Raw genomic sequence first — 228,359 nt, forward strand, 5'->3', positions numbered from 1 at the left:
CCAGCCCGAGCGTGTGCGAGCACTGCGCCTCGGGCTGCGCGCAGCGCACCGACCACCGGCGCGGCAAGGTGCTGCGCCGCCTGGCCGGGGACGACCCGCAGGTCAACGAGGAGTGGAACTGCGACAAGGGCCGCTGGGCCTTCGCCTACGCCACCGAGCGCGACCGGATCACCACCCCGCTGGTGCGCGGCGCCGACGGCGACCTGGCCCCCGCCTCCTGGTCGGAGGCGCTGGCCATCGCCGCGACCGGGCTGAGCGAGGCGCGCGGCGCGGCCGGGGTGCTGGTCGGCGGCAGGGCCACCGAGGAGGACGCCTACGCCTACGCCAAGTTCGCGCGGGTCGCGCTCGGCTGCAACGACATCGACTTCCGGGCCAGGCCGCACTCCGCGGAGGAGGCGGAGTTCCTGGCGGCGCTGGTAGCCGGGCGCGGGGCCGGGGTCGACTACGCGGGCCTGGAGCGGGCGCCGATCGTGCTGCTCGCCGGGTTCGAGCCGGAGGAGGAGTCGCCCATCGTCTACCTGCGGCTGCGCAAGGCCGCGCGCACCGGGAGGCTGCCGGTGTACGCGATCGCGCCGTTCACCTCGCGCGGGCTGACCCGGATGTCGGGCACGCTGCTGCGCGCCGAGCCGGGCGGCGAGCCCGCGCTGCTGGACGCGCTGCGCACCGACACCGGCGCCGCGGCGCGGCTGCTGCGCGAGCCGGGCGCGGTGATCCTGGCCGGTGAGCGGCTGGCCGCGATCCCGGGAGCGCTCTCCGCGGTGGCGCGGCTGGCGGCGGAGTCGGGGGCCGGGCTGGCGTGGGTGCCGCGGCGGGCCGGGGAGCGCGGCGCGGTCGAGGCCGGGGCGCTGCCCGGGCTGCTGCCCGGCGGGCGCCCGGTGGCGGACCCCGCGGCGCGCGGCCAGGTCGCGGCGGCGTGGGGCGGGGCCGAGCTGCCGGTCTCGGCGGGCCGGGACACCGCCGGAATCCTGGACGCCGCGGGCGAGTTGCGCGCGCTGCTGCTCGGCGGCGTCGACCTCGACGACCTCCCCGACCCCGGCGCGGCCCGCGCGGCGCTGGCGGCGGCGCCGTTCGTGGTGAGCCTGGAGCAGCGGCACAGCGCGGTCACCGAGTACGCGGACGTGGTGTTCCCGGTGGCGGCGGTGGCGGAGAAGGCGGGAACCTTCCGGAACTGGGAGGGCAGGGCGCGGCCGTTCGAGGCGGCGCTCGGCGAGTCGACGGTGCGCCGCACCGCGGCCCCGCTGCCGGACCTGCGGGTGCTGCACGCGCTGGCCGAGGAGATGCGCACCCCGATCGGGCTGCGCGATGCCGCCGCGGCGCGCGCGGAGCTGGCCGGGCTCGGCCGCTGGACCGGCGCCCCGGTCCCGCCGCCGGAGCACGACCACCCCGAGCTGCCGCACCCGGAGCCCGGGTCGGCGATCCTCACCGGCTGGCGGATGCTGCTCGACCGCGGCCGGCTGCAGGACGGGGAGGACGCGCTCGCCGGCTCGGCGCGGGCCGCGGTGGTGCGGCTCTCCGCCGACACCGCCGCCGAGATCGGCGCCGCGCCGGGCGAACCGGTCACCGTGCGCACCGCCCACGGCGCGATCACGCTCCCGCTCGTGGTCGCCGACCTGCCGGATCGCGTGGTGTGGCTGCCCTGGAACTCGCCGGGCAGCACCGTGGGCGCGACGCTCCGTGCTCGCCAGGGCGACGTGGTCGCGATCGCCGCGGCCGACGGGAGCCGTGATGAGTGAGGCGCGCGCGACGGGGACCGGCGCGATCGGCTCGCAGCACCCGGCTCCCGCGACGCGGGCCGGTACCGGTGGCGCGGAGCCGGTGGACTCGACGCCGCCGGCCGCGCCCCGGCCCGCCCCGGCGGGGGCACCCCGCCCGACCCGAGGAGTCCTGCGATGAACGGCGTGTTCGGCACCGACCCGATGTGGCTGGTGCTGCTGAAAGCGGTGGGCGTCTTCGTCTTCGCCATCCTGATCCCGCTCATCGCGGTGCTGGCCGAGCGCAAGGTCGTGGCCCGCATGCAGATGCGGATCGGCCCGAACCGCACCGGCCCGTTCGGCATCCTGCAGAGCATCGCCGACGGCGCCAAGATGGCGCTCAAAGAGGACATCATCCCGGCGGTGGTGGACAAGCCGATCTACATCATGGCCCCGATCATCTCGGTGATCCCCGCGTTCATGGCCTTCGCGGTGATCCCCTTCGGCCCCGAGGTCTCCATCTTCGGCCACACCACCGCGCTGCAGCTCACCGATATGCCGGTGGCGGTGCTCTACATCCTGGCTGTCACCTCGATCGGGGTGTACGGGATCGTGCTCGCGGGCTGGTCGTCGGGGTCGACGTACCCGCTGCTCGGCGGGTTGCGCTCGACCGCGCAGGTGATCTCCTACGAGATCGCCATGGCGCTCTGCTTCGCCACGGTGTTCCTGCTCTCCGGCACCATGGCGACCTCGGGGATCGTGGCCGCGCAGACCGGTACCTGGTACGTGTTCCTGCTGCTGCCCTCGTTCCTGATCTACTGCGTGGCCATGGTCGGCGAGACCAACCGGGCCCCGTTCGACCTGCCGGAGGCCGAGGGCGAGCTGGTCGGCGGCTTCCACACCGAGTACTCCTCGCTCAAGTTCGCCATGTTCATGCTGGCCGAGTACGTGAACATGGGCACCGTCTCGGCGCTGGCGACCACGCTGTTCCTCGGCGGCTGGCGGGCGCCGTGGCCGCTGAACATGTGGGCGGGCGCGAACTCCGGGTGGTGGCCGCTGCTCTGGTTCACGCTCAAGGTGTGGACGTTCCTGTTCGTCTTCGTCTGGCTGCGCGGCACGCTGCCCCGGCTGCGCTACGACCAGTTCATGAACCTGGGCTGGAAGCTGCTCATCCCCACCGCGCTGCTCTGGGTCATGGTGGTGGCCACGGCCCTGGTACTCGGCAACGAGGGCTACCCGGTGCAGACGCCGATCCTGGTGCTGGTGGGGCTGGCGATAACCGCGGGCATGATCGCGCTGTTCCTGCGCGCTGGCCGGGCGCCGACGATCCAGCAGGAACCGGCCGAGACCGGGCCGCCGCCCGCGGAATCCGGCGGCAGGCACGGCGCGGTGTACCTGGGGTTCCCGACCCCGCCGGTGCCCGCCGGGCTGACCCACACCGACGCCGCCACCGGCGGGCTGCTGGAGCCGCTGGCCGGGTTCGCGGTGACCGCGGCGACCATGTTCAAGAAACCGATCACCGAGTTCTATCCGGAGCAGAAGGTGCCGACGGCGCCGCGCTACCACGGGCGGCACCAGCTGAACCGGCACCCGGACGGGCTGGAGAAGTGCGTGGGCTGCGAGCTCTGCGCGTGGGCCTGCCCGGCGGACGCGATCTTCGTCGAGGGCGCCGACAATACCGAGGGCGGGCGGTTCTCCCCCGGTGAGCGGTACGGGCGGGTGTACCAGATCAACTACCTGCGCTGCATCGGCTGCGGGCTGTGTGTGGAGGCCTGCCCGACCCGGGCGCTGACCATGATCAACGACTACGAGCTGACCGACGACAACCGGGCCGCGCTCATCTACGAGAAGGACGCGCTGCTCGCCCCGCTCGAGCCGGGCATGGAGGCGCCGCCGCACGCCATGGTGCCCGGCACCGACGAGGGCGATTACTACCGCGCCGGCGTCACCGGCGACCTGCCCGACCCCGGCCCCGCCGCGCGGGCGGCGGCGATCACCGCCCCAGAGCCGGTCACCGACCAAGCGCCGGTCGTTGCCACGAGCGCCGGAGGTGCCCGATGAGAACCGATTTCGAGCCCGTCACGGCCCTGGGCCGGCCCGCGCGCGGCCTGCACGGCGGCCGTGCCACCGCCTGTCCCGGAGGTGCCCGATGAGCGCGCTGTCGACCCTGGCAGCCGACCTCCCGTCCACCGGAACCGGTGAGGCCGTGCAGTTCTGGATCCTGGCCCCGGTCGCGATCCTGGGCGCACTCGGCATGGTCTTCGCCCGTAAGGCGGTGCACTCGGCGCTCTGCCTGGCGGCGACCATGGTCACCCTGGCCATCTTCTACATCGCCCAGGACGCGCTGTTCCTCGGCGTGGTGCAGATCGTGGTCTACACCGGCGCGGTGATGATGCTGTTCCTGTTCGTGCTCATGCTGGTCGGCGTGGACTCGGCGGAGTCGCTCACCGAGACGCTGCGCGGCCAGCGGGTGGCGGCGACGCTGGTCGGGCTCGGCTTCGGCGCGCTGTTCGTGGCGGGGCTCTCCCGCGGCGTCCGCGCGACCGAGATCACCTTCCCGGCCACCGGTTTCCCGGGCCGGGACGTGATCGCGGAGCTGGCCGAGCTGATCTTCCTGCGCTACGTGTGGGCCTTCGAGCTGACCGGCGCGCTGCTCATCACCGCCACCATCGGCGCCATGGTGCTGGCGCACCGCGAGCAGTTCGGCCCCCGGCTGAACCAGCGCGAGCTGGCCAGGCGCCGCTTCCACGGCGGCGGCGCCCGGCCGACCCCGCAGCCCACCCCCGGCGTGTACGCCAGGCACAACGCCGTCGACGTCCCGGCCCGGCTGCCGGACGGCTCGTTCGCCGAGCAGTCGGTGAGCACGATCCTGCGGCAGCGCAAGGACAAGGCGCTCACCGACCCGACGGTGCTCGACGAGGAGGAAACCCGGTGAATCCCGCGAACTACCTGTTCCTGTCGGCCCTGCTCTTCACCATCGGCGCCGCCGGAGTACTGCTGCGGCGCAACGCCATCGTGGTCTTCATGTGCGTGGAGCTCATGCTGAACGCGGTGAACCTGGCGTTCGTGACCTTCGCCCGGCTGCACGCGAACCTGGAGGGCCAGGTCTTCGCCTTCTTCACCATGGTGGTGGCCGCGGCCGAGGTCGTGGTGGGGCTGGCGATCATCATGACCATCTTCCGCACCCGCCGCTCGACCTCGGTCGACGACGCCAGCCTGCTGCGGTTCTGACATGGATACCGTGACGCTCTGGCTGCTGCCCGCGCTGCCGCTGGCAGGCGCGGCCGTCCTGCTGCTGCTCGGCCGCCGCGCCGACCGCTGGGGGCACTGGCTCGGCTGCGCGACCGCGCTCGCCTCCTTCGCGCTGGCCGCGGTGGCGTTCTTCGCCATGCTCGGGCGAACCACCGCCGACCGCGCGATCGGCGCCGACCTGTACTCCTGGGTTCCGGTGGACGGGCTGCAGGTGGACCTGGCGCTGCGCCTCGACCAGCTCTCGATGTGCTTCGTGCTGCTGATCACCGGCGTCGGGTCGCTGATCCACGTCTACTCGACCGGCTACATGCAGGACGACCCCGGCCGCCGCCGCTTCTTCGGCTTCCTGAACCTGTTCCTCGGCGCCATGCTGCTGCTCGTGCTCGCGGACAACTTCCTGGTGCTCTACCTGGGCTGGGAGGGCGTCGGGCTGGCCTCGTACCTGCTGATCGGCTTCTGGTTCCACAAGCCGTCGGCGGCGACCGCGGCCAAGAAGGCATTCGTGGTGAACCGGGTCGGCGACACCGGCCTGGCCATCGCCATGATGATCATGTTCGCCACCTTCGGCTCGGTCGACTTCGGCACCGTCTTCGCCGGGGTGCCCGGCGCGAGCGAGGGCACGGTGCTGGCGCTGGGGCTGCTGCTCCTGCTGGCCGCCTGCGGCAAGTCGGCGCAGGTGCCGCTGCAGGCCTGGCTCGGCGACGCCATGGAGGGCCCGACCCCGGTCTCGGCACTCATCCACGCCGCCACCATGGTCACCGCGGGCGTCTACCTGATCGCCCGCTGCCACGCCATCTACGACCTCTCGGCGGGCGCGCGCCTGGCGGTGGTGCTGGTCGGTGCGGTGACGCTGCTGTTCGGCGCGATCATCGGCTGCGCCAAGGACGACATCAAGAAGGCGCTCGCCGCCTCCACCATGAGCCAGATCGGCTACATGGTGCTGGCCGCCGGGCTCGGCCCGGCCGGCTACGCCTTCGCCATCCTGCACCTGCTCACGCACGGCTTCTTCAAGGCCGGGCTGTTCCTCGGCGCCGGCTCGGTCATGCACGCCATGGACGACGAGACCGACATGCGCCGCTACGGCGCGCTGCGGGCGGCGCTGCCGATCACCTTCGCCACCTTCGGGCTCGGGTACCTGGCGATCATCGGGGTGCCGCCGTTCGCCGGGTTCTTCTCCAAGGACAAGATCATCGAAGCGGCCTTCGCGGAGCCGGGCGCCGCCGGGATCGCGCTCGGCGCGGTCACGTTGCTCGGCGCCGGGCTGACCGCGTTCTACATGACCAGGGTCATGCTGCTCACCTTCTTCGGCGAGCGGCGCTGGGCGCAGGACGCGCACCCGCACGAGGCCCCCGCCTCGATGACCGGCCCGATGATCGTGCTGGCGTTCGGCTCGGTCGGCGCGGGCGGGCTGCTGGTGCTCGGCTCCGGGTTGCAGACCTGGCTGGCCCCGGTGGTCGGCGAGGCGCACGGCGAGCACACGATCCCGGCCTGGGTGGTCACGGTGCTGGCGCTGGCCACGGTCGCGGTCGGCGTCGCGGTGGCGGTCCGGCTCTACGGGCGCCGCCCGGTGCCGCGCACCGCGCCCGAGCCCGCGTCGGCACTGACCACCGCCGCGCGCCGGGATCTCTACGGCGACGCGGTGAACGAGGCGGCCTTCATGCGGCCGGGGCAGCACCTGACCCGCTCGCTGGTCTTCGTCGACGCCCGCGGGATCGACGGCCTGGTGAACAGCACCGCGGCCGCGATCGGCGGGCTCTCGGCGCGGCTGCGGCGCGCGCAGACCGGTTTCGTGCGCTCCTACGCCCTTTCCATGTTCACCGGCGCGGCCTTGGTGGCCGCAGCCCTGCTGGCGGTGAGGATCTGGTGAGCGATTTCCCCTGGTTGACGATGCTGTGGCTGGTCCCGGCGGCGGGCGCGCTGCTGGCCGCGGTGGTGCCGGCCGCGCGCCCGGCCGCCGCGCGCTACGTCGCGCTCGGCGCGGCGCTGGTGACGCTGGCGGTGGCGATCGTGGTGGCGATCGGCTTCGAGCCGGGCGCTGACCGGTACCAGTTCGTCGAGGCGCACCAGTGGATCCCGGCCTTCGGCGCGGGCTACACCCTCGGCGTCGACGGCATCGCGCTGGTGCTGGTGCTGCTCACCGCCGCGCTCATGCCGCTGCTGCTGCTGGCGGGCTGGCACGACGACCGCACCGCCGGGGCCGGGCCGCGCGCCGCGCACACCTACGTGGCGCTCATGCTGGTGGTCGAGGCGATGGTGCTGCTCTCCTTCACCTCGCTGGACATCCTGCTGTTCTACGTGTTCTTCGAGGCCATGCTGATCCCGATGTACTTCCTCATCGGCGGTTTCGGCCCGCGCACCGGGGACGAGCAGGCCAGGCAGCAGCGCTCCCGGGCGGCGGTGAAGTTCCTGCTGTACAACCTGTTCGGCGGGCTGGTCATGCTGGCGGCGGTGATCGGGCTCTACGTGCTCACCGCGCGCGAGGGGCTCGGCCCGGACGGCGGCGGCACCTTCGACATGCGGATCGTGGCGGAGGCGGCGGCGAACGGGCAGCTCGGCGCGGCGGCGCCGGTCCTGGACGCGCTGTTCCTCGGCTTCCTCTTCGCCTTCGCGGTGAAGGCGCCGCTGTGGCCGCTGCACACCTGGCTGCCCGGGGCGGCGGTGGCCGCGACCCCGGCGGGCGCGGTGCTCATGATGGCGGTGGTGGACAAGGTCGGCACCTTCGGCATGCTGCGCTACAGCCTGCCGCTCTTCCCGGACTCCGCCCGCTCCTACGCCCCGGTGATCGTCACCCTCGCGGTGATCGGCATCCTCTACGGCGCGCTGCTCGCGATCGGCCAGACCGACGTCATGCGGCTCATCGCCTACACCTCGATCTCGCACTTCGGCTTCATCATCCTCGGCATCTTCGCCATGACCGGGCAGGGCCAGACCGGCGCCACGCTCTACATGGTGAACCACGGGATCTCCACCGCCGCGCTGTTCCTGGTGGCCGGGTTCCTGGTGTCGCGGCGCGGCAGCACGCTGATCGCCGACTACGGCGGGGTGCAGAAGGTGGCGCCGGTGCTGGCGGGCAGCTTCTTCGTGGCCGGGCTGGCCACGCTGTCGCTGCCGGGGCTGGCGCCGTTCGTGAGCGAGTTCCTGGTGCTGGTCGGCACCTTCACCCGCTACCAGGTGGCGGCGGTGGCGGCGGCGGGCGCGCTGGTGCTGGCCGCGATCTACATCCTGTGGCTCTACCAGCGGCTCATGACCGGTCCGGTGCGCGAGGAGAACGCGAAGCTCCCCGATCTGGTGCCGCGCGAGCTGCTGGTGGTGGCGCCGCTGCTGGCCGCGCTGCTGTTCCTCGGCGTCTATCCGAAACCGGTGCTGGAGGTGGTGGATCCCGCGGTCCGCCAGACGCTGACCTCGGTCGGCGTGCAGGACCCGGCGCCTGCCGTTCCGTCCGCGAATGCCGGGAAGGAACCGAAATGAGTTCTCCGACAGTTCTCCTCGCCGCCGCGCTGCCCGCGCCGAGTATCGAGTACGGGCTGCTCTCGCCCATGCTGCTGGTCTTCGCCGCCGGGGTGCTCGGGGTGCTGGTCGAGGCGTTCGCGCCGCGCCGCCTGCGCTACCCCCTGCACCTCGTGCTGGCGCTGCCCGCCCTCGTCGCGGCGTTCGTGGCGGTGCTGCTGCTGGCGGGCACCGAGGCGACGGCGGTCGCGGGCGCGGTCGCGGTGGACGGGGTGACGCTGTTCCTGCAGGGCGCCATCCTGGTGGTCGCGGTGCTCGGGGTGGTCTTCGCCGCCGAGCGCGGCTTCCCCGCCCCCGGCCGCGCCCGCTCCGGCCCGGGCACCTGGACCGCGGCCGCCGCCCAGCACGCCGCGCGCCGGGTGGACGCCTTCACCCCGCAGGCCGCCGCGGTGCCGGGCGGCGCCGACGAGGACGCGGCCGCGCGCGCCGGGATCGCCACCACCGAGGTGTTCCCGCTGCTGTTGCTCGCGGTGGGCGGGCTGCTGCTCTTCCCGGCCTCGAACGACCTGCTGACCATGTTCGTCGCGCTCGAGGTGCTCTCGCTGCCGCTGTACCTGCTGTGCGGGCTGGCCAGGTACCGGCGGCTGCTCTCGCAGGAGGCGGCGCTGAAATATTTCCTGCTGGGCGCCTTCTCGTCGGCGTTCTTCCTGTACGGGGTGGCGCTGCTCTACGGTGCGGCGGGCACGGTGCGGCTGAGCGGGATCGGGGACGCGCTGGCCGGGCAGTCCGGGGACGCGCTGCTGGCGCTGCTCGGGGTCGGCATGCTGGCGGTGGGGTTGCTGTTCAAGGTGGGCGCGGTGCCGTTCCAGGCGTGGGTGCCCGACGTGTACCAGGGCGCGCCGACGCCGGTGACGGCGTTCATGGCGGCGGCGACCAAGATCGCGGCGATCGGCGCGCTGGTGCGGGTGCTCGCGGTGGCGGTGCCCTCGCTGCGCGACGACTGGCGTCCGGTGCTGGCGGCGATCTGCATCGCGACCATGGTGCTCGGCGCGGTCATGGCGGTCACCCAGACCGACGTGAAGCGGATGCTGGCGTATTCGTCGGTGGCGCATGCCGGTTTCCTGCTCACCGGCGTGGTCGCGGCCGACGACGCGGGCACCGCGGCGCTGCTGTTCTATCTGGCCGTCTACGGGCTCGGCACGCTCGCGGCCTTCGCCGCGGTGGCGCTGGTACGCGCTCCCGACGGCTCGGAGGCGACCGCGCTGGCCGACTGGGCCGGGCTCGGGCGGCGCAGCCCCTGGCTGGCCGGCGCCTTCGCGCTGCTCCTCCTCTCCTTCGCCGGGATCCCGCTGACCAGTGGTTTCGTCGCGAAGTTCGCGGTGTTCGGGGCGGCGGCCGGTGCGGATGCGGCGGTGCTGGTGATCATGGGCGTGCTGTGCAGCGCGGTGGCGGCGTTCTTCTACGTGCGGGTGATCGTCATGATGTTCTTCACCGATCCGCCCGCGGCCGGGCCGAGCGTCATCGCCCCCGCGCCGACCACCGCCGTGGTGGCGGTCGGCTCGGCCGCCACGCTGCTGCTCGGAGTCTTCCCGCAGCCGCTGCTCGATCTCGCCGAGCGGGCGGCGGTCTTCGTGCGCTGAGGAGCCGGCACGGCATCGGCGCCGACAGCAGATGCCGAAGTGCGCGAACCCCCCAACGGGCATCGAGCACTCCCTCGTGCCGATCCGCAGTGCCCGCCCCGGTGTGCCCCGGGGCGGGCCGATCCTCATCGGTAGGAGGCGGCGACCCCGTCGATCATGCGCTCCAGCGTCTCCGAGGTCGGGGTGTCGATGACGTCGATCAGATCGGTGGCCACCGGCACCCGGTGCTGATTCGCGACCGCCGCGAATCCGCCGGTGCGGAAGCCGTGCTCGGCGGCGAGCCGCTGCAGGTCGGGGTCGGTGCTGAGCAGCTTGCCCACCTGGTCGCCCGCGCTGCCCAGCGGGATCACGGTGTGCTGGGAGAGCACGGTCGGCGAGGGGTAGGCCAGCACCATGCCGGGCTCGGTCTGCCCCGCCACCGCGGCCTCCACGAACTGCGATTCGTAGATCCACACCATCGGCGCGGGACCCATACCGCCGGAGAGGTATTCACGGAACGGCCCCTCGCTGGTGCCCTCGGTGCGGCCCTGGCCGGCGAAGAGCCGGCCGAGCAGCGGCAGCACCCGGCGCTCGGCGTCCGCGCCGGAGACGACGGCGTTGTCGTTGGCGACGAAACCGGCGACGGCCAGGTACATGGCTGCCGAGTTCGAGGTGCGCGGGTCGGTGGTGGAGACGAGCACGTTCTTGCGCACCGGGTACGTGGTGTTGCCGGGGATGCGCTCCCATTCGACATTGTCGCGCACGAGTTGCAGGTAGCGGGCGATTTCGAGGGTCGGCACCGGGCCGGGGCGGATCACCCCGGCCGCGGTGAGCGCCTCCACGATGGGGCCGAAGGTGGCGATGGCCATGGGTGAGGAGAACGGGGTGTACTTGGTGCCGACGTTGCGCTCGCGCTGGATCCGGTCGGCGGCGGTCGCGCTGGAGGGGAAGACGAATTCGTAGCCGTCCAGGTCGAGGGTGGCGATCTGGCGCGAACCGGCGGGCTCGACCTGCACGGTCAAGTTGTGGCGGGCGAAGACCTCGGCGACGCGGGGGTCGGCGAAGAAGTCCGCCTTCTCCGAGCCGACGAGGCCGCGGACGGTGACCGGGGCGGCGGCGGCGACCGGGGCCGGTTCGTCGCCGCCGCCGGTGACGGTGACGCCGAGGACCGCGGTGAGGACCAGGACCAGCCCCACGACCAGGGGGACCACCGGGCGTTCGATGACCCACTTGCGGGCGACGCCGAAGAAGCTGACGTGGTCGTCGGCGTGGTCGGCCGGGGGGATGGTGATGTAGGGAATGTCGGGGGCGGCGTGGCGCGGGCCGGTGCGGGGCCGGGTGTTGCCGTTCGCCGGGGTGGTGGTGATTTCTTCGGTCGGCTCCTGAGCGTCGGAGTCCGGGGTTGCCGGTGCGACGGTCGCCGGCGATTCGGAATCCGCGGGAGCCGACCCCGTGGCGCCCGGCTGGGGCACGTCGGCTTCCCGATCTCCCGGCCCCTCCTCCTTCCGGACCGACACCGGCTCGGCATCCGCACTCACCCGCTCGGCCGGAACCGCACCGAGCTCACGCCGCGCGACGCGCTCCACGAGAATCGGGACGAACTCGCGCACGGGGTGCCCGGCGAATCGTTCGCGCACCGAGCGCACGGTCCGATCGATCCGATCGGCGGGGTGCGTTTCCGCGAAGTTCTCCACCAGCGTGTCCCGCACCCGTTGGATGGCCTGTTCCTCGCGGTTTCTGCCGTCCGCCTCGTCACCCACCACAGTCTCCTCACCTCGCCCGAATTCGCCCGCGCGAGGCCGCCCCCGCCGCCGCGCCGCGGGAACCCTACTACCGGCAGGTGTCCGCGGCATGCGTGGTCCGGTGGTCGAACATGTTGCGGGCAAGCCTGTTTCACAGCGCCCGCCACTGCGGAAAGCGCTGGTCCGCACCGGAACCCGGGCGGGGGCGACCGCGCGGCGAACGAGCCGCGCGCACCGAAGATTTCACCTGCCCTCCGCCCGGCCGACGGACGGCGTTCGAGCCGCGTTACCCGCTCAGCGCGGCTGCGCGAGCACCGCGTCGAGCTGCTGCTCGGCCCGCTCGGCCCGGGCCAGGGTCTGCGCACGCGCCTCGTCCAGCGCCTGCGCCCGGCGGGCCGCCTCGGCCTCGGCCTTGGCGAGCGCGGCCGCCGCTTCCCGGCGCAGCTCCGCCGCCCGCTCCGCCGCCGCGCGCTGCACCGCGGCGAGTTCGGCTCGCACGGAGCCGGTCTCGGCGCGCGCGGTATCGAGTTCCGCCCGGACGGCCGTGGTCTCGGCCCGCGCGGCTTCCAGCTCGGCGCGCAGCGCGCCGGTGTCGGCCCGCGCGGCATCGAGTTCGGCCCGCAACCGCTCGACATCCCCCCGGGCCGCGGCGAGCGCTTCGCCCCGCTCGGCGGCGATCTCCTCGGCCCGCTGCGCGACACGTTCCGCGTCGGCGGCGCGCTGAGCGGCCCGCGCGGCATCGGCATCGGCCGCACCGATCCGATCGACCGCCTCGGTGCGAATCCGCTGAACCTCGGCCTCCGCTCGTTCCTCCGCCGCCGAGATCCGCTCCCGCGCCGCACTGTCGAGGCGCTCGCGCACACCGTCGAGCTCCGCGCGCGCGGCCGCGATCCGCTCGTCGGCCTCCCGGCGCGCGGCGAAGACGTCATCGGCGGCCACGGCGGTGATCCGCCCGACCTCGGCGAGCGCCTCGTCCCGCGCCGCCTCGGCCCGCTCGGCCGCCCCCGCGGCATCGTCGGCGGCCGCCTCGGCGGCGCCCCGCGCCTCCTCGGCGGCCCGCCGCCGCTGCTGCGCCTCGGCGGCCCCCACCTCCGCCTCGGCGATCCGCCGCGCCGCCTCCGCCTGCGCCGCCTGAACCTGAGCCTCGGCGACCGAGGGATCGGCCAGCGTGCCCAGCTCGACGACGGCGGCGTTCATCGTGGTGCCCAGCTGCTCGGCGAGTATCCGGAACCGGTCGAGCAATTCGTCGGCGCGCAACCGGGCGGCCGTCACCGGCGCACCATCCGTCACAGTGACAGCGGGCGTGCTCTCCGCGCTCTCGTGCACCCGCTGCCGCTCCCGCCATGCCCGCCAGCGGGTGTGGTCGGGATGATCGCAGTACTCCGACGGCCTGCCCGGACCGCCGCTGCGGGTGACGGGCCGGTGGCAGCCCGGATAGTTGCACATGCTCGATGCCACACGGCGCATCGTAGCCAGGCGGGCGCCGCCGGGTGGACAGCGCGGATGGCGGCCTCGCGCGCGTCGGCGATACGGCCGACGGCGAGCGCCGCCGAGCAACGCGGCCGAGCGGTCAGCGCAGGGCGCGCAGGTAGCGATACCGGAAGCCGTACTGGGCGAGCAGCAGCAGCGGGAACAGCCCGCGCCACGGGCCGTGCGAGGCGGGTGCGGTGAGCGAGCGCAGCGTCAGGTACACGGTGCCGGCCCGGTCGCGGTGCGCGATGAAGGCCTCCTCGCCGGAGACCGGGTGGCCGGAGCGGGTGCCGTAGGCGAAGCCGTGGCGGTCGGGTTCGTCGACCACCGCGACCACCCGGACCGGTTCCCGGATGGGCCCGAACCGCACCTCGTAGTCCGCGCCCGCGCTCACCCTTTCGTCGGGCGCGACGCGAAATCCACTGCGCCGCTTCACTCCCCAGGCTAACACGGCCGCGCCCGCGCGCTCCCAGAGCTCGGCGCCCGCGCCGATCGCGACGGTCCGCTCGTAGCGCCGGTGGCCGGGAAGTCCGCCGTGCCACTGCGGGTCGGCGGGGCGGGTGGCGCCGGGCGGGCCGTAGGTGAGGTCGGTCATCCCCGCAGCCTACGGTCGAGGTCGCGCAGCAGCTCGCCCGCGCGGCCGCGCCCGGCCGGGGCGGGCGGGTAGCGCTTCAGCACCGCGATGACCGTCGGGCTCGGCGCGGGGGCGGGCGGGGCGGGGGCCCCGTCGAGTTCGGCGGCGTGCGCGGCGTAGGCGGCGGCGCCGAGGATGTGCCAGACCTGCGTGGCCCGTGCGATCGGGTGCAGGTAGGCGGCGCTCGCCGCCGCGGCCGCGGCTCTGGCCGCTTCGCTCGCGGCGTGCTGTCCGGCGTCGCGGGCTTCGCGGTACGCGCGCTGGGCGGCCCATGCCCCGTCCCGGATCGCCTTGGTGCGCGGGCCGCCTGCGGCGAAGGCGCGGGCCGCCGCGATGGCCTGCCGGGGGCGGGGGTCGGCGGGGCGGTGCTGTTCGAAGCGGGTGCGGGCGGGTTCGGCGCAGGTGATGGCGTAGGCGGTGACGGCGCGCAGTTCGTCGAGGTGCATGGAGTTCGACCGTATCGTTGAACGGCCGGTTGGCAGTTCGGCGCGCTGCGCGCGGGTGACGGGCTGCCGAGTCTCAACGCCGCAGCGGAGGACATCGTCGTGTCCGCGTACTCCGGGCGGGGCGGCTGACTACCATCGCAGTCCACCGACGAAAGGGGACGCGCGCGTGGGAGCCGGTCTGCGGATCGCTGTGGTCATGTACGGGAGTCGCGGCGATATCCAGCCCGGCGTCTGCCTGGCGCTGGAGCTGCGGCGGCGCGGGCACTCGGTGGCGATGCTGGTACCGCCGAACCTGGTCGAGTTCGCGCGCCGAGCCGGGGTCGCCGAGGTGCGCGAGCTGGGGGCCGAGACCGAGCAGGCGTGGTCGTCGGCGGAGGCGACGGCGTCGATGAAGGCGCGGAATCCGGTGACGCGGGTGCGGTTCGCGCTGTCGAACGTGCGGCGCGGTTTCGCGGCCTTCGACGCCGACCTGCGGCGGCTGTTCCTGGCTGGGGACGCGCCGTGCGGTGACGTGGATGTGCTGGTGGCGGGGCCGCTGTGCCAGGACCGCGGGGTCGCGGTGGCCGAGGCGCTCGGGGTGCCGATCGTGGTGCTGCGTTTCGCGCCGCTGTCGGAGAACGGGGTGCTCGGGGCGATTCCGGGGGCGAGCGACGGCTGGTCGCCGGAGTGGAAGCGCCGGTCGTGGCGGTTCGCCGACCGGGTGACGTGGTGGGCGACCGGCTGGAACGAGCAGTCCTTCCGCACCCGGATCGGGCTGCCGAAGGCAGCGGGCCCGCTGCCGCTCCGGCTGCGCGCGGCCGGGATTCCGCAGGTCCAGGCGTACGACGAGGCGCTGATCCCGGGGCTCGCGGCGGACTGGGGCGAGCACAAGCCGATCGTCGGCTTCCTCGACCTGCCGCCGGATTCACGCGCCCGGCTGCCCGAGACCACGCCCGCCGACGCCGAGCTCGCCGACTGGCTGGCCGATGGCGAGCCGCCGGTCTTCGTCTCCTTCGGCAGCATGCCGCTCACCGACCCGGACGCGGTGATCGGCACCTTCCGCACCGCGTGCCGCCGGGCGGGCCACCGCGTCCTCTTCGCGGTCGGCGAGCGCCGCGGCCCCGACCCGGCCGACGCAGGCGTCTACTTCGTCGGCCCGACCGACCACTCCGCGCTGCTCCCCCGCTGCGCGGCCGCCATCCACCACGGCGGGGCAGGCACCACCGCCGCCACGCTGCGCGCCGGGCTGCCCACGCTGATCTGTTCGATCACCGCCGACCAGCCGTTCTGGGGGCAGCGGGTGCGCGCGGTCGGGGCCGGGGGCACGCGACGCCTGCGCACGGTCACCGCCGACGAGGTGCGGGCCGAGCTGCGCACCCTGTTCGATCCCGCCACCCGGGCCGCGGCCGCGGCGCTCGCGGGCACGCTCGTCCCGGCGGAGAAGGCGGTGGCGCGGGCCGCGGAGCTGGTGGAGGAGCAGGTCCGCTAGCCCGGGACAGCTGCTCACCGCCGACGGCTGTGCCGAGCCGGACGACCGGCGAGCCGCCGCGGAGCTCGACGATCCCTCGCCCGGCGAGCACCGGCGGCAGGTGACCCGATGAGTTCCGCGCCGCGACCCCGTCTGCACCGGCGAACCCGACCACACCGGAACCGAGGAGCGCGCCATGACCGCCACCTACACCTTCGACGTCTACTCCACCCTGGACGGCTTCGCCTCCTACGACGAGCACGGCGACTGGGGCGGCTACTGGAGCAAGGAGGGCCCGGAGTTCCTGGCCCACCGCGAAGCCGTACTCGGCGCCGACCAGCGCATGGTGCTCGGCGCGAACACCTTCCGGCAGTTCGTGCAGCTGCTCGGCCCGATCGACCCGGCCGAGCTGGACCCGGTGAACGCCCGCATGCGCAGCATGCCGACCACGGTGGTGTCGACGACGCTGCCCGGCATCGGCGACTGGCCGGACGCCACCCTGGCCGACGGCGACGCCGTGGCCGTGGTGGCCGCGCTGAAAGCGGCGTCGCCGGTGCCGCTGCGCTCGCACGGCAGCCTGTCGCTGAACCGGTCACTGCTGGCCGCGGGGCTGGTCGACCGGGTCCAGGTGACGATCTTCCCGGTCCTCTCCGGGCGGACCGGGGCCGAGCGCATCTTCGACGGCGTCGCCGACTTCGACCTCGAGCTACTGGCGAGCCGCACCTTCGACGGCCGCATCCAGGAGCTCACCTACCACCCCACCCCCCACGGCTGACCCCGGCCGTGTGCGATCCGGATCACCCGGTCGCGCCTAGACTGCTGCGCACGGGCTGAGGGGAGGACGCCCGCACGAGAACGGTGGACGGCGCGGTCTGACCGAGGGTGACTGGATGAACGACGGCAAGACGCTGCTGGCCTGGTGGAACGATCCGGTCGACTACCCGTGGCTGGTGGGCACCCTGGCGGCGCGCTCGGCGCTGGGGCCGCTGCGGCTGCTGATCGGGCTGGCCGGGGCATCGATCGCGGTGCTGGGGGCGGTGATCGCGGGGACGCCGATCGGGCCGACGAATCCGGCGGTGACCTCGACCATCGGGGTGGCGGCCGGGATCATGTGGGCGCTGCGCTGGTGGCTGCTGCCGTGGCCGGGCCGGATCGAGTCGCTGCTGCTGATCGCCGCCGCCGACGTGCTGTTCACGGTGGAGTTCCTGCAGGTGCCGGATCGGCTCTTCGGCGCGATGGGCGCGCTGCTGCTCGTGGTGACCGGCAGCTACCTCGGGTTCTTCCACAGCGCCCGGGCGCTGGCGGTGCACACGGCGTGGTCGCTGCTGTCGGTGATCGTGTTCTCGGTGCGGATCGCCACCGGCGGGCAGGATGTGCGCCTGGCGCTGGCCGTCGGGCTGCTGCTGCTCGCGGCGGTGGTGAGCGTGCTGCCCGCGCTGCAGATCCTGTACTGGCTGCTGCGCACCGAGTCGCTGTCGGATCCGCTCACCGCGCTGCTGAACCGGCGCGGGCTGGAGATCCGGCTGCCCCGGCTGGTGCAGCGCCACCCCGCGGTCTGCGTGATCGCCTTCGATATCGACCGGTTCAAGGAGGTCAACGACACGTGGGGGCACCGGGTCGGTGACACGGTGCTGAGCGGCACTGCCCGGCGCCTCGCCGACGCGGCGGGCAGGTCGGCCGTGGTGGCGCGGACCGGTGGTGAGGAGTTCGTGGTGGCCGCCCCGCTCGGCGCGGCCGCGGCGCGCGCGGAGGCCGAGCGGTTGTGCCGCGCGGTGGCCGAGCCGCGCTCGGACGGGGTGGAGGTGACCGCCAGCGTCGGGGTGGCGGTCTTCGACGGCGCTGCCTGCCCGGAGTGTCCGCGTCCGACTCCCGAGCGGCTGCTGCACGCCGCCGATTCCGCCATGTACCGGGCCAAGGAGGCGGGCGGGAATCTCGTCGTCGTCGACGAGCTCACGCTGCCCCCCGGGCACCGGCACTGAGCGTTCAGCACCGATCTCCTCGGGAGTACGGGCCGCAGTACCCCATCGAAGAAGACACCCCTGTGACGCTCCGGCTCACGACACCGGGCCCGTTCCGCAGCGGTCGCGTTCGAAGGCAGCGGTGGTGCACTGCACCGACTCGGGGTAGTACTCCCCCATGCTCGCCCGCGGGTCGCCGTTCTCGGGCACGCGCTGGATCGCCTCGGCGAAATCGGAGGCGGCGAGCATGTGCCGGTACAGCACCGCGAAATCCGGGAAGGGCCCGGCGGCCAGCCAGTTGTCGGTCGGTGCGAGCCCGGCCGGGCGATGCGCGGCATCGGAGACGACGACGGTCACCATGCCGTCGGCGCCGGTGACCGCGTCCCGGTCCGGCAGGCAGGCGACGTACCGGGTGGTGATCGAGTCATTGGCGCAGATCGACCAGTAGCGCACCTGGCCGGGAACCGGCCTGCCCGCGGCGTCCGGCACGGTGTGGGTGGGCGGGCGGAAGCGCAGCACGAGGACATCGCCCGCGCCGCGCGGACGGGTCAGCGCGAGGTAGCTGGTGTGCAGGTTGGGGAAGAGCCGGGTACTACCGGGGTGCGCGACCCGCCAGCGCGGCGTCGAGGTGGCGGTGTCGGCGTCGAACGGCCAGGAGATCGGGGCCAGCACATCGTCGCCGGTGCCGCCCGCGTCGGCGCCGCCGCACTGCGGGAGCGCGGGGCCGGCGCCGATCCGCAGAGCGGGCAGCGGGACGCCGCCGAATCCGTCACCCTCGGGCAGGTAGAGCCGGTGCAGAAGGGTGGTGCGGCCGTCGGGGGTGCCGGTGTAGATGGTGCCGGGCACGGCATCGGCCGGCCGCGGGCCGGGCAGCACGGTCAGCTGGAACTCGCCGCGCTCGGCCGGGTCGGCGCCTGCGCGGTACGGGTTGCCGCCCACCGCGGGCAGGTCCGCGTCCGTGACGACGTCGACCGGCGCGCCCCCGGAGTAGGTCTGCACCGAGAAGTAGCGGGCGTGCGGGAACCGGCCGGTCACGGTGACCGGATCGCGCACCGTGAGCGGGGTGACCCAGTAGCGGGCGGCGGAGTCCGGGTAGGCGATGTTCAGCCGGTCCGGCGCGACGGTCAGCGGCCAGGCGCACGGCGCGGTCGGCTGGGCCCGGACCGGGGCGGCCAGCAGGAGCGTGCTCGCCAGGGCCGCCGCGAGCACCGCCGGCCATCGTCTCATCGGATGCTCCGCACGACTTGTCACCGGAGAACAGATACCACAGGTGTTCGATGCGACCGCGGGTATCGCGATTTGATCTGACCCCCGATAAGTGAACATTATCGGCGGCCAGGGACACCTCTTTCTCGGTCGATCCCGTGAATACGTTTCGTTTCGTTGGCGCTACCAAACGTAACGAAATCACGCTACGGAAGGAGGCCCCGCGCAGCGGCTATCCTCGACCCGTGCCCGACCACCCCGTCGCCGTCCCCGACCCGGTCCAGGCACGACTGCGCGCGGGCGTCGGCACCGTCCTCATCGACACCGCCGCCCTGCGCCGAGTCCGCGAACGATTCGACGACACCCAGGCGGGCGCGCTGAGCCGCTACCTCCAGGCCGCGCAATCGGAGAACACCGTGCGCGCCTACCGCGCAGACTGGATCGCCTGGGCCGCCTGGTGCGCCGGCGAGAACCGCCAGGCACTCCCCGCCGACCCGCTCGATCTCGCCGTATACCTCGCCGCCGCCGCGGACGCGCGAAAACAGGACGGGAGCTGGGCATTCGGCGCGGCCACCCTGGAGCGCCGATCGTCGGCGGTGGCGGCGGTGCACGCCGCGAACGGCCTCCCCTCCCCCACCCGCTCGGACGTCGTCCGCATGACCCTGCGCGGCATCCGCCGGGCCCGCCGCAGCGCCCCCCTGCGCAAACGCCCGGTCCTGCTGCACACCCTCGAACAACTCCTCAGCTGCCTCCCCCCGCCAAGCCCGCCGACCGAATCTGCCCGCCGCCGCGACACCCTCCTGCTGCTCACCGGTTTCGCCGGCGCCCTGCGCCGCAGCGAACTCGCGGCGCTGCGCATCGGCGACGTCACCGTGCACACCGACCACCGCACCGGCGAACCCGTCCTCGTGCTGCGCCTGCCCGCCACCAAGACCGACCCCACCGGCACCGCCGAACACCGCGTCGCCCTCCCGCGCGGCAACCGCCCGCACACCTGCCCGGTCTGCGCCTACGCCGACTGGCTCGAACTGCGCGCGAAACACGAACTCCACCAGCGGAATCCCGCCCTGCACCGCTGCCACGGCTTCACCGGCACCGACCTCCCCGGCGACCTCCCCCTCTTCCCTGCGATCAACCGGCACGGCCGCATCGGCGACCGCGCCATCTCCGGCCGCGCCGTCGCCGAGCTGATAAAGCGGTACGCCGCGAAAGCGGGCCTCGACCCGGCACTGTTCTCCGGCCACTCCCTGCGCGCCGGCTTCGCCACCCAGGCCGCGCTCGGCGGCGCCGCCGACCGCGAGATCATGCGCCAGGGCCGCTGGTCCAACCCGCGCACGGTGCACGGCTATATCCGCACCGCCGACCCGCTCGACGACAACGCCGTCACCAAACTCGGCCTCTGACGGGCCGGAACCGTCGCGCCTGCACCCAGTTGGTCGTGGCCTCCTGCACGTCCTTGCTGGTTTTTGTGTGTTTCCCGGATGGGTATTTATAGTTAGATGCGCATATCTAAGTACCGACATTTAGCTAATACCCGGACAGATGACCAGTTACGCTGTTCCGCGATGCGTATCGTGGCCGTCCTCATCGCCCTGCTCCTGTTCGCTCCCCCGCAGGCCGGAGCCGAACCGGGAGCCCCCGCTCCCCTGCCCCGCGACTTCCTCTGGGGCGTCGCCTCCTCCGGCTTCCAATCCGAAGGCCATGCCCCGGACAGCAACTGGGCGCGCTACGCGGCCAGGCAGCACGAGCCGTACGGCGATTCGATCGACTTCCACGGCCGCTTCCGCGAGGACATCGCGCTGGCCGCGAACCTGGGGGTGCGGGTGTATCGGATCGGGGTCGAGTGGGCCAGGGTGCAGCCACAGCCGGGGGTGTGGGACGAGGCGGGGCTTCGCTTCTACGACGAGGTGGTGGCGGCGATCCGCGCGGCGGGCATGCGGCCCATGATCACCCTCGACCACTGGGTGTACCCCGGCTGGCAGGCCGATCGCGGCGGCTGGGCCGATCCGGAGATGGTGCCGAACTGGCTGGCCAACGCGCGTATCGTGGTCGACCGCTATGCCGCCGCCGACCCGCTCTGGGTGACCTTCAACGAGCCCGCCGTCTACCTGCTGCGCGAGGTGCAGTACGGCACGCTCGCCGCCACCGACGTCCCGCTCATGCACGAGAAGATCGCGCAGGCGCACCTGGCGATCTACGACCACATCCACCGGGTACAGCCGGGCGCCATGGTCACCAGCAATGTGCCCTACATCCCGGCCGCCGACGCCGCGATCAACGGCGGCCTGCTGGCGAAGATGGCGCCCGCGCTCGACTACATCGGCATCGACTACTACTACGGCCTCTCCCCCGCCGCGCTGCGCACCCCGTACGACTTCGAGAAGCTCTGGCAGAACCCGCTCGAGCCCGAAGGCATCTACTACGCGCTGCGGCACTACGCCAGGCAGTTCCCCGGCAAACCGCTCTACATCGTGGAGAACGGCCTGCCGACCGACAACGGCACGCCGCGCGCCGACGGCTACACCCGCGCCGACAACCTGCGCGACACCGTCTACTGGCTGCAGCGCGCGGTCGCCGACGGCATGAACCTCATCGGCTACAACTACTGGACGCTCACCGACAACTACGAATGGGGCAGCTACGCACCCCGTTTCGGGCTCTACACGGTGGACGTCCTGACCGACCCCACGCTGACCAGGCGCCCCACCGATGCCGTCCCCGCCTACACCGAGCTGATCCGCGCGAACGGCACCGCGCCCGGCTACCTGCCCACCCGCGACCCGGCGGCGTGCTCGCTGGTCGACGGCGGGGCCAGCTGCGCCGAGCCGGTCACCGTCCCGCGCTGAGGCGGTCGGCCCCGCACCGCTCGGCTAGGCTGGCCCTTTCCGGGTGGTTGGAAAGGATCGCGGGGATGACCGAGGAGCGCGTGCCGCAGGGAAGCGAGCGCGAGCTGTTGGAGTCCGAGATCTCCGCCGATCTGCGGGCGCTCACCGCGGTCTCGGAGCAGCTCGGGCATGTCTTCGCCCGCGCCAACGAGCTGCGGCCGACCGATTTCCGCGCGCTCATGCACATCGCGACCGCCGATATCGAGGGCAATCCGGTCACCGCGGGGCGGCTGGCCACACTGCTCGGCATCTCCACGGCCGCGGTCACCTACCTGGTGGAGCGGATGATCGAGTCCGGGCACATCCGCCGCGACACCGACGCCGCCGACCGGCGCAAGGTGCTGCTGCGCTACGCCGACCACGGCATGGACGTCGCGCGCGGCTTCTTCACCCCGCTCGGCACCAGGACACGCGCGGCCATGGCCGCGCTGCCGGACGAGGACCTGGCCGCCGCGCACCGGGTGTTCAGCACCCTGATCGATTCCATGCGGACGCACTTCGACGAGCTCACCCGGCGCTGATTCACGCCGTCGGCCGCGCCGGGGGCCGAAACCCATCCGCCGCCCCCAGCCTGTCGAATTCCTTCGTTTTCCCTGGTGGCCGCCCCGCACCGGGCGAAAATCGGGTCGTTTGACGCGTCGATTTCGCGTCATTACTGAGTCACCTGTTCCGAACGACCCAGGAGGAACGATCATGACCACCACTGCCATGCGCCGCACCGCGGCCGTGCTCGCCGGCGCCGGCGCGGCTGCCGCCTGCGCCCTGCTCGCGGCGCCCGCGGCGAATGCCGACACGGCGACCTGCCCGGCGACCGGCGGCCAGGTCGCCGCCGTCACCGTCGGCGACGCCTCGTGCGCCTCGGAGAGTGTCGGCGGCTCGGCGGCGCTCGCCATCGGCACCGACGGCACGGCGGACGCCGATGCCAACGCGGCCGGGCTCTCGCTGGCCATCGCGCAGAACGGCGGCGCCGCCACGTCGGAGTCGGGCTACCTGTCGGCCCCGGCGGCCGTCGCGGTCGGCCCCGGCGCGAGCGTCATCACCCTCGGCGTGCGGCCGGGGCTCTCGATCGGGATCGCCGGGCCCGGCGCCACCGTCGTGGTGGACGGGGTGAATCGGCCGACCTGCTCCGGCGGACTCGCCTTCGCCGGCGATTTCCAGACCTTCCAGGGTTGTCTCTCCACGCAGTAGCGCGCGGACGGCGGAAGGCGGGTGCCCACGTGGGCACCCGCCTTCGCTCGTCAGGGGGCGGTGGCCTCGGCGGCGCCGGTGATATTGCGGGCCATGCCGCCGAAGATCACCGCATGGAAGGGCGCGATGGCCTTCCAGTACAGGTGCCCGGCCAGGCCGCGCGGCTCGAAGAGCGCGCGCTGGTGGTAGACCGCGCCGCTGCCGTCCGGCTCCACCCGCAGCTCCAGCCAGGCCCGGCCCGGCACCCGCATCTCGGCGCGCAGCCGGAGCAGGTGCGGGCGCTCCAGGTACTCGACCCGCCACCAGTCCAGCGCCTCGCCCTCGCGCAGCCGGTGCGGATCGCGGCGGCCGCGGCGCAACCCGACGCCGCCGACCACCCGGTCCATCCAGCCGCGCACCGACCAGGCCAGCGGGAACGAGTACCAGCCGTTCTCCCCGCCGATCGCCTCCACCACCGCCCAGACGGTCTGCGGGTCGGCCGCGGTGGCCAGCGAGCGCTCGTCGCGGTAGAGCGAGCCGCCGGACCACTCCGGGTCGGTGGGCAGCGGGTCCGACGGGGCGGCGCCCGCGTCGGCGTCCGACCAGCGGGTGGGGACGTCGAGGTCGCGGATCTTGGCGAGCGCGAGCTCGACCGCGCGGTCGTAGCCGATGAGCCCCTCGGCGGGGTCGGGGATGTGCTCGGCGATGGCGTGGTCGCGGCAGACCACGTCGTTGATCAGCGACTCCATCAGCGGCACCGCGATGGCGCGCGGGACCGGGGTCACCAGGTTCACCCACTGCGCGGAGAGCCACGGGGTGAGGACCGGAACAGGGACGATCACCCGGCGCGGTAGCTCGGCCACCCGGGCGTAGCGGCGCATCATCTCCAGGTAGCTGAGCACGTCCGGGCCGCCGATGTCGAAGGCGCCGCGCACCTCGGGCGCCACCTCCGCGCCGCTGGTCAGGTAGTAGAGCACGTCGCGGACCGCGATCGGCTGAATGCGGTTGCGCACCCAGCGCGGAGTCACCATGGCGGGCAGCCGCTCGGTGAGGTAGCGCAGCATCTCGAAGCTGGCCGAGCCGGAGCCGAGGATCACCGCCGCCTGCAGCACCAGGGCGGGCACCGGGCCGTCCAGCAGGATCCGGCCGACCTCGGCGCGCGAGGCCAGGTGCCGGGAGAGATCCTGCCCGGCCGGGGTGATGCCGCCCAGGTAGACGATGCGGGACAGCCCCTGCTCGTCGGCGGCGCGGACCACGAGCTCGGCGGCCTTGCGGTCGACGGTGTCGAAATCGGCGCGGGTCAGCGAGTGGATCAGGTAGTAGAGCACCTCCTGGCCGTCGAGCGCCCGCGCGACGTCGTCAGCGCTGGTGACATCGCCCTGCACCACTTCGACCTGGTCGTGCCAGGGCGCGTCGGCCAGCTTGCCGGGGGTGCGGGCCAGCACCCGGACCGTGTGCCCCGCCTTCAGCAATTCCGGCACCAGCCTGCCGCCGATGTACCCGGTCGCTCCGAACACCACACACCGCACGCGCGTTCACCTTCCGCTCGAGGGTCCGGTTGCGCAGTCGCCGCGGACCGGGGCACCGCGCCCCTGCTGCCTTGGCTACCCGCCGCACCTGCGGTTACGCCCCCGCCGCGCTGTGATCCCGGCCCTGGTCAGGGCGCGGGAGCGGGCCGTCGGGGTCGAGCTCGATGCCGAGCGCGCGGAGCCGGCGATCGAGCAGCAGCCAGGACTCCGCGGTGAGCAGCTCGACCAGATCGGCCTCGGTGGTGCCGCCGTGCGCGAGCCACCAGCGCACCGAGGCGTCGATCAGCCCGAGCAGCGCGACCACCAGCCGGTCGGCGGCGGCGTGGTCGGCGTTGAAGCGCGGGATGTAGCGCCCCGCCGCCTCGGAGATCTCCGAGGCGAAGGCGCTGCCGCCGATCCTGGACTCCTCCTCGGCGCCGCGGGAGTAGTTGCGGCGCAGCAGGAATCGGTACAGGTTCGGGTGCTCGCCCGCCCAGGCGACGTGCTCGGCGATCGGCGCGCGGATGACGTCGAGCGGGGTGCCGTCGATGGCGAGCGCGGAGCGGATGCGCTCGGTGAGCTCCTCGTGCGCGCGCCGCGCGACGGCGAGGTCGAGCTCCTCCTTGCTGGCGAAGTGCCGGTAGAAGTGCGTCCTGGCCAGCCCGGCGCGGTCGGCGATCTGGCCGGTCAGCGCATCGGGGCCGTGCTCGCTGATGGCGGCGATGGCGGCGTCGACGAGCGCGCGGCGGCGTTCGGCGCGCACCGGGGAGGGCGCTGCGGCCCGGCGGGTGCCGGTGGTGTCGGCGCGTCCTCTGGTCATGCCGGGAAAGGCTAGCGCACTCGACGGCATGCAGTGACGGGCATTACAGTGATGCTGGGACACACTGTACCCGTTATTCACAGTTACAGAAGAACGAAAGGAACCCGATGGCCGCCTACCGGTCCGTGTGGATGGACGACGACCTGGACGCGCTGCGCTCGCTGGCGCGCGCGTTCTACGACAGGGAGGTCGCGCCGAACATCGACAAGTACCTCGCGCAGCACCACGTCGACCGCGAGCTCTGGAACAAGGCCGGTGAGCTGGGGCTGCTGTGCCTCTCCATCCCGGAGGAGTACGGCGGCGGGGGCGGCACCTTCGCGCACGAGGCCGTGATGATCGAGGAGCAGGCCCGGGTCGTCGACACCGCGTGGGGCGCCAGCCTGCACAACGGCATCGTGGCGCACTACCTGCTGCACTACGGCACCGAGGAGCAGAAGAAGCACTGGCTGCCCCGGATGGCCAGCGGCGAGGTGGTCGGCGCCATCGCCATGACCGAGCCGGGCACCGGCTCGGACCTGCAGAACGTCAAGACCAAGGCGCTGCGCGACGGCGACGACTACGTCATCAACGGCTCCAAGACCTTCATCACCAACGGCTCGCAGGCCGACCTGATCATCGTGGTCGCCAAGACCGACGTCAGCCAGGGCGCGGCAGGCATCAGCCTGGTGCTGGTGGAGGCGGACCGGGCCGGGTTCCGGCGCGGGCGGGTGCTGGACAAGATCGGGCAGAAGGGCCAGGACACCTCGGAGCTGTTCTTCGACGACGTCCGGGTGCCGGTCGCGAACCTGCTCGGCGCGGCCGAGGGCCAGGGCTTCGTGCAGCTCATGCAGCAGCTGCCGCAGGAGCGGCTGATCATCGCGGTCGGCGCGGTGGCGGGCATGGAGACGGCGCTGGAGCACACGCTGCGCTACGTCAAGGAGCGCGAGGCGTTCGGGCGGCCGGTCTTCGGCTTCCAGAACACCAAGTTCAAGCTGGCCGAGGTGGCGACCGAGGCGCGGGTGGCCCGGGTCTTCACCGACGACTGTGTGGCCAGGCACATCGCGGGCGAGCTGGACATCCCGACCGTGGCCATGGCCAAATGGTGGACCACCGAGCGCGCGCTCGCGGTGGCCAGTGAGTGCCTGCAGCTCTTCGGCGGCTACGGCTACATGACCGAGTACCCGATCTCCCGCATGTGGGCCGACAGCCGGGTGCAGATGATCTACGCGGGCACCAACGAGATCATGAAGGAGATCATCGCGCGATCGCTCTGACATCGCAGTTCAGGAGCGGGCGGTCCGGCGCGAAGATCGCCCGGTTCGGTATCCCCGCCCGCGGCGGGCGAGTACATTTCAGGCCGCAACCCATCCGAGCACCGAGGCATGTCGAACGCCAGTCATGCGGACAGGGACACGACCATGACCAATGAACCGGCGTTCGCGCCGATTCGGCTGCACAGCGCCGCCACCGGGGACCAGGATCCGGCGTGCCCCGCCGACCAGGAGGGCCGCGCGGCGACCGTCGCGCAGAACCGGCAGCTCATCGCCCTGCTCGCCGCCGTCGCGGCCGGTGACCGGGATGCCTTCACCGACTTCTACCGGCACACCAGCCACCGGGTGTTCGGGCTCGCCGTGCGGGTGCTGCGCAGCCACGCCGCCGCCGAAGAGGTCACCCAGGAGGTTTACCTGCAGGCCTGGTCGATGGCGGCGCGCTACGACGAGAGCAAGGCGAGCCCGATCGGCTGGCTCATGATGCTCACCCACCGCCGGGCGGTGGACCGGGTGCGCACCGAGCAGAACGCCGCCAGCCGGGACTCGGTCTACGGCCACGCCCACCTGGGCCGCGCGCACGACACCGTGGCCGAGGAGGTCGGGCAGAAGCTCGACGAGCAGGCGGTGCTGCGCTGCCTGGGGACGCTCACCGCCACCCAGCGCGAGGCGGTCGGGCTGGCGTACTACACCGGCCGCACCTACCGCGAGGTCGCCGACCACCTCGCGGTCCCGCTGCCCACGCTCAAGAGCCGGATCCGGGACGGGTTGAAACGGCTGGAGAACTGCTTGACCGGAAAGACCAGCGATGCCTGACACCGACCACGACGAGGCCGACCTGCTCGACCTCGCCCCCCTCTACGCCATCGACGCCGTCGACGCGCGCGAGCGCACCGCGATCGAGGAGCGGGTCGCCCGCGCCGACGCGGCGCTCGCCGCCGAGTTCACCGACGCGGTCGGCCGCACCCACGACGTGCTCGCCGAGCTCTCCGCGGTCGACGCCGTCGCGCCGCCGCCGGAGCTGGAGGGGCGGCTGCTGGCCGCGCTCGACCGGCTGCAGGCCGACGGTGTGCGCGAACTCCGCAGCGCGCGGCGGTTCTCCGGGAAGCAGCTGGGGTGGCTGGCCACGGCGGCCGCGGTGCTGGTGGCCGCGGTGGTCGGCGGCGCGGTGCTGGCGGGCCGGGATTCCGGGGCGCCGGACACCGGGATCACCGCGGCCGCGGTGCTGGAGCAGCCGGACGCGCGCGCCGCCACGGTGGCGGTGCCGAGCGGTGGCTCCCTCACGGTCAACTCGTCCAGCTCGCTCGGGGCGGCGGCGATCTCCTTCGCCGCCATGCCCGAGCTGCCCGCCGACCGCGACTACCAGCTCTGGATCATCCACCCCGGCGGCGAGCCGCTGCCGGACGCGGTGGTGCCGGGCTCCGGCGAGGTCATCGCCCGGTACTCGGCCGCGGACACCATCGCCGTCACGGTGGAGCCCGCGGGTGGCTCGCAGGCGCCGAGCGGGAGCCCGATCGCGGCCATGGTCATGGACTGACCCGTCCGCGCACGGCGCGGGAACGAACTCCTCCGGCATTCGAGACGATCTGGAGGGCGCGATGACCGCGACCGAGCAGCACACCCCAGGCCGGGCCGCGGCCGCGCTCTCCGGAGTGCTCGCCGCGGCATCGGTGCTCGGGGTCGGGCACCTGGTGGCGGCGGTGGTCGAGCCGGCGGCCTCGCCGTTCCTCGCCACCGGGGCCGCGATGGTGGATCGGACGCCGCGGGCGTTGAAGGATTTCGCGATCCGCGAGTTCGGGAGCAGTGACAAGCTGGTGCTCTTCGCGAGCATGGCGGTGGTTATGGTCGTGCTCGCCACCGTGGCCGGGCTCCTGGAGCGGAGGTTCCGGTACGCGGGGTGCGGGCTGCTCGTTGCGCTCGGGCTGGTCGTGGTCGGGGCCGCCCTGCAAAGGCCCGGCGCGACAGCGCTTTTCGCGCTGCCCGCGGTACTCGGGGTGCTGGCGGGAGTGCTCGCCCTTCGCCTTCTGCTGCGCGCGGCGGGCGGTGGGAGCGCGCACAGTGCGGCGTCGGCGGGCGGCAGTGGCGCTACCGCGAGGGGCAACGCCACCCGGACCCGGGCGGACGGCACGGACGCCGCCACGGAGGCGGGCGGCGAAACCGACGCCACGCAGCCGGTACCGATCGGCTCCGGGCGGGCGCCGGGCGATCCCGCACCCGCCGGGAAGCATTCGCGGCGCGGGTTTCTGGGGATCGCCGCGGGGGTCGGAGCCCTGGCCGTCGCGACCTATGCCGCCGGGCAGTACATCGGGCGCGCACTGCGCGATGTGGCCGCGGACCGGGCGGGGTTCGTCCTCCCCCGGCCCGCCCGCCCGGCACCGCCGATCGCGCCCGACGTCACCCTCCCGGTCCCGGGCATCTCCCCGTTCACCACGTCGAACGGCGACTTCTACCGCGTGGACACCGCGCTGCAACTCCCGGCGCTCACCTCGGCGGACTGGCGGCTGCGCATCCACGGCATGGTCGACCGCGAGGTCGAGTACACCATCGACGACCTGCGCGAGCGCGCCGCCGCCGAATCCACCTTCACCCTCACCTGCGTCTCCAATGAGGTCGGCGGCGACCTGCTCGGCACCGCGACCTGGACCGGCTACCGCCTCGCCGACCTGCTCGCCGAGGCGGGCCCGCGCGGTGAGGCCGACATGGTGCTCTCCACCAGCGTCGACGGCTTCACCGCCAGTACCCCGCTGGCCGCGCTCACCGACGGCCGCGACGCCCTGCTCGCCGTCGGCATGAACGGCGAGCCGCTGCCGGTGGCGCACGGCTACCCCGCGCGCATGGTGGTGCCGGGGCTGTACGGCTACGTCTCCGCCACCAAGTGGGTGGTCGACCTGGAGCTCACCCGCTTCGACCGCGCCACGGCCTACTGGACCGACCGCGGCTGGGCCGCCGAGGCCCCGATCAAGACCTCGTCCCGGATCGATGTCCCGGCCTCCTTCGCCACCGTCGACGCGGGGCGGGTGACGGTCGGCGGCGTCGCCTGGGCGCAGCAGCACGGCATCGACCGGGTCGAGGTGCAGGTGGACAGCGGGCCGTGGCAGCGGGCCGAGCTGGCGGCCGAGTACTCCGTCGACACCTGGCGGCAGTGGCGCTGGGAGTGGGACGCCGCGCCCGGCGCGCACACCCTGCGGGTGCGCGCCACCGACCGCACCGGCGCCACCCAGACCGACGCCCGCGCCCGCCCCTTCCCGGACGGCTCCACCGGCTGGCACAGCCGGGTGGTCACGGTGCGGTGAGCGCGCCCCCGAGCGGCCGGGTGGCGGTGGCGGCGAGCTCCTCGTGCTCGTCGTTGATCAGGTGGTAGGCGGAGGCGAGGTCGTCCAGCGCGGCGCGCCAGAGCATCTCGGTCGCGGCGCCGAGCGGGTGCCTGCTCAGCTGCACCAGCACGGACGCGGCGTCGGCGGCCCGCGCGGCGGCGTCGAGCAGGACCGGGACGGGCTCGGCGGCGGGGTGGGCGGCGAGCACCTCGATGCGGTTGCTGAGCTGACGCGCGTCGAACCGGGCGCGCTCAACGGTCACCTCGGCGGCGGGCGGGAGCTCGGCCGCGGCGGCGCTCCAGCGGCGTTCCCGCTGCTCGGGGTCGGCGGCGGTGCCGATCACCCGGCGCACCTCGTCGCCGAGTACCCGGTGTACCAGACCGGCCAGTTTCGCCTGCTCCACACCGTGATCCGGATCCACCGGGCGCAGCACCCCCGGCTCGTCGGGCTGCACGTTCAGGACGGCGAGCACCGCCCGCAACTGAGCCATCGTGACCATGAATCCCGCCTTTCCCGGCACACCCGCTCGATAGCGGAATAGTAGCTATTCTGCGGACGGCGCGGGGGCGGCGCGGCGAACCGGGTGCGCGCCGACCATCCCGAGCAGACCATCCAACTGGAATTCGAAGAGCTCCGCGCGGTCGGCGAAGGTCTGCGCCCCGTACATGTCGAAGACGTCGGCGCTCACCGCGCCGATCAGCCCGGCGTACAGCGCGGTGCCGCGGGCGACGAGCCAGTCCGGCAGCGGCAGCCCGAACTCGGCGCGGATGGCCGCGAAGTCGGCGTGCAGCGCGGGCGAGGCGGCGGGCACCCCGGCGGGTTCGGTGAGCGCGCCCGCCGCGTGCGCCGCGGCGAGCAGCCGCATCATGGCGACGATGAGCCGGGTGCCGGACTGCACGGTCTGCTCGGCGGGCGCGTGGTAGCCGGGCACCGGGGTGCCGAAGAGCAGGCCGTAGCGCGCGGGTTCGGCGAGCGCCCAGCCGCGCAGGGTGCGGCCGAGCACGCGCAGCGCGGGCACCGGGCCGCCGGGCTCGGCGGCGAGCGCGGCGTCGACGGCGTCGCCGAGCGCGGTGTAGCCGTCGACGAGCAGCATGGTGAGCAGCTCGTCGCGGCTGCGCACGTACCGGTAGACGGCGGAGGAGACCACGCCGAGGTCGCGGGCTACGGCGCGCAGCGAGAGCGCGGCGGCGCCCTCCGCGGCCAGGTGCCTGCGCGAGATCTCCAGGATGTCGGTCATGGTCTGCGCCCTGGCGCGGTCGCGGGGTGTGGCCATCATGCCAGCTTGGCCGCGGGGAGAGAGCAGTGTCAACTCCGGTGAGCACCGCACTCGGATCCCCGTGCCCTCCGTCCGATGCCGCACCGAGACCGTCGACCGGGAGGCATCGCGCGCTCGACCCCCGAGCCGCCGCCGGTGGCCCGGTGACGCGCGGTTCCGGGCGGAAGGTGTAACCGAGAGTTTCGCGTAGAAGCTACCGGAGAGTAGTGTTGCCCCCGTCACTACTCGCCCGGATCGAGGAGCAGCTCATGGACCAGCGGACGACCGACTACGACGTGCTCATCGTCGGTTCGGGGTTCGGCGGCAGCGTGACCGCGCTCCGGCTGGTCGAGAAGGGGTACAAGGTCGCGGTGCTGGAGGCGGGCAGGCGCTTCGAGGACGACGAGCTGCCGAAGACCAGCTGGGACCTGCGCAAATTCCTGTGGGCGCCGAAGCTGGGCTGCTACGGCATCCAGCGCATCCACCCGCTGCGCAATGTGCTCATCCTCGGCGGCGCGGGCGTCGGCGGCGGCTCGCTCAACTACGCCAATACCCTCTACGTGCCGCCGGAGCCGTTCTTCCAGGACCCGCAGTGGCGCGAGATCACCGACTGGCGCGACGAACTGACCCCGTACTACGAGCGGGCCAAGCGGATGCTGGGCGTGGTGCAGAACCCGCACATGACCCCGGCGGACGAGATCTTCAAGCAGGTCGCCGATGACATGGGCGTCGGCGACACCTTCGTGCAGACCCCCGTCGGCGTGTTCTTCGGCGAACCCGGCGCGACGGTGCCCGACCCGTACTTCGGCGGCGCGGGCCCGGCGCGCACCGGCTGCCTGGAGTGCGGCGACTGCATGGTGGGCTGCAAGCACGGCGCGAAGAACACCCTCGTCAAGAACTATCTGTACCTCGCGGAAAAGGCCGGGGCCGAGGTGATCCCGCTGACCACGGTGACCGGGCTGCGCCCGCACACCGACGGCACCTGGGACGTCACCACCGAGCGCACCGGCGCCTGGCTGCGCAAGCGGCCGCACACCTACTCCGCCAAGCAGGTGGTGCTGGCCGCGGGCACGCTCGGCACCCAGCGGCTGCTGCACGCCATGCGCGACACCGGCGCGCTGCCCGAGCTCTCCCCGCGCGTCGGCGAGCTGACCCGCACCAACTCCGAGTCCATCGTCGGGGCGGCCACCCGCAAGGTGGACCCGAACCTGGACCTCACCCGCGGCGTCGCCATCACCTCCTCCATCCACCCGACCCCGGACACGCACATCGAGCCGGTGCGCTACGGCCGCGGCTCGAACTCCATGGGGCTGCTGCAGACGCTCATGGTGGACGGCGGCGGCCGGGTGCCGCGCTGGCTGCGCTTCCTCGGCGTCGCGCTGCTGCACCCGCTCACCCTGCTCGGCTTCCTGAGCGTGCGGAACTGGAGCGAGCGCACCATCATCTCGCTGGTCATGCAGCACCTGGACAACTCCATCACCACCTACACCACGCGCGGGCTCTTCGGCCGCAAGCTCACCAGCAGGCAGGGGCACGGCGAGCCGAACCCGACCTGGATTCCGGCGGGCAACGACGTCACCCGGCGGGTCGCGGAGAAGATCGGCGGTGTGGCGGGCGGCACCTGGGGCGAGGTCTTCAATATCCCGCTCACCGCGCACTTCCTCGGCGGCGCGCCGATCGGCGCGGACCGCGAGCACGGGGTGATCGACGCCTACCACCGGGTCTTCGGCTACCCCACGCTGAGCGTGGTCGACGGCGCCGCCGTCTCCGCCAACCTCGGCGTGAACCCCTCGCTCACCATCACCGCGCAGGCCGAGCGGGCCGCCGCCTACTGGCCGAACAACGGCGAGGCGGACCCGCGGCCGCCGCAGAGCGAGAAGTACCGCCAGGTCGCGCCGGTCGCGCCGGAGCACCCCGTTGTCCCCGCGCACTCCCCCGCCGCACTGGTGCTGCCCATCGTGCGCATCACCGCCGGGCAGCCGAGCACGCCCGCGGTGAGCTGACCGCACGCCGCACCCTGATCGGCTCCCGGACAGCTCGGTTCGCCTCGAACGCGCGTTTCGCGGGTCCGGCCCGCGGATTCCTCGTAGATTGACGGATATCCCCACACCGGCGCCGATCGGAGCTGCAACTGTGTCAACGGATGAAATCGACGCCGACTACGTGATCGTCGGGGCGGGCTCGGCGGGGGCGGTGCTGGCGAATCGGCTCAGCGCAGACGCGAGCACCCAGGTGGTGCTGCTGGAGGCCGGGCCCGCGGACAAGAACCGGTTCGCGCACATCCCGGCCGCGTTCGCCAAGCTCTTCCGCAGCGAGGTGGACTGGGACTACCTGACCGAGCCGCAGCCGCAGCTCGGCGATCGGCAGATCTACTGGCCGCGCGGCAAGATGCTGGGCGGCTCCTCGTCCATGAACGCCATGATGTGGGTGCGCGGGTTCCGCGCCGACTACGACGAGTGGGCGCTGCTCGCGGGCAGTGAGTGGGGGTTCCAGGCCGCGGTCGAGCAGTTCCGCCGGATCGAGACCGTCGAGGGCGCCGAGTTCCCGGACGAGGGCACCACCGGCCCGCTGCACATCCAGCGCCAGCGCAGCCCGCGCGGGCTCACCGCCGCGTACCTGGCCGGGGTGCGGGAGGCCGGGTACCCGGTAGAGCCGGCGAACCGGCCGGAGCCGGAGGGCTTCTCGCAGACCATGGTGACCCAGCGCGCCGGCCGCCGCTGGAGCACCGCCGACGGGTACCTGCGCCCGGCGCTGCGCCGACCCAACCTGCGGGTGCGCACCGAGGCACAGGCCACGCGGGTGCTCTTCGACGGCACCCGCGCGGTCGGCGTCGAGTACCGGCAGAAGGGCGCGACGAAGGTGGTGCGGGCGCGGCGCGAGGTGGTGCTCAGCGGCGGCGCGATCAACAGCCCGCAGTTGCTCCTGCTCTCCGGGATCGGCGACGCCGATCAGCTCGCGGCGCACGGCATTCCGGTGGTCCGGCACGCGCCGGAGGTCGGCGCGGGGCTGCAGGACCATCTGGTGGCCGCGCTCGGCTACGGGGTGCGCGGGGATTCGCTCTTCGCCGCCGAGAAGCCGCGTGAGCTGCTCGCCTACCTGCTGCGGCACCGTGGCATGCTCACCTCCAACGTCGGCGAGGCGTACGGCTTCGTGCGCAGCCGCGGCGATCTGGAGCAGCCGGATCTGGAGCTGATCTTCGCCCCCGCGCCCTTCTTCCACGAAGGGCTGCGCGAACCCGAGGAGCACGGCGTGGTGCTGGCGACGGTGCTGCTGCGCCCGTTCAGCCGCGGCGCCGTCACCCTGGCCTCCGCCGACCCGCTGGCCAAGCCGCTCATCGACCCCCGCTACCTGACCGACAGCGACGGCGCCGACCGCGCCGCCGTGCTGGCCGGGCTGCGCGCCTGCGCCGAGATCGCGCAGACCCCGGCCATGAAGGCGGTGCTCGGCGACCTCATCTACCCGCCCGAGGCGCCCGAGGACCTGGCGGCAGCGATGGAGCTGACCCTCGAGCAGTACTCGCACACGCTCTACCACCCGGTCGGCACCTGCCGGATGGGCACCGACGCGGCCAGCGTCGTCACCCCGCGGCTGGAGGTGCGCGGGGTGCAGGGGCTGCGGGTGGCCGACGCCTCGGTGATGCCGCTGCTGGTGCGCGGGCACACGCACGCACCCGCCGTGTTCATCGGCGAGCAGGCGGCGACCTTCCTGCAGAGCGCCTGAACCGCGATGCCGGGCAGGCCGTGGATCGGCGGTTCCTTGCTCCGACCGGTGGATTCCGCTCTTCCTGGTGGCGCGGCGCGGGCGGTGTGGGACTGGGTGGGTGCGCTCACGGCACCGCGGTGACCAGGGCGGCGACCGCCGCCGCGAGGTAGGGCAGCGGGTAGCCGATATCGCGGTAGGCGCGGGCCAGGAGCACGGTGGCAGTGGCGCCGAGGAAGTAGAGGACCAGGCCGAGCGCGGCGGCGGCGCCGACGGCGGGGATCGCGAACCCCGCGAGCAGCCCGGCGGCGCCGAGCGCCTTCACCCCGCCGAGCCAGGGCAGGGCCCGATCCGGGACGCCGTAGCGGCGCATGTTCCCGCGCACCCAGTCGGCGCGGACGACATCGATGAGGGCGGCGAGCGCGGCGAGGGCGGCGGCGAGCAGGGTGGTGACGATACGGGCGGTGGACACGGGTCTCCTTCGGGGCATCGGCGGCGTCGTATTCGTGACGCCCGACCGCGACGAAAGGTGACCGGTGCACACTGCGGAGGCTCTCTTCCTGGCCGAACGGCCCCGGCTGCTGGCGCTCGGCTTCCGGATGCTCGGCTCCGCGGCCGATGCCGAGGACGTCGTGCAGGAGGCGTGGCTACGGCTGCGCGGTGCCGCCGCGCCGGACAATCCGGCGGCCTGGCTCACCACCGTCACCACCCGCCTCTGCCTGGACCAGCTGCGGGCCAGGGCGCGGCGGCCGGAGCAGCTCGGCACGTTCACCCCCGAGGTGGCGGGCGGGGTGGATCCGGTGGCGGAGACGGTGCTGGTCGAGGAGGTGGGGCGGGCACTGCTGGTGCTGCTGGACCGGCTGGGGCCGGAGGAGCGGGTGGCCTTCGTACTGCACGACCTGTTCGCGGTGCCGTTCGCCGAGATCGCGCCCATGGTGCGGCGGACGCCTGCCACCGCCAAGAAGCTGGCGAGCCGGGCCAGGGGGAAGGTGCGCGGGGCGGGGGCGCCCGATGGCGGGGATCGGGCGGTGGCGGAGCGGTTCCTGGCGGCGGCGCGGAGCGGGGACATCGGGGGCCTGCTCGCCGTCCTCGCGCCCGACGTGGTGCGCACCGCCGACCCGGCGGCGCTGCCCGCGGGCGCGGCGCCGGTGCTGCGCGGCGCGAGCGCGGTCGTCCGGGAGACCGTGCTGCTGCGCGCCCGCGCCCGCTACGCTGCGGTGCTCCTGATCGACGGCGCCGCGGGTCTCGTCGTGGCACCCGGCGGGGTGGCGCGCGCGGCGCTGAGGCTCCGCGTGCGCGACGACCGGATCGCGGCGTACGAGGTGATCGCCGACCCGCGGCGCCTGGCGCGTCTCCCGCTCGCACTGCCCGGCTCGCCGGAGCGGCCGAGCGCGGAACCGAACTCGGCCGACCGGTCGCCGGGGCGAGCGGAACCGGCGGAAGGACCGTGCGAGCACCGCGCGACGACAGCCAGGCAATTCGGGTGCTGAGTGCCGCGGCGCGCGCTCAGCGCGCCGGGACGCGGGCGAAGCCGAGCGGCGGGGTGGGGTACGGATTGCTCCGCAGCACGGGCCGGAAATCGGCGAGTGCGGGCAATACGTCGGTGTTACGCGCGGCGTAGCAACGAACCAGCGGCAGCCGCCCCGCCACCTCGGCGCGCTCCACCGGCTCGGGGTCGACGAAGCCGATCACGTCCAGCCCGACGCCGAGTGTGCGGGCGATCCGCAGCACCGCACCCGACTTGCGCCCCCACCCCACCTCCACGGCGGAGAAGTACTCGAGCACGCCGTGCCCGGCGAGCGCCGCCACGGTGCGTTCGCGGTGGCCGCGACCCGCGACGGCGTGCAGCACACCGCGGTCGTGGAGCAGCCGCAGGGTGCGCAGCGCGGCGGGGCGCAGGGCGCCGCCGGAGCCATCGCTGACGGCGCCGTTCCACAGCGTGTGGTCCGGTTCCCACACCAGGCAGTGCAGAGCCGGTCTCATCCGCCCGCTCCCATCGCTCGTCGCCGCGCGGATCACGCGATCGCGCCCTCACCTTCCTCGTCGCGACTCGAACCGGGCAAGCCCCCGGTTTCCGGTGCTGACGAGCCGGGACGAACTCTACAATCCGCGATCACGGCGTTCGGTCGTTCGGTGCCGACCGAACCGGACGTGATACGACCCACACCCTGTTTCGGCTACTCTTTGCGGACCCGCTGTGATCGGTCACAGCGATATTTCAAGCGATGACGCTGGGATTCACAGAAGCACGGGATTCGTTCCCCGGACAGCGTGCTCCGATTACTGTGATCAACCTGCACAGCTAGTAAAACCGGGGGCAGAAGGAGTCGCCTATGTCCGTCGACAGTTCGACCCGAGCGGGGCTGACCCTGTCGGGCAAGCCGATGTCGTCGTCCCTGCAGGATGTACGGTCGCTGTCCCGTCAGATGGTGGGGCACTTCGTCGCGAACGTGGTGCCCTGCGGAACCCTACCCGGCGACGCCATCTCCGGCGATGTCACCACGATCACCCGAGTCTGCCTCGAGTTCGCGGTGAGCATGCTCGACGGCAAGGACATTCCGGAGAAGCTGCAGCGGCTGCAGGACGCGGCCGCGGGGTGGGCGCGCGAGGGCGTGCCCATCGACACCATCCACCACTCCATCCACGAGGGCTTCAAGATGGGGCTGGACCTGGTGGTCTCGCAGGCCAGCACCAAGGATTACGACAACCTGGTCGACGGCGCCAAGACCGTGGTCGAGATGCTCGACATGATCACCACCACCATTTCCATGGCCTACGTGCGCGAGCTGCGCTCGGTGGTGAGCGAGCACCACACCGCGGTGCACACGCTCACCTCCGCGCTGCTCGGCGGGCACAGCACCTCCACCATGGCCCGCGAGTGCGGCATCGCCATCGCGACCTCCTACGCGGTGCTCGCGGTCGCCATCCCGCCGCACCGGGACGAGGCCAACCCGACCCTGGACGGCCTGGTGGTGGCGCGGCGCAAGCTGCGCCGGGTGCAGGCCGAGCTGGCCACCCGCTGCGGGGAGACGGCGCTCTCGCTGCTCAGCGTGGACGGCGGCACCGTGCTCATCCCGGCCGACCGCTTCGACCGCGACGGCTTCGACGCCCTGGTGGAGCAGCTGTCGCGGGCGGCGCAGGTCGGCATCACCGCGACCGTGGTCGAGGCGACCCCGGAGCAGATCCCGGACGCCGCCGACCAGTCGCACGAACTGCTCGACATGGTGCAGCGGCTGCAGGCCGTGGCCGGGCTCTACCGCTTCGACGAGCTGGCGCTGGAGTACCAGCTCACCCGCCCCGGCCCGGGCCGGGAGTACCTCGGCTCGCTGCTCGACCCGCTGGACGAGCACCCGGAGCTGCTGGAGACGCTGCAGCGGCACATCGCCAACAACCTGAACCGGCAGCGCACCGCACGCGTCCTGCACGTGCACACCAATACGGTGGACTACCGGCTCAAGCGGATCGGCCAGCTCACCGGCTTCGACCCGTCGCAGCCGTCCGGGCTGTGGTACCTGCGCTCGGCCCTGGTCGCGCGGACCTACCGCGCCTCCTGACCCACTCCCGGCGACGGCCCCCGGCAGCCCGCCGGGGGCCGTCGCCGTTCACGGCCTGCGGATCATGGTCCAGAAGCGCGGCATCCCGTCGGGCTGGTGGGTGCCGGCGACGTCGAAGCCGTGCCGCTCGTAGAACGGCACGTTCGCCTCGTTCACCGTCTCCAGGTAGACGGGGTGGGCCGACTCGGCGAGCACCGGGTCGATGAGCGCGCTCGCGTGCCCCCTGCCCTGCTCGTCCGGGTCGACGCCGAGGATGAACAGGTGCAGGAAGGGCTGCTCGAGCACCGCGCGCTGGGCCCGCTCCAGCTCGGCGGTGAAGGCGCCGAAGCGGCGGAAGGCGCCGAGCCCGAGCCGCACCGGGGCGGCCAGGAATCCGGCGCCCGCCAGCTCGCGCAGGCCGAGCTCGCGCCCGGGCAGCAGCCAGATGGCCGCGCCCGCGCCCGGTCACTCGTCGAGCCTGCCGTACTTGGCGCCGAGCCGGGCGGCGGCGCCGAAGAACCACGGCAGCACCGCGGCCCGGCGGGCCGGGTCGGGCTGGATGTAGGTGAACATGGGGTCGTCGTGGAAGGCGCGGGCCAAGATCCTGCCGGGTCCGGTCATGCCGGGATCGTAGAGCGCCGCGCCGCTCCCGGCAGCCGATTTCCGGCCGGGTCCAGCGCTGCGCGCCGAGCCCGTCAGCCGCTGCCGCGGGTTGACCGCGCGCTGACGCTACGACCCGGGACGCCCGGTTCCACTCCGTTCCCGGAAGTTCGTGGACGAGCGACGAATAACGGTTCAGCGCTCCGGTGACGAACCACGGAATGGCCGCCGACGAGGTCACGTGGTGTCGCCCCAAACGGCGAGGCACGTTTCGGTGACATCTCCAGACAATGCCCGGCGACGGCCGCCACCCGGACCCGTGGATTGATCATGTGGGAATCGGTCCACGAATTCGGGGAACGGCGACAGGAGTTCGAATGCGCAGCACCGCAACCAGGGAGATCCCCGTGCCGGTGCACCGGGTCGACGGGCACCGGTATCGGGCGACGGCGCAGGTCGAGGTGACCGCGGCGGCCGTCCGGGAATTCGCCCGCGCGGTCCGCGACGTCCATCCGGCGCACTCCAGCGCGGCCGCGGCCGCCGAACTCGGGTACCCGGCGCTCATCGCCCCGCCCACCTGGAGTTCGATCGTGCTCGGGCGGGTGCAGCGGGAAATCCTGGATATCGTCGGCTCCGGTTCGGGGCGCGCCCGCATTCTGCACGCCGACCAGGTGATCGATATCGGGCGGCCGCTCTTCGCCGGCGACCTGCTCGGCTGCGATATCTACTTCGAATCGTTCCGGCAGTTCGCCGACTACGACGTCATGGCGATTCGCAGCGCGCTCATCGCCGCCGACGGCACCGTGGTGCAGACCGGCTCCGCCGCCCTGCTCGCCCGCACCGGGGAACGGGAGTCGGTGCTCGGCGAGGTCGCGCGCCGCATCACCGAGCGCGGCTACGCCCGCGTCGACGGGCCCGCCCGTGAGGCCCCGCTCCCCGCGCGCACCGATCGCGCCCCGCGCCCGGCCGTGCGCTTCGACGAACTGGCGCCCGGTGCCGAACTCCCGCCCGGCTCACTGCTGCTCGCCCACGAGGACCTGGCCCGCTTCGCCGCCGCCACCGGCGAACCGGCCCGCCCCGACGCGGGCGGCACCGCCCCCGGCATGCTGCAGCTCGGGCTCGCCTCCGGCTACGTCAGCAACTGGCTCGGCGACCCCGGCGCCGTCACCCGGATCCGCGCCCAATTCGGCAGTTTCACCCACTACCTCCGCATCCCCGCCGCCGGCGCGGTCGCGGTCACGCTGCGCGGCCGGGTCGACCAGCTCGACCCGCGCACCCGCCGCGCCACCCTCGCCCTCGACCTCCGCTCCGGCGGGCGCCCGCTCTTCGGCTACGCCGCTGCCGAGATCCGCTTCCCCTGACCCCGCTCGGCGGCGATCCGACGCACCGGTCGCGGCGCCGAGATCAGGAGGGCCCGGTCAGCTCGAGCGCGGGCGCCAGCGCGGCCCACGTGCGGGGCAGCTGCGCGGCGAAATCGGGCCAGGTGTGCATGCCGTCCGCCGCGTACTCCACCGTGGCGGGGATCCCGAGTTGCGCCAACCGCGCGGCGAAAAGCTCGGTGCAGGCGCGGGATCCGGCCTCCAGAGCCGCCCCGCCCCCGGCCTCGGCCAGCGCCTCCGGCACCGAAGGCGACTGCGCGATGGCGACGAGATCGGCGGGGGTCGGCAGCCCCGGCGACGCCGAGAGATACACAACGGTGCCGCGCAACGCCTCCGCGCCGAGCACGCTGTCGTGCGCGGTCCACTCCGGCGAGCCGGGCGGCCCCCACAGGTTCTGCACGTCGCCCCCGCGCGAGGCGACGGTGATCGTCGTGACCGCGCGGCCGAGCGGGTCGGCGGTCGAATAGCACCCGCTCATCCCGGCCACCGCCTGATACATCCCCGGATGCCGCTGCGCCAGCATGATCGCCGCCTGCGCCCCCATGGAGACCCCGGCGACCGCCCGCCGCCCGTCGGAGCGCAGCAGTGACTCCACGATCGGCGGCAACTCCTCGGTCAGGAAGGTCTCCCAGCGGTTCAATCCGAGCGCGGCATCGGTGCGCTCCCAGTCGCTGTACATGCTCCCGGTCCCACCGCCGGGCACGACCACGTCGACCGGCTTGTCCGCGAAGAACTCGGCGGCGCGCCCCTTGGTGAGCCACGCCGAGGTCGCGTCCCCGTCCACCCCGTCGAGCAGGTAGAGCACCGGCCGCGGCCCCGCCCCCGACCCGCGCAGCACATCCACCGAGATGATCCGTCGCATCCCCGCCGAGGCGATCCGCAGCGTCTCCCGCCCATCGCTCCGGAGGATCCGCTCGACCAACCCGGACCTGGTCATGGCGGGATCGATCGGCGGCGGCGTCGCCGGCGTGCCGGCGGGATCGGCCGGACCGAGCATCGGCGGCGCGGGCGGGGGCGGCGGCAGCGGATCCCCCGACGGCGCCGCCACCACCCCGGTCCCGGAGGCGATGGCGAGTGCGAGCGCCGCCGCGGCGGCGATGCCGAGCGGAATACGGCGGCGGGTGGCGCGGCTCATCGGGCCACCGCCGGCGGCAGCGCGGCGCGGGTGCGGCACAGGGCCTCCTGGTCATCGAGGTACGCACCGAGCCCGACCCGGGCCCGCTCCCCCGCCGGACCGAGTTCCCGGTCCTGAAAACGCCACCTGCGCAGCGTCGGAAGCACGCCGAAGGCGGTGCGGCGCAGATGATCCCGCAGCGCGCGCCCGGCCACCGGTTCGAGATCACGCGCGACGGCGAGGTCGGTCGGCATTACAGAAGCTCCTCACCGGCCCGGAAACGCCGGACCCAGCTGCCACGATAGGCAATGACGCTCAGGCCGAGCGACCGATCCGCGCGGCTTTGGACGAGGTGACGACTCCCCTGCGAGCCTGCTGGGGCCCGTCACAAGCCCTGCCGTCGGCGATATCCGGAATGGAATACAGCCCGGGCCCGCGGCCCGCTTCCCGGATGTCGTCGAGCATGTCGTGCGCCCGCGCCGCCAATTCCGGGATGCGCCCGGTGGCGCCCGCGGTGACGGCGGCGGTGAGCGGCACCTCGGCTGCCTCGCTGAGCACCGCGAGCGTCTCGGCGCGCATGGTCGCCGCGGTCATCGCGGCATCCGCGTCCAGCGGGACGAGGACGGTGCCGCCGTCGGCGCCGAGCAGCGCGAGCGCCCGCGAGCCGAAGGGGATGGCGAGCGCCGCCTGCACCCGGCGCAGCTTGCGTCTGGCCACCGAGGCGGCGCCGAAGCCGCGCTCCTCGTCCGGGTGCGGGGGGATGGCCAGCGCGATCACCTGATACGACTCGGCCACCCGGATCCCGCTCTGCCGCGCCATCCGGTGCACCCCGTGCCCGCCGAGCAGCGCGGCCACCAGGGTCTGCGCGGCGGTCTGGTGCTCGCGGGCCACCGCGCGGTGCTCGTCGGCGTAGGCCGCCGACGCCAGCACCGTCACCCGCTCCAGCGCGCGCAGCAGCAGCTCGGCGCCCTCGACCACCGGCAGCGCCTCCGGCCCCGACTCCGCGGCCAGCAGCTCCAGCCCGGCCCGCACGCCGTCGTGGCAGGCCTCGAGCACCGCCTCCAGCGCGACGCCCTCGCGCGCCCAGCGGGCCGCCGCCCCGCCCGGGTCGGTCGCGGCCACGGCCGCGGTGCTGCGCGGCCGCAGCGAACCGGCCGCCTCGGCGATCAGGGTGCGGGCGGCGTCGGCGACGTCACCGCCGGGCAGCCCCTGCCCGCGGGTGAGATGTTCGACGAGTTTCGATTCCAGGCTCGCCGCGCTGGTTCCGTGTGTGCCCACCATGACTACCGAAGGCTAGCGATCCGGAGCCGGAATGCACCCGCTCCGAACCGGTCTTGCGGGAAAATCATCAGCTCACCCCCCAGCGCTTGGGGGGAATCACAAGAAGATCACGGCGGCTCCGGGAAACATGGCCGAGGATACCCGCGGGAGCCCCTGGAATCCAACCGGTACCAGCGGTCCAGCGGGGTGACGACAATTCCGGAATGGCCTTACCGGGAATTGGATCCGGCCGGTCGGCATTCGCCGCATTGTTGCGGGAGCGCGGGGGAGACGCAGCGCCGGCCGCGCATTCCCGGCGCTGCGCCGCGCCAACGATAAACCCGCCGAACACCGGCCCCCGGTTTCGCCCGGCAATTCTGGAGACCGTCATGACGCGGCGCCGTCCACCACAGGGACCGTGCACAATGCGCGGCACCGGCCGGGCTGTGAAGTGTCAAGGAATCACCCCGGCCCCCGCATTGCGGGGTGCGCACCGATAGCATCGGGCCTTCGCCCGCCGACGGGCAGGGGCGACGCCGAGAGTTCGAAGAAGGTAGACGAGTAGACGATGAGCGGTACCCGAGAGAAGCTGGAACAGCTGCAGGCCGTCCTGGAGCTGGCCGAGGAACCGGCAGGCGAGGCCGGGATCGCCAAACGCAAGGACAAGGAGATCCCGAGCGCCCGCGAGCGGGTCCGGATGCTGCTCGACCCGGGCACCTTCGTCGAGATCGGCGCGCTCGCCCGTCAGCCCTACACCCCCGACGCCATGTACGGCGACGGCGTGGTCACCGGCCGCGGCTACATCGACGGCCGCCCGGTCGTGGTGGTGGCGCACGACCAGACCGTCTTCGGCGGCTCGGTCGGCGAGATGTTCGGCCGCAAGGTCGCCGCCGCACTCGACTTCGCGCTGCAGAACGGCTGCCCGGTGGTGGCGATCAACGACTCCGGCGGCGCCCGCATCCAGGACGCCGTCACCTCGCTGGCCTGGTACGCCAAGATGAGCAGGCGTCAGGAGCAACTCTCCGGCTTCGTGCCGCAGGTCTCGATCATGCTCGGCAAGTGCGCGGCGGGCTCGGTGTACGGCCCGGTGAACACCGACATCCTGGTGGCCACCGAGAAGTCGTACATGTTCGTCACCGGCCCCGAGGTGATCAAGGCGGTCACCGGCGAGGAGGTGACCATGGAGGAGCTCGGCGGCGCCCGCGTGCAGGCCGACAACGGCACCATCCACCACGTCGCCACCACCGAGCGCGCGGCCTTCGACTGGGCGCGCAAGTACCTCGGCTACATGCCGACCAACTGCCTGGAGACCCCGCCGCTGGTCAACCCGGGGCTGGAGCCGGAGCTCACGGACTCCGACCGCGAGCTGGATTCGATCATCCCGGACTCGGATCGCGCCGGCTACGACATGCACGACGTCATCCTGCGCTGCTTCGACGACGGCGACTTCCACGAGATCGCCGAGGACAGCGCGCGCAACCTGATCGTCGGCTTCGCCCGGGTGGACGGCCGCGCCATCGGCGTGGTCGCGAACCAGCCGATGGTGCTCGGCGGCGCCATCGACGCCGCTGCCTCGGACAAGGCCACGCACTTCATCCGGCTCTGCGACGCCTTCAGCCTGCCGCTGGTCTTCCTGGTCGACAACCCGGGCGTGCTGCCCGGCGTCGAGGAGGAGCGCAACGGGGTCATCAAGCGCGGCGGCCGGTTCTTCCGCGCCGTGATCGAGGCGACGGTGCCGATCATCACGGTGGTGACCCGCAAGGCGTACGGCGGCGGCTATGCGGTGATGGCGTGCAAGCAGCTCGGCGCCGACATCAGCCTGGCCTGGCCGACCGCGCGGATCGCGGTCATGGGCGCGGAGAGCGCGGTCGGGATCGTGGGCAAGAAGCAGCTCATGAAGGTGCCGGAGGAGCAGCGGGCCGCGGTGCGCGAGTACATGATCAACCAGTACAACGCCACCACCGCGACCCCGTGGATCGCCGCCGAGCGCGGGTACATCGACGCGGTGATCGAGCCGTCGTCCACCCGGCTGGAGATCCGGCGCGCGCTGCGGTTGCTGCGCGAGAAGGAGCTCACGGTGCGGCACAACCCGCGCAAGCACTCGCTCTTCCCGGTCTGACCGGTCGGCGGCAGCGGTCAGGCGCCCGCCCAGGGCGCACCGGCCCACTCCCGATCCCAGGCGCGTGATCGCCTGCGGTCGAGGGCGATCCGCCCGGCGAGGTAACCGCCACCGCACAGGATCAGCGCGCCGAGCAGCACACCGGCGGTGAGGAGAACCGCGCGCCCGAGCGGCGCGGCCGGAGGCGGCGGCTCCACCGGCTCACCGGCGGCGTTCAGCCAGACGGTCACCGCGGCGCCGGGCGTCAGCGGCCCGGTGGCGCGGTGCACCGAGGTGCGCTCGGCGCCGTCCGGCCCGGTGAACCGCACGGTCGCGCCGGCGACCGGGGCGTACAGCGGCGCGGGCTCGGCGGTGAGCACCGTCGCCGTCACCGGCCGCAACCTCGCCTGCTCGGCCGCGACCGCCGCCACCTCCGCCCGGTACACCGGCACCGCCACCAGCAGCGCGGCCAGCGGCAGCGAGGCGAGGAAGGCCAGTAGCAGCAGCGCCGCCAGCGCCGTCTGCATGCGGTCCTCGGGGCGGCGCAGGGGGTTGCGGTCCAGCCCCGCGCGCCTGCAGGTGCGGCGCAGCGGACCCGGCTGCCCGAGGCTCATGTCAGGGACTCCGCGGGAACGACGCTCGCGGCACCGGCCACGAGCAGCAGGTGCGCGTCGAAGTACTCACCGACCAGCCGGGGCAGCGCGTCCGGGTCGTCACCGCTCGCCCAGGTCTGCAGGGCGGCGAGCAGCAGTCCCGACCCCGCCGCCACGGCCGCGGCCGGGCGCCGGTCCACCGCCGGGTCGACGCCGAGCCGCTCGGCCAGGATGCCGACCGCCGCGCGCTGCCCGCTCAGCCGGATGCGCTGATAGCCGGTGAAGAGCCGGGGCTCGCTGTCGAAGCGGCGGAAGACCACCCAGCGCCGGGTCCAGAGCGGGACGTCGCCGCCGTCGGCCTGCGCGGCGGCGGCCAGCCAGGCCTCCACCGCGTTGCGGTAGGCGACCAGCGGGGGTTCGGGGAGCGGGCGGTCGCGCAGCGCGGCGTTGAATACGTCGACGTCGCGGTCGATATCGCCGAGCACCGCGTCCTCGATCGAGGCGAAGTGCCTGCTGAAGGTGCGGCGGGTGACCCCGGCCCTGCCCGCGATGTCCTCCACCGCCACCCCGGCCAGCCCACGCTCGACCAGCAGGTCGAAGGCGGCCCGCGAGAGCGCGATCCGGCTGCGCCTGGTGCGCTGCCTGCGGCCGTCGCGGTCGACATCGCCGTCGCCACTCATGCCGACGAGTGTAGCGCGCTATTGTCCCACGGAGACATAACTTCACCGAACCTGCCCGGCAGTGCGGTTTCACAACGAAACACCGGCCGCTGCGGTATATTTCACGAATTTTGCGAAATGCCCCCGATGTCGCCGCAGGCAAATTATGCGCCGCTTTCTGCGTCCGAGACGGCGAAACGCCGTTCCTGCCTCGGAATTTCACTCTCTCCGCCAGCCTGACCAGGTACGACGGGACGGCACTTGACCAAGTGTGTGTCCACGGTTACAAATAAAATTCCCGCCGACCCGAGCTGTTCGAACCGGCCGACGAGAAGTGCAAGCGCTTGGTTACCGACGTTATCGACGTGGTCGCGGAGTTCCCGATCGACCGCAAGGCTGTATCGGATCTGCTGCAGATCCCGGACACCTACCCGCGACTGTTCCCCGGCATCGGCGCGTGCGATCCGCTGGAGTCGGTCGGGGGCGATCCGGTGATCCGCTTCCGGGTCGGCACGCCGGCCACCGAGATCCGCACCCACGTGGTGCGGATGACCACCGCGCACGACGGCGACAGCATCGAGCTGCACTGCCCCGCGCAGGGCAGCTTCACCTCCATCCGGCTGCAGGGCGACCAGCGCAGGACCCGGGTGACGGTCACCTTCTTCGCGCCCGCGCGCATGCACCCCGGCCTGGCCGAGCTGCCCAATTCGACGGTGGTGGACTGGGCCGTGCGCGGCCTGAAGCGCCTGGCCGACCTGGCACTCGGCACCCCGACCTCGGTGGTGGTGAACGGCGAGGACGCCCCGCTGCGCCGCCGCGCCGACATCGCCAAGCAGGTGGTGGCGGGCGGCGTGCTGCGCACCTACCGCCCCGACTCCGCGGTGCGGCAGCTGCGCAGGCTCGCCGAGTACGGCTTCAACCTGGCGGGCGGCTACGCCTCCGGCGCGATCCGGGTGCCGAACCGCCCCGCCGTCATCGATGCCTGGGGCTCGCGCAGCTTCGCCGAGATGCACGAGCGCACCGAGCTGCTCGCCGCCGCCATGGCCGAGGCCGGGCTCGGCGCCGGTGACGCCGTCGGCATCCTGGCCCGCAACCACGGCGCCATGGTGGAGACCATGGTGGCCGCGGGCAAGCTCGGGGTGGACGCGGTGCTGCTGAACACCGGGCTGCCCGCGCGGCGCATCGAGGAGATCGTGCAACGCGACCGGCTGGAGGCGCTTTTCGTCGACGCCGAGTACGACCACCTGGTGCAGTACCTGCACACCGACGTGCCGCGGTTCCGCACCGCGAACGTACCGGGCGACGGTTGGAACGTCACCACCGAAGACCTCATCGGCGACGGGCACCGTGAGTACCGCAAGCCCGTCCAGCCGGGTCGGCTGGTGGTGCTCACCTCCGGCACGTCGGGCACGCCGAAGGGCGCCCGCCGCCCGCACCCCAAGGGGTTCGGCACGGTCGCCGCGCTCATGTCCCGGATCCCGCTGCGCAGCGACGAGAACATGCTCATCCCGGCGCCGCTCTTCCACACCTGGGGGCTGGCCGCGCTCCAGCTGAGCACCGCCATCCGGGCCACCGTCGTGCTGCCCGACCGGTTCGACGCCGAGGAGTGCCTGCGGCTGGTGCACGAGCACCGGATCACCACGCTGATCGTGGTGCCGATCATGGTGAACCGGATCCTCGACCTGCCCGCAGGCGTGCGCGAGCGCTACGACACCTCCAGCCTGCGCATCGTGGCGAGCTGCGGCGCCCCGCTGGCCGGTGCCACCGTGCTCGACTTCATGGACACCTACGGCGACATCCTCTACAACGTCTACGGCTCCACCGAGGTCTCCTGGGCGACCATCGCCGACCCCGACGACCTGCGCATCTCCCCCACCACCGCCGGGCGTCCGCCGCTCGGCACCCGGCTCGGGGTGCTCGGCCCCGACCGCAAGCCGCTGCCGGTGGGCCGCACCGGCCGGGTCTACGTCGGCAACCACATGCTCTTCGACGGCTACGTGAACTCCGCGCCGCCGGACGAGGCCGACGGCATGCTCGACACCGGCGACCTCGGCTACCTGGACGCCACCGGCAAGCTCTTCATCGCCGGCCGCGACGACGAGATGATCATCTCGGGTGGCGAGAACGTCTTCCCGCGCCCGGTCGAGGAGGCGCTGGCGCACCTGCCGCAGGTGAGCGAGGTGGCGGTGGTGGGCGTCCCGGACCGGGAGTACGGCCAGCGGCTCGCCGCCTTCGTGGTGAAGCGGGAGGGCGCCGGGCTGGATTCGGACATGGTGCGCAATTATGTGCGGCACCGGCTCAGCCGCTTCTCGGTGCCGCGCGACGTCACCTTCCTGAACGCGCTGCCGCGCGGCGAGACCGGCAAGATCCTCAAGCGGATGCTGGTCGGAGCCGGGGGTGACCCGCCCCTCCCTCCCCAGGCCCTGGGAACGGTGATCCCCTGATCGATCAGGGCAGCTGAGTCCGCCCGACCCGGAGGTCGGGCCCGGGCAGACCGGACCCGGGGCAGAGCACCAGCGAATCACTGGGCGCCGCCGTTCGCGCGGACCGCCGGGGTGGCTCCTCGGCCCCGGCGAGCACCGGGAGGCCGTGCCACGGGCGGTCGCACCAGCTGTGCGGGCAGCGCGGAAAACCGGCGCCGGGCAGCGGTTCCGGCGCGAGCCGGGCCAGTGCCTCCAGAAAACTCCCCGACCTGACCATGATCCTCACCCCGTCTTCGCCGGTCATCGCCGTGCACCCGATCGCGTGTCATTCTGCGGGGTCGGCAACCGATCCGCAACCATATCGCGGTCAGTCCGCCCACCGGCGCCGGATCGGCCGGAGCAGCCGCTCGGCCACCCCGTCCAGGGAACCGTAGTCCTGATGCACCGCGTCCGGGCAGTACGCGAACGCCTCCGCCGCCGGGACCAGGGCGATGCGGTCGAAGTCGTCGCCGATGATCGCCCCGGTCGAAGCCCTCGAAGCGGTCCGGGTCGCCGGCGTCGCTCGCACCCGAGGGGCGCGGGGCCGGGGTAGGCTCGAAATCGCCCGCGCGCCCGCGCGGAACGGGGAGGGTTCACATGCTGTTCGGACTTGCGCTGGTCGTCTTCCTGCTCGGCATCGTGCTGGGTGCCACGGTTCATGCGGTGCTCGGCATCGTGCTCGTCGCGGTCGCGGTCCTGCTCCTGCTGATCGCGATCGTCCGCGGGCAGGGGCGCACGTCGTCGTCCGGCCGCCGGGGCGGGCGCGACGGCGCCTGGGCGGCGGGCGGTTTCCTCACGGGTGACGCGGGCGGCCACGGGCACGACGGCGGCGGCGGTTCGAGCTGCGGTGGTGGATCGAGCTGCGGCGGCGGTTGTGGTGGTGGCGGCGGCAGCTGAGCCGCCGCGCGCCGAGCAGCAGCGGCGAGACCTCCGGCGGTGCAACCGCGACCCGGAGGACGGCGGCGAGCCACCCCGGCCGAGCGGACCGCGCCGAGCAATGCCGGTCAGCGGCCGCTGTCGAGGTACAGCACGCCGTCGGCGGCCTCGATGAGAGGCTGGTCGAGCGGGGCATAGCCCTGGTCCGGCCTGGTGTCGGTGCGGGTCAGGGCGGGCGCGACCGTCGTCGTCAGCCCCCACGCCGGGAATCGCCGCCGCAGCGCGTGCTCGTAGGTGCCGGGCTCCGGTGCCCCGAGCCCGAGCGTCGCGCTGCTCCCGAGGCTTCCGAGCAGCACCCGGTACCGCGCGCCGAGCAGCGCATCGAGGATAGCGCCCGCGGACCACCAGCCGAGTTCCATCCCCGCCATGCGCATGCTGCTCGGATTCCGTTGCAGATGGCCGTTGTCGGCGCACACCAGCGTCGGCCCGCGGTCCTCCTCGAGGCCGCGGATGTCGAGGAGGTTCTGCGCCATGATGCTGTCGCGGGTGGCCAGCAGCCCGGAGATCCGGGCGCTCTCCTCGACGCGCCGCGCGGCCTGGCGGTGGTAGCGCAGCACCCCGATCCCGGCGGTGAGGTGGGTGCGGGCCCGGTGCCAGGCGGCGCGAGAGGTCGCCGCGATCAGCTCGGGGGCGCGGGCGTGCAGGGTGCCGAGCAGGTCGTCGGCGAGGGCGCGCAGCCGGGCGGCCTCGGCGCTGTCGCCGATCGAGCGGGTGACGTCGAGAATCGCCTCCGGACGGTCCCATCGATCATCGGGCCCGAAGTCGGCGATGTCCAGGCCGAGGTAATCGGCCGCGTACGAAAGGTACGAGCGCGGGCTGGGCGCGGTGGTGTTCTCGGTCGGCGCGTCGAAGCCGTGGAAGGAGAGCCGCTCCCCGGCCGGGCGTCCCTCGTTGTACGCGCGCAGGCGGACGACCAGCTCCCGATTCGGCTCCAGCGCGCCGAACCCGTGCGAAAAGCCGACGCGCAGAACATCATCCACCGTCCCGATGCCGTCGCGCACGAAGTCGTCGACGGCGAGCGCGGCCACCCGATCGGTCTCCACAGCGATGGAGCGGAATCCGGCCCGCACGAGGGCGGTGAAGAGATCGTTGCGGAGGAACCCGAAGCCGGGCTCCCGGTGGGTCGGCTCCCCCAAGCCGAGCAGCGTGCACGACGGGGTGAGGAAGTCTCGGATGTCCTGACTCATGCCACTGAATCGTATCCTTGAACGACCGGGTGAAGGTCGACACGCAAAGAGCGAGGAACTGTCCAGTAAAGTCTCCAATCAGTGTCATCATTGCGCCCCTCCCACCTGGCCCGCGAACACGGCATCTCGACCCAGGCCGTGCGCAATTACGAACGTGACGGCTTCCTCCCGCCCGCCGAGCGCACCCCCAGCGGCTACCGCGTCTACACCGAACGCCACGCGGCCGCCCTCCGCGCCTACCTCGCCCTCGTCACCGCGCACGGCCACGCCCCCGCGGGCACGATCATGACCGCGGTCAACGCCGGCGACGTGGACCGCGCCCTGACCGTGATCGCCGACGCCCACACCCGCTTCCTCCGCGACCGCGACACCCTCGACCAGGTGCGCCGCGCGATCGGCGCGCTCACGGCGCAACCGGAACCCACCGGCATCTCCGGCATTCGCAGCATCGGCGAACTCGCGTACCGCCTCCGCCTCGGCCCGGCCACCCTGCGCAGCTGGGAGCGAGCGGGCATCCTCGTCCCGGCCAGGGACCGCGCGACCGGCCACCGCGTCTTCCGCGCGACCGACGTCCGCGACGCCGAGCTCGCGCACCTGCTGCGCCGCGGCGGCTACCCGCTGGGGCACATCGCCACGGTCGTGGCGCAGGTCCGCACGGCGGGCGGAACCGGGGAACTCGCCGCCGCCCTGCACGGCCTGCACCAGGCGCTCACCGCCCGCGGCCGCGCCATGCTGCGCGCGGCGGCCAGGCTGGATGCCTACCTCGAAGGGTGAGCGGGCGTGTGTGTCCCGGCCGGGCCGGGAGTTGAACCCGAGAGACCGATAACCGGCCGAGTCCGGCCCGCTCGCCGTCGACTGTAGAGCACGCCGCACGGCGGTCGCCACGCATTTTCCCGGGAAGCCGGCCCCCCGCCGTCGACTACGGCCTGAGCCGCCGATCCCGGTGTCCCCGAAGGGGTGCCGGGTCGTCGCCGTTCCGGCGTCGGCGGCCGGGCGCGCTGCTATCCTGGCTGCTCGCCGGTCGGCAATTCTGCCCGGCGGGAACGCCATCGGCCGCAGCGCGGCGGCGCCTTCGATGGTGTGCTCGTGCGATGCTCGAAGGGTCTGGTTGACGTGACGCGCGGCGAACGCTCGATCTTCGCTCGATCGTGGCGGGAGGCGGTGAGCGGCACGGGGGTCGCGCTCCCCGAGGTCGTCTTCGATGTGCTCACCGGGCACGCGATCCGCGATTTCAGCGCCGAGCCGTTCGCCCCCGCCACGGGCGCCGGGCTGGGCGCCGCGCTCGTGGACGCCGGGCTCACCGACCCGGCGGCGCCCATCGCCTCCGCGCCGGTGCTGCTCACCATCGCGGGCAGCGTCGGCCGGGCCGACGTGGCGGCGGGCTACCTGGTGGCGCTGGGACAGGGGCACCAGGCACGGCGCACCGAATCGGTGCTACCGGACGAGCGGGCGCGGCGGCTCCGCATCCTCTTCGACAACTCCGCCGCCGCCATCGCCATCGGCGACACCGAGGGCCGAATCCTGGAGGCCAACCGCAGCCTCGCCGACATGATCGGCGTCGCCCCGGATGCGCTGGACGGCATCTCGGTCTACGACTTCGCGCACCCCGACGACCACGAACACATCCGCACCCTGCTCTACGAGCAGCTGATCCCGGCCGGGAAGGGCACCGTCTCGCTCAAGCAGCGGCTGGTGCGCGCGGACGGTTCGATCGGCTGGATGAACATCGGCATCACCTTCGCCAAGGGCACCGCTGACGGCGACCCGGATTACCTGGTCGCGGTCGGCGCCGACGTCACCGACCAGTACCGGCACCAGGCCGAGCTGCACCACCAGGCCAGGCACGACCCGCTCACCGGGCTGCCCAACCGCAGGCACCTCATGGAGACCATCAACCGGTACAGCACCACCGCCGACGACGGCGCCCTCGTGGGGCTGTGCTTCCTCGACCTGAACCGGTTCAAGCAGATCAACGACCGGTTCGGGCACACCGTCGGCGACCGGGTGCTCACCGCGGTCGCCGCCCGGCTGCACGCCGACACCCGCGAGCACGGCGACCACCTCGTCGCCCGGATCGGCGGCGACGAGTTCGTGGCGCTCATCGCTCCGCCCACCACCGCCGATCGGGTCGCCGCCATCTCGCGCCGGCTGGCCGCTGTCTTCCGCGACCCGGTGCACGCCGACGGCCACCGGCTGCCGGTTACCGCGAGCATCGGCACGATCACCACCAGGATCGCGCGCAACGGCGCCGAATCCTTGCTGGCCGCCGCCGATTCCGGGCTCTACTACGCCAAGCGCAACCGGTCGTCGGAGCCGGTGCCCGCGCTGCCGCGGGATTCGGAGGCGACCACCGAGGCCGGGCACCGGCGCACCCGGCACCACCGGCTGGGCGACACCGACTCCGGGTTCGAGCTGGCGCATGGCATCACCTGGCCGCGGCGCTGACGTGAGCACCGATCCCCGGCTGCTCGATGACGCGGCGCTCGAGCGGTCGTCCGTGGTGGCGAACAATGCGATGAATCGCGGGCGCGGATTGTCGGGGGTGAACAGTTACGCCCGTGACCTGGGGTTCGACCCCTTCGCCGTGCTCGCCGAACGGCTGCCCGCACCGGTGCGCTGGATCGATGTGTGCTGCGGGGCGGGCAGGGCGCTGCTGGAGGCGGAGGAGCGGTTCGCCGCCGAGTATCCGGCGGCCTCGGTCGCGCTGCTCGGTGTCGACCTGGTCGGGTACTTCCAGAGAGCGCCCCGCAGCTCGCGGTTGCGGCTCGTCACCGCGAGCGCGCACGAGTGGCGGCCCGAGGGCGTCGTCGATCTGGTGACCTGTGTGCACGGGCTGCACTACATCGGCGACAAGCTGGCGCTGCTCACCGCCATGGCCGGGTGGCTCGCTCCCGGCGGCATCCTCGCCGCGCATTTCGACCCGGGCAGTATCCGGCACCGAGACGGCTCTGCCGCGGCGCGTCCGGTGCTCGCCGAATTGCGCAGAGCCGGAATGGACTACGACAGCCGCAGGCATCTGGTCACCGCTCGCGGCCCGGCCGCACTCCGCTTTCCCGCGACCTACCTCGGGGCCGACGACACCGCGGGGCCCGGCTACACCGGCCAGCCCGCGGTCACCTCCCACTACACATTCTGAGTCGTATCGCGCACGGAGACGACGATCAGGCCACTCCGCCGACCGTACGGCCCAGGTTCTTGGTCGATCTCGCGGTCGCCGGGTACGACCGCCGGCCTCGATCGATCCCGGCTCATCGCGAGTCCCCCGGTCGAATCAGCTCAGCGGGCGGACAGCTCGGCGAGCAGGGTCGGCCGCGAGGGCGACCAGCCCAGCTCGGTACGCGCCTTGACCGCGGTGGCGGCCTGGTCGAGCAGGAACGCCTCGACCATGACGCTCCAGTACTGCTTGGCGTCGGCCGGATCCCAATCTTCCACGCGCGCATCGGTCTTCGCGGCGACCAGCTGCGCGGCCTGCTGCACCGGCACCGACTCGTCGAGCGTGCCGAGGTACACCGAGCCCGCGGGCGCCGACTCCACCGCCAGCGCGTACAGCTCGCCGAGATCGTCGGCGTGCACCACCGACCACCGGTTGGAGCCGTCGCCGAAGTGCCGGATGACCGGCCCGAACTCGCTGTCCTGCGGGCCGAGCAGCATCGGCACGTACCCCCGGCCGTCGCCGTAGACCAGGCCGGGGCGGATCCGCACGGTCCGCACCCCCTGCCCCGCGGCCTCCTCGACCAGCTTCTCCACGGCCGGACGCCACGACACCACGAGCGGCGGCGCGAAGGGCGAGGTCTCGGTGGTGACCTCGGCACCGCTGTTGCCGTGCAGCCACAGCCCGCTGGTGTACACGAAGGCCTTGCCGGTGCCCGCGAAGGAATCGAGCAGGACCGAGACGACGCCCTGGTCGAGCTCTGCGGCGCGCTCGTCGTTGCTGGACGCGGTGTGCACCGCGGCATCCACCGACGCGGCGGGCCCGGCCAGCTCCTGCGGGTCGAAGAGATTCACGACCAGCGGCTCGACCCCGACGGGCGCCGGACGGTCCGCCGCGGTGACGGTGCCGAGCACGCTGTGGCCACGGCCGATCAGCGCCCGCGCGACCGCCGCCCCGATCGTTCCGGACACTCCGGTCACCAGAACTCGCATTTCCGACTCCTTCGTAGCCTCGACGCTGATTTCTATCAGCGTTAGTAATCGACGGTAGACCGTCGCCCCGGCGATGTCTACCCTTGTTAGAAATCGGAAGGCCGAGGAGTAGCAGGTGCCACGAGCAGGTAAGAGGATCAAGGGCACAGCTGACGAACGCGCGCAGGCGCGGGAGCGGCTGCGGATCGAGCTGCTCGGCGCCGCCCGCGCGATCGCCTGCGAGAGCAGCGGTTTCGACAGCGTGACGGTGCGGTCGGTCGCCGATCGGGTCGGCTACACGGTGCCGATCGTCTACGAGTACTTCGCCAGCAAGCAGGCACTGCTCGAGGAGCTCGTCGATGTCGGCTTCACCGACCTGGCCGAGGAGCTGGACGCCGCACTGTGCCCGCGGGCCCGGCCCGCGGGCGAGGGGGCGCTGCTCACCGTCGCCGTCGCCTACTGGGACTTCGCCATGGCCGATCCGCACCTGTACCGGCTGATGCACACGCTTCCCGGCATGCCGTTCGGCACCGGCGCCACGCCGCACTCCGCCCGCGCGTGCTTCGAGGTGCTGCGCGGCGCGGTGGCCGAGGGCGCACCGCACCTGTGCGCCGCGGCGCACGACGCGGACGCGGCGGCCGACCTGCTCTGGGCCCACCTGCACGGCCTGGTCGGGCTGGTGCTCGACGGCCGGATCAAGGGCGGGGCAGCACGCGGGCGCGAGCTGCTGGTCGACCTGACCCGGCTGTTCACCGGGGCGGCGACCCCCGCCGCGGGCTGAGCCGCGCGCCCGCGACTCCGGACCACTCCCCCACCGCGCTCGGCCGCGGCTGCGATCTGTCAACGCTAGGAAAGCTGCCCTTGCTCTGGACAGGCGGCGGATGAAACTCTAACGTCGATAGGAATCCACCGCCGCTTCGATTTCGTTCGACTCGAGGAGCTTTCGTGGCACATCAGGTGCTCACCGGAATCGCAATCCTGCTGGTAGGCGTCATCTACGGGACCGATGTCTTCTGCGCTGTGGTCCAGCGCTCGGCCATGGCCCGGGTCTCCGACGAGGTGCTGACCGCAGCCATGGGCTACATCCACCTCTACGGCGATCAGCGCCTGAAATTCCCCGGCGGGCTCGGCCTCGTCGCCACCGTCGCCGCCGCGGTGACGGCCGCCGTCACCGGCCGGGGTGCGACCGCCGTCGTCGCCGACGTCGTGGCCGTGCTGGCGCTGCTGGTCTGGTTCGGCCTCTACGGCCGGATCAGCGCGCCGGTCAACGCCGAACTCACCGCCGCCGCGGTCGAAGGCCGCGTCCCCGCCGAGGCCAGGGCGCTGCAGCGCACCTGGGACTCGGTCATCGACCTGCGCTCTGCCCTGCAGGGCATCGCGGTCGCCGCGCTGTTCGCCGGCGCGGTCGCCGCCTGATTCGGGAGATCGACATGCGTACCCGCACCCTCGGCAGCCAGGGGCTGACCGTATCCGCCCAGGGCCTCGGCTGCATGGGCATGAGCGTGGCCTACGGCCGCGCCGACACCGCCGAGAGCGTCGCGACCATTCGCGCCGCCGTCGAACTCGGTGTGCGACTGCTCGACACCGCGGACATGTACGGACCGCACCACAACGAGCGGCTCATCGCCACCGCGCTCGGCGGCGATCGCGACCTGGTCGTGCTCGCCTCGAAGTTCGGCAGCTCACCCGTATCGGGTGATATCCGCGCGATCGCTCGACACAGCGCGCGCACCGTAGTTCGCTGAGGGAACGCTGCCCCGGAAGGAGCGTCCGTGAGCAAGCTGACGCTGCTGCACCGCCCGCTCTTCGCAGGCGGGCTGCCGCCGAACCGGAGCCGGGCGGCCGCGCGGATCAGCGCCTACGTCTACGGCAATGTGCTGATCCTGGCCGCGCTGATCCCGATCCCGGTGAGCCCGCGGCACGTCGGCATCCTGATCGTGGCCGGCGTGGCGCTCTCGACCTTCGTCGCGCACGCCTTCGCCGAGAGCATCGGCCAGAGCATCAGGGAGGACCGCTCGCTGACCGCGGTCGATCGCCGGGGCGAGCTGCGCGACTCGCTCCCCATCCTGACCGCGGCGGTGCTGCCGTGCGCCGTCCTGGCCTGGGCCTGGTTCGGCGGGCTGGAGCCGCGCACGGCACAGCTGCTGGCGGAGGGCACCGTGCTGGTCCGGATCGGCGGGACGGCATTCGTCATCCGGCGGCTGCGGGGGCGGCGGCCGCACCGCTCCACGCTGATCCAGGCGGTGCTGGTCACCGCGGTGGCGACCGCGGTCGTCGTGGTGAAGGTGATCCTCACGCACTAGTCACCCGCATCGGGTGAGGCGGGGCGAGCACCGGTCGCGGACACTGGTCGCAGCGCCGAGCGGAAAGGACGGGCTGGATGAATCCGTTGTCGCCGCCCGGGAGCGGGCGTGCCCTCGGCTCCGGCGGGGTGGATCCGCTCGCCGTCGACGAACTCACGGGAGGTGCGTTCGAGCGGCGGGCGGAGCCGTGAGCGCGCGGCCATGGTTCGCCCGGGCCGCACTGCTGTGTGCGCTGGCCGGTGCGGTGACGCCGATCGCGGCGGCGGGGGTGCGTGGCACCGTGCTGCTGCTGGTGGCCGGGGTAGCGGGCGTGGTGATCACGGTGGCGGCGCTGTATTGGGCGCTCACCCGGCGCGGGGTGCCGCGCGCCGCGGCGGTCGGCGCGACGATGGCGGCGCCGATCGCGGTGGTGGTCGTGTTCGTGCGCGCACACCTGCTGTGGGTGGTGCTGCTCACCGCCGGGTTCGCGGTGCTGGCGCTGCTTGCCGCCAGGGTGGCGCTGCGACGCCCGCGCGACCCGGCACTCGAGCATTTCGCGCCCGAGGTCGAGCACCCGTTCCTGATCATGAATCCGCGCTCGGGCGGCGGCACGGTGACGAAGTTCGACCTGCCGCGCCTGGCCGCGGAGCTCGGCGCCGAGGTGGCGCTGCTGGCCGGGCCGGACCCCGTCGACGTGGTGGCGCTCGCGCGGGCGGCCGTCGCGCGCGGCGCCGACCTGCTCGGCGTGGCCGGGGGCGACGGCACCCAGGCGCTGGTCGCCGGGGTGGCGGCCGAGCACGGGCTGCCGTTCCTGGTGATCAGCGCGGGCACCCGCAACCACTTCGCGATGGACCTGGGGCTGGACCGCGCCGACCCGGTCGCCGGGCTCACCGCGCTCACCGACGGCGTCGAGCTGCACGTCGACCTGGCCCGGATCAACGGGCGCCCCTTCGTCAACAATGCCTCGTTCGGCGTCTACGCCGAGATCGTCGAGGACCCGGCCTACCGCGACGACAAGACCCGCACCGTGCTCGCACGGCTCCCCGACCTGCTCACCGGCCCCGGCCGGACCCGGCTGACCGCACAGCTGCCCGGCACCGAAATCGCCGCCCCGCAGGCGATCCTGGTGAGCAACAACCCCTACGGCTCCAGCGACCTGGCCGGGCTGAGCCGCCGCGACCGCCTCGACCGCGGCGTGCTCGGCGTCGTCGCCGTGACGGTATCCAGCACCCGAGCAGCGCTCGGGCTGCTGCGCCGCACCCGCACCCGCGGGCTGACCCGGGCGCTGGCCGGCACCGTGACCGTCGATGCCGACGTGCCGCGGATCCCGGTCGGCGTCGACGGCGAATCGCTGCTGCTCGACACGCCGGTGCGCTGCACCATCGAGCCGGGAGCACTGCGCGTGCGGGTCCCCCGCACCCGGGTGCGGCGGCGTCCGGCCGAGCCGGCGGTGGACTGGGTACGGCTGCTGGAGCTGGCGCGGCCCTAGCCCCCGGTCTCCCGGGTGGCATCGAACGCGTCCGCGCAGCGAATGAGCAGCGACTGCAGCAGCTCCCGCTCCTCGTCGGTGAAGGCGGCGCCGACGGCGCGCTCCACCCGCACCGCGCGGGCGTCCGCGTCGCGCATGACCTCCTCGCCGCGTTCGGTGAGCCGGGTCTCCAGGACGTTGCGGTGCCACTCGTGCGGACTGCGCTCGATGAGCCCGCGCTCCTGCAGGTTGGTGAGGATGGTGTTCATGGTGGGCGGGGTGACGCCGCAGAGCCGGGCCAGGGCGGCGGCGGAGATGCCGGGGTTCTCGGTGAGCGAGAGCAGGGCGGCGTATTGCGGGACGGTGACGCCCACCGGTTTCAGCACGGCGTTCTTGGCCGTGTTCAGGGCCTGCTCGGCGCGCTTGATGTAGTGCCCGAGGCGCTCCGGGGTCGGCATGGACGTCATGCACGCATGGTATCCGCCTCCCTTCACGTTAGACCCTTGACGAGTATTAGATCTCTAACTTACTTTAGTGCCCGTTCTTCGATATGACTTCGCATAGCGAGGGAGGGGCCATGCTCCCAGTTCGTCTCCGTCTTCCCGTCGCCACCGCCTTCGCCCTGCTCACGGCGGCCTGCGGTACCCAGGGCGCGGTCGAAACCGCGTACACGCTGCCCGGCGATCGCGTCTACCCGGAGGGAATCGCCGCCGATCCCCGCACCGGCGACACCTACGTCGGCTCCTACGGCACCGGCGCGATCTACCGTGCCGCCCCGGATGCCACCGAGGCCGAGGTCTTCCTGCCCGCGGGCGTCACGGTCTACGACATCGCGAGCCGCCGCCCGCTCGTCCGCTTCACCGTCCCCGGCTCGGGGCCGCGCTTCGTCAACGACCTCGCCATCACCCCGGACGGCACCGCCTACCTGACCGACTCGGTGCGCGGCGTGGTGTACCGCGTCACCCCCGAGCAACTCGCGGCGGCCGGGCCAGCCGAGCTCACCGTCGGATTCGACCTCAGCGCACAGCTGGCGCCGCGCCCGGCGGACGCGATGAACCTCAACGGCATCGCCACCGAAGGGCGCTACCTGCTCGTCGTCGACATGGTCCCCGGAGAGCTGTACCGGATCGCGCTGGACAGCGGCGAGATCCGCAGGGTCGCGCTGCGCGGCGGCGACGTCACCAACGGCGACGGCCTCGAACTGCGCGACGGCACCCTGTGGGTGGTGCACAACACGGCCAACACCATCAGCCGGTGGACGATCGGTGACGACGGGGCGAGCGCGACCAAGTCGGGGCAGGTCACCGATGCCGCGCTGCACATCCCGACCACCATGGTCCGGGTCGGTGACCGCACGCTCGTGGTGGCTTCCCAGTTCGACCGGGGCGGGCCGATGGGGCCGGGCGAGCCGTCCCGCTTCGAGATCGTCGCGGTGCCTGGGATCTGAGGACGGGGCAGGCATCGGTGGCCGTGCCACGCGGTATACCTGGTGCATGCGGGTGCATCTGGACACCGATATCGGTGAGGGCTTCGGCGTGTGGGGCAATCGCGACGAGTCCGCGCTCATGGCGCAGGTCTCGGCCGCCAATATCGCCTGCGGCTTCCACGCAGGCGATCCCGATATCCTGCGCCGCACCACCGCGCTCGCCGCCGGGCTCGGGGTGTCGATCGGGGCGCAGGTCTCCTACCGGGACCTGGCCGGGTTCGGGCGGCGCTTCATCGATGTCGCCCGCCCGACGCTGGTGAACGAGATCGTCTACCAGATCGGCGCGCTCCAGGCTTTCGCCCGCATCGCGGGTACCGAGGTGACCTATGTGAAGGCGCACGGCGCGCTGTACAACGTGGCCGCCGAGCACGTGGACCAGGCGGGCGCGATCGTGGAGGCGGTGGAGCTGGCCGATCCCGGGCTGGCGCTGCTGTGCCAGTACGGCACCGAGGTGTGGAACCGGGCCGGGGAGCGTGGTATCGCGACCATCCCGGAGGTCTTCGTCGACCGCGGGTACACCGCCGCAGGCCGGCTGGTCTCGCGGCAGCATCCGGACGCGCTGGTCACCGACGTGGCCGAGGCCGCTCGACGGGCGCTGACCATGGTGACCGAGCGCCGGGTGCTCTCGGTCGACGGCGCGACGGTCGCCCTCGCGCCGGACGACGCGACCGCGCTCGCGCTCTGCGTGCACAGCGACACCCCCGGCGCACTGGAGATGGCGACGGCCACCGGCGAGACCCTGCGCGCGAACGGTTACGCCCCGGCGCCGATCGACCGCCTCCGGTGAGTCCGCGATCACCGGGATCCGAGTTCGCCGGAACGGTGTGATTGAGCCCACGGGCCCGGGGTATGCAGCGAACTGGACGGGGCGCGTATGCGGGCGCGCACCAACAGTTTCGGAAAGAACGGAGAGTGCCATGCTCGGTCTCGGAATCCTCGGCTGGATCATCATCGGCGGCCTGGCGGGCTGGATCGCCAGCAAGATCATGAAGACCGATGCCCAGCAGGGCATCCTGCTCAATATCGTCGTCGGCGTCATCGGCGGCCTGCTCGGCGGGTTCCTCCTGAAGCTGTTCGGTGTCGACGTCGAGGGCGGCGGGCTGTGGTTCAGCTTCTTCACCTGCCTCGGCGGCGCCGTCATCCTGCTGTTCCTGGTCAACCTGGTCACCGGACGGCGCGCGGTGCGGTAACCCGCGCTTCGTCGGAACGGCCCGGAGCCTCGGCTCCGGGCCGTTCCGCGTGCATACCCCTCGTCGACCTGTCCCGCCCGCGATGTCGGCCGAACGTCCGAGAGTGGCCGATGGGCCGCACGCACAGCCCCGGCGGTTCGGAACGCCCGATACAGTGCAGAGCCACGACCAGACCAGCGACCGGAGACCACCCCGATGCGCGTAGTCCTCGCCGACGACGACGTCCTCCTCCGCGAGGGCCTGGCCAGCCTGCTCACCACCGCGGGCATCGAGGTGATCGGCCAGGCGGGCGACGCGGACCGGCTCCTCGAGCTGGTGGCGAGCGAACGCCCCGACCTCGCCCTCGTCGACATCCGCATGCCCCCGACCCACACCGCCGAGGGCCTCGACGCCGCCCTGCGCATCCGCCGGGAATTCGCCGGAACCGCGATCCTCGTGCTCTCCGCCCATGTCGACGTGGACCAGGCGCTGGAGCTGCTCGACGGCGAAAGGGGCATCGGGTACCTGCTCAAGAGCCGGGTCACCGATGTCGGCGAGTTCGTCGACACCGTGCACCGGATCGCCAACGGCGCGTCGGTGATCGACCCGGCCCTGGTGCAGGAACTCGTCGCCGCCCGCCGCAAGGACGACCCGCTCGAGGCGCTCAGCGCCCGCGAGCGCGAGGTACTGACGCTCATGGCCGAGGGGCTGTCGAACTCCGGCATCGGCCGCCGGCTGTGGGTCACCGAGGGCACGGTGGAGAAGCACGTGCGCAGCATCCTCACCAAGCTCGACCTCACCGAGACCCCCGACGATCACCGCCGGGTGCGCGCGGTGATCATCTACCTCGACGCGACGAGCTGACGGATCAGCTCGGCGGAGAAGGCGAACTTCGGCACGAAGCCGAGCGCCGGGCTCGCCTCGATCAGATCCGCGAACTCGAGTTCGTCGTGCGTCGACATGAGCACGAGCGCGAGCGGCCCCGGCTCGGCGTGCAGCGCCTCGATCACGTCGAACCCGCTCTCCGCCCCCAGGTCGATATCGACCAGCGCCAGGTCGGGGCGCGCCGACCGTGCCGCCGCCACCGCGTCGCGCAGACTCGACGCCAAACCGACCACCTCGATCCCGTCCGCCTCCAGCACGCTGCGCGCCTTGTCGCAGAACGCGGGATTGTCGTCCACTATCAGGCAGCGTTCGGGGCAGGGGTCGTTCACACTGTCGAGGGTGGCAGAGAGCGCAGGCCGGGGCATGCCCGCTAGCCGGAATACCGATCGGGTGTCGCGGTGGGAGCGGGCCGCGTCGGTGGTGCTGCGGCCGACGGCGCCGCCGCTGCGCTGGGGCGTGGTGACGGCGGCGACGCTGATCGCGGTGGAGTTCGGCATCGTGCACCTGCTCAAGCTGGCGTTTCCGGAGAACGCGTTCGGGGCCGTGTTCCTGTTCGGGGTGCTGGTGGTGTCGGCGGGCTGGGACGTCCGGCTGGCGGTGGCGACCTCGGTGGCGAGCGCGGGCGCCTACACCTGGTTCCACGTGGTGGAGAGCAGCGCGGAGCGCACCCTCGTGCCCGCGGTGGTGGTCTTCCTCGTGCTCGCGCTGCTGACCAACCTGCTGGTCGGGCAGTCCCGCAGCCGTGCACTCGACTCCGACCAGCGCCGCCGCGAGGCCGACCTCGCGGCGGCGCTGGCGCGCACGGTGCTGCGCGCCCCGGACCGGTCGTCCGCGCTCGCGGCGGCGAGCACACGGCTCTCCGAGATGCTCGAGCTCGGCGATTGTCGGGTCACGCTGGCCGAGCCGGACGCGGCGGCGGGGCCGCACCGCATCCCGCTCTTCGACGACGACCGCCAGGACGCGGTACTCCTCGTCCCCGCCGGCCTGCCCGACGCCGACCGCCGCCGGGTCGAGCGCATGGTCCCCAACCTGGAGGCACTGCTCGCCGCGGCGCACGACCGCCAGCAGCTCTACGCCCGCACCGAGGCGCTCGGGCGGCAGCAGGCCGCGCTGCGCCGGGTCGCCACCCTGGTCGCGGCGCGGGCCGACCCCGCCGCGGTCTTCCCCGCGGTCGCCGCCGAGCTCGCCGACGAACTCGGCGTCGAGCACGTCAGCGTGGTGCGATTCCACCCGGAGGGCAGCTGCGAGGTGCTCGCCGCACGCGACGACCCCGCCGTCGGAACGAGCAGCTACGCCCTGACCGTCGGCGAGCGGCTGCCGCTCGGCGGGACCGATGTCTGCACGCTGGTCGCCGAAACCGGCGCCCCCGCGGTCCTCGAGTATTCGGGCGCGACCGGGCCGATCGCCGATCGGCTGCGTGCCCGCGGCATCCGAAGCGGCATCGGTGTCCCGATCACCGTCGAGAACCGGACGTGGGGCGCGATCGTCGCCGGCGTCACCGAACGCGCCGCGCCCGAGGGGCTGGCCGTGCGCCTGGCCGACTTCGCCGACCTGGTCGCGACCGCCGTGTACAACAGCGAGTCCAGGGCGGCGCTGACCCGTTCCCGCGCCCGCGTGATCGCCGCCGCCGACCAGGCCCGCCGCACCATCGAGCGGGACCTGCACGACGGCGCGCAGCAGCGCATCGTCGTGCTCGGCCTGGATCTGCGCGCGGCGCAGGCCACCGTCCCCGGCGACCAGCCCGCGCTGCGCGACCGCCTGGACGCCCTGGTCGACTCGGTGACCCACCTGCACAGCGACCTGCAGGAGCTCTCCCGCGGCATCCACCCGGCGATCCTCTCCCGCGGCGGGCTCGGCCCCGCGCTCAAGACCCTCGCCCGCCGCTCCCGGGTCCCGGTGTCGCTGCGCCTCGCGGTGCCTGGCCGGTTGCCGGAGCCGGTCGAGGTGACCGCCTACTACGTGGTCGCGGAGGCGCTGACCAACACCACCAAGTACGCCCGCGCGTCCGCGGTGGAGATCTCCGCGCACCTGGACGGCGACCGGCTGCTGCTCTCGGTCACCGACGACGGCATCGGCGACGCCCGGGCCGACAGGGGTTCGGGCCTGGTCGGCCTGCGTGACCGGGTGGAGGCCGTCGGCGGCGAGTTCACCCTGGTGAGCCCGGCGGGCGAAGGGACAGCGGTCCGCGCCCTGCTGCCGATCGCGGAGGGCAATACCGGCTAGCCGGTAAATCCGGGTACCCGGCAGCCCCCGCCGGGGATGGCCGTCAGCAGCGACGACACAGCGCCGGGCACGGACCACCCTTGAGCACACAGCACGAACCCGCTCAGGAGGACACCATGCCGTACGTCACCACCGCCGACGGAACCGAGATCTACTACACCGAGCAGGGCACCGGGCAGCCCGTGCTGCTCAGCCACGGCTGGCCGCTCTCCTCCGACGCCTGGCAGCGCGAGCTCAAGCTGCTCGCCGACGCCGGCTACCGCGCCATCGCGCACGACCGCCGCGGCCACGGCCGCTCCTCGAAGACCGGCACCGGCAACGACATGGACACCTACGCCCGCGACCTCGCCGCCCTGGTCGAGGCCCTCGACCTGCGCGACCTGGTGCTGATCGGGCACTCCACCGGCGGCGGCGAGGTCGTGCGCTACGCCGCGCAGCACGGCAACGGCCGGGTCGCGAAGGTCATCACCGCCGGCGCGGTGCCGCCGCTCATGGTGCAGACCCCCGACAACCCGGAGGGCACCCCGATCGAGGTCTTCGACGGCATCCGCGCGGGCGTGCTCGACGACCGCTCGCAGTTCTACCGGGACCTCGCGGAGACCTTCTTCGGCGCCAACCGCGAAGGCGCGCAGGTCTCCCAGGGCGCCAAGGACGACTTCTGGCGGCAGGGCATGCTGGTCAACCTCTCCGCCGCCTACGACTGCGTCGCGGCCTTCTCCGAGACCGATCAGACCGCCGACCTGCAGGCCATCGACGTTCCGATGCTCATCGCGCACGGCGGCGACGACCAGATCGTGCCCATCGCCGCCGCCGCGGAGAAGTCGGTGAAGCTGGTCCGCAATGCCACGCTGAAGGTGTATCCGGGTGCACCGCACGGCATCTACGGCGAATACCAGAAGGCGCTCGACGCCGACATCCTCACGTTCATCGCCGAGTGACACCGCGGGCGACGACCGCGACCCCGATCGAGCATGGCCCGGTCAGCGGGGTCCCGGTCGGCGCCTCACCCGCCGGACACGACCGTCAGCTCAGGGCGGGGTATCCGTCGTAGCGCGCGGTGAGCGCTTCGAGGTGATGCCCGGACGGGTCGTCGAGGTAGACGCCGCGCCCGCCATGGTTGGTATTGATCTCCCCCGGCCTGCTCTGCCTGGGATCGGCCCAGTAGGTGACGCCGCGGTCGTGCAGCTGCGCCATGACCCGGTCGAAGGTCTCGTCGTTCACCAGGAAGGCGTAGTGCTGGCCGGGGAAGTCGATGGGCGGCTCGGCGAAGTCGAAGACCCGCCCGTCGGTGAGCCGCACCTCGACGAAGAATCCGGATTCCCGCGGCTCGGGCAGCCCGAAGACCTCGGTGAAGAACCGCGCGGACTCGTGTTTGTCCTTGGCGGCGACGATGGTGTGGTCGAAACGCACATCGGGTTGTGACATGAAAGGCTCCTCGTTGCGTGGATGATGCGGTGCGCACAGCAACGGAACTCGGTGGGCCGCGGGCCCGCCCCGGAGTCAGGGGGCGGCCGGGAACCCGTCTCGCTCACGGCACGAAGCCGACCCGGCAGTCACGGGTCCTACCTTAACAGCGGGCGGCTGTACTCGAACTCGGGAAGGCAGGTGTGCCCCCGCCGTCGTCCGGACACACTGGGAGCATGGACCCGCGAATCCCGAGCAGGTGGGAAGAGATCACCGCCGCCGACCCGACACACTCCCCGCGCTACATCGAGCGCTTCCGCACCCTCGCGGCCCGCGGGGAGGACATCGTCGGCGAGGCGCGGCTGGTCGACGCCATGCTGCCGCGCGGTTCCCGGGTGCTGGACGCGGGGTGCGGGCCGGGGCGGGTCGGCGGGTACCTGCACACCGTCGGCCACACGGTGGTCGGCGTGGATGTGGATCCGGTGCTGATCGCCGCCGCCGAGGCCGACCATCCCGGCCCCACCTGGCTGGTCGGCGACCTCGCCGAGCTGGACCTGCCCGGCGAGTTCGACATCGTGGTGTGCGCGGGCAATGTGCTCACCTTCGTGGCGCCGCCGACCAGGACCGCCGTGCTCGCGGGGTTCGCCGGGCACCTGGCCCCGGGCGGGCGCGCGGTGATCGGCTTCGGCGCGGGCCGGGACTACGCCTTCGACGATTTCCTCGCCGACGCGGCGGCGAGCGGCCTCGCCCCCGACCTGCTGCTCTCGACCTGGGACCTGCGCCCCTTCGGCCCCGGCTCGGACTTCCTGGTCGCGGTCCTGTCGCCCACGCGGTCCTGACCGCGGCCCCACGTACGCCGGACCAGGTCGAGCAGTCGGTCGCGCAGGGTGCCGGTGGCGGGCGCGGGGGCCACCGCGCTGCCCGCGGGTCAACGCGATTCAGCCCGGGCTCATCCGCACCGCGATGACCGCCGCCATGCCGGAGAAGGTCTGGGATCAGAAGATGGCGGAGATCCCGCTGGGGCGAGCCGGTGAGCCCGCGGAGGTGGCCGGGGTGGCGCTGTTCCTGGCCTCCGATCTGTCGTCGTATATGACCGGGACGGCGCTCGAGGTCACCGGCGGGCGGTTCATGTGAGCTGAGAATCGTGGAGCCGCGAGCGGGTCAGTTTCCTGCGGTGATCGGATCCGGCCGATCCTCCGCCGCGGCGGCCGGTGCCGCTCCGGCGTTGCCCCCGCCGGAGCCCGGGCGCCTGCCGCGCACGGCGAGGTAGGCGGCGACCAGCACCAGCAGTCCGCCGACGACGGCGACGCCGATCGGCACGGCGACGAAGACGAGCCGCAGCGAATCGCGCCCGTCCTGCGCGGTGCGCGCCAGCGCGGCCACCGTCTCGGGGGTGAACCGCAGCTCGCCCGCGTACACCACGACCCGGTTCGGGTCACCGGGCGCGGCGGCGAAGTACGAGGTCGGCTGGACGACGGTGTCGAGCACGCTGCCGGTCTCCGGCTCCACCCACATGTCCTGCACCAGCGTGTAGTACAGGTTCATGGTGAGCACCTCGCCGCCGGGCAGCCCCCACTTGGCGGCGGGCAGCGGGAGCCGGGCGGGCTGGCTGTTCGCGGGCGAGCCGGCCATGTCGTAGTCGCGCACCTCGAAGCGGAAGTGCAGCACCGGCTGCCCCTCGATCTCCCGGTCGGCGTCGAGGTAGCCGGCCGTGACCGGGGTCAGGGTGGCGGTGTCGAAGTAGGGGAGGTCGGCGCGCGGGGTGTCGGCGGGGAAGGTCCAGTAGGTCCCGGTGCGCGCGGGGGTCGGCCTGGCCGCCGCGGCAGCGGGCGTCTGCATGGTGGATTCCGGTGCGGCCACGGCGATCCGGGTGCCGGGGTCGACGGTCACGACATCGATCGCGCTGTGGAACTCGGTGCCCGTGCCGGTCACCCCCTTCGCCTCGGTCCGCACCACCAGATCATCGGCCCCGGTGCGGGATGCGGCCGTGGTGGTGGTGTCGATCCGGATCTCGGTCCCCTCCGCCACTCGCAGCGGTCCGGGCACCATGACGCTGGACCGATCGAGCAGCGCGGCGGTCCCCGCCAGCACGGTCTCCTGGGTGAAATCGGCGGGAACCCGGACGGCGGAGTCCCGGAGCTGCCCCGGCACGAGCGCGGCCGCGGCCACCAGCAGGACACCGAGAACGGCGAGAGCGGAAACGAGAATCTTGCGTGTCACAGAACGACACTCCCTATATCGGAAAAGACGAGCGGTACGACCGTAGTCACAACCATTGCGCTCCCGGCCGGAAACGAAGCACTTTCCGCCACCGACATTTCGATTTCCGATCACCGCAGATAGACGCGGCTGGGAACCCAGCGGCCGTCGACCAGTTGCGACCCGGCGCCGGCCGGGGAGGCATCCATCGGGATCCTGCTCACCCGGACCGGTTTCCTCGGGCAGGCCACGATCCTCGCCCCGCACAGCAGGAGGCCGACGTCGCCTCGAATGGTGGGCACCATCATCTTTGGCGCCTGACATCGAATGCCCGCGTCGAGTCTTGTACCGTCACAAGGGAAACCTTGTTCTTCCCGCGCCGCGGGCACGACCGATCGGTCTCATCCCGCGGCGCGGGAGCGACCAGGAGAGCGTTTTCCATGACCGAGAGACACGGCGCGGCGATCCGTACCGACATCCCGCACTCCGCCCGCATCTGGAACTACTGGATGGGCGGGAAGGACTACTACGAAGTCGACCGGGCCGCCGGGGACGCGGGTATCGCCGTCGACCCCGACATCACCACCATGGCCATCCAGTCGCGGCAGTTCCTGATCCGCGCCGTGCGCCATCTCGCCGCCGAGGCCGGGATCCGGCAGTTCCTCGATATCGGCACCGGGTTGCCGACCATGCAGAACACACACGAGGTCGCCCAGAGCATCGTCCCGGATGCGCGGGTCGTCTACGTGGACAACGACCCGCTCGTCCTCACCCACGCCCGCGCCCTGCTCACCAGCACCGGGACGGACGGCTCGCTCACCTACCTGGAGCACGACTACCACGAGCCGGAGCGCATCCTCGCCGAGGCCCGCGAGGTCCTCGACTTCACCGAGCCGATCGCGGTCATGTTCATGGGGGTGCTCGGGCACGCCCGCTCCTATGACGACCTGCGCCGCATCGTCGGCACCGTGCTGGACGCCGTCCCCTCCGGCAGCTACCTGGTGCTGTGGGACGGCACCGACGACAGCGCGGCCTACGTGACGCTGTGCGAGAACTACACCGGCACCGGCGGCGCGCCGTACGTGCCCCGCCCCAAGGAGCAGATCGCGGCCGTGTTCGACGGGCTGGAGCCGGTCGAGCCGGGTTTCGTCTCCATCACCGAGTGGCGTCCCGATGCGGCCGAGGTGGGGCAGCCCCGGCCGATCTCGGCGTACGGCGCGGTGGCGCGCAAGCCCTGACCCCTCAGTTCTCGGGCACGGCCACGGCGTCGAGCACGAAACACTCGGCCAGGGCCCGCATGCGCGGGCTGCTGACGCGGAACCGCTCCGGCGCGCTCACATCGGCGCCGGGGTTGCCGCCGAGCGCGAGCGCCCGCGCTTTGAAGGCCCGCGCCGCGGCGCTGAGCCGATAGTGCGCGCCGAGGAACCGGGGCTCGAACTCCGCGGGCAGGTCGCGATCCCACACCACGATGTCGAGCAGGTCGTACTCGAGGCACCGGAGCACGCCGTCGCGCACCCGCGCGTCGGCGGCCAGCAGCTCGGGCGCCACGATGAGCAGCTCCGGCCAGGTGTGGTGCACCGGAACCGAGAGCGGCCCCTCGAGCTCGAGTACGGTGGCGCCGAGCAGCTGCAGCGGCACCACCTCGGTGACCTCGGCGAGGACCACGGCCACCTCCCACCCGGCCTGCGCCCGATCGAACAGCCAGCCGCCTGCCTCGGCGATCACCTCGGCGCCGTCGCAGGCCAGCACCGCGAGCCGGTGCCGCAGCCGCAGCCCCTGGGAGTAGGTCCACCACTCGGTGACTCGATTCGCCCCGGCCGCGGTGCTCATCGGCGTTCCCTCCTCACTGCGTGGTATCACAACGTACGCGCGTCACCGTGCGGTGGCGCCCGCGGCCGCTCCCGATCGGCACTCTCGCGCGGCGGGTGCCGGCGCCGACGCGGATAACCGCGCACGAACGCAGGAACAGCCCCGACCCCACCCGGTTGAATGTTTACGGCTGTGCACATACGCTGACTGAGCAACATTCCACTATGGAAGGAAGCTCATGCCCGTACTGCCCTGGGCCACCGGAAGCCACCGCCCCGCTGCCGGCGAGACCCTGCACGTGCTCACCTCGCGGCTGCCCCTGAACCGCTACAGCGACATTCCGCGCTTCCTGCGCTGGACCCTGCGGATCCGCGAGCAGCTGCGGCAGGCGCCGGGCTGCGTCGGCTACACCCTGGACGCGCGGTTGCCGCGCAAGACGTTTCTGACGCTCTCCGCGTGGTCGGACGAGGCGGCGATGGAGGCGTTCGTGCGCAGCGGCACGCACGCGCTCATGCTGGCCGACATGGCGGGGCGGGTGGGCACGCCCGGGTTCGTCGCCTCCACGGCGAGCCCGGAGCAGATACCGCTGTCCTGGGCGGATGCCCGCGAACGGCTCGCCCGGCGGTAGCGGGCTATGCCGAGAGCAGGAACCGCTCCAGCCGCTCGGCGAAACCCGGTGCGGCCGCGACGAAATGCCCCGCGCCCTCGGCGCACACCCGCTGCCCGGCCACGGCGTCGGCGAGCGCGTCGCAGATCAGTTCCAGGGCCGGTGCGTGCCCACCCGAGGCGACCAGCACCGGGGTGCCGTGCACGCGGATCGGCTCCAGCCGCGGACGCGCCTCGCTCGTCAGCCGTGCGCCGTGTGCCCGCCGCACCGCGGCCATCGCACCGGCGGAGAGCGGCTCGGGTGCGCCCGCGAGACCGAGGAATTCGCGCAGCTGCGCGGGATCGGCGCCGGGCCCGTCGGTGAGCACGGCATCGCCGAGCCGCCGCAGGGCCCGCACCCCCCGGTCGTCGTCGGCCAGGTGGTACAGCGGCGGTTCGATGATGGTCAGCGAGCGCACGGAGCTCGGGTCGCGGCCGGCCGCGATGAGCGTCCCGAGGGTGCCGTAGGAGTGCGCGACCACGTGCGGACGGGTGGCGCCCACGACCGCGGCGATGTCCTCCGCATCGACCTCGAAATCCTGACCGCCGCGCGGCGGCGGGCTCGGCGGAAAGCCCCGCCGGTACACCGACACCAGCGTCCACCGCTCCCGCAGCGACTCCAGCCCCGCCCAGGTCGCCCTCGGCCCCGCCCCGCCGTGCACCAGCACCACCTCGGGGCCGCTCCCCGCCCGCACGACCTCGATCACGGGCCGGCCTCCCCGGTCGGCTCCGGCGGCTCGTCGGCATCGGCGCGGAGCTGATCGCGCTCGGCGGTGAGCGCGGCATTGTCATCCTCCAGCTCCAGGATCCGCCCGATCCCCGCCAGATTCACCCCCGCGCCGCTGAGCTGCGAAATCCGTTGCAGCCGAACGAGATCGTCACCGCTGTAGCGGCGGGTGCCGCCGGAGCTGCGCGCCGGGGTGATGAGCCCGTGCTGCTCGTAGAGCCGCAGCGTCTGGACCGCGATGCCCGCCAGTTCGGCCGCCACCGAGATCGCGTACACCGCCCGATCCGACCCGGGCACCGGTACCGCCCCGCCGCTCGACCTCTCCGCCATTGCCAGCTCACCACCTTTTCCTCGAACTCCGAGATTATCTCATCGAAACGCTTGCGCTCACCTAATCGAAGTGCTACATAATATCTATGCCAGGCACTAGAGATTACCTGGCACCACACACAGCGAGATAAGGAGTAGTGGAGGTGGCGACCATGCTGATGCGTACCGATCCGTTCCGGGATCTGGACCGATTCACGCAGCAGGTGTTCGGCACGGCGGCCCGTCCGGCGGTGATGCCGATGGACGCCTGGCGCGAGGGCTCGGACTTCGTGGCCGAGTTCGATCTGCCCGGCATCGACCCGGACTCGCTCGACCTGGATATCGAGCGCAATGTGGTGACGGTGCGCGCCGAGCGCGCGCAGCTGGACCAGGGGCGGTCGATGATCGCCGCGGAGCGGCCGCGCGGCGTGTTCTCCCGGCAACTCTTCCTCGGCGAGGGGCTCGACACCGAGCGCATCCGCGCCGACTACCGCGACGGTGTGCTGCGGGTGACGATCCCGGTGGCGGAGAAGGCGAAGCCGCGCAAGATCGAGATCATCCGCGGCGAGCAGCAGCACGACACCAAGGCACTCGCCGGATCCTGACACGCCGCGCGTCCGGGGTATCGGAGCGCGGCCGAGTCCGCGACCCGCTCCCCACGGATGGTGACCCCCCACCGCGCGGACCTCGCCCGGTCCCCGCGGGTCCGCGCAAACGGTTCGAGAGGATTCGATCGGAAGGCAGGTGGTGCCCGTTTCGCGAATACGACTGTGTGTCAGATTTCACGACTCTTCCCGATGTGGGGCGGGCCCGGCGGTCACGGGCCCGCCCCACCCGCTGTGTGCGGAGAGGAGAAAGCGATGCCCGATCTCCTCGCCCGCCGATTCCGCTGGCAGCAGGGGCCGCATGGCTCGTTGCCGTGCTGCCGATGGGCGGGAGAGATCGAAAGTAATTCTCGCAGTGCGTATTCATCGCAGGTCAACGCGGCCGGTCACCCTTCCGAACGGAATCTGATCGCCGGGTAAGCTGGCGGCACCGTGCTGAATGCGGGGGTGATGAGCGGGTGATCGAATCGGGAGACGGCCGAGCCGCGCTGCGGGACGAGATCGCCTCGTTCTACCGGGGTTTCGGCCAGCCGGAGGCGCTGCTGGCCGCGTTCCGATCGGCGGCGTTGCTGGTGCCGATCACCGCCGACGGCCGGTTGTCGACCACCCCGTACGGCGGGGTGGAGTGGGTGTGCGGGTTCACCGGCGAACCCGACTTCGCGCGGTACGTCCTCGCCCGTGGTCTCGGGGTGCAGGAAAACCATCGGTATCACACGATATTCGGTGCGGACCTGGCGGATTGGGCGGAGCGGCGTGCCGGTGTCCCCACCGGTGTGCTCGTCGATATCGCGGGGGCGGCGCCGATGGCGTTCCCGCCGGACATCGCCGAGGAGGCGGACGAACAGTGACCGTGAACGTCGATCCGATCGCGCTGCAGCAGACGGCGCAGGGCATCACCGGGATGATCGGGGTGCTCACCGAGCTCGGGATCAAGGAGACAGCGGCGTCGGGGCGCGGGTTCGCATTGCTCACGCTCTCGCCGCTGGAGGCGGGGCACCTGCGGGTGCAGGAGGGGTTCGAGACCTACTGCGAGCGCTGGTCGTGGGGTGTGCGGTCGATGGTGCAGTCGGGCAACGAGATCGCCGAGGCGCTGAACCTCGCCGCGGGCCGCTACCACATGATGGACTCTCAGGCGACGGCGTTACTGCAGACGGTGTGGACCAACACCGTGGGCAATCCGCACCTGTCCCGCGAGGAGATCGCGCAGCGCTCCTGGTCGGAGACGCTTGCCGACAATCCGCTCAACCACGTCGCCGACCTCGACTACAGCCGGGAGTCCTTCACGGAGGCGAGCGCGACCATCGAGCAGAACTGGCAGGTGGTGCAGGAGGTCGGCCCGCAGGCGCTCGCCAATGTGTCGGTGTTGACGAATCCGCTGCTGGCCGATGAGGTGTCGCAGGCAACGGGCGAGTCCCCGGGCTGGGACACCGACGGCGCCGAGCGGGCCGCGGCGCTCCTGGCCCCGCCGGAGTAGACGCGGATGGGGTGGAATCCGCTCGACCCGCTGACGGATCTCGCCGACGCGGCCGGTGATGCCATCAACGATGTCGCCGCGGTTGTCGAACCCGCCTGGGAGAGCGGGGTCGAGACGCTCGGCGAGCTCGCCGACGACGGCCTCGACCTGCTCGCCGAAGGCGCCGAGCTGGTCGGGCTGGACGGGGCCGCCGAGGCGCTGGACGACTTCGGCGACCAGATCTCCTCCGCGCTCGGCGGGGAGCTCGAGGAGCGGCAGCTCGGTGAGACCCAGGACCCGAAGGAGCTGGTCCGGGGGGAGCCGGAGGCCATCGGCGAGTCCGCGAGCACGCTCGCCGACATGGCCGCGGCGGTCGAGCTCACCGGCCAGGGGCTGCGCTCGATCGACGGCGGGGACTGGACCGGCGAGGGCAGGGCGGGCTTCGACGCTGCCTTCGACCCGCAGCCCCAGCTGTGGTTCGACGCCGCCGACGCCTTCACCGACGCCGCCAACACCCTCGTCGAGTGGGGCTACGCGGTGGAGACCGCGCAGCGCGGCGCCGCCGACGCCATCACCGAGTGGAACGCCGCGATCGCCGAGGAGAACCGGCAGAAGAGCTGGTGGAACTCGCTGCCCGCGCGGACGCGAGCCGAGACGCCGCTGGTCGACACCTGGTCGAGCCGGTACCGCGCCGCGCTGGACATCCTCGAGCGGGCGCGCACCAACCGCAATGCCGCCGCCGAACAGGCCGGGGCCGCCATCGCGGACGCGACGGAGACGGCGCCGACGGAGCCGCCGTTCACCTCCCGCATGGGCGCGAATATCGAGGACGGCATCGCGATCTCGCAGTACGCGGGGCTCAGCTTCGTCGACGGATTGCTGACCGGGTTGAGCGGGATCGTGCAGTTCGTGCGGCAGGTGAACCCGGCCGATCCGTACAACGTCACCCATCCCGCCGACTACCTGGCCAATCTGTCCACCCTCGGCACCGGGATCGTGGTGCTGGCGTCCGATCCGGCGGCGGCCGTGGACGCGGTGGTGAATCAGGCGCGGACCAGTCCGTTCGAGTTCACCGGGATGCTGACCAGCGAGGTGCTGCTCACCGTGGCGACCGGCGGCGCGGGGGCGGCGCGGACGCCGTTGTCGCTGCTGAATCGGGTGCGGCACGCACTGCCGGGGCGGGGTGTGCCCGGCCGCGGGTTGCCGGATGTCGATCTGCCGGGGCCCGCGGGGCGGCCCGGGGCCGGGCCGCCGGACGGGCCACCGGCTCGGGCCGGCCTCGGTGACCGTCCGGGGGGACCCGAGCCCACCGTGGACACCCGCGCGCCCGCGCCGGATGCCGGGAGTGCTGGTTCCGCTGGGCCGCAGGCAGATCGGCCCGGTTCAGCCGGGCCGGAGCCGTCGATCGACGCGGGGCCCCCGGACCGGCCCGATCCCGAGCCGCAGGAGCAGGCCGGTGCTGCCGGGGCAGGCGCTCCGGACAGCGCGCCGCCGGTCGATCGCACACCCGATGCGGGCGGGGACGGCCCCGGTGCCCGGCCGCAGGAGCCGGCGCCGGAGCCGGCGCCCGAGCGGCCCGGAGGCGGCGACCCGAACGGGCCGGGCACCGCTGGGCCGGGCAACGATCCACCGGATCCGCGGCCCGATACCTACACCCCGCCGGACCGGTCCGATATCGACGCCGGCCCCGGCCGCCCGACCGCGAGCCCGGAGCCCGACGCCCCGGCGACACGTCCGGATGCCGAGCCGCCCGCTGTCCGGCCCGCCGATGCGGATACCCCCGCCGCTCGGCCGAGCCCCGATACATCGCCTACCCGGGCCGACGGTGACAGTCCGGCTCCTCGGCCGGATTCCGACTCTCGCGTCGACACCGATCCGCCACCGGGCCGGGTGGATTCCGAAACGCCGGACGCCGGCTCGCCGCGCGACCGGACCGACGCGGACCTCCCTCACGACCGGACCGACGCCGACCTCCCTCACGACCGAACCGACACCGACCTCCCTCACGACCGAACGGACGGGGAATCCCCCCGCGATCGGACCGACACCGATACCCCGCACCGCGACTCCGACACGGCCGGGCGCCCCGACGCAGACAGCCGCGGTGATCGGCCCGCAGCGCGTGCTGATTCCGACCCGGACGCACAGCGCCCCGATACCCCCCGCCCCCGCGCGGACACCGATACGGCGGAAACCACACGATCCGGCTCGCCGGACCAAGGTCCCGTCGCGCCCCACTCCCCGGGCACCCACCCCAACAGCCAGAGCTCGACCACACCGTCCCCGGCCCGCCCCGATGCGCCCGCCCCACGACCCACCCCCGAACTCCCGGACACTCCGCGCCGCCCCGACCCGGTCAACCCCCGCCCCGACCCGGACCGGCCCCGCGCGGACCCGGACCGGCCCCGCGCCGGCCTCGACCCCACCTCCCCCCGCCGCCCCGAGATCACCACGGACACCAACCGCCCAGCCGTCGACACCCGCCCGGTTACACCGGACTCCCCCGCAACCCGCAGCCCGGAACCCGACCCACCCGGCGACAGCACCCCGATGGAACAACGCGCCGACACCGACACCGGCATCGGCGACGAAGCCCGCTCCGGCGACCCCGCCAACGACCGCGACCCCTCCCAGACCACCGCGTGCGGCGACCCGGTAGACGTCGCCACCGGCGAATTCCTCCTCCCCACCGTCGACCTCGACCTCCCCGGCGTCCTGCCACTGACCCTCAACCGCAGGCACCGCTCCAACTACCGCTGGGGCCGCTGGTTCGGCCGCACCTGGTCGACCACCCTCGACATCCGGCTGATCGTCGACCGCGACGGCATCGTCTTCGCCGGCGAGGACGGCATCCTTCTTGCCTACCCGCACCCGCAACCGGGCGCTCCGGTACGCCCGCTGTCCGGCGGCTCGCGCTCGACCTGCACCCGCACCGAAACCGGCTCCTACCGGGTCCACGACCCGGAACGCGAGATCACCTGGCACTTCGCCCCCGAATCGCCGCTGCGCGGCGCCGACGAACGCCGCGGCAACTACGCGATCTCCGCCATCACCGACCGGCACCGCAACCGCATCCGCTTCCACTACGACCCCGACGGCGCACCCACCGCGATCACCCACTCCGGCGGCTATCGGGTACGCGTCGACACCGACCCGCGACTGGGCCGCATCACCGCACTGGCACTGCACGGCGGTGATGCCGACGTCATCGTCATCCGCCGATTCGACTACGAGGCAGGCGATCTCGTCGCGGTCACCGAAGCCATGGGCGCCACGTCGCGATTCACCTACGACGCCGACGGCCGCATTCTGTCGTGGACCGACTCCCGCGGCACCTCGATGTCGAACACCTACGACCACCGCGGCCGGGTCGTCGCCCAGCACGGCACCCACGGCATCCTCTCCGCGACCTTCGCGTACCGCGACCACCCCGGCGGCACCGGCAGCACCACCCTGCACACCGATTCGCTGGGCGCGGCGACCAGCTACGGCTTCGACAGCGACCTGCGGCTGCGCGACCTCCGCTCCCCCACCGGCGCGCACACCCGCATCGACTACAACAGCGACCGCAAACCGCTCACCGTCACCGGCCCCGACGGCGCCGTCACCCGCTACCTGTACACCACCGACGGCGACCCGGCCCGGATCGAGCGGCCCGACGGCACCGCCGTGGATCTCGCCTACGCCGAGCCGGGAAGGCAGTCCCGCATCACCGGCCCCGACGGCGCGGTGACCCAGCAGGATGGCACGGCAACGGCACCCTGGCCGCCTCCATCGATCCGGCCGGGGCCCGCACGGAGTACACCTACCACGCCTGCGGCGCCCTGGCCTCGATCACCGAGGCCGATGGCACCTGCACCCGGATCGAGACCGACGCGGCCGGACTGCCGGTCGCCGTCGTCGACCCGCTCGACGGCATCACCCGTATCCGCCGCGACCGGTTCGGCCGACCGGCCGAGATCACCGACCCGCTCGGTCGCAGCACCCGCTACCGGTGGTCGCCGGAGGGCACGCTGCTGTCCCGGACCGACCCCGACGGGCACGGCGAGACCTGGGAGCACGACGGGGAGGCGTCACCCACCCGGCACGTGAACCGGGCGGGCGGGGTCACCGAATTCGCGAACGGCAGCTGGGATCTGCGCACCGCCCGGACCGACCCGGACGGCGCGGTCACTCGCTACCGCTACGACGCCGAGGGACGCCTGACCGCCGTGGTGAACCCGCTCGGCCAGGTCTGGCACTACGCCTACGACCCGGCCGGACAGCTCGCCGCCGAGACCGACTACAGCGGGGCACGGAGCCAGTACACGCGCGCGGCGGCGGGCCCGATCGCCACGGTGACCCCCGCGACCGGTGACACCCGTACGCACACCTACGACTCCCTCGGCTGCCTCACGAGCGTCACGGCGGCGTCCGGAGCGTGGCGCCGCTTCACCGACGACGGCGCCGGCCGCATGCTCTCCGCCATCTCCGGCCACGGCGACGAGACCGGCCACAGCCTCGAATTCACCCGCACCGCCACCGGCGCGATCGCCACCGAGACCCGCGACGGCGAGCACATCCTCCGGCACGAATACGACCCGCTCGGCCGGCGCACCCGGCGCACCGACCACTCCGGCACGCAGACCCGGTGGAGCTACGACCCCGCAGGCAGACCCGCAACGCTCGGCGCCGACGGGCATGTCCTCCGCTTCGATCACGACGCCGCCGGACAGCTCACCGGCTGGGCCGTCGGCCACATCGCCGTCACCCGCGACCTGGACCGGGTCGGGCGGCTCACCGGCCAGACGGTGACAGCGCACCCGCCGAGCATGCTCGACCTCGGCGAACCCCGCCGCGCCCCCGCCGAGCTGCGCACCGATACCTACACCTGGCGGCCCGACGACTACCTCCTCTCCCGGGCCACCGGCACGCCGAGCGCGAACCTTCGCCAGGACTTCGCGCTCGACCCGATGGGCCGGATCACCGCCGTCAGCGACGGCACGGCTCCCGCCGAGACCTACACCTACGACGCACTGTCCAACATCACCGCTGCCCGGACCACCCACCGGCCGAATCCCCGGATGCGCCGCAGGCAGTACCGAGGCACCCGCCTGGTGCGCGCGGGCCGGACCCGCTATCACTACGACGATGCGGGCCGGCTGATCCGCAGGATCACCACCCGCCCATCCCGCAAACCCGACGTCTGGTTCTACCGCTACGACGGCTTCGACCAGCTCACCGATGTCTGGACCCCCGCCAGGCAGTGGTGGCACTACACCTACGACGCCCTCGGCCGCCGCACCACCAAACAGCACCTCGCCACCGACGGCACCGTGCTGGAACGCACCGACTACCACTGGGACGGCGACCAGCTCATGGGGCAAGTCACCGCGGACAGCGTCATTCGCTGGCACTACCAGCCGGGCACCTACACACCCCTCGCTCAGACCACGCACCGCGACGACCTCGACCGCCGATTCCACGCCATCGTCAGCGATCTCGTCGGCACTCCCGTCGAGCTGATCGACCCCACCGACGCCCGATCCGTCGCGGCCGCCGAAACCGAACTCTGGGGCCGCACCCGCTGGATCGGCGATGCCGACACCCCGCTACGCTTCCCCGGCCAGCTGCACGACCCGGAGACCGGGCTGCACTACAACCAGCACCGCTATTACGACCCCGAGACCGGCCGCTACCTCAGTGCCGACCCACTCGGCCTCCTGCCCGCCCCCAACCCGCACAGCTACCCGGGCAATCCCACGGTGAGCTGCGACCCGACCGGATTGACCCCGTGCGGCAAAGATGCCGAAGAGCGACCGTACTGCAATAGAACCCAAGCGTTCCACGCCGCGATGGACCGTGCCGGAATCCCGCGAAGTCAGCAACTGGTTCGTCAGTGGACCGTCGGTGCCGACCCGGCGCAGTACCACCGGCCCGGGAACTACGTATTCGACTCCAATCCCGGCCGCCACGGCCGCTACTACCAATACGAGACTCCCCAGGGGACTCGCGTCATCGCCGAACACACCGCCGACCCGAGGGCATCCCACCCGCATTTTCACGCGGGCCGACCGAAGGTGGGGACGCACAACGTCAATATGATGGGCGAGCGATATCAACAGGTCGGGGACAAGCACCACTTCTACTACCGGATAAAACAAGACAATGACGAGTCAGGAACTGCGTAGGAAACTTCAGCAGCGGCGCGAAGGGGCCGCTGCTGCGGCGCTCACCGCGAACCTTGCGGATGTCGAAGTCGCCGGGTTTGTCCAGGATGATGTCTTCCCTCAGTGGATAGCCGAAGCTTTCGCGGCCTTCATGAAGACCTCGTCGACCCCGTTCGTGCGGGTGCCGGACGGCAGCACCGAAGCAGTGATCGGGACCATGTATCGGCAGCTGCTGGCGGTAGCGGGGATTCGAGACAGGTTCTACTGTCGCACCGGCCTCGAAACGCGGCCATGGATGGACTGCGTAGTCACCGGGCCGGATTGGCTTCGATCCCTGCGCGCAGAAGTCGGCGAGAGCCTCGACTTCGTGTCGCACGACATGACCGCCCTGGCCATGACCTTCGACGACGAACACGAGCTCCTGGGTTTCTTCGCTACTGCCGAGGCGTGATCGGAGGATTCGTGGTGCGGTAACGCATCGGTCTGGACCGGATGGCTCACGGGGTCGAAGGCGTCCTGCAGCGGCTCCGCTCTCGAGCCGTGGTCAGCAGCGCTATATCCTGCACCACCCCGACACCGTGCGGTAGGCGGGCAACGCCGGGGCCGCGCTGCTTCCGAGGTGTTCGCGCCGAAACGGATCGGCCGCACGTTAGGCTGACCTAAGTCGATGAGCAAGGAGGGCCGATGGAATCCATCAGGGCGGGCATCACGGCGCGCGGGCGCGCCAACGAGCCGCTGTCGCTGCGGCTCACCGTCGCGGAGATGCGGCCGCTCGCGCCCGGGTTCACCCGGGTCGTGCTGGAGGGGGCCGGGCTCGCGCAGTATCGCGCGCCGCGTCCGGCGGACGCCTTCAAGCTGGAACTCTCCGCCGACGACACCGGCCGCCCCCTGCTGCGCGCCTTCACCGTGCGCGAATTCGACGCCGCCACCCGGCGCCTGACCTTCGACATCGCCCACCACGAGCGCGGTGTCGCCGTGAACTGGCTGGCCACCGTGAGCCCCGGCGACGCGGTGACGTTGGCCGGGATGCGCCCGGAGTGGGTCGCCGCCGACGGGGTGCGGGATCACGTCCTGATCGGCGACGACACCGCGGTCCCCGCCATCGCGGCGATCATCGACAGCCTCGGGCCCGAGCATCGGGTGTGGGCGTATGTGCCGACCGACCTGCTCCCCCGGCACCCGAATCTCGAGCTACGGCTGCGCACCGATGTCGAAACCCACACGCCGGAGGCGATTTCCGCGCGCCGAAGGACCCAGGTGTGGGTGGCCGCCGAGGCCGCCGCCGTCCGGCGGGTGCGTGCCCACGTCCTCGGCGCATGGGGCGTCGCGCGCGCCGACCTGCTCGCGCGCGCCTACTGGAAGCGCGGCCTGACCAATACCGACACCGACGCGGCGAGCCTGCTCGGCTACCGGGAGGCGGTGCTGGCCGGCGGCGACATTCACGACCCGGCGCTCGCCGAGCGGATCGACCTGGGGCTCTGAGCGCCGCTCTCCGCGAAGTCGATCCTCGCGTCCGGTTCGACGGCGTCCGCCACCGCGTGGCGAGTCTTCGACGTACAGGCAGCTGACACGAGCCGGCCTTCCACCGCGGCACCGCGACCGGAGCCGGGACGCGATCCATCCACGACACCGCGCTGATCGAATCCCCCTGGTCCGCACACGGAGAATCGGGGATTCCCATGGGCCTGCTCCTCGCGACCGGCGATCCTCGCTTCCGCGACACCGCCCGCGCCGCGCTCGAACGCGCCGGACACGACGTGCTGGCCGGAGTGGCCGGGACCGCGCTCCGCGACGACACCGCGCTCGCGATCCTCGACGCCGGGCCGGGGATCGCGCGGTGCCGGGCGATCCGCGCCGGACCGCACCCCGAGCTGCCGATCATCCTGCTCACCACCTCCGGCCACGAGCGGATCCGCGGGCTCGAGGCCGGCGCCGACGACTGCATCGACCCCGCGGCCGGACCCTACGAGCTCACGCTGCGGGTGACGGCGGTGCTGCGTCGCACCCACCCGGCGGTGCTGCGCGACGGCCGGATCGCGCTGTGCCCGCAAGCCCGCTCGGTCGCCGTCGACACCGTCCCGGTGCAGCTGACTCCGCGCGAGTTCGATCTGCTGGAGTTCCTGCTGCGGCACCCGGAGTCGGTGTTCTCCCGCGAGCAGCTGCTCGCGCAGGTGTGGGGCTGGGATTTCGGCGACCTCTCGACCGTGACCGTCCATGTCAAACGGCTGCGCGCCAAGCTGGGGGACCAGCATCGGCTCGACACCGTCTGGGGCCGGGGTTACGCCTGGGGTGCGGCGCCGAGCCGGGAGATGCGATCGGCCTGACCGGGCGCTCCCCGGGCCGTAGCGACCACCGCCATCATGGATGGAGTGAGTTCGTATCGCCTGGCCGAGCCGCCGCTGTTCACCCGCCTGCGCCCCGCCTCCCGCGTGCTGATCGCCGGGGCCGGCGGCGGCTTCGATATCTACGGCGGGCTGCCGCTCGCCGTCGCCCTGCAAGGTCTCGGGAAGCAGGTCTTCCTGGCGAGCCTGTCCTTCGACGACCTGGGCCGGACCCCGCTCGAGGACTGGCTGCTGCCCGGCGTCGCCGCCGTCACCCCCGGCACCGTCGGCAACGACGACTACTTTCCCGAGCGCACCCTGGCGCGCTGGCTGGCCGAAACCGGCCGCGAACCGGTCGTCCACACCTTCCCGCGCTCCGGCGTCCGCCCGCTCCGCGATGCCTACCGCGGCCTGGTGGAGCACCTCGGTATCGACGCCATCGTGCTGGTCGACGGCGGCACCGACATCCTGCTGCGCGGCGACGAAACCGGGCTCGGCACACCGCACGAGGACATGACCAGCCTCGCGGCGGTAGCGGAGCTGGATCACCTCGACCGCATGGTGGTGTCGGTGGGTTTCGGCATCGATGCCTACCACGGTGTCTGCCACGCCCACGTCCTGGAGAACCTCGCGGCGCTGCAACGGCGGAACGCCTTCCTCGGCGCCCTCTCGATTCCGCTGGACAGCCCCGAGGGAGCCGCCTACCTGGCCGCGGTCCGGCACGCGGCGGCCGAGACGCCGTCGCGCCCCAGCATCGTCCACGCCCAGATCGCCGCGGCGCTGCGCGGGGAGTTCGGCAATGTCCAGACCACCGGCCGCACCGGCGACACCGAGCTGTTCGTGAACCCGCTCATGGCCGTGTACCTGGCCGTCGATCTCCCGGCGCTGGCGCGCACCGTCGGCTACCTGCCGCTCCTCGAGCCCACCGAGGACGCCTGCCAGGTGGTGCGGGTGCTCGACGCGCACTTGGCAGCACGGCCCCAGCCCCGGCCTTTCACCTCCTTCCCGCACTGACGTTGCGCGCGGCAGGTCGGCGATCGGTTCGTCGCCGACCTTGACCGGCGGAGGTCACGGCCGCAAATTCGGTGTCGCTCGGGCACCTCTCCGGTTTACCGTCGAAGTCCCGCCGGAACTCTCCGACGGGCCTGTGGGAAGGGGGACGCGATGTGGAACTGGAGCGACCGCGTCGCCGAACACGCGACCGCGGCGGCCTGCACCCGCCCGGTCACCGATCCGGAGCCGACCGTCACCGAGCGTTCGGCCCAGCGCGAGACCGTCACCGGCGGTGACGCGGCGAACGACACTCGATCCGGGGCGACGCGCCCCGAGGTGGCGGACTACGGTCTCGCCGGCTGAACCGCTCCGTACCGGCCACACCGGCCGGTACGGAGCCGTCCCGCACCGAGTACGCCCATTCCTGTTTCCGAAAATGCCGATGTAATTCCTACGCCGAACCGGGTCGGTAGCGGTGCGCCCGACGGCAGGTTCGGCCGGCGGTAGCCGCAACGTGAGCGCAACGAAAGGAAACGCGCTCTCAACCTCGGCACAACGGCACGGGAACACGAGTACAGCAACGTATACAGCCATGTCGACCATGTCGTATACGAACGCCCGGATCCCCGAATGACGCCGTTGCCGAACCGAAAGCCACGCCGGCTCCTGCTCGCCCTGCTGGCCGCCGCGCTGCTGCTCACCGGCTGCTCCAGCATCGACGCCACCTTCACCCCGAGCACCGGCGGCGGTGCCGGCGGCCCGGTGATCCGGGTCGGCACGCTGCGCGGCCAGCCGCACCTGTTCGCCCCCTACTTCTACGACCGCTTCCTCACCGGCGGCGCCCGGGTGGACGTCGCGGTCTTCGACTCCTCGCCGGACGTCAAGAACGCCCTGGTCTCCGGGCGGATCGACGTGGCCGTCATGGGCGTGCCCGCCATGCTGGCCGGTGCCGCCGACGGGCAGGACGTGCGGCTGATCGCCTCCTCGGCCGACGGCGGCTCCGCGATCGTCGGGCAGCCCTCGATCGCCGATGTGCGGGGGCTGCGCGGCCGGAAGGTCGGGTATCCGGTCGGCTCCTCGCAGGAGGTGCTGCTCCGCTCGACGCTCACCGCGGCAGGCATCGACCCGGATCGCGACCTCACCCTGGTCAACCTGACCTTCGCCGATATGGCGAATGCCTACGCGGGCGGGCAGATCGACGCCTTCTCCTCGGCCGAGCTCGGCCCCTCGGTCGCCAAGCAGCGCGGCGCGCACGACATCGTCAGCCCCTACGACACCCCGGTCGGGAAGGTCAATATCGGGCTGGCGACCACGCAGCGCGTGCTCGACGCCGACCCGGAGCTGGTCCGCACCGTGGTCGCCGCGCATCGAAAGGCGGTGCGGCACATGGACACCAACCGCGAGGAGTGGCGGCAGCGGGTGGTCGAGCAGTTCGGGCTCGACCCGACCGTTGCGGGCACCGCCATCGCCAATACCTGGCCGCGCGCCGATCTTTCCGAGCAGTACGTCGCCCAGGTGACCGCGCTGGCCCGCGAGATGGCGGCGCTCGGCCAGCTGCCCCGCATCCCGGACATGAACGTCTTCGTGCACCCGTCGATCGTCGACACCGTCGCCGAGGAGGGCGCGAAATGACCACCGTCGCCGAGGAGGGCGCGAAATGACCACCGTCACCGAAGCCCCGGTCACCGCTGCACCGGTCCCCGCATCCCCCGCACCGCGCACGCGAAGGCTGGGCAAGCGGCTGGTGAGCGTGCTCTACGCGGTTGCGCTGCCGCTGGCGCTCACCGGCGTGTGGGCGCTGGCGGTGCGGCAGCAGTGGCAGCTGCCGCTCGGCATCGATATGCGCTTCGTCCCCTCGCCCGCCGAGGTCGTCACCCGGATCGCCGACCTGGCGGTGGGCTCCGGCGAGGCGACCAGCGGCACGCTGTGGCGGCACACCGCGGCCAGCGCGCTCCGGGTGCTCAACGGGTTCCTCGTCGCGGCCGCGCTCGCGATCCCGCTCGGGCTGCTCATCGGCCGGATCCGGCTGGTGGAGCGGCTGCTCGACTCCACCGTCGGGCTGCTGCGGCCGATCCCGGTCACCGCATGGGCGCCGCTGGCGCTGCTGCTGATCGGCTTCGGCGACCGCTCCACCATCTTCCTGATCGTGCTCGCGGCCTTCTTCCCGATCCTGGTCAACACCATCGCGGGCGCCTCCGCGGTCTCGCCGCGGCTGCTGGAGGCCGCCGCCATGCTCGGCACCCCAGCCTGGAAGACCTTCTTCACCGTGGTGCTGCCCAGCTCCATGCGCTCGATCACCGCCGGGCTGCGGGTCGGGCTCGGGCTGGCGTGGGTGGTGCTTGTGGTCGGCGAGACCGTCGGCATCCGCACCGGGCTCGGCGCGCTCATCACCCAGGCCAGGGATATGAGCCGGACCGACACCATCGTCGCCGGAATGATCGTCATCGGCCTGGCCGGGCTCGCCTCCGACCGCCTGCTCACCCTCACCCTGCGCGCGGCCACCCGCAACCGGCCAGGGCTCGTCTGAAGGAGCACCTCATGACCAGCACCGTCAATCTCGGCGCCCCGATCACCATCGCCGCGCTCGGCAAGCAGTTCCCCTCCGAACAGGGCCCCGTGACCGCCGTCGCCGGGCTCGACCTCGAGATCGCGGCGGGCGAGTTCATCGCCGTGGTCGGGGCCAGCGGGTGCGGCAAGTCCACCGTGCTGCGCATGCTCGCCGGCTTCGAGAGTCCGACCTCCGGGCGGCTCGAGGTCGGCGGCGCCCCCGTGCGCGGCCCCGGCCCCGACCGCGGCGTCGTCTTCCAGGACTACGGCCTGTTCCCGTGGCTGACCGTGCAGGAGAACGTCGCCTACGGGCCGAGGCAGACCGGCGCCTCCCGCCGCGACGCCGCCGCGCGGGCCGCGCGCTACATCGAGCTGGTCGGGCTCACCCGGGTCGCGAATCGCTTCCCGCAGCAACTCTCCGGCGGGATGCAGCAGCGCGTCGCCATCGCGCGCGTGCTCTGCAACGAACCGGCGGTGCTGCTCATGGACGAGCCCTTCGGCGCCCTGGACGCGCTCACCCGCGGGTCGCTGCAGCGCGAGCTGGAGCGGATCCACCGCGAGACCGGCACCACCACGCTGTTCGTCACGCACAGCGTGGAGGAGGCGGTGTACCTGGCGGATCGGGTGGTGGTGATGAGCGGGGGTATCTCGCACGGGACGGCGGGGCATGTGCAGGCGGTGGTTCCGGTGCAGCTGGATCGGCCGCGCGACGTGAACGACGCGGCGTTCACCGATCATCGGCGACGGATCAGCGCGCTCATCGAGCACTGATCTCCGCATGCACAGGTGGTGAACATCGGGCAACTTGTATAGACAGGTTGCCCTGCGCCGCGCCACAGTGAAGCGTGACATCTGAGCAGTACGACCTGGTGGTCGTCGGCGCGGGCATCGTCGGCCTCGCACACGCCTTCCACGCCCGCGAGCGCGGCCTGACGGTGGCGGTGGTCGAGCAGAACGACCGCGTACTCGGCGCCTCGATCCGCAACTTCGGGCATGCCTGTGTGACAGCGCAATCCGGCCCGGCGCTCGACTACGCGCGCGCGGGGCGCGAGCACTGGATCCGGCTGGCCGGCGCGGCCGGGTTCGGTCTCCGCGAATCGGGCACGTGGTGCGTGGCCAGGTCGGACGACGAGCTGGCGATCATGACGGAGTTCGCGAGATCACGGGGCGACGAGCAGGTGCGGCTGCTCGACCGGAAGCGGTTCCTGGCGCAGGTGCCGGTGGCCGACGCGGTGGGCGGCATGCACCTGCCCGGCGACCTGCAGGTGGACCCGCGCGCGGCCGCCCCGGCCATCGCCTCCTGGCTGGAACACCGGCGCGGCGCCGATTTCCACTGGCGCACCGCGGTTCTCGGCATCGAGCCGGGCCGCGTGCGCACCTCGCGGGGCACGGTCACCGCGCGGCACATCGTGGTGGCCGTCAACCACGACGTCGACCGCCTCTTCCCCGAGCTGAGCGCGGAGCTGCTGCGCTGCCGCCTGCACATGCTCCGCGCGACCGTGGCGCTCCCCCGCCCGCTGCCGGGCCCGCTGTTCACCGGCTGGTCGCTGCTGCGGTACTCGGGATTCACGGGCACCGAGCGGCTCCGCGCCCGGCTGGAGCGCGAGTACCCCGCGGAGGTCGCGGCCGACCTGCACCTGATGGTCACCCCGCAGGCCGACGGCACGCTCATCGTGGGCGACACCCACATCCGGGAGGTCTCGGAGTCGCCGTTCCAGTCCGAGCACGGATTCGCGATGCTGCTCGACCACACCCGGGAGTTGTTCGGCGGCACCGATATCGAGGTCGTCGAGCGCTGGCAGGGCGTCTACAGCTCGGCGCGGGGCCGCGAGTTCCTGATCGCCGAACCGGCGCCGGGGGTGCGGGTGGTCACGGTGACCACCGGGATCGGCATGACCACCGGGCTGGGGCTCGCGGCCGCCGTGATCGATGGCATCGCCCCGGTCAGCCCGAACTCGTGAGGGTGAAGGTCACCAGGTCGGGCCGGTAGCGGTCGTCGGCGTACTCGAACGCGACGCCGTGTTCGTCCCGGGAGACCCGGCGCTCGCGCAGCAGCGGGGCACCCGGCTCGATGCCGAGGTGCCCGGCATCGGCCGGGTCGGCGGCGACGGCGTCGAGCTGGTGTTCGATGGTGGCGAACCGCACTCCGGCGCCGATCAGGAAATCGGTGATCGAACCGGAGTCGGTGTCGAACCCGAGCACGAGCGTCCCGACCGGCTCGGTGAAGGTACTGCGCTCCAGCATGGCGGGCACCCCGTCGAGCAGCCGCACCCGCACCACCTCGACCACGGATTCCGCCCCCGGGGAGCGGCGCCGGGCGACCTCGACGGTACGGTTGCCCGCGACCCGCCCGGTGCTCTCCACCCATCGGGTGAAGGGGGTGAAGGTGGCGATGCCGCGTGCCGGGGTGCGGCCGCGGACGGTCGCGGGGCGGCCCTGCGTGATCGTCACCAACCCTTCGGCCCGCAGCGCCGCCATGGCCTGGCGCACCGGGCCGCGGGAGACGCCGAACTCGGCGCACATCTCGCTCTCGCTGGGCAGCGCGGCGCCGACCGGGTAGACGCCGTCGCGAATGCGCAGCCGCACCTGGGTGGCGACGCGCTCGTGCAGGGTGCCCGGTGGCCGCACGGTCCGCCTCCGTTCCTCGCCGCGCCGTTCCGTGTGGTCGGTGCCGCGGCGGCAGCGCTGTCGCGCGGCGCCGTTCCGACGGCTCGAAACTACCCGGTCACGGCGCGATGGCGGCGCGCAGGATGCCGGGCGGGGCAGGCACGAGCACCGTCGCCACCTCCGCCAGCGGGACCGGGGGCGCCACCACCGACGCCCACGGGTAGCGGTCGCGGGTGGCGTGCAGGAAGGCGACGGCTTCGCGCAGGTGGCGGGGTTCGTAGTTGTGCACGCCGGTGACGGTGAGCCAGCCGCGCACGATCGCCTCGGGGTCGACCGGGACGGCGGGGCCGGGGGCCACCGAGCCGACCAGGACCAGGGTGCCGCCCAGGTCGAGGCGGGACAGGGCGGCACCGACGGCCGCGGCGGCGCCGGAGAACTCCAGGGCGAGGTCGACCGGCGCGCCGTCGTCGGGACGGCCGCCGAACGCGGCGGCGAGCGCGAGCCGCTCGGGGTGCGGGTCGGCCACCAGCACCTCGGCGCCGCGGAACGCGCACGCCGCCGCCGCGCTGAGACCGAGCATGCCCGCCCCCGTCACCAGCACCCGCCGCCCCGCGACCGCACCCGCGGCCGCCAGCGCGGCCATGACGGTGGCCGTCGCGCACCCGGCGGGCGCGGCAACGGCATCGGGCACCTCATCGGGCACCTCGACCAGCGTCACCCCCGCGGGCAGCAGCACGTGCTCGGCATAGGTCCCCGAGAGCGCCCACTCGCCCGCGAACGGCTCGTGCCCCACCTTCCGCACCCGCGCACACTTGGCGGTGAATCCCGCCAGGCAGCGGGCACAGTCACCGCAGGGCGCGGTCACCGACCACACCACCCTGGTCCCCGCCGGAAGCGCCCCGCGCACCACCCGCCCGACGGCCTCGTGCCCGAGCACCGACGGGCACGGCGCGGCCCGCCTGCCGGTGACGGTGTGCAGATCGCTCCCGCACACCGTCGCCAGCGCGACCCGGACCAGCGTCTCCCCCGGCCCGACCGCGGGCAGCGGCACCTCCCGCACCGCCGTCCCGGCACCGCTCCACACCGCGGCCCTGGTCACACCACCAGCGAGCGAATCCATCCGGAGAGCCTTTCGATCAGGTAGACGATGACGAACACCACCAGCACGATCGCCCCGGCGACGTCGAAGTTCAGCGTCCGGATCGACTCGAAGAGCAGGTAGCCGATACCGCCGGCGCCGACGATGCCGAGCACGGTGGAGGTGCGGATATTGACGTCGAGCAGGTAGAGCCAGGAGCCGACGATGGCGGGAACGGCCTGCGGGATCACCGCCGCGCCCACCGTCTTCCACCAGCCACCGCCGACCGCGGCGACCGCCTCCAGCGGTCCGGGGTCGATCTCCTCCACCGCGTCGGCGACGAGTTTGCCGAGGAAGCCCACCGAGCCGATGGCCAGCGCGCAGGTGCCCGCGATGGGTCCGAGCCCGAGCGCGGCGACGAAGACCACCGCGACGATGAGCTCCGGCACCGCGCGCACCAGCAGGATCCAGCCGCGGGCCATCCAGTAGAGCACCGGGTGCGGGGAGACATTGCTCGCCGCGACGATCCCGACCGGAATGGAAAGAACCCCGCCGATGCCGGTGGCCAGCACGCCGATGGCGACCGTCTGCACGGTGGCGTCGAACAGGTCGGTGCCGAGCGCGCCGAAGTCCGGTGGCACCATGCGGCCGAATACCTCGAGCGCGGGCCCGACCCAGGTGACCAGCGACAGCGGGTCGATCTCCAGCACCACCAGCGCGGCAAGGGTGGCGCCGCCGACCAGCCCGCCGAGCGCGAACCGGGCGGCCCGATCGCGTCGCGGGCCGGAGTTCTTCGGGGCGAGCAGCACACGCCGGATGCCGATGGCGAGCAACTCCATGGCGGCGATGATCACCAGGATCACCGCGACGATCCCCATGGCCCGCGGGTAGGCGAGCCCGCGCAGCGCGTCCTGCAGCGCGAACCCGATACCGCCCGCGCCGACGAAACCGAGCACGACCGACATCCGCAGGTTGATGTCGACCCGGTACACGAAGGCCCCGATCCAGGCCGGAACCACCTGCGGCAGCACGGCATTGACCAGTTCGCGCAGCGGCCCCGCCCCGGTGGCGCGCACGGCCTCGCGCGGGCCGGGATCGGTCTGCTCGATGGCGTCGGCGAAGAGCTTGCCGAGCATGCCGATGGAGTGCAGCGCCAGCGCGAGCACGCCGGGCAGCACCCCGATGCCGAGCCCGCGCACCAGCAGCGCCGCGATGAGCAGGTCCGGCATGGCCCGGCAGAAGGTGATGATCGCCCGCGCCACCGCGTAGACGGCCGGGTGCGGGGTGGTGTTGCGGGCGGCGAGGAAGGCGAGCGGCACCGAGGCCACGGTGGCGAGCACGGTGCCGAGCACCGCCATGAGCAGGGTCTCCAGCGCCAGCGTCGAGATCCGGGCGGGGTCGTCCAGGCGAGGCGGGAGCATGCGGTCGAGCAGCCGGGCGATGTCGTCGAGGCCGTCGAGCAGGGTGGCCGGGGCGAACTCCAGGTGCACGGCGGAGGCCAGCACCGCGGCGGCGGCGAGCAGCGAGAGCAGCCGCAGAACCCACGGGCGCGGGGTGCGGGCGCGCTCGTCGCGCGTGACCGGCCGCCGCTGCGGCGGGTCGAGCACCACGCTCATCGCGGCCGCGCGGGGGTGGTCGCGGCCGCTTCGTCGGGGCCGACGCGGCGGTAGATCTCCATGACCTCGTCGCGGGAGAGCTCGACCGCGGCCCGGTCCAGCACCTTCTCGCCATTGCGCAGCCCGATCAGGCGGTGCGCCCAGCCCAGCGCGAGGTCCACCTGGTGCAGGGTGCAGATCACGGTCAGCCGCTCCTCGATGCAGATGCGGAACAGCAGGTCCATCACCACCCCGGCGTTCTCCGGGTCCAGCGAGGCCACCGGCTCGTCGGCCAGCACCACCCGCGGCCGCTGCATGAGCGTGCGGGCGATGGCGACGCGCTGCTGCTGGCCGCCGGAGAGGGTGTCGGCGCGCCGCTCGGCCAGCCCGGCCAGCCCCACCCGCTCCAGGTGCGCCAGCGCCTCCCGGCGCATGGCGGCCGGGTAGGTGAGCGTGCCGTAGCGCGGCAGCCGCAGCCTGCCGAGCCCGCCGATCAGCACGTTCTCCAGGCAGCTGAGCCGGCCGACCAGGTTGAACTGCTGGAACACGAAGCCGACATCGCGGCGCAGCGCCCGCAGCCGGGCGCCGCGGGCGACGTCCACCCGGACCCCGTCGACCTCGACCCGCCCCGCGCTGACCGGCTGCAGGCCGTTCAGGCAGCGCAGCAGCGTCGACTTGCCGGACCCGGAGAGCCCGAGCAGCACGACCAGTTCGCTGCGGTGCACGGTGAAGGAGACCTCGTGCAGCGCGGTGACGGCGCCGAAGCGCTTGCTCACCCCGTCCACGGTGACGACGACATCGTCACCGGCGACGGCGGGCGGGGAGGCCGGGGTGGTCATCGGATCAGCCCTTGCACTTGTCCGAGCCGGTGACCTCGCACACCTTGCGCACGCCGTCGTAGTCGGCGTCGGTGGCGGGGACGACGCCCCAGGCGCGCTCGTCGGTGAAGCGGCAGGCGTCGCCGGTGCAGATCCCGGCTGCCTGCAGCTTGTCCAGGTTCAACTGCTCGGTGAAGAGGGTGCGCAGCTTGTCGATGGTCTCGGTGCCGAGCGCGTTGTTCGCGGCGAAAAGCGATCCCGCGATCATCTCGGACTTCCAGATCGTCTCCAGCTGGCCCGGCTTCAGGTCGCCCTTGTCGATCATGGTCTTGTCCACCATGGTGTCGAAGGCGAAGCCGGCATCGCAGTCACCGGCCGCGATCGCGAGCGCGGAGGAGTCGTGGCCGCCCGCGAAGATCGGGGTGAGCCCGGCGGAGAGGTCCCGCTCGGCGCCGGAGGCGATGACCTTCGCCTCGATCAGCCCCGCGGTCGGGTAGAGGAAGCCGGAGGTGGAGCTGGGGTCGACGAAGCAGACCTTCCTGCCGCGGAAGTCGGCCAGGGTGTTGATATCCGGGTTGTCCGCGCGGGTGAGGCCGTAGGACTGGTAGCCGGGCTTGCCGCCCGCGTTCTTGACCACCGCGCCGAGCGGGGTGATGTCGGCGCCGGCGATCCCGGCCACCACGTAGGCGAACGGGCCGAAGAAGGCGAGGTCGACATTGCCCGCGATCAGCCCCTCGACCACGCCCGCGTAGTCGGAGGCCTGCACGAACTCGACCTTCGAGCCGGTCTCCCGCTCCAGCAGCGCGACCACCGGCTGGTAGCTGGCCTTCAGGTCGCTGGAGTTCTCGGCGGGAATGGCGGCCAGGGTGATGGTCTCCGGGAAGCCTTGCGCGGTGCGGGTTTCGGCGTCGGAGCCGGAACAGCCGGCCAGGGCGAGCGTGAGCCCGGTGAGCGCGGCGACGACGGCGCGGGCCGGGCGGCGATGGCGGAAGAACATGGTGGAGCGGTCCTCTCGGGATGGAGCAGTCAGGCGGAACGGAGCAGATCGGGCAGTTCGGCGATGGTGTCGAGTACGTGGGTGGCGCCGGCCTCGCGCAGCGTGGCGGCGTCGTGCGCGCCGGTGCGCACGCCCGCGACGATCCGCGCGCCCGCCCGGCGGCCGCACCGCATGTCGCCCGCGGTGTCGCCCGCGACCGCGACCGCGGCCACGTCGTCGACCCGCAGCCGCAGCAGCGCGGTGAGCACCAGGTCCGGGTACGGGCGGCCGCGCCCGGCCTCGGCGGGGGCGAGGGTGAGGTCGGCGATGGTCTCCCAGCCGAGCGCGGTCAGGATGCGATCCTGGGTGGCGCGGCTGAATCCGGTGGTGAGGGCGACCTGCACGCCGCTCGCGCGCAGCGCCGAGATGGCATCGGCCGCACCGGGAATCGGGGTGAGCCCGCCCTCGTCGACGAAGCCGGTGTACGCCTCCTCGAAGGCGGTGTTCGCGGCGGCGGCGCGCTCTTCGGTGCCGAAGAGCGCGCGGAAGACCTCGATCTTGGACATGCCCATGGTGTCCAGCACGTACCGGCGGGCGTGGTCGCGCTCGGCGCCTGCGGCGGGGAGCCCGGCGGCGCTCGCGGCCGTCTCGAAGGCGCGCAGGACGAGCCCGTCGTCGGCGACGGTGGTGCCCGCCATGTCGAGCACGGCGAGGGCGATGGCGGTGGGTTGCTCTGGCACGGGAACCACGGTGACGTTTGGTATAGACCAATCAGCACACGCCGAGCGAACGCGACGTGAACAATTGGTATATACCAAAAATGGTAGGCTGATTGCGTGACGTCGCAGCCCGAGCCCCGGGTCCTCAAGCATCAGGTCGTCCGCGCCCACCTGGACGAACTCCTCGATCGCCTCGACGAGGGGGCGCAGCTGCCCTCCGAGCGCGAACTCGCGCTGCGCTTCGGAGTCTCCCGCGAGACCCTGCGCCAAGCCATGCGCGAACTGCTGGTGGCGGGCCGGATCCAGCGCCGCGGGCGGGGCACCGTGGTGGCCAGGCCCAAGCTGGTGCAGCCGCTGGCGCTCGGCTCCTACACCGAGGCCGCGCGCGCCGAGGGCCGCGAGGCCCGCCGCGACCTGGTCGCCTGGACCCGGCTCACCGCCGACGAATTCCTCGCCGAGGCACTGGTCATCGCGGTCGGTGACCCGGTGGTGCAGCTGGAGCGGGTGCTCGTGGTGGACGGCATTCCGGTCGGCCTGGAGACCACCCGGCTCCCCGCGTACCGCTACCCCGGCCTGGTCGAGACCTTCGACACCGAGGCCTCGCTCTACGCCGAGATCCGTTCCCGCGGTATCACGTTCGACGAAGCCGTGGACAGCATCGAGACCACGCTGCCGGACGCCCGCGAGGCGGCGCTGCTCTCGGTCGACGCCCGCACCCCGATGTTCCTGCTCAACCGGATCTCCTACGACCCGGACCGGGTGCCGATCGAGCACCGCCGCTCGCTCTACCGGGGCGACCGGATGACCTTCACCTCGATCCAGCGCCGCTGAGCCACGGGATCAGGCATCCCTGCGAGCGAATGCGGGCGCGCGCTCGGAGCGGATGCCGATACCGCCGAGGTAGGCGGTCACGCCCTGGAGAAAGGGAACTCGCCGCACCGCCCGGAGCGGCGGTGGCACGCCGTCGAGAACGCCCGCGAGCGCGGGACGCAGCAGCATGTCGTGCTCGCTGCGTTGGGAACGCTGCACGACCCGGGTGGGCAATGCCCGGCGGCGCTGGACGCGAGCCAGTGCCCGGGTGCCGACCCGCCCGCCGCGGAGGGGTGCGGCGAGGATGCGAGCGGCGGCCACCGCGTCCTGGATCGCCAGATTGACGCCGACACCACCGACCGGCGACATGGTGTGCGCGGCATCGCCGATGCAGAGCAGGCCGTCGGTGTACCAGCGGTCGAGCAGGTCCATCTCGGTACGCAGCAGCGGGACATCGTGCCAGGAGCGGATGGCCGCTGTGCACTCGGGCGGCCAGCCGAACATCGCGCCCAGGTGTTCACGCAGCACCGCGACGTCGGCACGCCTGCGGGCGGCGTCGCTGCCCTTGGGGATCAGGTACGCGGTCTGGAAGTAGTCGCCGCGATCCATGGTGACCGCCACCTGCCCGGCGCCGAACCAGGCGAAAACCTGGCTCTCCGAGCCATTTTCGGTTTTCGGAATGCGGACCTGCCAGACGTCCATGGGGACGTCGAACCGGGTCGCGGGCAGCCCGGCGGCGCGGCGCAGCACCGACCCGCGCCCATCACAGGCGACCGTCAGCGCCGCCGCGAGGGTGTGGTCCCCGCTGACATCGCGGTACCGCACGCCGGTCACCCGGCCGGAATCGGCTCGGCGCAGCCCGCTGACCGTGCTGTTCCTCCGGAGCGTGAACTCCGGCTCAGCGGCGGCTGCGGTCGCCAGCAGGTCGAGGAACTCCCACTGCGGGACCATCGCGAGGTATCGGTGCGGGCCGGGGATGCGGGTGAAATCCGCGAGCGTGACGGTCTCGGCGCCGATCCGCGCCCGCATCCGCTCCAGTCTGCGCACCGGCAGGCGCGCGAACCGCTCCCCGAGGCCGAGTTCGTCCAGGAGCCGCAGCGTCGACGGATGTACCGTGTCGCCGCGAAAGTCCCGGAGGAAATCGCCGTGTTTCTCCAGAACGGTCACCCGCACCCCCGCTCGCGCGAGCAGCAAGCCGAGCATCAACCCGGCGGGGCCGCCGCCTGCGATGGCACACCCGGTTTCCTCGATCGTCATCTCTCCCCCTCGACGACCTACCCTACTACATTCCGTAGTAATAGGGCGGGGTTCGGTTCGGGCCCGCGCTCGCGGAGCCGTGGGTACGCAGATTCGCCACCACCGAGCGGACGGTCATCGTGCGGTCCGCGGGAAGTGATTTCGGTCGGCCTCGGGCTGGAAGGGACGCACCCGGGGTGGCCCGCCGTGACGGGCCACCCGGGGTCGGGTCAGCGCAGCGCCCGCGCCGCCGCGACGAGGTTGCGCAGCGAGGCGGTCACCTCGTCGGTCTTGCGGGTCTTGAGCCCGCAGTCCGGGTTCACCCAGAGCCGTTCGGCCGGAACGGCTTTCAGCGCCAGCGCGAGCGCCTTTTGCACCTCGTCGGCGCCGGGGACGCGCGGCGAGTGGATGTCGTAGACACCGGGGCCGACACCCAGGTCGAAGCCGATCGCATTGAGGTCGTCGAGCACCTCCATGTGCGAGCGCGCTGCCTCGATCGAGGTGACATCGGCGTCCAGGCCGTGAATCGCGCCGATGACCTCGCCGAACTCCGAGTAGCAGAGGTGGGTGTGGATCTGGGTGGCGTCGGCGACCCCGGCGGTGGCGAGCCGGAACGCGTCGACCGCCCACTCCAGATAGGCGGCCTGGTCGGCCCGGCGCAGCGGCAGCAATTCGCGCAGCGCGGGCTCGTCCACCTGGATGACGCCGATGCCCGCCGCCTCCAGGTCCACCGTCTCGTCCCGGATGGCCAGCGCGATCTGCCGCGCGGTGTCGGCGAGCGGCTGGTCGTCGCGGATGAAGGACCAGGCCAGGATGGTGACCGGGCCGGTCAGCATGCCCTTGACCGGCTTGCTGGTCAGCGACTGGGCGTAGGTGATCCAGTCGACGGTCATGACCGCCGGGCGCGCCACGTCGCCGTAGACGATCGGCGGGCGCACGCAGCGGGTGCCGTAGGACTGCACCCAGCCGTTGACCGTGGCGGCGAAGCCGTCGAGCTGCTCGGCGAAGTACTGCACCATGTCGTTGCGCTCGGGCTCGCCGTGCACGAGCACGTCCAGCCCGATCTCCTCCTGTACCGCGATGACCTCGGCGATCTCGGCGCGCATGCGGGTGTCGTACTCGGCCTGATCGATCTCGCCCCGGCGCAGCTCGGCGCGGGCCACCCGGATCCGGCTGGTCTGCGGGTAGGAGCCGATCGTGGTGGTCGGCAGCAGCGGCAGGTTCAGCCGCTCCTGCTGCAGGATGCGGCGCTCGTCGGCGGGGGCGCGACGGGTGGCGTCGGCGTCCAGGGTCGCCAGGCGCTCGCGGACCGCCTCCACGCGCAGCCGCGGGTCGGCCTTGCGGTCGGCCACCGCGGCGCGCGCGCTCGCCAGCGCGTCGGTCTCGCCCTCGGTGAGCGCGGTGGCGAGCACCCGGATCTCGGCGATCTTCTCGTCACCGAAGGCGAGCCAGCCGCGCAGCCGCTCGTCCAGGTCGGTCTCCGGGACCAGGCTGTACGGGACGTGCAGCAGCGAGCAGGAGCTGGACACGGCGACGGTCACCCCGGCGTCGCGCAGCTCGGTCAGCCGGGGCAGCGCGTGGTCGGGGTCGACGCGCCAGATGTTGTGGCCGTCGACGACTCCGGCCACGATCAGCTTGTCCGTGATCGACTTCGCCGCGGCCAGGTCCGCGTCGCCACCGGCGACCAGGTCGACGGCGATGCCGTCGATCCCGGTCTCGGCCAGCGCGGGCAGCGCGACGCCGAGCCGCCCGAAGTAGGCGGCCACCAGGATCGCCGGGCGCGCCTCGATCGCGGCGAGCCGCTGGTAGGTGCTGCGCACCGCCGCCAGCTCGGCCTCGGTGAGGTCGGTGACCAGCGACGGCTCGTCCAGCTGGACCCACTCCGCGCCCGCCTCGGCGAGCAGCCCGAGCAGCTGCTCGTAGAGCGGGAGCAGGTCCGGCAGCCGGTTCAGCAGGTCGCTGCCGTCCACCGACTTGGCCAGCTTCAGGAAGGTGATCGGGCCGACGACGACCGGCCGCGCGGGAATCCCGAGCGCGAGCGCCTCTTTCAGCTCGGCCAGTGGCTTCTCCGGGTTCAGGGCGAACGCCGTGTCCGCGGCCAGCTCGGGCACCAGGTAGTGGTAGTTGGTGTCGAACCACTTGGTCATCTCGAGCGGCGCGACCTCGGCATTGCCGCGGGCGGCGGCGAAGTAGCGGTCCAGGTCGTCGGCGATCCCGGCGACCCGCTCGGGCAGCGCGCCGAGCAGCACGGCGGCGTCGAGCACCTGGTCGTAGTAGGAGAAGGTGCCAACGGGCACCGAATCGAGCCCGGCATCCCTGGCCGCCGTCAGCTGCGCGGTGCGCAGTTCCTTCGCGGTGGCGTGCAGGCTCGCGGCGTCAGCGCGGCCGGCCCAGTACGCCTCGGTGGCGCGCTTCAGCTCGCGGTTCGGGCCGACGCGCGGGAAGCCGAGCACCGTCGCGGTGAAAGTGTTGCGGGAATTCGACATTCATGAGCTCCATGGTCAGCAGCAAGCGACCGCCACCCATCCGGAGCGCACGCAGAGACGGAGCCCGACAAGCATCGTTCCCGTGCCCGGGTCCACTCGGCATCCGCCCGATCCACGAGGCGACGACCACCGGAGACGGCGCCTCCGGTACAACGGGCAGGTCTTCGGACTCGTGGGCATCGACCCGAATCGGGTCGCCCCGGGGCCCGGGGCTGGTCCTACCGACCGTCGCTTCCCAGGCTGGTGCCCAGTGCGGGTGACGGCTGTCGTTCCCACTCACCGCTGCGGGACAGTCCCGGATTCCCACCGGGTTCCCTCTCGCCCGCGCACGCACTCCACGGGCTTCGACGCCATCGGACGGGTCAGGGGCTCCTTCGACTCCGCCTCCGGCGAACCAGCTGCACCCCCACTATAGCCACCCCGGATGGCCCGCGGTGCCCAGCCCGATTCGCCGGCACGGAAGGGTCAGGCCACGACCGGGCGCTGGGCGACGCCGACGTATTCGCTCAGCGGCCGGATGAGCGCGTTGGATTCACCCTGTTCGATGATGTGCGCGGTCCAGCCGGTGATCCGGCTCATGACAAAGATCGGGGTGAAGACCTCGATATCGAAACCGAGCAGGTAATACGCCGGACCGGTCGGGAAATCGAGGTTCGGCGCGATTCCGGTGGCGTCGATCATGGTGCGTTCCAGGATGTCGTACATCCGCACCCACTTCTGCCCGTCGGTGGCGGCGGCGATATCCAGGAAGGCCCGCTTCATGGTCGGCACGCGGGAATCACCGTTCTTGTAGACCCGGTGGCGAAGCCCATGACCTTTTCCTTCTTCGCGAGCTTGGCCCGCAGCCACTCCTCGGCCCGCGCCGGGTCGTCGATCTCCAGCATGTGGTGCATGACGGCCTCGTTCGCCCCGCCGTGCAGCGGGCCTTTCAGAGCGCCGATACCGGCGGTGACCGCGCTGTAGATATCCGAGAGCGTCGAGGTGACGACACGGGCGGCGAAGGTGGAGGCATTGAAGCTGTGCTCGGCGTAGAGGATCAGCGAGACCTCGAACGCCTGCACCAGCTCCCGTGCGGGCACCTTCCCGAAGCACATGTTCAGGAAATTCTCCGCGTACCCCAGGTGCGAGTGCGGGGCGATCGGGTCCTGGCCGTGGCGGCGCCGGTGATCGGCGGCGACGATGGTCGGCAGCACCGCGAACATGCGCAGTGCCTTGGCCCGATTCGCCCGCGGCGAATTATCCTCGGCGTCCGGGTCTTCCGCGCCCAGGTAGCTGATCGCGGTGCGCACGACATCCATCGGGTGACAGTTCTCGGGCATCTTCGCCACCAGCGCGAGCAGCGAGCGGTCCACCCGGCGCGAAGCCCGCTCCTGCTGCTGGAATCGCTCGAGTTCGGCATTGCCCGGCAGTTCGCCGTTCCACAGCAGGTACGCGACTTCTTCGAAGGAGCAGTTGGCGGCGAGCTCCTGCACGGCGTAGCCGCGGTAGGTCAGCGAATTGGTCTCGGGCACCACCTTGGAGATCGCGGTGGTGTCGACGACGACCCCGGCCAGCCCCTTGTGAATATCCGGCATCACTGATTCCTTCCGAGCGGGAAATTGAAGATGCCGGAGTCGAATTCGTTGTAGCGCTCGTACTGCAGCAGTTCGTAGAGCCGGGAGCGGTGCTGCATGCGGTCGAGCAGCCCCGATTGCGTTCCCTCGGCGAAGATCTCGCGGAGCCCCTGCTCGGCGGCGAACATGGCGAGCCGCAGTGTGGTCACCGGGTAGATCACGGCGTTGTAGCCGATTCTTCCCAGCACGTCGGCGGGCACCAGTTCCGATTTGCCGAACTCCGTCATATTCGCCAGCAGGGGCGTATCGACCGCCGCCCGGAACCTCTCGAAATCGGCCGTGGTGTGCAGCGCCTCGGTGAAGATCAGGTCCGCGCCCGCCTCGGCGTAGGCCGTGACCCGGTCGATGGCGGCATCGATCCCCTCGATGCCGGCGGCGTCGGTGCGCGCACAGATCACGAAATTCGGGTCGCGGCGGGCGGCCACGGCCGCGGTGAGCCTGCGCAGCATGTCCTCGACCGGCACCACGGCCTTGCCGTCCAGGTGCCCGCAGCGCTTCGGGTTGACCTGGTCCTCCAGGTGCAGCCCGGCGATCCCGGCGTCCTCGAGCACGGTCACCGTGCGGGCCGCGCTCATGGGCTCGCCGAAGCCGGTGTCGGCGTCGATGAGCACCGGCAGGTCGGTCACCCGGGCGATCTGCTGCCCGCGGCCCGCGACCTCGGTGAGCGTGGTGAGCCCGATATCGGGCAGCCCCAGATCCGCCGAGAGCACCGCGCCGGAGACGTAGACGCCCTCGAACCCGATCTCCTGGATCAGCGTGGCGACCAGCGGATTGAAGGCGCCGGGAATCCGCTGGATCTTCCCCGAGGTCAGCCCGGTGCGGAAGGCGATCCGCTTGTCCGCCGACGAGGTGGTCGCCGCGAGCAGGCCCGTCATCAGAACAGCCCCTTCGGTGACTTCGGCGCGCGGGCGAGCACATCCGCCGAGACGGTGAAGGTGAGCTCCGACAACTCACCCGCGGACAGCTCGCCCGCGCGCTGGGCCACCTCGAGGAAGCGGTCCTGCTCGGCGGGCTCCACCACCCCCTCGGCGAGGGTGCGGAACTTCGCGATGTACTCCTCGCGGGCGAACGGCCGCGCACCCAGCGGGTGCGCGTCGGCGACCGCGAGCTCGTCGGTGATCACCTCGCCGCTCTTAAAGGTGACCTCCGCGCGCGCGCCGAACGCCTTCTCCGCCGGGTCGGTCGAGTGGTAGCGGCGGGTCCACTCCGGGTCCTCTGCGGTGGAGATCTTGTGCCACAGGTCGACCGTGGACGGGCGCTGAGCCCGCTCGGGGGTGTAGGAGTGCTCGTGGTGCCAGGTGCCGTCCTCCAGCGCGACCGCGAAGATGTAGGGCACCGAGTGGTCGAGGGTCTCGCGCGAGGCGGTGGGGTCGAACTTCTGCGGATCGCCGGAGCCGGTGCCGATCACCACGTGCGTGTGGTGGCTGGTGTGCAGCACGATCGAGGCGATCTGATCCAGATCACCGATCCGCTCCCGCATGCGCCGGGCCAGGTCGATCGGGGCCTGGCTCTGGTACTCGGCGGAGTGCTCCTTGGTGTAGGTGTCCAGGATGCCGCGCTTGGGCTCGCCGGGGCCGGGCAGCGGCACCGAGTACTCGATGCCCGGGCCGCCGAGCAGCCAGGCGATCACCCCGTCCTCGCCCTCCCAGATCGGGGACGGGGCGCCCTCGCCGCGCAGGGCGCGGTCGACGGCCTCGACCGCCATCTTCCCGGCGAAGGCCGGGGCGTACGCCTTCCAGCTGGAGATCTCGCCCTTGCGGGACTGGCGGGTGGCGGTGGTGGTGTGCAGCGCCTGGCCGATGGCCTGGTAGATGGTCTCGGTGTCCAGCCCGAGCAGTGTGCCGATCCCGGCCGCTGCCGAGGGGCCCAGGTGGGCGACGTGGTCGATCTTGTGCTGGTGCAGGCAGATCGCGCGCACCAGGTCGACCTGGATCTCGTACCCGGTGGCCAGGCCGCGGATCAGGTCGCGGCCGGTGCGGCCCGTGTGCTGGGCGACGGCGAGGATCGGCGGGATGTTGTCGCCGGGGTGCGAGTACTCCGCCGCCAGGAAGGTGTCGTGGAAGTCCAGCTCGCGCACCGCAACGCCATTGGCCCACGCCGCCCACTCCGGGGAGAAGCGGCCGCCGACGCCGAACACGGTCGAGCCGGGCTCGAAGGGGTGCGCCTGCGCCTGGGCGCGGGCATTGGACACCGGACGCCGGGTCAGCGACGCCGCGGCAACGGCCGCATTGTCGATGATCCGGTTGACGATCATCTCCTCGGTCTCCGGGGCGACCTCGACCGGGTCGGCGGCCACCTCCGCGATCCGCCACGCCAGGTGCTGCTCGCGGGGGAAGTCCGCCGCGGAACGGTGGGTGCGGACGAGATGATTCTGCACGGTCGTGGCCTCCGGAATGTCGGTGAATTCGCTCCGTTGGAACGCTACCGAGCGGTCCGGGTGCTGAAAATCCATTGCAAAAGCGAAGATTATGAAAGTAACCGTGCACAATCTGTGGAGCCTGCGAAACTCCCGCGCGGAAAGAAGGTCCGCTCGAAATAGAATTCCGAATGGCTGAGCCCAGGAGTGCGCTCGCCAACCCGGCGAGTGCGGCCGCCGAGTGCCGGTGAGGATTCGCTAACCCGCTGGTTACGCCCGGTGATCCCGCGGAAACCGCAGCTCCATAGCGTACACAGCTATGGCGACACCGGTGCGCACGCGCACGATCACCCCGACCGGCTCCCTGCGCGACACCGTCTACGCGGCGCTGCGCGACGACCTCATGAACGGCCGCATCGGCTTCGAGCAGCGGCTCACCGAGCCGAAGGTCTCCGCGCGCTTCGGCATCTCGCGCACCCCGGCCAGGGAGGCGCTGGCCATGCTCTCCGCCGATGGGCTGCTGCGCCGCGAGGAGGTCGGCTTCGCGCCGGTGCGGCCGAGCATCCCGGTGGTCCGAGACCTCTACGAGCTGCGGCTCACGCTGGAGCTCTCCGGCATCCAGCGCGCCATCACCAACCCCGCGGTGGTGCACGACCGCGACTCGCTGCTGGCCGAGCGGGAGCGCTGGCGGGCGCTGCGGGCCGATCCGCCCGAACAGCAGCCCGGTTTCGTGGTGGTCGACGAGGAGTTCCACGTCGCCCTGCTCACCGCGGCGGGCAATGGTGAGCTGGTGCGCGCGCTGACCGCGGTGAACGCGCGGATCCGGCACGTCAGGATGTTCGACTTCATGGTCAACAACCGGATCGAGGTGACCATCGCCGAACACCTGGCGATCCTCGACGCCGTGCTCGCCGGCGAGCTCGTCCAGGCGCACGGATTGCTGCACCGGCACATCGGCGAGTCGCTCGATGTCGTCCTCGACCGGGTGACCCGCGCCGTCGTCGCCATGTCCATGGCAACCGAACAGGAGTAACCGGTGAGCCCGAGTTTCGACACCGTCCTGATCGCCAATCGCGGCGAGATCGCGGTGCGGATCATCCGCAGCGCCCGCGACCTCGGCCTGAAATCGGTGGCGGTCCACTCCGACGCCGACCTCGGGGCCGCCCACGTGCGGATGGCCGATGCCGCGGTCCGGCTCGGGCCGGGCCCGGCCGCGGAGTCGTATCTGCGCGCCGACGCGGTGATCGAGGCCGCGCTCGCCACCGGCGCGGGCGCGATCCACCCCGGGTACGGATTCCTCTCCGAGAACGCCGATTTCGCGGCTGCGGTGGCCGACGCGGGGCTGGTCTTCGTCGGGCCGACGCCGGAGCAGCTGCGGGTCTTCGGCGACAAGCACACCGCCCGCGAGGCCGCGCGTGCCGTCGGCGTCCCGCTGGTGGCGGGCAGCGGCATCCTGGAGTCGGCCGGGCACGCGGTCGCCGAGGCCGACCGGATCGGCTACCCGGTCATGGTCAAGGCGGTCGGTGGTGGCGGCGGTATCGGCATGCAGGCGTGTTTCGACGCCGAGGCGGTGCGCGCCGCCTTCGACCGGGTGCGGCGGCTGGCGGCGGCGAACTTCTCCTCGGCGGGGGTCTTCCTGGAGCGGTTCGTCGCGCGGGCACGCCATATCGAGGTGCAGGTGTTCGGGGACGGGCAGGGCCGGGTGGTCAGCCTCGGCACCCGCGACTGCTCGCTACAGCGGCGCAACCAGAAGGTGATCGAGGAGGCGCCCGCCCCCGGCCTGCCCGCGGCGCTCACCGAGGAGCTGCTGACGACCTCGCGCGCCCTCGCGGGCTCGGTCGGCTACCGCTCGGCGGGCACCGTCGAATTCGTCTACGACACCGAGCGCGGCGCGGCGTCGTTCCTGGAGATGAACACCAGGCTGCAGGTGGAGCACCCGGTCACCGAGGCCGTCACCGGCGTCGACCTGGTCGCCTGGATGCTGCGGCTGGCCGGTGGCGACGCAACCGTGCTCGACGCGGTGCCGGACGCGGGCCCGCCGCCGCGCGGCTGGGCCGTCGAGGCGCGCGTCTACGCCGAGGACCCAGCGCACGACTACCGGCCCAGCGCCGGGCTGATCACCGAGGCGCGCTTCCCCGCCGATATCCGGGTCGACACCTGGGTCGAGACCGGCACCGAGGTCAGCCCGCACTACGACCCCATGCTGGCCAAGCTGATCACCCACGCCCCGACCCGCGCCGAGGCCTTCGACGCGCTCGACACCGCGCTGACGAGCGCGCGCATCCACGGCGTGCGGACCAATCTGGCGCAGCTGCGGGCCGCCGCGGCGGCACCGGTGGTGCGGGACGGCGCGCACGTCACCGCGACCATGGCCACGCTCGCCGCCGACGAACCGCGGCTGGATGTGCTGCGGGCGGGGACGATGACCACCGTGCAGGACCATCCCGGCCGGATCGGGCTGTGGGAGGTGGGTATTCCGCCGTCCGGGCCGATGGACGACCTGTCGTTCACGCTGGCCAACACCGCGGTCGGCAATGAGCCGGGCGCGCCGGGGCTGGAGTGCACTTTGCAGGGTCCGCGCATCCGGTTCTCCGCCGCGGCGGTCGTCTGCGTCACCGGGGCTCCGGCGCCGGTCACCGTGGACGGCGAGCCCGCGCCGATGTGGGAACCGGTCACCCTGGCCGCAGGCGCGGTGCTCGATATCGGCGCGCCGGCCGACGCGGGGCTGCGCACCTACCTCGCGATCCGCGGCGGCATCGACGCCCCGGAGTATCACGGCAGCGCAGCGACCTTCACCCTCGGCGGGTTCGGTGGCGTCACCGGCCGGGCCGTCGCCGACGGCGATGTCATCACCCTCGCGAGTGCAGCACCGGCCGGGCCGCCCGCCGCGGTGCCGCTCGGGGACCGGCCCGACTTCACCCACGAGTGGCGGCTGGCGGTCGGCGAGGGCCCGCACACCGCGCCCACCTACTTCACCGACGCCGACATGGCGCAGTTCTACCGGCACCCGTGGCGGGTCGGCGCGCACGCCAACCGCACCGGCATCCGCCTGGAGGGGCCGAAGCCCGAGTGGTCGCGCGCCGACGGCGGCGACGCCGGGCTGCACCCGTCCAACCTGCACGACACCCCCTACAGCGTCGGCGCGCTCAACGTCTCCGGCGACACCCCGATCCTGCTCGGCCCCGACGGCCCCAGCCTCGGCGGCTTCGCCTGCCCGCTCACCGTGGTCTCGGCGCAGCGGTGGAAGCTGGGGCAGCTGCGGCCGGGCGATACGCTCCGGTTCGTCCCGGTGGCCGACGAGACCGCCGCCGCGCTGCGCACCTCGCCCGCGGCGAGCCGAGTGGATGTCATTGCGGCACCCGGTGATCGGGGAGTTCTCGCCGCGCCGGCGGCCGAAGGCGACCGCCCCGCGGTGGTGTACCTGCGCGGCGGCGACGACAATATCCTCGTCGAGTACGGCGACATGGTGCTCGACCTGGGGCTGCGCATGCGCGTCCACGCCCTCGCGCAGGCGCTCGCCGAAGCGGCCCCGGGCGGGCTCGTCGACGTGACCCCCGGCGTCCGCTCCCTGCACCTGCACTTCGACCCCGACATCCTCCCCCAGCACCGGCTGCTCGGCCTGCTCACCGACCTGGAACAGCAGCTCCCCGCCACCGGTGACCTGGTGGTGCCGAGCCGCACCATCCGGCTGCCGCTCTCCTTCGACGACCCGTCCATCGCCGAGGCGATCGATCGCTACCGCAGCGGGGTCCGCGACACCGCGCCGTGGCTGCCGTCGAATGTCGAGTTCATCCGCCGGATCAACGGCCTGGACAGCGTCGAGCAGGTGCGCGGCGCCGTCTTCGACGCCGAGTACCTGGTGCTCGGGCTCGGCGACGTGTACCTGGGTGCGCCGCTGGCCGTTCCGCTGGACCCGCGGCACCGGCTGGTCACGACGAAGTACAACCCGGCCCGCACCTGGACCCCCGCCGACGCCGTCGGGATCGGCGGCAAGTACCTGTGCGTCTACGGCATGGCCTCCCCCGGCGGGTATCAGCTGATCGGGCGCACCGTCCCGATCTGGTCCGGCTACCGCCAGCACCCGCCGTTCGAGCCGGGCACGCCGTGGCTGTTCCGGTTCTTCGACCGGATCATCTGGGAGCCGGTCAGCCCCGAGCAGCTGCTCGAGCACCGGGCGGCGGCCAGGGCCGGGCGGTTCGACGCCGAGATCGCCGATGGCACGTTCGCGCTCGCCGCGCATCGGACGATGTTGCGCGACAATGCGGGCGCGATTGCCGACTTCGAGACCAGGCAGGGGGCTGCCTTCGAGGCGGAGAAGCGTGCCTGGCACGCCGCAGGCGAGTTCGACCGCACCGTCGCCGCCGCACCGCCGGTCGAGGAGTCCGACGAGCTGCTCGCGGATCTGCCGCCGGACGCCACCGTCGTCACCGCGCCGATGGCGGGCAACGTCTGGCGGATCGACATCACCCCCGGCACCGTCCTGCGCGCGGGCGACACGGTCGCCGTCCTGGAGGCGATGAAGCTCGAGCTGCCGCTCCCGAGCCCGGCGGGCGGCACGGTGCTGCGGGTGCTCGCCGCACCGGGGAGCACCGTGCGAGCCGGAACCCCGATCGCGGTGCTCGGGGCATGATGAGGTACCCGGCCACCGGGCCTCGTCATCGCGTCGAACCGGTCAGACCTCGGGCCAGCGGCGCTCGAGACCGCTGATGATGAACTCGACCTTGATGTCCATCGTCCAGCGGTGCTGCCAAGAATCCTGCGGCCGCAAACCGTGTCCGCGGTACCGAGGGCGGCGCGCACCCGATCGAGCCCGAGGAAGCCTGCGCCGGCGACGGCACCTTGCGCGGGTCAGTGCGCGGTATCTTCCTTCGGCTTTCGCTTCGGAACGACGTGCATGATCAGCACGACGAGAGCTCCGACGACGAGCCCGGCGACCGCGGAGGCGACCGTCCCCGCGGTCCAGGACAGGACGCCTCCGAACCCGCCGTGAACGAGTTCTCCGGCCCAGTGTTCGAGATCGTGGAGGCGGTCGGCGGGCCAGTGGAATCCGGCTTCGCCGACGTTGACGAGCAGGATGTGGCCGCCCACCCACAGCATCGCGGCGATCCCGACGACGGTGAGAACGGACATCACCTTCGGCATCGCGGTGACGAGTCCGCGACCGAGCCGCTGACTGAACGCCGACTCGCGCTCGGCGAGGGCGAGTCCGACGTCGTCCATCTTCACGATCGCCGCGACGACGCCGTAGACCAGGGCGGTGATGAGGAACGCGACGGCGATCAGCACCAGCAGCCGGGTGACGAAAGGTTCGGTCTCGACCGAGGAGAGGGCGATCACCATGATCTCGGCGGAGAGGATGAGGTCGGTGCGGATCGCACCGCTCACCATGGCCTTCTCGTGTTCGGGTCCGCTCGATACCGCGGGTGTGTCGGCGTCGTGGTGCCCGCCGGTCAGCGCCTCGTACACCTTCTCCGCGCCCTCGTAGCAGAGATACAGGCCGCCTGCGATGAGCAGGTAGGGCAGCGCCTGTGGCAGGAACTCGCTCAGCAGCATCGCCACCGGCAGGATGATGAGGAGCTTGTTACGAATCGACCCGATCGCGATCTTGCGGATGATCGGGAGTTCGCGCTTGGGGGAGAACCCGTGCACGTAGCGGGGGGTGACCGCGGCGTCGTCGACCACCACACCAGCGGCCTTGACACCGGCCCTGCCCGCCGCGGCGCCGATGTCGTCGATCGACGCCGCGGCCACCTTCGCGATCGCCGCGACGTCGTCCAGCAGGGCGACGAGACCACCAGCCACGGGAACCTCCACTTCGAACGGACCGAGCAGATCGAACAGTACGCGTTTCGAGCGGTGCCGGCCGAGGGGAGGCGTGAACTGTGGAGCACGACGAGAACAGCGGACTTCGCCGCGGCAGGCTCGACACTTCCAGGCCGCGACCCCCTGATCGGCCCGTTGTGGTCGGTTCGTCGTTCTGGGTGCACGTGTTCGCCGTCGGTGCCACCGGGCGACACCGGCCTGCGACCGATGGCCTGCCGGTCACCGCCCGTCGAACTCGTCGGGGCATACCGGGTGAATGCCGGGTTCGCCACTCGGGGTGACGGTTCGGAGCCCCGCAATCTCCTGCTGGGCCACCGAACCCGTCCGCCGCCCGACGTCCGCACTGCCGGGGCCGGGCACAGCGACACCGAGCGCGCCATCGGCACCGAACCGCAACCCCCCGGCACCGGCCCGGCGCTCGAACGCCCGGTAGAGCGGCGTGGTCGCCAGGGTGGTCGCGAACGCCATCACCGCGAACACCGTGTACAGGGCGGGGGTGATGATGCCCTGGGTGAGGCCGATGGTGAGCAGCACCAACTCGGTCAGCCCGCGCGCGTTGGCGAAGGCGCCGAGCGCCCCTGCCTCCGGCCAGCTCAGCCCCTGATAGCGGGCCGCGAGGGTGACGGCGCCGAACTTCCCGCCGAACGAAAGCACCAGCACGACGGCGGTAACCAGCAACGCACCGTGCACGAGCAGCAGCCCCAGATCGGTGTTCAGACCCGCGAAGACGAAGAAGGCCGGGAGCAGCAGCCCGGAGACCAGCGGTTCGGTCCGGGCCCGCAGCATGTCGAGCAGCGGCCCGCGCGGCATCGCGAGGCCGGCGACGAAGGCGCCGAAAACCGCGTGCACCCCGATGAGGTCGGTGATCCAGGCGCTGCACAGCAGCACGACGAGCACGACGAGTAGCGCGGGTGCGATCGGCTGCGCCGGGTCGGCGGCGGCCGGGCCGCCCAGCCGCCGCAGCAGCCGTCGTCCCGCGGTCAGCATGAAGCCGACGAACAGCGCGGTCCCGATCCCCGCGACCACGGCGCCGTCCATACTCCCCGCACTGCCCGCGACCACCGCGGCCAGCAGGATCCAGGCCACCGCGTCGTCGGTCGCCGCGCAGGCCAGCGCCATGGTGCCCACCCTGGTCTCGGCCAGCCCACACTCGTCGATCATCCACGCCAGCATGGGAAAGGCGGTGATCGCGACCGCGGCGGCGGTGAAGAGCACCGCCTGCCAGGTGGCAACGCCGTCGGCGAACCAGCCGTCGCCCCGGATCAGCGCCAACCCGGCCGCGCCGCCGAGCAGCATCGGCACGACCAGGCCCGCGGCCGCGGTCACCCCGGCGACCCGGAAGTGGGCGGCGAAGATCTCGGTGCGGAAACCCGCGCCGACCAGAAACATGTAGAGCACCAGCCCGAGCTGGCCGACCACGTAGAGGATCGCGAGCGAGGGGTGCGTGGTGCGGCCGGCGGCGGTATCGACCGCGACCGGGAACAGCCACTGCTGCCCGGCGGGCCACAGCGCGCCGAGCACCGAGGGGCCGAGCAGGAACCCGGCGCCCATGATGGCGACGACCCGGATCTGACCGAGCCACCGGAACACCGGCCACACCAGCCGGCAGACCACGAGCAGAACCGCGAGCTGCAGGAAGAAATGCGTCGACAGGTCGAACAGCGAAGGCATAGCGGCTCCGAGCGGGCACGGCTGGTCGGCACCGACCCCGAACGCGGTTCCGGTGTGCTCCAGAGGGATTGGGGCTGGCGGCCCCGGGAGCCGCACGTTACGCTAATCGACAATGATTTTCATTTCAAGTGATTCGTGGCGCGGGAGACAAACGATGACGTACCCGGCACTGTCGGCGAATCGGGCCGGGGCGGTGGCCCGGTGACGGCGCACGACGTCGTCCGGCACGGGCAGTTCGACCCCGCGGCACTGGCCGTCGGGATCGCGGGGTCAGGGCTGCTCGGCGAGTACGTGGTCTACGAGCGGCAGGGCACCTGGCACATCGGCGCCGATCCGGTCGGCGCCGTCAGCGTCGGCCCGGAGCGGGTCGGCTCGACGATCGGCGGCGACTTCGACGAGCCGTGGTCGGGAACCCCGTGGCCGCAGGTCGAGGCGGCGCTGCGGCGGGCCCCGCGCGGCTGGCGCGCCTACGGCTGGGGCTGCTTCGAACTGGCCGCTCCGGAGCACGCCGATGCCGGGGAGCTGCTGGCGCGCGTCATGATTCCCGGGCTCGAACTCGAGCTCACCGAGCAGCGCGTCACGGTGCGGGCAGGCACCGCGGCCCGGCTGGCGGAGATCGGCGACCTGCTGGTCGAGCACGCCCCCGTCGCCGGGCTCGCCCCGGTCCCGGTCGAGCGGACCGACGGCGCCTACCTCGACGCCGTCGAGCGGGCGGTCGCGCAGATCCGGGGCGGACAGTTCCAGAAGGTGATCCTGTCCCGCCGGGTGCCGATCCCGCACGAGGTCGACATGGCGGCGACCTACCTGGCCGGCCGCAGGGCCAACGATCCCGCACGCTCCTTCCTGCTCGACCTCGGCGGCTGGCAGGCGGCCGGCTTCAGCCCGGAAACGGTGCTGGAGGTGGACGATTCGGGGAACGCGAGCACCCAGCCGCTGGCCGGGACCAGGGCGCGCCACGGGCTCGACCCGGTCGACCGCGCGCTGCGCGCGGAGCTGCTCGCCGACCCGAAGGAGGTCTTCGAGCACGCCATCTCGGTCCAGCTGGCCTTTCAGGAGCTGGCCGCGATCGGCGCCCCCGGGAGCACCGGGATCAGCGAATTCCTCGCGGTGCAGAATCGGGGCAGCGTGCAGCACCTCGGTTCCCGGGTGGCGACCCGGCTGGCGGAGGCGACCGCGTGGGACGCGCTCGCCGCGGTCTTCCCCGCCGTCACCGCCTCCGGCATCCCGAAAGCCGCCGTCTACCAGCCGATCCGCACCCTCGAGGCGGGGCCGCGCGGGCTGTACTCCGGCACCGTGCTGATGGCCGACAGCACCGGGATGCTCGACGCCGCACTCGTGCTGCGCGCGGTCTACCAGCGCGGCGGCCGGGCCTGGCTGCGCGCGGGGGCCGGGGTGGTCGCCGGATCGACGCCGGCCAGGGAGCACGAGGAGACCAGGGAGAAGCTCGGCAGCGTCGCGCCGTACGTGGTCGCGGCCCGGCCGCGGCCACGTCCCGCGCCGGGCGACGCGACCCGCGCCGGGCACATCGCGTGACCGCTGGGCGCATGGTGGCCGAACGTCCGGCGGCCGGAGCCCCGGGGGCGAGCGGTCCCGGCGGCAATCGCGCGGCAGTCCTCGCCGAGCTGGGGCGCCACGAGTCCGGGCTCGACGCCCGCCGGTTGCACGCCGCGCTGTGGGACTCGGGCGGGGCGCGGATCTCGCTCACGACGGTGTACCGAATATTGCGCCGCCTGGCCGACGAGGATCTGGTGACCGTGATCCGGACCGAGTCGGGTGACCCGCTCTACCGTCCGGTGGCGATCGGACGGTACTTCCTGCTGTGCCGGGTGTGCGGGCGCGCGGAACCGTTCACCGCGCCCGAGGTCGAGCACCGGCTCCGGCGGATCGCCCGGGAGCACGGCTTCGGTGAACTCCGGTACCGGCTCGGGCTGCACGGTGTGTGCCCGCGCTGTGCCGCGTAGCGCGACCGGGTGGTGCCGCACTCGCCGGGACTCGGCCCGCCCGGCGGCCGGGATGCCGAAGAGCCCGCGGCACACGGAGACGAAGGTCGCCGGTGACCGCATGGCGTACCGGATGGTGCACCGACTCGTCACCGCGACGCTCCCGGTGCACCCCGACGTCCTGGAGGACGAGCCGATGGTCCTGCTCAGCGGGTACCTGAGGAGTATCACCGCGACCGGCGGTGCCGGTCAGTGCTCGTCGTAGTGCCCCTCGTGCACCGCGTGCCTGCACCCGTCGTGCACGTAGTCGACGTGGTCGCCGTGCGGCACCGCGACGTGGCCGCAGCCCTCGCCGTGCACGTGGTCGTGGCCGTCGTGGGTGTGGTGCGACGCGGGCTCGCACTCGTCGAAGTGGCCGTCGTGCTCGCGGTGGATGTGGCCGTCGTGCACGTAGTCCACGTGGTCGCCGTGCGGGAAGGCGACATGCCCGCAGCCCTCGCCGTGGGCGTGGGTGTGATCGGTGTGCTCCTGATGCAGAACCGCGCTCATCGAACCTCCTCGATCGGGGACGCCCCCGAGCGTCCTATTCATTGCTGGATGCGCATAACTTAACAAGTTAGCGCGCGGGATGCCAACGGCTCGGCGCAGGAGGCATTCGACCCCCGGACCAGGTTGCGGCGATGCGAAACCGACGGTCCGGTGGACTCCTACCGTTGTCGCTGGGCAGGCACGCCGGCGCTCGGGATCGGGCCGCTCTCCGTCCGGACACCAGCGATTTGCGCGCCCGCCGCATCGGCCTTGCGCGGTAAAGCGCTCGGATTGCCGGTCACAGGAGATACAGCTTCTCGTTCGGGAGCCGCCGAAGGTCGGCGCTCGGGTCGCCGCTCAGCACGGCGCGCAGGTCGGCCCGGCCGGTCGTCTCGCGGACGAAAACCGTTGCGGCTGTGAGGCAAGCGCGGTACCGGAGTTCGACGTCTCCGAGCCCGGTGCCGACCGTCACCGAGACCCGGACGTCCGGCTCGCTCAAAGCCGGCGACTGCTCGGGGGTCATCGCGCCATCGCCAACGCTTCGCGCAGCGAGACCGGGGTGGTTTCCTCCCCGGGTGAGCGAATCCGGCTCGTTCGAGTTTCCGGCACTGGCCACCAGGCGTGAGCCGGAACCACCGGTCGTCTACGTAGAGGGCTTTACCGGCGCTCTCTTCCTGGAGGAAGAGGCAACGATATCGCGCCACCGGGCGGCCCTCGAGCCCATCCAGTCGAAAGCGCTGGACGAGGAGAGCACGAGGCGACTCGTGGAACAGATTGCAGAGGAGTACGACTCGTGAGCGCTGACCTGACCGGGGCACGCTGGTTCAAGAGCACGTTCAGCCAGGCGGGCGGGGATTGCGTGGAGGTCGCACACCTGGACGGCGGCCCCAGTCGGCCGATCCGAGTCCCCACCCCGGTCGAGCATCGTTGTTGAAAACGGTTATCATTAAAGAATGAACATCTCCACTCGCGTCCCCGTCACCGTGCTCTCCGGCTTCCTCGGCGCGGGCAAGACGACCCTGCTCAACCACATCCTGTCCAACCGCGGCGGTATCCGGGTCGCGGTGATCGTCAACGACATGAGCGAGGTGAATATCGACGCCCAGCTCGTCGACGGTCCGCTCGCGGGCAACGCCCACCTCGACCGCACCGAGGAGAAGCTGGTCGAGCTCACCAACGGGTGCATCTGCTGCACCCTGCGCGAGGACCTGATCGAGTCGGTCGCGCGGCTCGCCGCGGAAGGGCGCTTCGACCACATCGTGATCGAGTCGACCGGCATCTCCGAGCCCATGCCGGTGGCCGCCAGCTTCGAGTGGGAGTTCGAGGACGGCTACTCGCTGTCCAGCGTCGCCGATCTGGACACCATGGTCACCGTGGTGGACGCGGCGACCTTCCTGACCGAGCTGGCGCGCGGGCAGTCGCTGCGGGATCGCGATATGGCGGCCGCCCAGGGCGATGCCCGTTCAATCTCGGATCTGCTGGTCGATCAGGTCGAGTTCGCCGACATCATTCTGCTCAGCAAGACCGATCTGGTGTCGGAGAAGGTGGCCGGGGCCACCGAGGCGACGCTGCGGCGGCTCAACCCGAAGGCCGACGTGGTCCGGGTGCGCGACGGGCAGATCGATCTCGAGCGCGTGCTGGGAACCGGGCTCTTCGACTTCGACGCGGCGCGGGAAGCGGCGGGCTGGGACGAGGAGCTGGCGGGCGGGCACACCCCGGAGACCGAGGAGTACGGCATCAGCAGCACGGTCTTCCGCTCCGACCGCCCGTTCCACCCGCAGCGGCTGCAGACCGCGCTGGAGGGATTGCAGGGGATGCTGCGCAGCAAGGGGTGCTGCTGGATCGCCAGCAGGCCGGAGCTGGCGGCGATCTGGTCGCAGGCGGGCCCGAATCTGACGATCGAGCCGGCGGCCGTCTGGTCGCAGACCGATCTGGTGCCGGGGCAGGAGATCGTGCTGATCGGGGTGCAGCTCGAGCGGCGGGCGCCGAAGGCCAGGCTGGAGCAGGCACTGCTCACCGACGCGGAGCTTGCCGCGGGGCCGGAGGAGTGGATCGGCTACCCCGACCCGCTGCCCGCCTGGGCGCCGATCGTCGAGCACTCGCACGCGTGAGCCGGGCGGACCGGATGGCTCCGGTCCGCGCGCTCAACCCTCCGCCGCCGCCACCGCGGCGGGCTCCGGCCGCTCGAGCTTGGCCGGGATCAGCAGCCCGGCGATCACGGTGCCGACGGCGATCAGCACGCCGCCGAGCAGGAACGCGGTGGAGTAGCCGTCGCTGAGCGCCGCGGTCGAGCGGTCGTCACCGGTGACGGTGGCGGCCACCGTGGTGAGCACGGCGAGTCCGAGCGCGCCGCCGAGCTGGCGAGAGCTGTTCAGCAGCCCGGACGCCATCCCCGCCTCCTCGCTCACGACGCCCTGCATGGCGATGGTGCCCATCACCACGAAGCTCACGCCGATGCCGATGCTGCCCACGATCGAGGGGCCGAGAATGTCGGTGAGGAAGTTGCCGCCCGGCCCGCCCGCGCCGAACCAGCCGATGCCGGCCGCGCCGAGCAGCCCGCCGACCACCAGCGTGTTCCGGTGGCCGATGCGGGCGACGAGGAGCGTGGCCAGCCGCATGCCGACCACCGCGCCGAGCGCGAACGGCACGAAGCAGATCCCGGCGAAGGCGGGCGAGTACTGCAGCACCGACTGCATGTGCAGCGAGACGAAGTAGAACGCGGTCAGCTGCCCGGCGGTGATCATGAAGCCGAACACGTTCGCCCCCGCGACGCTGCCGTGCGCGAGCAGCCCCAGCCGCATGAGCGGCTCCCTGACCCGGGTCTGCACCACGACGAACGCCGCGAGCAGCGCCGCGCCGAGGACGAGCGTGCCGATGGTCGTGGCGGAGGCCCAGCCGTACTCGTCGGTGCGCACCACGCCGAGGATCAGCAGCAGCATGGCGGCGGTGACCAGCAGCGCGCCGACGAGATCGAGCGTGGGCCGGGCGCCGTCCACCGCGCCGCCGATGCCGCGCACGGCGGTGGCCAGCGCGGCGATCACGATCGGCACATTGATCAGCAGCACCCAGCGCCAGTCGGCGAAGTCGGTGAGCAGGCCGCTGGCCACTACGCCGAGCGCGCCGCCGAGCATGGTCGCGGCCGCCCACAGCCCGACCGCCTTGGTGCGCGCGGGCCCCTCCTCGAAGGTGACGGTGATCAGCGCCAGCGAGAGCGGGGAGAGCGCGGCCGCGCCGAGCCCCTGCACCGCCCGCGCGCCGATCAGCACCGACTCGTGCGTGGCCAGGCCGCCGATCAGGCTGGCGGCGCCGAAGAGCACCAGCCCGCCGATCATCGTGCGGCGCCTGCCGATCACGTCACCGAGCCGGCCGCCGAGCAGCAGAAAACCGCCGAACACGACGGTGTAGGCATTGACCACCCACTGCAGCGCGGTGGCGGACAAGTCGAATTCGGACTGGATGGCCGGTAGCGCCACATTCACCACCGAGAGATCCAACGAGACCATGAACTGCACGATCACCACGGTGGCCAGCACGGCGGCCGGTTTGCTCGATTGCGACATCTGCCTCTCCGGATCGGCGGAGCTATTTTAGTAACGTGTCTTTTTATAGGTAAGCACAGCCCAACAGCCCTGTCGAGAGGGCGGATCGGAAAGAGGTCGCCGTTATTCAGCAGAGCGCGCCCCGGCGGCGCGGCCGACCCGTTCGCGTCCCGCGGGACGTGGTGCTGGCGGCCGCCACCCAGCTGCTCGCCGCCGAGGGCGAGTCCGCCTTCAGCATGCGCAGGCTCGCGGGCGAGCTGGAGGTCAGCACCGCCGCGATCTACCACCACTTCCCCACCAAGGCCGCGCTGTTCACCGCCGTCCTCGGCAGGTTGGCGGATTCACTGCACCGGCCCGCGCTGCCGGAGGCGCCGCGGGAGCGGCTGATCGCCATCGTCGGCTACCTGATCGATATCCTGCACCGGCTGCCCTGGGTGGCCGACATCCTCGCGAGCGGCCGCAGCGGCGCCCGCTCAGCGCTCTGGATACTCGACGAGTTCGTCACCGCGGCACGAGAACTCGGCGCCTCCGACCGCCAGGCCGGGTACATGTACCTGACCGTGTGGCGCTTCGTGGTCGGCGAGCTGACCAGCAGGCGCGCCGCGGCCGCGCACCGGGAGAGCGAGCCCGCGCTGCCCTACTGGTCGGATCTGACCGGGGCCGACCAGCTCGCCGACTTCCCCGGCGTGGCGCGGCTGCTGCCGCAATGGGCCGGGGTGCGCGCCGAGTTCCGCACCGAGGACGCGGTCGCCGACGTCATCGACGGACTGCTCGCCGGGCTCGCCCGCCGCGGCGCGCGCTGACTCCGGTTCACAGCCAGGAGTCGAACGTGGTCGTGGTCAGGAAGTGCTCGAGATCGGCCCGCCAGCCCGCGGGCGCTGCCTCGGCGGTGTCGATGCGCGCGTAGCGGCCGCGGTAGAACAGCAGTGGCCGATCGGAGCCGGTCGCCGTCAGCGTCTCCACCCGGCCGACGACGATGTGGTGGTCGCCGCCGTCGGCGACGCTCGCCACCGTGCACTCGATCGTGGCCAGCGCCTCGTCCAGCACCGGCAGCCCGCGCGCGGACCAGTGCCACGCCGTCCCGGCGAACCGATCCTCGACGCCGCGGGCGCCGAACCGCGCGCAGACCGGTTGCTGCGCCTCGGTGAGCACGTTCACGCAGAACCGCCCGGCCGCCTCGATAGCGGCCCAGGTCCGCGAGCCGCGGACCGGGCAGAACAGCACCAACGGCGGGTCGAGCGAAAGCGCGGCGAAAGACTGGCAGGCGAACCCGGCCGGGGCGCCGTCGCCGTCCGGCGCGGTGACGATCACAACCCCGGTCCCGAAGTGCCCCAGCACATTACGGAACTTCCGTGGGTCGACAGCGGATGGCGGAGACACTCCGGGTGACGACATCGCAGCCTCTTTCAGCGCCTACCGGCGATCCGAGCATAATGATAATCTTTTTCATTAAAGCAGCTTCGACACCGCAGGAGATGTGCATGGACGACTTCTACTCCCCCGTCGCCGAGTTCTACGACCTCGTGCCCCGCGCGCACGCCGAAGGCGAAGCGGCGCTGCGCAAGATCCTCGCCGAGGTCGACCCGGAGGCGGGCACGGTGGTCGATATCGGGGCGGGCACCGGCCGCACCTGCCGGGTGGTCGCCGAGGTGCTGCCGACCGCGAAGATCCTGGCCAGCGAGCCCTCCCCCGCCATGCGCGCGGTGCTCACCCACGACGTCCTCGCCGACGAGGAGCTGCGTCGCCGGGTCACCATCGTGCCGGAGCCCGCCGAATCGGTGCAGCTCCCGGAGCGGATCTCGGCGCTGGTGCTGTTCGGTGTCCTCGGCCACATCGGCGCCGAGGACCGCAAGGCCCTCTGGGACCGGGTGCTGCCCCGGCTCGCCCCCGGCGCGCCGGTCCTGGTCGAGCTGCTCCCGGTGAACCGCCCCACCACCCTGCCGAAGATGCCGCTGGCCAGCGAGCAGATCGGCGACCTCACCTACACCGGCTCGATCGAGCCCGAGCCGGTCGGCGGCGACCTCATCCGGATGACCTCGACCTGGGAGATCACCGGTGACGCGGCCCCGCCGCGGACGGTGCGCAACGTCAGTGAGTGGCACACCTTCGGTATCGAGGATTTGGCGGCCGAGACCGGTCTCGTCGGTGAGCAGCTCACCGCGCAGTCCGGGGTGCTGCGCGCCCCGCGTCCCTGAGCGTCGGCGCGGCCACCCGTCGCGGTGGCCGCGCTCACCGAATCGCAGTCACCCGCACGGTGATTCCGTCGCGCGGGTGCATGCCGATGAGCCCGGCGGGCGGCGCGTCGGTGTGCTCGAGCTCGGCATCGACCCGCCGGGCGACGGCGACGAAGGCCGCTTTGACCGCCATGGTCGCGAAGGCGGCGCCGATGCAGCGGTGCGGCCCGACCCCGAAGGGCAGGAACTCGTGCGGCGCGGGCTTGCGGTAACGGTCGGCGTCGGGGTCCCAGCGGCTGGGGTCGAAACGCTCGGGGTCCGGCCAGATCGCCGCCAGCCGGTGGGTGTGGAACGGGCTGAACAGTAGTAGGTCGCCTGGAGCGAATTCGGCGCCGTGCAGGGTGAATCCGGTGGCGACCTTGCGCGAGATGACGGCGGTGGCCGGGTAGAGCCGCATGGTCTCGGAGACGGCGTGGTCGAGCTCGGCCGGGCGCCTGGTCACGGCGTCGCGCAGCCGGGTCCAGAGCGGCCGGTCGCGCAGCGTGCAGAACAGCATCCAGGAGAGCTGCGCCGCGGTGGTCTCGGCGCCCGCTTCGAGCAGGCTGACCAGCTGGTCGGTGATCTCGTCGTCGGTGAGCCTGGTGCCGTCGGTGCCGCGCAGCAGCACCCCGAGCACGTCGTTGCCCGGCTCGCCGCACTCCTGGCGGCGCGCGATCTCGTCGACCACCCAGCGGTGCACCGAGGAGCGGGCCAGCAGCGCCCGGCGCCAGACCGGTGAGCCCGAGCCGCGCTCGATGCTGCCGCCGACCACGTCGGCGTCGATGGCGCGGTGGATGTCGTGCAGCCAGTCGTCCAGCCCCTCGGAGCGGTCGGCGGCGGCCGCGCCGAAGAGGCTCTCCAGGGTGGCCAGCCGCATGGCCCGGCGCAGCGGCGGGTAGATGTCGATGACGTCGCCCGCCGCCCAGCTCGCCGTCGCGGCGTCGATGTGCCTGGTGACGGTGCCGAGGTGGTGCTCGACCCGGCGCGCGGTGAGCGCCGGGGTGACCTGGCGGCGCAGCCTGCGGTGCCGGTCACCGTCGTTGACCAGCAGCGCCGACGGCCCGGTGAGCGGCGCCAGCGCGGTGAAGGCCGCCTCCCAGCTGAAGAGGTCGCTGTTGGCCAGGATGAAGGCGCTCGCCTCGGCGCCGAGCGTCACCCGGAAGCGCATCGGCCCGGCCCCGAGCACCGAGATGGCGCCGTTCGCCCGGTACAGCCGGTCCATCGTGGTGTACGGGTCGGCCGAGAAGTCCTGCAGGTCGGCCATTTCGCGGGCGGCGTCGGTCGCGGTCATGCGTCGGCACCTGGGGTGCGGGCGGCCAGCAGCTCGGGCAGCGGGACCGGTTCGGGGTCGGGCGGGCGGATCAGCTCCGGCGGGCCGAGCACGGTGGTGAGCCGCTGCCACTGGGCGGTGACGGTCATCGCCCACTGTCCGGCCGCCGCCGACCGGGCGGGGTCGGCGATATCGGCGCGCAGCTCGCGCAGCGCGGCCCGGACACTGTCCGGCCACACCTCGCCGAAGACCTCGCGGAAGGTGGGGGCCGGCTCCGATTCCAGTGGCTCGGTGCTCGGCACGTCCAGCCGCTCGGTACCCGGCCCCGCCATCACCAGTCTTCCGGTCGCGTCCCGGCCGGTGTGCAGCCGCGGGCTCCACAGCACCGGGCCGTGGGTGTCGGCCAGCGAGAGCACGCCGCCCTCGAAGGCGATGGCGACACGGTGCAGCAGCAGCGCGTGGTTGTCCGGGTCGGCGGGGTGGATCTGGTTCTGGATCCGCAGCGAGACCGGGATGCCGCCGATCACCGCGCTGAGCGGGGTGTACGGCATGGGCGTCGCGGCCAGCGCGGCCACCTCGGAGGACAACGTCGCGGGCTCGCCGATGGCCCACGGCCGGAGTTTGCCGACCGCGCGGCCGATGACATCGAGCAGGGAGTACGCCACCTGGCTGCCTGCGACCGCGTCCACGTGCAGCGGGCGCTGCCGCTCGCGCAGGATCGCGGCCGCCCGCAGGAACAGCCGTACCGGGCTCAGGTGCGGGTAGAAGGCGTTGAGGCGGTACTGGACTCGGTGTTCGCGGGCGGTGCGCAGGCAGCTCGCGAGTTCGTCCGGGTGCAGCAGGTGCTCCTGCAGCACGTGGATGCCGCGGCTCAGCAGGCTCTGGGCCAGCTTCGCGCCGTCCCCGCCCGCGGCGCCCGCGCGCACCGCGACGCAGCCGATGTCGATATCGTCCGGCAGCTCCTCGACGCCGATATAGTGCGGCACGCCATAGCTTTTCGCGTACTCGACCGACGCGGCGCTGCCTCGGGAGACCACGCCGGCCAGCTCGACCTCCCGATCGCCGTGCACGCCCCGCAGGTAGATCCGGCCGAACGAGGTGCCGCAGACGACGACCTTCGGTTTCGCATCGTTCACAGGCTGCCTGCCTCCATCGGTTCGTCGTGGGCGTGGCGGTGCGTGCGGTGCACCGGGAGCGCGCCGAGCGCCGCCACCGCGTCGAGCAGCCCGCGCGAATCGAGGACGTCGTCGGCGTAGTGCAGGCCGGGGGTGATCGCGCCGGAGAGCACCGCCGCGACGGTATGCGCGGCGGTGGCGGCGGTGAGTTCGAAGCTGCTCGGGGTGCGCAGCACCGCGGTGTCCACCCGGTCCGCCCGGTGCAGGGTGAACGCCATCAGGTAGAACGGGTCGAGCCCGGCCAGGTCCAGCTCCGCCGCCGCGCCGATCTCGGCGACGATCGGCGCCAGCGCGGCGGGGTCGGCGGGGACCCGGCCGCGCAGCCTGCTCAGCGTCAGCCGCAGGGTGGAGCCGATGAAGACGTTGTGCCAGTGCAGTTCGGCCAGCCCGGTCGAGCGGGCCAGCCGCTCGGCGTCGGCGGTGAGGAACGGCATGGTGGTCACCCGGCCGGGAAAGCCCGCGACCTCGACGTCCTCCCGCACCGGAAGGGCATTGCGCCGCCTGCGCCCGCCCGACCACGCCGCCAGGGTCTCGCCGTACCAGTGCTCGGCGTCGGAGCTGTCCAGGGAGAGCGCCAGGTCGCCCGCGGAGGCGGGCGCGAACGGCTCGATGCCGCCCGCGTAGACCACCAGCCTGGCGCTGGTCAGGTCGTCGGCGAGCGTCTTCGGCACCACGTTCGCCAGGCCGGGCAGCATGCCGGCGGAGAGCACCGCGGTCCGGCCCGCGAGCACGGGCGAGCCGGAGAGCAGCCGGTGGGTCGGGCCGTCGCCGGAGACGTCGACGTAGTCGCTGCCCGCGGTGAGCGCGGCCCGGGCCACCCGGTCCATCAGGAGATTGGACGGCCCGGCGCAGTTGAGCACCAGCCGGGTGCCCGCGCAGAACGCGGCCAGCGCGGCCGGGTCGTCGGCGTCCACCGGGCGCCACTCGGGGCCCGCGCCCTGCGGCGGGGTGCGCGCCCCCAGCCGCAGGTCGCCGATGCCGAGCCGGGTGAGCATGCGGACCGCGGCCCGGCCGACGACCCCGGTGGCGCCGAGCACCGCCACCGGACCCGTAGCGTGCTCGGTCACGAGCGCGGCTCGCCGACGGCGTTGAGCGGCGCGGTGATCCGGGCGGCCAGTTCGGCGGCATTGGCGGCGGACATGCTGGTGAGGTGGTCGCCGGGGATCTCGGCGACGGCCAGCTCACCGAGCCCGACCCGCGACCAGAAGCGCTCCACCTCCGCCCTGGTGCCCATGAGCGTGGCGCTGCCGCTGTTGCTCAGCACCCGCACCGTGCCGAAGTACGGCTCGGCCGCGTGCGTGCCCATCGCGCGCAGATTGTGCGCGAAGATGTCGAACTGCCTGCGGAATCCGGCCGGGTCGAGCCCCCCGGCGCGGTACGGGCCGGTGCCCGAGGTGGCGGCGGCGTGCAGCGCGGCGAGCCGCTCGGCGCGCGGTACCGCCGCCCGCTGCCGGAACTGCGCCGCGAGCGGCGCCGACTCGCCGTCCAGTCCGGCGAGCGCGCCCGCAGGCACCCGATCCGGGGTGCGGTCGAGGATGGCGCGCAGCGCGGTGGCGACCGCCGCGTCGTCGGCCGGGTAGCCGAGCGGGCCGGGGTCGACCCCGATGGACTGGGCGAAGACGTACTCGGTGAGCAGTTCGTCGTGCACCGCGGGCGGCTGGTAGGAGCCGATCACGGTGAGCTCGTCCACCGTCGCGCCCGCCTCGGTGAGCGAGCGCGCGATCTCGGCGGCGAGCAGCCCGCCCATCGAGTACCCGATGATCCGGAACCGGTTGTCGGCGCCGAGCAGCTCGGCGGCGTAATCGGCGGCCTGCCTGCTGATCACCGCGTCGGCGGGCAGGTTCAGATACTTCGCCGGGTCGGTCACCTCCAGCCCGACCAGCGCGCCGGGGTGCGCCGCCCGCAGGTGCGGGAGTAGCGCGTCGTAGGGCGTGAGCGTCCCGGTGCCGCCGTGCACGAGGACCCAGGTGCCGCTCTCGTGTCCCGGCTGCCCGCCGAGCGCGCGCAGCGACGAGCTGTCGGCCGCCTCGGCGGCGGCCGGCGGCGCCTCGCCCCGGTGGCGGCGGGCCGCGAGCGCGGCGACGGTGGGGTTGCGCAGCACGTCGCGCAGCAACTCCTGCCACTCGATATCGGCGACCTCCGGCACCCGGTCGCGGAGTTTGCCGACCATTTGCGACAGCAGCAGGGAGTCGCCGCCGAGGGTGTAGAAGTTCTGGTCGCGGCCCACCTTCGGCACGCCGAGCATCTCCTGCCAGAGCTCGGCGATCCGCTCCTCGATCTCGTCGGCGGGCGGCACGTAGTCGGCGAGCGCCGCCGCGGACGGGGTCTCGGTGATCCGCTCGGCCAGCGCGGACCGGTCCAGCTTGCCGTTGACCGAGCGCGGCAGGGCGTCGAGCAGGGTCAGCTCGGCGGGCACCATGTGCTCGGGCAGCAGCGCCGCGACGTGCTCGGTGAGCTGCTGCTCGGTCACGGTCTGGCGCTGCTCCTTGAACCGGGCGATGAACACGCCCTGGCCGGAGGCGGCGAGCGGGGCGTCGGCGGCGGGCAGCACGCGGACGTGGCTCGCGCCCGCGGTGTCGAGCTGGCGCAGCCACTGCTCGCGGGTGAAGAACGCCTGCCCGGTGCCTGCCCGCACGTCGGTGAAGGCGGTGAGCTCGCTGAAGAACTCGAACTCCATGGAGACCAGCAGCGCGTAGTTGTGCTGCCTGGTCGGCTCCAGGAACACCAGCCAGCCACCGGGCGCGAGCAGATCGCGCAGCCGCGCCAGCACCTCGTCGGCGTTCACCGAGTTGTGCAGCACGTTGGCGCACAGGATGACATCGGCCGAGTTGGGCCGCATTCCCTGCTCGGCGGCGTCGGCGTTGATGTCGAAGCGCCCGTACCGCATCCACGGGTACTCGGCGAAGGTGTTGCGGGCCTCGCTGAGGAAGTACTCCGAGAGGTCGGTGAACAGGTAGTCCGGCTCGAACTCGGCCAGCGCCGGGATCAGGTCGGTACTGGTGCCCGCGATGCCCGCGCCCACCTCGAGTACCCGCAACCGATGCGGGGAGCGCTCGGCGACCGCGCGCACGGTGTCGATCACCACGCGGTGCGAGCTGCGCGCCACCAGGTTGGTCCGGTACACCGCGTGCGCCGCACCCGGCTTGCCCGCGGGGAACAGCAGTTCGCGCACGTCGAGGGCGCCGCGCAGCAGGTCGTCGAGCCGGTCGCTGCAGGCCCGGATGTAGGAGAGGGTCTCGCTGCCGTAGCCGACGACGGCCTCCAGCTCGTCGATCCGCCGCCACGCCGCCTCGACGGCGCGCGGCCCGGCGGCGATCAGGTCGCTGTAGCGGCCGGTGCGCGGATCGTACACCACGGCCCCGCCGTCCGCGAGCGCGGCGAGCCAGCGCTTCAGCAGGCCGTGCTGGCGCTCGGAGACGCCGGTGGCGGCGGCGATCTCGGCGATGTCGTGCGACCGGTCGCGGTCGGCGAAGAGCCCGTCCGCCCGGAGCTGGGCGGCGATGGAGAGCATCGCCATCTCGTCGACGGCGTTCATCAACGCGACGAAGGATTCGCTGTCCACCGCGCGCTGCGCCGCCGCGGCGGCCTCGTCGGCGGCGGTGAGCACCTCGCTCGCGGTCGCGCCGCCCGGCTCGCCCGCGGCCTCGGTGGCGATCTCGGCGAAGCCGAGCAGCCGTGCGCCCGCGCCCTGGCCGTTCACCAGCACCGCGGCATCGGCGATGGCGGGGTGGCGGCGCAGCGCGGCCTCGACCTCGCCGAGTTCGACCCGGTGGCCGCGGATCTTGACCTGGGTGTCCTCCCGGCCCAGGAACTCGAGCCTGCCGTCCGGGTGGAAGCGGCCGAGGTCGCCGGTGCGGTAGAGCCTGGCGCCGGTGCGCGGGTGCCGGATGAAGCGGTGCGCGGTGAGCTCGGCGTCGCCGAGGTACTCCGCGGCGAGTCCGGCGCCGCCGATGTAGATCTCGCCGGTGACGTGCTCGGGGCTGTCCTGCAGGGCGTCGTCGAGCACGTGCATGGTCTGGTTCCGCAGCGGGGTGCCGTAGGGGATGCTGCGCCAGCTCGGGTCGATCTCGTGGATCGGGTGGTGGATGGACCAGATGGCGGCCTCGGTGGCGCCGCCGAGCCCGACCACGCTCAGCTCGGGGTGGTCCGCGCGGATCCGGCCGGGCAGGTCGAGCGGGATCCAGTCGCCGGAGAGCAGCACCAGCCGCAGCGCGTCGGCGCGCGCGCCCGGCGTGGATTCCAGCACGTCCAGCAGCATCTGCAGCTGGCCGGGGACACTGTTCCAGAGCGTGACCCGGTGCCGCTGCACCAGCTCCAGCCAGTGCGACGGGTCGCTCACCCGGTCCTGGTCGGGCAGCACCACGGCGCCGCCCGCGGCGAGCACCCCGAAGATGTCCCAGACCGAGAGGTCGAAGGCGAGCCCGGCGACGCCGAGCACCCGGTCGCCCGCGGTCACGGCGAAGCGCTCGTTGATGTCGTCGATGGTGTTCGCGGCGGCGCGGTGGGTGACGACGACGCCCTTCGGCTCGCCGGTCGAGCCGGAGGTGTAGATCACGTACGCCACGTCGCCGGGGTCGCCCGCGCTCTCCGGCACGGTATCGATGCCCGCCAGCAGGTCGACCGCGATCGGCCTGGCGGCGGCGGGCACCTCGCCCGCATCGCGCAGCCAGGACTGGGTGAGCACCGCCCCGGCGCCCGCCCGGTCGAGGATGGTCTCCCGGCGCGGCATCGGCTGGGTGATCGCGACCGGAACGTAGGCCGCGCCGAGCACCGAGGTGGCGAGCACCGCCACGACCTGCTCCGGCCCCTTCTCCATCAGCACGGCCACCCGCTCGCCGGGCTCGACCCCGGCCTCGCGCAGCGCGGCGGCGGTCGCCGCCACCCGGCGGCGCAGCTCGGCGAAGTCGAGGACGGTGTCGCGGTGCAGCACCGCGGCGGCGTCCGGGGTGGTGTCGGCGCGGTCCAGGATCGCCTGGTGCAGCAGCCGGGGCGGGATCTCGGCGGCGGTGTCGTTGTACCGGTCGCGGCGCTCGCGCTGCGCGGCGGGCAGCGGCACCGGGTACCGCTCGGTCCAGGTGTCGGGGTGCTCGGCGAGCCGGGTGAGCAGCTGGACGAAGGCGTCGAAGGCCGCGGCGGCGGTATCGCCTGCCAGTACCCCGCGGCGCACGTCCCAGGCCACCATGAGCCCGTCGTCGTACGGGGTCACCTGACAGTCCAGCCACACCTGCGGGGTGCGGGTGATCCCGCGCAGGATGCGGCCGCGCAGCGCCTGCGCGCCCGCATCCTGCGCGCCGATGGTGCTGGTGAAGACCACCGGCATGAGCACCGGGCTGCCCGCGGCGCGGGTCAGCTCGCTGAGCACCTCGACGCCGTCGAACGAGCGGTGGTCGAGATCGGTGAAGAGCTGGGCGGTGATGCCGCGGGCGCGCTCGGCGAAGGTGTCGCGCTCGTCCAGGTCGATGCCGAGCAGCTCGACGGAGGTGAAATCGCCGAGCACGGCGCCGATGTCGGGGTGCGCGGGCAGCCGGTTGAAGACCGGGAGGTTCAGCGTGAACCGGCGCTTGCGGCTCCAGCGCCCGATCACCTCGGCGTAGGCGGCGAGCACCGCGCCGGAGGGGGTGAGGCCGTGTGGGGTGGCGGCGCTGGCCAGCCCGGCGAGCACCGAGGCGGGCAGCCAGTGGTGCAGCCGGTCGAAGCCGGGCTCCGCGGCGCCCGCGCCCGCCTCGGTGGGCAGCTCCGGTGCGGCGGGCAGCGATTCGATCCGCTGCTGCCAGTATTCGCGGTCGCGCTGGTAGCGGGCGCCGTTGCGGAGCTGCTGCACGCCGAGGACGTAGTCGCGGAAGCCGATTCCCGGCGCGGGCGGCAGCGCGGTGTCCGAGCCGTCCGCCTGGACGAGCGCGTCGAGTTCGGCCAGTAGCTGCTGCATGCTGGCGGCGTCGATGGCGAGCAGCTCGACCAGTAGGTGCACGACGCAGCCGGTGTCGGTGCGGGTGATCCGCACCGCGAACAGCGGCCAGGTCTCGGTGCCGCCCGCCGGGCCGAGCAGTTCGTCGCGCTGCCGGTCGAGCACCGCGTCGGCCTCGGCGGGAGCCACGTCCCTGACGTCGGTGACCGGGATCGCGTAGTGCGGGACCGAGGCGGCGACCCGCTGGTAACCGTCGCCGTGCACGGTGGCGCGGAGCATGTCGTGGCGGCGCACCAGCGTGTTCCAGGCCCGTTCGATACTCTCCGGCTCGGCCGCGTCGTAGCGGACCTCCAGGTAGCTGGCGCAGGCGACGCCGCCGAACGGGTAGGTGGGGTCGCGGCCGATCAGGTAGGCCTGCTGCACCGGGGTGAGCGGGAAGGGATCGTGCGCGGCGGCCGGGTCGGCGGTGATGCTGATCTCCGCCTGCTCCTGCGCGAGGTGTTCGAGGAGGGCGGGCTTCTGCGCCACCAGCCGCTCGCGGTCGTCGGCGGTCAGCGCGCCCTGCGGGGCGCGGAACCGCAGCTGATCGCCGTCGGCCCACAGCTGGACCCCACGCTGCCGCAGGTCGGTCACCAGGTCGAGAACGTTCACAGGGCACCTTCTTCGAAATCGAGCGCGGCGTGCGGTTGGTTGCCACCGATTCCGGCGATGGTCGGATCGGTGAAGAATTCACGCAGGGTGACGGCGAGGCCGAGTTCCCTGGCGAGACGGGCGACGAGGCGGGTGGCGGAGAGCGAGTCGCCGCCTGCGCTGAAGAAGCTCGTGTGCCTGCCGGCGGGGGCGGTGCCGAGCAGCTCCGCCCAGAGCTGGGCTATCCAGGTCTCCAGGCCCGGCCGCGGCGGTTCGTCGGTTGTGGAAGTCGTTGGGCCGGTTTCGGCTTCGGCTCGGCGCAGGAGGGCGGCGTGGTCGATCTTGCCGTTTCCGGTCAGTGGGGGGTCGGGGAGCGGTATGAGGTCGGGGTGCCAGCCTGCGGGGATGCGCTCGGCTACGAATTCCGCGAGCCCCGTGGGCAGTTCCGGCTCCACGAAGGCGACGAGCCTGGCCTGTGCCCGCTGCCCGACGGCGAGCGCGAAGGCCCGACGCACCGCCGGGTGCGCCGCGACCGCCTGCTCGATCTCGCCCAGCTCGACCCGGTACCCGCGGACCTTCACCTGCCGATCCGCCCGCCCCAGAAACTCCAGCACCCCATCCGAGCGATACCGGCCCACATCCCCGGTCCGGTACCAGCGCGTCCCATCCTTCTCGAAGAACGACGCCGCCGACAGCTCGGGTCTGCCGCGGTACCCCCGAGCCACGCCGGTGCCGCCGATCAGCAACTCCCCCGGGACCCAGTCGGGGCGATCCGCGCCTTCGGCGTCGACCACCCGGAAGCACTGATTCCGCAATGGACGCCCGTACGGGATCGAGGTCCAGGCCGGATCGACCGAACCCACCTCGAAGTAGTTCGACCAGATCGCCGCCTCCGTCGCACCACCGAGCGCGACGAAACGCCCGGTGGAGCGGGCGGCGAAGCGGCCGGGCAGGTCAAGCCCGACCCAGTCGCCGGAGACCATGACCAGCCGCAGCGAGTCGAGCCGCTGGTCGGCGCTCTCCGCGGCGGTGAGGAGCATGTCCAGCATGGCGGGGACGGTGTTCCACACCGTCACCCCGTGGTCGCGCACCAGCGTCAGCCAGTGGTCCGGGTCGCGGCGATCGTCGTCCGCGACGAGGACGGCGCTGCCGCCGGCGGCGAGCAGGCCGAAGAGGTCGAAGACCGACAGGTCGAAGACCACCGCCGCCACGGCCAGCACCCGGTCGCTCGCGCCGAGCCCGAACCGGTCGCGCAGGTCGAGCAGGGTGTTCACGGCTTGGCCGTGCTCGACCTCCACGCCCTTCGGCGTTCCCGTGGAGCCCGAGGTGAAGATGACGTACGCCAGGTCGGAGCCGCTGACCGGATGCGGCGCGGCGGGATCGTGCCGCCCGGCATCGGCGATGGCGATCACCGGCACCGCGCCGGACCCGTCTGCGCCGCTCGGGTGACCGGGCGCTGCGCCCGACACGTCCCCGGTGTCAGGCGCAGCGCAACGTGCACCATCGGGCACGGCGTGACGACCGGGCAGGGCGGTGCCGAGCACCGTCTCGCCCGGCTCCGCCGTGAACCGTCCGGGATCATCGGTGAGCACCGCCGTTACCCCGGCCTGGGTCAGAATCGCCGCCCGCCGCCGCACCGGCTGATCCACCGCCACCGGCACATAAGCCGCGCCCGCGGCCAGCACGCCGTAGAGCGCAGCGACCAGGCTCGCACCACGCGAAGCGCAGACCGCGACCAGATCACCCGGAGCCACCCCGCGCTCGGCCAGTAGCGCCGCGACCCGCAGGCTCTCGTCCGCCAGTTCGCCGAAGGTCACCGTGGCGGTGCCGTCGAGCAACGCCACCCGCCCCGGATCGGTTGCGGCGACCTCGAACATCGCCGTGTGCAGCCGGTCATCGCCCGGCAGCGGCCCTGCGGTGTCGTTGACCCGATTCCGGATCGCTCGCTGCGCAGGTGGCAACGCCGGGACCAGCGGGCGCTCCCAGTCCAGCTCGCCCAGGCCGGACAACACATCGCGGTAGGCCGCGAACATGTCGTCCACCAGCCCGTCGGGGAAGAGTTCGTCGACCGAGTCCCAGCTGAGCACCAGCCCGTCCGGTAGCTCGATCACCTGGTGGTCCAGCCACACCTGCGGCGTCTGGGTCCGGGTGAAGTCCGGCCACCGCACCGAGCGGGCCAGTTCGTCGTCCACCCCGAGCATCGAGGTGAACACCACCGGCACCGGCTCGGCGGGGACCGCGCTCTCGCGGGCGAGCTCGCGCAGCACCCGGATCGCCGACACCTGCTGGTGGTCGAGGTCGCTCCACAGCTGTTCCTGGAGCCGCCGCGCGCGGCCTGCCCAGCTCTCGCCCGCTTCCGGGCGGTCGGCGACCAGCAGCAGCGAGCTGAAGTCGCCGACCACCCGCATGATGTCGGGGTGCACGTCGCGGCGGTCGAACCGGGTCAGGGTGACCGTCAGCTCGCGCTGGGCGCTCCACCTCCCGAGCACCCACGTATAGGCGGCCAGCAGCACCACGCTCGGCGTCACGCCCAATGCCCGCGCCCGCGCGACGATTCGGCTCCAGACCTGCGGGTCGAGCCGGAGTTCCCTGCGGGTGAAGAGCGGGCGCTCGACAGCCGCGGGCAGCACCCGCAAGGGCAGCTGCGGGCCGGGCGGCAGCTCCGGCAGCCGCTCGCGCCAGTACGCCAGCCCGGCCGCCACCTCCGCCTCCGACGGCGCGCAGTTCAGCACATAGTCGCGGAACTCGACGGCGAGCGGTGCCGGCTCGCGCGTGGGCTCGGCGTACCACCCGAACCACTCGCTGAGCAGCACCAGCGCGCTCAGACCGTCGATGACCAGGGTGTCGAAGACGACGCACAGCCGAGACTGCCCGTCGCCGCACACGACTCCGATGTCGAACAGCGGCCCGGCTGCGGCATCGATGGCGCCGCCCGACATCTCCGCGCGCAGCCGCGCGGCGGCGGCATCGAATGCACCATCGGCCTCGATCACCCGGAATCGGTACTCGGCGGCGTCGGGCAGCACCCGCTGCCTGCCGTCGGCGTCGACGACGGCACGGAGCATGGCGTGCCGCTGGAGCACCCGATTCCAGGCCGCCTGCGAGCGCTCGACGTCGAGATCGTGGAGGTCGTACTCGAAGTAGAGCTGCGCGCCGATGCCGCCGAGGTCGAAATCGGCCGAACGGCCCAGCCAGTACGCCACCTGGATGTCGGTGAGCGGGAAGGGGTCGTGGCGGTGCGCGGGGTCGCCCGTCAGCGCGGGCGCGGGCTGGGGTTCGGACGGCTCGCCGGTTCCGAGGCGCGCCAGTCCTGCGATGGTCGGTTCGAGGAAGAACTCGCGCAGCCGGACCGTCCGGCCGAGTTCGCGGGCGAGGCCGCCGACCAGCCTGGTCGCGGAGAGCGAGTCGCCGCCCGCGGTGAAGAAGCTGGTGGTGCGGTCGGGCGGGGCGCCGCCGAGCACCTCCTGCCAGAGCTGCGCTACCCGGGCTTCCAACCCGGGCCGGGGCGGTTCGGTAGCGACGAGAGCGGTTGTCGCCACAGCTGATTCGGCCAGCCGGACCAGGGCGGCGTAATCGATCTTGCCGTTCGCGGTCAGTGGGGGGTCGGGGAGCGCGATCAGCTCCGGCGCCCATCCCGCCGGAATCCGCTCGGCCACGAACTCCGCGAGCCCCGCGGGCAGTTCCGGCTCCACGAAGGCGACCAGCCTGGCCTGTGCCCGCTGCCCGACGGCGAGCGCGAAGGCCCGACGCACTCCCGGATGCGCCGTCAGGGCCTGCTCGATCTCGCCCAGCTCGACCCGGTACCCGCGGACCTTCACCTGCCGATCCGCCCGGCCCAGAAACTCCAGCACGCCATCCGAGCGGTACCGGCCCAGATCGCCCGTCCGGTACCAGCGCGCGTCGCCCTCCTCGAAGAACGAGGCTGCCGACAACTCCGGCCTGCCGCGATATCCCCGGGCGACCCCCGCGCCGCCGATCAGCAACTCCCCCGGCACCCAATCCGGACGATCCGCACCGTCGGCATCGACCACCCGGAACCGTTGATTCCGCAATGGACGCCCGTACGGGATCGAGGTCCAGGCCGGATCCACCGACCCCACCTCGAAGTAGTTCGACCAGATCGCCGCCTCCGTCGCACCACCGAGCGCGAGGAAGCGGCAGTCGAGCGCCGCGGCGGCCAGCCGGGCAGGCAGGTCAAGCCCGACCCAGTCGCCGGAGAGCAGCGCCAGCCGGAGCGAAGGCAGTGGGCGGGAACCGCTCTCGGCCACGGTGAGCAGCATGTCCAGCATGGCGGGGACGGTGTTCCACACCGTCACGCCGTGTGCGCGGACCAGCGCAACCCAGCGGTCGGGATCGCGCCGCTCGGCGTCGGGCACGAGCACCGCGCTACCACCGGCGCCGAGCAGGCCGAACAGGTCGAAGACCGACAGGTCGAAGTCCACCGCCGCCACCGCCAGCACCCGGTCATCGGCGCCGAGGCCGAACCGCTCCCGCAGATCGCGCAGGGTGTTCACCGCCTGCCCGTGCTCGACCTCCACCCCCTTCGGCGTTCCCGTCGAACCCGACGTGAAGATCACGTACGCCAGGTCGGAGCCGCTGACCGCGTGCGGTGAGGCTGGATCGTGCTGCCCGGCATCGGCGATGGCGATCACCGGCACCGCGCCGGACCGGCTTGCGCCGCCCGGGTGCACCGCTTCCGGCCTCGCCTCCGCCGCGAATCGGCCCGGGTCGTCGGTGAGTACCGCCGCGACCCCGGCCTGTTCCAGAATCGCCGCCCGCCGCCGTACCGGCTGATCCACCGCCACCGGCACATACGCCGCCCCCGCGGCCAGCACCCCGTACAGCGCCGCCACCAGCCCGAACCCGCGAGCCGCGCAGACCGCGACCAGATCACCCGCACGGACCCCGCGCTCGGCCAGCAGCGCGGCCACCCGCAGGCTCTCGTCCGCCAGCTCCCCGAACGTCACCGCGTCGGCACCGTCGATCACCGCGATCCGCCCCGGGTCGGCTGCCGCCACCTCGAACATCGCGGTGTGCAACCGCTCGTCGCCAGGCAGCGGTTCGGCCGTGTCATTGACCCGATCCCGGACCTCCCGCTGATCGGCGGGCAGCATCGCCGCGCTCGCCAGTGGCCGTTCCCAGTCGAGTTCCGCCAGGCGCGCGAGCAGCTGGTGATAGGCGTCGAACATGTCCCCGACCAGGCCGTCGGGAAAGAGTTCGTCGACCGAGTCCCAGCTCAGTACCAATCCCTCGGGCAGCTCGATCACCTGATGGTCCAGCCACACCTGCGGGGTCTGGGTGCGGGTGAAGTCCGGCCACCGCACCGAGCGGGCCAGCTCGTCGTCCACCCCGAGCATCGAGGTGAACACCACCGGCACCGGCTCGGCGCCGGACTCGCTCTCCCGCGCCAGCTCGCGCAGCACCCGCACCGCCGAGACCTGCTGGTGATCCAGGTCTTTCCAGAGCTGTTCCTGGAGCCGCCGGATCCGGCCGATCCAGCTCTCGCCCGCCTCGGGGCGGTCGGCGACCAGCAGCAGTGAGCTGAAATCACCGACCACCCGCATGATGTCGGGGTGCACCTCGCGGCGGTCGAACCGGGTCAGCGTCACCGTCAGCTCGCGCTGGGCGCTCCACACCCCGAGCACCCAGGTGTAGGCCGCCAGCAGCACCACGCTCGGCGTCACACCCAGCCCCCGCGCGCGCCGGACGATACCCTGCCAGACCTCGGGATCGAGCCGGGTTTCCCGGCGGGTGAAGCGCGGACGCTCGACAACTGCGGGCAATACCCGCAGCGGCAGCTGCGGGCCGGGCGGCAACTCCGCCAGCCGCTCCCGCCAGTACGCGAGCCCGGCCGCCACCTCGGCCTCCGACGGCGCGCAACCCAGCACGTAGTCGCGGAATTCCAGTGCGGGCTCCGGGAGCACCAGCTCCGGCTGCTCATACATCCGTAACCACTCCGACAGCAGCACCAGCGCGCTCAGCCCGTCGGCGATCAGCGTGTCGAAGGCGGCGCAGACCGTGGTGCCCGGGCCGTCGCGGACGACCCAGATATCGAACAGCGGCCAGGTCGCGGTGTCGCGGAGGTTAGCGGCGATATCGTCCCGCACCACGGCGACCGGCCCCTCGAAGACCGGAACCCGGAAGCGCGGCACCGCGTCGAGCACCCGCTGCGTGCCGTCCGATTCGATCACCGCGCGCAGCATGGGGTGCCGCTGGACCACCCGGTTCCACGCCGACTCCAGCCGGGCCGGGTCGACCTCGGGCCAGTCGTACTCCAGGTACAGGTGCGCGCCGATGCCGCCGAGGTCGAAATCGTCCGACCGGCCGAGCCAGTACGCCACCTGGATGTCGGTGAGCGGGAACGGGTCGTGGCGGTGCTCGGGGGCGGCGACGATCGGCGCGAGCTCGGTCGCGGCGCCGAATGCCAACGCCACGGCGAAGTCGGCGAAGGTGGGGGTGGCGAAGAGCAGGCCCAGGTCGGCGCCGGTCACCCCGTCTGCGAGCAGCCGCCGGATCAGTCTGGTGGCGAGCAGGCTGTCGCCGCCGAGGGCGAAGAAGTCGTCGTCGCGCCGGATCTCCGCGGTGCCGAGCACCGCCGACCAGGCATCGGCGACGGTCCGCTCCAGGCCCGTCAGCGGGACGGCTGACGCTGGGCCGCGCTCGTCCCCTACGGCGACCAGTGCGGCGAGCACGGCCTCGCGATCGACCTTGCCGTTGCGCGTGATCGGCAGCTCCGGGAGCCGGACGAAGCGCCGGGGCACCATGTACCGCGGCAGGTGCTCGGCGAGCCAGGCTCCGAGCTCGTCGTCGGAGAGCGCGTCGTCGCAGGCCACGGCAGCGCCGAGCGCGCGGGCGGGGTGCTCGAGCACGGCCGCCGCGGCGGCGGTGACCTGCGGATGCTCGGCCAGCACCGCCTCGATTTCGCCGAGCTCGATCCGGTGCCCGCGGATCTTGACCTGGTGGTCGATGCGGCCGAGGAACTCCAGGGTGCCGTCGGCCCGGTAGCGCACCAGGTCGCCGGTCCGGTACCAGCGCACCCCCTCGTGTTCGACGAATTTCTCGGCGGTCCGTTCCGGGTCGCCGCGGTAGCCGTGCGCCAATCCGGCTCCGGTGACCCAGAGTTCGCCCGCCGCCCAGTCCGGGCAGTCCCGGCCCGCGACGTCGACCACCCGGGCTCCGGCGTGCCGCAGCGGGACGCCGTACGGCACGCTCGACCAGCCGGGGTCGACGGTCTCGACCTCGCACACGGTGGCGTGGATGGCCGCCTCGGTCATGCCGCCAAGGCCGGCGAACCGGCAGCCGGGCACCAACCTGCGCAGCCTGCCGGGCAGGTCGAGAGTGACCCGGTCGCCGCCGAGCATCACCACCCGCGGCGCGCCGCCGAGCCCGGCGTCCTCCGCGGCGGTCAGCAGCATGTCGAGCAGCGCGGGGACGGCGCTGATCACGGTCACCCCGTAGCGGCGGATCAGCTCGGCCCAGGCGGCGGCGTCCCGGCGCTGCGGCTCCGGCACCGCGACCACCGAGCCGCCGTAGCCGAGGAAGGCGAACAGGTCGTAGGCGGAGAGGTCGAAGTCCAGCGCGGAGAGCGCGATCGTGCGGTCGTCCCGGCCGATGCCGAACCGCTCGTTCACCGCGTCGACGGTCGCGGCGACGGCCCGGTGCGGCACCTCGACGCCCTTGGGCGCACCGGTGGAGCCGGAGGTGAAGATGACGTACATCGTGTCCTCGGGATCGACCGGCACGATCTCGGACAGCGGGGCGACGGTCCGCGCCTGCTCGGGATAGATCGGTTCGACACCGTCCGGCTGAGCAACGTCCCGGGTGGTGAGGACCAGCCGGACCCCGGCCGTGCGGTAGACCCGCTCCCGGCGGGCCACCGGCAGATCGACTCCGGAGGGGACGTAGGTGGCGCCAGCGGCGAGCACGCCGAGCACCGCCACGATCTGGTCGACCCCCTTGGGCAGGGTGATGCCGACGCTGTCGCCCCGGCCGATCCCCCGGTCGCGCAGCAGCCGCCCCAGACATCGGGCGCGCTCGCCGAGCTCGCCGTAGGAGATGGCGGCATCCCCGGCCAGCAGCGCGGTGCGCTCCGGCTCGGCGGCGGCCAGCGCGAAGAAGCGCTGGTGCAGCGGTTCGGCGGGAGCGGCCTCGGCCGCATACCGCCGGGGGGCGGGCACCGGCCACGGGGCCGCGCGGTCCCAGGCGCCGCCGTCGTCCAGCAGCAGCTCGACGAAGCGCACATAGGCGTCGAACATGGCGTCGAGCAGGCCGGACGGGAACAGCGAGACGCGCGCGTCCCAGTTCAGCAGGATGCCGCCGTCGAACTCGGTGACCTGCGCGTCCAGCCAGACCTGCGGGCCCTGGGAGATGGTCCACGACGGTTCGCCCAGGCAGCGCCGCACCTCCGGCGCGTACAGCTCGCCCAGGCTCAGCGCGCTGGTGTAGACCACCGGGGCGAGTACCCGCTCCCCGCCGCGGCTGCGGCCGAGGTCGCGCAGCACCTCGACGCCGGTGTAGGCGGTGTGCCCGAGCACCTCGTGCAGCCGATCGGTGAGTGCGCGGCCTCGCTCGGTGACCGACATCGGGGCCGAGAGGTCGACATCGAGCAGCACCGAGCTGGAGAAGTCGCCGACGAGCCGGTCCACGTCGTCGTGCAGCGGTTCCCGGTCGAAGGCGGGCATATTCAGCAGGAAGCGGTCGGTGCCGCTCCAGGCGCCGACGGTCTCGGCGAACACCGTGGCCAGCACGCCCGCGGGGGTCAGCCCCGCGCGCTGCGCCCGCTCCCGGAGCGTGGCCGCCCGCTCCGGGGCGAGCCAGTGGCTGCGCCGGTCGACCCTGGCGCCCGCCTCCTCCGCGTGCAGCAGCGGCAGCTGCGGCGCGGCGGGCAGGTTCGGCAGCTGCTGCTGCCACCAGCGCTGTGCCCGTTCGCGTTCCGCGGCCCTCGTGCGCGCGCGGTCGGCCAGGTACCGGTCGTAGCGGTAGCCGAGCGCGGGCAGCGCGGCGGGGCCGTCCTGGTAGAGGGTGGTCAGGTCGCCGAGGAGATTCCGCAGGCTGAGCGCGTCCCCGGCGAGCATGTCCAGGTCCAGGTGCAGCCTGCTGCGGCCGCCGGGCAGCAGCGAGAGCCGCAGGTCGATGACCTCGCCCGCCGTGACGTCCATTCGGTGGTGCGAGCGTTCGTCGCGGATCGCGGCCAGCCGCTCGCGCAGCTCGGGCTCCGCGGCTGCGCGCAGGTCGTAGGTGGTCAGACCGGGCCAGTTGCCCCGCTCGGTAATGCGCTGCGTCCCCGTGACGTCGACCGCGGTGCGCAGCATGGGGTGCCGGGCGAGCAACGCGCGCATCGCCCGCTCCAGCCGATCCGGGTCCAGCCCGGCGCCGTGGTCGAACTCGCTGTAGAAGTGCGCGCCGACGCCGCCGAGTTCCTGGCCGGGGGCGCGCCCGATCCAGAAGGCGTGCTGCATCACCGCCAGCGGGAAGGAGGCGTCCGGCTCGGCGGCGGACGCACCGGGATCGGCCACCGCCTCGACATCGGAATCGTTCTCGCGCAGCAGCTTCCGCCACGCGCCGAGCGTGGGATTGCGGACCAGGTCGCGGAACTCGACCCGCTTGCCCGCGCGCCGCAGCAACCCGGAGATCCGCATGATGGTCACCGAGTCGAGCCCCAGGTTCGCGTCGTCGGTCAGCTCATCCGCCGGAATGCCGGTCAGCTCAGCGAGATCCCGCCGCAGACCATCGGCCCCGTCCTCTCCTGCCATCGAGCTCACGGCCAGCAAACGGAGCTTTTCCCGCATCGCACTCCCCATTTACAAACGAAAATCATTTTCACTAGTGCTACAATCTACGGGGGGTCACCGTGGAGGTCAAGCGATCACTTTTCTGCGGTCGCCCGAAAAGTGCAGGTGGCGAACACCTTCGACGCAGTTCAGGAACGAGGCATGGCAGCTCATCAACGGCTCATGAACATGATGTTCGGAACGATCTGTTCCCAGGTCGTCGGCACCGCCGCCCGCCTCGGGCTCGCTGATCAACTGGGCGACGACGAACTCGGCTACCGAGAACTGGCCGCCCGCACCGGGACTCATCCCGGCGCGCTGGCGCGGTTGCTCCGGGCGCTGGCGGCCCTCGGCATCCTGGTCGAGACCGCACCGGGGACCTTCCGGCTCGGCGAAGCGGGCCGGCCGCTGCGCACCGACGTGCCCGACTCCCAGGCGGCAGCGGTACTGCTCTTCACCGATCCGGCGCTGCTGGATTCCTGGAAGCTGACCGAGCAGGCGGTGCGCACCGGGGAGCCGACCTTCGAGGGGCTCTACGGCACCGACTTCTTCGGCTTCCTCGCCACCCAGCCGGAGCTCTCCGAGCGGTTCAACGCGACCATGCGGCAGGTGAGCCTGCCGATCGCACAGCTGGTTCCGGTGAGCTACGACTTCACCAGGCACCGGACCGTCCTCGATATCGGCGGCGGCGACGGCACCCTGCTCGCCCAGATCCTCAAAGGCGCGCGCTCGGTGCAGGGCATCGTCTTCGACTCACCGAGCGGGGTCGCCGAGGCCGAGACGACGCTGACCGCGGCGGGCGCCGCCGATCGCTGCCGGATCGAGGCGGGCGACTTCTTCGCCGCGGTGCCCGACGGCGCCGATCTGTACGTACTCAAGAACATCCTGCACGACTGGGACGACGAGCGCTGCGGCACCATCCTGGCGAACTGCCGCAAGGCCGTGCCCGCCGACGGCAGGCTGCTCATCGTGGAGTCGGTGCTGCCCGAGGTGATCGACACCGCGGACCCGGCCCCCTACCTCACCGACATCAGCATGCTCGTCAATATGGGCGGCCAGGAGCGTACCCGCGACGAGTACGAAACTCTCTGTCGCGAAGCCGGTTTCGCGGTCATCGCGGTGCACCCGACGGTATTCCCGACCTCGTATTCGCTGATCGAGGCCATGCCGGTCTGAACGGGAGCACGACCCATGCTGCACAAGTCCCGCCCGATCGTGGTCGACCTGATGGCCGCGGATTTCCACGAGCGCGCCCACGATGTCTACGACGAGCTGCGGGCCAGGTCACCGGTCGTCTTCGCCGAACTCCCCGAGCAGCCGGCCCGCGGATTCTGGCTGGTCACCGGCTACCCGGCGGCCGCGGCGGCGCTGCGGGAGAGCCGGCTGGCGAACAATCCCCGCGCCCTGCTCTCCCCCGCGCAGCTGGCGGCGCGGGCGCGGTCCGGGCTGGTGGAGCCGCCGAACAGCATGCTGCTCTCCGATCCGCCGGAGCACACCCGGCTGCGCAGGGCCGCGCAGCAGGCGTTCACTCCCCGCTCGGTCACCGCCATGCGGCCCGCGGTGCTCCGGCACGCCGGGCGGCTGCTCGACGCCGCCGAGCGAACGGCCCGCTCCGGTGACGGCACCGTGGACCTGCTGCACGCCTTCGCCTACCCGCTGTCGCTGACCGTGCTCGGCGAGATCCTCGGCTTCCCGGAGGCGTGGCACGCGGGGCTGCACGACCTCGCGGTCCGGGCCGCGACCGCCTCCACCCCGCTCTCCGGCCCCGACCCCGCGCTGCGCGATCAGCTCGACGCCTACACCCGCGATCTCGTCGTGCTCAAGCGCGCCGTCCCCGGCGACGACCTGGTCAGCAGGCTGGTGCACCCGGCCGCCGAGAAGGACACGCTCTCCGACGACGAGCTGCGATCCATGATCGGCCTGCTGGTGGCCGCGGGTTTCGAGACCTCGGCCAACCTGATCGCCTGCGCCGTGCTGGCGCTGCTCACCCATCCGGAGCAGTGGGCGGCGCTGCGCGCCGACCCCGAACTCGCGGGCGCGGTCGTGGAGGAGACCATGCGCTACTGGGGCCCGGTGGAGTCGGCGACGATGCGGCTCGCGCTCGCCCCGCTGGAACTCGGCGGGCACCGGATCGAGCGCGGCGACCGGGTGCTGGTCTGCACCGCCGCCGCCAACCGCGACCCGGCGCACGTGCCGGACCCGCACCGCTTCGACATCCATCGCGCGCCCCGGCCGCACCTGGGGTTCAGCCACGGCCTGCACAACTGCATGGGGGCCGCGCTGGCCCGCGCGGAGGTCGCCATCGCGCTGACCACCCTGCTCGAGCGCTGGCCCCGGCTGCGCACCGCCGACGACCGCGCCGAGCCGCGCTGGCGCCCCGGCATGGGGCTGCGCGGCCTGCGCACGCTACCCGTCCGTCCCTGACCGCGCGCTTTCCGAGGACCAGGGGCAACCGGCCCCACCAGCACGAGGAGTTCCACCATGACCATTCCGGACGCACCCCGGTACGACGTCGCCATTCTCGGCGCCGGGATCGCGGGCAGCACGCTGGCGGCGATCCTGGCCCGCCAGGACCTGTCGGTCCTGCTCATCGATGCGGGCGTGCACCCGCGCTTCGTGGTCGGCGAATCGACCATCCCGCACGCGACCACCACCATGCGGGTGCTGGCCGAGCGCTACGGCGTTCCCGAACTCGCCGCGCTCACCACCTTCCAGGACACGGCAGAGAAGGTGACCAAGACCTGCGGGCAGAAGCAGAACTTCGGCTTCGTCTACCACGAGGACGACCAGCCCTACGACCCGCGGCGCGCCAACCAGGTGGTGCTCGCCTCCGGCTACCGCAGGGCCGAATCGCACTGGTTCCGCCAGGACATCGACTCCTACGTCTACCACCTCGCCGTGCGCTACGGCGCCACCGCCAGGATGGGCACCAGGATCGCCGACATCGAGGTCGACCCGGAGCGCGGGGCGGTGCTCCGCTCGGCGGGCGGCGAGACTTTCACCGCCGAGTACCTGGTGGACGCCACCGGTTTCCGCTCGGTGCTGGCCGAGCGGTTCGGGCTGCGCGAGCAGCCGACCCGCGCACGCACGCACTCCCGTTCGCTGTTCACCCACATGATCGGCGTCGAACCCTTCGACGATGTCGCGCCGGTCGACTACAACCCGCCGACGCCGTGGCACAACGGCACCCTGCACCACGTCTTCGACGGCGGCTGGCTCTGGGTGATCCCGTTCGACAACAACGACAGCTCGCTGAATCCGCTGTGCAGCGTCGGGCTCACCCTCACCGGGGACGCGGTCTTCGACGACCGCCCCGACCCGGAGCAGGAGTTCCGCGCTTTCCTGGAGCGCTTCCCCGCCATCGGCAGGCAGTTCCGCGAGGCCACCGCGGTCCGGCCGTGGGTCAGCACCGGCCGGTTGCAGTACTCGGCCACCGGGACCGTCGGCGACCGCTTCTGCCTGACCGCGCAGTCCGCGGGCGCGATCGACGCGCTGTTCTCCCGCGGCCTGGCGAACTCCTTCCAGACCGTGAACGCCCTGGCCTGGCGGATCATGGCGGCCAAGCGCACCGGCGACTGGTCGGCGGCCGCCTTCGCCGGGCTGGACACGCTGCAGCAGCGCATGTTCGACGCGCACGACGACCTGGCGTACACGTCCTACGTCGGCTTCCGCGACTACGCGCTGTGGGACGCGGTGATCCGGGTGTGGCACACCTACAGCTTCTACAACGACGCCGCCCTCGAGCACTCGCTCTCCCGGTACTTCTCCACCCAGGACGACGAGGTCTTCCGCACGCTGGAGCGGGCCGACTCGGCGCTGGCGGTGACCGTGCGGGAGCTGCTGACCTTCGCGCGCGAGACCTGCGAGGCGGTGGATCGCGGGGAGCTGAAGCCGGCCGATGCCGCGGACGCCATCATCGCGCGGATCAACCGGGACCAGTTCTTCCCCGACTACCTGCCGCACGGCAACCCGGAATTCAAGTACGTCGACATCAGCCAGGACCACGCGATGCGGTTCATGCAGTGGACGCGCAGTGGCGCGCCGCGCTGGATCAGCGAGGCTTTCGCCTGATCCGTGCCCACAGCCCCCCGGCTTCATTCGGCGCCGGGGGGCTGTGCGACGGCTATGCCGAGGCGCTCACCTTCCAGTGCCGCGCCCTGATCTGCGCGGCCCACATGGCGCTGTAGCGCCCCTCCTGCGCCAGCAACTCCTCGTGCGTGCCGCGCTCGGCGACCCGGCCCTCCTCGAGGACGAGGATCTGATCCGCCGCCACCACGGTGGAGAGCCGGTGCGCGATCACGACCACGGTCTTCGCCGCGACCAGCGCGTCGATCGCCTCCTGGACGTAGACCTCGCTCTCGGTGTCCAGCGCCGCAGTCGGCTCGTCCAGCAGCACGATCGGCGCGTCCTTCAGGATCGCGCGGGCGATCGAGATGCGCTGGCGCTCACCGCCGGAGAGCGCGCCGCCGATCTCGCCGACCCTGGTGTCGTAGCCGTGCGGCAGCCGCTGCACGAAGGTGTGCACATTGGCCGCGCGCGCCGCGGCCTCGATCTGCTCCTGGGTGGCGTCCGGCGCGGCCATCGCGATATTGGCGCGGATGGTGTCGTCGAACAGGTACACGTCCTGGAAGACCACCGCGATATTGCGGTAGATCTCCACCGGGTCCAGGTCGCGCAGCTCCAGCCCGCCGATCCGGACGCTGCCGGACCCGGGGTCGGCGTACCGGGTGAGCAACTTGGTGACCGTGGTCTTGCCGGACCCGGACGGGCCGACCAGCGCGGTCAGCGAGCGCGCGGGCGCGGTGAAGGAGACCCCGCGCAGCACCGGGGCCTCGGCGTCGTAGCCGAAGTGCACGTCCTCGAATTCCAGGTCGTAGCCGGTGATCCTGGCATCGGTGGTCGCCACCGGGAGCGCGGGAGCGGCGAGCACCTCGCCGACCCGCTCCAGCGCCGAGTCGATGACCTCGAAGATCGCGGAGAGATTCGCCATCTGCGCCATCGGCTCGGCGAAGCGCACCGCCGCGGCGACCACGGCGATCAGCAGCGCCGCCGACATGTCCGCATCGAGCACCAGCGCAGCGCCGAGCGCGACCATGCCCACCAGGCACAGCTGGACCACGCTCGCGGCCAGCAGGCCGGGCCAGGTCAGCCGCTTCTGCATGGCCGACATGGCCTCGTTCTGCTCCTCCAGCGTCTCCACCAGGCGCCGCGACGAGGTGCCGATCTGCCCGGTGGCGCGCAGCACCGGCAGCCCCTGCACGTACTCGACCACCCGGCTCGCCGCCGCGGCGTCGGCCGCGTCGGTGCGGCGCGCGCCCGCCCCGGTGATCTGCTGGATCCGCCGGACGAAGAGCACCGCGAAGGGCAGCGCGATCAGCAGCACCAGCCCGAGCCGCCAGTCGACCGCGAGGATGACCGCGGCGATGATCACCGGGACGGTCACCATCTGGATGAACAGCAGCGCCATCCCGGAGGTGCCCATGGTCGCGTTGGCGGCATTGCTGCCCATCACGGTGGTGAGGTCGCCCGCGGCCCTGCGCTCGAGGTCGGCCTGCGGCATGGTGCGCAGCTTGTCGCCGAGCCGCATCCTGGTGCTCGCGAGCACATCGGCCCACCGGCCGAACTCGAATCGCAGCTGGCCGTAGTGGAACCCGGCCTGGAGCACCCAGCAGGCCACCAGGATGGCGAACCAGGTCCAGGCGGCGCCGGTGTCGACCTCCGGGCGGCTCAGCTCGTACAGGATCGGGATCAGGGTGGCGTAGGCCGCCGCCTGCATGACCGAGCCGAGCAGCGCGAACCACAGGGTGCGGCGGAACTCGGCGCGGTAGTCACCGGCGGCGAGCAGCATGAGCCGCAGGATTCTGCTCATCGGTCGGTGGCCTTCCCGGTCGTGCCGAGGCCCCAGCCCCTGGCGCGCTGATGGTGTTCCCAGAGCCGGGCGTAGCGCCCGCCCGCCGCGACCAGCTCGGGGTGCGTTCCGGTCTCGGCGACCCGGCCGGACTCCAGCACCACGATCTGGTCGGCGTCGACGATCGTCGAGAGCCGGTGCGCGATCACCAGCACGGTCCGGCCGCGGGTCAGCGCGGCGATGGCGTCCTGGATGGCGGCCTCGTTCTCCGGGTCGGCGAACGAGGTGGCCTCGTCCAGGATCACGATCGGCGCATCCGCGAGCAGTGCCCTGGCGATGGTGATCCGCTGCCGCTGCCCGCCGGAGAGCCGCGCACCGCGCTCGCCGACCGGAGTGGCGTAGCCCTGCGGCAACTCCCCGACGATGAAATCGTGCGCCTGCGCCGCCCTGGCGGCGGCCTCGACCTCCTCGTCGGTGGCCGCGGGGCGGGCCAGCCGGATGTTCTCGGCCACGGTGTCGGAGAGCAGGAACGGATCCTGGAAGACCATCGCCATGTGCTTCAACAGCTCGTCGGAGCCGACCTCGCGGACATCGACCCCGCCGACCAGCACCTGCCCGGCATCCACGTCCCAGAACCGCGGGATCAACCGGGCCACCGTGGATTTCCCGGAGCCGGAGGGGCCGACCAGCGCGCACACCGTCCCGCTCGCAATGCGCAGGTCGACGCCGTCCAGCGCGTCCCGGTCCGCGCCGGCGTACCCGAACCGGACGCCGCGGAACTCGACCGTCCCGTCGGCAGGCACCTTCGGCTGCTCCGGTTCCGGCAGCGCCCTGATGTCGAGCAGCTCGACGATCCGCGCCGCGCCCGCCTTCGAGTCGTTGATCAGGTTGGAGAGGTTCATCAGCGGCACCACCGACTCCACCGGGAGGGTACCGATCAGGATCGCCGCGACCAGCGTCGCGGGCGACATGGAGCCGTTCGAGGTGAGCCAGATGCCGACGGCGGTCACGATCACGATGGTGGGCAGCGGCGCCACCGTCAGGTTGGCGAAGATCATCGCGCTGCGGTTGTTGTTCTGCCAGTTCGTGGTCGCGACGTTGAACTGCTTGACCCGGTCGACGAAGCGGCGGAACGAGACGGTGCCGTCGTCGAAGGTCCGCACCACCGGCATGCCCTGCACGAACTCGACCGTCGCCGCGTTGATGGCCTCGTTGGCCTCGTCGTAGCGGCGCCTGGTCTCGACGTAGTCCCGCAGCGTCAGCTGCATGCCGATGAAGACCACCGGCAGGAACAGTGCCACCGCGAGCAGCAGCCGCCAGTCCACGAAACCGAGCGCCACCAGCGCCGCGATCGGCTGCGCCACGGTGAAACCGGCCAGCGGCACCGCGTCGGCCACCGCCATGTGCAGGCCGCGCACATCGTCCTGGACGACCTTCTTCACCGCCCCCGAGCCGAGCCGCTGCGCCTCGCCGAGCGGCACCCGCCCCAGGTGCGCCGCGAGATCACCGCGCAGCCGCTGCTCGAGATCGAAGGACGCCAGGTGCGAGAGCAGGAAGGACCACGCGCGCAGCGCGAAGCGGCCGAGGAAACCGGTGGCGGCGAGCACCAAGAAGGCCACCACGGTGCCGGTGTCGGTCTCGGCCTCGAAGAGCTCGCCCAGCGCCAGCGCCAGCCCGACGAACCCGGCCACACCCGCCGTCCCGCCGACGGCGGCGACCGCGAGCGACGCGCCGAGCCGGCCGCGCACCGGCTCGGTGACCCGGAACAGCGCGCTGCCGGGTGTCACCCCCGGCTCTGCCTCGACCTCCGGCGGTGCCGGTTGCACCTCGCTCACCTGGAGCGATGTCGCGGTGTCACTCATTGTCGCGCCCCTGCTGAATCAGTGAAAATGATTGTCATTAGATGCTGGCGGGATACTAGCACAGGTTTTTCTAACACGTTTTTTTATTGTGCGGACACCCGGGCGGCGCTGCCGAGACCGTCGACGCGGAGAATGGAGCGCCGTGCCGAATACCGAGCCCCGCCGCCGCGGCCGACCGGTCGCCCTCGACCGCGAGACGGTCGTCGCCGCCACCGACCGGATGCTCGCCGCCGACGGCGCCGCCGGCTTCAGCATGCGGCGGCTCGCCGGTCACCTCGGGGTCAGCACCGCGGCGATCTACCACCACTTCCCCACCAAGAACGCGCTGTTCTTCGCCGTGCTCGACGCGCGCGCGGCCACGCTGCCCCGGCCCGAGCTCCCGGCCGACCCGAGGGAGCGGCTGGCCGCCATCGTCGGCTACCTCATCGACACCCTGCATCAGCTCCCCTGGGTGGTCGACCTCCTGATCACCGGCGAGTCCTACGGCCGCGCCGCGATGTGGATCATCGACGAATTCATCAGCTGCGCGACCACGCTCGGAGCCACCGACGCGGAGGCGGTGACGATGTACGCGGTGCTGTGGCGCTTCACCCTCGGCGAGCTGAGCGCGCGGAAGGCCGCGGCGGAACGCAGCGCCGGCGCACCCGGGCACTGGACCGAATCCGCCGCACCGGACCTCGCGGACGACTTTCCCTCGGTCGTCCCCCTGCTGGGGCAGTGGACAGCGCTGGTGGAGCGCTACGATTCGACCGCGGCCGTGCGCGCGATCATCGACGGACTGCTCGCGCACCTCGGCTCTGCCCGAGGCTGAGTCTTCCGGTACCCGGTCCACTGCGACCAGCGGTCGCCTTCTCCATGCGTAACGCCCGCGTGGTCGCTGTCGGTCGTCATGTTGAGCAGCGGGTGGGCTTCCTCGACGTAGACGCGCAACCCGTCGAGCACCAGGAGGCTGCCCGCGGCGGCGAGTTCGTCGCCGTGCACATCCCAGCCACCGAACCGCGCCCCCGCATCACACATCACCAGGAAAGCCCGTCATGCACGGGATTTCGGATCGATCCGAGGTAGTTCACGATGGTTCGGCTACCGCGGAAATCGTTCGAGGAATTGCTTCGGCAGGTGCCGGTTCAGGACCGATCGAATTCCCCACCGCGGACGCCCGCGGTAAAGGCGTCCCACTCACCGGGGGTGAAGACCAGCGCAGGACCTGGCGCGTTCTTGGAGTCCCGGACGCCCACGTGACCGTTGTCCAGGTGCGCGACCTCGACGCACTCGTTGCCGCCGCTGCTGCGACTCGACTTGAACCACTTCGCGTTGGATAGGTCCGCTGTCACTGCTCGTACTCCCTTGCTATGCGCCGGAGCGCCTGCTTGCTGTCTGCTGCCGATAAGCTGGCGGCGACGAGACCGTCGAACGCCTCGCGGTACTGCTCGATCGCCGCCGGCTTGTCGTAGTACATGTTCCCACGGAAACTCTCGATGAAGACCGTCGGCTTCTCGCCTGTAGCTCGATCGAAGTCCAGGATGATGAAGGGGCCCGGCGCAGCGCCGAGGGGGTAGCCGGCAGTAAACGGCAGCAGCCTGATGGTTACGTTCACGGGCAGATCGGCGAGGGCGAAAAGCTGCTGGTTCATCGCCCGCGGGCTGTGCACCAAGCGTCGCAGCACCAGCTCGTCGAGCACGAGTTCCACCTGGACGGGAGTGCGCCGTCGAGTAATGATCCGCTGCCGGTTGAGCCTGATGCTCATCAATTGATCGAGCTGCGCCTCGGAGAGCTCCGGGTGCAGCCGCTCGTTCAGGGCCCTCGCGTAGGTGGGCGTCTGGAACAGCCCCATGATGATGTCGGGCCGGTACACCGACAGCTTGGTCGCCGCCGCCTCCAAGCTGACGTACAGCTCGAAATCCTTGCGGATCGCGGCGCTGAACTCGTCCCACCACAGCCCCTCGCCTTCGTTCGAGGCCGCGACCTTCGCCAGCTCCAAGAGCCCGTCCAGTTTTTCGGTGGTCTCGTACACCTCGCACAGGGCACGGATGTCGAGCAGCCGGATTCGGCCCGCCTCGCCCTTCTCCAGGCGTTGCAGCGTGCCCGTCCCCCGCTCGATCAGCCTGGCGGCGTTGGCAATCGACATCCCCGATTCGAGGCGCATGTCCCGCAGGTGACGGCCGAGCTGGCGGCGCGGGATCGTCGTCAGCGGCTTCTTCGGACTGGGCATGGTGGGCGGCTTCTTCCTGATGATTGGGCCGGCTGGGCGCGGATGAATGGTTGGCGCGGTCCGGCGCGGCGGGAACGGTGGCCCACCGGTTGCCGGGACGCGAAATCGTAAGCACTGGAACATCTTCTGGGACTTTGGGCGCATGTCGCTGGGCGTGCCATTGCAGCATCCCACCGGCCCTCAGCCGTTGTCTACTGGCGTTGAAGCGACCGGCGATGGGCAGGGGGCACGGCATGGTGACGGTGGACGAGCGATGGCTGGATTGCGGCTTCGACCCCGACCACCTGACCCCGCAATCCGCCGAGCTCATCCTCCGCTGGCACCAGCACTCCCCCGGCCACCACTGCCTACCGGAAATCGCGGCACTCGCCTTCCTCTCCGAACCCGCCGCCGGGTACGACTGGGAATAACCGTGGACAGGCACATACGGATCGCCTTCGCATCCGGTCCGACCTTCGACTACCGGGTCAGCGACACCGCGGCGGAACACCTCGAGAGCACCCTGCGGGCCTGGGCCCCGGATGCCGAGATCACCGTGGACGACCACGTGACCGACGCACTGCCCGCGCTCCCCTGCGCATCTCTCTGGGAGCCGTGACGCGCCGGAAGCGGCACCCGGGCGGGTGTGGACCGACTACGGTCGGGTAGGACCCCCGCACACCCGCGGTGAGGTCCGGAAGGTCAGGCGATGAGCGCTACCGGCGATACCCCCGTTGCCCTGCGGCAGGAATTCCCGGCCGCGGCCGAAGAGCTGGCCGGGGTCCGCACCCGGCTGCGCGAGTGGCTGGCCGGCGTCCTCACCGACCCCCGCCACGCCTACGACCTGCTGCTCGCCACCATCGAGGCGTGCACCAACGCCGTCGAACACGGGCACCACGAGGATCGGCGTCCGATTCTGCTCGAGGCGCGGGTGCAGCGGGACATGGTCCGGGTGACCGTCACCGATCACGGGACGTGGAAGACACCCGCGGCAGGCGCCACGAATCGGGGCCGCGGGCTGGCACTCATCGGCGCCCTCGTGCCCGAATCCCGCATCACCGTCGGTGACACCGGCACCGTCGTCGAACTCGCCGCGCCCCTGCTCGCCACCTGAGCGAACGCCGCGGCCACACTGCGGGCGACCTAACTCGACATACATCACGTCGCCCTGGCGGTATCGACCCCATTGACGGATGTCGATAAACCGCGAGATCTTCTCCGACTGAGGGTCCGGCCATGACGACCACCGAACTTCCCCCCGGCACTACTCCCGCCTGCGCGGGCATGCACAGGTGGCTGCGCCGCGGCATCAGTACTGCTGCTGAGGCCGCCGGATGACGGCGCTGGCCCCGACCCCGCCGAGCAGCGACATGATGCACAGCCCCGCGATCAGGTTGATGGCGGCCGTCGCGATCTTGGCGTCCCAGTTCGCCACCAGGGTGAACGGCACCAGCGTCGCGAGCGCGGTGAGCAGCCCGGTGATCCAGTAGTAGAACTGCATCGGGCTCGGCATGAGCGCCAGCAGCAGGTTCAGCAGCCCGGCCGCGGCGATCGCGGCGGCCGCTCCCGCAATGGCGTACGAGGTGGTCGAGACCGTGCCATAGGCGCCGGCGCCCTCGGGCGAGAGCACCGCGATGCCGAGGATGCCGCGGATGAGCATGATCAGCACCACGATCACCAGCGCGACCACCGCGGCGGTGCCGACGGCGCCCGCCCACAGGCGGCCGAGGTTGATCTTCGGCTCTCGCCGCTGCTGCTGCTGGGGCCGCTCGGCTCCGCGGTAATCGTCCGACTCGTATTCGTACCCGGGCTGCCCGCCGTACCCCTGCTGCCCGGCATACCCCTGCTGCTGCGCGGGGTAGGCCTGGGTGCGCGGGTACTCGCGGCGCTGCGGGTCTTGCCGACCGTAGTTGTACGACGGATCCGTCATAGCCCGAAAGTACCCGCTCCGGGCGAAACGACCCACCCGAATCGGCGGCATGTCCACCCGGCTGGCACATCCGATCCGCCCGCGAGCCGGATGCGGTGGCGATCCCGAAGTCCGGTCGGCGCTAGCCGTGCAGGACGCCGAGCAGTTCCTTCTCCAGCGCGACGAATTCGGGAGCGGCCAGTATCGACAGGTCCCGCGGGCGCGGGAGCTCGACGCGGACCTCGCGCAGCACGGTGGCCGGGCGCGCCGAGAGCACCACGACGCGGTCCGACAGGTAGAGCGCCTCCCGGATGTCGTGGGTGATCATCAGCACCGTCCACCGGTACCGCTGCCAGACCTCCTGCAGCCAGGCCTGCATGTCCGTGCGGGTCAGTGAGTCGAGCGCGCCGAAGGGCTCGTCCAGCAGCAGCAGATCGCGATCCTGGACCACCGTGCGCAGCAGCGCCGCCCGCTGCCGCATCCCGCCGGAGAGCTGGGCGGGACGGGCGTCCTCGAAGCCGGAGAGCCCGAAGATCGGGAACAGCTCGCGGGCCCGGCGCCTGGCCTCCGCCCTCGGCACGCCGCGCACCAGCAGCCCGAGGGTGGTGTTGTCGAGGACGGTGCGCCACGGGAACAGCAGGTCCCGCTGCGGCATGTAGGCGCAGTGCGGACCGGCGGCGTCCCTGCCGAAGTCGATCGAGCCGGAATCCGGGGTGTCCAGCCCGGCGAGCATGCTGAACACCGTGCTCTTGCCGCACCCGCTGGGGCCGATGACCGAGACGAACTCGCCGTGCCGCGCGGTGAACGACACCCCGGCCAGCACGGCACGGCGCGCGCGGCCGTCCAGCAGCGGGAAGGACTTGGTGAGCGCGTCGACGACCAGCACGCCGCCGGAGTCAGCCACGATCACTCGCCCACGGGGCGACGACCCGCTGCACCGCGAAGGTGAGCAGGTAGAGCGCGATGCTGAGCACGGCGGTGACCAGGACCGCGGCCAGTACCAGGTCGGTGCGGAACGAGTTCTTCTGCAGGCTCATGTAGATGCCGAGCCCCTCGCGCGCGCCGACGTACTCGGCGAAGACCGCGCCGACCACCGCGTAGGTGATCCCGATCCGCAGCGCGGTGAAGAACCGGGGCAGCGCCGACGGCAGCCGCACATAGCGGAAGACCTGACCGCGCGAGGCGCCCATACTCCGCAGCAGCGCACCGGCGTCCCGATCGGCCGCCGCGAACCCCTCGATCAGCCCGATCGCCATGGGAAAGAAGGTGACCAGCGCGACCACCAGCACCTTCGGCAGCAGCCCGAAACCGAACCAGATCACCATGAGCGGCGCGATCGCGATGATCGGCAGGGTCTGCGAGGCGACGAAGAGCGGGACGAAGGCCCGGCGCAGCCACGGCGAGAAATCCACCAGCACGGCGAGTGCCCAGGCCAGGGTCAGCGAGACCGCGAAGCCGGTCAGGGTCACCTGGAGCGTGGCGGCCGCGTGCCCGGCGATCTCGGCACGGTGCCCCCAGCCCTGCTGCGCGACCCGCAGCGGGGACGGGAGCAGCTGCGGGCGAATCCCGCTGACCTCGACGTAGCCCTGCCAGAGCGCGATCAGCAGCGCGACCGTCACAACCGCGGGCAGTAGCCGCCGGACCCCCGATCCCCGCGAGATGTCAAGCGGGGGTGAGGTATTCATTGGTGAAGTACCGCGACCAGTCGGGCTCTTCCGGCAGCGGCCCCCCATCGGGGCCCGCGAGCAGCCCCTTCCGGTAGAGGAAGCCGGAGCCGGCTGCCCACTGGTCGAGTGCCTGCGCGCCGACCCGGCCGTCGGCGGCCTTCATGTACTGGTTCGCGAGCATGCGCTGGCTCTCGAAGACCAGGTTCTCGTCGGTGAAGGCGCCGGGGTTGGCGGCGATGACGTCACGCGCGGCGGCATCCGGGTCGTCGGCGGCGAGCTGGTATCCGCGCTGCAGGGCTTGGACGAAGGTCGCCGCGCGCTCCGGGTTCGCCGTCAGCCAGTCCTGGTTGGCGTCGATCACGATGGCGTAGGTGTCGGGGAAGCCGTAGTCGGTGTAGCGGAGGTACCGCATGGGGGTGCCGCGGTGCTCGGCCTCGATCCCCTCCCAGCCCAGATACGACACGGTGAAGTCGGCCTGCCCGGAGTAGACCGCCTCGTAGGCCGAGGTGCCGAGGGTGACCGCGGTGAAATCGCCGGTGCCGCCGTCGTTGCGGATCACCTGCTGCAGCGCCTCCACCTCGCCGGGCTCGCCGAAACCGGCGTAGGTCTTGCCGTCGAGGTCGCGCGGGCGGGTGATGTCGGTGCGGTCGCCCCGCACCCCGATCCCGGTCGCCCAGTGCCGCAGCGGCGCGAGGACCGAGACGGTGTGCGCGCCGGAGGTCCGCGCGAAGGTCGACTGCCACTGGGTGCTGATGCCGAATTCGGCGTTGCCCGCGTCGACGACCGTGCCGACGGCGGTGTTGTTGTAGGGCAGCACCTCGACGTCGAGGCCGGCGTCGGCGAACCAGCCGCGCTGCAGCGCGACGAAGAGGCCGGTGTGGTTGGTGTTCGGCGTCCAGTCCAGCGCGAAGCGGATGGTCTGCCCCCGGTCGCCGCTCGAGCAGGCGGTGAGCGCGGAGAGCACCGCCACGGCGGCGATCGCGCGTGCGAGGGCGCGGCGCAGGCGGCCGCTCATCCGGCGGGCCAGGGCTGCGGGTGCAGGGCGGTGTCCCAGAACATCAGTTCGTAGCGGGTGGCGATGACGAAGGCCGTCTCCATGGCCGCCAGGTCGGCGGGGCCCGCGGTCGCGGCCGCCGCGTCGACCAGCGCGCGGGCCGTGCCGGCGGATTCCTGGAACTCCGGTGCGCCGTAGGTGGAAACCCACTGCGCGTAGGGGTGTCCGGGGTCGGCGGCGAGCACCTCCGATGCCGTCGCGGCCAGCCCGCGGCCCACCTCGGCGTAGATCCAGAAGCACGGCAGCGCCGCCGCCGCGCCCACGGCGTAGGACTCGGTGGCGGCGGTGGCGGTCAGGTAGGAGAGGTACGCCAGGCAGGCCGTCGAGTGCTCGGGCTCCTCCGCCCGCTCCGGGATCCGGCCGTCGGCGAGCAACTCCCGGTGCAGCGCGGTCTCCACCGCCACCGCCGTCCCGGCGGAGTTCGCCCAGAATCGCGCGGTCTCCGGATCCGGCGATTTCGCCGCCAGCAGGGAGAGCGTCTTGGCGTAGCCCGCGAGGTAGAGCGAATCCTGCTCCACGTAGGTGCGGAAGACCTCGAGCGGCAGCGTGCCGTCGCCGAGGCGGCGCAGGAACTCCAGCTCATCGATGGCGCCGCGCAGTTCTTTCGTCCGATCCCACAGGTGGTCGGTGAAGCGTGCGGATTCGGCGGGTTGCGCGCGCAAACCAGGACATCCCTTCGTCAGCATTACCTGAACAGGTTCTCGGGTCTCATCTCAGCCCCGCCGGCGCGGAGCACCCCGTGTCGTAACGATTTCGACCATAGCAGCGGACGATGCCCCGGTGGGAGCCCGCTTCCGCGGCCCGCTGTCCCCGGCGGCCCGCCTACTCCGCCGGGGGCAGGTCGTCGTCCCGCTTCTCGATGCGGCGCGGCCGGGCCATGCGCGGCGCGTTCGGGCGCCTGCGCCTGCGGGCGCCGAACTCGACGATCTGCGCGTCGCGCTCTCCCTCTCCCGGCTCGGCGGCGGGCGGCGCGGGCGACCAGGCTCCGGTCTCGGCCTGGAGTTCGGAGCGGGTGACCGGGCGGGTGGGGGGCGGGTCGCCGGGGCGGCTGTTCTCCTGGCGCCACGGCCTGGGGTGCTGGCCGCCGGGCTCCTCCGGCACCCGCCGGGGGCGGCGCGGGAGCCGGACGACGTTCGAGGAGCCGTCGTCGTCGCGCGCGGGTTTGATGCCGTCGAGCCTGCGGCGCAGCTGGTCGCGCATGCCGCGTCTGCCGGTGTCGGGCTCTTCGTCGTCCGACATGCCGCTAGGGGTCGAGCTGCGGGCTGATCATGACACTCACGTTCGTATTGTCCCTCGAGATGGCCGCCGCCGTCCGTCCCGGAAGGGTGCGGATCGGTTACGGTGCGGCCGTTTCGCCGGCCGCCTCCCTGGCGCCGCGCACGGCGAGCTTGTCGGCGCGCTCGTTCTCCGGGTGCCCGGCATGGCCCTTCACCCACTCCCACGCGACATCGTGGCCCGCGCAGGCCTCGGAGAGCCGCTGCCACAGGTCGGCGTTCTTCACCGGCTCCCGCTTCTGGGTCAGCCAGCCGTTCGCCTTCCACTTCGGGATCCAGGACAGGATGCCGTTGCGGACGTAGGTGCTGTCGGTGTAGACGCGAACGGTCGAGCGCCTGGTCAGCGCCTCCAGCGCCCGGATCGGCGCCATGAGCTCCATCCGGTTGTTGGTGGTGGGGCCGGGATCGCTGCCGTAGAGCTCGCGCTCGTGCGCGCCGTAGCGCAGGACCGCGCCCCAGCCGCCGGGGCCCGGGTTCGGGGCGCAGGCGCCGTCGGTGTAGATCTCGACTTCCACGCGGTGAGACTACTGGTGCCTGGCGTGCCGGGTGCCGTACCACTCCTCGCCGACCGGTTCTCCGGCGAGGTTCCAGCTCCAGGACTCGACCGGCGTGATGCGCAGGTAGTAGCCGGGCCCCACCATGCCCGTTCGCTCGACCGGCGGCTCGGCGCGGCCGTAGACCCGCATGCCGCGGGCGATGAACGGGTCCAGCGAGACGAGGTCGTCGACGACCAGGGCCACCTCGGCATTGCCCGCGGCGACATTGCGCGCCTTGCGCGTCGCGGGGAAGGTCGCGCCGCCGCCGACCCAGAACGCGGTGCCGTCGAACTCGAAGGCGACCGGGACGACGTCGGGTTGCCCGGCGGCGGCGCGGGTGGCGAGGCGGGCGAGCGGCTGGGAGCTGAGGTAGGCGAGTTCGGCGTCCGTGAAGGTCATGGTTTCGGATTATCCGAGCCCGCCGCGGCGTCGCACGGAAGCGGCGCGGCGATGAATTCCCGCGGCGGGGGCCGTCCTAGCTTCGGGAATCCCGACGACAGGAGCGCACCATGGCTGACCCCGCCCTCTGGGCCATGATCCACACCGAGCGGCGCGCACTCGCCGACGACCTCGCCGAGCTGAGTGCGGAGCAGTGGGCGGCACCGTCGCTGTGCTCGGAGTGGACCGTCGAGGAGGTGGTCGCGCACCTCACCGCCGCCGCCGACACCGGTCCGGTGCGCTGGGTCCGCAGTATGGCCGGCGCCCGGTTCGACGCCGCGAAGCACAATGCGCGGCGCATCGCCCAGTATCGGGGCGCCGATCCCGCCGAGACCCTGGCCCGGTTCCTGGCGGTGGTCGACAGCACCACCGCGGCCAGCGGCCACACCGCGGCCTGGCTGGGCGAGGTCGTCGTGCACGCACAGGACATCCGGCAGCCGCTCGGGCTGCCCGCCCGGCCGGGGCTCGAGGCCTGCACCCAGGTCGCGCGCTTCTTCGCCTCCCGCAATTTCGCGGTGAACAGCAAGGACGCGGTGGCGGGGTTGCGGCTGGAGGCCACCGACGGGCCGTTCGCGGCGGGGGCGGGTCCGCTGGTCACCGGGCCGACGCTCGCCCTCGTCATGGCGATGGCGGGCCGCGGCGCCTACCGCGCGGAGCTCACCGGGCCCGCCGTGGCCGCGCTGGGTGCACCGAGCCCGCAGCGGTAATTCACCTGCCGCTGGTAGACCGGCGCCGTCACCAGGTCTCCCGGGCGACTCGCAGGAAGTTGGCGCTGAGCACGGCTTCGATCTCGGCGGGTGCCCACCCGCGCCGGGTGAGGTGGTCGCCGAGGGTCAGGAAGGTTTCCGGCGGCATCCAGGTGAGGGGGCCCCAGCGGGTGTAGGAGTCGTCGAAGAGGTGCGGGTTGCGGGCGATCTCGGCCAGGAAATCCGCGGCGTCGAAGGAGTGGTCGGTGCTCACCCCGACGTGGTCGATGCCGACGAGCTCGACGGCGTATTCGAGGTGGCGGGTCATGGCCTCGAGGGTGGGGGTGTTGGGGCCGAGGAAGATGCCGACGCCGGTGATGCCGACGACGCCGCCGGTCTCCGCGCAGGCCCGCGCTTGGTCGTCGGTGATATTGCGAGGGTGGTCCCAGACCGAGCGCAGACACGAATGGCTGTAGACGACCGGGCGGGTGGAGATATCGCACATGTCGAGCCCGGTTCGCGCGCTGCAGTGGGAGCCGTCGGGGACGACGCCCGCCGCGTTCATCCCGGCGATCAGGTCGCGGCCCCAGCGGGTGAGGCCGGGGTTGTCGGTGTCGAGGCAGCCGCCGCCCGCGATATTGGCGTGGTTGTAGGTGGGGGCAAGGGTGCGCACGCCGAGGGCGGCGAGCCGGGACAGGTTGCCGAGGTCGCCGTCGAGGGGTGCCGCGTCCTCGAGGTCGAAGGCGATGGTGATCGTGCCCGGCGGGGTGCCGGGGATCTGCTCGGCTTTCTCGGCGAGAGACAGCCCCGGGTGCGCGGCGACGGCCCTGCGGTAGTGGTGCAGCAGGCGGGTGGCGTCGGCGAAGGAGTGGGGTGAGTAGCCCGCGTTGATCGAGACGAACGTGGAGCCGGAGTGGGCGAACCGGGTGACGGGCTCGACCGGGGCTGTGCTGTTCAGGGGAAGACACGCGTGCTGATCCCAGAGCAGGCTCATGGACCGATTCTCGCGCGCGGCGGCAGCCGGATGCCGGGACCCCCGGCATCGATGGCCGCGGAAGCGGGGGCTGGTGACCTGGTCGGCCCGGTCAGAGCGTGATCTCCGCCGGGCAGCGGGTTTCTACCGATCGACCCCGGCGGGCTTCCGGGCTCGGCGCAGCAGTAGCGCCGTCAGCACCAGCGCCCAGACCACCGCCAGCGCGATGCCGAGCCCGAGCGGATAGTCGCGGTCGAGCGACGACGGGTTGTCCGGAATAGCACCGCCGCGCCGGAGCACGGGCAGCGCCACCAGCACCAGCGTGACGGTGCAGACCGCGCCGCAGGCGACCGGCGCCCACCACGCCGCGGGCAGCACCCGCCGCGCACCGACCCCGGCCGCCGCGCAGAGCGGCGCGAAAACGGCGTCGTGCACGAGGATTCCGGCGGCGAACCAGAGCGCGACCGAGATCAGGTCGGGGCGGGCCAGCTCGAGCAGGGCGGCGATGCCGTACCAGCCGAGCCAGATCCCGGCGGCGAGGAGCGCGGCGCGCACCGCGGTGATCATGCGGAGACCTCGATCCTGCCCAGCCATTTGGTCTGCAGCACGCCGGGTCTGCTGGGCGCGATGAGCCGGCACGGGTAGCCGTGATCGATATCGAGCGTCTCGCCGTTGATGGTGAGCGCGACCAGGGTCTCCGCGGCGGTGACGTGCTCGGCGGGGAGCACCGAGGTGCGGTAGATCCCCGCCTGCTCCAGCGATTCGAAGCGCACGTCGCCGTCGCGGTAGTTTACGGCGGCGAGCAGGTCGCGCAGCCGCACGCCGGACCACTCGGCCGCGGCCGACCAGCCCTCCACGCAGGCGATCGGCAGCCGCGCGGTGGTCTGCGGCAGCGCGGCCAGCTCGGCGCGAGTGAAGGCGCGCTGCCGCTCCCCGGCGGCGACGATCAGCCGGTAGCCGGGGTCGCGGGCCCGGTCGGTGACGCCGGCGGCGAGCGCGGTGCGGTTGACCGGCACCCCCTGCGGCCCCTCGCCGCTGCGCGGCGCGAGCACGGCGAGCCACCGCAGGAACGGCACCGTCTGCCCGGCCACGGCGAGCCCGGCCACCGCCGCCGCCACCCAGCCCGCGTTCAGCACCGCGCGGCGCGAGATCCCGCTGCTCGGCGGCGACTCGACCGGGCGGGACAGCGCGTCCCTGATCACCGGCAGTTTGACCGCCAGGTGCACCGCGAGCGCACCGACCGCGACGTAGGCCATGGCGTGGTGGGCGACCGGGAAGAAGAACTTCCACGGGTAGTACTGGGCGATATTCACCAGCCCGGTCGCCAGCTGGAAGATCACCGAACCGACCAGCAGCGCGATCGACCCGCGCTCGAGGAGCTCCAGCGGGGAGAACCGGGGCCGCCGGAACAGCCGCGGGTACACCGCCCACAGCTTGACCAGCAGCAGGGGGATGGCCGCGATCCCGGTGATCACGTGCAGCCCCTGGGTGAACCGGTACAGCCACACCGGGTGCGCGGGCCACCAGAACCACGCGGGCGGGTGCTGGATCCAGTGGCTGAGCAGCCCGGTCACGAAGCACACCAGGATCGCGATGCCGAGCGGGATGCCTGCGCGCGCGGCGATCTCGGGCCCGCGCGCCGGGCTCGGCGCCGCTTCGGCCATCCCGGACGCGGGCGCTCCGGGACCGTCCGCATCGGCGGCGGGCGGTGCGGCCGGCCCGCCGCCGGACGCGGGCGTGCCGGGACCGTCACGCTGCTCCGGGTCCAGGGCCGATCCGCTCGCTGAAGTGTCACTCATGCCGAGATCTCCCGCTCGGCGCGGTCGAGCCACGCGATGTGCCGCCCGCGCACCTCCGCGGTGGCACGCACCCGGAAACCGGTGGCGGCGGCGAGCCGCGCGGCGTGCTCGATGCCGACCCGGGTCCACGGGAACCACGGCCCGGCCACGTCGTCGGTCTCCACCCGCTGCATGCGGCGCACGATGCCGGTGCCCGGCGGGTCGAACTCGACCACCGCGACGCCGCCCGCGCCGAGCAGGGCGCGGGTGCGGGTGAGCAGCCGGTGCGGGTCGGCGCCGATGCCGATATTGCCGTCGGCCAGCAGCGCGTAGGCCCAGCGTCCGGCGCCGGGGAGCGGGCCGAGCACGTCCCTGCGCAGCGCGGGGGCGCCGCGGGCCCTGGTCAGCGCGACGGCGAGCGGGGAGATGTCGACGCCGAGCGCGACGATCCCGCGGCGCAGCAGCGCGGCGACCAGCCGCCCCGGGCCGCAGCCGAGGTCGATGGTCGGCCCGTCGCAGCCCGCGGTGAAGACGGCATCGGCGTCCTCCGCGGCGCCGAGCCAGCGCTGGGCGGGGACCGGGTCCCTGGTGCCGTCCGCGGCGCGGACCCAGCAGGTGCGGCCCGCCAGTGCCCGATCGAAGGTCTCGGTCATCGGACCGCCGGGGAGAGCCGGTGCACGGTGTCGGCGAAGCGGCCGCCCGCGTGCGCGGCCACGCGCATCGCGTCGTCGAAGTGGTCGACGTCGGAGTGCGTGGCCAGGGTGCGCACGTGTAATCCGCAGCGGCGCATGGCCTCCCGGGTGAGTTCGCCGGTGCGCGGGGTCGACATCGGGACCGCGGTCAGCGCCCGGGCCGGTCGCGGGTCCGGCAGGCCGAGCGCCCACCAGCCGCCGTCGGTGGCGGGGCCGAGCACCGCGTCGCCGGTGCCCGCGAGCTCGGTGGCGGCGGCGGTGAGTTCGCCGGGGGTGAGCTGCGGGGTGTCCATGCCGATCTGCAGGACCGGGAGCCCGGCGCGGGCGGCGTCGGCGTGCGCGCGGGCCAGCCGCTCGCCGAAGCTGCCGCCGCGCTGCGGCACCACCTCGAAGCGGGCGAGCAGCGCGCGCACCTCGGGGCCGCGCTCGGCGGCGGCGAGATCGCCGGTGCAGGCGACGACGCGGTGCGCGACCTCGGCGGCGAGCACCGCGTCCAGCGTGTCGAGCAGGGCGGCGGCGGCCAGGTCGGCGGCTTCGCGCGGGGTGAGCGGCGGGCTGAGCCTGGTCTTGGCGAGCCCCGCGACCGGCGCCTTGGCGATGACGAGCAGCGTGGCCGGACAGCTCATGTCAGCACCGCCCAGAAGTCGCGGGTGGCGCGCAGCGAGCCGCGCACGGAGCCGGAGACCTTCGAGGCGCCGCCGGCGCGTGGCCGGTAGCTGATGTCCTGCTCGACGACCAGCCAGCCGGCCTCCGCGGCGCGCACCAGCAGCTCGAGCGGGTAGCCGAAGCGCGGGTGCAGCGGGCCGAGCGCGAGCAGGGCGTCGCGGCGGGCCACCCGGACGGCGCCGATATCGTGCACCGGCAGCCCGTAGCGGCGGCGCAGCCGGGCGGCGATCACCCGATTGCCGAGCCGGGCGTGCCAGGGCCAGCTGCCGCCGCGCACCGGCCTGCGGCGCCCGACGGCGAGGTCGGCGCCGGAGAGCACCGCGCCGACGAGCGCGGGGAGCTCGCCGGGGTCCATCGAGCCGTCGCCGTCGAGCACGGCGACCAGCTCGGTCTCGGCGGCGGCGATGCCCGCCTGCACGGCGGCGCCGTAGCCGGGGATGGGTTCGGGGATCACCCTGGCGCCCGCGGCGCGGGCCAGCTCGGCGGTGTCGTCGGCCGAGCCGTTGTCGACGACCAGGATGCGGTAGCCGCCGGGGACGGCGGCGAGGACTTTCGGCAACGCTTCGGCTTCGTCGCGGCACGGGATCACGACGGTCACGCCGCGCCGGTCGCCCACTGTGTTGGTCACCATGGCGACGTTATGCCCCGAACCAGCGAAAACACCGCCCGAAATGCTTACCGAAGTCTGACGGCGCGGTCCCGGGCACCGCGAACCCGCCGCGCCCCGGCGGCGCCGCACCTAGGGTCGGCGCTGTGCCCGACCTCATCGAGACCCCGCGGGAACGCCGCGTCGCCCGCGCCGAGCTGCTCGCCGCCGGTGCCGCGCTTGCCCTCGTCGCGGCAGCGTTCGCGGTCCCGCGGATCGCAGGCGAAGAGTGGCGGCTCTCGCTCTACGCGGCCGCCGCGCCCATCTTCGGCAGCTTCCTCCCGCACGTGGGCTGGGGCACGATCCCGGCCGTCGCGCTCGCCGCCGCGGTGATCACCTCGGGTCCCGCGCTGGCGGCCAGGCTCTCCTGGCCGCGGCTGCTGACCTCGAGCTACGTCGTGGCACTGGGCTGGGCGCTGCTGCTGGCGCTGGTCGACGGCTGGGAGCGCGGGTTCACCGAGCACTTCGCCGACCCGAACGAGTACCTGCACGAGGTGCCCGGCGTCACCGATATCGGGGGCATGCTGCGGGGCTTCGCCGACCGCATCCTGGATTTCCAGCCGGATTCCTGGACCACGCACGTCTCCGGGCACCCGCCGGGCGCGCTGCTCTTCTTCGTGCTGCTCGACCGGGCCGGGCTCGGCGGCGCCACCTGGGCGGCGTGGGCCTGCGTGCTGATCGGCTGCACCGCCGTGCCCGCGGTGGCGGTGGCCTTCGACGCGCTCGGGGAACGCGACCGGGCCCGCGCGGCGCTGCCCTACCTGGCGCTGGCCCCGGCCGCCCTGTGGATCGCGGTCTCGGCGGACGCCGTCTTCGCCGCGGTGGCGGCGTGGGCGGTGGCGCTGCTCGCCGTCGCGACCCGGCCGGGGCGCGCTCCGGTCGGGCTGGCCGCCGGGGTGCTGTTCGGGGTGGCGATCAACCTCAACTACGGCCTGATCCTGATGGGGATTCCGGCCGTGGCGGTGCTGCTCGCCGGGCGCACGGCGCGGCCGCTGCTGCCCGCGCTGGCCGGGGCGCTCGCGGTGGTGGCGGCCTTCGCCGCGGCCGGGTTCTGGTGGCTCGACGGCTACCACCTGGTGGTCGAGCGCTACTACCAGGGCATCGCCACCACCCGGCCGATCAGCTACTGGTGGTGGGGCAATCTCGCGGCGACGGTGTGCGCGGTGGGGCTGGCCGCGGTGGCGGCGCTGCCCCGGGTCTTCGGGCGGCTGCGGGCCCTGGATCCGGCGGCGCTCCTGGTGGTGGCCGGGCTGTGCGCGCTGCTCGCCGCGAACATCAGCGGGCTGAGCAAGGCCGAGACGGAGCGGATCTGGCTGCCGTTCGATCTCTGGTTACTGGCCGGAACCGCCTTCCTGCCGCGCCGCGCGGACCGGATCTGGCTTACCGTGCAGGCGGTGGGCACGCTGCTGCTGGTCCACCTGATCCTGACGAATTGGTGAGGCACCGTGTGCATTCTGGTCGCCGACGACGACCCCGTCGTCCGTGAGGTGGTGCGCCGCTACCTGGAGCGCGACGGGCTGACCGTGATCGAGAGCGCCGACGGCGCCGCCGCCACCGCCGCGCTGCGCGATGCCGACGTGCGGCTGGCGGTGCTCGACGTCATGATGCCCGCCCCGGACGGCATCGAACTCTGCCGGGCCATCCGCGCCGGCGCCCGCCCCGACCTGCCGATCATCCTGCTCACCGCGCTCGGCGCGGAGGAGGATCGGGTGCTCGGGCTGGAGGCGGGCGCCGACGACTACGTGACCAAGCCGTTCAGCCCGCGCGAACTCGCGCTGCGGGTGGCCTCGGTGCTGCGCCGGGCCCGGCCCGCGGCACCGGCCGGACCGGTGCGGGACGGCCCGATCGAGCTGCACCCGGCGGCGCGCTCGGTCGCCGTGCGCGGCGCCACCGTCGAGCTGACCCCGCGCGAATTCGACCTGCTGGAGTTCCTGCTCCGGCACCCGGGCGCGGTCTTCGCCAGGGCGGAGCTGCTGGCCCGGGTCTGGGGCTGGGAGTTCGGCGATCTCTCCACGGTGACCGTGCACGTGAAGCGGCTGCGTGCCAAGCTCGGCGCCGAGCACCGCATCGACACCGTGTGGGGCAGGGGCTACGCCTGGCGCCGGGAGCCGTCCGATGGATGATTCGACGCTCCAGCTGATCGGCTACACCGCGGCCGGGTCGCTGCCGGTGGTGCTGGCCGGGGCGATCGTGCTGCGCGTCACCGGGACCCGCTCGCTCACCACCAGCATGGTGGTGCTGGTGCTGATCCCGACCCTCTCGGCGCTGGCCGGGATGGTCGCGGTGAGCGGGCTGATGTTCACCGACGAGCTGCACCACACGCTGGTGGTGCTCGGCGTCGTCGCCGCCGTCACCATTCCGGCGGCCGTGCTGCTCGGGCGGCAGCAGGCCAGGAAGACGGTGTGGGAGCGGCAGATCCGGGATCAGGAGCGGGCCGCGGAGCAATCCCGCCGGGAGCTGGTGGCCTGGGTCAGCCACGACCTGCGCACCCCGCTGGCCGGGATCAGGGCGATGGCCGAGGCGCTCGCGGACGGCGTGGTGACCGGCGGCGCCGACGTCACCCGCTACGCCGGGCAGATCGGCCGCGAGGTGCAGCGCCTCGGCGGCATGGTCGACGACCTCTTCGACATGTCGAAGATCAGCGCGGGCGCGCTCCGGCTCGAGCTCGGCCCGGTCGACCTGCGCGAACTCGTCGACGAGGTGCTCGCCGCCAACCGCCCCACCGCCGAGCGCGCCGCCATCGCGCTGCACGCCGAGCACCCGGGCACCCGGATCACCGTCGCCGCCGACGACCGCGCGCTGGTCCGGGTGCTGAGCAACCTGGTGTGCAATGCCATCGCGCACACCCCGCCCGGCGACCGGGTCGCGATCTCGGCGGGCACCGCCGACGGCCACGCCTGGGCCAGGGTGGACGACACCGGCCCCGGCATCGCGGAGCCCGACCTGCCGCGCATCTTCGACATCGCCTACCGCGGCACCGCCGCCCGCTCCCCCGTCGCCGCGGGCGGGCTGCCCGCGGGCAGCGGCATGGGGCTGGCCATCGCCGCCGGGCTGGTGCACGCGCACGCCGGGGCGATCAGCGCCGAGAACCGGGAGCAGGGGTGCCGGTTCGAGGTCCGGCTGCCGCTCGTCCGAACGCCGGCCGCCGGTTCGCTCGGCCCGCGCGCCGCGGTGCCCCGCGGGTGATCACGCCGTCGGCGCACCGGCTCCCGCCGCTCCGCGCAGTGGCGCGAACGCGAATTCGGCCAGCCCGTCCGCCGGGCGCACCCGCGCGGTGAAGCCGAGCGCGCGCTGCGCGGCCTCCGGGCTGGCCACGATGTGCCGGACATCGCCGGGCCGGAACTCCCCGGTGACCACCGGCGCCGGGCCACCGCGCGCGGTGGCGAGCACCGCGGCGACCTCGCCGATGGTGATCGGCCGCCCCGAGCACACGTTCAGCGCGGTGAACCCGGTCAGCGGCTGCTCGGCGGCGGCGAGGTTGGCGGCCGCGATATCGGTGACGTGCACGAAATCCCTGGCCTGGGCGCCGTCCTCGAACACGCGCGGCGCGTGCCCCGCCTCCAGCGCGGAGCGGAAGATGGCCGCGACCCCGGAGTACGGGGTGTCGCGCGGCATGTCCGGGCCGTAGACATTGTGGTAGCGCAGCGCGGTGACCGTGCCGCCGGTCGCGGCCGACCAGGCCGCCGCGTAGTGCTCCTGGGCGACCTTGCTCGCCGCGTAGAGGCTGCGGGGGCGCAGCGGGGCGTCCTCGGGGACCAGCTCCCAGGCCAGGTCGGTGCCATCGGTGCGGTGGTCGAAGCGCCCGGCCTCGAGGTCGGCGCGGTCGCGGGGTGCCGGGTCGACCAGCTCGCCCCCGGCATCGCGGTACCGGCCTTCGCCGTACACGACCATCGACGAGGCGAGAACCAGCCGCTCACACCGGTTCTCCGCCATGGCCGCGAGCAGGACGGCGGTGCCGAGATCGTTGTGCGCGGCGTAGGCGGGAGCGTCGGCGACGCTCACCCCCGCGCCGACCACCGCGGCCTGGTGGCACACCACGTCGATGCCGCGCAGCAGCGGAGTCAGCGCGTCGCGGTCGCGCACGTCCACCCGATGCACCCCCGCGGGCGCGGGGGCGCCGGGGCCGTGCGCGGCCGGGAGCATGAGGTCGGCGGCGACCACGTCGTGCCCGGCCGCGGTGAGCGTGCGGTGCACCTGCGCGCCGATGAACCCGGCGGCGCCGGTCAGCAGTATGCGGAGCGTCATGGGGCCGATTCTGTCCGCGCGCGGGCCCCGGGTCACGGCGACCGCCCGGACGTCATCGTTTCGTCACGGTTGGCGACGAGCCGACGGAGTTCACCGCCACAGCCGCGGCATCACGCGCCGAGCGCCTCGTCCACGGTCGCGTAGACGGGTATCTCGATCCCCTGCTCGGCGAGCCTGCGCAGCACGTCGCGGGTCTGCCCGACGTTGCGCGCGACCCGCAGGGAAATGCCCCGCGCCGCCAGCCCGCCGGAGAGCTCGCTGAGCATGCGGGCGGCGGTCACGTCGATGAACGGCGAGGTCTCGGCGTCGAGCACGACCACGCGGGTGCGGTCGGTGACGAGCGCGCGGACGTGATCGGCGACCCAGTCGGCATTGGCGAAGAAGAGCCCGGCTTCCACGCGCACGACCACGGCGTCCTCGGGGGCGGTGAGCTCGGGGTGGCGGGCGCGGTCGAGCCACAGCGGGTCCCGCCGGGCCAGCGCGGCGACGTGTGGGCGGGAGGCGCGATAGAGCAGCAGCAGCACCGAGACGCCGACCCCGATCAGCAGCCCGGGCAGGGTGTCGAAGAGCAGCACCCCGGCCAGCGCCGCGGCGGCGGCCAGGAAGTCGACGCGAGCGGCGGGGCCGTACAGCGCGCCGAGGCGGCGGGTCCAGATCCGGTAGAAGCCCGCGAGCGCGGGGAAGTCGATCAGCTCGAGCACCGCGGCGATGACCACCGCGGCGAGCACCGCCTCGGGCAGGTTCTCGAAGAGCCCCGTCAGGAAGAGCAGCGTCAGCACCGTCAGCACCGCGACCACCAGCCCGGATGCCTGGCTGCGGGCGCCCGCGGCGCCGTTGACCGCGGTCTTGGAGAGGCTGCCGTTGACGACCATGCCCGCGCAGCACCCGGCGCCGAGGTTGGCCGCGCCGAGCCCGGTCAGCTCCCGGTTCGGGTCGACGCGGTACCCGGCGCGGGCGGCGTAGGTCTTGGCCGCGCCGAGCCCCTCGGCGAAGCCGATCAGCACCACGCCGAGCGCGGGGCCGAGCAGCTCCAGGTAGTCGTGCGCCGCGAGCCCCTGCGGTAGCCCGGGCGCGGGCAGCCCGGGGTCGATGTGCCCGACCACCTCGACCCCGCGCTCGGGCAGCTCCAGCCAGGTCGCGGCGGCGATCCCGGCCAGCACCACCAGCAGCGACCCCGGCACCCGCGGCAGCCACCGGCGCAGCACGAGCACCGCGGCCAGGCTCAGCCCGCCGAGCACGGCGGTGGCGGCCTGCAGCTCGCCGAGGTCGCCGAAGACGGCCGCGGCCTTCTCGAAGAAGTTCCCGCTCCCGCCGTCGATGCCGAGCAGGGCGGGCACCTGGCCGATCAGGATGGTCAGGGCGAGCCCGACGATGAATCCCTTCAGCACCGGTTCGGAGATGAACGCGGCAACGAAGCCGAGCCGCGCCAGTCCGGCCAGCACCGCCACCGCGCCGGTCACCAGGGCCAGTGCGGTGGTGAGCCCAAGGTAGCGGGCCGGGTCGCCGCCCGCGATAGGCGCGACGATGGCGGCGGAGAGCGCGGCGGTCGCCGACATCGGCCCGACCACCAGGTGCCGGGAGGAGCCGACCGCCGCGTACAGCAGCAGCGCGGGCACCGCCGCGTACAGCCCGACGACCGGGTCGACGCCTGCGATCCCGGCGTAGGCGAGCGCCTCCGGGACCAGCACCGCCCAGACCGTCACCCCGGCCAGCAGATCCGGCCGTAGCCAGCCGCGGCGGTAGCCGCTCAGCGAGCCGAAGACCGGCCACCGGCCCGCGGTCACAGCGCCTCCAGCCCCTTGCCGATCAGCGAGGCCGCCATGAGCGCGAGCACGATCGCCATGACCAGGTGGTTGTTCGCCGACAGCCATCGCTGCGCGGCCTCCAGCGGGGCCCGCAGCCGGTCGGCCGCGAGCCGGTAGCCGACGACCGGAACCACCACGGTGGTCGCGGCGAGCACGACGAAGACCGCGCCCGCGCCGATCGCGGGCCCCACCGCCAGCCCGGCGGTGCCGAGCAGCAGCCCCGCCGAGACGCAGAGCAGCAGGTTCTTCGGGTTGAGCGCGGCGAGCGCCGCCCCGAGCCCGATGGCGCGGGCCGGGGTGATGCGGTCGATCGCGGTCATCCAGCCCGGTGTCGCGTGATCGGTGCGGGCGCGGAACTGCCGGACGGCCAGCGCCACCAGCAGCACCCCGAGCCCGATCTTGGCCCAGGCGACCCCCGGCGACGGCGCGGAGTCGCCGCCGGTGTGGATCGCCCCCGCGGCCGTCGTCACCACCGCGAGCACCGCGGTGATCCCGGCGACCCACCCCACCGCGAACCCGGTGCTGGTCACCGCGGCATTGCGGGACATGAGCAGCAGCACGACCGCGACGATCGGGATCGGCGAGATCGCCACCCCGACCGCCAGCGGCAGCAGCTGCCCGACGGCGCTCAGCACGACCGGAACCCGTCAGGCGGCGAAGACGTCGCGGAGCTTGGCTTCCTGCTCGTTCGACAGGTTGGTCGAGAGCAGCTCGGCCCGCTGGCCGGCGAAGCGCTCGTGCACCCGGTCCAGTGTCGCGTCGGAGGTGAGCACGAAGAGCGCCGAGGTGCCGGGGGTGATCTTCTCCTTCGCCCTGGCGATGAAGCCGTCGTCGATCCCGACGTCGGTGAGCGCCCCGGTCAGCGCCCCGATCCCGGCGCCGACCGCCGCGCCGAGCAGCGGCACGAAGAACAGCAGCCCGAACAACAGCCCCCAGAAGGCGCCGCCGAGCGCCCCGGCGCCGGTCAGCGAGTTGAGCTGGTGGGTCTTGGGCTTCTTGGCGCCCTCCGGCCAGGTCACGATCGCCCCGTCGTGCACCGCGATGAGCTTCTCGCGCTGCAACTCCTCCAGGGTGTGCAGCGCCTCCTCGGCACCGGTGGCGGAGGGGAACTTCCAGACGGTCAGGGTGGTGGCCACGGGAGAGGTCCTTTCGTCGAGGGGCGCGGACCGGCGGCCCGCCCGCGGTCGACGCTAGGAATCGCGGGAGCCGGGCGCCTCGCCCGAATCGGGTGATACCCGGGGTGCACCCGGAACGGGTGCACCCCCGGGCGACCGGTCGGCGGGGATTCGCGGTGCGCACTCAGCGGGCGTATTCGTAACGCATCTCCGGGATCTCGATCCGCTCGGAACCCACCACCCGCACGGTCGGGGCGAGCCCGGGGTCGCGCCGGGCACTCCCCGGCTCGACCACACCCCGCACCTCGATCCAGGTATCGTCCTCGACCGCCTGCGGCAGCCCGGCCAGGTGCACGTACACATAGCGGGCGTCGGCGACGCAGCAGCTGATGACGACCCGCACGAGGTCGACCTCGGCGCCGGTGCGGGCGACGAACCCGCTGATCCGCACCTCGCGCCCGTCGAGCGAGCCGGAGGTGTCCCACACCGCACGGTTCACCAGATCGACGATCTGCAAGCGCGGTGCGTCCCCGGCCCGCAGCGACGGGAGGGCGCGCTGGGCGGCGCCCGCGGCGGGTTCGGCCGGACGCACCGCCGACCCGGTCACCAGCACCTCGGAGCCGAGGGCGGGCGGCGCGATGAGCAGCAGGGCGAGCACCGGGACGAGCAACAGCCAGGGCGCGCGGCCGTGGCCGTGCGGCACAGCGCGCCCGCCGCTGCGGAGATCGCGGGCGATGGCGATCAGCGCCAGCAGCACGAAACCGGCCCCGGCGGCCAGCAGGAACGGGTACAGCCCGGCCTTGACGTAGCGCAGGTAGCTGCCGTTCAGCGTGATCACCAGGATGGCGGCGCCGACGAGCAGGAGCAGCAGATTCTCGGTCTCGCGCCTCACAGGAACACCAGCCCGGCGGCGGTACCGCACACCACGGCGACCGCGAAAGTCACCGGCGCGAACCGGATCGCGAAGGCGCGGCCGAAGGTCCCCGACTGCATCGCGAAGAGCTTGACGTCGACGGCGGGGCCGACGACCAGGAACACCAGCCGGGGCAGCAGCGGCAGCGCGGACATGCCGGCCGCCACGAAGGCATCCGCTTCCGAGCACAGTGCCAGCAGCACCGCCAGCACGGCGAGCACGAGTACCGCGAGCACCATCTGCCCGGCGAGATGTTCGTACCAGCCCGGCGGCACGGCGACGTGCAGCAGTGCCGCCGCGGCGGCCCCGACCACGAGGAACGCCGCCGCCTGCACGAGATCGTGCCGTGCCGCCTCGGTGAACACCTCCCACCGGGTGCGCCCGGCGGTGTCGTGCAGGTGCGCGGGGGTCGGCGTCATCCAGCCGGGGCTGCCGAGCCGCGACCACAGCAGCCCCATCACCACCGCCGTCGCCAGCGAGCCGCAGAACCGCGCCGCCACCATCCCCGGCTCGCCGGGGAACGCGACCGCCGTCGCGACGAGCACCATGGGGTTGATCGCGGGCGCCGACAGCATGAACGCCAGCGCCACCGCGCCGGGCGCGCCCTGATCGGCGAGCCGCCGCGCCACCGGCACCACCCCGCACTCACACCCCGGCACCGCCGCGCCCGCCAGCCCGGCAACGCCGATCGCCGCGGTCTCGTTGCGCGGCAGGAATTTACCGATCAGCCGCGGCGAGACGAACGCGGCGACAAGACCGCTCAGCACCACCCCGAGCACCAGGAACGGCACCGCCTGCACGAACACCCCGGCGAAGACGGTGAACGCGGCCCGCGCCCGCACCGACGCGGCGACCGCGTCCGCCAGCACCCCCTGCGCGAGCACCCCGGCGATCACCAGACCGGCGAGCAGCCAGGTCGACGACGGGCGCCGCAACCCCTCACGCACGACCACCACGCACCCCCTCGAGAAGATCGGCTCGCCGAACCCTGACCGCCCAGCGAGCCGCCGCCACACTGAAAATCATATTCAGTAATATCACCACCGTGACGACCAGCGAGCAGCAGCGCACCGGCAAGCCGGGCACCGGCACCTCGACCGACGACCCGGCGGCGGCCGAGGCGGTCTACCTCGACGCCACCCGCCGGCTGCTGGAGCCGCTCGGGGTGCGCGCCGGCGATGTCGTGGTCGATATCGGCCCCGGCGCGGGCTCCGCCACCGTCGCGCTGGCGCAGGCCGTCGGCGAGCACGGGCGCGTCTACGCGGTCGATCTCGACCACTCCATGCTCGCCGCGACGCTCGCGGCCGCGGAGCAGGCGGGTGTGGCCGGCCGAATCCGCCCGATCCGCCACGACATCGAGGACGGAACCCCGCCGCTACCCGAGCGAGCCGACGCGGTGTGGTCGTCGTGGTGCGTGCACCACACCCGCGACTGGGACGCCGCCGCCCGCGCGCTGCTCGGCCTGCTGCGCCCCGGCGGCGTGCTGTGCCTGGCCGAGAGCGGGCTGCCGACCCGCTGCCTGCCCTGGGACACCGGCATCGGCCGCCCCGGGCTGGAGGTGCGGCTCGACGAGGCGCACGACCGGCACTTCACCCAGTGGTTCTTCGGCAGGCCGGGTGCGCGCAGGCCCACCCGCGGCTGGGCCGAAATCCTCACCGCTGCCGGGCTCTCCGACGTCACCGCGTTCACCGCGCTCGTCGACATTCCGGCGCCGCTCACCAGCGAGGTCCGCGCGGTGGTGCTGGCCGAGCTGGCGGCCCGGGTGCGCCGCGCCGGGCCGTTCCTCACCGCCGACGACGCCGCCGCCTGGGCCCGGCTGCTCGACCCGGCGGCACCGGCCTGGCTCGGCCACCGCGCCGACCTCGCCCTGCTCACCGCGCGCACCGGTTTCCGCGGCCGCAAGCCCGAGCGCTGATCAGCTCGGCATCTCCGCGCAGCGCCGGACCACCTCGAGCACCCGGTCGATCTCCTCCGGCGTGTTGTAGACGTGCACGCTCACCCGGACCGCGTGGTCGCGGGAGTCCCGCCCGGCCTGGCAGTGGCTGTCGGCGCGCACCATGATCCCCTCGTCGGCGAGCACGAAGCCGAGGTCGTCGGAGCGGACCCGGGCGTGCCGGAAGGTCACGATGCCCTCCCGCCGCTGCACGGGCGAGTCCGCGGCCAGGCTGTCCCGGCAGCCGAGCACCTCGACGTCCGGGAAGCGGCGCAGCCCGTCGGTGAGCCGGGCACCGAGCGCCGTTGTCCAGGCGAGGATCTCGGGCAGCCCGGCGGCATCGAGCCAGTCGAACGCGGCCGCGAGGCTCACGATCCCGGCGGTGTTCGGAGAGCCGCGCCAGCCGCCGAGCTCGAATCGCGGACCGAGCCGGTTGCGCGCCCAGACCGCGCCGATCCCGGGCAGCGCGAGCATCTTGTGCCCGGAGAACACCACGAAATCGGCGTCGAGTTCGTCGACCGCGACCGGCCGGTGCCCGACGGCCTGCGCGGCGTCCACGCAGATCGGCACCCCGGGGCCGACCGCGGCGCGCACCCGGTGCAGGTTCATGTCCGCGCCGAACACGTGGTGCACGTGCGTGGCCGCGACGAATCGGGTGCGCGGGCCGACGAGCGCGGGCAGCGCGCGGTGGTCGTAGTCGCCGGAGGCCGGGTCGACCGGCAGCGCCCGCACCCGGATGCTGATTCCGCCGCGCTGCAGCCGGTCTCGCAGGTCGAGCCAGGGCCGCAGGTTGGCCTCGTGGTCGCCGAAGGGGACGATGATCTCGTCGCCATCGCGCAACTGCCCGGCCAGCCAGTCCCCCGCCACCGCGCGCAGCCCGCCGCTGGTGCCGTCGACGAACTCGACGCTGGAGTCGGTTCCGCTGTCGCCGAGCGCCTTTCGGACCCGGTCGCGGGCGGCCTCGATGCGGGCGGTGGTGGCGGTCCCCCACGGGTAGGCCCCGCGCGCGGCATTGGCATTGCCGGTGGTCAGGTACGCGGTGACGGCGTCGAGCACCGCGGCGGGCTTCTGGGTGGTCGCGGCATTGTCGAGGTAGGCGAGGTCCGGGTTGCCCGCGATGATCGGGAACTGGGCGCGCAGCTCGCGCTGCCAGTCGGCGAGCCGGGTCAGCGTCTCGGGCACGGCGATTCAGTCCCTGACCAGCGGTGCGCCCGCGTCCCGCCAGGCCACGACGCCGCCGCGCAGGCTGCGGGCGTCGCGGTGCCCCAGCCGGGCGAGCAGGGCGGCGTAGCGGGCGGATTGCTCGCCGATGGGGCAGACCAGGAGCACCGGGCGGGTGGCGCCGAACGGCAGCCCGCCACGGGTGAGCTCGCCGAAGAGCTCGTCGACGATATTGATCGAGTCCGGGATGTGCCGGGCGGTGTAGGCGAAGGAGCCGCGCAGGTCGACCACGAGCGGACGCTCCGCCGCGATCCAGTCCCTGGCGGCGGCGACGTCGAGCTGGGGCACGGCGGCGAGCTCGGCATCGGTGACGGTGCCCACCGAATCGGCGCGCTCCGGCTGGTTGAACAGGTCGGGGCGGCGTTTGCGGATGTAGCTCATATAGCTCTCGACCCGATCGCACACGATGAAAACGGCGGTGCGGCGCTCGGTGAGCGTGGCGTCCAGCGCGGCCAGGTGCCGCAGCGCACCGGCGTAGGCGGCGCCGGAGGTGGGGCCGCCGAGAATGCCGCAGCGGCGGTTCAGCACCAGCATGCCCTCGATCGCCTCCTCGGCGCTGACCGCGTCGATGCCGTCGTAGTGCGCCGGGTCGAAGAGCCCGACCTCGTTGACCTCGTCGATATTGCGGATGCCGGGGATGAAGTCGCTCTTGGCCGCGACCAGCCCGAGCACCGAGACCGCCGGGTTCGCCTCGCGCAGCACCCCGGCCACCCCGGTCGAGGAGCCCGCGGTGCCCACGCAGGCGATGAAGATGTCGGGGCCGCGGCCGTCCAGGTCCTTGATGATCTCCGGTGCGGTGCCTGCCCGGTGCGCGTCGCGATTGCGCGGGTTGAAGTACTGGTCGGTGTGCAGGTAGCCGGCGCCGTCCTCGGAGAGCGAGCGGTACATGCGGGTCAGCGGATCCTCGGTGTCGGTGGGGTCCAGACACTCGGTGCGGCCGGGCAGCTCCTCGATCTGCGCGCCGAGCAGCAGCAACAGATCCTTGACCTCCGGCACCCGCATCCGATTGGTGACGCTCTTGAACGGCAGCCCGTGCATGGCCGCGATCACCGCCAGCGCCTTGGCGGTATTGCCGCTGGAGAGCTCCACCACCGCGGCCCCGCGCTCGACGGCACCGGGCAGCTCGTCGCGCACCATGTTCCAGGCGGGCCGGTCCTTCACCGAGCCGAAGGGATTGAGCATCTCCAGCTTGGCGTAGAGGTCGATGCGGGTCAGCCCGTGCACCTCCGGCGCGATCCGCACCAGCGGCGTGTCGCCGACGACATCGAGAATGCTCTCGAACTTCACGATCGGTCACCTTTCCCCGGCCAATACTGCTCATCCAGGCACCAGCCCCAGCCGCCCGCCGCGGCGTACACCGCCACCGTGCGGGCCTGCGGCTGCATCAGCGCGGGGCCCGCGGCGAAATCCATGAAGTAGCCCGCCGTGTTCACGAAGGCGAGCAGGTCGCCCGGCGCGGGCAGCTGCGGCAGCACGACCGCGCGCCGGGTGAGGAAGTCGTCCTCCAGGCACAGGTTGCCGCCGAGGTAGACCGCGGCCGGTGCACCCGGCTCGGGGCGGCGCGGCAGCAGCAGCGGATCCATCAGCACCGCATGGTCTTCGGTGCTGATGTCGCGGGAGTTGGCGGCGAGCCGGACCAGGGTGTCGCCGGTGTGCAGGGTGCGGACCTCGGCCACCGCGGCGAGGGTGAGCCCGCACTGGTCGGTGAGCGCGCGGCCGGGCTCGATGTGCAGGTCGTAGAGGTTCTCCAGCAGCAGCGTGGCCAGCGGTCTGCCCAGCGCCGCGGATTTGTGCGCGAGCAGCTCGGCGAGGTAGCCGGGGCCCGCGAGCCTGCGGTGCGCCGGGTAGAGGCCGAGCCCGCCGCGCAGCGTTCCGCCCTCCGCGCGCAGCCCGTAGCCGTGGTTCTGCCAGGTCAGCGGCGGACGTCTGCCGAGCACCGCGCGGCCGAGCTCGGTGGTGTAGCGCTCCCAGTCCTGGCGCGCGGCCAGGTAGTTCACGCCGAAGCCGCCGCCGATGTCGATGGCGGTCGGGGCGAAGCCGCGGTCCAGCGCCGCGCCCATCGCCACCAGGCAGCCCTCCAGCGCGAGCGCCTTCTCCTCGATGCCGGTGGTGTCCAGGTGGAAGGCGGTGCCGAGCAGCCGCAGCTCCGTGCGGTGCCGCTCCAGGACGTCGAGCACCGCGGGCAGTTCGCCCGCGTGCACGCCGAAGCGGCTCGGCCTGCTCAGGATGGGCACACCCGGCGAGTCGAAGCCGCCGAGCCGGATCATCACCCGCACCGGGTCGAGGCCGAAGCGGGCGACGAGCCCGGCCAGCGCGGTCAGCTCCTGCGTGGAGTCCGCGCCGACCACTGCGCCGACCCGGGCCGCGAGCCACAGGAACTCGGGGTCCTTGGGGCCGGTCGCCATGATCCGGTCGCCGGTGAACCCGGCCGCGAGCGCGTGCCGCAGCTCCCCCAGCGAGGCCACATCGATGCCGCAGCCGGTCGCCGCGAGCTCCCGGACCAGCGCGCTCGACCGATTCGCCTTGTGCGCGAAGTAGACCGTGCCGCTCAGCCGGTGCCGGTCGTAGACCGCGCCGAAGGCCGCGGCGTTCTCGGCCAGCCGCTGCGGGAGGACCAGGTTCAGCGGCGAGCCGAGTGCGTCGACCAGCTCGGCCAGCCGCGCCGGGGCGGCGAGCACCTCGGTCAGCAAACCATCGACCCGCGGTCTCAGGACCAGCTCCGCGTCCACGGCACCCCCTTCGAGCTCCCCCGTCGCACCACGATTCAGGTGCAAATGGTTGTCGTTCGTAACAACGATGTCTCGATTCGCCCCGACTCCGCAAGTGCTGGCGCAAACATCCAGCTCAGAGCTGCGTCAGATGCGGCTTCCGGCAACGGTTTCCAGGCTACGGCGGGTGGCAGCGCCGGCTCGGGCTATGCTCGGCCCTCCATGATCCAGCTGCTCGGCATCAACCACCTGACGCTCGCCACCCCCGAACTCGACCGCCTCGTCGCCTTCTACACCGGCGCGCTCGGCGCGCGCGAGACCTTCGCCCGGGCGGCCACCGGCTCCGCTCCGCGCATCGCCGTCCTCGATGTCGGCGGCGCGCGGGTCGTGGGCGCCGGGCGGCCGACGGGGCGGATCGAGACGCTGCCGACGCAGTGGACGATGACCGCCTACGACCCGGACGGGCGGGCCGTCGACATCCGCGCCCACCGGTGAGCGCTCAGCCGAGCGTTCAGCCGGCCGGAGCGCAGAGCTCGACGGTGGTGCCGGAGTCCAGGATGGTGAGGCGGGTGCGGGTGGTCAGCTCGCGCATGAGGGCGAGGCCGCGGCCGCGCGGCCGGTCGGCCCTCGACTCGCGGATCGTGGCACGCGGAATCCAGCGCCCGCTGTCGGTGACGGTGATCCGGACCTCGCCGCGCCGCACCTCGGCGACCAGCCGGATCGGGCTGCGGTCGCCGCGGTGGCCGTGCTCGACGGAGTTGGTGCACGCCTCCCCGGCGGCGAGCAGCAGGTCGTAGGCGCGATCCGGGTCCGCGACGGCACCGGCCAGCCAGCTGCGCAGCCGCCCGCGCACTCCGGGCAACTCCTCGGCGGCGGCCGGGAACTCGACCCGCAGCGCGGGCTGGTCTCCCTCGGATCCGGTCATGCACTCCTCCTCGTCGTTCGGGGGCGTACCCGCCCGCTCCCGAATCACACCTGCGCCCCGGCCGCCGGTGTGACGTCACCACCAGCGCCGATAGAGCCGCCTGGCACTGGGTAAGCCTGCGACAAATCGGTGCGGGGCGCGGGCGAAGGGCGAGGACGGCATGGGGCAGCAGTGGTCCGGATTCGAGATCGCGACCGACACGCGGGAGGCCGCCGTGGTGGTCACCGCCACCGGCGAGGTCGACATGGTCACCGCCGCACGGCTTCGGCAGGCCCTGGACGAGGCGCAGCACCCGGCCGGGCTCCCGACCGTGCTCGACCTCTCGCGCATCGAATTCTTCGACTCCTCCGGGCTGGAGGTGCTGGTCGACGTGCATCACCGGGCCCGGCTGCGGGTCGTCGCCTCGCCGGCGGTGCGCCGCCCGCTCGGCGTCACCGGCCTGGACCGGGTGCTCGAGGTCTACGACGACCTGGCGGCGGCGCTCGCCGGATAGCGCGGTCGCGCACAGCCGATCTCGCGGCTGTGCCGTCGGGCCGGGGTTCACGGTCGAGCGGACCGAGCCCTGATGGAGACGGCGCGGGCGCGGGGCAGCCCGCGCGGCTGCGGGGACGGTGCCCGCGGTGATGGGTTCCGGCTCATCGACGCCGTCCCGCGCACCGATCAGACGTCGGCCGGATGCCGGTGGCCCCGGCGCCAGGCCGAGGGCGAGCAGCCGAAGGCATCGCGGAAGCGGTGGCTGAAGTGGGTGGGGTGGGCGAACCCGTGCCTGCGCGCGACCTCGGCGATGCTCAGGTGCGGCTGGGTGCGCAGGGTGATGCGGGCGCGTTCCAGCCTGCGGGCGGTGATGTACCCGGCCAGCGGGCCGTTCCCGGCGGGCCAGATCTTGTAGAGCTGGCGTGCGGAGATGCAGTGCGCGGCGGCGATCCGCTCCGCGCACAGCCCGGGTTCGTCCAGATGGTCGGCGATGTACCGCTCGACGGCCGCAATCGGAGTGCGCTCCGGCAGCTCCCCCCGCGCGGCATCGGCGGCGCTGATCAGCAGCGAGCGGATCAGGGCGATGGTGGAGGGACCGAGGGTGGGCAGCAGTGCGGGCGCCTCGGCCGCCACCGCGCCCAGCTGCTGCAGGTGGTTGCGCACCAGCGGGTAGAGCGCGAGGCCGGGGTGCAGGTGGTCGAGACCCCGGTGCACCGTCTCGATGGAGAGGGTGAGCCGGGCGTGGCCGATGTGCACGAGAACGGCCGAGCCACTGCCGTGGCCGCGGAAGTCGAAGGGCCCGGACTGGTCGAGCGCGATCAGCGTCGGCCGGGAGGGGTCGGCGGGGACGGCGATGCCGCGAGCGGTCAGCGCCCACTCCCCCGGGGTCAGCACGGCGACCGAGACGATCCGGGCCGACGGGTCGGTGCGGTGCTCGCGCGCGGAGCTGGCGGCCAGCCCGGCGTAGCGCAGCCGGGTGAGCCAGGCGCCGTCGCCGAGCGGGTGGTGCTCGGCGCTGGTCTCGCCGCGGCCGCGGTGCGTGCCGGTGACGGTGACGCGCGCGGCCAGCCCGGGGCAGCCGCGGCCGGGCTCAGGCGGGGGCGGCACGCTCGGCCGCTTCCAACCGGGCCAGGTCGCGCCGGGTGCGCGGGGGCGGCCCGTAGTGCGCGCGGAAGCGGCGGCCGGAGTACGAGAGAGCGCCCAGACCCGAGCGCCCGGCGCTGTTCCCGGTCGCCACGGCCGCGGTCTCCGGGCGGGCAGGCTCGCGGTGGGGGCCTCCCGGCCGCGCGGTGATGATCCGCTGCTCGATGCTGAACCCGGCCGCGCGGCACACCCGGGCCGCCGCCTGGATGGCGGTCTCGGCGGCGTCCTCCCGGTCCCGGCGGGGCGGGCTCGCGTGCTGGTGGACGACGGCCATGTCACCCCCGCCCGGTGCGGCGGGCCGGGCAGAGCAGCGCGTCCGCGAGCGCGATGGTCGCGGTGCCGAGCGCCTCCCCCGCGGCTCGCGAGACCTCGCCCGCCCTGGCGATGTTCAGCCGCGCGATGTGGCCGCGGGCCAGGTCGTAGAGCGGGCTGGCGTGCAGCGCGCGAGCGGCGCGGGCCAGCTCGGCGCGCGGGATCTCCAGCGCGGCGACCGGGATCCGGACGCAGCGCGAGCTGCCGCCGCCGGACCAGCGGAAGGTGTAGGGGGCGTCCAGGTCGGCGAGCAGCAGCTCGCCGGGGAACACCACGTGCGCGAACCCGAACTGCTCGAACCGGCCGATGCCGCGCTCCTGCACGGCGAGGCCGAGCCTGCCGGTGGGGCCGTGCGAGATGTCGCGCGGCGAGCGGGCCAGCCGGATCTCCGAGACCGCGGTGCGGATCATGCTCACGCTGCCGAAGCTCCACGCCTCCACGCAGACCGGGGTGGCGCCGGAGGTGTCGAAGTCGATGGCCGAGACCGGGCTGTTGCGGCGGAAGACGCCGCGGGCGGTCGCGGGCTCGGCCGAGCGGTCGCAGCGGGTGCCGCCGACGATCACAGCCATGCGTCTCTCCTGGTGCAGCGGGTTCACATACCGTACGCCCGGTTGTGGCGCCCCGCCCGGCGTTGGCACGCTGGGTACGGAGCCGTGCGGGCAGCCGTCAGGGCGGCGGCTCGGCGGCGAGCCTGCGCCAGGCGCCGGGAGTCAGCCCGTACAGCTCCCGGAAGCGGCGGCCGAAGTGCGAGGGGTTGGTGAAGCCCCAGCGCCGGGCGATCACCGCCACCGGGAGCCCGCGCAGCTCGGGCCGGGCCAGCTCGGCCCGCGCGCCGTCCAGCCGGTGCGTGGTGATCCACTGCTCCAGCCCGAACTCGGCGGCGGCGCAGAGCCGGAGAAGGGTGCGCACCGAGATGTCGTGCGCGCGGGCGATGGTCGCGGGGCTCAGCTCGGGGTCGGCGAGGTGCCTGCGGATGTACCCGCGGATCCGCGGCAGCAGGGCGTCGTGCATGGCAGCGCGGCCGTACTCGGCGCCGTAGGCCGAGGCGAGCAGCGCGCGGGTCAGGTCGACGGAGGCGTCGCTGAGCGTGTCGGCGGCGCTGCCGCCCACCCGATCACCGGCGGCGACCAGATCCCGGATGTGCGCGCTCATGAGGCCGTAGAGCGGGCTGGCCGGGAGCCGGGCGGCCGCGGCGACCACCACGTCCCTCGGCATCCCGATCTCGGCGATGGGCAGGTAGAGCGCCTGCGAGCTGCCGCGCTCGGACCAGTGGAACTCGTAGGGCTCGTTCATGTCGACCACCATGAGCTCGCCCGGCGACACCGTGTGCTGGACGCCGAACTGCTCGTGGTGGCCGATATCGCGGTGCTGGCGCGCGATGGTGAGCACCTCGGACGGGCCGTCGCGCACCTGCCTGCGGCTCCGGTTCAGGAACAGCCCGGTGAGGTGGGACTGGAAGATGCTGGTGCGGCCGAAATCCCAGGTCTCCAGGATGGAATCGGCCGCGCAGGCGTCGGTGAGCCGGACCGTGGTCGGCCAGATCTGGTCCAGGAACGCCGAGTGCGTGGCGTCGGCGCGGTCACCACGGGGTAGCTCGGCGGAGTGGAAGACGACGGCCATCCCCGCTCACCAGCTCTTCTCATTGTTCATGCCGGATCTCCCACCATTGCCGCACACCGATGCCGTAGCTGTCGAGGAAAGCACGATTCAGCGCGTCGTACCCGGTGAAGCCTGCGCGCAGCGCGCTCGCCTCGTCCGGCGGCGCCGCGGCGAGGCGGAGCGCCTCGCGCGCGGCGCGCAGCCGTTCGGCCGCGATCCAGCGCTCGAGGTCGACGCCGTTGCCCGCGGCCCAGCCGCGCAGCGCGGCTACCGGCAGGCCGTGGGCGGCGGCGATCCGCTCGGCCGAGAGCGCCGGGTCGCCCAGGTTCGCGCGGAGGTAGCCGCGGATCCGGGGCAGCGTGACCCGGTCGCCGGGGCCGGGGCCGGGTGACACCGGCGGTCCGGGCCGCCGGTCAGCGTTCCGCGGGGGTGCGGGCGTGCTCCAGCGCCCAGTTCAGGGCGTAGTCGGCGACCTCCTCCCAGCTGCGTGGGGTGACCCACAGCCCGTGGACCAGGACGACGGTATCGGGTGCCATGACGGTTCTCCTGTTTCAGGCGGTGCGGAGGAAGGCGAGCAGATCCTTGTTCAGCTCGTCCCGGTGGGTGTCGGTGATGCCGTGCGGCGCACCGGGGTACACGGTCAGCGCGGCGCCGCGGATGCGGGCGGCCGACGCCTTGCCGCCGACCTCGAACGGCACCACCTGGTCGTCGTCGCCGTGGATCACGAGCGTCGGGACGTCGATGGCGTCCAGGTCGGGGCGGAAGTCGGTGGCGGAGAAGGCGGCGATGGATTCGTAGGCATTGCGCGCACCCGCCTGCAGCCCCTGCCGCCAGAAGGCGTCGCGCATGCCCTGCGAGGGGTGCTGCCCCGGGCGGTTGTTGCCGAAGAAGGGGCCGTCGGCGAGGTCGCGGTAGGTCTGCGAGCGGTCGGCCAGCGAATTGGCGCGAATGCCGTCGAAGACCGCGATCGGCACCCCGCCGGGGTTGTCCTCGGTGCGCAGCATGAACGGCGGCACCGCGGCGACCAGCACCAGCTGCGCCACCCTGGCGCTGCCGTGCCTGCCGAGGTAGCGGGCGACTTCGCCGCCGCCGGTGGAGAAGCCGATCAGCGTCAGCTCGGTGAGATCCAGGTGTTCGATGAGCCCGGCCAGGTCGTCGGCGTAGGTGTCCATCTCGTTGCCGTCCCAGCTCTGCGTGGAGCGGCCGTGCGTGCGGCGGTCGTGCGCGATGACCCGGTAGCCGTGCTCGGCCAGGAACAGCTGCTGGCCCTCCCAGCTGTCGGCGTTCAGCGGCCAGCCGTGGCTCAGCACGACCGGGCGGCCGCGGCCCCAGTCCTTGTAGTAGATCTCGGTGCCGTCGGCGGTGGTGTGGATCGGCATGGTGCGCCCTCGCGGTCCGGTGGTGGCGCTCAGCCCTGACCCGGCCGAAGGTAGGGCGGCGCGGGCGCCGCGAGCTGCGTGTGCGCGCACGGTTCTGTACCCAGCGAGCAGGTGCGCTGTCGGAACAGCGGTGTGCACGCACAGCCAGATTCCGGCCGGGAGGGCGTCCTACGTTGAGCGCGACCGAACCGCACGAAAGGGACGAAGCCATGTCCGAACCGAGCTCCACCCGCCTACGGCGCCTCGCCGCCGCCGTCGCCGTCTCCGCCGCCGTGCTCGGCCTCGCCGCCGCCCCCGCGGCCGCCCAGCCGGGCGCGACGCCGACCGTGGTGCTGGTGCACGGCGCCTTCGCCGACTCCTCCGGCTGGCGCGACGTCGCCGCGCAGCTGAGCGCGCAGGGCTACCCGGTGCGCACCTTCGACAACCCGCTGCGCGGCCCGGCGCACGACTCCGCGGCGCTGGAGCGCGCGCTGGCCGGGATCGCGGGGCCGATCGTGCTGGTCGGGCACTCCTACGGCGGGGCGGTGATCACCAATGCCGACGACCCGGACGTGGTCGCCAATGTCTACATCGCCGCCTTCGCCCCGGCGCAGGGCGAGTTCGTGCAGGGGCTGCTGAACCCGATCATCTATCCGGGCAGCCGCCTGCTGCCGCCCGCGCTGCAGCTGGGCGTGGTCGCCGACGCCACCGGGCCCGGCGGCAGCAACCTGGACGGGTACATCGCCGAGCCGTACTTCCACGAGGTCTTCGCGCAGGACGTCGACGCCGCCACCGCGGCGGAGATGTTCGACCACCAGAAGTCGGCCGCGCTGACCGCCAATCTGGAGCCCTCGGGCGCGCCGTCCTGGAGCTCGGTGCCGAGCTGGTACCTGGTGTCGCAGCAGGATCGGGTGATTCCGCCCGCGCTGCAGCGCTTCATGGCGTCGCGGGCCGCGCCGGGGACCACCACCGAGGTCGATGCCGCGCACGCCTCGCTGGTCTCCCGGCCGGATGTGGTGACCGGGGTGGTGGTCGCGGCGGCCCGCGCGACCCGGCGCTGAGCGCTAGCCTCCCGCGGGCCTGTGCCGCGGCGTGGTGGTGAGGTAGCTGCCGACCCGCTGCACCGTCAGGTTCATCTCGTAGGCGACGGTGCCCAGGTTCGCGGTGTCGGTGGCCTGCAGCGCCAGGCAGGCATTCGGGCCGGCCGCGGTCACGAAGAGCACCGCGCGGTCCAGCTCGATCATGGCCTGCCGCACGCCGCCGCCCTCGAAGCGCGCGCCCGCGCTGCGGGCCAGGCCGTAGAGCGTGGACGACATGGCGGCGAAGTGCTCGGCGTCCTCCTGGCCGAGCGCGTTCGAGCGGCCGAGCAGCAGGCCGTCGGTGGAGAGCACCACCACGTACCTGACCCCGGCGAGCCGCTCGACCAGGTCGTCCAGGATCCAGTTCAGGTCACCGGGGTCGGGTGCGGTCATCTCAGCTCTCCTTGCCATCGGCCTGCTCGGCGGTGAGCCGCGGCCGCTCCGCCGGGCCCGGGCGGGGGGCGGCGGCGCCCCGCGGGCGCGGGTCGAAGCCGGCATGCCGGTGGCGCTCGGGCGGCACCGGGCGGCCCCCACCGCCGGCGGAGTCGGACTCGGATCCAGCGCGATGGCCGACCCTGGTTCGGACACCGAGTCTCATTGTGAACATCGCCACAAACTACTGAAGCCCGGCCGGGCAATTCGATTCTGTCCCGCTGACCGGGATCGCCATTGACTCCCTCCGGCCGGAATCACCGTGCGAGAATAACACTCTCCATATTTGAGAGCAACGTATTGACCCCGGCTCACCAGCGGTGCTAAGCAAGTGCACAGCACTCGAGGACGTCGAGGCTCGGCACCGAAGGGGACTCGCCATGACACTGCAGTCGGTTCTGGACGAAATTCGCGAGCGCCCGGGATCGGGCGACGTCATTCCGATCATCGATCCCTCGACCGAGGAGCAGATCACCGAGTTCACCGACTGTGGCCCGGACGCGGTGAACGAGGCGGTGGCGCGCGGCAAGGCCGCCTTCGAGGCCGGGGTGTGGCACGAGCAGCCCGCCCGCGAGCGCGCCAAGGTGCTGTGGAAGATCGCCGACCTGATGGACGCGCACGCGCAGGAGTTCGCCGAGCTGGACTCGCTGAACACCGGCATGCCGCTGGCCCAGGCCCAGATGATCCTGCCGACCAGCGCGGAGTTCTTCCGCTACTACGCGGGCTGGTGCACCAAGACCAACGGCAGCGCCTACGAGGTGCAGATGGCAGGCGGGGTCTCCGGCAATTACGCCACCATGCACGCGTACACGCTCAAGGAGCCGCACAGCGTGGTCGGGCTGATCTTCCCGTGGAACGGGCCGATCTTCAACGCCTGCGCCAAGATCGCGCCCGCGCTCGCCGCCGGGTGCAGCAGCGTGGTGAAACCGGCCGAGGAGACGCCGCTCTCGGCGCTGCTGCTGGATCGGATCATCCGCGAGGCGGGCGTGCCGGACGGCGTGGTGAACCTGCTGACCGGCTACGGCCACACCGCGGGCGCCGCGCTCACCGCGCACCCGGACGTGGAGAAGATCGCCTTCACCGGCTCCACCGAGGTCGGCAAGAAGATCGTGGAGGCCTCGACCGGCAACCTGAAGAAGGTCATGCTCGAGCTCGGCGGCAAGTCACCGGTGCTGATCTTCGACGACGCCGACCTGGACATGGCGATCTTCATGGCCGCCATGGGCATCTTCGTGCACTCCGGCCAGGGCTGCGTCTGCGGCTCCCGGATCTTCGTGCAGCGCGGGGTCTACGACCGCGTGGTGGAGGGGCTCGCGACCGTCGCGAACAACTTCAAGCTCGGCAGCCCCGCGGAGGAGGGCTGCATGAGCGGCCCGCTGATCAGCGCCAAGCAGCTGAAGCGGGTCATGGGCTACATCGACGAGGGCAAGTCCGACGGCGTCGAGGTGGTCACCGGCGGGTACCGGCTGGACCGCCCCGGCTACTTCGTGCACCCGACCGTGCTGGCCGGGGTCGACCCGGCCACCAGCAGGCTCTACCAGGAGGAGATCTTCGGCCCGGTGGTCACGGTGCTGCCCTTCGACACCGAGGAGGAGGCCGCGGCGCTCGCCAACGACACCACCTACGGCCTGGCCGCCACCGCCTGGACCACCAACCTCAGCCGCGGCCACCGCATCGCCAAGAAGCTCCAGGCGGGCACGGTCACGCTGAACAGCCAGCTGAACTTCGACCACAACGTGCCCTTCGGCGGGTACAAGCAGTCCGGCTGGGGCCACGAGTTCGGCCGCGAGGGCATCGAGGCGTACCTCAAGACGAAGTCGGTCTGGGCTCAGCTCTGACCGTCGGGGACGACGGTGCCGCGCAGGCCGCCGATCAGGCGCCCCGGCCGGTGCGCTGCTGCAGCTCGTCGATGAGCTGCGAGGCCTGCGCCTTGGTCAGCTCCTCCGGGACGTCCTCGCCCGCCTCCTGGGCGAGGGTGTGCAGATAAGACTCCTGCGGACCGGTCATCGGCTCGTCCCCGGTGGTCCACTCCTCGGGGTCCTTCTCCGGCGTCGGCTGCACCATGGATGGCTCCTCCCATTCGTCAGAACGTGTGTTCGATTCCGGCGTTACCCCGATCGCCGCCGGTCAATCCCGGGGGGCGTACATGATCACCGCCACCCCGGCGAGGCAGAGCAGCGCACCGGTGACGTCCCAGCGATCCGGGCGGAAGCCGTCCAGCGCCATGGCCCACAGCAGCGAGCCCGCCACGAAGACCCCGCCGTAGGCGGCCAGGATGCGGCCGAACTCGGCCTCCGGCTGGAGGGTGGCCACGAAGCCGTAGCATCCGAGCGCGATCACCCCCGCGCCGATCCAGATCCAGCCGCGATGCTCGCGCACCCCCTGCCAGACCAGCCAGGCCCCGCCGATCTCGGCCAGCGCGGCCACGGCGAAGAGCAGGATCGAGCGCAGCACGGTCATCCCGCGCGACCCAGGGGCGCGGCCAGGGCGAACCCGGCGGTGGCGGCGAGCAGGGTGACGGCGAGCCCGCCGAAGGCGTAGGCGAAGGCCGCGCGATAGCGGCGGTCCTGGACGAGCCGGACCGTCTCGACGCTCGCGGTGCTGAAGGTGGTGTAGCCGCCGCAGAAGCCGGCGCCGAGCACCAGCTCGAGCTGCGAGGCGGCGTGCCGGTGCAGCACCAGGCCGGTGAGGATGCCGAGCAGCAGCGAGCCGGTGGCATTGACGACGAGCGTGGCCACCGGGAAGTTCGGCGCCCAGCGGCGCTTGATCGCGGCGTCGACGGCGAAGCGGGTCATGGCTCCGGCGCTGCCTGCCAGCGCGACCAGGAGCGCGGTCACCGCGCGGCCCCGCGGCGGTGCAGCAGCGCGCCGAGCGCGATCCCGGCGGTGCTCGCGAGCCCGCCCGCGAGCACGGTCCCGACGGCGTACGCGGCGGCGGTCCCGGGGTGGCCGGCGCGGAGCAGCAGGTCGGTGTCGACGGCGAGCGTGCTGTAGGTGGTGAAGGCGCCGAGGAACCCGGTGCCGACGGTGAGCCGCACCCGCTGCCGTGCTCCGGTGTCCGGCCCCATCCGCACCAGCGCCTCCAGCAGCAGCCCGAGCAGGAACGCGCCGGTGACATTGACGGCGAAGGTGGCGCCGGGCCAGCCGCCCGCCCGGTGCGGGAACCAGACCCCGAGGCGGTAGCGCAGTGCGGCGCCCGCGAGCCCGCCGGCACCGACCAGCAGCAGCGAGCGCAGCGGGACCAGCGGCGTCGGCATGCGGCCGGACTCCTTCCACCCGGTGCGAAAGCAGTGCGGCGAGCCTAGCCGACCGCGGCCCCGAAGATCATCCACGCCGGTGCACCCCTAGGAATCATGCAGAATATTCAGTAACTTATTACCCGTCGAATGGAGCCGGACCGGCTCTGAATAGGACCGATCGGGCACCACGGACATGACCGCACTACGAATCACCGATAACAGAACGCTCGCGCGCACCTGCGCGGAGTGCGCGCGGGCGCTGCTCGACGGCCACGACGAGCCCGGCGCCATCGCCCGGCTCGAGCTGCTCGCCGTGCACGGTGCCCGCGACGAGCTGCCGCTCGACACCATCCAGCACGCCGTCCACGCATCGATGACCGCGGCGCTCGATCGCGCGGCCGACCGGAGCGAGCCGGAGCTGGCCGCCCGGCTGCGCCGGGTGGTCGAGGTGCTCGACCTGATGGTCACCACCGTGGCCACCGGCTACCTGCGCGAGCTCCGGATCCTGATCGCCGAGCGGCGGCACGCGGTGCGCGCCCTGACCGCGGCGCTGCTCGCGGGCACGCTCGACGCCGCCCCGCCCGGCCTGCCGATCGCCCCGCGCTACCTGGTGCTCGCGCTCGCCGCCGACCTCGACGACGACGGCGAGCCGGGGCAGCGGCCGCACCGGGTCCGGGCGGTGCTCACCGGTCGCTGCGGCGAGGACGTGCTCGCGCTGCTCGACGACACCGGCGGCATCGTGCTGCTCCCCGCGGATCGCCACGGCAGAAGTGAGCTGCGCGCCCTGGTCGGCGAGCTGGCCGAGGCCGCCGGGGTCACGTTGCTCGCGACGGTGGAATCGGCGCCGGTGCCGCGCATCCCGGCTGCCGCGCAGCGGGTGCGGCGGCTGCTCGGCACGCTGACGGCGCTGCGCTACCCGAGCGGGCTCTACCTCTTCGAGGACATGGCGCTGGAGTACCAGCTGACGCTGCCCGGCCCGGCCCGCGACCGGCTCGCCGCCGTGTTGCGCCCGCTCGAGGAGCAGCCGGACCTGCTGACCACGCTGCGCGCGCACCTGCGCAACGAGCTGCGCCGCCGCCGCACCGCCCGCGAGCTGCGCATCCACCCCAACACCCTGGACCTGCGGATCAAGCGGATCACCCGGCTCACCGGTTACGACCTGACCACCGTCGACGGCGCCTGGACGCTGCGCTCGGCGCTCATCGCGCACGCGCATCACGCCGTCGCGGGGTAGCGCAGGCTCCGGGCCGCCCAACCGCGCCGGCGGGGTGCCAGTCGACCCCGGCCGCCGCGCCGCCGTGCGGCCTGCCGGTGGGCATTCCCCGGTAGCCGGGCAAAAGGGGGCGCGGACGGGGTAGCGTCAGGGCGATCGGCGAAGCCGTTCCCGATTCCAGGGGCGGCGCCCGCCGCTTCCGGCCTCGGGTGACGGCACCCGGATTCTCGCCGGGACGAGTCGAGGAGCAGCATTGCCCGCGTCCAACACCACCGCGACCGACCACGAGGAAACCAGGACTTTCGCGCACGTGCGCGCCGCCGAGAAGGCGGCCGACGAGCAGCGGGCCGCGCTCGCGGCCAAGACGGTGGCCGAGTACTCCCGCGATGCCGCCGAGTGCAGCGCACTGCTCGACATGCTCGGGCTCGACGTGGCCGACCTGCGCTGAGCCGCCCGGCTACTCCGGCAGGACGGCCCCGGTGGTCATGAAGACGGTGCGGCGCCCGACCTCGACGGTGTGGTCGGCGAAGCGCTCGTAGTAGCGGCCGAGCAGCGCCAGGTCCACCGCGGTCGGCGCCCCGTCGTAGAACTCCGGGCCGAGCACCGCGTTGAGCAGGTCGCGGTGCAGCCCGTCCATGACGTCGTCCTCGGCGTCCAGCCCGGCCGCGCCATCGGCGTCACCGGTGGCGAGTACCCGGGCCGCGTCGCCCGCCATGTGCACCGCGGCCGCGCCCATCCGGGTGACGGTGTCGCGCAGCGAGTCCGGGATCACCGGGTCGGGGTGGCGGCGGCGCACCAGCTCGGCGATGTGCGCGCAGAGCCCGCCCATCCTGGCCAGGTTGCCGGAGAGCTGCAGCGCGGTCACCACCCGGCGCAGCTCCGAGGCGACCGGGGCCTGCAGCGCGAGCAGCATGACCGCGGACTCCTCGCACTCCTCGCCCATGGTGGCGACCCGGGCGCAGAGGTCGATCGCCCGCTCGGCCTGTTCGATATCGGCGTTCAGCAGGGCGTCGGTCGCCATGGCGACGGCATCGCGGTCCCCCAGGCACATCTGCTCGAGCATCACGGCGAGCTGTTCGAGCTCCTGGTGGAAGCGGGTTCGCATCTCCCCATACAACCACCGGGTCAGCCGTCGTGGGGCGTGAGGAGGTAACCCCTCGGGTCCGGTGACGGTGGAGGTGCGGCCGAAGGGTGCACCGCACCCCGCCGAGGCTCACCGGCGTGGCGGTGCTCCGGCCCCGGCCCGACGGCTCAGCCGATCGGCAGCCGCTCGCCGCGGCGCAGCGCGTCGACCACCGCCACCAGCTCGTCGACGCCGCGTGCGGCGGCGATCTCGCCCGCCAGCCCGGCGGCGGCGGTCCGGTAGCGCGGCTCGCCGAGCACCGTCCGGACCGCGCGCCGCAGCGCGGCCGGGGTGGGCCGCCCGGTGCGCAGGTCGATGCCGGTGCCGGACCAGGCGACCCGGGCGGCGACCTCCGGCTTGTCCTCGGTCGCGCCCGCCACCACGAGCGGGACGCCGTGCGCCAGCGCGTACTGCACGCCGCCGTAGCCGCCGTTGGTGACGAAGACGGCGAGCAGGGGGAAGAGCCGGTCGTACGGAAGATATTCGGCGGCACGGACATTGCCCGGCAGCGCGCCCAGCTCGGCGATCGGCCGGCCGCCGGTGGTGACGACGACCAGCGCGTCCTCGCCCGCGAGCGCGTCGATGGTGGGGCGGATCAGCTCGGTGCTGTCGGTATTGGCGATGGTGCCCTGGGTGACGAGCACGACCGGGCGGCCGGTGCCGAGCTCGTCCCACCACGGCGGCAGCTCGCCGCCCGCGGTGCCGGGGAGGATGGGGCCCGCGAAGCGGATCGGCACCCCGGCGTCGGGGCGCGGGTACTCGAAGCCGGGCACCGAGAGCTGCACCACGGCGTCGAGGGTGCGCTGCAGGTCGAAGAGGAAGGCGCCGGCCGGGCGGCCGTGCACCGCGCGGAACAGGGCGTCCAGGTCGGCCTGGACCGGCGCGAACATCAGCCGCCGCACCACGGCGTGCAGCACGGCATTGCGGGGGCGGTTCAGCGGTCCGCGCAGCGGCGCCCTGGCCAGCCCGAACGGCGCCACCGCGGCGGAGGAGAGGGTCAGCGGCACCACCCCGGCGGAGACGACCGGGGGCCGGTGCTCGCGGTCGTGCGCGGCCAGCAGTGCGGCGCCGATGAAGGTCGGGTCGGCGATCACCACGTCCGGCGGGGCCGAGCTCGCCACCGCGCGGGCGTGCAGCGCGTCGTACTGGGCGCGGGCGGGCCGCAGGAAGGTGTCGGTGATGTCCCGGCGCAGCCCGGCGATGCCGCCGGGGCCGGGCTCCCGCTCGGCGAGCAGCCGGTCGTCGTAGTCGGCCTCGGCGGGCAGCGGGAGGAACTCGGCGCCGGTCGCGGCGACCGCGTCGGCGAAGCGGCGGCCGGTCAGGAAGGTCACCCGGTCGCCACGCCCGGCCAGGTCGGCGGCGATCGCGAGCAGCGGGGTCACGTGGCCGTGGATGGGGACGCTGGCGAGCAGGTGGTGCGGCATGGGCTTCCTCCGGAGCGGGCGGGGCGGCTGTCGGAGGAATATGGCGCGCGAACCCGCGCGCGTTTCACCCCGCGATCGGCGCGGTTCGGGCGGGGCGCAACGGCACGCCGCCGACGACGACCCGGCCGCCGGGGCGCGCAGTCGGGTGGCCGCGGGTGGCCGGGCCGGTGCGGCGGAACCCCGGCTCGTAGGGTGGCCGGATGATCGTCGTCGATGCCGCGAACGTGGTCGGGGCGAGGGCCGACGGCTGGTGGCGGGACCGGGCAGGCGCCGCGCGCAGGCTGCTCGCCGAACTCGCCGCCGCCGCGCTGCCGGAGGAGGTGGTCGTGGTGCTGGAGGGCGCCGCGAAGGCCGCGCTCGACGGCACCGAGTACGCCGGGGTGCGGGTGGTGGCCGCGCCCGGCGCCGGCGACGACACCATCGTCGAGGTGGCCGCGGCGGGCACCGACGTCACCGTCGTGACGGCGGACCGGGAACTGCGGCGCCGGGTCGAGGCGGTGGGGGCGCGGACCGAAGGGCCGCGGGCACTGCTCGACCGGCTCGGCTGACCGGCAGCGGCAGGAGCGGCGTCGCCGCCGCGCCCGGCGGGGACGACCGTTCGTCGTCAGCGGGCGAGCGCGTCCCGGAAGAGCGGCCACGAATTGTGCAGATCCTGCTCCCAGTAGGCCCAGGAGTGGGTGCCCGCGGGCCGGAAGTCGAAGGTCGCGGGGATGTTCAGCTCCGCCAGGCGATCACGGAGCTGGTGGGTGCACTGGTCGGTGACCGCCTCCAGCACGCCGCCGACCGTCATCCGGTCCAGCAGCTCGGCCGGGGTGTCGCGCGCCGGGTCGACGGTGTCCAACTGGCCGGGCAGGCCGGTGCCGGTGGTGATGTAGAGCAGCGTGCCGCGCAGTTCCTCCGCGTGCAGGTAGGCATCGTTGGCGGTCCACGCCGGGTCGTCGAAGGGGCCCCACATGTTCGCCGGGTCGCCGCCCCAGCGTCCGACCACCGCGGCCACCGCCGCCTGCCCGCGCGGGTCCGAGATCCGCACGCAGCCGCTGTAGGAGCCCACCGCCCGGTAGAGCCCCGGCCTGGCCACCGCGAGCTGCAGCGCCGAGGTGGCGGCCATGGAGATCCCGGCGACGGCATTGGCGCCGGTGCCGTGGAAGGCGGCGTCCACGATGGGCGGCAGCTCGCGGGTGAGGAAGGTGGTCCAGCGCTGCCTGCCGAGCAGCGGGTCGTCGGTGCGCCAGTCGGCGTAGTAGCTGCCCGCGCCGCCGTTCGGGATCACCACCGTGACCTGCTCGCCGGCCAGGAAGTCGAGCACGTCGGTCTGCTCGATCCAGCTGCTGCCCAGGTCGCCGCCGCTGGAGCCGTTCAGCAGGTACAGCACCGGCGCGGGTGCGGCCGGATTCTTCGCCGGGAGCACGGTGAGCGCGATGTCCGCGCGCATCGCCGCCGAGTACACGCTGACCTCCAGCGCCCGGCTCGCCGTTCGATTCGTCGCCACCAGCCGCGACCCGGCCTCGATCACACCGGGGCCGTCCGGTGCCGGCGCCGGGGCGGGCGCGGCGGAGACCGGCGTGGCCAGCACGGCGGCAGCGACCAACGGCAGGGCGAGCGCGCCCGAGCGCCGCGTTCTCCGCGCACCGGGAACGGCCACGAGGCACCTCCCGTGCATCACCGAACAGTTGTGTGGCCGAACGCTAGGACGTGTTCTCCGTTTCCGGCAAGTCCGTTCGCGGGGTTTGGGACCGGTGCTGAAACGCCGCGGCGCGCACTGGTAGCTGTCACAACGGCGTCTCACCGGTTCAGCGCCGCCCGGAAGAGCGGCCACGAGTTGTGCAGGTCCTGCTCCCAGTACTTCCAGGAGTGCGTGCCGGTGGGGCGGAAGTCGAAGGTGGCGGGGATGTCGAGCTGCCGCAGGCGGTCCTGGAGCTGGTGCGTGCAGCGCGCGGTGATGGCCTCCAGCGCGCCGCCGAGGGTGATCTGGTCGGCGAGCTTGCCCGGGTTGCCGTCGAGCTCCTCCACGGTGTCGAAGCGACCGGGCGCGCCGGTGCCCGCGCTGACGTAGAGCGCCACCCCGCGCAGCTTCTCGGCCTGCAGGTAGGCGTCGTTGGCCGCCCAGGCGGGATCGGTGAAGGGGCCCCACATATTGGCCGGGTTGCCCCGCCAGCGCGCGACGACGGCGGCGACCATGGCCTGGCCCACCGGGTCGGAGGTGCGCACGCAGCCGCTGTAGGAGCCGATGGCCCGGTACCGGCCGGGCGCGGCGACGGCGAGCTGGAAGACCGAGGCGGCGGCCATGGAGATCCCGGCGACGGCGGCGGCGCCGGTTCCGTGGAACTCCCCGTCGATGAGCGCGGGCAGCTCGGCGGTGAGGAAGGTGGCCCAGCGCTGCCTGCCGAGCGCGGGGTCGTCGGCCCGCCAGTCGGTGAAGTAGCTGCCCTCGCCGCCGTCGGGGACCACCACCGTCACCTGTTCGCGGGCGAAGAAGCCGGCCAGGTCGGCGTGGTCGATCCAGCTGCTGCCGTCGATGCCACCTGCGGCGCCGTTGAGCAGGTAGAGCACCGGGGCGGGGGCATCGGGGTCGCGGGCAGGGAAGACGGTGAGCCCCATGTCCGCGCGCATGGCGGCGGAGTACACGGCGACCCGCTGCGTCCGGCCCGCGCCCGGGGTCACGGTCAGCAGCCGGCTTTCGGCGGGCGCGGGGGGCGGCGCCGGCTCGGCAGGCACCGGGGCGGCGAGCGCCACGGCCGCCAGCAGCGGGAGCCAGAGGCAGCCGAAGCGCCGCAGGGCGCGGCGAGGGTCGAACACGGGACACCTCCGAGCTGGGGGAATACCGCGACGCTAGAGCCGATTCGGCACCGGAGACAGCGGTATCCGCGGTTCTTGGGATCCGCGGGCATCGATCCCCCGGTAGCTCTGGTATCGGTCACAGAATTGCGCCGGACCATCGATCCGCGCCGCCCCGTGATGTTCACTCGACCGACTGCCGCGATTCCGCGCGGCGCGACTGGGCGGAGCGCCGCATGATCGAGCAGACCTCCGTGCGCGACCGGCTCGCCCGCGCGCTCCCCGCCCCGATCACCGGCTACCGGGGCAGCGACCCGCTGCCCGCCTTCGCGTCCGGCTGGGTGGCGGTGATCGCGCTCGGCACCCTCGCGCTCCTGCTGCTGCGCGCCGGGCGCTACGACTGGTACGGCGACGAGCTGTACTTCCTCGCCGCCGGGCACCGGCCCGCGGTGAGCTACGTCGACCAGGGGCCGGTGCTGCCGCTGCTCGCCTACGCCATGGACGCCGTCGCCCCCGGGTCGCGCACGGTGTTCCGGCTGCCCGCCATCCTCTGCGCGGTGGCGACGGTGGTGCTGACGGCGGTGTGCGCCAGGGAGTTCGGCGGTGACCGGCGGGCGCAGGTGTTCGCCGCGGTCGGCGCGGCGGGCGCCCCGTTCCTGATCTTCCAGTCCGCCGCGCTCTCCACCTACGCCGTCGACTCCCTGCTGGTGGGGCTGCTGCTCTGGCTGCTGGTGCGCTGGGTGCGCACCGGGCGGGACGGGCTGCTGGTCGGCGTCGCGCTCACCGCCGCACTGGCGTTCCAGGTGAAGCCGCTGGTCCCGGTTCTGCTCGCCGGAGTCGTCGCGGGCGTGCTCGCCTTCGGGCCGCGCGCGCTGCTCGGCAGGCCCGCGCTGTGGGCGGCGGGCGGGGTCGCGGCGCTCACCGCGCTGCCCGCGGTGCTGTGGCAGGCCGCGCACGGCTGGCCGCAGCTCGCCATGGGCGCGGTGATCCGCGGCGAGCAGCAGGCGGTGGCGGGCGGCATCGTGCAGCTCCCGGTGCACGTCGTCACGCTCACCGGACCGCTCGGCACCGCGCTCGGCCTGGCCGGGCTCTGGGCTCTGGTGCGCACGCCGGAGCTGCGCGACTACCGATTCCTGGCCGCGGCCGCCGCGCTGCTCGCCGCCTTCGTCGCGCTGGCAGGCGGGCGCCCCTACTACCTGGCCGGGCTCTTCCCGGTGGTGTTCGGGGTCGGCGCGGTGGCGGTGGTGCACAGCAGGGCGCTGCTGCGGCTCGGCGCCGCCGCGCTCGGCGCCATCTCGCTGACGCTCACCGTGGTGCTGCTCTTCGCGCTGCCGGTGTCCGCCGTCCGGGAACCCGCACACACCCAGCGGGAGATGTCCGATCGGCTGCGATTCACCGGGACAACCGGCTGGGCCGAGTTCACCGCCACCACCGAGCGGGCTTATGCGCGAGTGCCCGCAGGCACCCCGATCGTCACCGAGAACTACTGGCAGGCAGCCGGATTGGAAGCACTCACCGAGCTGCCCGCGGTACACAGCCCGAACCGCGGCTACGCCACCTTCGGGCCGCCGCCCGAGACCGCGCGAACCGTCCTCTACATCCTCACCGGCGCACCGGACCCCACCTGGCGCGCCCGCTTCCCCGACGCCACCGCGGTGGCGACCGCGGATTCCCCGCTCGGCTTCCCCGGCCTCTCCGCCGGGGTCACGATCTGGCGCTGCGACCGACCGGCCGACGGCTGGGCCGCGGCCTGGCGCACCCTGGCCGATCCGCAGTTCGACGCGGGCTGGTAGCGACCGGCGCGGATCCCGCCGTTCGGCCGCGCGGCGCCACGGTCACCGGCATCTGCCCGCTCGGCCCGTCACCTCTCGGGTTCCCGGGCTTCGGCCGCTCGGGCGATATCGGCGAGATCCCGCGTGAGCATGGTCCGGGTGATCCGCCGGCCCAGTGCCGAGGTGAGTACGCCCAGGACCCGGGTCAAGGCCGACGGATTCGTGTAGTCGCCCGCGAATGCCACCGTGACGTTCGTGCCGGTAGGGATGGGTGTCAGGGTGAAGGTGGTGGCGTAGGAGATCCCGTTGCTGTCGCTGCGGACCACCGTGCGCCGCGGTGCGTCGACTTCGGCGACCCACATGACCTCGGTGGATTCGTTCTTCATGACGGTGCGGGTCTCGCGCCACCGGGTGCCCACCCGGTAGCCGTCATCGGAGAGCCGCTCGATGCGGGTGACACCGGAGAGCACCTGCTCGGCGCCGTCGAGGTCGGTGAGCACCGCCCACACCGCCTGGGGGCCGGCTGCGACCTCCCGCGACACGGTCATATCGAACGCGTTCACCGGTGCCTCCTTCGATGTGAGTCGTGTCGGACTCTAGGCGATCGGAGTGCGCACTGGTCATGACCCGGCCGACCACACCGCGCCGAGGTGGCCGGGGCGCCCGCACCTGCCCGGTCTGCGCGGGGGCGGGGCAGCTCGCCATCGCGGAGCAGCGCGGCGCGGGCGCGGTACCCGGCGCTGGACCGCCCCGCGGCGGGCTGAGCCGCCCGCGCGGACCGCGCTCGCTCACGGGCACCCGGTCGGAGCAGGACCATCGCGATCGGGCCCGGTGCGATCGACAGCACCGATCGGTCGCCGATCCGCCCTCCGCTCCGGGTACGGTGCCGGTGAGACGCAGACCGCCGACACGCGGAGGAGCTCACGGCTGTGGTGGCCGAATCTCCGCGTGCCTTCGCTGCGAAAGCCATGTTTTGACGATGACCAGAGCAACGTACGCACGGGTAACCGCAGTTCGGGGTGCGGTTACGGCACCGTAGGGTGCACACTGGGCGCACTCGGGAGGCGCGTCCCCCTCGCCCACCGTGCCGATCTCAGGAGAGGAAGGATTCGTCGAGTGTTCAGCCGCATCGCCATCGTGAACCGGGGCGAGGCCGCCATGCGCCTCATCCACGCCGTCCGGGACCTGGCCGCGGAGACGGCGGTACCCATCGAGACCGTCGCTCTGTATACCGATGTCGACCGCAACGCGACGTTCGTGCGCGAAGCCGATATCGCCTACGACCTCGGACCGGCCGCTGCCCGCCCCTACCTCGACCTCAAGGTCCTCGAGCAGGCGCTCCGCGCCACCGGGGCGGATGCCGCCTGGGTCGGCTGGGGCTTCGTGGCCGAGGACCCGGCCTTCGCCGAGCTGTGTGACCAGATCGGCATCACCTTCATCGGCCCGAACGCCGACGCCATGCGCAAGCTCGGCGACAAGATCGGCGCCAAGCTGATCGCCGAGGAGGTCGGCGTCCCGGTGGCGCCGTGGAGCCGCGGCGCGGTCGACTCGGTCGACGCGGCGCTCGCCGCCGCCGAGCAGATCGGCTACCCGCTGATGCTCAAGGCGACCGCCGGTGGCGGTGGCCGCGGCATCCGCGTCATCACCAACGCCGATGAGCTGATCGACGCCTACGAGCGCACCAGGCAGGAGGCGGCCCGCGCCTTCGGCAGCGGCGTCGTCTTCCTGGAGCGCCTGGTCACCGGCGCCAGGCACGTCGAGGTGCAGGTCATCGCCGACGGCCAGGGCACGGCGTGGGCGCTCGGCGTGCGCGACTGCTCGGTGCAGCGGCGCAACCAGAAGATCATCGAGGAGTCGGCCTCGCCGGTGCTCTCGGCCGAGCAGGCCGCCGAGCTCAAGTCCTCGGCCGAGCGGCTCGCGGTGCGCGTCGGGTACCGCGGCGCGGCCACCGTCGAGTTCCTCTACCACCCCGGTGATCGGCTCTTCGCCTTCCTCGAGGTGAACACCCGGCTCCAGGTGGAGCACCCGATCACCGAGACCACCACCGGCTTCGACCTGGTGCGCGCGCAGCTGCACGTCGCCTCCGGCGGGAAGCTGGAGGGCACCCCGCCCGCCGAGCGCGGCCACGCCATCGAGGCGCGGCTGAACGCCGAGGACCCGGATCGCGACTTCGCGCCCGCCCCCGGCCGGATCGCCCGGCTCGACCTGCCCGCGGGGCCCGGCATCCGGGTGGACACCGGCGTCAGCGAGGGCGACACCATCCCCGCCGACTTCGACTCCATGATCGCCAAGATCATCGCCTACGGCAGCGACCGCGAGCAGGCGCTCGGCCGGCTGCGCCGGGCCATGCAGCAGACCCGCGTCGTCATCGAGGGCGGCGCCACCAACAAGAGCTTCGTGCTCGACCTGCTCGCCCAGCCCGAGGTGATCGACGCCAGCGCCGACACCGGCTGGATCGACCGGGTGCGCACCGAGGGCCGCCTGGTCTCGCACCGGCACTCCACGGTCGCCGTCGCGGCCGCCGCCATCGACGCGTACGAGGAGGAGGAGCGGGTCGAGCGCGACCGGCTGCTCTCCACCGCCGCGGGCGGGCGCCCGCAGGTGCAGCACCAGAGCGGCCGCCCGCACGACCTCGAGCTGCGCGGCGTCACCTACCGGGCGCGGGTCGCGCGGATCGGCGCGCACCGCTTCCGGGTCGGCGTCGAGGCCGGTGACGACCTGCGCACCGCCGACGTGGATGTCGAGCGCTTCGACCACCACACCGGCCAGATCGTGGTCAACGGCATCCGCTACCGGCTCACCACCGGCACGCACGGCCCCGTGCACCTGGTCGACGTGGACGGCGTCACGCACCGGATCAGCCGGGCCGAGGGCGGCATCGTCCGCTCCCCCGCGCCCGCGCTGGTCGTCGCGACCCCGCTGCAGGTCGGCGACGAGGTCGAGGCAGGCGCCCCGGTGCTGGTGCTGGAGTCCATGAAGATGGAGACGGTGCTGCGCGCGCCGTTCCGGGCCCGGCTCAAGGAGTCGTCGGTCAGCGTCGGCACCCAGGTCGAGACCGGCGCGCCGCTGCTGCGGCTGGAGCCGCTCACCGACGACGACGCGGCGGGTGAGGAGACCGAGGAGCGGGCCGTCGAGCTGGACCTGCCGGAGCAGCCGGTCCCGGCCGCGCCGCACGAGCGGGTGGCGCGCGGGCTGCAGGATCTGCGCAGCCTGCTGCTCGGCTTCGACGTCGACCCGCACGACGACCGCCGCGTGCTCGCCGAGTACCTCACCGCCCGCCGCGCCGCGGTCGCCGACAACCGGCGCCCGCTCGCGGAGGAGGTGGAGCTGATCGAGGTCTTCGCCGATATCGCCGAGCTCGGGCACAACCGCTCCTGGGAGGAGGACGGCGGCGGGCAGAGCCACGTGCACAGCGCCCGCGAGTACTTCCACACCTACATGCAGAGCCTGGACGTCGAGCGCGCCGGGCTGCCCGAGCCCTCGCGGGCCAAGCTGGCCAAGGCGCTCGGCCACTACGGCGTCACCGAGCTCGATCGCACGCCCGACCTGGAGGCCGCGGTCTTCCGCATCTTCCTGGCCCAGCAGCGCCCGGCCGACACCGTCGAGGTGATCACCGCGCTGCTGCGCGAGTGGCTGGCCGAGCCGACCCCGGAGCGCGCGCTGCGCGAGCCGGTCGGGCTGGCGCTGGAGCGGCTGGTCGGCGCCACCCAGGTGCGCTTCCCGGCCATCGCCGACCTGGCCCGCGGCCTGGTCTACTCCTGGTACGGCCAGCCGCTGCTGCGCCGCAACCGCGCCGAGGTCTACACCGAGGTGCGCAAGCACCTGCGGCACCTGGACGCCGATCCGGCCGCCGCCGACCGCGCCGACCGGATCGCCGAGATGGTGCGCAGCACCGAGCCGCTGGTCCGGCTGCTCGGTCAGCGCCTGGTCCGCGGTGCCGTCGAGAACACCGACAACACCGTGATGTTGGAGGTGCTGACCAGGCGTTACTACGGCAACAAGGGGCTCACCGACGTCCGCACCGAGCGGGCGGGCGGCGGCACCTTCGTGGTCGCCGAGCGCAAGGGGCTGAGCCTGGTCTCGGCGGCGGTGCGGTTCGACGCGCTCGATGCCACGCTGGCCGGGCTCACCGAGCTCGCGGGCGGCGCCGCCTCCATCGAGGCCGATATCTACCTGAGCTGGGAGGGCCAGCCGGAGGACTTCGACGCCACCGCCGCCGTCCTGCAGGACGTGCTCTCCCGGCGGGCGCTGCCGAACCAGGTGCACCGGGTCACCATCACCGTCGCGGGCAGCGGCGGGGCGGTCATGCACCACCACTTCACGTTCCGGCCGTCGGCCACCGGCATGACCGAGGAACGGCTCATCCGCGGCCTGCACCCCTACATCGCGCAGCGCATGCAGATGACCAGGCTGCGCAAGTTCGACCTCACCCGCCAGCCCTCCTCGGACGAGGAGGTGTACCTGTTCCGCTGCGTGGCCAAGGAGAACCCGGCCGACGAGCGGCTGGTCGCCTTCACCCAGGTGCGCGACCTCACGGCGCTGCGCGACCACGAGGGCAGGCTGCTGGCGCTGCCGACCGCGGAGAACACCGTGGCCGCCTGCCTGGACTCGATCCGGCGGGCGCGCGCGCTGCGCCGCTCGGCGGCGAAGTTCAACACCAACCGCATCGTCATGTACATCTGGCCCCCGGCCGACCTGACCAGGGCCGAGTTCGACATGATCGTGGAGCGCATCCAGCCGGCGGGCGCCGGGCTGGAGGAGATCCTGATCATCGCGCGGCACACCGAGCCGAAGACCGGCGAGCTGGTGAAGGTCGCGGTGCGGATCGGCTTCGAGCCGACCGGCACCACCGTCACCATCGGCGAGCGCACCGACGACGCGGTCGAACCGCTGGACGAGTACCGGCAGAAGGTGCTGCGCGCCGCGAGCCGCAACACCGTCTACCCGTACGAGCTCACCGGGCTGCTCGGCGATTTCGCCGAGTACGACCTGGACGCCGCGCACGCGCTGGTCCCGGTCGACCGGCCCAAGGGCCGCAACAAGGCCGCCATCGTCGCGGGCGTGGTCACCACGAAGACCGCGCACCACCCGGACGGCGTCACCCGCGTGGTGCTGCTCGGCGACCCGATCAAGTCGCTCGGCGCGCTGTCGGAGCCCGAGTGCCGCCGGGTGATCGCGGCGCTCGACCTGGCCGAGCGGCTGCGGGTGCCGCTGGAGTGGTACGCGCTCTCCTCCGGCGCCAGGATCTCGATGGATTCCGGCACCGAGAACATGGACTGGGTGGCGGCCGCGCTCAAGCGGATCGTCGAGTTCACCCAGGACGGCGGCGAGATCAATATCGTGGTCACCGGCATCAATGTCGGCGCGCAGCCGTACTGGAACGCCGAGGCCACCATGCTCATGCACACCAAGGGCGTGCTGGTGATGACGCCGGATTCGGCCATGGTGCTCACCGGCAAGCAGGCGCTGGACTTCTCCGGCGGCGTCTCGGCCGAGGACAACTTCGGCATCGGCGGCTACGACCGGGTCATGGGCCCGAACGGCCAGGCGCAGTACTGGGCGCCGAACCTGACCGCCGCCCGCGACGTGCTGATGGCGCACTACGACCACACCTACATCGCGCCCGGCGAGCAGGCGCCGCGCCGCGTGCCGACAACCGACCCGGTGAACCGCGACATCTCCGATTTCCCGCACACCGCGGCGGACAGCGATTTCACCACGGTCGGCGAGATCTTCTCGGCGGCCAAGAACCCGGATCGCAAGAAGCCGTTCGACATCCGCACCGTCATGCGAGCCGTCGCCGACCAGGACCACGAGGTGCTGGAGCGCTGGGCGGGCATGGCCGACGCCGACACCGCGGTGGTGCAGGACGCGCGGCTCGGCGGCATTCCGGTGTGCCTGGTCGGCATCGAGTCGCGCGGCGTGCCGCGGCGCGGCTTCCCGTCCACCGACGGGCCGGACACCTACACCGCGGGCACGCTCTTCCCGCGGTCGGCCAAGAAGACCGCGCGGGCGATCAACGCGGCCAGCGGTAACCGGCCGCTGGTGGTGCTGGCCAACCTCTCCGGCTTCGACGGCTCCCCGGAGTCCATGCGCAAGCTGCAGCTGGAGTACGGCGCCGAGATCGGCAGGGCCATCGTCAACTTCGAGGGCCCGATCGTCTTCACCGTGATCTCCCGCTATCACGGCGGCGCGTTCGTGGTGTTCTCCAAGACGCTGAACCCGAATATGACGGTGCTGGCGCTGGAGGGCTCCTTCGCCTCCGTGCTCGGCGGCGCCCCCGCCGCGGCGGTGGTGTTCTCGCACGAGGTGAACAAGCGCACCGCCGCCGACTCCCGGATCCGGGAGCGGGAGGAGCAGCTCGGCGCGCTCGCCGGCACCGAGCGCGCCGCGCTCGCCGCCGAGCTGGACGAGATGCGGTCCTCGGTGCGCGCCGAGAAGCTGGGTGAGGTGGCCGCCGAGTTCGACGGGGTGCACAGCATTCAGCGCGCGGTGCAGGTCGGCTCGGTCGACGCGATCATCTCCGCCGCCGAGCTGCGGCCGAAGATCATCGAGGCGATCGAGGCCAAGCTCAACGGCTGATCCGCTGACGCCGAGGGCCGCCCGCTGAACCCAGCGGGCGGCCCTCGGTCGTTTCTCAGGCCCGGCCGAAGACCAGGGCGGTGTTGTGGCCGCCGAAGCCGAAGGAGTTGTTGACGGCGTAGTCGAAGCGGCCGCGGCGGGGTTCGCGGGCGACGATGTCGAGCGGGACCGCGGGGTCCTGGTTCTCCAGGTTCAGAGTGGGCGGGATGATCTCGTCGCGCAGGCTGAACACGGTCAGCACCGACTCCAGCGCGCCGGAGGCGCCGATGGAGTGGCCGAGCGCCGATTTCGGCGCGTAGACCGCCGGGTGCGTGCCCACCGCCTTCGCGATGGCCGACGCCTCGGCGGTGTCGCCGATGGGGGTGGCGGTGGCGTGCGCGTTCACGTGCCCGATATCGGAGCCCGCCAGCCCCGCTCGGCGCAGCGCCTTGGTGATGGCCCGCGCCGCGCCCGCGCCCTCCGGGTCGGGGGCGACCAGGTGGAAGCCGTCGGAGGTGACGCCCGCACCGAGCAGCCGGGCCAGGATCGTCGCCCCGCGCGCCCGCGCGTGCGCCTCGGTCTCCAGTACCAGCAGCGCACCGGCCTCGCCGAACACGAAGCCGTCCCGGTCGGCGTCGAAGGGCCGCGAGGCCGCGGCCGGGTCGTCGTTGCGGGTGCTCATGGCCCGCATCATGGAGAAGGCCGCGATCGGCACCGGGTCGATGTAACCCTCGACGCCGCCGGTTACCACGATGTCGGCATCGCCCATGGCGATCATCTGCCAGGCATTGGCGATCGCCTCCGACCCGGAGGAGCAGGCCGAGACCGGCGTCACCACCCCGGCCCGTGCCCGCAGCTCCAGCCCGACCACCGCGGACGGCCCGTTCGGCATCATCATCTGCACCGCGAGCGGCGAGATCTTCCGATACCCGTGCTCCACCAGCGCGTCCCGCGCGGCGACCACCGCGTCACCGCCGCCCTGTCCGGTGCCGATGGCCACCGCCAGCCGGTCGCGATCCACCTCGGGGCTGCCCGCGGCCGCCCACACCTGCCTGCCGAGCACCGTCGCCAGCTGCTCCACGTAGGCCAGCCTGCGCAGCTCCACCCGGGAGAGCTGGGTGTTCGGCGGCTCCTTCAGCGAACCGCCGATCCGCACCGGCAGCTCGTGCTCGGCCAGCCACGGCTGATCCAGCTCGGTGATGCCGGACTCGCCCGCGAGCAGCCTGGTCCAGGTCTCGTCGGCGCTGCCTGCCAGCGAGGTCGTCGCCGCCACCGCGGTGACCACCACGTCCGGCCAGCGGCCGTCCGCGGCGAACGGATTGCGTACCGTCACAATCAACTCCCCTTCTCCCGCCCGACCTCCCGCCACCCTACGGACCCCGGCGCGCGGCGCGCACCCACCGCGCGCCGGGCTGGCGCGCGCAGTCAGCCGGGTCGCACCACAGCGAATTTCCAGCAAAGCTCCCGTATAGTCGGTCGAACCGAGCACGTCCGGATCGCACGCCCGGCGAAAGACTCCTCGATGGACAACGAGAAGAGCACGACCCGCACCCTGTCGCTGCCGACGCTCGCCGCCATGGTGGTCGGCTCCATGGTCGGGGCAGGGGTGTTCTCGCTGCCCCGCAACTTCGGCCAGGCCACCGGCGGCTTCGGCGCGCTGGTCGCGTGGAGCATCGCGGGCGGCGGGATGCTCATGCTGGCCTTCGTCTTCCAGCGGCTCGCCGTGCGCCGCCCGGACCTGGACGCAGGCATCTACGCCTACGCCAAGGCCGGGTTCGGCGAGTACCCCGGCTTCTTCGCCGCCTTCGGCTTCTGGGCCAGCACCTGCGTCGGCAATGTCACCTACTGGGTGCTGATCAAGTCGACGCTCGGGCAGGTGCTGCCGATCTTCGGCGAGGGCAATACGGTGCCCGCGGTGCTGCTGTCCTCGGTCTTCATCTGGCTGTTCCACACGATGGTGCTACGCGGGGTCAGGGAGGCCGCGGCGATCAACCGCATCGTCACCGTCGCCAAGCTGGTGCCGATCCTCGTGTTCATCGTGATCGCGCTCGTCTACTTCGACGGCGGGGTCTTCGCCGACAACTTCTGGGGCGGCGAGGCGTACAGCCAGTCGCTCTTCGAGCAGGTGCGCTCGACCATGCTGGTCACCGTCTTCGTCTTCCTCGGCATCGAGGGCGCCAGCGTCTACTCCCGCTACGCGCGCCGTCGGGAGGACGTCGGCCGCGCCACCGTGCTCGGCTTCCTCAGCGTGCTGGCGATCTTCGCCTCGGTGACCATGGTCGCCTACGGCATCATGCCGCGGGCCGAGCTCGCCGCCACCAGGCAGCCGTCCATGGCGCCGGTGCTGGAGTCGGTGGTCGGGGCGTGGGGCGCCTGGTTCATCAGCATCGGGCTGATCGTCTCGGTGCTCGGCGCCTACCTCGCGTGGACGCTGCTCGCCGCCGAGGTGCTCTACGTCGCCGCACAGGACCACGACATGCCGAAGTGGCTGGCGCGGAGCAATACCAGCGGAGTGCCGTCGGCGGCGCTGCTGCTCACCACGCTCATGATCCAGGCGGTGCTGGTGGTGACGCTCTTCTCCGAGGACGCCTTCGCCTTCACCCTGCAGCTCACCAGCGTGCTCTCGCTGGTGCCGTACCTGCTGGCCGCCGGGTTCGCGCTGAAGCTCGCGCTCGGCGACGGCGAGCCGGGCCGCGGCCTCGCCGTCGCCGGGCTCGCCACCCTGTACACGGCGTTCCTGGTGTTCGCGGCGGGCCCGGACAACCTGCTGCTCGCCTGCCTCGTCTACGCGCCGGGCTCGATCCTGTTCGTCCTGACCCGGCGCGAGCAGGGCAGGCGCCCGTTCGCCGGCACCGAGTGGGTGCTGCTCGCCGTCTCGGTGGCCGGGGCGATCGCGGGCATCGTGGCACTGGCGACCGGAACCATCACCATCTGACAAGGAGACGCCGTGACGGCATTCGGTGTGCACTCGGAGGTCGGTACCCTGCGCTCGGTGCTGGTCTGCGCCCCCGGCCTGGCGCACGAGCGGTTGACCCCCTCGAACTGCGACGACCTGCTCTTCGACGACGTGCTCTGGGTGCAGAACGCCCGGCGCGACCACCTCGACTTCGCCGCGAAGCTACGGCAGCGCGGCGTCGAGGTGCTGGAGCTGCACAACCTGCTCACCGAGGCGCTGGCCCTGGACGGCGCGCGGGCCTGGATCCTGGACCGGGTGATCGTGCCGAACGAGGTCGGGCTCGGGCTGGTCGACGACACCCGCGGCTACCTGGAGGCGCTCGACGACCGCGCGCTCGCCACCCAGCTCATCGGCGGGCTCGCCACCGCCGACCTGCCCGCCGACTTCCGCTCCGGCTACCTGGCGCTGGCCCGCGAGCAGACCGGGGTGCGCGAGTACCTGGTGCCGCCGCTGCCGAACACGCTCTACACCCGCGACACCACCTGCTGGATCTACGGCGGCGTCACCCTGAATCCGCTGTACTGGCCCGCCCGGCACGACGAGACGCTGCTCATGAAGCTGCTCTACACCTTCCACCCGCGCTTCACCGGCTCCCGGATCTGGTGGGGCGATCCCGAGCGGGACTGGGGGCTCGCCACCTTCGAGGGCGGCGACGTGATGCCGGTCGGCAACGGCGTGGTGCTGATCGGGATGAGCGAGCGCACCTCGCGGCAGGCCATCACCCAGGTGGCGAAGGCGCTCTTCGAGGCGGGCGCCGCGCAGCGGGTGATCGTGGCGGGGATGCCGAAGCTGCGCGCCGCCATGCACCTGGACACCGTGCTCACCTTCGCCGACCGCGACCTGGTGACGGTCTTCCCCGACATCGTCTACGCGCTGCACACCTTCTCGCTGTACCCCGCGGACCGCGCGCCCGGGATCGAGGTGGTCGAGGAATCCGGCACCTTCCTCGAGGTGGTGGCGTCCGCGCTGAACCTGCCCGCGCTGCGGGTGGTGGAGACCGGCGGCGGCTACTACGCCAACGAGCGCCAGCAGTGGGACAGCGGGAACAACCTGGTCGCCGTCGAGCCGGGCGTGGTCTTCGCCTACGACCGCAATACGCACACCAATACCGCGCTGCGCCGCCAGGGCATCGAGGTGATCACCATCGTCGGCGCGGAGCTCGGGCGCGGGCGCGGCGGCGGGCACTGCATGACCTGCCCGCTCGTCCGGGACCCGGTGGAGTTCTAGGGTGGGCCGATCACCGAGGGCTGACGCCCACCCAACACCCCGGCTGGTGGACTCGGCACCGGGCCGCGATCGGTGGCCCGGAGACGAAAGGGATTCACCATGAGGATCGTTCGCGCTTCGGCGCTCGCCGCGCTGGCCGCGACCGGCGCGCTGCTCACCGCCGCGCCCGCGCAGGCCGAGCCGGAGCTGCCCGCGACCACGTGCAGCTACGAGCAGGTCGAGGCGGCGGTGCGGGCCGAGTTCCCGGGGCTCGCCGCCCGGCTGGACGCGCACCCGGAGGCACGGGACCGGGCGCGCGCCTTCTTCGCGCTCTCCCCGGAGCAACGGCAGCAGCGGGTCCAGCAGTTCCTGGACAGCCACCCGCAGGCGCGGGAGCGGAAGGATTCGCCGCGGGCTCAGCAGTTCCGGGACCGCATGCGGGTGATCCTGCAGGACACCTGCCACCGCTACTGAGGGCTCCCCGGCGCGCGCGGCAGTGAAATCGTCACCGCCAGGCCGCCTTCCGGCCGGGCGACCGCGCGCGCCGCGCCGTCGTGCGCGTGCGCGATCGACCGCACGATGGAGAGGCCGAGCCCGGCGCCGCGCGCGCCGCCGGTCCGCTCGGCGCCGCGGCGGAACGGCTCGAACAGCCCGGCCACCTCGGTCACCGGCGGGCCGCTGTTCTCCACCAGCAGCTCGGCGCCGCCGGAGAGCGTGATCCGCACCCAGCCGCCCGGCACGTTGTAGCGGGCGGCGTTGTCGAGCAGGTTGCCGATCAGCCGCTCGAGCAGCACGGGGTCGCCGTCGACCACGCACGGCTCGGTGCGCACCCCGACCTCGCCCGGCTGCTGCGCCGCGACCGCGCGCACCAGCCGGGCCAGGTCGACGGGTTCTCGGTCGAGCAGCCGCTGCTCGGTGCACGCGAGCAGCAGCAGGCCCTCGATCAGCCGCTCGTGCCGGTGGTTCACCTCGAGCAGGGTGGCGCCGAGCGCGCGGGTGGCCTCGGGCGCGACCGGGTCGTCCAGCGCCACCTCGACCAGCGTGCGCTGCACCGCGATCGGGGTGCGCAGCTCGTGCGCGGCATTGGCGACGAAACGGCGCTGGCCGTCGAAGGCGCGGTCCAGCCGCTCCAGCATGGCGTCGAAGGTGTCGGCGAGGTCGGTGAGCTCGTCGCGCGGGCCGTCCAACGCGATCCGCTCGTGCAGGCTGGTGCCCGCGACCCGGCGCGCGGTGGCGGTGATCCGCTGCAGCGGTTGCAGCACGCGCCCGGCGACCAGCCAGCCGAACCCGGCGGCCCCGATCCCGACCGCGCCGAGGCACAGCAGCGACCACAGCAGCATGGCCTCGAGCGTGTCCCGGCGGCGCTGCGCGGCCTGCTCGCCCAGCGCGCTGAACAACTCGGCGGCGTGCCCGGCGCGCGGCCGCTCCGGGTTCGCCGCCAAGAACTCGCGGACCAGTTGCGGGGCGCCGCCGTCGCCGGGCTGCCTGCCGAGGAACTGGCTCAGGTACAGGTAGATGAGCGCGATCAGGACCGCGCCCGCCGCGAAGAACGCGCCCGCGTAGAGCGCGGTGAGCCGCAGCCGGATGGTCCGCCGCCTCACGGGATGCGGTATCCGACGCCGGGCTCGGTCTCGATCACCGGCGGATCGCCGAGTTTCCGCCGCACGTTCATGATGGTGTAGCGGACCACGCCGGTGAACGGGTCGATGTGCTCGTCCCACGCTTTCTCCAGCAGCCGCTCCGCCGAGACCACCCCGCCCGCGGCCCGCAGCAATTCGTGCAGCACGGCGAACTCCTTACGGGAGAGCGGCAGCGGCGCGCCGTCGCGGCTGGCCGCGAAGCGGTGCGGGTCGAGCCGGATCCCGGCGCGCTCCAGCACCGGCGGGGTGGCCGCGCCCGCCCTCCGGCCCAGTGCCTGCACCCGCGCGACCAGCTCGGCGAAGGCGAACGGCTTGGTCAGGTAGTCGTCGGCGCCGAGGCCGAGCCCGGCCACCCGCTCCGCCACCGCGCTCGCCGCGGTCAGCAGCAGGATGCGCGCCGCGCCGCCCGCCAGCGCCGCGCACAGTTCGTCGCCGGAGAGCAGGGGCAGGTCGCGGTCGAGGACGAGCACGTCGTAGTCGTTGACGGTGGCCCGCTCCAGCCCGGCTGCGCCGTCGTAGGCCACGTCCACCGCCATGGCGTACCGGCGCAACCCCGCGGCCACGGCATCGGCAAGCAGGGTTTCGTCCTCGACCACGAGCACTCGCATGCCGCCATCCTCCCCGGCACGCGCGTTGGGTGGCTGTTAGTTCACCTCGTAGGGCTTGCCGAGGGTGGTGACCGAGTCGCCGGTATCGCTGACCACGGTGACGTAGGGCTGCACCGTCGCGGTGCCGATCACGCCGGTGACGGTGCCGATGGAGTTGGTGAGCCGGACGCTGCCCTCCGCACCGGTGATCCGGCCGCTGACCGCCTCGATCTGCCGCACGCCCGGCCCGAAGCCGGTCTCGATCTCGCCGGTGACGGTGGGGATCAGGTCGACGTCGAGCTTGGGACCCGGGATGCCGTTGTCGGTCTCGATGCCGACCCGCGGCGAGGAGTAGCCGAACTTGATGCGGCCGTCGACGGTGGCCGGGAAGCCGACCAGGTAGCCGATCTTGATCGTGCCCGCGAACTCCTCGGCCCCGTCGCCCTCGACGGTGAACTTCGCGGTGACATCGTGGAACCACTGCCGGGTGAGCGGGTTGCGGTCCAGCGGCGGCACCGCGCGGATGGTGGTGTCGGCCTGGATGGCGCTGATCGTGCGCTGCTTGCCGTCGATCACCCGGTCCGTGCTGTCCACGTCCGCGAAGGCGGTGCCCGCACCGAACGTCAGGGCCATCGCGGCGGCGAGCCCCGCGGTGACGAGCCGGGCCCGGTGGCCGCGGGAGGGGTGCGAGGGAACTCGTGTCATTGTGCTGCGTGTCCGTTCGTCGTCGTGCGCGGTGCGGTGACCGAGGCGGGCGGCGGCGCGGAACCGGCTTGCCGGGAATTCGCGGAATGCGATCACCACAGGCAGCGTGCCGGACTCCGGCCGAGTGCGCAGGCTGCCCCCGCCCGACTCGGGAGCTGTGCGGTGCGCGCGACCACACGGTGCACCGGGCGCACACCCTTCCACACGTTGGGAAGTCGCGCTCGCCGGGTGGTTGCCGGAGGCGCCCGTTCGCCCAGGTCGGCTCGGACGGGCTGGCGGAAGCGGTAAATCGTTCACCCGTGTTTCAGACCGTGGCGGCGGGGTCTGCACTTTCGGCCCCGGCCGCCACGGGTGTGAGCGGAGCCACGGTGTGACGGCGGTCTACTTCCGTCGCTCAGGACCGCCGTCGGCGGGCGTCCAGGGGCGGGTGTGCGGCGTCGCGGGCCGGTGCTCGACCCAGTCGGGAAGGGGTTCCCGGGCGGTGCGCCACTGCTCGGGAATGCCGGGCAGGCCGGTGTGCGCGGCCACGATGCCGCCGACGATGGCGGCGGTGGTGTCGGCGTCGCCGCCCGCCTCGACGCAGGCGGTGATGGCGGCCGGGAAGTCGTTCAGGAAGGTGGCCGCGGTCCAGAGCGTGAAGGGAACGGTGTCCTGGGCGCTCACCTGCGCGCCGTTGCCGAGTTCGTAGGCGGCCTCGGCCACCGATCGGCCCAGCAGGGTCTGCGCGCGCCGCACGCCCGCCGCCGTGCCGCCATCGATCAGGTACGGCTCGACGACCTGCAGTAGTTCCGTTGCCGGACAGTCCTTTCCACGGGACGCCGCCGCATGGCTCGCGGCGACGGCCACCGCCATGGCACCCGCGATGGCCTCGGGATGCCGATGCGTCACCTCCGCCGAGAGCGCACCCTGCGCCGCCGCCCGATCCGGCTCGCCCGCGAAGTACGCGCCCAGCGGCGCCACCCGCATGGCGGCACCGTTCCCCCACGACCCGCGGCCGTCGAACGCCTCCCCCGCCGCCACCGCCCACGGCACCCCGTCCCGGATCCGGTGCAGCACCACCACCGACCCCGCCCCGTACCCCCGATACGGCTCGCACCGCTCGGCGAAGGCCGCCGCCAGCGCATCCCGGTCGATCTCCCCGCGCGCCCGCAGCTCGGTGACGACCGAACAGGCCATCTCGGTGTCGTCGGTCCACTCCCACGGCGGCGCGGGCGGCCGGCCCGCCCGCAGCTCGTCGAAGGAGGTCCCCGGCACGAAGAACTGCGCGCCGAGCGCGTCGCCGACGGCGAGGCCGTCCAGGCTGTCCAGCGCGAAGTCGAGGGTCATGGCGTTCGCCATCCTGCCGAGCGGGGGTCGGCGGTGGCAAGTGCTCCGCGACGCCGCGCCGGTCCTGCGCGTCGGCGACCTCGGCTACTTCCTGGTCCGCGACACCATCGAATCCGCGGGCGCGGACCTGCACGGCATCACCCCGGCGCCCTGGTGGCCCGACGACCGGGCCTGGTGCGTCTGCGGCAACGGTGACCTGAACGTCGCCTACGCCGGCGGCACCTCCGCCTGCCTCGCCGCCGTCTTTCGACGGTCCCGAACCCGAGGCGTTCCCGGTCCACCCGGAAGATCAGGTCAGCGGGGACAGCGACACGGTGAACCGCTCCACCCCCGGATACCTCTCGCCCAGCGACGTGACCGCGAAGCCGAGGCGGCGGTAGAAGCCGACCGCATCGGAGTCGGTCTCGGCCCGGACGGGCAGCTCCGGGAAGCGGCGCCGGAGGTCGGTGAGGAGGGCGGCGGCGAGGCCGCGGTGCCGGTGTCCGGGGGCGGTCGCCAGGTGGAGCAGCTCGAGGTAGCCGGGGTGACGGCGGTATCCGGCGATCGCGACGGGTTCGCCGCCGACGCAGGTCAGGGCGAGTTCGGCCGCGCCGGAGTGGTAGGCGGCCAGTGCGCGGTCGAGGCGCGGGCCCGTACCGCCGACGGCAAGCGCGAGCAGGGCGCGGACGCGCGGATCAGCGGATGACATCGCGCACCCCCTGCACCTCGGAACCTCGCTCACACCTGAACCCGACCGGTCCCGCCGGAACCCCCGCGAGCGGGGTGGAACCGGCACGCTCCCAAACCATCCGGTTCACCGTAAGGTGGTCCGGGTGGTATCGACCGAGGTCTCCGAGCTGGTGCGCTCGATCATGGAGTCGTATCTGCTCGGTGCCGAGCGCCGCTTCACCAGGGCGGAGGTGGCCGAGCAGGCGGAGGTGACGCCGGAGACCTCGCGCAAGCTGTGGAGCGCGCTCGGCTTCCCGGCGGGCTCGGACGACGCCGTCGAGTACACGGGGCTGGATGTGGCCGCGGTCCGGCTCTTCCGCGACCTCACGGTCTTCCGGTCCGCGGACCCGCGGGTGGTCGCCGCCTCGGCCCGCACGCTCGGGCAGAGCATGGCGCGGCTCACCGAGTGGCAGGCCGACCTGGTCACCACCGAGATCCTGGCCAGGGCCGCCCGCACCGAGGGCGACTCGGCCGAATCCCTGCGCGAGGCAACCGAATTCACCCTGGACGCCTTCGAGGAGCTGCAGCGCTACACCTGGCGCAGGCACCTGGCCGCCGCCGTCACCCGCTCGCTGGACGGCAGCGCGGGCGCGGACCACATCCGTACGCTCGCGGTCGGTTTCGCCGACATGGTCGGCTACACCCGGCTCACCCGCCACCTGCACGTGGACGAATTGTCCACGCTGCTGGAGGCTTTCGAATCCACCACGGCGGCGGCGATCACCGACAACGGCGGCTGGGTGATCAAGAACGTGGGCGACGAGGTGATGTTCGCCGCCGAGACGGTGCTGGCGGCGGCGCGGATCGCGGTCGCGGTGCAGGAGTCGACCATGATGGTCGGCGGCACCCCCGACCTCCGGGTCGCCATCGCCTACGGGCCGGTGCTGCAGCGCTTCGGCGACCTCTACGGCTCCACGGTGAACGCCGCGGCCCGGCTCACCGGCGTCGCCCGCCCCGGCACCATCCTGATCGACGACGCCGCGGCGGCCGAGCTGGACGGCGAGCCGGAGTTCCGCACGCAGAACCTGCGCAGCGTGCGAGTGCGCGACTTCGACCGGCTGCGCCCGCACGTCCTGCTGCCCACTCAGCCCTGAACCGGCGCCGCCCGGCGCACCCGCAGGCACTGCCGCACCCCGAACAGCCCGAGCATCAGCCGGGCGCCGCGCGGCAGCAGCGCGCGCACCTCGGCGGTCTCGACCAGCTCCGGCCGGTCCACCGCGATCCGCTCGCCGCCGACGCCGACGGTCGCCGCGCCCGCGGCGCGCACATTGCGCAGCCAGTCGGCGCTGGTGCCGTAGGGCAGCGCGATCAGGAAGCCGTCACCGGCGGGCACCGCGTCCACCGGGGTGCTGTACTCCCGCCCGGATTTCCGCCCGACGTGCACGATCACCGCGGTGTGCGAGTCCGCGCTGCCCGCGGTGCCGATCACCCTGCGGTTGGTGAACCGCTTGTTGAGCTGCCGCACAGCGGTCACCACCGGCGGAATCTGCCAGCGCAGCCCGGCCCACAGCACCGTGAGTAGCAGCACCACCACCGCGACCAGCGCGATCACGACGACGAGCACGACCTTCATGGTTCCTCCAGCCTCGGGCTTACATCGTAAGTATCGTAGGCTTACGTCGTAAGTACCGTCAATCCCGAGGTGTCGATGCCCCCACGCACACCGCTCACCCGCGAGCACGTCCTGCGCGCCGCCGTCGCCTTCGCCGACGAGCACGGCATCGGTTCGCTGACCATGCGCCGGCTCGGCACCCTGCTCGGGGTGGAGGCCATGTCGCTGTACAACCACGTGCGCGGCAAGGGCGACCTGCTGGACGGCATGGTCGATCTGGTCTTCGCCGAGATCGAGCTGCCCGGCATGGGCGAGGACTGGCAGGACGCCATGCGCAGGCGGGCCCGCTCCGCGCGATCGGCCCTGGCCAGGCACCGCTGGGCGGTCGGGCTGATGGAGTCGAGGGCGGCGCCGGGGCAGGCGACGCTGCGGCACCACGACGCGGTCATCGGCTGCCTGCGCCGCGCCGGCTTCTCGCTGGAGCTCACCGCGCACGCGTATTCGGTGCTGGACAGCTACGTCTACGGCTTCGCGCTCCAGGAGGCCACGCTGCCCTTCGACGGCCCGGCAGAGACCGCAGAGGTGGCGACCGGCATCCTGGATTCCGTGCGAGACGGGGACTATCCGTACTTCCTCGAATTCGCCGAGCACCACGTGCTGCGCGCGGGGTACGACCACGGCGACGAATTCGACTACGGCCTGGAGCTGATCCTGGACGGATTACGAAGCCGCGCCGAGCCATGAGCGAATACTCGCATGATCGAAAACGCTTGACTGCGAATGATTTCCCCGAAGTTGCTCCGCTGCGGGGGGCTGTCGCGGCCCGGCGTGTCAGGATGGACGGATGAACGTGGTTGCGAGGAACCGGGTCGCGGTTTCCGGGCGCACCGGCGCCCCGGTGGTGGTGCTGGCGCACGGCTTCGGCTGCGACCAGAACATGTGGCGGCTGGTGGCCCCGCTGCTCGAGCCGGACTTCACCGTGGTGCTCTTCGACCACGTCGGCGCGGGCGGCTCCGACCTCTCCGCGTGGAGCGCCGAGCGCTACGGCGAGATGCGCGCCTACGCCGAGGACGTCGTCGAGGTGTGCCGGGAGATCGACCTCGGGCCGGTGGTCTTCGTCGGGCACTCGGTGGCCGCGACCATGGGCGTGCTCGCGGCCACCGCGGCGCCGGAGCTGTTCGCCGGGCTGGTGCTGCTCGCCCCCAGCCCGTGCTTCATCGACGACCCGGCGGCCGGGTACCGCGGTGGGTTCAGCACAGCCGACATCGACGAGCTGCTGGAGTCGCTGGACGCCAACTACCTCGGCTGGTCCGGCGCAGCGGCCCCGATGATCATGGGCAACCCGGACCGGCCCGAGCTCGCCGCCGAGCTGGAGAACCAGTTCTGCCGCACCGACCCCGCCATCGCGAGCGTCTTCGCCCGGGTCACCTTCCTCTCCGACAACCGTGGCGACCTGGCCGCGGTGCGGGTGCCGACGCTGGTCGCGCAGTGCTCGAACGATGCCATCGCCCCGCCCGAGGTCGGCGCGTTCGTGCAGGCCGAGATCGCGGGCAGTACGCTGGTCACGCTCGACGCCACCGGGCACTGCCCGCAGCTGGCGGCACCGGAGGAGACCGCGCAGGCCATTCGCGCCTTCGTCACCGAGCTGGACGGGCCGGGCGGCGGGCCATCGTGATCGGCGCCCCCGGCGAGTCCGGCGCCCACCCCGCGCGGGCGGCCGCGGACGCGGCGGAGTTCTCCGCACTACTGGAGGACAACATCGAGGATCTCTACGAGAACGCGCCGTGCGGCTACCTCTCCACGCTGCTGGACGGACAGATAGCCAAGGTCAACAACACCCTGCTGGAGTGGCTCGGCTATACCCGCGCGGAACTCGTCGGGCGGCGGCACTTCAACGACCTGCTCACCGTCGGCGGGCGGCTCTACCACGAAACCCACTTCGCGCCGCTGCTCCGGATGCAGGGCGAGGTCACGGGGATCGCGCTGGAGCTGCGCACCGCGGGCGGCGAGCGGCTGCCGGTGCTGATCAGCTCGGTGGTGAAGGCGGGGGCGGACGGCCAGCCGCAGCTCATCCGCACCACCGTCTTCGACGCGCGGGACCGCCGCGCCTACGAGGCCGAGTTGCTGCGCGCCCGGCGCGAGGCGGAGCGGGAGCGGGAGCGGCTGCAGCGCGTCAACACCATCCTGCAGCGCACCCTGCTGCCGCCCGCGCTGGAGCCGGTGCCCGGGTTGGACGTCGCCGCGCACTACCACATCGCCTCGCTGGACGAGGTCGGCGGCGATTTCTACGACCTGTTCCCGCTCGCGCCGGGACGCTGGGGTTTCTTCCTCGGCGACGTCTGCGGCAAGGGCGCGGAGGCGGCGGCGCTCACCTCCCGGGTGCGGTACACGCTGCGCGGCGCCGCGGTGCAGGACCCGGAGCCGGACTCGGTGCTCAGCCGGCTCAACCGGGTCATGCTCGACGCGCACCACCCCGACGACCCGCGCTTCTGCACCGTCCTCTACGGCCAGCTCACGCTCGGCAGGGACGCCGCGCACATCGCGCTCGCCGGCGGCGGCCACCCGGCCGCGCTGCTGCTGCGCGCCGACGGCTCCGCCGACTTCCTGCCCACCGCAGGTGGCCAGCTCATCGGGGTGCTGCCCGAAGCCGACATCACCACCGTCAGCACCATGCTGCTGCCCGGCGACACCCTGCTGCTCTACTCCGACGGGATCATCGAGGCGCGCACCGGGCCCGCCGACGTCTACGGCGAGGAGGGGCTGCTCGCCTTCGTCCGCGACCTGGCCCCGGCCACCGCCACCGAGCTCGTCACCGCCCTGCGCGAGCTGCTGGCCGAGCTCGGCGGCGGCGTCCTCGACGACACCGCCCTCCTCGCCCTGCACCTGCTCCCCGCCGAGGCGGCTCAGCTCGTCCCGATGGACCCGGCCAGGAAGGGCCACGAGGTGCGGAGGTCGTCCTCCCAGTAACCCCAGGAGTGGGTTCCGGTGGGGCGGTCGTCGAGGGTGACGGGGATGTTCAGCTCTCGCAACCGGTCGGTCAGGTTGAGCGTGCAGTAGCGGATGGCCGCCTCGATGGGGCCGCCGAAGGCGAGCTGGACCGGGAGCGGGATGCGCCCGTCCCGGACGCGCGGGTCGGCGGCATTGTCGTGCGGGCCGGGGAGCCCGCTGCCGGTGCTCAGGTAGACGGCGGTGCCACGCAGCCCCTCGGCGTTGAGCAGCGGGTCGTTGGCGCGCCAGAGCGGGTCGGAGGCGGGGCCCCACATGTTCTCGACGCTCTGCCCGCCGCCCCAGTTCTCCACGGTGATCCGGACGAATTCGTGGCCGATGGGGTCGGAGGTCTGGGCGCAGCCGCTGTAGGAGGCGACGCTGTTCCAGAAGCCGGGCTTGGCGATGGCCAGGTTCAGCACCGAGGTGCCGCTCATGGAGACCCCGGCGAGCGCGCGGTTGCCGTCGGCGTTCAGGTACGCCTCGATGACCGGCGGCAGCTCCTCGTTGAGGAAGGTCTGCCACCTGTTGAAACCGAGCGCGGCGTCCGCGCGGATCCAGTCGGTGTAGTAGGAGTTGCTGCCGCCGTAGGGCGTCACCACGTTGACGTCGCGGTCGCGGAGGAAGCCGACGGCGTCGGTCTGGGCATCCCAGCCGCTGCCGTTCGGGCCGCCGCCGGAGCCGTTGAGCAGGTACAGCGTCGGCCGGGGCACGCTAGTGTTCGCGGCGCGGATGACCTGGACGGTGATCGGCCGGTTCATGGCGGGCGAGAAGACCTGCACGTTCTGCTGCCGGTCGTTCACCTGCTCGGCACCGACCACGCGGGCGCCGGGCGCCGCGGTCGCGCTGCTCACGGTGCCCATCAGCCCGGCGGCGCCGAGCGCGGCGGCCAGGGCGAGGCGCGCGAGCGCCGTCCGTGCCGATCGCGGTGAGATCACGGTGGATGGCCCCTCTCGTTCGGTGCTGGGTCGCGAGGGGATTCGGCTGGCCGGGCGGGGCGGCTGGGTCCGGGATCAGTCCGGGCTCCGGTTTGCCTCATAGAGCGCCCGCAGGGCTCGGAGCAGCGCCGTCCGGTCGGCGGCGGAGAGCGGGGCGAGTACCGACTCCTCGGCCAGCTGGATGTCGTACTGCACCCGGTCCCGGGTGTCGCGGCCCGCGTCGGTGAGGGCGACCAGGTTGACGCGGCGGTCGGCGGGGTCGGGGTCGCGCCGGATCAGCCCCTGCCGCTGCAGCTCGTCGAGGACGGGGATGATCCGAGTCTTGTCCGCGCCGATCCGCCTGGCCAGAGCGGACTGGGTGTAGGTCGGTTCGGCGCCGAGCCCGAGCAGCACAGCGTACCCCCACATGGAGATGCCGTGCCGCTCGAGCACCGGCTGCTCGGCGGCCATCAGGGCGCGGCCGAGCGGGACGATCATGGCGGCGAGGTCGGGACGGTCGGACACCGTTCGAAAATAGCGGTTGACAGACCGTAAGCATGCGCACACGATAGGCAGACGCTTACTTATTGAATCCGGAGGATACCCATGACCACCGACTCCGCCGTACACCCGCTCGCGGCGCTGGACGCCCTCGCCACCCGTACCGACCTGATCGCGCACCACGCCGCGGCCGTGCGCACCAGCATCGAACTGGTCGACGAGGTGCGCCGCGCGGACCTGCGGCTCCCGACGCCGTGCGCCGACTGGACCCTGCACGACCTGCTCACCCACTCCATCGCCCAGCACCTCGGCTTCGCCGCGGCCGCGCGCGGCGACCGCGATCCGGCCGTGTGGAAGGTCAGGCCGCTGGGTGACGACCCCGCCGGGGAGTACCGGGCGGCCGCCGAGACGGTGCTCGCCGCCTTCGCCGAGCCCGGCGTGCTGCAACGGCGGGTGCCGCTGGTGGAGTTCGGCGGGGAGTTCTCCGGCGCACAGGCGGTCGGCTTCCACTTCGTCGACTACGTGGTGCACGCCTGGGATATTGCCCGCACGCTGGGGCTGCCGGTGCGCTTCGACGCGGCGGTGCTCGCGGCCGCCGATACAGTCGCGGCCGTGGTGCCGGGCGGCGCGGCCCGCACCGCGCCCGGCTCACCCTTCGGGCCGGAGGTGCCGTGGTCCGGCGGTGATGCGCTGGCCCGGGTGGTCGCGCAGCTCGGCCGGGACCCGAGGTGGCGGGCGTGACCCGGCTCGGCAACGACGGCGCACCGCGCGGTGTGAACCCCTGAGTCTGGGGTACCGAGCGAGCACCTCGATCGGCTCACCGTGCGCACCGGGCTGGTAATCGTCGGCCGGTGGAGGTCTCCGGCGAACGGAAGGCCGCCGGACCGCGGCTGCCCGACCGCTGATCAGCGGCGCACGCGCTCCCGCAGCCGGCCCCAGCCGCCGGTGCACCAGAGCGCGACGGCGATGAGCACCGGCTGGAAGAAGAGCCGGACGAGGCGCTCGGTGTCGGTGTCGAGGCCGAAAGCGTCGACCCCCTCGCGCCATTGACCGATATTGCCGGGAAACACCGCCACGAAGAAGAGCGCGGCGACCACCCCGACGATCGGCCTCCAGCGCAGCGGGGCGACGAGCAGGGCGGCGCCGAGCACGATCTCCACCACCCCCGAGGCGAGCACCACGAAGTCCTCGGGAAGCGGGACCCAGGCGGGGACCTGGGACTGGAATTCCTGCCGCGCGAAGCTCAGATGGCTGATCCCGGCGAAGACCAGGCTGCTGCCGAGCCAGAGCCGGGCCAGCAGGCGCAGCGCCCGGACGACGGGCGAGGACGGGGTGCGGTCGGCGACCTCGGGAGTGCTCACCCCGCGATCGTGCCGCATGAATTGTGCACAATCAAGTGACGCACCATCGAATTCGAGGTTGGCGCCGCGTGCCCTCGCCGGTGGAGAATTCGCGCGTGGTCTCCGCACGCCCCGATCTGGTCCTGCTGCACGGCATCGTCATGTCGGGGGCGGTGTGGCGCGAGGTGGTTCCGCTGCTGGAGCCGCACCACCGGGTGCACGCGCCGACCGCGCTCGGGCACCGCGGCGGCCCGGCCGTGCGGCGCCGCCCCGCGCGCCTCGCCGATGTGGTCGACGATGCCGAGCGGCACCTGGACGAGCTGGGGCTGGAGCGGCCGCACCTGGCGGGCAACTCCATGGGCGGCTGGGTGGCGCTCGAGCTCGCGGCCCGCGGCCGGGCGGCGAGCGTGTGCGCGCTCTCCCCCGCCGGGCTCTGGCAGGGCGACGCCGCCGCGCACTCCGGCGCGGTGCGGAAGCTGCGCAGGCTGGTGTGGCTGGCCCGGGTCTCGCGGCCGGTGGCGCCGCCCTTCCTGCGGCTGCCGCCGGTGCGCAGGCTGGTGCTGCGCGATGTCGCCGAGCGCGGCGACCGGCTCGCCGCCGCCGACGCGGTACGCACCGCGCTCGACACCGCCGGCTGCGCCATCGCCGCCGACCTGCTCGGCAGCGACGAGGCGCTGACCGCCCGCGCCCCCGGCTGCCCGGTGACGGTGGCCTGGTCCGAGCACGACGCGATCCTGCCGGTCGAGCGCTTCGGGCCGATCGTGCGGGAGCGGTTGCCGGAGGCGACCTTCCGGATCCTGCCGAGCGTCGGGCACGTGCCGATGATCGACGACCCGAACCTGGTGGCGGCGACCGTGCTGGACAGCACGCGCACGGGGTGAGCCGGGCTCAGGGCAGCCGCGGCGGCCGCTCCGGCACCAGTGCGCCGGCGACGGCGGCGCCGATCGGGATGGCGGGGTTGGCGTTGCCGTCCGAGCCGGGGCCGTCGGTGGTGTAGACGACGACGGTGGTGCCGGAGGTGGTGTCGTAGAGCGCGACGCCGTCGTAGCCACCGTAGGCGGGGTTCATGTAGAGCCATTCGCCCAGGTGCACCACGCCGAAGGCGAAGTAGCGCTCGGCGGTGAACGGCCCGAGCCCGGCCGTCGACGGCCCCATCATGGCGTCGAACTGCGCCGGTTCCAGCAGTGTGCCGGTGCCGAGCGCGCGCACCCAGCGCCCGATATCGGCGACCGGGGCGTTCATGTTCCCGGAGTGCAGGAAAGCGGTCGGGTTCCAGAAGGTGGAATCCTCGAAGACACCGCGCTCGGTGGTGTAGCCGTGCAGGTACGGCGCGGCGATCTCGGAGGTGAGCACCACGGCGCTGCCGTCCATGCCGAGCGGGCCGGTGATGCGCTGCGCGATCAGCTCGCCGAGTGGTTTGCCGGAGGAATGCTGGAGCACCTCGCCGAGCAGCACCAGGTCGCTGTGCGCGTAGGACCAGCCGGTTCCGGGCGCGAAGAGCGGCGGGCGGGCATCGGCCAGGTCGAGCAGTTCCCGCGCCGTGTAGGGGCGGATCGGATTCTCCTGGAAGCGGCGCAGGAACTCCGGGTCGGTGACGTAGTCGGCGACCCCGCTGGTGCTGTCGGCGAGCATGCGCGGGGTGATGGCGGCAGCGCGCGGGAAGTCGGGGAGCCAGCGCGCGATCGGCTCGTCCAGCGACAGCGCGCCCTCGCGTTCCAGCTGGAAGAGCACGGTGGAGAGCATGGGCTCCATCGGCTGCCCGACCCGGACCCGCAGGTCGGCGGTGGCGGGCACGCCGACCGGGGATTCGCCGAGCGCGCCGAGCACCACCTGCTCGTCCCCGCGCCACACCCCGAACACCGCGCCGGTGACGCCGGCCGCGGCGACCTTCTCCCGGACCAGGTCGGTGATCCGCGCGGCCTCGCTACCCGCTGCGGGCGGGCCGCTGCTGCTCGGGGCGGACGAGCCGCCGGAATCCTCGGCGCCGCAACCGGCGAGCACGAGCAGCAGGGCGAACGCGACGCAGACCGAACGCATGCGGGATCCTTCGGGCCGGGAGGAGCCCACTCTACGCCCGGCGGTAGCTGACAGATAGCCGAATGGCGGGCTACAGCGTGATCACGATATTGCCCCTCGCCCGGTGCCCGAGCAGGTGCGCCACGGCCCGCGCCGCCTCGGCGAGCGGATAGCTGCGCTCGATGACGGCGGTGACCTCGCCGGTGCCGAGCAGCGCCGCCACGGCCGCCAGGTTCGTCCGGTCCGGCACGCAGGTGACGGTGCGGACGCGGGTGCCGGTCCAGCGCAGCGTGGCTGCCCGCGCCATCCGCGGCAGCCCGGCCAGCAGCCTGCTGCCCCGGCCGACGCTGTTCGGGATGAGCACGCCGGTCGGCGCCAGCATCCGGGCGCTGGCGGCGGGCGGGTGGTTGAGGACGTTGTCCAGGATCGCGTCGTAGCGCTCGGCGCCGCGGGTGTAGTCCTCGACGGTGTAGTCGATCACCCGCTCGGCGCCGAGCGCACGCACGAACTCGGCATTGCGACCGCTGCACACCGCGGTGACCCGCGCGCCGAGCCGAGCCGCGATCTGCACCGCGAAGGTGCCGACTCCACCCGAGGCGCCGTTGATCAGCAGCCGGGTGCCCGGCCCCGCCGCCGCCGCGTCGCGCACCGCGGTGAGCGCGGTGATCCCGGACATCACCGCGGCGGCCGCCGCGGCGAACGGGAGCTCCTCCGGCTTGCGCAGGAGCCGGTCGGCGGGCGCGACGGCGTACTCGGCGAAGGTCCCGGCTCCGGCGCCTGCCCGGTTCTGCCACACCGACCCGAACACCGGGTCACCGGGGGCCAGGTCGGTGACGCCGGGGCCGACGGCCGCGACGGTTCCCGCGATGTCGCTGCCGCGCACCGGGGCGGTGGGGCGGCGCAGCCCGGTGCCGAGCCGCAGGATGGCCGGGGTGCCGGTGACCAGCACCCAGTCCGGGGTGTTGACGCTGGTGGCGTGCAGCCGCACCAGCACCTCACCGGGGCCGGGCGCGGGCCGTTCGATCTCGGTGAGTTCCAGTACCCGGTCCGGGCTCCCGTAGCCGCGCTGCACGACGGCGCGCATGGTTTCCGTCATAGCGCAATGGTGGCCGCCCGTCCCGGCGCGGCGCATCGGCCCTGCGGCCGGTGATTCCTCGGACTTTCGGCTGATCAGCGCCGCCTGGTCCGGTACGCCCAGATGGCGATCTCCACCCGGTTCCGCACGCCGAGCTTGGCCATCAGGCTGGCGATGTGCGTCTTCACCGTGCTCAGGCCGATGTGCAGCTCGGCGCAGATCTCGGCATTGGTACGGCCGCGCGCCACCGCGGCCAGGATCTCCTCCTCGCGCCGGGTGAGCGGGCTGAGCGGCTGCGCAGGCGCGGATTCCGGCCCGGCGGCGGCGAAGGCGGTGAGCAGCCGGGCGGTGATGTTCGGCGCGATCAGCGCGTCGCCCGCCGCGGCTGCCTGCACCGCCTGGACCAGCAACTCCGGCCCCGCCTCCTTGAGCAGGAAGCCGCGCGCCCCGGCCCGCAGCGCGGCGTAGACGTACTCGTCCAGGTCGAAGGTGGTGATCACGACGACGGCGAGCGGGTCGGGGACGTCCGGCCCGGCCAGCCTGCGGGTGGCCTCGATGCCGTCGGTGCCCGGCATCCGGATGTCGAAGAGGCAGACATCGGGGCGCAGCTCGCGGGCCAGTGCCACGGCCCGGTCGCCGTCGGCGGCGGCGCCGACCACCTCGATTCCCGGTTGCGCCTGCAGGATCAGCACCAACCCGGTGCGCACGATCTCCTGGTCGTCGGCGACCAGCACCCGCAAGGTCACGACGGGACCGCCCTCGGCAGCACCGCGGTGACCTCCCAGCCCCCGTCCGGGGCCGGGCCGCTGGCGCAGCTGCCGCCGAGCAGCGCGGCCCGTTCGCGCATGCCGAGCCTGCCGAAGCCCGGCGGCCCCGGCGGGCGCTGCGCGCCGTCGTCGCGCACCGAGAGCCGGACCTCGGTGTCGTCCGCGTGCACCAGCACCCGCACCCGGGTGGCGTTCCGCGCGTGCCGCACGGCATTGGTCACCGACTCCTGCGCCAGCCGGTAGACGGCGGCGCCGACCGCGGGCGGGAGCAGGCCGACCGCGCCCTCGACCCGCACCTCGACCGCGGGGCCGCCACCGGCCGCGCGGGCCAGCCGGGTCAGGTCGCCGATGCCGGGATCCGGCTCCAGCTCGGCGGCCCGGCCGGCCCGCAGCGCCCGCACGATGGCCCGCATCTCGGTGAGCGTGCGGGCCGCCTCGCCCTCGATCACCCGCAGGGCGTCGGTGGCGGCGTCCGAGCTGGTGGCCGCGGTGGCCAGCCCGGCCTGGGCGCGGATGGCGATGGCCGAGACGTGGTGCGCGACGGTGTCGTGCAGTTCCCTGGCCAGCTGCTCGCGTTCCAGCAGCTTGATCCGGTCCAGTTCGCGCGCCGCGGCGCGGGCCCGGTACCGGAGCGCGAGGCCGAGCACGACGGCGCCGAACAGCACGGTGAACCCGCCCGCCGTGTCGGCCGCGGGGAGCCCGCTGCCCAGCGTGCCGATCAGGGCGCCACCGACCACGATCGCGGAGCCGAGCACGATGTCGCGCCCGGAGCCCCAGCGGAACAGCGCGTACGGCAGCAGCAACAGGACGGCGACGGTGTTCAGCCCGGACTGCTCACCGCCGAGCGCGACGGTGGCCGCGGTCGAGAGCCCGATCGCGACCGCGACGGCGGCCAGCGGCCGGGTGCGGCGCACGAGCAGCGCGGGCAGGATCAGCGCCGACACCCCGAACCAGAAGCCCCGATGCGGCAGATCGGGGGTCAGTGCGGCCTCCAGGGTGAGAAGCGCGTAGAGCACCGCGAGCAGCACCGCGTCCCGCCGGCGCGGCCGCGGCGGATCGGGCGGGGCCGGCTCGGTCCACACCGAGCGCAGCAGGTGACGCATGCGTCGATGGTAAGGCGGGCCCGGTGGTCACATCCCGGCGGTCAGGACGTGCTGTACTCGGACCGGCCGGTGGGCAGCGGCAGCACGGCGACGCTGGTTCGCCGCTCGCGCACCTCCCAGTAATCGGTGTGTTTGCGCAGGATGTGCAGGTAGCTGCCGAAGATCTCCTCCATCTCCTTGCGCATCCCCGGCCCGCGCATGGCGCGCACGTAGTCGAACTCCTCCTTGAGGACCACGAGGTCGTTGTAGATGACCTTGCGGCGCATCCAGTACTTGTCGATGCCCCAGAACATGTTCACGCTCGCGATCAGCGTGAGCGCGGCGCTCAGCACCAGCGCGATATTGCGCGAGACATCGAGGTACGCGCCGTCGATGTGCAGGCCGAGCAGGACGGTGGTGCACGCGCTGAGCGCGATCGCGCCGACGTTCAAACCCCAGCTGGCCCTGCTCAGTTCGTCCTTCCGCCTGCGATGCTCGGCGACCGCCTCGTTCAGCAGAGTGTCGAGATGAGCCTCGAGATCGTTCGTCACGGCGACAGCATACATTTGGACCCCGCGTACCCGTCATTCGCCGAATTCGTGCTCGGCGCAACCACTCTCGAGCACCGCGCCGGCCACGCTCGGCGCCCGCGGCACGGCCATCGCGGGTGGCACCTCGGGTGACGCGCAATCAGATCGCCGAGCGCATCCTCGGCATGCCGCGCGACCCGCTGATCGAGTAGGCGGAGCGGCGGAACCGAGCGGCTCCCTCCGGCTCGGGCCGCGGCAGCGCGCGGCTCTCTCCACGGGGCCGCCGAAGCGGGCCGCTACCTGCCGCTCCCGGGGGCCGGGGCGCGGCGGACCTGCAGATAGAGGTGCAGGACGCCGTCCTGCCCACCGGCGACGCGGACGGCGGCGACGCCGAGGGCGCGGGCGAGCACCGGGGCGGCGCCCGCGTAGTCGGGGACGTGGTGGCCGGGGCGGCGGCGGATGCGGAGCGCGGCCCCGTCGGCGGTGCGGACGACGCCCCAGTCCCCCGCCCGGTCCACCAGGATCGGGCGGGTGAGCCCGGCGGCGGCCCAGGCCCGGCCCGCGCCCGCCTCGTCCATCACGACAGCGAGCGCGCCGCGCACCGGCGGCGGGAACTGCCTGGCGAAGCGGCGCCAGCGCCGGACCGGCGCGGCGGCGGCATAGCGCCAGGCGCCGAGCACCCCGAGCAGGGCGAGCACCCCGAGCACGTACGGCGTCGCGGAGCCCGCCGCCCCCAGCAGCGTGAAGAAGGCGAGCCAGAGCGCGCCGACGACGGCGAGCCCCGCCGCGACGGCGGCCCGGTGGAACAACTGGTCGAACATGCGGCCTCCCCGGCGGTCGCTTCCCCGGACATTCTCCGCCCTCCCGACGCGAATTGTCACGGCGCGGGCGGCTCCCCGCGAACCTCGCGGCGCCGGCCGCGGGGTACCGCGGACCAGTGTCAGTCGTCCAGGTAGCGGACGCCGGTGAGGTCTTCGGCCACGCCCCAGAGCCGGGCACCGAGCACGGGATCCTGAGCGGGGCGGGCGACGGGCATCCGGACCGGTGGCCCGACCAGCGGATTCCAGCCGCCGGGGCCGAAGTAGTCACCACCCTGCGCCTCGGGGTCGAGCGCGGCGCGCAGGACGGCGCGGGCGCCGTCGGCGGGGCTCTGGCTGAACCAGCTGGTGAGCCGGGCGAGGCGCTCGTCGAAGGCGATGCGCAGCAGGCGGTTCTGCTGGTTCAGGATGCCGGTCCGCACCCCGCCCGGGTGCGCGCCGAGCGCCCGCGTGGTCGATCCGGCCGCGGTCAGCCTGCGGTCGAGCTCCACCATGAAGGTGGTGACCGCCAGCTTGGAGCGCGCGTAGGCGGTGGCGGTGCGGAAGCCGCGCTCGCTCTGCAGATCGTCGAAGTCGAGCCGGGCGGACGGCGTCCGGTCGGTGTGGCTGCCGACGGTGACGATCCGGGCGGCCGGCGCGGCGGCGAGCCGCTCCAGCAGCTGCCCGGTGAGCGCGAACGGGCCGAGGAGATTGGTGCCGAAATCGATCTCGAAACCGTCCGCGGTGCTGCCCCGCTCCGCGGCCATCACTCCGGCATTGTTGATCAGTAGGTCGATCGCGGGGTGCGGCAGCCGCCCGGCGAAGGCGGCGATCGACGCCAGGTCGGCCAGGTCCAGCTGCTCCACCCGCACCTCCGCCCCCGGCGCCGACTTCGTGATCGCGGCGCGGGCCGCCGCGCCCTTCTCGATGTTCCGGCAGGCGAGCACCACGGTGGCACCGGCGACGGCCAGCGCCCGCGCGGTCTCCAGCCCGATGCCGCCGTTGGCCCCGGTGACCACCGCGACCCTGCCGCTCTGATCACCCGCCTGCGCGGGCGTCCACCCGCGCGCCTCCGACTGCGCCACGGTCCGATTGTGGCGGACGGCGGCCGGGCCGAGGCCGGAATGGTCAGGACGGAACGGCGGCGGCCGGATTCATCGGCGGGGTGGGCGGGAAGGTCACCGGAAGCGCGGTGAGCGCGCGGTGGAACGGGCCCGGCCGCCAGACCGGTCCCTCCTCCAGGTTCGGCCGCAGCTCCGGCAGCGCGTCCAGTAACTGGTCGATGGAGTCCTGCGCGATCAGGTAGGCGATGCTCTGCGCCGGGCAGGCGTGCGGGCCGATGCCCCAGGCCAGGTGCGAGCGGTTGCCGGTGATCTGGTCGGTGCGGCGCACCATCGGGTCGTTGTTGCAGGCGGCCATGCTGATCACGACCGGCTGGTGCGCGGGGAGCCAGACGTCGTCGATGAGCACCGGCTGGCGCGGGTAGGTGACCAGCTGGTTGGCCAGCGGCGGGTCGTTGAAGAGCACCTCGTCCAGCGCGTCCCTGGTGGAGAGGTGGCCGCCGAGCACCCGGCCGCCGAACCGGTCGTCGCTCAGGATGAGCAGCAGCGTGTTCACGATGAGGTTCAGCTCGAACTCGATACCGGTGCCGTACACCCGGGAGACGTGGTGCGAGGCCTCCACGTCGTCCAGCCCGGCCGGGTGCCGCAGCAGCGTCGAGGTGATGTCGCCGCGCGGGTGGCCGCGCTTGCGCGTCACCAGCCGCATGAGCGCCTCGCCGATGATTCGGTTGCCCTCCTCGGCGTCCACGCCCTCCAGCAGCGCGGGGGTGCCCGCCGCGAGCTCGGCGCCGATCTCGGGCGGGCAGCCGAGCAGGTAGTTCACGATGCCGAAGACCAGCGGGTAGACGTACTGGCTGATCAGCTCGGCCGCGCCGTCGGCGCAGAAGGAATCGATGAGCGGCAGCGCCAGCGACTCCACCACGTCGTGCAGGGCGTAGAGGTCGACCTGGTCCATGCTCGCGGTGATGGCGCCGCGGTAGCGGCTGAAGTCGGCACCGGTGCTGCGGCTCGCCACCGGGCGCCACTCCAGCAGCGGCAGGATCGGGCAGTCCGCGGGAACGGTCTGCTGCCAGGCGCGCGGATCGGCCGGGAAGTGCTCCGGGTCGTTCAGCACCCGGCCGGCGGTGCGATAGCCGAGGACCAATGTGGCGGGCACCCCCGGCGCCAGCTCGATCGGGGCCATGGCGCCGTAGCGGCGCCGCATCGCCTCGTAGTAGTAGTGCGGGTCGGCCGCGAAGTCCGGAGTGTGCAGCGGTACGCGCGGCTCGTCGGAGTCGCCCGGCGCGCCGAGCGCCACCGGGCACGATCGAACCGGAATCCCGGCCTGCGACGTACTCGTCACGTTCTCTCCCTGCTGATCGGCTGCGCTACGGGCAGGCCGCGCACCACGACGCCGTGGCACGGCCGCTCCCCCTCGAATGTCGACCGGCGCGCGCCGGGACCGCTCGATGCTATCGAGCCGGGTTCCCGGCCGCGCACCGGGCCGAAAAGAGACTTCGCAGAACGTAATTCGAGTTCGCTGGTCGGCGAGAAACGGGGCGGGCGCGGGGTTTTCAGTCCCCAGACCGACCGGCCGGGACTGTCCGCGGGTGACCTGTCGGCCCCCGTGCCGGAAGCGTGCGGGCCGAGGGAGCCCGCAGTACCGTCAGAAGCCGCTGTGGAACAGCGCGTGCGACATCAGCCTCGACACGAACCAGCTGTGCCCCTCCAGCCCCGGTTCGTAGTCGCCGCCGAGGCCGAACCCGCCATCGTTCTTCAGGTTCTCCGTCGACAGGTAGACCAGCGCATTGTTCGACGGCAGCAGCACGAGGGATCGGGAATTGTCGGTCGAGTAGATCTCGTAGCCATCGGCCAGGCCGCTGAACTTCGTGCCGTCGGGCCTGCGGGTGCCGTTGAAGCTCGAGAATTTCACCGATGCGTTGTGGTAGCCGCCGCCGTACCTGGCCAGGCGCGTCCGGAGCTCCTGGTAGATGCCGTCCACCGTGGCGCGCTCGGCGCTGTAGAGCCGGATGCGCTTGTCCGCGTCGTCGCCCTGCCAGGCTGTCAATCGATTCCACAGCTCGTCGTAGCCCTGCCTTTTCGTCTTGACCACGCGCCCGGCCACCTTTTCGTCGAGCATCACGTCGAAGGCGTAGACTTCGCGCAGCGATTCGGACATGAACCTGTCGTCGCGGCGGCCGGCGGCGAGCAACCTGCTCAGCACGGCACCGCTGCGGCTGTAGGCCGACACCGCGATGCGTTCCAGTTGCACTGCGGCCACCGGTACCAGCCGCGCGCTGATGGCCGCATAGCATCGACGACCGATGTGCCGCAGCGCCTCCGACAGCGTCGCCGGGTCGGTGAGATCGGCGTAGGCGGCGGCGCTACACACCGGCACCACGACCGCGAACGCCGACGGACACGGCCCCCCGTCCAGCTTCGGCCCGGCGCGCCGCACTCCGCAGAAGTGCTGCGCGACGGTGAATTTCTCCTTGCACAGATACCGCGCGCCCAACTCGAGGAAGTTCGGGAGCTTTACCGGATCGACCCCGCCCCGCCAGTAGGCGGGGTAGTCCTCCAGCCCCGCGCGCGGGTGCAGCACCACGTTCGCCCGCAGTACCGGCGTGTTCGACGTATCGTCCCGGTACTGTTTCACCAGAGCGGGCGACAACCACACCCAGAACAGCCGCGCGACAGCCTTCCCGGCGGAGCTGTCGTTGCGCTCGAGGACGAAAATCCGGCCCGCGTCGGTATCGTCCATCGAGGTGCGCATCCGATAGTCGATGAAATCCAGCGGACCACCGCGCGCGGCGGGGGCGAAGACTCGATCGAGGAACACCGGAAAGGCGCGGCCGTGATCCCGGTACGGGCGGACGAGCTCGTAGCCCTGATTGTCGACGAACACAGTCTTGTAGCTCGCGAGAAGCGTTCTCTCGTTCGTGATATCCCGAAACTCCATCGGCTGCAAACCTTTTAGACGACTACGACGGGGTTTTCAGGTCGTACTCGGTGGCGACCACCTGCTCGGTAGGCAGGATCTCGGTCCACTGGCTGAACACCTGGAAAGGCTCCTTCCCGAAGGAGATCCCGCCCTGCAGCGGGTTGAAACCGTGTGCGAAGACCACTTCGGCGGGCAGCGCCAGATCCGAGTTCGGATCACCGGGATTCGACGGTACCGGCGTCAGCGACTGCTTCTGCTCAGCCGCGATCTTGGCGGCAATAATCAGCAGCACCTCACGCAGTTTCTTGCCCCGGTACTCCGGCGGATCCTGTTCGGGATCGAACGGGTAGTCCTCGTTGAGGCCATCGGTTCCCGCGACCTCGGGGCGGCCGAGGAATTTCATCGCCTCGTCCTCGCGGCCGGGCCGGATCGGCAGCACGGCTTTGACCCAGGGCGAATTGAGGAAGGCGTTGCGGTTGGCATCACCGTCGAGCTGCAGGAACCAGCCAAGCGAGGCACCGAGCGGTGCCGGCTCGGACTCTTCGGTGAACAGGTATTTCTTGTCGGCGGATTCGAACGCGGTGGTCTGCAGCGCGCCATCGGCGTTCATCATCACTCGCCTGCCGGGACGCGGCCGCCACCAATCCGGGGCGACGAAGTACAGCATGGCGTCGACGTCGAAGAAGTAGCGGATCAGCTCCGAGGCCACGTGGTAATCGCTGTTCTCCCAGTTCGCGGTCTTGCCGTAGAGCCTGGCGATGATCTTGCGATAGATGATGTTGCGTTCTTCCTCGCGCAGATCCTCCGGGCGACGCGCAGGCACCCGGCTGCTGAGCTTGACGCGCTTGCGCAGCGTCTCGTAGAACAGCCGCTCCTTCTCCGCGGCGACCAGATCGGTGTAGTCCTTCATCGCCTGCGCATTCTGCGCGTCGATGGCGTCCTTGGCCGTCTTCGTCGGGGTGTACATCATCGTCACCTCGAACGGCATCGACCTCTTGCCGCCGAAATTCGCCTTGGCGAGGCGAATCATGAAACTCTTCGCCGGCCCGCCCGCCGAGTTCGGGTTCAGCGCGACGTCCTTGACCTGGGCCTGCTCGTTCTTGAAGTCCACGGCGGCCACATTCGCCAGCACGAAGCCCTCGGGTGCGGGCGGGATGTCGAAATCGAACCTGAACTGGATGATGCTGTTCGCGCCGGCATTGCGGTTGATGCCGTGATCACCGTTCTCGTCGGACTGCAGGTAGGTCAGGTCGGTATCGTCATCACCGCCATTGTGCTGCAGGAATCTGACCGCGAAGGGATATACCACCGGCTTGTCCGGCGGATACGGAATGCGATCGGGCCGTTTGATCGACGGATCGAGGGCCGCCGCCGTCTCGTGCACGAAATTTCCCGTGTCCAGGTGGTCGCCGGGAAAGTCCACGTAGAGTTGCCAGCACAACTGCTGGCCGAGGTCCTGGACCTGCACCGCGACCTTGCGCATCTTCCGGCTGAGCTGGTAGCTGACCAGCCGCGAGGTGGTGTTCTGCAGCACGTAGCGGCGGCTCGAGGTGTCGCTGGTCTCGGTAACCGTGCGAAAGGTCGTCTTGAAGCTCTGTTTGACCTCGCTGGACAGCTTCGAGGTCTGCTCCCGCATCCGCTTGTGCGTCTGCTCCTGAGCCTGTTTGCGGGACTGGTCCAGATTGAACGAAGCGCTACCGCTGGCCTGGAAGATCGTCCCCAGCCCGCCGCTGGCGGAGGTGGTCACGCCGAGCTTCATATCGCTGGCGTTCTCGGCCTTGACCGCGTCGGCGATCTCGTCGCGATCCGTACCGGACTGCTCGGACTTCTCGACCGACTCCGTCGACTGCTCGGTGGTGCGCTCGACCAGAGTGCGGCGGGTATTGACCTCGATCAACTCGACCGTTCCCCCGGGGCTGATCCAGACGTGCCCCACCGGTGGGCCGAGGAACGTGCCCAGCTCGAAGAAGTATTCGCGGAAGCGGTGCAGGATTCCGATCGGCGAGAGAAACATCGCCTTGGACGGATGCTGCTGCGCGATGAACTGCACCGCCGCCAGCGCCCGCTCCCACGGCTGCACCTCGCGGGCGAACATCTGGGGAACGATCGTCGGGTCGGTCCGATTCAACTGCTGCAGCAGCCGGGTGGTCACCGTCTCGCGCTGCGGATCGGCGGCCGCGGCGGCTCCGACGCGCGGGCCGTTCACGGCCGCGATCATCGTCGCCGCGGGCGAGTCGGCGGTATCGGCCAGCAGCGCCTGCCACAGGTCGGGGTCGTCGAGCCCGGATACAGCCCGCGTCGCCAGCTCGCGGCCGACGACTGTGCCGGTCGGGTCGGTGAATTTCGCCGCGGCCAGGTGTGGCCCCGTCGGGGTGGTCTCGAGGTGAGCCAAGTTCACCGCCTGCGCGAACCGATTGGTCAGACCACTGCGCACCCGCTCCTGCTGCAGGTTGCTGCGCCACCCGATCAGCGGCTGGTAGACGCCGAACGGTTCACTGGCATAGGGCAGGACCCCGGTGATCACCGGCGGCGGTGGTGGCAGCGGCGTGCCGGGGCGGTCCGGGATCGACAGGGTCCAGCCGACTTCGATGTGGTCCGGATCGCGAATCGCGTTCGCCGCCGCCAGCAGGCCGACGAAGCTCGCGTCACCGTACATTTCCAGGGCGATCCCGGACAGGGTGTCACCGGCCCGCACCGGCCGCACCCGGCCGGGGTCGGGCAGCCTGAGTACCTGACCGATACCGATCTCGTCCGGGTCGGCGATACCATTGGCCGCGGCGATGAAGCCGAACAGTCCCGCGTCTCCGTAGAACCTCTGAGCGATCGCACTGAGAGTGTCACCGGCGACGGTGGTGTGAGTGCTTGGCATGAGACTTCTCCTGCACTTCGGAGTATTCCTGGCTACCGAAACGCTAGGGGCCCGCACCGGTTGCTACACGAGTAGGGCCGTACCCCAATTCCGGCCGCGACCTGTCGGTACCCGCAATACCTTCATTCCCGAGACCGGCGCGACGGGCGTCGGCGAACAGTGCGGGGAGAAGCCGTGTTCCGACAGTGACACGTCCTGATCGTGCCGGTGCGGGAGGAGTCGATGCCGCAGCACGCGATCGACGCCGCGGGCGAGCCGCGGGACGCGCGCGGCCGGGCTGGTGCCGGCGCTCGGCGAGGTAACCGGCCACGCGCACGCCCTGGTGGCGCCGGGCAAGCTGGTGCGCACCGGCGCCGAGCGGATGCTGCACCTGCCCGAGGGGCGGGCGGCTGAGCCACGAGGAGCACGCCGCCATCCCGCTGCCGCGCGGCTGGTACCGGGTGGTGCGGCAGCGCGAGTACACCCCGTCCGCCATCCGCACCGTCACCGACTGAGAGCGGAAGCCCCGATGGGCACCGAGATCGGCTGCCGTCACCGCCGTCCGCGGGCTGACGAATCCCGGTGTCTCCGTGCGTGATCGGGTGCGCACCCGGCCCTGGTCCGCCGAGCGCGCACGGCTCGCCGCCGAGCGCGGCCCGGACGGCTGGGCCACCCGCTGGGCCGACACCGGCGCCCGGATCGACAGCGAGATCCGCGCCATCCTGCTCGACGCCGTGCTCGGCCAGCACGAGCCCCCGGCCGCCCGCCTTCCTGCTCGAGTTCGTCGCCTCCATGCCACCACGGCTCCGGCCGCGCGCCGCAGTGCCGAAGGTCATCGCGGCGACGGCCGATCGACTCGTGCCGAAGGGACGTCCACCGGCTGCCCCGGATCGCGGTGATCACGGCAGCGTACGCAGCCAGTCTCGGCGCGGCGGGCGATCGGTGCCGATGCCAGGGCCGGCAGGACCGGAATCCGTTCCAGCAGGAGCTCGCCGTCAACAGGCCGTTGCATGCCGGTTCGGTTCGTGCCCCGGCGTGGCGGGCGGAGCGCCGTCGGCATCGGCACGCAGCCG

General features: G+C 72.7%; 216 protein-coding genes, 5 pseudogenes and 2 riboswitches (2 of these 223 cut by a window edge). Of the genes and pseudogenes, 103 read left to right on the top strand and 118 right to left on the bottom strand.

The window, feature by feature from the left end:
- From NH2_RS10045 to nuoN, 8 genes and pseudogenes are all read left to right on the top strand, one after another.
- A protein-coding gene (locus NH2_RS10045; RefSeq protein ID WP_084505375.1) for an NADH-quinone oxidoreductase subunit G crosses the window boundary here: on the top strand, positions 1-1,733 show its 3' portion. 706 nt of this gene lie to the left of the window's left edge; only the last 1,733 of its 2,439 coding nucleotides appear in the window; its start codon lies off the left edge, out of view; the stop codon is at positions 1,731-1,733.
- Positions 1,734-1,889: 156 nt separating this feature from the next.
- Positions 1,890-3,113: pseudogene (nuoH, locus tag NH2_RS29730) on the top strand (NADH-quinone oxidoreductase subunit NuoH); the annotation flags it as partial.
- Between the two features lie 78 nt (positions 3,114-3,191).
- The gene (nuoI, locus tag NH2_RS29735; RefSeq protein WP_245650527.1) at positions 3,192-3,752 is read left to right on the top strand and encodes an NADH-quinone oxidoreductase subunit NuoI; all 561 of its coding nucleotides are present in this window, start codon (positions 3,192-3,194) and stop codon (positions 3,750-3,752) included.
- Positions 3,753-3,840: 88 nt separating this feature from the next.
- Positions 3,841-4,626, top strand: a complete 786-nt coding sequence (locus NH2_RS10055; protein WP_067651648.1) for an NADH-quinone oxidoreductase subunit J — start codon at positions 3,841-3,843, stop codon at positions 4,624-4,626.
- Entirely contained in the window at positions 4,623-4,922 is a 300-nt protein-coding gene (gene nuoK / locus NH2_RS10060; protein WP_067651651.1) for an NADH-quinone oxidoreductase subunit NuoK, read from the top strand. Before NH2_RS10055 ends, nuoK begins: the two co-directional genes overlap by 4 nt.
- Position 4,923: 1 nt before the next feature.
- Complete coding sequence (gene nuoL / locus NH2_RS10065; RefSeq protein ID WP_067651655.1) at positions 4,924-6,810, top strand: NADH-quinone oxidoreductase subunit L; 1,887 nt, start codon at positions 4,924-4,926, stop codon at positions 6,808-6,810.
- Entirely contained in the window at positions 6,807-8,411 is a 1,605-nt protein-coding gene (locus NH2_RS10070) for an NADH-quinone oxidoreductase subunit M (RefSeq protein ID WP_067651657.1), read from the top strand. Before nuoL ends, NH2_RS10070 begins: the two co-directional genes overlap by 4 nt.
- Positions 8,408-10,030 carry an NADH-quinone oxidoreductase subunit NuoN gene (gene nuoN, locus NH2_RS10075; RefSeq protein WP_067651660.1) on the top strand — a complete coding sequence of 541 codons (1,623 nt, stop codon included), beginning with the start codon at positions 8,408-8,410 and terminating at the stop codon, positions 10,028-10,030. The genes NH2_RS10070 and nuoN overlap by 4 nt, the downstream gene beginning before the upstream one ends.
- A 125-nt stretch (positions 10,031-10,155) precedes the next feature.
- On the opposite strand, the gene NH2_RS10080 is transcribed toward nuoN, so the two are convergent.
- From NH2_RS10080 to NH2_RS10095, 4 genes are all read right to left on the bottom strand, one after another.
- Positions 10,156-11,769, bottom strand: coding sequence for a three-helix bundle dimerization domain-containing protein (locus tag NH2_RS10080; protein ID WP_245650495.1), 1,614 nt, complete (start codon positions 11,767-11,769; stop codon positions 10,156-10,158).
- 276 nt (positions 11,770-12,045) lie between these two features.
- Positions 12,046-13,209, bottom strand: coding sequence for a hypothetical protein (locus NH2_RS10085; protein WP_245650496.1), 1,164 nt, complete (start codon positions 13,207-13,209; stop codon positions 12,046-12,048).
- Positions 13,210-13,321: 112 nt separating this feature from the next.
- Complete coding sequence (locus NH2_RS10090; RefSeq protein ID WP_067651664.1) at positions 13,322-13,816, bottom strand: DUF1990 domain-containing protein; 495 nt, start codon at positions 13,814-13,816, stop codon at positions 13,322-13,324.
- Entirely contained in the window at positions 13,813-14,301 is a 489-nt protein-coding gene (locus NH2_RS10095; protein WP_067651667.1) for a putative immunity protein, read from the bottom strand. The genes NH2_RS10090 and NH2_RS10095 overlap by 4 nt, the downstream gene beginning before the upstream one ends.
- Positions 14,302-14,497: 196 nt before the next feature.
- Between NH2_RS10095 and NH2_RS10100 the strand changes: the two genes are divergently transcribed.
- From NH2_RS10100 to NH2_RS10110, 3 genes are all read left to right on the top strand, one after another.
- Positions 14,498-15,769: a glycosyltransferase gene (locus tag NH2_RS10100; RefSeq protein ID WP_067651671.1), complete on the top strand. Its 1,272-nt coding sequence runs from the start codon at positions 14,498-14,500 to the stop codon at positions 15,767-15,769.
- Between the two features lie 175 nt (positions 15,770-15,944).
- Positions 15,945-16,523, top strand: coding sequence for a dihydrofolate reductase family protein (locus tag NH2_RS10105; protein ID WP_067651674.1), 579 nt, complete (start codon positions 15,945-15,947; stop codon positions 16,521-16,523).
- A gap of 115 nt (positions 16,524-16,638) precedes the next feature.
- Positions 16,639-17,727 carry a GGDEF domain-containing protein gene (locus tag NH2_RS10110; protein WP_067651677.1) on the top strand — a complete coding sequence of 363 codons (1,089 nt, stop codon included), beginning with the start codon at positions 16,639-16,641 and terminating at the stop codon, positions 17,725-17,727.
- A 75-nt stretch (positions 17,728-17,802) separates the two neighbouring features.
- Here the strand turns inward: NH2_RS10110 and NH2_RS10115 are convergent, their stop codons facing one another.
- Positions 17,803-18,933: a DUF1214 domain-containing protein gene (locus NH2_RS10115; protein WP_157103674.1), complete on the bottom strand. Its 1,131-nt coding sequence runs from the start codon at positions 18,931-18,933 to the stop codon at positions 17,803-17,805.
- Between the two features lie 224 nt (positions 18,934-19,157).
- Here NH2_RS10115 and NH2_RS10120 point away from each other — a divergent pair, with 224 nt between their 5' ends.
- The 4 genes from NH2_RS10120 to NH2_RS10135 all read left to right on the top strand — a co-directional run bounded on the left by NH2_RS10120 (position 19,158) and on the right by NH2_RS10135 (position 22,985).
- On the top strand, positions 19,158-20,315 hold the full coding sequence (locus tag NH2_RS10120; protein WP_067651683.1) for a site-specific integrase: 1,158 nt from the start codon (positions 19,158-19,160) through the stop codon (positions 20,313-20,315).
- Positions 20,316-20,477: 162 nt separating this feature from the next.
- Entirely contained in the window at positions 20,478-21,758 is a 1,281-nt protein-coding gene (locus NH2_RS10125) for a family 1 glycosylhydrolase (protein ID WP_067651686.1), read from the top strand.
- A gap of 65 nt (positions 21,759-21,823) precedes the next feature.
- Positions 21,824-22,318 (top strand): MarR family winged helix-turn-helix transcriptional regulator, encoded by a 495-nt coding sequence (locus tag NH2_RS10130; RefSeq protein ID WP_067651689.1) that lies wholly within the window; start codon positions 21,824-21,826, stop codon positions 22,316-22,318.
- A 172-nt stretch (positions 22,319-22,490) separates the two neighbouring features.
- Positions 22,491-22,985 carry a DUF6764 family protein gene (locus NH2_RS10135; protein WP_067651692.1) on the top strand — a complete coding sequence of 165 codons (495 nt, stop codon included), beginning with the start codon at positions 22,491-22,493 and terminating at the stop codon, positions 22,983-22,985.
- A gap of 50 nt (positions 22,986-23,035) precedes the next feature.
- Here NH2_RS10135 and NH2_RS10140 read toward each other — a convergent pair whose 3' ends face one another.
- Positions 23,036-24,481, bottom strand: coding sequence for an SDR family oxidoreductase (locus NH2_RS10140; protein WP_218021680.1), 1,446 nt, complete (start codon positions 24,479-24,481; stop codon positions 23,036-23,038).
- A 106-nt stretch (positions 24,482-24,587) separates the two neighbouring features.
- Positions 24,588-25,292: a TetR/AcrR family transcriptional regulator gene (locus tag NH2_RS10145; RefSeq protein WP_067651697.1), complete on the bottom strand. Its 705-nt coding sequence runs from the start codon at positions 25,290-25,292 to the stop codon at positions 24,588-24,590.
- A gap of 107 nt (positions 25,293-25,399) precedes the next feature.
- On the opposite strand from NH2_RS10145, the gene NH2_RS10150 reads away from it, so the two are divergent.
- The 4 genes from NH2_RS10150 to NH2_RS10165 all read left to right on the top strand — a co-directional run bounded on the left by NH2_RS10150 (position 25,400) and on the right by NH2_RS10165 (position 29,832).
- Positions 25,400-26,545, top strand: a complete 1,146-nt coding sequence (locus NH2_RS10150) for an acyl-CoA dehydrogenase family protein (protein WP_067651700.1) — start codon at positions 25,400-25,402, stop codon at positions 26,543-26,545.
- Positions 26,546-26,689: 144 nt separating this feature from the next.
- Positions 26,690-27,355 (top strand): ECF RNA polymerase sigma factor SigK, encoded by a 666-nt coding sequence (gene sigK, locus NH2_RS10155; protein ID WP_067651703.1) that lies wholly within the window; start codon positions 26,690-26,692, stop codon positions 27,353-27,355.
- The gene (locus NH2_RS10160) at positions 27,348-28,076 is read left to right on the top strand and encodes an anti-sigma factor (protein WP_067651707.1); all 729 of its coding nucleotides are present in this window, start codon (positions 27,348-27,350) and stop codon (positions 28,074-28,076) included. The genes sigK and NH2_RS10160 overlap by 8 nt, the downstream gene beginning before the upstream one ends.
- A 61-nt stretch (positions 28,077-28,137) precedes the next feature.
- Positions 28,138-29,832, top strand: a complete 1,695-nt coding sequence (locus NH2_RS10165; protein WP_067651710.1) for a molybdopterin-dependent oxidoreductase — start codon at positions 28,138-28,140, stop codon at positions 29,830-29,832.
- Here the strand turns inward: NH2_RS10165 and NH2_RS10170 are convergent.
- Both NH2_RS10170 and NH2_RS10175 read right to left on the bottom strand, forming a co-directional pair.
- Positions 29,819-30,352 (bottom strand): hypothetical protein, encoded by a 534-nt coding sequence (locus NH2_RS10170; RefSeq protein ID WP_067651713.1) that lies wholly within the window; start codon positions 30,350-30,352, stop codon positions 29,819-29,821. The two genes, NH2_RS10165 and NH2_RS10170, sit on opposite strands and share 14 nt — an antisense overlap.
- 45 nt (positions 30,353-30,397) lie before the next feature.
- Positions 30,398-31,129, bottom strand: a complete 732-nt coding sequence (locus NH2_RS10175) for a TetR/AcrR family transcriptional regulator (protein ID WP_067651716.1) — start codon at positions 31,127-31,129, stop codon at positions 30,398-30,400.
- Positions 31,130-31,377: 248 nt separating this feature from the next.
- Between NH2_RS10175 and NH2_RS10180 the strand changes: the two genes are divergently transcribed.
- Positions 31,378-33,111: a GMC oxidoreductase gene (locus NH2_RS10180; protein ID WP_067651720.1), complete on the top strand. Its 1,734-nt coding sequence runs from the start codon at positions 31,378-31,380 to the stop codon at positions 33,109-33,111.
- A 130-nt stretch (positions 33,112-33,241) separates the two neighbouring features.
- Positions 33,242-34,828, top strand: a complete 1,587-nt coding sequence (locus tag NH2_RS10185; protein ID WP_067651723.1) for a GMC family oxidoreductase — start codon at positions 33,242-33,244, stop codon at positions 34,826-34,828.
- Positions 34,829-34,934: 106 nt separating this feature from the next.
- Here the strand turns inward: NH2_RS10185 and NH2_RS10190 are convergent, their stop codons facing one another.
- A complete protein-coding gene (locus NH2_RS10190; protein WP_067651726.1) occupies positions 34,935-35,279 on the bottom strand; it encodes a DoxX family protein in 345 nt (114 codons plus the stop codon).
- A 64-nt stretch (positions 35,280-35,343) separates the two neighbouring features.
- On the opposite strand from NH2_RS10190, the gene NH2_RS10195 reads away from it, so the two are divergent.
- Complete coding sequence (locus NH2_RS10195; RefSeq protein ID WP_067651728.1) at positions 35,344-36,297, top strand: sigma-70 family RNA polymerase sigma factor; 954 nt, start codon at positions 35,344-35,346, stop codon at positions 36,295-36,297.
- Between the two features lie 16 nt (positions 36,298-36,313).
- Here the strand turns inward: NH2_RS10195 and NH2_RS10200 are convergent, their stop codons facing one another.
- On the bottom strand, positions 36,314-36,790 hold the full coding sequence (locus tag NH2_RS10200) for an HAD family hydrolase (protein WP_067651731.1): 477 nt from the start codon (positions 36,788-36,790) through the stop codon (positions 36,314-36,316).
- A 350-nt stretch (positions 36,791-37,140) separates the two neighbouring features.
- Between NH2_RS10200 and NH2_RS10205 the strand changes: the two genes are divergently transcribed.
- Positions 37,141-38,361 carry a PucR family transcriptional regulator gene (locus tag NH2_RS10205; RefSeq protein ID WP_067651734.1) on the top strand — a complete coding sequence of 407 codons (1,221 nt, stop codon included), beginning with the start codon at positions 37,141-37,143 and terminating at the stop codon, positions 38,359-38,361.
- A 48-nt stretch (positions 38,362-38,409) separates the two neighbouring features.
- On the opposite strand, the gene NH2_RS10210 is transcribed toward NH2_RS10205, so the two are convergent.
- The gene (locus tag NH2_RS10210) at positions 38,410-38,718 is read right to left on the bottom strand and encodes a GNAT family N-acetyltransferase (RefSeq protein WP_067651737.1); all 309 of its coding nucleotides are present in this window, start codon (positions 38,716-38,718) and stop codon (positions 38,410-38,412) included.
- Between the two features lie 87 nt (positions 38,719-38,805).
- Positions 38,806-38,961 (bottom strand): hypothetical protein, encoded by a 156-nt coding sequence (locus tag NH2_RS28675; RefSeq protein ID WP_157103675.1) that lies wholly within the window; start codon positions 38,959-38,961, stop codon positions 38,806-38,808.
- A gap of 356 nt (positions 38,962-39,317) precedes the next feature.
- Between NH2_RS28675 and NH2_RS10215 the strand changes: the two genes are divergently transcribed.
- Positions 39,318-40,301, top strand: coding sequence for an FAS1-like dehydratase domain-containing protein (locus NH2_RS10215; RefSeq protein WP_067651739.1), 984 nt, complete (start codon positions 39,318-39,320; stop codon positions 40,299-40,301).
- A gap of 43 nt (positions 40,302-40,344) precedes the next feature.
- On the opposite strand, the gene NH2_RS10220 is transcribed toward NH2_RS10215, so the two are convergent.
- The 3 genes from NH2_RS10220 to NH2_RS10230 form a co-directional block, all read right to left on the bottom strand.
- Positions 40,345-41,454: an alpha/beta hydrolase gene (locus NH2_RS10220; protein ID WP_245650497.1), complete on the bottom strand. Its 1,110-nt coding sequence runs from the start codon at positions 41,452-41,454 to the stop codon at positions 40,345-40,347.
- Positions 41,451-41,687: a hypothetical protein gene (locus tag NH2_RS10225; protein WP_067651742.1), complete on the bottom strand. Its 237-nt coding sequence runs from the start codon at positions 41,685-41,687 to the stop codon at positions 41,451-41,453. The genes NH2_RS10220 and NH2_RS10225 overlap by 4 nt, the downstream gene beginning before the upstream one ends.
- Positions 41,688-41,748: 61 nt before the next feature.
- The gene (locus NH2_RS10230) at positions 41,749-42,714 is read right to left on the bottom strand and encodes an RsbRD N-terminal domain-containing protein (protein WP_067651745.1); all 966 of its coding nucleotides are present in this window, start codon (positions 42,712-42,714) and stop codon (positions 41,749-41,751) included.
- 547 nt (positions 42,715-43,261) lie between these two features.
- Here NH2_RS10230 and NH2_RS10235 point away from each other — a divergent pair.
- Positions 43,262-44,812, top strand: coding sequence for an acyl-CoA carboxylase subunit beta (locus NH2_RS10235; protein ID WP_067651748.1), 1,551 nt, complete (start codon positions 43,262-43,264; stop codon positions 44,810-44,812).
- Positions 44,813-44,829: 17 nt separating this feature from the next.
- Here NH2_RS10235 and NH2_RS10240 read toward each other — a convergent pair whose 3' ends face one another.
- Together NH2_RS10240 and NH2_RS10245 are read right to left on the bottom strand one after the other, a co-directional pair.
- Positions 44,830-45,405 (bottom strand): Rv1733c family protein, encoded by a 576-nt coding sequence (locus tag NH2_RS10240; RefSeq protein WP_067651751.1) that lies wholly within the window; start codon positions 45,403-45,405, stop codon positions 44,830-44,832.
- Positions 45,402-46,064, bottom strand: a complete 663-nt coding sequence (locus NH2_RS10245) for a TetR/AcrR family transcriptional regulator (protein WP_067651755.1) — start codon at positions 46,062-46,064, stop codon at positions 45,402-45,404. Before NH2_RS10245 ends, NH2_RS10240 begins: the two co-directional genes overlap by 4 nt.
- A 323-nt stretch (positions 46,065-46,387) precedes the next feature.
- Here NH2_RS10245 and NH2_RS10250 point away from each other — a divergent pair, with 323 nt between their 5' ends.
- Positions 46,388-48,487, top strand: a complete 2,100-nt coding sequence (locus tag NH2_RS10250; protein WP_067651758.1) for an AMP-binding protein — start codon at positions 46,388-46,390, stop codon at positions 48,485-48,487.
- A 4-nt stretch (positions 48,488-48,491) separates the two neighbouring features.
- Here the strand turns inward: NH2_RS10250 and NH2_RS10255 are convergent, their stop codons facing one another.
- Complete coding sequence (locus NH2_RS10255; protein ID WP_067651761.1) at positions 48,492-48,770, bottom strand: hypothetical protein; 279 nt, start codon at positions 48,768-48,770, stop codon at positions 48,492-48,494.
- Between the two features lie 63 nt (positions 48,771-48,833).
- A complete protein-coding gene (locus NH2_RS10260) occupies positions 48,834-49,034 on the bottom strand; it encodes a hypothetical protein (RefSeq protein ID WP_067651764.1) in 201 nt (66 codons plus the stop codon).
- 68 nt (positions 49,035-49,102) lie between these two features.
- Between NH2_RS10260 and NH2_RS10265 the strand changes: the two genes are divergently transcribed.
- Positions 49,103-49,402, top strand: coding sequence for a hypothetical protein (locus NH2_RS10265; protein ID WP_176580062.1), 300 nt, complete (start codon positions 49,103-49,105; stop codon positions 49,400-49,402).
- A gap of 107 nt (positions 49,403-49,509) precedes the next feature.
- On the opposite strand, the gene NH2_RS10270 is transcribed toward NH2_RS10265, so the two are convergent.
- A complete protein-coding gene (locus tag NH2_RS10270) occupies positions 49,510-50,628 on the bottom strand; it encodes an erythromycin esterase family protein (RefSeq protein ID WP_067651766.1) in 1,119 nt (372 codons plus the stop codon).
- Between the two features lie 81 nt (positions 50,629-50,709).
- On the opposite strand from NH2_RS10270, the gene NH2_RS10275 reads away from it, so the two are divergent.
- The 3 genes from NH2_RS10275 (at position 50,710) to NH2_RS10285 (ending at position 53,764) form a co-directional block, all read left to right on the top strand.
- Positions 50,710-51,402 (top strand): TioE family transcriptional regulator, encoded by a 693-nt coding sequence (locus NH2_RS10275; RefSeq protein WP_067651769.1) that lies wholly within the window; start codon positions 50,710-50,712, stop codon positions 51,400-51,402.
- 339 nt (positions 51,403-51,741) lie between these two features.
- Positions 51,742-53,073, top strand: coding sequence for a sensor domain-containing diguanylate cyclase (locus tag NH2_RS10280; RefSeq protein WP_067651772.1), 1,332 nt, complete (start codon positions 51,742-51,744; stop codon positions 53,071-53,073).
- A 1-nt stretch (position 53,074) separates the two neighbouring features.
- Positions 53,075-53,764 carry a class I SAM-dependent methyltransferase gene (locus tag NH2_RS10285; protein WP_245650498.1) on the top strand — a complete coding sequence of 230 codons (690 nt, stop codon included), beginning with the start codon at positions 53,075-53,077 and terminating at the stop codon, positions 53,762-53,764.
- A 140-nt stretch (positions 53,765-53,904) separates the two neighbouring features.
- Here NH2_RS10285 and NH2_RS10290 read toward each other — a convergent pair whose 3' ends face one another.
- The gene (locus NH2_RS10290) at positions 53,905-54,771 is read right to left on the bottom strand and encodes an NAD-dependent epimerase/dehydratase family protein (protein ID WP_067651777.1); all 867 of its coding nucleotides are present in this window, start codon (positions 54,769-54,771) and stop codon (positions 53,905-53,907) included.
- Positions 54,772-54,886: 115 nt separating this feature from the next.
- On the opposite strand from NH2_RS10290, the gene NH2_RS10295 reads away from it, so the two are divergent.
- The 5 genes from NH2_RS10295 to NH2_RS10315 all read left to right on the top strand — a co-directional run bounded on the left by NH2_RS10295 (position 54,887) and on the right by NH2_RS10315 (position 58,521).
- On the top strand, positions 54,887-55,531 hold the full coding sequence (locus NH2_RS10295; protein ID WP_067651780.1) for a TetR/AcrR family transcriptional regulator: 645 nt from the start codon (positions 54,887-54,889) through the stop codon (positions 55,529-55,531).
- A gap of 164 nt (positions 55,532-55,695) precedes the next feature.
- Positions 55,696-56,166, top strand: coding sequence for a hypothetical protein (locus tag NH2_RS10300; protein WP_067651783.1), 471 nt, complete (start codon positions 55,696-55,698; stop codon positions 56,164-56,166).
- A gap of 14 nt (positions 56,167-56,180) precedes the next feature.
- The gene (locus NH2_RS10305) at positions 56,181-56,495 is read left to right on the top strand and encodes an aldo/keto reductase (RefSeq protein ID WP_067651786.1); all 315 of its coding nucleotides are present in this window, start codon (positions 56,181-56,183) and stop codon (positions 56,493-56,495) included.
- 27 nt (positions 56,496-56,522) lie between these two features.
- Positions 56,523-57,053: a hypothetical protein gene (locus NH2_RS10310; RefSeq protein ID WP_245650499.1), complete on the top strand. Its 531-nt coding sequence runs from the start codon at positions 56,523-56,525 to the stop codon at positions 57,051-57,053.
- 187 nt (positions 57,054-57,240) lie between these two features.
- On the top strand, positions 57,241-58,521 hold the full coding sequence (locus NH2_RS10315) for a diacylglycerol/lipid kinase family protein (protein ID WP_067651790.1): 1,281 nt from the start codon (positions 57,241-57,243) through the stop codon (positions 58,519-58,521).
- Here the strand turns inward: NH2_RS10315 and NH2_RS10320 are convergent.
- On the bottom strand, positions 58,518-58,967 hold the full coding sequence (locus tag NH2_RS10320) for a MarR family winged helix-turn-helix transcriptional regulator (protein ID WP_245650500.1): 450 nt from the start codon (positions 58,965-58,967) through the stop codon (positions 58,518-58,520). The genes NH2_RS10315 and NH2_RS10320 overlap by 4 nt on opposite strands.
- A 110-nt stretch (positions 58,968-59,077) precedes the next feature.
- On the opposite strand from NH2_RS10320, the gene NH2_RS10325 reads away from it, so the two are divergent.
- The 4 genes from NH2_RS10325 (at position 59,078) to NH2_RS10340 (ending at position 62,019) form a co-directional block, all read left to right on the top strand.
- On the top strand, positions 59,078-59,947 hold the full coding sequence (locus NH2_RS10325; RefSeq protein WP_084505381.1) for an SMP-30/gluconolactonase/LRE family protein: 870 nt from the start codon (positions 59,078-59,080) through the stop codon (positions 59,945-59,947).
- 46 nt (positions 59,948-59,993) lie between these two features.
- Positions 59,994-60,773, top strand: a complete 780-nt coding sequence (locus tag NH2_RS10330) for a LamB/YcsF family protein (RefSeq protein WP_067651800.1) — start codon at positions 59,994-59,996, stop codon at positions 60,771-60,773.
- A gap of 130 nt (positions 60,774-60,903) precedes the next feature.
- Positions 60,904-61,176 carry a GlsB/YeaQ/YmgE family stress response membrane protein gene (locus tag NH2_RS10335; RefSeq protein ID WP_067651804.1) on the top strand — a complete coding sequence of 91 codons (273 nt, stop codon included), beginning with the start codon at positions 60,904-60,906 and terminating at the stop codon, positions 61,174-61,176.
- Positions 61,177-61,371: 195 nt separating this feature from the next.
- Entirely contained in the window at positions 61,372-62,019 is a 648-nt protein-coding gene (locus NH2_RS10340) for a response regulator (protein WP_067651807.1), read from the top strand.
- On the opposite strand, the gene NH2_RS10345 is transcribed toward NH2_RS10340, so the two are convergent.
- Positions 61,998-62,336, bottom strand: coding sequence for a response regulator (locus NH2_RS10345; protein ID WP_369690036.1), 339 nt, complete (start codon positions 62,334-62,336; stop codon positions 61,998-62,000). The two genes, NH2_RS10340 and NH2_RS10345, sit on opposite strands and share 22 nt — an antisense overlap.
- Before the next feature lie 43 nt (positions 62,337-62,379).
- On the opposite strand from NH2_RS10345, the gene NH2_RS10350 reads away from it, so the two are divergent.
- Together NH2_RS10350 and NH2_RS10355 are read left to right on the top strand one after the other, a co-directional pair.
- Positions 62,380-64,263: a sensor histidine kinase gene (locus NH2_RS10350; RefSeq protein ID WP_369690037.1), complete on the top strand. Its 1,884-nt coding sequence runs from the start codon at positions 62,380-62,382 to the stop codon at positions 64,261-64,263.
- 116 nt (positions 64,264-64,379) lie between these two features.
- Positions 64,380-65,201, top strand: a complete 822-nt coding sequence (locus NH2_RS10355) for an alpha/beta fold hydrolase (protein ID WP_067651814.1) — start codon at positions 64,380-64,382, stop codon at positions 65,199-65,201.
- An 85-nt stretch (positions 65,202-65,286) separates the two neighbouring features.
- On the opposite strand, the gene NH2_RS10360 is transcribed toward NH2_RS10355, so the two are convergent.
- Positions 65,287-65,688, bottom strand: coding sequence for a VOC family protein (locus NH2_RS10360; RefSeq protein WP_067651819.1), 402 nt, complete (start codon positions 65,686-65,688; stop codon positions 65,287-65,289).
- A 215-nt stretch (positions 65,689-65,903) separates the two neighbouring features.
- Between NH2_RS10360 and NH2_RS10365 the strand changes: the two genes are divergently transcribed.
- Positions 65,904-66,506, top strand: coding sequence for a class I SAM-dependent methyltransferase (locus NH2_RS10365; RefSeq protein ID WP_067651821.1), 603 nt, complete (start codon positions 65,904-65,906; stop codon positions 66,504-66,506).
- Positions 66,507-66,591: 85 nt separating this feature from the next.
- Positions 66,592-66,801: pseudogene (locus tag NH2_RS28030) on the top strand (SDR family oxidoreductase); the annotation flags it as partial.
- 27 nt (positions 66,802-66,828) lie between these two features.
- Here NH2_RS28030 and pgfA read toward each other — a convergent pair.
- Complete coding sequence (gene pgfA, locus NH2_RS10370; protein ID WP_067651824.1) at positions 66,829-67,887, bottom strand: cell envelope lipid trafficking protein PgfA; 1,059 nt, start codon at positions 67,885-67,887, stop codon at positions 66,829-66,831.
- Between the two features lie 419 nt (positions 67,888-68,306).
- On the opposite strand from pgfA, the gene NH2_RS10375 reads away from it, so the two are divergent.
- Complete coding sequence (locus NH2_RS10375) at positions 68,307-69,104, top strand: SAM-dependent methyltransferase (RefSeq protein WP_067651827.1); 798 nt, start codon at positions 68,307-68,309, stop codon at positions 69,102-69,104.
- Positions 69,105-69,108: 4 nt separating this feature from the next.
- On the opposite strand, the gene NH2_RS10380 is transcribed toward NH2_RS10375, so the two are convergent.
- Entirely contained in the window at positions 69,109-69,696 is a 588-nt protein-coding gene (locus NH2_RS10380) for a hypothetical protein (protein ID WP_067651830.1), read from the bottom strand.
- A gap of 217 nt (positions 69,697-69,913) precedes the next feature.
- On the opposite strand from NH2_RS10380, the gene NH2_RS10385 reads away from it, so the two are divergent.
- Positions 69,914-70,303, top strand: a complete 390-nt coding sequence (locus NH2_RS10385; protein ID WP_067651833.1) for an antibiotic biosynthesis monooxygenase — start codon at positions 69,914-69,916, stop codon at positions 70,301-70,303.
- 4 nt (positions 70,304-70,307) lie between these two features.
- Here NH2_RS10385 and NH2_RS10390 read toward each other — a convergent pair whose 3' ends face one another.
- Both NH2_RS10390 and NH2_RS10395 read right to left on the bottom strand, forming a co-directional pair.
- Complete coding sequence (locus NH2_RS10390) at positions 70,308-71,027, bottom strand: alpha/beta fold hydrolase (RefSeq protein ID WP_067651836.1); 720 nt, start codon at positions 71,025-71,027, stop codon at positions 70,308-70,310.
- On the bottom strand, positions 71,024-71,377 hold the full coding sequence (locus NH2_RS10395; protein WP_067651839.1) for a MerR family transcriptional regulator: 354 nt from the start codon (positions 71,375-71,377) through the stop codon (positions 71,024-71,026). The genes NH2_RS10390 and NH2_RS10395 overlap by 4 nt, the downstream gene beginning before the upstream one ends.
- 137 nt (positions 71,378-71,514) lie before the next feature.
- On the opposite strand from NH2_RS10395, the gene NH2_RS10400 reads away from it, so the two are divergent.
- From NH2_RS10400 to NH2_RS10465, 14 genes are all read left to right on the top strand, one after another.
- Complete coding sequence (locus NH2_RS10400; RefSeq protein ID WP_067651841.1) at positions 71,515-71,961, top strand: Hsp20/alpha crystallin family protein; 447 nt, start codon at positions 71,515-71,517, stop codon at positions 71,959-71,961.
- 458 nt (positions 71,962-72,419) lie between these two features.
- Positions 72,420-72,809: a hypothetical protein gene (locus tag NH2_RS10405; RefSeq protein WP_084505384.1), complete on the top strand. Its 390-nt coding sequence runs from the start codon at positions 72,420-72,422 to the stop codon at positions 72,807-72,809.
- Positions 72,806-73,435: a hypothetical protein gene (locus NH2_RS10410; protein WP_067651844.1), complete on the top strand. Its 630-nt coding sequence runs from the start codon at positions 72,806-72,808 to the stop codon at positions 73,433-73,435. The genes NH2_RS10405 and NH2_RS10410 overlap by 4 nt, the downstream gene beginning before the upstream one ends.
- A 6-nt stretch (positions 73,436-73,441) precedes the next feature.
- The gene (locus tag NH2_RS29740; RefSeq protein WP_067651847.1) at positions 73,442-77,506 is read left to right on the top strand and encodes a putative T7SS-secreted protein; all 4,065 of its coding nucleotides are present in this window, start codon (positions 73,442-73,444) and stop codon (positions 77,504-77,506) included.
- Positions 77,503-79,584: an RHS repeat-associated core domain-containing protein gene (locus NH2_RS29750; RefSeq protein ID WP_067651850.1), complete on the top strand. Its 2,082-nt coding sequence runs from the start codon at positions 77,503-77,505 to the stop codon at positions 79,582-79,584. The genes NH2_RS29740 and NH2_RS29750 overlap by 4 nt, the downstream gene beginning before the upstream one ends.
- Positions 79,562-80,014 (top strand): hypothetical protein, encoded by a 453-nt coding sequence (locus NH2_RS10425; protein WP_067651853.1) that lies wholly within the window; start codon positions 79,562-79,564, stop codon positions 80,012-80,014. Before NH2_RS29750 ends, NH2_RS10425 begins: the two co-directional genes overlap by 23 nt.
- 233 nt (positions 80,015-80,247) lie before the next feature.
- Positions 80,248-81,045 carry a siderophore-interacting protein gene (locus tag NH2_RS10430; protein WP_067651856.1) on the top strand — a complete coding sequence of 266 codons (798 nt, stop codon included), beginning with the start codon at positions 80,248-80,250 and terminating at the stop codon, positions 81,043-81,045.
- A 197-nt stretch (positions 81,046-81,242) separates the two neighbouring features.
- Complete coding sequence (locus tag NH2_RS10435; RefSeq protein WP_067651859.1) at positions 81,243-81,887, top strand: response regulator transcription factor; 645 nt, start codon at positions 81,243-81,245, stop codon at positions 81,885-81,887.
- Positions 81,888-81,932: 45 nt separating this feature from the next.
- Positions 81,933-82,898, top strand: a complete 966-nt coding sequence (locus NH2_RS10440) for a DUF1152 domain-containing protein (protein ID WP_218021681.1) — start codon at positions 81,933-81,935, stop codon at positions 82,896-82,898.
- A gap of 150 nt (positions 82,899-83,048) precedes the next feature.
- Positions 83,049-83,240 (top strand): hypothetical protein, encoded by a 192-nt coding sequence (locus tag NH2_RS10445; RefSeq protein ID WP_067651866.1) that lies wholly within the window; start codon positions 83,049-83,051, stop codon positions 83,238-83,240.
- A 267-nt stretch (positions 83,241-83,507) separates the two neighbouring features.
- Entirely contained in the window at positions 83,508-84,509 is a 1,002-nt protein-coding gene (locus NH2_RS10450) for an ABC transporter substrate-binding protein (RefSeq protein WP_157103677.1), read from the top strand.
- A gap of 25 nt (positions 84,510-84,534) precedes the next feature.
- On the top strand, positions 84,535-85,404 hold the full coding sequence (locus NH2_RS10455) for an ABC transporter permease (protein WP_067651868.1): 870 nt from the start codon (positions 84,535-84,537) through the stop codon (positions 85,402-85,404).
- Positions 85,405-85,415: 11 nt separating this feature from the next.
- Positions 85,416-86,195 (top strand): ABC transporter ATP-binding protein, encoded by a 780-nt coding sequence (locus tag NH2_RS30150; protein ID WP_067651871.1) that lies wholly within the window; start codon positions 85,416-85,418, stop codon positions 86,193-86,195.
- A 74-nt stretch (positions 86,196-86,269) separates the two neighbouring features.
- Positions 86,270-87,385: a TIGR03364 family FAD-dependent oxidoreductase gene (locus tag NH2_RS10465; protein WP_067651874.1), complete on the top strand. Its 1,116-nt coding sequence runs from the start codon at positions 86,270-86,272 to the stop codon at positions 87,383-87,385.
- Here NH2_RS10465 and NH2_RS10470 read toward each other — a convergent pair.
- The 6 genes from NH2_RS10470 to NH2_RS10495 all read right to left on the bottom strand — a co-directional run bounded on the left by NH2_RS10470 (position 87,369) and on the right by NH2_RS10495 (position 93,238).
- Positions 87,369-88,052, bottom strand: coding sequence for a GntR family transcriptional regulator (locus NH2_RS10470; RefSeq protein WP_067651877.1), 684 nt, complete (start codon positions 88,050-88,052; stop codon positions 87,369-87,371). The two genes, NH2_RS10465 and NH2_RS10470, sit on opposite strands and share 17 nt — an antisense overlap.
- Before the next feature lie 97 nt (positions 88,053-88,149).
- Positions 88,150-89,151 (bottom strand): alcohol dehydrogenase catalytic domain-containing protein, encoded by a 1,002-nt coding sequence (locus NH2_RS10475; protein ID WP_067651880.1) that lies wholly within the window; start codon positions 89,149-89,151, stop codon positions 88,150-88,152.
- Complete coding sequence (phnE, locus tag NH2_RS10480) at positions 89,127-90,725, bottom strand: phosphonate ABC transporter, permease protein PhnE (protein WP_067651883.1); 1,599 nt, start codon at positions 90,723-90,725, stop codon at positions 89,127-89,129. The genes NH2_RS10475 and phnE overlap by 25 nt, the downstream gene beginning before the upstream one ends.
- A complete protein-coding gene (gene phnC / locus NH2_RS10485; RefSeq protein ID WP_067651886.1) occupies positions 90,722-91,543 on the bottom strand; it encodes a phosphonate ABC transporter ATP-binding protein in 822 nt (273 codons plus the stop codon). The genes phnE and phnC overlap by 4 nt, the downstream gene beginning before the upstream one ends.
- A 4-nt stretch (positions 91,544-91,547) precedes the next feature.
- Entirely contained in the window at positions 91,548-92,519 is a 972-nt protein-coding gene (locus NH2_RS10490; RefSeq protein WP_067651889.1) for a phosphate/phosphite/phosphonate ABC transporter substrate-binding protein, read from the bottom strand.
- 29 nt (positions 92,520-92,548) lie between these two features.
- Complete coding sequence (locus NH2_RS10495; protein ID WP_281202019.1) at positions 92,549-93,238, bottom strand: phosphonatase-like hydrolase; 690 nt, start codon at positions 93,236-93,238, stop codon at positions 92,549-92,551.
- A 96-nt stretch (positions 93,239-93,334) separates the two neighbouring features.
- Here NH2_RS10495 and NH2_RS10500 point away from each other — a divergent pair, with 96 nt between their 5' ends.
- Positions 93,335-94,048 (top strand): GntR family transcriptional regulator, encoded by a 714-nt coding sequence (locus NH2_RS10500; RefSeq protein WP_067651893.1) that lies wholly within the window; start codon positions 93,335-93,337, stop codon positions 94,046-94,048.
- Positions 94,049-94,057: 9 nt separating this feature from the next.
- On the opposite strand, the gene NH2_RS10505 is transcribed toward NH2_RS10500, so the two are convergent.
- The 5 genes and pseudogenes from NH2_RS10505 to prpD form a co-directional block, all read right to left on the bottom strand.
- The gene (locus NH2_RS10505) at positions 94,058-95,284 is read right to left on the bottom strand and encodes an FAD-dependent oxidoreductase (RefSeq protein ID WP_084505385.1); all 1,227 of its coding nucleotides are present in this window, start codon (positions 95,282-95,284) and stop codon (positions 94,058-94,060) included.
- Between the two features lie 209 nt (positions 95,285-95,493).
- Positions 95,494-97,749, bottom strand: coding sequence for a 5-methyltetrahydropteroyltriglutamate--homocysteine S-methyltransferase (gene metE, locus NH2_RS10510; protein ID WP_067651896.1), 2,256 nt, complete (start codon positions 97,747-97,749; stop codon positions 95,494-95,496).
- Positions 97,750-97,907: 158 nt separating this feature from the next.
- Positions 97,908-98,066: riboswitch (cobalamin riboswitch) on the bottom strand.
- Positions 98,067-98,214: 148 nt separating this feature from the next.
- Positions 98,215-99,323 (bottom strand): annotated as a pseudogene (locus tag NH2_RS10515) (bifunctional 2-methylcitrate synthase/citrate synthase).
- Positions 99,323-100,237: a methylisocitrate lyase gene (gene prpB / locus NH2_RS10520; protein ID WP_067651899.1), complete on the bottom strand. Its 915-nt coding sequence runs from the start codon at positions 100,235-100,237 to the stop codon at positions 99,323-99,325. Before prpB ends, NH2_RS10515 begins: the two are co-directional and overlap by 1 nt.
- On the bottom strand, positions 100,237-101,739 hold the full coding sequence (prpD, locus tag NH2_RS10525; RefSeq protein ID WP_067652556.1) for a 2-methylcitrate dehydratase PrpD: 1,503 nt from the start codon (positions 101,737-101,739) through the stop codon (positions 100,237-100,239). Before prpD ends, prpB begins: the two co-directional genes overlap by 1 nt.
- A gap of 298 nt (positions 101,740-102,037) precedes the next feature.
- On the opposite strand from prpD, the gene NH2_RS10530 reads away from it, so the two are divergent.
- Positions 102,038-102,751: a GntR family transcriptional regulator gene (locus NH2_RS10530; protein ID WP_067651901.1), complete on the top strand. Its 714-nt coding sequence runs from the start codon at positions 102,038-102,040 to the stop codon at positions 102,749-102,751.
- Between the two features lie 3 nt (positions 102,752-102,754).
- The gene (gene uca, locus NH2_RS10535; protein ID WP_067651904.1) at positions 102,755-106,348 is read left to right on the top strand and encodes an urea carboxylase; all 3,594 of its coding nucleotides are present in this window, start codon (positions 102,755-102,757) and stop codon (positions 106,346-106,348) included.
- 218 nt (positions 106,349-106,566) lie between these two features.
- Here the strand turns inward: uca and NH2_RS10540 are convergent, their stop codons facing one another.
- Positions 106,567-107,520 (bottom strand): DUF808 domain-containing protein, encoded by a 954-nt coding sequence (locus NH2_RS10540; RefSeq protein WP_067652557.1) that lies wholly within the window; start codon positions 107,518-107,520, stop codon positions 106,567-106,569.
- A 240-nt stretch (positions 107,521-107,760) separates the two neighbouring features.
- The gene (locus NH2_RS10545; protein ID WP_084505386.1) at positions 107,761-109,212 is read right to left on the bottom strand and encodes a cation:proton antiporter; all 1,452 of its coding nucleotides are present in this window, start codon (positions 109,210-109,212) and stop codon (positions 107,761-107,763) included.
- 201 nt (positions 109,213-109,413) lie between these two features.
- On the opposite strand from NH2_RS10545, the gene NH2_RS10550 reads away from it, so the two are divergent.
- Genes NH2_RS10550 through NH2_RS10560 form a run of 3 tightly spaced genes read left to right on the top strand, consistent with a single transcriptional unit; the run spans position 109,414 to position 111,417 of the window.
- Positions 109,414-110,745 carry a salicylate synthase gene (locus NH2_RS10550; RefSeq protein WP_067651907.1) on the top strand — a complete coding sequence of 444 codons (1,332 nt, stop codon included), beginning with the start codon at positions 109,414-109,416 and terminating at the stop codon, positions 110,743-110,745.
- The gene (locus tag NH2_RS10555; protein ID WP_169811471.1) at positions 110,742-111,173 is read left to right on the top strand and encodes a Fur family transcriptional regulator; all 432 of its coding nucleotides are present in this window, start codon (positions 110,742-110,744) and stop codon (positions 111,171-111,173) included. Before NH2_RS10550 ends, NH2_RS10555 begins: the two co-directional genes overlap by 4 nt.
- Positions 111,174-111,225: 52 nt before the next feature.
- Positions 111,226-111,417, top strand: coding sequence for a hypothetical protein (locus NH2_RS10560; RefSeq protein WP_157103678.1), 192 nt, complete (start codon positions 111,226-111,228; stop codon positions 111,415-111,417).
- On the opposite strand, the gene NH2_RS10565 is transcribed toward NH2_RS10560, so the two are convergent.
- Together NH2_RS10565 and NH2_RS10570 are read right to left on the bottom strand one after the other, a co-directional pair.
- A complete protein-coding gene (locus NH2_RS10565) occupies positions 111,402-111,701 on the bottom strand; it encodes a hypothetical protein (RefSeq protein ID WP_067651916.1) in 300 nt (99 codons plus the stop codon). The two genes, NH2_RS10560 and NH2_RS10565, sit on opposite strands and share 16 nt — an antisense overlap.
- A gap of 277 nt (positions 111,702-111,978) precedes the next feature.
- Entirely contained in the window at positions 111,979-112,203 is a 225-nt protein-coding gene (locus tag NH2_RS10570) for a hypothetical protein (protein ID WP_067651919.1), read from the bottom strand.
- A 52-nt stretch (positions 112,204-112,255) separates the two neighbouring features.
- On the opposite strand from NH2_RS10570, the gene NH2_RS10575 reads away from it, so the two are divergent.
- Genes NH2_RS10575 through NH2_RS10580 form a run of 3 tightly spaced genes read left to right on the top strand, consistent with a single transcriptional unit; the run spans position 112,256 to position 113,791 of the window.
- Positions 112,256-112,477 (top strand): Scr1 family TA system antitoxin-like transcriptional regulator, encoded by a 222-nt coding sequence (locus NH2_RS10575; RefSeq protein ID WP_067651922.1) that lies wholly within the window; start codon positions 112,256-112,258, stop codon positions 112,475-112,477.
- Positions 112,474-112,614, top strand: coding sequence for a DUF397 domain-containing protein (locus NH2_RS28055; RefSeq protein WP_084505387.1), 141 nt, complete (start codon positions 112,474-112,476; stop codon positions 112,612-112,614). The genes NH2_RS10575 and NH2_RS28055 overlap by 4 nt, the downstream gene beginning before the upstream one ends.
- Positions 112,615-112,633: 19 nt before the next feature.
- Entirely contained in the window at positions 112,634-113,791 is a 1,158-nt protein-coding gene (locus NH2_RS10580; protein WP_067651925.1) for a GTP-binding protein, read from the top strand.
- A 33-nt stretch (positions 113,792-113,824) separates the two neighbouring features.
- Here NH2_RS10580 and NH2_RS10585 read toward each other — a convergent pair whose 3' ends face one another.
- On the bottom strand, positions 113,825-115,240 hold the full coding sequence (locus tag NH2_RS10585; protein ID WP_067651928.1) for an MFS transporter: 1,416 nt from the start codon (positions 115,238-115,240) through the stop codon (positions 113,825-113,827).
- 158 nt (positions 115,241-115,398) lie between these two features.
- Between NH2_RS10585 and NH2_RS10590 the strand changes: the two genes are divergently transcribed.
- Positions 115,399-116,022, top strand: a complete 624-nt coding sequence (locus NH2_RS10590; protein WP_245650501.1) for a TetR/AcrR family transcriptional regulator — start codon at positions 115,399-115,401, stop codon at positions 116,020-116,022.
- Positions 116,023-116,029: 7 nt separating this feature from the next.
- On the opposite strand, the gene hsaB is transcribed toward NH2_RS10590, so the two are convergent.
- Positions 116,030-116,614: a 3-hydroxy-9,10-secoandrosta-1,3,5(10)-triene-9,17-dione monooxygenase reductase subunit gene (hsaB, locus tag NH2_RS10595; protein WP_067651934.1), complete on the bottom strand. Its 585-nt coding sequence runs from the start codon at positions 116,612-116,614 to the stop codon at positions 116,030-116,032.
- 86 nt (positions 116,615-116,700) lie between these two features.
- On the opposite strand from hsaB, the gene NH2_RS10600 reads away from it, so the two are divergent.
- Positions 116,701-117,414, top strand: a complete 714-nt coding sequence (locus tag NH2_RS10600) for a class I SAM-dependent methyltransferase (RefSeq protein WP_067651937.1) — start codon at positions 116,701-116,703, stop codon at positions 117,412-117,414.
- A 34-nt stretch (positions 117,415-117,448) separates the two neighbouring features.
- Here NH2_RS10600 and NH2_RS10605 read toward each other — a convergent pair whose 3' ends face one another.
- The 5 genes from NH2_RS10605 to NH2_RS10625 are packed head-to-tail and all read right to left on the bottom strand — an operon-like array spanning position 117,449 to position 136,200.
- Positions 117,449-118,723, bottom strand: a complete 1,275-nt coding sequence (locus NH2_RS10605; RefSeq protein WP_067651940.1) for a cytochrome P450 — start codon at positions 118,721-118,723, stop codon at positions 117,449-117,451.
- Positions 118,720-119,838, bottom strand: a complete 1,119-nt coding sequence (locus NH2_RS10610; RefSeq protein ID WP_067651943.1) for a Gfo/Idh/MocA family oxidoreductase — start codon at positions 119,836-119,838, stop codon at positions 118,720-118,722. Before NH2_RS10610 ends, NH2_RS10605 begins: the two co-directional genes overlap by 4 nt.
- Positions 119,835-120,944, bottom strand: a complete 1,110-nt coding sequence (locus NH2_RS10615; protein ID WP_067651946.1) for a saccharopine dehydrogenase NADP-binding domain-containing protein — start codon at positions 120,942-120,944, stop codon at positions 119,835-119,837. Before NH2_RS10615 ends, NH2_RS10610 begins: the two co-directional genes overlap by 4 nt.
- Complete coding sequence (locus tag NH2_RS10620; RefSeq protein ID WP_245650502.1) at positions 120,941-126,433, bottom strand: non-ribosomal peptide synthetase; 5,493 nt, start codon at positions 126,431-126,433, stop codon at positions 120,941-120,943. Before NH2_RS10620 ends, NH2_RS10615 begins: the two co-directional genes overlap by 4 nt.
- Positions 126,430-136,200 (bottom strand): non-ribosomal peptide synthetase, encoded by a 9,771-nt coding sequence (locus NH2_RS10625; RefSeq protein WP_067651949.1) that lies wholly within the window; start codon positions 136,198-136,200, stop codon positions 126,430-126,432. The genes NH2_RS10620 and NH2_RS10625 overlap by 4 nt, the downstream gene beginning before the upstream one ends.
- Positions 136,201-136,344: 144 nt before the next feature.
- On the opposite strand from NH2_RS10625, the gene NH2_RS10630 reads away from it, so the two are divergent.
- Genes NH2_RS10630 through NH2_RS10640 form a run of 3 tightly spaced genes read left to right on the top strand, consistent with a single transcriptional unit; the run spans position 136,345 to position 140,253 of the window.
- The gene (locus NH2_RS10630) at positions 136,345-137,358 is read left to right on the top strand and encodes a methyltransferase (protein WP_084505388.1); all 1,014 of its coding nucleotides are present in this window, start codon (positions 136,345-136,347) and stop codon (positions 137,356-137,358) included.
- A 15-nt stretch (positions 137,359-137,373) separates the two neighbouring features.
- Positions 137,374-138,606 carry a cytochrome P450 family protein gene (locus NH2_RS10635; protein WP_067651955.1) on the top strand — a complete coding sequence of 411 codons (1,233 nt, stop codon included), beginning with the start codon at positions 137,374-137,376 and terminating at the stop codon, positions 138,604-138,606.
- A gap of 57 nt (positions 138,607-138,663) precedes the next feature.
- A complete protein-coding gene (locus NH2_RS10640; protein WP_067651957.1) occupies positions 138,664-140,253 on the top strand; it encodes an NAD(P)/FAD-dependent oxidoreductase in 1,590 nt (529 codons plus the stop codon).
- Between the two features lie 52 nt (positions 140,254-140,305).
- On the opposite strand, the gene NH2_RS10645 is transcribed toward NH2_RS10640, so the two are convergent.
- Positions 140,306-142,051, bottom strand: a complete 1,746-nt coding sequence (locus tag NH2_RS10645) for an ABC transporter ATP-binding protein (protein ID WP_067651959.1) — start codon at positions 142,049-142,051, stop codon at positions 140,306-140,308.
- Entirely contained in the window at positions 142,048-143,892 is a 1,845-nt protein-coding gene (locus NH2_RS10650; protein WP_084505389.1) for an ABC transporter ATP-binding protein, read from the bottom strand. Before NH2_RS10650 ends, NH2_RS10645 begins: the two co-directional genes overlap by 4 nt.
- A 142-nt stretch (positions 143,893-144,034) precedes the next feature.
- Here NH2_RS10650 and NH2_RS10655 point away from each other — a divergent pair, with 142 nt between their 5' ends.
- The gene (locus NH2_RS10655; protein WP_067651962.1) at positions 144,035-144,703 is read left to right on the top strand and encodes a TetR/AcrR family transcriptional regulator; all 669 of its coding nucleotides are present in this window, start codon (positions 144,035-144,037) and stop codon (positions 144,701-144,703) included.
- Positions 144,704-145,016: 313 nt separating this feature from the next.
- On the opposite strand, the gene NH2_RS28060 is transcribed toward NH2_RS10655, so the two are convergent.
- The gene (locus tag NH2_RS28060) at positions 145,017-145,223 is read right to left on the bottom strand and encodes a DUF397 domain-containing protein (RefSeq protein ID WP_084505390.1); all 207 of its coding nucleotides are present in this window, start codon (positions 145,221-145,223) and stop codon (positions 145,017-145,019) included.
- Positions 145,220-146,101 carry a helix-turn-helix domain-containing protein gene (locus NH2_RS10660; RefSeq protein WP_067651965.1) on the bottom strand — a complete coding sequence of 294 codons (882 nt, stop codon included), beginning with the start codon at positions 146,099-146,101 and terminating at the stop codon, positions 145,220-145,222. Before NH2_RS10660 ends, NH2_RS28060 begins: the two co-directional genes overlap by 4 nt.
- 200 nt (positions 146,102-146,301) lie before the next feature.
- On the opposite strand from NH2_RS10660, the gene NH2_RS10665 reads away from it, so the two are divergent.
- The 3 genes from NH2_RS10665 (at position 146,302) to NH2_RS10675 (ending at position 147,194) form a co-directional block, all read left to right on the top strand.
- Positions 146,302-146,511: a hypothetical protein gene (locus tag NH2_RS10665; RefSeq protein WP_157103679.1), complete on the top strand. Its 210-nt coding sequence runs from the start codon at positions 146,302-146,304 to the stop codon at positions 146,509-146,511.
- Positions 146,512-146,513: 2 nt separating this feature from the next.
- Complete coding sequence (locus NH2_RS10670; RefSeq protein ID WP_067651971.1) at positions 146,514-146,699, top strand: hypothetical protein; 186 nt, start codon at positions 146,514-146,516, stop codon at positions 146,697-146,699.
- 90 nt (positions 146,700-146,789) lie between these two features.
- On the top strand, positions 146,790-147,194 hold the full coding sequence (locus tag NH2_RS10675) for an ATP-binding protein (protein ID WP_067651974.1): 405 nt from the start codon (positions 146,790-146,792) through the stop codon (positions 147,192-147,194).
- 195 nt (positions 147,195-147,389) lie between these two features.
- Here NH2_RS10675 and NH2_RS10680 read toward each other — a convergent pair whose 3' ends face one another.
- The 8 genes from NH2_RS10680 to NH2_RS10715 form a co-directional block, all read right to left on the bottom strand.
- On the bottom strand, positions 147,390-148,010 hold the full coding sequence (locus NH2_RS10680) for a DUF6069 family protein (protein ID WP_067651977.1): 621 nt from the start codon (positions 148,008-148,010) through the stop codon (positions 147,390-147,392).
- A 121-nt stretch (positions 148,011-148,131) separates the two neighbouring features.
- The gene (locus NH2_RS10685) at positions 148,132-148,893 is read right to left on the bottom strand and encodes an ABC transporter ATP-binding protein (RefSeq protein ID WP_067651980.1); all 762 of its coding nucleotides are present in this window, start codon (positions 148,891-148,893) and stop codon (positions 148,132-148,134) included.
- Entirely contained in the window at positions 148,886-149,674 is a 789-nt protein-coding gene (locus NH2_RS10690; protein ID WP_067651984.1) for an ABC transporter permease, read from the bottom strand. The genes NH2_RS10685 and NH2_RS10690 overlap by 8 nt, the downstream gene beginning before the upstream one ends.
- A complete protein-coding gene (locus NH2_RS10695) occupies positions 149,652-150,671 on the bottom strand; it encodes an ABC transporter substrate-binding protein (RefSeq protein WP_067651987.1) in 1,020 nt (339 codons plus the stop codon). The genes NH2_RS10690 and NH2_RS10695 overlap by 23 nt, the downstream gene beginning before the upstream one ends.
- Positions 150,668-151,372, bottom strand: coding sequence for a TenA family protein (locus NH2_RS10700; protein ID WP_067651992.1), 705 nt, complete (start codon positions 151,370-151,372; stop codon positions 150,668-150,670). Before NH2_RS10700 ends, NH2_RS10695 begins: the two co-directional genes overlap by 4 nt.
- A riboswitch (TPP riboswitch) is annotated at positions 151,365-151,460 on the bottom strand. Its footprint overlaps the gene before it by 8 nt.
- A 72-nt stretch (positions 151,461-151,532) precedes the next feature.
- A complete protein-coding gene (locus NH2_RS10705; protein ID WP_067651994.1) occupies positions 151,533-151,949 on the bottom strand; it encodes a hypothetical protein in 417 nt (138 codons plus the stop codon).
- Between the two features lie 97 nt (positions 151,950-152,046).
- Complete coding sequence (gene rnhA, locus NH2_RS10710; RefSeq protein WP_067651997.1) at positions 152,047-152,499, bottom strand: ribonuclease HI; 453 nt, start codon at positions 152,497-152,499, stop codon at positions 152,047-152,049.
- Between the two features lie 9 nt (positions 152,500-152,508).
- Entirely contained in the window at positions 152,509-152,919 is a 411-nt protein-coding gene (locus NH2_RS10715; protein WP_067652000.1) for a PPOX class F420-dependent oxidoreductase, read from the bottom strand.
- A 110-nt stretch (positions 152,920-153,029) separates the two neighbouring features.
- On the opposite strand from NH2_RS10715, the gene NH2_RS10720 reads away from it, so the two are divergent.
- Complete coding sequence (locus NH2_RS10720; RefSeq protein ID WP_067652003.1) at positions 153,030-153,665, top strand: maleylpyruvate isomerase family mycothiol-dependent enzyme; 636 nt, start codon at positions 153,030-153,032, stop codon at positions 153,663-153,665.
- A 28-nt stretch (positions 153,666-153,693) separates the two neighbouring features.
- Here the strand turns inward: NH2_RS10720 and NH2_RS10725 are convergent, their stop codons facing one another.
- The 6 genes from NH2_RS10725 to NH2_RS10750 form a co-directional block, all read right to left on the bottom strand.
- Entirely contained in the window at positions 153,694-154,638 is a 945-nt protein-coding gene (locus NH2_RS10725; protein WP_067652006.1) for a dipeptidase, read from the bottom strand.
- A 123-nt stretch (positions 154,639-154,761) separates the two neighbouring features.
- Entirely contained in the window at positions 154,762-155,184 is a 423-nt protein-coding gene (locus tag NH2_RS10730) for a hypothetical protein (protein ID WP_157103681.1), read from the bottom strand.
- Complete coding sequence (locus tag NH2_RS10735; RefSeq protein WP_067652013.1) at positions 155,181-156,281, bottom strand: molybdopterin-dependent oxidoreductase; 1,101 nt, start codon at positions 156,279-156,281, stop codon at positions 155,181-155,183. Before NH2_RS10735 ends, NH2_RS10730 begins: the two co-directional genes overlap by 4 nt.
- 131 nt (positions 156,282-156,412) lie before the next feature.
- Entirely contained in the window at positions 156,413-157,048 is a 636-nt protein-coding gene (locus NH2_RS10740; RefSeq protein ID WP_067652016.1) for a methyltransferase domain-containing protein, read from the bottom strand.
- Positions 157,045-157,713, bottom strand: a complete 669-nt coding sequence (locus tag NH2_RS10745) for a TIGR04282 family arsenosugar biosynthesis glycosyltransferase (protein WP_067652020.1) — start codon at positions 157,711-157,713, stop codon at positions 157,045-157,047. Before NH2_RS10745 ends, NH2_RS10740 begins: the two co-directional genes overlap by 4 nt.
- Complete coding sequence (locus tag NH2_RS10750) at positions 157,710-158,384, bottom strand: glycosyltransferase family 2 protein (RefSeq protein ID WP_067652023.1); 675 nt, start codon at positions 158,382-158,384, stop codon at positions 157,710-157,712. The genes NH2_RS10745 and NH2_RS10750 overlap by 4 nt, the downstream gene beginning before the upstream one ends.
- A 122-nt stretch (positions 158,385-158,506) precedes the next feature.
- Here NH2_RS10750 and NH2_RS10755 point away from each other — a divergent pair, with 122 nt between their 5' ends.
- From NH2_RS10755 to NH2_RS10765, 3 genes are read left to right on the top strand one after another with little or no spacing between them, the layout of a single operon-like run.
- A complete protein-coding gene (locus NH2_RS10755; RefSeq protein WP_067652026.1) occupies positions 158,507-159,838 on the top strand; it encodes a hypothetical protein in 1,332 nt (443 codons plus the stop codon).
- A 6-nt stretch (positions 159,839-159,844) separates the two neighbouring features.
- On the top strand, positions 159,845-160,522 hold the full coding sequence (locus NH2_RS10760; protein ID WP_067652029.1) for a response regulator transcription factor: 678 nt from the start codon (positions 159,845-159,847) through the stop codon (positions 160,520-160,522).
- The gene (locus NH2_RS10765; protein ID WP_067652032.1) at positions 160,515-161,585 is read left to right on the top strand and encodes a sensor histidine kinase; all 1,071 of its coding nucleotides are present in this window, start codon (positions 160,515-160,517) and stop codon (positions 161,583-161,585) included. Before NH2_RS10760 ends, NH2_RS10765 begins: the two co-directional genes overlap by 8 nt.
- Here the strand turns inward: NH2_RS10765 and NH2_RS10770 are convergent, their stop codons facing one another.
- From NH2_RS10770 to NH2_RS10795, 6 genes are all read right to left on the bottom strand, one after another.
- Complete coding sequence (locus NH2_RS10770) at positions 161,586-162,644, bottom strand: NAD-dependent epimerase/dehydratase family protein (RefSeq protein ID WP_067652563.1); 1,059 nt, start codon at positions 162,642-162,644, stop codon at positions 161,586-161,588. It abuts the gene before it with no gap.
- A gap of 110 nt (positions 162,645-162,754) precedes the next feature.
- Positions 162,755-164,428 carry a SulP family inorganic anion transporter gene (locus NH2_RS10775; protein WP_067652035.1) on the bottom strand — a complete coding sequence of 558 codons (1,674 nt, stop codon included), beginning with the start codon at positions 164,426-164,428 and terminating at the stop codon, positions 162,755-162,757.
- A complete protein-coding gene (locus NH2_RS10780) occupies positions 164,425-165,084 on the bottom strand; it encodes a GAP family protein (RefSeq protein WP_067652038.1) in 660 nt (219 codons plus the stop codon). The genes NH2_RS10775 and NH2_RS10780 overlap by 4 nt, the downstream gene beginning before the upstream one ends.
- A gap of 12 nt (positions 165,085-165,096) precedes the next feature.
- Positions 165,097-165,585, bottom strand: a complete 489-nt coding sequence (locus NH2_RS10785; RefSeq protein WP_067652041.1) for a DUF1269 domain-containing protein — start codon at positions 165,583-165,585, stop codon at positions 165,097-165,099.
- A 163-nt stretch (positions 165,586-165,748) separates the two neighbouring features.
- The gene (locus tag NH2_RS10790) at positions 165,749-166,456 is read right to left on the bottom strand and encodes a TIGR03943 family putative permease subunit (protein ID WP_067652044.1); all 708 of its coding nucleotides are present in this window, start codon (positions 166,454-166,456) and stop codon (positions 165,749-165,751) included.
- Complete coding sequence (locus tag NH2_RS10795; protein ID WP_067652047.1) at positions 166,453-167,433, bottom strand: permease; 981 nt, start codon at positions 167,431-167,433, stop codon at positions 166,453-166,455. Before NH2_RS10795 ends, NH2_RS10790 begins: the two co-directional genes overlap by 4 nt.
- An 89-nt stretch (positions 167,434-167,522) precedes the next feature.
- On the opposite strand from NH2_RS10795, the gene NH2_RS10800 reads away from it, so the two are divergent.
- Entirely contained in the window at positions 167,523-168,392 is an 870-nt protein-coding gene (locus NH2_RS10800) for a class I SAM-dependent methyltransferase (RefSeq protein ID WP_067652050.1), read from the top strand.
- On the opposite strand, the gene NH2_RS10805 is transcribed toward NH2_RS10800, so the two are convergent.
- From NH2_RS10805 to NH2_RS10815, 3 genes are read right to left on the bottom strand one after another with little or no spacing between them, the layout of a single operon-like run.
- Positions 168,393-169,592 (bottom strand): aminotransferase class V-fold PLP-dependent enzyme, encoded by a 1,200-nt coding sequence (locus NH2_RS10805; RefSeq protein ID WP_245650503.1) that lies wholly within the window; start codon positions 169,590-169,592, stop codon positions 168,393-168,395.
- Between the two features lie 6 nt (positions 169,593-169,598).
- Positions 169,599-170,918: a pyridoxal-phosphate dependent enzyme gene (locus NH2_RS10810; protein WP_067652053.1), complete on the bottom strand. Its 1,320-nt coding sequence runs from the start codon at positions 170,916-170,918 to the stop codon at positions 169,599-169,601.
- Positions 170,915-172,360, bottom strand: coding sequence for a type III PLP-dependent enzyme domain-containing protein (locus NH2_RS10815; RefSeq protein WP_067652056.1), 1,446 nt, complete (start codon positions 172,358-172,360; stop codon positions 170,915-170,917). The genes NH2_RS10810 and NH2_RS10815 overlap by 4 nt, the downstream gene beginning before the upstream one ends.
- Positions 172,361-172,561: 201 nt before the next feature.
- Here NH2_RS10815 and NH2_RS10820 point away from each other — a divergent pair, with 201 nt between their 5' ends.
- Positions 172,562-172,834 carry a VOC family protein gene (locus NH2_RS10820; protein ID WP_067652059.1) on the top strand — a complete coding sequence of 91 codons (273 nt, stop codon included), beginning with the start codon at positions 172,562-172,564 and terminating at the stop codon, positions 172,832-172,834.
- Positions 172,835-172,850: 16 nt separating this feature from the next.
- Here NH2_RS10820 and NH2_RS10825 read toward each other — a convergent pair whose 3' ends face one another.
- Positions 172,851-173,264 (bottom strand): ATP-binding protein, encoded by a 414-nt coding sequence (locus tag NH2_RS10825; RefSeq protein WP_067652062.1) that lies wholly within the window; start codon positions 173,262-173,264, stop codon positions 172,851-172,853.
- Between the two features lie 160 nt (positions 173,265-173,424).
- On the opposite strand from NH2_RS10825, the gene NH2_RS10830 reads away from it, so the two are divergent.
- Positions 173,425-173,757 carry an STAS domain-containing protein gene (locus NH2_RS10830; protein WP_067652065.1) on the top strand — a complete coding sequence of 111 codons (333 nt, stop codon included), beginning with the start codon at positions 173,425-173,427 and terminating at the stop codon, positions 173,755-173,757.
- Between the two features lie 167 nt (positions 173,758-173,924).
- Here NH2_RS10830 and NH2_RS10835 read toward each other — a convergent pair whose 3' ends face one another.
- From NH2_RS10835 to NH2_RS10860, 7 genes are all read right to left on the bottom strand, one after another.
- Positions 173,925-174,845 (bottom strand): AraC family transcriptional regulator, encoded by a 921-nt coding sequence (locus NH2_RS10835; protein WP_067652068.1) that lies wholly within the window; start codon positions 174,843-174,845, stop codon positions 173,925-173,927.
- Positions 174,829-175,155, bottom strand: a complete 327-nt coding sequence (locus NH2_RS29195) for a hypothetical protein (protein WP_067652071.1) — start codon at positions 175,153-175,155, stop codon at positions 174,829-174,831. Before NH2_RS29195 ends, NH2_RS10835 begins: the two co-directional genes overlap by 17 nt.
- Before the next feature lies 1 nt (position 175,156).
- Positions 175,157-175,762: an AraC-like ligand-binding domain-containing protein gene (locus NH2_RS10845; protein WP_067652074.1), complete on the bottom strand. Its 606-nt coding sequence runs from the start codon at positions 175,760-175,762 to the stop codon at positions 175,157-175,159.
- A gap of 97 nt (positions 175,763-175,859) precedes the next feature.
- Complete coding sequence (locus NH2_RS10850; RefSeq protein WP_067652078.1) at positions 175,860-176,813, bottom strand: helix-turn-helix domain-containing protein; 954 nt, start codon at positions 176,811-176,813, stop codon at positions 175,860-175,862.
- Positions 176,814-176,832: 19 nt separating this feature from the next.
- The gene (locus tag NH2_RS10855; RefSeq protein ID WP_067652081.1) at positions 176,833-177,186 is read right to left on the bottom strand and encodes a hypothetical protein; all 354 of its coding nucleotides are present in this window, start codon (positions 177,184-177,186) and stop codon (positions 176,833-176,835) included.
- Positions 177,187-177,205: 19 nt separating this feature from the next.
- Complete coding sequence (locus NH2_RS30155) at positions 177,206-177,328, bottom strand: hypothetical protein (RefSeq protein ID WP_281202020.1); 123 nt, start codon at positions 177,326-177,328, stop codon at positions 177,206-177,208.
- A 15-nt stretch (positions 177,329-177,343) separates the two neighbouring features.
- Positions 177,344-178,171 carry an alpha/beta fold hydrolase gene (locus NH2_RS10860; protein ID WP_067652084.1) on the bottom strand — a complete coding sequence of 276 codons (828 nt, stop codon included), beginning with the start codon at positions 178,169-178,171 and terminating at the stop codon, positions 177,344-177,346.
- Positions 178,172-178,380: 209 nt separating this feature from the next.
- Between NH2_RS10860 and NH2_RS10865 the strand changes: the two genes are divergently transcribed.
- The gene (locus NH2_RS10865) at positions 178,381-179,211 is read left to right on the top strand and encodes an alpha/beta hydrolase (protein WP_067652086.1); all 831 of its coding nucleotides are present in this window, start codon (positions 178,381-178,383) and stop codon (positions 179,209-179,211) included.
- Positions 179,212-179,214: 3 nt separating this feature from the next.
- On the opposite strand, the gene NH2_RS10870 is transcribed toward NH2_RS10865, so the two are convergent.
- On the bottom strand, positions 179,215-179,622 hold the full coding sequence (locus tag NH2_RS10870) for a roadblock/LC7 domain-containing protein (RefSeq protein WP_067652089.1): 408 nt from the start codon (positions 179,620-179,622) through the stop codon (positions 179,215-179,217).
- Between the two features lies 1 nt (position 179,623).
- Positions 179,624-179,749, bottom strand: coding sequence for a hypothetical protein (locus tag NH2_RS30160; protein ID WP_281202021.1), 126 nt, complete (start codon positions 179,747-179,749; stop codon positions 179,624-179,626).
- 292 nt (positions 179,750-180,041) lie between these two features.
- Between NH2_RS30160 and NH2_RS10875 the strand changes: the two genes are divergently transcribed.
- The gene (locus tag NH2_RS10875; RefSeq protein ID WP_067652092.1) at positions 180,042-181,499 is read left to right on the top strand and encodes an aldehyde dehydrogenase family protein; all 1,458 of its coding nucleotides are present in this window, start codon (positions 180,042-180,044) and stop codon (positions 181,497-181,499) included.
- A gap of 34 nt (positions 181,500-181,533) precedes the next feature.
- Here NH2_RS10875 and NH2_RS10880 read toward each other — a convergent pair whose 3' ends face one another.
- The 4 genes from NH2_RS10880 to NH2_RS10895 all read right to left on the bottom strand — a co-directional run bounded on the left by NH2_RS10880 (position 181,534) and on the right by NH2_RS10895 (position 182,917).
- Entirely contained in the window at positions 181,534-181,725 is a 192-nt protein-coding gene (locus tag NH2_RS10880) for a DUF3072 domain-containing protein (RefSeq protein ID WP_067652095.1), read from the bottom strand.
- Between the two features lie 63 nt (positions 181,726-181,788).
- A complete protein-coding gene (locus NH2_RS10885) occupies positions 181,789-182,121 on the bottom strand; it encodes a YnfA family protein (protein ID WP_067652098.1) in 333 nt (110 codons plus the stop codon).
- Complete coding sequence (crcB, locus tag NH2_RS10890; protein ID WP_067652101.1) at positions 182,118-182,498, bottom strand: fluoride efflux transporter CrcB; 381 nt, start codon at positions 182,496-182,498, stop codon at positions 182,118-182,120. The genes NH2_RS10885 and crcB overlap by 4 nt, the downstream gene beginning before the upstream one ends.
- Positions 182,495-182,917, bottom strand: a complete 423-nt coding sequence (locus NH2_RS10895) for a fluoride efflux transporter FluC (RefSeq protein ID WP_067652104.1) — start codon at positions 182,915-182,917, stop codon at positions 182,495-182,497. Before NH2_RS10895 ends, crcB begins: the two co-directional genes overlap by 4 nt.
- 175 nt (positions 182,918-183,092) lie before the next feature.
- Between NH2_RS10895 and NH2_RS10900 the strand changes: the two genes are divergently transcribed.
- Together NH2_RS10900 and NH2_RS10905 are read left to right on the top strand one after the other, a co-directional pair.
- Positions 183,093-184,133, top strand: coding sequence for a PucR family transcriptional regulator (locus tag NH2_RS10900; RefSeq protein WP_067652108.1), 1,041 nt, complete (start codon positions 183,093-183,095; stop codon positions 184,131-184,133).
- 232 nt (positions 184,134-184,365) lie between these two features.
- Entirely contained in the window at positions 184,366-184,560 is a 195-nt protein-coding gene (locus tag NH2_RS10905) for a hypothetical protein (protein ID WP_067652111.1), read from the top strand.
- 9 nt (positions 184,561-184,569) lie between these two features.
- Here NH2_RS10905 and NH2_RS10910 read toward each other — a convergent pair whose 3' ends face one another.
- Together NH2_RS10910 and NH2_RS10915 are read right to left on the bottom strand one after the other, a co-directional pair.
- Positions 184,570-185,217, bottom strand: coding sequence for a phosphate signaling complex PhoU family protein (locus NH2_RS10910; RefSeq protein WP_067652114.1), 648 nt, complete (start codon positions 185,215-185,217; stop codon positions 184,570-184,572).
- A 146-nt stretch (positions 185,218-185,363) separates the two neighbouring features.
- A complete protein-coding gene (locus NH2_RS10915) occupies positions 185,364-186,659 on the bottom strand; it encodes a glycosyltransferase (protein ID WP_067652117.1) in 1,296 nt (431 codons plus the stop codon).
- Between the two features lie 200 nt (positions 186,660-186,859).
- Between NH2_RS10915 and NH2_RS10920 the strand changes: the two genes are divergently transcribed.
- Complete coding sequence (locus NH2_RS10920) at positions 186,860-187,207, top strand: PIN domain-containing protein (RefSeq protein WP_067652120.1); 348 nt, start codon at positions 186,860-186,862, stop codon at positions 187,205-187,207.
- 56 nt (positions 187,208-187,263) lie between these two features.
- Here the strand turns inward: NH2_RS10920 and NH2_RS10925 are convergent, their stop codons facing one another.
- Positions 187,264-188,301, bottom strand: a complete 1,038-nt coding sequence (locus tag NH2_RS10925) for an alpha/beta hydrolase (protein WP_245650504.1) — start codon at positions 188,299-188,301, stop codon at positions 187,264-187,266.
- A gap of 140 nt (positions 188,302-188,441) precedes the next feature.
- Positions 188,442-189,455: an alpha/beta hydrolase gene (locus tag NH2_RS10930; RefSeq protein ID WP_245650505.1), complete on the bottom strand. Its 1,014-nt coding sequence runs from the start codon at positions 189,453-189,455 to the stop codon at positions 188,442-188,444.
- 215 nt (positions 189,456-189,670) lie between these two features.
- Between NH2_RS10930 and NH2_RS10935 the strand changes: the two genes are divergently transcribed.
- Positions 189,671-191,227 (top strand): glycosyltransferase family 39 protein, encoded by a 1,557-nt coding sequence (locus NH2_RS10935; protein ID WP_067652123.1) that lies wholly within the window; start codon positions 189,671-189,673, stop codon positions 191,225-191,227.
- Positions 191,228-191,295: 68 nt separating this feature from the next.
- On the opposite strand, the gene NH2_RS10940 is transcribed toward NH2_RS10935, so the two are convergent.
- Positions 191,296-191,769, bottom strand: coding sequence for an SRPBCC family protein (locus tag NH2_RS10940; protein ID WP_245650506.1), 474 nt, complete (start codon positions 191,767-191,769; stop codon positions 191,296-191,298).
- 553 nt (positions 191,770-192,322) lie between these two features.
- Here NH2_RS10940 and NH2_RS10945 point away from each other — a divergent pair.
- The gene (locus NH2_RS10945) at positions 192,323-197,788 is read left to right on the top strand and encodes an ATP-binding protein (RefSeq protein ID WP_067652126.1); all 5,466 of its coding nucleotides are present in this window, start codon (positions 192,323-192,325) and stop codon (positions 197,786-197,788) included.
- Between the two features lie 55 nt (positions 197,789-197,843).
- Here NH2_RS10945 and NH2_RS10950 read toward each other — a convergent pair whose 3' ends face one another.
- Positions 197,844-199,100, bottom strand: coding sequence for a KasA/KasB family beta-ketoacyl-ACP synthase (locus NH2_RS10950; RefSeq protein WP_067652130.1), 1,257 nt, complete (start codon positions 199,098-199,100; stop codon positions 197,844-197,846).
- A 189-nt stretch (positions 199,101-199,289) separates the two neighbouring features.
- On the opposite strand from NH2_RS10950, the gene NH2_RS10955 reads away from it, so the two are divergent.
- The 3 genes from NH2_RS10955 (at position 199,290) to NH2_RS10965 (ending at position 202,403) form a co-directional block, all read left to right on the top strand.
- Positions 199,290-200,702 carry a basic amino acid/polyamine antiporter gene (locus tag NH2_RS10955; protein WP_067652133.1) on the top strand — a complete coding sequence of 471 codons (1,413 nt, stop codon included), beginning with the start codon at positions 199,290-199,292 and terminating at the stop codon, positions 200,700-200,702.
- Between the two features lie 12 nt (positions 200,703-200,714).
- Positions 200,715-201,950, top strand: coding sequence for an arginine deiminase (locus tag NH2_RS10960; protein ID WP_067652137.1), 1,236 nt, complete (start codon positions 200,715-200,717; stop codon positions 201,948-201,950).
- Positions 201,951-202,049: 99 nt separating this feature from the next.
- Positions 202,050-202,403: a hemophore-related protein gene (locus NH2_RS10965; protein WP_067652140.1), complete on the top strand. Its 354-nt coding sequence runs from the start codon at positions 202,050-202,052 to the stop codon at positions 202,401-202,403.
- Here the strand turns inward: NH2_RS10965 and NH2_RS10970 are convergent.
- The 5 genes from NH2_RS10970 to NH2_RS10990 form a co-directional block, all read right to left on the bottom strand.
- Positions 202,397-203,530, bottom strand: coding sequence for a sensor histidine kinase (locus NH2_RS10970; protein ID WP_067652143.1), 1,134 nt, complete (start codon positions 203,528-203,530; stop codon positions 202,397-202,399). The genes NH2_RS10965 and NH2_RS10970 overlap by 7 nt on opposite strands.
- Positions 203,527-204,177: a response regulator transcription factor gene (locus tag NH2_RS10975; protein WP_067652146.1), complete on the bottom strand. Its 651-nt coding sequence runs from the start codon at positions 204,175-204,177 to the stop codon at positions 203,527-203,529. The genes NH2_RS10970 and NH2_RS10975 overlap by 4 nt, the downstream gene beginning before the upstream one ends.
- A gap of 36 nt (positions 204,178-204,213) precedes the next feature.
- Complete coding sequence (locus NH2_RS10980) at positions 204,214-204,861, bottom strand: MspA family porin (protein ID WP_067652149.1); 648 nt, start codon at positions 204,859-204,861, stop codon at positions 204,214-204,216.
- 381 nt (positions 204,862-205,242) lie between these two features.
- Positions 205,243-206,187 (bottom strand): ADP-ribosylglycohydrolase family protein, encoded by a 945-nt coding sequence (locus tag NH2_RS10985; RefSeq protein ID WP_218021682.1) that lies wholly within the window; start codon positions 206,185-206,187, stop codon positions 205,243-205,245.
- 289 nt (positions 206,188-206,476) lie between these two features.
- Positions 206,477-206,875, bottom strand: a complete 399-nt coding sequence (locus tag NH2_RS10990) for a GNAT family N-acetyltransferase (protein ID WP_067652152.1) — start codon at positions 206,873-206,875, stop codon at positions 206,477-206,479.
- A 163-nt stretch (positions 206,876-207,038) separates the two neighbouring features.
- Here NH2_RS10990 and NH2_RS10995 point away from each other — a divergent pair, with 163 nt between their 5' ends.
- The gene (locus NH2_RS10995; RefSeq protein ID WP_067652572.1) at positions 207,039-207,989 is read left to right on the top strand and encodes an adenylate/guanylate cyclase domain-containing protein; all 951 of its coding nucleotides are present in this window, start codon (positions 207,039-207,041) and stop codon (positions 207,987-207,989) included.
- Here the strand turns inward: NH2_RS10995 and NH2_RS11000 are convergent.
- On the bottom strand, positions 207,980-208,468 hold the full coding sequence (locus NH2_RS11000) for a nitroreductase family deazaflavin-dependent oxidoreductase (protein WP_067652155.1): 489 nt from the start codon (positions 208,466-208,468) through the stop codon (positions 207,980-207,982). The genes NH2_RS10995 and NH2_RS11000 overlap by 10 nt on opposite strands.
- 75 nt (positions 208,469-208,543) lie before the next feature.
- On the opposite strand from NH2_RS11000, the gene NH2_RS11005 reads away from it, so the two are divergent.
- The 3 genes from NH2_RS11005 to NH2_RS11015 all read left to right on the top strand — a co-directional run bounded on the left by NH2_RS11005 (position 208,544) and on the right by NH2_RS11015 (position 211,414).
- Positions 208,544-209,191 (top strand): TetR/AcrR family transcriptional regulator, encoded by a 648-nt coding sequence (locus NH2_RS11005; protein ID WP_067652158.1) that lies wholly within the window; start codon positions 208,544-208,546, stop codon positions 209,189-209,191.
- Positions 209,192-209,291: 100 nt separating this feature from the next.
- Positions 209,292-210,122: an alpha/beta fold hydrolase gene (locus NH2_RS11010; RefSeq protein ID WP_067652161.1), complete on the top strand. Its 831-nt coding sequence runs from the start codon at positions 209,292-209,294 to the stop codon at positions 210,120-210,122.
- Between the two features lie 71 nt (positions 210,123-210,193).
- Positions 210,194-211,414: a SpoIIE family protein phosphatase gene (locus tag NH2_RS11015; protein WP_245650529.1), complete on the top strand. Its 1,221-nt coding sequence runs from the start codon at positions 210,194-210,196 to the stop codon at positions 211,412-211,414.
- Here NH2_RS11015 and NH2_RS11020 read toward each other — a convergent pair.
- On the bottom strand, positions 211,351-212,295 hold the full coding sequence (locus NH2_RS11020) for an alpha/beta hydrolase (protein WP_084505454.1): 945 nt from the start codon (positions 212,293-212,295) through the stop codon (positions 211,351-211,353). The two genes, NH2_RS11015 and NH2_RS11020, sit on opposite strands and share 64 nt — an antisense overlap.
- A gap of 150 nt (positions 212,296-212,445) precedes the next feature.
- On the bottom strand, positions 212,446-212,874 hold the full coding sequence (locus NH2_RS11025) for a MarR family winged helix-turn-helix transcriptional regulator (protein WP_439951741.1): 429 nt from the start codon (positions 212,872-212,874) through the stop codon (positions 212,446-212,448).
- 81 nt (positions 212,875-212,955) lie between these two features.
- Between NH2_RS11025 and NH2_RS11030 the strand changes: the two genes are divergently transcribed.
- Positions 212,956-213,591, top strand: coding sequence for a TIGR03086 family metal-binding protein (locus NH2_RS11030; protein ID WP_084505394.1), 636 nt, complete (start codon positions 212,956-212,958; stop codon positions 213,589-213,591).
- Between the two features lie 164 nt (positions 213,592-213,755).
- Here the strand turns inward: NH2_RS11030 and NH2_RS11035 are convergent, their stop codons facing one another.
- Positions 213,756-214,229 carry a DoxX family protein gene (locus NH2_RS11035; protein ID WP_067652167.1) on the bottom strand — a complete coding sequence of 158 codons (474 nt, stop codon included), beginning with the start codon at positions 214,227-214,229 and terminating at the stop codon, positions 213,756-213,758.
- 77 nt (positions 214,230-214,306) lie between these two features.
- Here NH2_RS11035 and NH2_RS11040 point away from each other — a divergent pair, with 77 nt between their 5' ends.
- Complete coding sequence (locus tag NH2_RS11040; RefSeq protein ID WP_157103687.1) at positions 214,307-215,071, top strand: alpha/beta fold hydrolase; 765 nt, start codon at positions 214,307-214,309, stop codon at positions 215,069-215,071.
- 7 nt (positions 215,072-215,078) lie between these two features.
- Here NH2_RS11040 and NH2_RS11045 read toward each other — a convergent pair whose 3' ends face one another.
- The 5 genes from NH2_RS11045 to NH2_RS11065 all read right to left on the bottom strand — a co-directional run bounded on the left by NH2_RS11045 (position 215,079) and on the right by NH2_RS11065 (position 219,681).
- Entirely contained in the window at positions 215,079-216,227 is a 1,149-nt protein-coding gene (locus NH2_RS11045) for a serine hydrolase domain-containing protein (protein ID WP_067652171.1), read from the bottom strand.
- Between the two features lie 70 nt (positions 216,228-216,297).
- Complete coding sequence (locus tag NH2_RS11050; RefSeq protein ID WP_245650507.1) at positions 216,298-217,302, bottom strand: NAD(P)-dependent alcohol dehydrogenase; 1,005 nt, start codon at positions 217,300-217,302, stop codon at positions 216,298-216,300.
- 74 nt (positions 217,303-217,376) lie between these two features.
- A complete protein-coding gene (locus NH2_RS11055) occupies positions 217,377-218,027 on the bottom strand; it encodes a response regulator (protein ID WP_067652177.1) in 651 nt (216 codons plus the stop codon).
- Positions 218,024-219,151, bottom strand: coding sequence for a sensor histidine kinase (locus NH2_RS11060; protein ID WP_067652180.1), 1,128 nt, complete (start codon positions 219,149-219,151; stop codon positions 218,024-218,026). The genes NH2_RS11055 and NH2_RS11060 overlap by 4 nt, the downstream gene beginning before the upstream one ends.
- Before the next feature lie 41 nt (positions 219,152-219,192).
- On the bottom strand, positions 219,193-219,681 hold the full coding sequence (locus NH2_RS11065; protein WP_169811472.1) for an SLATT domain-containing protein: 489 nt from the start codon (positions 219,679-219,681) through the stop codon (positions 219,193-219,195).
- An 88-nt stretch (positions 219,682-219,769) separates the two neighbouring features.
- Here NH2_RS11065 and NH2_RS30390 point away from each other — a divergent pair.
- Positions 219,770-219,872 (top strand): annotated as a pseudogene (locus NH2_RS30390) (hypothetical protein); the annotation flags it as partial.
- An 84-nt stretch (positions 219,873-219,956) separates the two neighbouring features.
- Here the strand turns inward: NH2_RS30390 and NH2_RS11070 are convergent.
- The 5 genes from NH2_RS11070 to NH2_RS11090 all read right to left on the bottom strand — a co-directional run bounded on the left by NH2_RS11070 (position 219,957) and on the right by NH2_RS11090 (position 227,307).
- A complete protein-coding gene (locus NH2_RS11070) occupies positions 219,957-220,481 on the bottom strand; it encodes a hypothetical protein (RefSeq protein WP_067652186.1) in 525 nt (174 codons plus the stop codon).
- Positions 220,482-220,600: 119 nt separating this feature from the next.
- Entirely contained in the window at positions 220,601-221,542 is a 942-nt protein-coding gene (locus NH2_RS11075; RefSeq protein WP_067652189.1) for an oxidoreductase, read from the bottom strand.
- A 43-nt stretch (positions 221,543-221,585) separates the two neighbouring features.
- On the bottom strand, positions 221,586-222,860 hold the full coding sequence (locus NH2_RS11080; RefSeq protein WP_084505396.1) for a cytochrome P450 family protein: 1,275 nt from the start codon (positions 222,858-222,860) through the stop codon (positions 221,586-221,588).
- 303 nt (positions 222,861-223,163) lie between these two features.
- Entirely contained in the window at positions 223,164-224,456 is a 1,293-nt protein-coding gene (locus tag NH2_RS11085; RefSeq protein ID WP_157103688.1) for a hypothetical protein, read from the bottom strand.
- A gap of 22 nt (positions 224,457-224,478) precedes the next feature.
- Positions 224,479-227,307 carry a LysM peptidoglycan-binding domain-containing protein gene (locus NH2_RS11090; RefSeq protein WP_067652195.1) on the bottom strand — a complete coding sequence of 943 codons (2,829 nt, stop codon included), beginning with the start codon at positions 227,305-227,307 and terminating at the stop codon, positions 224,479-224,481.
- A gap of 371 nt (positions 227,308-227,678) precedes the next feature.
- On the opposite strand from NH2_RS11090, the pseudogene NH2_RS30450 reads away from it, so the two are divergent.
- Positions 227,679-227,801, top strand: a pseudogene (locus NH2_RS30450) (DUF8820 family protein); the annotation flags it as partial.
- A gap of 75 nt (positions 227,802-227,876) precedes the next feature.
- Positions 227,877-228,185: a hypothetical protein gene (locus NH2_RS28685; RefSeq protein WP_157103689.1), complete on the top strand. Its 309-nt coding sequence runs from the start codon at positions 227,877-227,879 to the stop codon at positions 228,183-228,185.
- Positions 228,186-228,281: 96 nt separating this feature from the next.
- Here NH2_RS28685 and NH2_RS11095 read toward each other — a convergent pair whose 3' ends face one another.
- A protein-coding gene (locus NH2_RS11095; protein WP_067652580.1) for a MerR family transcriptional regulator crosses the window boundary here: on the bottom strand, positions 228,282-228,359 show its 3' end. It continues 291 nt past the right edge of the window; only the last 78 of its 369 coding nucleotides appear in the window; its start codon lies off the right edge, out of view — the gene reads right to left on this strand; its stop codon occupies positions 228,282-228,284.

It is taken from the genome of Nocardia harenae NBRC 108248 (assembly GCF_001612885.1).
Taxonomy (GTDB): Bacteria; Actinomycetota; Actinomycetes; order Mycobacteriales; family Mycobacteriaceae; genus Nocardia; species Nocardia harenae.

Coding starts and splice junctions, on each gene's coding strand:
- NH2_RS10965 (WP_067652140.1), top strand. CDS start 202,050: ATGAGGATCGTTCGCGCTTCGGCGCTCGCCGCGCTGGCCGCGACCGGC.
- NH2_RS10545 (WP_084505386.1), bottom strand. CDS start 109,212: ATGCCTTCGCTGTTCGACCTGTCGACGCATTTCTTCCTGCAGCTCGCG.
- NH2_RS10600 (WP_067651937.1), top strand. CDS start 116,701: ATGGACGACTTCTACTCCCCCGTCGCCGAGTTCTACGACCTCGTGCCC.
- sigK (WP_067651703.1), top strand. CDS start 26,690: ATGACCAATGAACCGGCGTTCGCGCCGATTCGGCTGCACAGCGCCGCC.
- NH2_RS10230 (WP_067651745.1), bottom strand. CDS start 42,714: ATGGTGGGCACACACGGAACCAGCGCGGCGAGCCTGGAATCGAAACTC.
- NH2_RS10365 (WP_067651821.1), top strand. CDS start 65,904: ATGGACCCGCGAATCCCGAGCAGGTGGGAAGAGATCACCGCCGCCGAC.
- NH2_RS10880 (WP_067652095.1), bottom strand. CDS start 181,725: ATGGTGCAGCCGACGCCGGAGAAGGACCCCGAGGAGTGGACCACCGGG.
- NH2_RS10720 (WP_067652003.1), top strand. CDS start 153,030: ATGGCTGACCCCGCCCTCTGGGCCATGATCCACACCGAGCGGCGCGCA.
- NH2_RS10055 (WP_067651648.1), top strand. CDS start 3,841: ATGAGCGCGCTGTCGACCCTGGCAGCCGACCTCCCGTCCACCGGAACC.
- NH2_RS10650 (WP_084505389.1), bottom strand. CDS start 143,892: ATGAGTGACACCGCGACATCGCTCCAGGTGAGCGAGGTGCAACCGGCA.
- NH2_RS10825 (WP_067652062.1), bottom strand. CDS start 173,264: ATGACCGGATCCGAGGGAGACCAGCCCGCGCTGCGGGTCGAGTTCCCG.
- NH2_RS10135 (WP_067651692.1), top strand. CDS start 22,491: ATGACCACCACTGCCATGCGCCGCACCGCGGCCGTGCTCGCCGGCGCC.
- NH2_RS10605 (WP_067651940.1), bottom strand. CDS start 118,723: ATGACCGCGACCGACGCCGCCCGCGAAATGGCCGACCTGCAGGACTTC.
- NH2_RS11020 (WP_084505454.1), bottom strand. CDS start 212,295: ATGGGCACCGTGAGCAGCGCGACCGCGGCGCCCGGCGCCCGCGTGGTC.
- NH2_RS10580 (WP_067651925.1), top strand. CDS start 112,634: ATGAACATCTCCACTCGCGTCCCCGTCACCGTGCTCTCCGGCTTCCTC.
- NH2_RS10150 (WP_067651700.1), top strand. CDS start 25,400: ATGGCCGCCTACCGGTCCGTGTGGATGGACGACGACCTGGACGCGCTG.
- NH2_RS10130 (WP_067651689.1), top strand. CDS start 21,824: ATGACCGAGGAGCGCGTGCCGCAGGGAAGCGAGCGCGAGCTGTTGGAG.
- NH2_RS10090 (WP_067651664.1), bottom strand. CDS start 13,816: ATGACCGACCTCACCTACGGCCCGCCCGGCGCCACCCGCCCCGCCGAC.
- NH2_RS10675 (WP_067651974.1), top strand. CDS start 146,790: ATGAGCGCTACCGGCGATACCCCCGTTGCCCTGCGGCAGGAATTCCCG.
- NH2_RS10395 (WP_067651839.1), bottom strand. CDS start 71,377: ATGGCGGAGAGGTCGAGCGGCGGGGCGGTACCGGTGCCCGGGTCGGAT.
- NH2_RS11045 (WP_067652171.1), bottom strand. CDS start 216,227: ATGCGTTCGGTCTGCGTCGCGTTCGCCCTGCTGCTCGTGCTCGCCGGT.
- NH2_RS10340 (WP_067651807.1), top strand. CDS start 61,372: ATGCGCGTAGTCCTCGCCGACGACGACGTCCTCCTCCGCGAGGGCCTG.
- NH2_RS10505 (WP_084505385.1), bottom strand. CDS start 95,284: ATGACGATCGAGGAAACCGGGTGTGCCATCGCAGGCGGCGGCCCCGCC.
- NH2_RS10455 (WP_067651868.1), top strand. CDS start 84,535: ATGACCACCGTCACCGAAGCCCCGGTCACCGCTGCACCGGTCCCCGCA.
- NH2_RS10745 (WP_067652020.1), bottom strand. CDS start 157,713: ATGAGCTGTCCGGCCACGCTGCTCGTCATCGCCAAGGCGCCGGTCGCG.
- NH2_RS11035 (WP_067652167.1), bottom strand. CDS start 214,229: ATGCGGCACGATCGCGGGGTGAGCACTCCCGAGGTCGCCGACCGCACC.
- prpB (WP_067651899.1), bottom strand. CDS start 100,237: ATGACGGGCCTGCTCGCGGCGACCACCTCGTCGGCGGACAAGCGGATC.
- NH2_RS11000 (WP_067652155.1), bottom strand. CDS start 208,468: ATGAAGGTCGTGCTCGTCGTCGTGATCGCGCTGGTCGCGGTGGTGGTG.
- NH2_RS10100 (WP_067651671.1), top strand. CDS start 14,498: ATGTACGGGAGTCGCGGCGATATCCAGCCCGGCGTCTGCCTGGCGCTG.
- NH2_RS10215 (WP_067651739.1), top strand. CDS start 39,318: ATGCGCAGCACCGCAACCAGGGAGATCCCCGTGCCGGTGCACCGGGTC.
- NH2_RS28675 (WP_157103675.1), bottom strand. CDS start 38,961: ATGACCGGACCCGGCAGGATCTTGGCCCGCGCCTTCCACGACGACCCC.
- NH2_RS10170 (WP_067651713.1), bottom strand. CDS start 30,352: ATGGTCACGATGGCTCAGTTGCGGGCGGTGCTCGCCGTCCTGAACGTG.
- NH2_RS30155 (WP_281202020.1), bottom strand. CDS start 177,328: ATGGCACCCGATACCGTCGTCCTGGTCCACGGGCTGTGGGTCACCCCA.
- NH2_RS10270 (WP_067651766.1), bottom strand. CDS start 50,628: ATGAGTCAGGACATCCGAGACTTCCTCACCCCGTCGTGCACGCTGCTC.
- NH2_RS11085 (WP_157103688.1), bottom strand. CDS start 224,456: ATGGAGTTTCGGGATATCACGAACGAGAGAACGCTTCTCGCGAGCTAC.
- NH2_RS10220 (WP_245650497.1), bottom strand. CDS start 41,454: ATGAGCCGCGCCACCCGCCGCCGTATTCCGCTCGGCATCGCCGCCGCG.
- NH2_RS10560 (WP_157103678.1), top strand. CDS start 111,226: ATGCCGAAGAGCCCGCGGCACACGGAGACGAAGGTCGCCGGTGACCGC.
- NH2_RS10530 (WP_067651901.1), top strand. CDS start 102,038: ATGGCGACACCGGTGCGCACGCGCACGATCACCCCGACCGGCTCCCTG.
- NH2_RS11005 (WP_067652158.1), top strand. CDS start 208,544: ATGCCCCCACGCACACCGCTCACCCGCGAGCACGTCCTGCGCGCCGCC.
- phnC (WP_067651886.1), bottom strand. CDS start 91,543: ATGACCACCCCGGCCTCCCCGCCCGCCGTCGCCGGTGACGATGTCGTC.
- NH2_RS10435 (WP_067651859.1), top strand. CDS start 81,243: ATGGGCCTGCTCCTCGCGACCGGCGATCCTCGCTTCCGCGACACCGCC.
- NH2_RS10325 (WP_084505381.1), top strand. CDS start 59,078: ATGCTCCCAGTTCGTCTCCGTCTTCCCGTCGCCACCGCCTTCGCCCTG.
- NH2_RS29195 (WP_067652071.1), bottom strand. CDS start 175,155: ATGGCCGTCGTCCACCAGCACGCGAGCCCGCCCCGCCGGGACCGGGAG.
- NH2_RS10900 (WP_067652108.1), top strand. CDS start 183,093: ATGACCGCACTACGAATCACCGATAACAGAACGCTCGCGCGCACCTGC.
- NH2_RS10205 (WP_067651734.1), top strand. CDS start 37,141: ATGTCCGTCGACAGTTCGACCCGAGCGGGGCTGACCCTGTCGGGCAAG.
- NH2_RS10875 (WP_067652092.1), top strand. CDS start 180,042: ATGACACTGCAGTCGGTTCTGGACGAAATTCGCGAGCGCCCGGGATCG.
- NH2_RS10860 (WP_067652084.1), bottom strand. CDS start 178,171: ATGCCGATCCACACCACCGCCGACGGCACCGAGATCTACTACAAGGAC.
- NH2_RS10715 (WP_067652000.1), bottom strand. CDS start 152,919: ATGACCTTCACGGACGCCGAACTCGCCTACCTCAGCTCCCAGCCGCTC.
- NH2_RS10765 (WP_067652032.1), top strand. CDS start 160,515: ATGGATGATTCGACGCTCCAGCTGATCGGCTACACCGCGGCCGGGTCG.
- NH2_RS10320 (WP_245650500.1), bottom strand. CDS start 58,967: ATGACGTCCATGCCGACCCCGGAGCGCCTCGGGCACTACATCAAGCGC.
- NH2_RS10255 (WP_067651761.1), bottom strand. CDS start 48,770: ATGACCGGCGAAGACGGGGTGAGGATCATGGTCAGGTCGGGGAGTTTT.
- NH2_RS10995 (WP_067652572.1), top strand. CDS start 207,039: ATGGAGTCGTATCTGCTCGGTGCCGAGCGCCGCTTCACCAGGGCGGAG.
- phnE (WP_067651883.1), bottom strand. CDS start 90,725: ATGAGCGTGGTGCTCGACCCGCCGCAGCGGCGGCCGGTCACGCGCGAC.
- NH2_RS10820 (WP_067652059.1), top strand. CDS start 172,562: ATGATCCAGCTGCTCGGCATCAACCACCTGACGCTCGCCACCCCCGAA.
- NH2_RS11090 (WP_067652195.1), bottom strand. CDS start 227,307: ATGCCAAGCACTCACACCACCGTCGCCGGTGACACTCTCAGTGCGATC.
- NH2_RS10375 (WP_067651827.1), top strand. CDS start 68,307: ATGACCGAGAGACACGGCGCGGCGATCCGTACCGACATCCCGCACTCC.
- NH2_RS10180 (WP_067651720.1), top strand. CDS start 31,378: ATGGACCAGCGGACGACCGACTACGACGTGCTCATCGTCGGTTCGGGG.
- NH2_RS10705 (WP_067651994.1), bottom strand. CDS start 151,949: ATGTCGGACGACGAAGAGCCCGACACCGGCAGACGCGGCATGCGCGAC.
- NH2_RS10430 (WP_067651856.1), top strand. CDS start 80,248: ATGGAATCCATCAGGGCGGGCATCACGGCGCGCGGGCGCGCCAACGAG.
- NH2_RS10145 (WP_067651697.1), bottom strand. CDS start 25,292: ATGACCAGAGGACGCGCCGACACCACCGGCACCCGCCGGGCCGCAGCG.
- NH2_RS10630 (WP_084505388.1), top strand. CDS start 136,345: ATGGCAGCTCATCAACGGCTCATGAACATGATGTTCGGAACGATCTGT.
- nuoI (WP_245650527.1), top strand. CDS start 3,192: ATGTTCAAGAAACCGATCACCGAGTTCTATCCGGAGCAGAAGGTGCCG.
- NH2_RS10425 (WP_067651853.1), top strand. CDS start 79,562: ATGACGAGTCAGGAACTGCGTAGGAAACTTCAGCAGCGGCGCGAAGGG.
- NH2_RS11030 (WP_084505394.1), top strand. CDS start 212,956: ATGACCACCGACTCCGCCGTACACCCGCTCGCGGCGCTGGACGCCCTC.
- NH2_RS10165 (WP_067651710.1), top strand. CDS start 28,138: ATGACCGCGACCGAGCAGCACACCCCAGGCCGGGCCGCGGCCGCGCTC.
- NH2_RS10735 (WP_067652013.1), bottom strand. CDS start 156,281: ATGGCCGAAGCGGCGCCGAGCCCGGCGCGCGGGCCCGAGATCGCCGCG.
- NH2_RS10240 (WP_067651751.1), bottom strand. CDS start 45,405: ATGAGCCTCGGGCAGCCGGGTCCGCTGCGCCGCACCTGCAGGCGCGCG.
- NH2_RS30150 (WP_067651871.1), top strand. CDS start 85,416: ATGACCAGCACCGTCAATCTCGGCGCCCCGATCACCATCGCCGCGCTC.
- NH2_RS10740 (WP_067652016.1), bottom strand. CDS start 157,048: ATGACCGAGACCTTCGATCGGGCACTGGCGGGCCGCACCTGCTGGGTC.
- nuoN (WP_067651660.1), top strand. CDS start 8,408: ATGAGTTCTCCGACAGTTCTCCTCGCCGCCGCGCTGCCCGCGCCGAGT.
- NH2_RS10935 (WP_067652123.1), top strand. CDS start 189,671: ATGATCGAGCAGACCTCCGTGCGCGACCGGCTCGCCCGCGCGCTCCCC.
- NH2_RS10980 (WP_067652149.1), bottom strand. CDS start 204,861: ATGACACGAGTTCCCTCGCACCCCTCCCGCGGCCACCGGGCCCGGCTC.
- NH2_RS10380 (WP_067651830.1), bottom strand. CDS start 69,696: ATGAGCACCGCGGCCGGGGCGAATCGAGTCACCGAGTGGTGGACCTAC.
- NH2_RS10585 (WP_067651928.1), bottom strand. CDS start 115,240: ATGTCGCAATCGAGCAAACCGGCCGCCGTGCTGGCCACCGTGGTGATC.
- NH2_RS10385 (WP_067651833.1), top strand. CDS start 69,914: ATGCCCGTACTGCCCTGGGCCACCGGAAGCCACCGCCCCGCTGCCGGC.
- NH2_RS10660 (WP_067651965.1), bottom strand. CDS start 146,101: ATGCCCAGTCCGAAGAAGCCGCTGACGACGATCCCGCGCCGCCAGCTC.
- NH2_RS10245 (WP_067651755.1), bottom strand. CDS start 46,064: ATGAGTGGCGACGGCGATGTCGACCGCGACGGCCGCAGGCAGCGCACC.
- NH2_RS10290 (WP_067651777.1), bottom strand. CDS start 54,771: ATGCGAGTTCTGGTGACCGGAGTGTCCGGAACGATCGGGGCGGCGGTC.
- NH2_RS10910 (WP_067652114.1), bottom strand. CDS start 185,217: ATGCGAACCCGCTTCCACCAGGAGCTCGAACAGCTCGCCGTGATGCTC.
- NH2_RS10235 (WP_067651748.1), top strand. CDS start 43,262: ATGAGCGGTACCCGAGAGAAGCTGGAACAGCTGCAGGCCGTCCTGGAG.
- NH2_RS10635 (WP_067651955.1), top strand. CDS start 137,374: ATGCTGCACAAGTCCCGCCCGATCGTGGTCGACCTGATGGCCGCGGAT.
- NH2_RS10160 (WP_067651707.1), top strand. CDS start 27,348: ATGCCTGACACCGACCACGACGAGGCCGACCTGCTCGACCTCGCCCCC.
- NH2_RS10200 (WP_067651731.1), bottom strand. CDS start 36,790: ATGAGACCGGCTCTGCACTGCCTGGTGTGGGAACCGGACCACACGCTG.
- NH2_RS11010 (WP_067652161.1), top strand. CDS start 209,292: ATGAACGTGGTTGCGAGGAACCGGGTCGCGGTTTCCGGGCGCACCGGC.
- NH2_RS10695 (WP_067651987.1), bottom strand. CDS start 150,671: ATGAGCGGCCGCCTGCGCCGCGCCCTCGCACGCGCGATCGCCGCCGTG.
- NH2_RS10725 (WP_067652006.1), bottom strand. CDS start 154,638: ATGAGCCTGCTCTGGGATCAGCACGCGTGTCTTCCCCTGAACAGCACA.
- NH2_RS10565 (WP_067651916.1), bottom strand. CDS start 111,701: ATGAGCGCGGTTCTGCATCAGGAGCACACCGATCACACCCACGCCCAC.
- nuoL (WP_067651655.1), top strand. CDS start 4,924: ATGGATACCGTGACGCTCTGGCTGCTGCCCGCGCTGCCGCTGGCAGGC.
- NH2_RS10870 (WP_067652089.1), bottom strand. CDS start 179,622: ATGACCGCACCCGACCCCGGTGACCTGAACTGGATCCTGGACGACCTG.
- NH2_RS10445 (WP_067651866.1), top strand. CDS start 83,049: ATGTGGAACTGGAGCGACCGCGTCGCCGAACACGCGACCGCGGCGGCC.
- NH2_RS10570 (WP_067651919.1), bottom strand. CDS start 112,203: ATGACCCCCGAGCAGTCGCCGGCTTTGAGCGAGCCGGACGTCCGGGTC.
- NH2_RS10750 (WP_067652023.1), bottom strand. CDS start 158,384: ATGGTGACCAACACAGTGGGCGACCGGCGCGGCGTGACCGTCGTGATC.
- NH2_RS10095 (WP_067651667.1), bottom strand. CDS start 14,301: ATGCACCTCGACGAACTGCGCGCCGTCACCGCCTACGCCATCACCTGC.
- NH2_RS10850 (WP_067652078.1), bottom strand. CDS start 176,813: ATGGCCGTCGTCTTCCACTCCGCCGAGCTACCCCGTGGTGACCGCGCC.
- NH2_RS10115 (WP_157103674.1), bottom strand. CDS start 18,933: ATGAGACGATGGCCGGCGGTGCTCGCGGCGGCCCTGGCGAGCACGCTC.
- NH2_RS11050 (WP_245650507.1), bottom strand. CDS start 217,302: ATGACGGAAACCATGCGCGCCGTCGTGCAGCGCGGCTACGGGAGCCCG.
- NH2_RS10895 (WP_067652104.1), bottom strand. CDS start 182,917: ATGCCGACGCCGCTGGTCCCGCTGCGCTCGCTGCTGCTGGTCGGTGCC.
- NH2_RS10355 (WP_067651814.1), top strand. CDS start 64,380: ATGCCGTACGTCACCACCGCCGACGGAACCGAGATCTACTACACCGAG.
- NH2_RS10175 (WP_067651716.1), bottom strand. CDS start 31,129: ATGATGGCCACACCCCGCGACCGCGCCAGGGCGCAGACCATGACCGAC.
- NH2_RS10680 (WP_067651977.1), bottom strand. CDS start 148,010: ATGACGGATCCGTCGTACAACTACGGTCGGCAAGACCCGCAGCGCCGC.
- NH2_RS10865 (WP_067652086.1), top strand. CDS start 178,381: ATGTCCGAACCGAGCTCCACCCGCCTACGGCGCCTCGCCGCCGCCGTC.
- metE (WP_067651896.1), bottom strand. CDS start 97,749: ATGTCGAATTCCCGCAACACTTTCACCGCGACGGTGCTCGGCTTCCCG.
- NH2_RS10920 (WP_067652120.1), top strand. CDS start 186,860: ATGATCGTCGTCGATGCCGCGAACGTGGTCGGGGCGAGGGCCGACGGC.
- NH2_RS10475 (WP_067651880.1), bottom strand. CDS start 89,151: ATGGATTCGCTCGCTGGTGGTGTGACCAGGGCCGCGGTGTGGAGCGGT.
- NH2_RS10330 (WP_067651800.1), top strand. CDS start 59,994: ATGCGGGTGCATCTGGACACCGATATCGGTGAGGGCTTCGGCGTGTGG.
- NH2_RS10770 (WP_067652563.1), bottom strand. CDS start 162,644: ATGACGCTCCGCATACTGCTGACCGGCGCCGCCGGGTTCATCGGCGCG.
- NH2_RS10125 (WP_067651686.1), top strand. CDS start 20,478: ATGCGTATCGTGGCCGTCCTCATCGCCCTGCTCCTGTTCGCTCCCCCG.
- NH2_RS10490 (WP_067651889.1), bottom strand. CDS start 92,519: ATGTTCTTCCGCCATCGCCGCCCGGCCCGCGCCGTCGTCGCCGCGCTC.
- NH2_RS10625 (WP_067651949.1), bottom strand. CDS start 136,200: ATGCGGGAAAAGCTCCGTTTGCTGGCCGTGAGCTCGATGGCAGGAGAG.
- NH2_RS10885 (WP_067652098.1), bottom strand. CDS start 182,121: ATGACCGTGCTGCGCTCGATCCTGCTCTTCGCCGTGGCCGCGCTGGCC.
- NH2_RS10640 (WP_067651957.1), top strand. CDS start 138,664: ATGACCATTCCGGACGCACCCCGGTACGACGTCGCCATTCTCGGCGCC.
- NH2_RS10305 (WP_067651786.1), top strand. CDS start 56,181: ATGCGTACCCGCACCCTCGGCAGCCAGGGGCTGACCGTATCCGCCCAG.
- NH2_RS10335 (WP_067651804.1), top strand. CDS start 60,904: ATGCTCGGTCTCGGAATCCTCGGCTGGATCATCATCGGCGGCCTGGCG.
- NH2_RS10730 (WP_157103681.1), bottom strand. CDS start 155,184: ATGATCACCGCGGTGCGCGCCGCGCTCCTCGCCGCCGGGATCTGGCTC.
- NH2_RS10690 (WP_067651984.1), bottom strand. CDS start 149,674: ATGAATACCTCACCCCCGCTTGACATCTCGCGGGGATCGGGGGTCCGG.
- NH2_RS10225 (WP_067651742.1), bottom strand. CDS start 41,687: ATGCCGACCGACCTCGCCGTCGCGCGTGATCTCGAACCGGTGGCCGGG.
- NH2_RS10265 (WP_176580062.1), top strand. CDS start 49,103: ATGCTGTTCGGACTTGCGCTGGTCGTCTTCCTGCTCGGCATCGTGCTG.
- NH2_RS11070 (WP_067652186.1), bottom strand. CDS start 220,481: ATGTTCGACCAGTTGTTCCACCGGGCCGCCGTCGCGGCGGGGCTCGCC.
- NH2_RS10985 (WP_218021682.1), bottom strand. CDS start 206,187: ATGACCCTCGACTTCGCGCTGGACAGCCTGGACGGCCTCGCCGTCGGC.
- NH2_RS10955 (WP_067652133.1), top strand. CDS start 199,290: ATGGACAACGAGAAGAGCACGACCCGCACCCTGTCGCTGCCGACGCTC.
- NH2_RS10830 (WP_067652065.1), top strand. CDS start 173,425: ATGGGGCAGCAGTGGTCCGGATTCGAGATCGCGACCGACACGCGGGAG.
- NH2_RS10975 (WP_067652146.1), bottom strand. CDS start 204,177: ATGCGAGTGCTCGTGGTCGAGGACGAAACCCTGCTTGCCGATGCCGTG.
- NH2_RS10360 (WP_067651819.1), bottom strand. CDS start 65,688: ATGTCACAACCCGATGTGCGTTTCGACCACACCATCGTCGCCGCCAAG.
- NH2_RS29740 (WP_067651847.1), top strand. CDS start 73,442: ATGGGGTGGAATCCGCTCGACCCGCTGACGGATCTCGCCGACGCGGCC.
- NH2_RS11060 (WP_067652180.1), bottom strand. CDS start 219,151: ATGCGTCACCTGCTGCGCTCGGTGTGGACCGAGCCGGCCCCGCCCGAT.
- NH2_RS10110 (WP_067651677.1), top strand. CDS start 16,639: ATGAACGACGGCAAGACGCTGCTGGCCTGGTGGAACGATCCGGTCGAC.
- NH2_RS10645 (WP_067651959.1), bottom strand. CDS start 142,051: ATGAGCAGAATCCTGCGGCTCATGCTGCTCGCCGCCGGTGACTACCGC.
- NH2_RS10915 (WP_067652117.1), bottom strand. CDS start 186,659: ATGCCGCACCACCTGCTCGCCAGCGTCCCCATCCACGGCCACGTGACC.
- NH2_RS10450 (WP_157103677.1), top strand. CDS start 83,508: ATGACGCCGTTGCCGAACCGAAAGCCACGCCGGCTCCTGCTCGCCCTG.
- NH2_RS10845 (WP_067652074.1), bottom strand. CDS start 175,762: ATGGCTGTGATCGTCGGCGGCACCCGCTGCGACCGCTCGGCCGAGCCC.
- NH2_RS10990 (WP_067652152.1), bottom strand. CDS start 206,875: ATGTCATCCGCTGATCCGCGCGTCCGCGCCCTGCTCGCGCTTGCCGTC.
- NH2_RS10105 (WP_067651674.1), top strand. CDS start 15,945: ATGACCGCCACCTACACCTTCGACGTCTACTCCACCCTGGACGGCTTC.
- hsaB (WP_067651934.1), bottom strand. CDS start 116,614: ATGTCGTCACCCGGAGTGTCTCCGCCATCCGCTGTCGACCCACGGAAG.